Source organism: Curtobacterium sp. VKM Ac-2922 (assembly GCF_022815645.1).
Taxonomy (GTDB): domain Bacteria; phylum Actinomycetota; class Actinomycetes; order Actinomycetales; family Microbacteriaceae; genus Curtobacterium.
This window is the reverse complement of record NZ_JALGRO010000002.1, coordinates 1-226080: the sequence shown is the minus strand read 5'-3', so window position 1 is coordinate 226080 and position 226080 is coordinate 1. Positions and strand designations below refer to the sequence as shown.

Here is a 226080-nt window from a genome sequence, read left to right as displayed (position 1 = left end):
ACGCCGCTCACCGACAGCGTGCAGGCCGTCTCGGTCGGCATCGTCAAGGGCGAGCCGATGCTCGACCTGGCGTACACCGAGGACTCGGCGGCCGACACCGACATGAACATCGTCACGACCGGCTCCGGCAAGTTCATCGAGGTGCAGGGCACCGCCGAGCACGCGCCGTTCGACCGCGACGAGCTGAACGTCCTGCTCGACCTGGGCCTGGCGGGCAACGCGTCGCTCGCGGCGATCCAGAAGACCGCACTGGGACTCGCGTGACCAGCCGCTCGGTGGTGCTGGCCACCCACAACCAGGGCAAGGTGGTCGAGCTGCGCGAGATCCTGGGCGGGGCACTCGGCGACGGTGTCGCGCTGCAGGCCTACGACGGCCCCGAGCCGGTCGAGGACGGCGACACCTACGCCGCGAACGCGCTGATCAAGGCCCGCGCGGCGGTCGCCCACACCGGGTTGCCGGCCCTGGCGGACGACTCCGGCATCGCGGTCGACGCGCTCGGTGGCGCGCCGGGGATCCACTCGGCGCGGTACGCCGGCACCCGTGTGGACGCGGACAACATCGACCTGCTGCTGCAGAACCTGCAGGGCGTCGTGGAACGGACCGCGGCGTTCGTCTGTGCGGCCGCGTTCGTGACACCCGACGGGGTCGAGCACGTGGTCGAGGCGGTGTGGAACGGCGAGGTGCTGACAGAGCGCCGCGGTGACGGCGGGCACGGGTACGACCCGGTGTTCCAGCCGGACGACGCGGACCGGTCGTCGGCCGAGCTCACCCGTGCCGAGAAGAACGCCCTGAGCCACCGGGCCAAGGCCTTCCGGGGCATCGCACCGATCGTGCGGGAGTGGTTCGCCACCACGGCGGGCTGACCCGACCGGGGGCACGCGTCAGTCGACGGTTGGCTGGCCGTGCTCCTGCTGGTCCTTCTTCGCCTTGCGCGCATTGCGGATGTAGGTCAGCGCCATGGGCACGACCGTCACGACGACCGCGGCGAGCAGGATGACGTCGATGTACTCGCGGACGATGTGGGCGACGAACGGGATGTAGCCCAGGAAGTAGCCGAGGAACGTGACGCCGAGACCCCAGATGAGCGCGCCGATGGCGTTGAACAGTGAGTACTTCTTGTAGTCCATCCGGCCGACGCCGGCGGCGATCGGCAGGAACGTGCGGACGACCGGCACGAAGCGGGCCAGGATCACCGCGAGCGGGCCGAAGCGGTGGAAGAACGCGTTGGTCCGGTCGACGTTGGCCTTGGAGAACAGACCGCTCTCACGGCGCTCGAAGATCGGCGGACCGGCCTTCTTGCCGATGTAGTAGCCGAGTTCGCCACCCAGGAACGCGGCGGCGGCGATCATCAGCGCGGCGACCCAGATCGGGATGCCGCCGATGGCGCCACCGCGGTCGAAGGCGAACAGGCCGGTGATCACGAGCAGGCTGTCACCGGGGAAGATGAACCCGATCAGCAGACCGGTCTCGGCGAAGATGATGGCGCACACGACGAGCACGGCGACGGCCCCGAAGTGGTCGAGGATGTACTGCGGATCCAGCCAGGGGATCAGGGCGAGTGCGACGGAGTGCATGCTTCTTCCGGTCGTGCTGGTGCGGAGGCAGGAGGCCTCCTGCAGGACGAGGGTACCGTGCAGCCCTCCGGGGTCCGTCCGCCGGGGTGATGAGATGTGCGTCGGGCCGTCACCGGTGCGGAAGGAGGGACTCGAACCCTCACGCCTGGGGCACAGGAACCTAAATCCTGCGTGTCTACCGATTCCACCACTCCCGCGAGCACCGACAGCGTACCCGGCCACGTCGGAGCCGGACCCGCGGGGCGGGGCCGACCCGGGCCCCCCGTCCGGTGCGGTGCCGGTGCGGGTGTCCGCGCGTCAGCGCAGCTGGCGGGGCAGGTACCGCGGCACGTACCGCAGCAGCAGTCCCGCGCCGACCAGGCCCAGTACGCCCATCACGCCGCTGGCGACGGCGATCGAGGCGACGGCCGTGATGCCCGAGATGACGAGCGGCGCGGCTGCCTGCCCGAAGTCGCCCGTGAAGCGCCACGCACCCAGGAACGGCGCCGGGGCGTCGCGGGGTGCCAGGTCGGCGCCGAGGGTCATCAGGATGCCCGACCCCACGCCGTTCGCCAGCGACATCCCGATCGCGATGCCGACGAACCAGCCGACGCGGGCGTCGAGGTGGCCGCTCCACGCCAGCAGGAAGTAGCTGACGCTCAGGCCGAGCATGCACGGCAGGGCGCTGGCGAGCCGCCCCCAGCGGTCCATGATCTGCCCGCTCGTGTAGAAGAGCGCGAAGTCGACCGCCCCGGCGATGCCGATCACCAGGGCCGCGGTGGCGTCGTCGAGTCCGACGCTGACGGCCCAGAGCGGCAGGATGACCTGGCGCCCGGCCCGCATCGCGCCGATGAGCGCGGCCCCGCTGCCCATCCGGAACAGCACCCGGTGGTGCTGCCGCAGCGTCCGGAACAGGCCGTGCGACTCCTGCTGCACCAGGATCGCGCCGGTGTCCGTCGCGTCACCGGCCGGGGTGGCGCCGTCCGGACGGGAGGCCCGGCTCGGCCACCGCAGTCCGCGCACGCCCGTCGCGGGGTCGCGGATGACCAGCAGCGTCACCGCCGCTGCCAGGCAGCACACGATGTGGATCCAGAAGGCGCTCTGCGTGGTGCCGGTCAGGTGGACCACCCCGGCGGCGAGGAACGGGCCGACGAAGTAGCCGAAGCGGAAGACGCCGCCCAGGCTGGACAGCGCGCGGGCCCGGATCTGGATCGGGATCGCGGTGGTCATGTACGCGTGCCGGGCGAGCGCGAACACCGCGGTCGAGATCCCCACCAGGAAGACGCCGACCGCCAGCACGACGGGGTTCGGGGCGACCGTGCACACGACCAGCCCGACGATCGACACCAGGGCCGCGCCGATCATCGCGTTGCGCTCGCCGATCCGGGCGACGACGACCCCGGACGGCACGTCGCCGATGAGCTCGCCGACCAGGATGAGCGACGCGACGAAGCCCGCGATGGCCAGCGTCGCACCGAGCGAGGTCGCCGCGATCGGGATGATCGGGATGATCGCGCCCTCGCCGATGGCGAAGAGCGCGGCGGGCAGGAAGCCGGACAGCAGGACGCCGCGGAAGTCGAAGGCGTCGTGGCTGCTGGTGGTCATCGCCCGACCAACGCTACGCCCGGTGCGGGAGTTACCCTGGACACATGCGAGTTCTGGCGGCGATGAGCGGTGGTGTCGACTCGGCGGTGGCCGCGGCCCGGGCGGTGGACGCCGGACACGACGTGGTCGGGGTGCACCTGGCGCTGAGCCGGATGCCGGGCACGCTCCGCACCGGCAGCCGCGGGTGCTGCACCATCGAGGACTCGATGGACGCACAGCGCGCCGCGTCGGCACTCGGCATCCCGTACTACGTGTGGGACTTCTCGGCCCGGTTCAAGGAGGACGTGGTCGACGACTTCGTGGCGGAGTACCAGGCCGGTCGCACCCCGAACCCCTGCATGCGCTGCAACGAGCGGATCAAGTTCGCCGCGCTGCTCGAGAAGGCCCTGGCGCTCGGCTTCGACGCCGTCTGCACCGGCCACTACGCCTCGATCGTCACGGCGGCCGACGGCTCTCGCGAACTGCACCGGTCGGCCGCGTGGGCGAAGGACCAGTCGTACGTGCTGGGCGTGCTCACCGCCGAGCAGCTGCAGCACGCGATGTTCCCCCTGGGTGCCACCCCGTCCAAGGACGAGGTCCGCGCCGAGGCCGCCTCGCGCGGGCTGACCGTGGCGCAGAAGCCCGACTCGTACGACATCTGCTTCATCCCGGACGGCGACACCCGCGGCTGGCTGGCCGACCGCGTCGGGACCGCCCCGGGCGACGTGGTCGAGCGTGACGGCACCGTGGTCGGCTCGCACGAGGGCGCCGCCGGGTACACGGTCGGGCAGCGCCGCGGCCTGGCACTCGGCCGTCCGGCGCCGGACGGCAAGCCGCGCTTCGTGCTCGAGATCCGTCCCAAGGACAACACCGTGGTCGTCGGCCCGAAGGAAGCGCTCGCCGTCACGTCGATGTCGGGCGGGCGGTTCACCTGGGCCGGCGCCGCTCCGGCCGACCCCACGACGCCGTTCCGGTGCGACGTGCAGATCCGCGCGCACGCCGACCCGGTGCCCGCGACCGCCCGGGTGGACGACGGGCTGCTGGTGATCGACGTCGACGAGCCGTTGCACGGTGTGGCGCCCGGCCAGACGGCCGTGGTCTACGTCGGCACCCGCGTGCTCGGGCAGTGCACGATCGACACGACGGTCAGTGCGGTGCCGGTCGACGCCTGACGTCTGGCTGTGGCGGTCGGGGGTTCGCGGTAGAACTGTCGGTATGAGCGAGACCGACGCCACGTTCGAGACCATCGACCCCGCCGAGCTCGACGCAGCCCAGGCGGCGCGCGAGGTCGACCGGTTGCGTGCGCGCGCGAACGAACTCCGCGACGACTACTACGAGGGCAACGGCTCGCCAGTCTCGGACGCCGACTACGACGCCATGATGCACCGGCTCGACGCGATCGAGCAGCGGTTCCCCGAGCTCCTGACCGCCGACAGCCCCACGCAGACGGTCGGCGGCCGTGCCGAGACGACGCAGTTCGCCCCCGTCGAGCACGCCGAACGCATGCTCAGTCTCGACAACGTCTTCTCGCCGGACGAACTGACCGACTGGGCCGTCAAGGTGCAGCGGGACGCCGGAGCCGAGCGCGTCCGGTTCCTGACCGAGCTGAAGATCGACGGGCTCGCGATCAACCTGCGCTACGAGCACGGGCGCCTGGTCACGGCGGCGACCCGCGGCGACGGCGTCGTGGGCGAGGACGTCACCGGCAACGTCCGGACGATGGGCACCATCCCCGACCGGCTGGCCGGCTCCGGCCACCCGCCCCTGGTCGAGGTGCGCGGCGAGATCTTCTTCCCCGTCGAGCAGTTCGACGAGCTCAACGCCAAGCAGCGCGACGCGGGTGAGCGCGTCTTCGCGAACCCCCGCAACGCCGCCGCCGGGTCCCTCCGGCAGAAGGAATCCGGCAAGTCGCCCGCCAAGCGCGAGCTCATGGTCGACCGGCTGCAGCGCCTGCGCATGCTCGTGCACGGCATCGGCGCGTGGCCCGTGCGCGAGCTCGAGCGCGACACCGACGTGCGCTCGCAGTCCGAGGTCTACGAGCTGCTGCACACCTGGGGCCTGCCCACGGGGACGCACCACCGCGTGTTCGACTCCATCGACGAGGTGCTGGGTTTCGTCAGGGACTACGGCGACCGGCGCGCATCGGTGGAGCACCAGATCGACGGCATCGTCATCAAGGTCGACGACCTGGGCCTGCACGAGGAGCTCGGCTCGACGTCCAGGGCCCCGCGGTGGGCGATCGCCTACAAGTACCCGCCAGAAGAAGTGCACACGACGCTGCTCGACATCGTGGTGAGCGTCGGCCGGACCGGGCGGGCGACCCCCTTCGCGGTGATGGCCCCGGCCGAGGTGGCGGGCTCGGTCGTGCGCCAGGCGACGCTGCACAACCAGCAGGTCGTCAAGGCCAAGGGCGTCCTGATCGGCGACACCGTCGTGCTGCGCAAGGCGGGCGACGTCATCCCCGAGGTCCTCGGCCCGGTCGTCGAGCTGCGTGACGGCTCCGAGCGCGAGTTCGTGATGCCGACCGAGTGCCCCGAGTGCGGCACCACGTTGGCCCCGGCGAAGGACGGCGACATCGACCTGCGCTGCCCGAACGCGAAGAGCTGCCCGGCACAGGTGCGTGGACGGGTCGAGCACATCGCTTCGCGCGGGTCGCTCGACATCGAGGGGCTCGGCGAGGTCGCCGCCTCGGCCCTGACGCAGCCGCTCCACCCCGAGGTGCCCCCGCTCGACACCGAAGCGGGGCTGTTCGACCTGACGATGCAGGACATCGTCCCGATCGAGGTCATCGTCCGCGACGCCGAGACCGGCATGCAGAAGACCGACGAGGACGGCACCCCCAAGCGCGTCACCCCGTTCAGCCGTGCCCGCAAGAAGACCGATCCGCCCTTCGACCCGGACGCCCGTGGCGCGGACTACACCGGCGAACCGAGCCGGTACCCGTCCAAGAACGCGTTCGAGATGCTCGCCAACATCGACGCGGCCAAGACGTCGCCGCTGTGGCGCATCCTGGTCGGTCTGAGCATCCGCCACGTCGGGCCGGTCGCCGCCCGGGCCCTGGCGAACCACTTCGGGTCGCTCGACGCGATCCGGTCGGCGTCGCGCGACGACCTGGCTGCGGTCGACGGCGTCGGTGGGATCATCGCCGACGCGCTGCTCGACTGGTTCGAGGTCGACTGGCACCGTGAGGTCATCGACCGCTGGACGGCTGCCGGCGTGCAGTTCGCCACGCCCGGTCACCCCGGCCCGGGTGCCGCCACGACCGAGGACGGCGTCCTGAGCGGCGTCACCGTCGTCGCCACCGGCTCGCTCGAGGGGTACACGCGTGAAGGGGCCCTCGAAGCGATCATCGCCGCCGGGGGCAAGGCCGCGTCGAGCGTCAGCAAGAAGACCGACTTCGTGGCCGCGGGGCCCGGAGCGGGCTCGAAGCTGACCAAGGCCGAGCAGCTGGGCCTGCGCATCATCGATGCCGAGCAGTTCCGACTGCTGGTGACCGAGGGGCCGGGCGCGTTGCCCGAAGCGCAGGCAGCCGAGCCGGAGCAGCCCGTCGACCCGGAGCATCCCGCCGACCCGGAGCAGCCGAGCAGCGACTGACAGGGCGCGAGCGGCCTCGCCCTGTCCGCAAAACGCGGCGCACGTACCGTCGTCCCCAGTGCGGGGGACAAGTTGCATCGGGCACGACCGGATCGGGCCGGTCCTCCGTAAACTCGACGGAGCATCACCTGTCGTCTTCAGGGAGTCGACAGGCAGGCCTTCCCGGGGGAGACCGGTTTGCTGCTCCTCGCCGCTGCTCTGCTCACAGTCTCGATGCACTCCCTCGGAGTGGTCGAGTCGTCCGTCCTGCCCGGCGACACGTCGTCCGCCGTCGTGCACGTGCCGGACACCGACCGGTCGGACACGCCGGCCCGGTCCGACGACCGGGCGAGCCTGGACCGACTGCGTGCGGCGCGCGGCCGGGGTCTGCTCGACGCGCTGGTCGCGGCGACACCCGCGCAGCTGTCGGCCGCCGACCAGGACAGCCGCGTCGTCGCCACCGCGATGGACGAGCCGCCGAGCGCCGCGGTCGTCGCCGCGTGGTGGTCCGGGCTCGACGGCCGGACGCAGACCCGGCTCGCGCGGACCGCACCCGTCGTCGTCGGCTGCCTCGACGGCGTCCCCGTCGCGGTGCGCGACCACGCGAACCGGACGGTGCTGGCGGCGGGGCTCGCCGACCCGCGGACCGACGCGTCGCAGCGGGCGATGCTCGGACAGGTCCGCGACGCCCTGCACCGCGCACCGGGAGCGCCACCGAAGTCGCTCGTCACGCTCGACACCCGCGGCGCCGGTCGCGCAGCCATCGCGATCGGCGACCTGACGACCGCGGCCGACGTCACGGTGCTGGTGCCGGGGATGTTCTTCACCGTCACCGGGCAGATGGACGACTTCATCGCCACCGCGGGGGACCTGTACGACGAACAGGCGACGCTCGCGCCCGTCGCGGCCCCGGCGTCCGGCACCGGCGTGGCCGTGCTGGCGTGGTTGGGGTACCGCACGCCGGACCTGTCGAACGTGCTGTCCCTCGGGCTGGCGGACACGGGGGCGAGCCGACTGGAGCGGACGGTCGAGGGCATCCGGACACTCCGCGACGGCGACCAGCCGCGCCTGGGGATCGTCGCCCACTCGTACGGGTCGACCACGGCGCTGATGGCGCTGGCGTCGGGACGGATGAGCGCGGACAGCCTGACCGTGCTCGGGTCGCCGGGCAGTGACGTCCGGCGCGCATCGGAGCTGTCCGTCGCCGCCGGCCAGGTGTACGTCGGCGGTGCCCACCTGGACCCGGTTGCCGGCTCCGGCTACTTCGGCACGGACCCGGCGGCGTCGTCGTTCGGCGCGACGGTGCTCGACCTGGCCGGTGGGACGGTGGCCCGCGCGGACGGGGACGTGTTCCGGCGCCCGGTCGGCCACAACGACTACCTCAAGCCGGGGACGGCGTCCCTGCACGACGTCGCACTCATCGCCGTCGGCCGGGGCGACCTGGTGCGGGACGCGCTGCACCACCACGGCGGTGACGACGGCGGCGACGTGCAGCCCTCGCTCGACCTGTACCTGGTGCGCCCGCAGGACCTGCAGCCCCGCGACTGAGCCCGGTGACCCGGTCGTCCCGGCCACCGCGGGCTGGACGTGACCGGATCGTGACCGTGGCGGCGGGACGGGCGCGATCCGCGCCTCCAGGCGGTCCGCCCGTCCCGCGAAGCGGTGTCCGTGAACGAACCTGAGGACCGGTGCAGCTTGCGCGACGCTCGGAGCAGTCCCGACCCAGCACGAGTCCTTACCGTGCCGTCATGCGTGTCGTGCGGTGGCCAGGGGCCCTCCTGATGTTCGTGGTCATGTCCGTGCTGGCGGGCCTGCTGGTCGCGGTCGCCGTCACACCCGCCGTCGCGGTCGCCGGCGAGGGCGCCTCGGGCGCGGCCGCGTTCTTCGAGGACCTGCCGAGCTACCTGGACGTGCAGACGCCGCAGCAGGTGTCCACCGTCTACGCGAAGCAGGGCGGGCAGGACGTCGCGATCGCGTCGTTCTACGCCGAGAACCGCACGATCGTCAAGGCGGACGCCATCGCGAAGACGCTGCAGCAGGCCGCGATCGACACCGAGGACCCGCGCTACTACGACGAGGGCGGCATCGACGTCATCGGCACCCTGCGCGGTGCCGCGGCCACCGCCGTCGGCGACGACGTGCAGGGTGGCTCGAGCATCACGCAGCAGTACGTCAAGAACGTGCTGGTGCAGCAGTGCGAGCAGCTGACGGGCAAGGACGCCGCGGCGACCCAGGCCAAGATCGACGCCTGCTACCACGACGCTGCCGGTGTCACCCCGCAGCGCAAGCTGCAGGAGATGCGGTACGCGATCGCGGTCAACAAGAAGTACTCCAAGGCCCAGATCCTGACCGGCTACCTGAACATCGTCGGGCTGGGCGGCCGTGTCTACGGTGCCGAGGCCGGTGCCGAGTACTACTTCGGGGTGCACGCGAAGGACCTGTCGCTCGAGCAGTCGGCCACGCTCGTCGCGATCCTGAACAACCCGTCGAACCTGCGCATCGACCAGCCCGACAACAAGGACAACGGGTCGGCCAACGGTTACGCGGCGACGAAGGAACGGCGCGACTACGTGCTGCGGCGCATGCTCGCGCACCACTCGATCACGAAGGCCCAGGAGCAGCAGGCCGTCGCGACCCCCGTCCAGCCGAAGATCACCGAGACCGCGAACGGCTGCAGCGCGGCCGCGACGAACCACGACGCCGGGTACTTCTGCGACTACGTGCGCGACCAGGTGCTGCAGGACCCGGCCTTCGGCAAGACCTCGGCCGACCGGATCGCGACGCTCGACACCAAGGGCCTGCAGATCCACACCTCGCTCGACCTGGACCTGCAGGCGCAGAGCCAGTCGGCGCTGTCGACGTACGTGCCGACGACCATGGCGGGCGTCGACGCGGGCGGGTCGAACGTCACGGTCGAGCCGGGGACCGGGCGCATCCTGTCGATGGTGCAGAACACGACCTACACGCAGTCGGACGCGGCGACCGCCGGTCAGACCGCGGTGAACTACAGCGCGGACGAGGGCTACGGCAACTCCACGGGGTTCCAGACCGGGTCGACGTACAAGGTCTTCACGCTCGCCGAGTGGCTGGCGAGCGGGCACACGCTGTCCGAGTCCGTCTCGACCACCGAGCACACCTTCCCGCAGTCCGAGTTCACGAACTCGTGCGTCGGGGTGGGCGGTGCGCCGTGGCAGGTCGCGAACGCCGAGTCCGTGCCGGCCTCGATGACCGTGCAGGACGCCACGACCGAGTCGATCAACACCGCGTTCGGCGCGATGGGCAAGCAGCTCGACCTGTGCAAGATCGCCCAGCTGGCGAAGTCGATGGGCATCCACCGTGCCGACGGTGGCACGCTCGGGCAGACCCCGTCGTCGATCCTCGGCGTGAACGAACTGTCCCCGATCGACCTGGCCGAGGCCTACGCCGGCTTCGCGAACGACGGCACGGTCTGCACCCCGACCGCGATCGACTCCGTCACCACCTCGGACGGCACGAAGATCACCCCGACCCCCGCGTCGTGCACGCAGGGCGTCTCACCCGAGGTCGCCGGCACCGTGGACTACGCGCTGCAGGGCGTGCTCAGTGGGAACGGCACCGCCGCCACCGCCAACCCCGGCGACAGCACGCCGAAGTTCGCCAAGACGGGCACCACCGACGGTGACGTGCAGAACTGGTTGGTCGCGTCGAGCACGAAGTACACGAACGCGACCTGGATCGGCAACGTGCAGGGCAACGTGCGGCTGGCGAACTGGCCGTTCCTGCAGGGGACGACCGGGTACAGCGCGAAGTTCGGTGTGGGGAAGTCGATGATGCAGTACCTCGACGCGCACTACGGCGGCGACGCGTTGCCGGCTCCGGACCAGGCGATGATCGGGACGGTACCGACGCCGAAGGCGCAGTCGTCGTCGTCCCAGGGTGGCGACCAGGGCACCCCCGCCGCTCCGGCGACGCCTGCTGCGCCGGCCGCACCCGCCGATCCGGCCGCGCCGACCACCGGGAACTAGGCGCCACCGCGGTCGTCACCGAAGTCGCCGCCGCGGCCGCGGTCGCGGCCGCGGCCGCGGTCGTCACCGGAGTCGTCACCGTCTGGAGGCCCGGTGCCGGTCCGTCGGACCGGCACTGGGCCTCCAGACGGTCCTGCACACTGTCGCGGTCCGGCCCGCTCGTCCACAGCCGACCGACCGCGGGGCGACGTGCTCGGTGCGGACAATAGACTGGTGGCCATTCCACGAACCGATCGACGGAGCACCATGCCTGACATCACGAGCGAGCAGGTCGCCCACCTGGCGGACCTCGCGCGCATCGCCCTCACGCCCGACGAGATCGAGAAGCTGACCGGGGAGCTGTCGCACATCGTCGACAGCGTCGCGAAGGTGACCGAGGTCGCCACGCCGGACGTCCCCGCGACGAGTCACCCGGTCGCGCTGCCGAACGTCCTGCGACCCGACGTCGTCGGCGAGACCCTGACGCAGCAGCAGGCGCTCTCCGGGGCGCCCGACTCCGACGGCGAACGATTCCGCGTGACGGCCATCCTGGGAGAAGAACAGTGACCGACGACATCACCCGGCTGAGCGCCGCTGCGCTCGCCGACGCCCTGGTCGCGCGCGACGTCTCGAGCGTCGAAGCCACGCAGGCCCACCTCGACCGGATCGCGGCCGTCGACCCAGACGTGCACGCGTTCCTGCACGTCAACGAGCACGCCGTCAGCGCCGCGAAGTCCATCGACTCGCGCCGCGCCGCCGGTGACGACCTCGGCGCGCTCGCGGGCGTCCCGGTCGCCGTCAAGGACGTCCTCTGCACGATCGACATGCCGTCGACCGCGGGCTCGAAGATCCTCGAAGGATGGGTCCCGCCGTACGACGCCACCACGGTGAGCAAGCTGCGCCGGGCCGGCATGGTGCTGCTCGGCAAGACGAACATGGACGAGTTCGCGATGGGCTCGACCACCGAGTTCTCCGCCTACGGCCCGACGCACAACCCGTGGGACCTCGGCCGGATCCCGGGCGGATCCGGCGGTGGGTCCGCCGCTGCGGTCGCCGCGTTCGAAGCGCCGCTCGCGCTCGGCTCCGACACGGGCGGGTCCATCCGCCAGCCGGGGGCCGTGACCGGCACCGTCGGTGTCAAGCCGACCTACGGTGGGGTCAGCCGGTACGGCGCGATCGCCCTGGCGTCCTCGCTCGACCAGGTCGGTCCCGTCGCCCGCACCGTCCTCGACGCGGCGCTGCTGCACGACGTGATCGGCGGGCACGACCCGCGCGACTCCACCTCCATCCCGCAGGAGTGGCCCTCGTTCGCTGCCGCCGCGCGCGACGGCCTGCAGGCCGACACGCTGCGTGGGCTCCGCGTGGGCGTGGTCAAGGAACTGGCGGGGGGCGAGGGCTTCCAGGCCGGCGTCGTCCAGCGGTTCCAGGAGACCGTGGCGATCCTCGAGTCCGCCGGTGCCCAGGTGGTCGAGATCGACGCCCCGAGCTTCGCGTACGCCATCAGCGCGTACTACCTGATCCTCCCGGCCGAGGCATCGTCGAACCTGGCGAAGTTCGACTCCGTGCGCTTCGGCCTGCGGGTCACCCCCCAGGACAGCGCCACCGTCGAGGACGTGATGGCCGCCACGCGCGAAGCGGGCTTCGGTCCCGAGGTCAAGCGTCGCATCATCCTCGGCACCTACGCGCTGAGCGCCGGCTACTACGACGCGTACTACGGCAGCGCGCAGAAGGTCCGCACGCTGGTGCAGCGCGACTTCGACGCCGCCTTCGCGCAGGTCGACCTGCTGGTCAGCCCGTCGGCGCCGACGACCGCGTTCCCCCTGGGTGAGCGCCTCGACGACCCGCTGGCGATGTACTTGAACGACCTGACCACCATCCCGGCCAACCTGGCGGGCGTGCCCGGCATGAGCATCCCGAACGGCCTGGCCCCCGAGGACGGCCTGCCCACCGGCGTCCAGCTGATGGCACCGCAGCGCGCCGACGAGCGGCTGTACCGCTACGGCGCGGCGCTCGAACGCCTGCTCGAGCAGCAGTGGGGCGCCCCGCTCATCGACCGGATCCCCGACCTCGACCAGAGTCAGCAGTCGGCAGCAGAGGAAGGCGTGGTCTGATGGCCGCCAAGGACGCACTGATGGACTTCGACGAGGCACTCGAGCGCTTCGAGCCGGTGCTCGGCTTCGAGGTGCACGTCGAGCTCGCGACGAAGACCAAGATGTTCTCCGACGCCCCGAACTTCTTCGGTGGCGAACCGAACACCAACGTCACGCCGGTCGACCTCGGGCTGCCCGGGTCGCTGCCGGTGGTCAACGAGCAGGCCGTGCGCTTCTCGATCAACCTCGGGCTCGCCCTCGGCTGCTCGATCGCCGAGTCCTCGCGGTTCGCCCGGAAGAACTACTACTACCCGGACAACCCGAAGAACTACCAGATCTCGCAGTACGACGAGCCGATCGCGTTCGAGGGCGAAGTCGAGGTCGAGCTCGCCGACGGCACGATCTTCCAGGTACCGATCGAGCGTGCCCACATGGAAGAAGACGCGGGCAAGCTCACCCACGTCGGTGGTGCGACCGGTCGGATCCAGGGCGCCGAGTACTCGCTCGTCGACTACAACCGTGCCGGCGTGCCGCTCGTCGAGATCGTCACCAAGCCGATCTTCGGCGCCGCACACCGTGCCCCCGAGCTCGGTGCCGCGTACGTGCAGGTGATCCGCGACCTGGTGCGCGCGCTCGGTGTCTCCGAGGCCCGGATGGAACGCGGCAACCTGCGCTGCGACGCCAACATCTCGCTGCGCCCCTGGGGCCAGGAGAAGCTCGGCACCCGCACCGAGACCAAGAACGTCAACTCGTTCCGTGCCGTCGAGCGCGCCATCCGCTACGAGATCCAGCGGCAGGCGGCCATCCTGGCCGACGGCGGCACCATCACGCAGGAGACCCGGCACTGGCACGAGGACACCGGTCGGACCTCGGCCGGTCGCCCCAAGTCGGACGCGGACGACTACCGCTACTTCCCGGAGCCCGACCTGCTGCCGGTCGTCCCGGACCCGGCGATGATCGAGGAACTCCGTGCGTCCCTGCCCGAGGCGCCGGTGGCACGCCGACGTCGGCTGAAGGGCGACTGGGGCTTCGCGGACCTGGAGTTCCAGGACGTGGTGAACGGCGGCCTGCTCGACGAGCTCGAGGCCACCGTCGCCGCCGGTGCCCCGGCCCAGGCGGCCCGCAAGTGGTGGACCGGCGAGATCAGCCGTGTCGCCAACACGCGGGACGCGGCCCCCGGTGACCTGGTGTCGCCCGCGCACGTCGCCGAGCTCATCACACTGGTCGAGTCCGGTGAGCTCACCGATCGTCTCGCACGTCAGGTGCTCGAGGGGGTCATCGCCGGCGAGGGATCCCCGTCCGCGGTCGTCGAGTCGCGCGGGCTGAAGGTCGTCTCGGACGACTCGGCGCTGACTGCCGCGGTGGACCAGGCACTCGCCGCGCAGCCGGACGTGCTCGCGAAGATCCGCGACGGCAAGGTCCAGGCCGCCGGCGCCATCATCGGTGCCGTCATGAAGGCCATGCAGGGCCAGGCGGACGCCGCCCGCGTGCGCGAGCTCGTGCTGGAGCGCGCCCAGGCCTGAGCGCCCACGCACGTGTCGACGCGTCCCCGGGGAGCCGTGCTTCCTGGGGGCGCGTCATCGCTCGAGTGACAGGATGAGGCGTGTCCGCAACGATCCGCGCCATCGGTACCGCCGTCCCCACGACGACGCTGCAGCAGGTGGCTGTCCGGCAGCTCTTCGCCGCGCAGCCGGGCCTGGGACGACTCGGCCGGCGGGTGGTGCCCGCGGCGTTCGACGCGTCCCACGTCGAGCACCGGCACACGGTCCTGCCCGAGCTCGACCCCGCGGCCGCGCCCGGACCCTTCCGCGACGCCGACGGCCTGCTGCACTCACCGTCGACGGGCATGCGCAACGACCGGTACCGCGAACTCGCTCCGCCGCTGTTCGTCGCGTCGGCGCGTGACGCCCTCGAGCGCGCCGCGGTCGACCCGGCGTCCGTGACGCACCTGGTGACCGTGTCGTGCACGGGCTTCACGCAGCCCGGGCCCGACCTGGCGATCGTCGAGGAACTCGGGCTGCGGCGCACCGTGTTCCGGCACCACATCGGGTTCATGGGCTGCTGCGCGGCGTTCCCGGCCCTCCGGAGCGCTGCCGCCTTCGCCGAGTCCGACCCGGACGCCGTCGTGCTGGTGGTCTGCGCCGAACTCTGCACGCTGCACGTCCGCGCGTCGGACGACCCCGACCAGATCGTCGCGAACAGCGTCTTCGGGGACGGTGCCGCCGCGGCGGTCGTCACGGCCGACGGCCCCGGGCTCCGGCTCGACACCTTCGCGACGACCCTCGTGCCCGAGGGCGCGTCGGAGATGGCGTGGAACATCGGCGACGAAGGGTTCGAGATGGTCCTCAGCACCGCCGTCCCGAAGCTCGTCGGAGCCACCGTGGCCCAGGCCGTCGCGCCCCTGCTGGACGGTCCCGCCGCCGCAGTCCCGATCTGGGCGGTGCACCCCGGCGGCCGCGCGATCCTCGACCGCACCCAGGACGCGCTCGCCCTGCCCGACAGCGCGATGGCCAGCAGCCGTGCGGTGCTGCGCGACCACGGCAACATGTCCAGTGCGACCGTCCTGTTCGTGTTGCGCGACGCGGTGGACGCCGGGCTCACGGACGGTACGCCCGTGGTGGCGCTGGCCTTCGGACCGGGGCTGACGGTCGAGAGCGCCCGGCTGACCGCGGTGGGGACGAACGCCGCGAGCGCGACCGCCGACGTGATCGCCGAACCGGAACTCGCCGGAGAGCTCCGGTGAGCCGGCCCCGCGGAGCCGAGCCGGGCCTCCCGATCGACCTGAGCACCCGTGACCTGGTGCTCCGCGAGCTGATGGACGACCCCGACTGCGACCCGCGCGCGCTCGAACGGACGTTCCGGCGGTTCGCGGTGGTGAACGCACTGGTGAGCGGGTGGCGTGCCGCCTGGCGGACCCACGTCGTGCCGGCGCTGCCGGCCCATGGGCGCGGGCGGGTGCTCGACCTGGGATGCGGTGGCGGCGACCTGGCTCGCGCGCTCGTGAAGTGGGCGGACGGTGACGGCTTCGACATCGAGGTGGTCGGCGTCGACCCCGACCCGCGCGCCATCGCCGCTGCCAACCGGGCGACGACGCGCGGGGTGACCTTTCGCGAACAGTCGAGTGGCGCGCTGGTGGCCGCGGGGGAGCAGTTCGACGTGGTCGTGTCGAACCACGTGCTGCACCACCTGGACGACGACGAGCGTGCCGGGTTCCTGGCGGACTCGGAACACCTGGCGGCGAAACGCAGCCTGCACTCGGACATCCGCCGCTCGCCGGCCGCCTACCGGGCGTACGCGCTCGGGTCCACGCTCGTCGCTGCCGGCACCTTCGTCCGGGTCGACGGGCTGCGGTCGATCCGTCGGAGCTTCACGCTGCCCGAACTGCATGCCGCGCTGCCGAAGGGCTGGCGCGCCGAGGCCGCGGCACCGCACCGCGTGCTCGCGATCCGCGACGTCTGAGCCGGCGGGACCGGGCAGTCCGGGTCGCACTCGGTGTCGGCTAGCGTCGGACCATGGTGCCTCCACGTCTCCACCGGGTCGCGGTGCTCGTGCTCGACGGAGCGAAGCCGCTCGACGTCGGGATCCCGGCGCAGGTGTTCTCGAACCGGCCGAGCATGCCGTACGAGGTCCGGGTGTGCGGTCCGCACGCGGGGCGGGTCGCCGGTGGGGACGGGCTGGCCTACGCCGTGGACCACGGACTCGAGGCCTTCGACTGGGCGGACACGGTGTTCGTCCCCGGCTACCGGTTCCCGGCCGACACCCCGCCGCCCGAGTCCGTCGTGGCTGCGCTTCGACGCGCGCACGAGCGCGGGGTGCGCATCGCGGCGATCTCGACCGGCGCGTTCGCCCTGGCCGCCGCGGGACTGCTCGACGGCCGACGGGCGACCACGCACTGGCACTACACGCGGATCCTCGGTGAGCGGTACCCCGCGGTCGAGGTCGACGAGAACGTCCTGTTCGTCGACGCCGGCTCGGTCCTGACGAGCGCCGGAGCGGCGAGCGGCATCGACCTGTGTCTGCACCTGGTGCGCCGTGACCACGGGGTCGCGCTGTCGAACCACGTCGCCCGCCGGCTGGTCAGCGCGCCGTACCGCAGCGGCGGGCAGGCCCAGTACGTCCCGCGGAGCGTCCCCGAACCGCTCGGCGACGTGTTCGCCGACACCCGGGAGTGGGCGCTGCGGCACCTGGCCGAGCCGTTGACGCTCGAGGTCCTCGCGCGCACGGCGACGGTGTCCGCCCGGACGTTCTCGCGGCGCTTCGTCGAGGACACCGGGTACACGCCGATGCAGTGGGTGCTCCGAGCGAGGGTGGACCGTGCCCGCGAGTTGCTCGAGCGGACGGACCTGGCGGTGGACCAGGTGGCCGAACGCGCCGGACTCGGGTCGGACGCGAACCTGCGGTCGCACTTCCGCCGGGTGCTCGGCACGACGCCGACGGCGTACCGGCAGACGTTCCAGGACTGAGCCCGACGGGCGGCCCGGGGTCGGCCTCGGGGCAGGGGCCTGGCTGAGCCGGGCCGGGCCGGGCGGCGTTGGCGAGATCCTTGCGGACGATGGCTTCCTTGCCACTGGAGCCGCGCCTCCAGGCCGGTGAGCATGGACAGCGGGACGAAAGGAACCCCATGACCCGCATCGGCATCAACGGCTTCGGCCGCATCGGACGCAACACCCTCCGCGCACTGCTCGCCCGCGGCGGTGACGACCTGCAGGTCGTCGCCGTCAACGACCTGACCGCGCCGGAGACGCTGGCGCACCTCTTCCGCTACGACTCGGCACTCGGCCCGTTCGCCGGCACCGTCGAGGTCGACGGCGACACCCTGGTGGTCGACGGCGCGCCGATCCGCGTCCTGGCGGAACGTGACCCCGCCGCGTTGCCGTGGGGCGAGCTCGGGGTCGAGGTGGTCCTGGAGTCGACGGGGCGCTTCACCGCCCGCGACGCCGCGGCCGCGCACCTGCAGGCCGGTGCCGCACGGGTGCTGATCAGCGCTCCGGCGACCGGGGTCGACGCCACGATCGCGTACGGCGTGAACTCGGACACGTTCGACCCGGCCCGCCACACCGTCATCAGCAACGCGAGCTGCACGACCAACGCGCTGGCGCCGCTGGCCTCGGTGCTCGACGACCTGGCCGGGATCGAGCACGGCTTCATGACGACCGTGCACGCCTACACGCAGGAGCAGAACCTGCAGGACGGGCCGCACCGCGACCTTCGCCGCGCTCGTGCGGCCGGCGTGAACATCGTGCCCACGACGACCGGGGCCGCGAAGGCGATCGGCCTGGTGCTGCCGCGACTGGAGGGCAAGCTGTCCGGCGATGCCATCCGTGTGCCGGTGCCCGTCGGGTCGATCGTCGAGCTGAACACCGTCGTGGCGCGGGACGTCACCGTGGAGCAGGTGAACGCGGCGTACCGGACTGCAGCTGCCGGGCCACTCGCCGGGGTGCTGGCGTACACCGCCGACCCGCTCGTGTCGACGGACATCACCGGGCGCAGCGAGTCGAGCGTGTTCGACTCGCTGCTGACCCGCGTCGACGGGGGCCGCCACGTGAAGGTCGTCGCCTGGTACGACAACGAGTGGGGCTTCTCGAACCGGGTCGTGGACACGCTCGGGATGCTGGCGCGAGCCGCGGCGTAGCGCGCGGCGCGGGTCCGGCGGTGGCTGCGGCTGTGGGCGCTGTCGGTCCGGAAGATCCGCGAAAGCGACAGTTCTTGCCCGGAAGGTGGGCGAGAACTGTCGCTTTTGCGGAGGGGTCCGGCCGTGCGGCGGCGGCGGGGCGGCGGCGCCGCTGCGCCGCCGCGCAGCGCCGCTACGCGATGAGCGCCGTGGTCGACGCGAACGACCGCGACAGCACCGCCGCCCGGTAGCGCTCGAGCGCCTCGGCCGAGGCCCCGACCGACTCCAGCGCCGCGAGCCCCGCACCGAGCACCGGGGGAGCGGTCACCCACGTCGGCTCCGCGCCCGGCACCCGCTCGCGCAGCCCGCCGACGACGGCGTCCACGAGCAACGGGTGCCGCGCGGCGAGCACACCGCCCCCGAGCACCACGGGCACGGCGGCGGATGCCCCGAGACCGAGTCGCTCGAGTGCGACCGACGCCAGCAGCACGATCTCCTCGGCCTGCCGTGCGACGACCCGGGCAGCGACGGTGTCACCGGACGCCGCGACCTCGAACAGCACGGGGCAGAGCCGGTTGAACACACGCTGGTCGAGCCGGCCGAAGTGGACGGCCTCGGTCACCGCGCGGACGGTGTCGAGCCCGAGCGCCGCGGGCACCGCCTGCACGAGCGCGGTCGCGGGTCCCCGCCCGTCCTCGGCGCGGGCGGCGTGCCAGAGCGCACGGTTGCCCAGGTAGGCGCCGCCGCCCCAGTCGCCGGACACGTCGCCGATCGCCGGGAACCGCGCGGAGGCGCCGTCGGCCCGGACCGCCAGCGCGTTGATCCCGGTGCCGCACACCACGGCCGCGGCGTCCGGCGACAGCGTGCCGGCCCGCAGCAACGCGAACAGGTCGTTGTCGAGCACGTCGGGCGCCCCGCCGTCCGCGTCCCAGTGCGCCAGTGCAGCGGTCGCCGCCGTCAGCTCGTCGGGCAGGTCGAGTCCGGCCAGGTACACGTGCGTCGTCCGGATCCGGGCGCCGTCGAGCGCATCGACCACCCGTCCGCGGACGTCGTCCAGGATCGGTCCGGCGAGCTCCCACCCGCGGGTCTGCGGGTTCGAGCCCGGTCCGCGCGCGTGGCCGACCAGGGTGCCGTCGAGCGCGATGGCGACGACGTCCGTCTTGCTGCCACCGCCGTCGACGGCGAGCACCACCTCCGGCACGGTCGGACTGGAGGCCCGGCTCGGCCCCGCCCCGTCGGCGCGGCTCAGCGCGCCCACGTCACCTGCTCCGCTCGCGCCCACGGGATGTGCTCGGCGTTCGCCGCCAGCAGCAGGTCCGTCAGCTGTTCGGCCCTGTCGACCTGGCCGACCAGGGGGTGCGCCCACATCGCGCGCAGCACCCGGTCGCGGCCACCGTGGACGGCAGCGTCGAGCGCGAGCCGTTCGTACGCGGCCACGTGCGACACCAGCCCGACCATGTCCGCGTCGAGGGCGGCGACGGGCAGCGGGGTGATCGCCTGCCGGGTCACGCGGGCGGGGACCTCGATCACGTGGTCGTCGGGAAGGAACGGGAACGTGCCGTCGTTCCGCACGTTGAGCACCTGCACGTCGCCGCGGTCCCCGAGGATCGAGGACAGCACGTCGATCGCGGCCTCGGAGTAGTACGCGCCGCCGCGCTGCTCGAGCTCGACGGGCTTGGTGACGACGGACTCGTCGGCGTACTGCGCCAGCAGGGCGCGCTCGGTCGCCATCACCGCTTCGGCACGGGTGGGTTCGTGTAGCTGTTCCTGCAGCACGACGTCGTGGGCGTAGAAGTAGCGCAGGTAGTACGAGGGCACGGCGTGCTGCAGGCGGATCAGGTCCTGGGGCATGTGCACGCTCTCGGCCATCCGAGCCAGGGCCCCGCCGTCCGGGTCGAGCAGCTCGTCGATGACGTCGCGCTCACGGCCGTCGGCGCCGGTGACGTGCACACCGCGTTCCCACGTCAGGTGGTTCAGGCCGACGTGGTCGAGCCGGACGGCACCCGGAGCGACGCCGTACTCCTGCGCGAAGCGGCGCTGGAACCCGATGGCGACGTTGCACAGCCCGACGGCGCGGTGTCCGGCCTGCAGCAGGGCCCGCGTGACGATGCCGACCGGGTTGGTGAAGTCGACGATCCAGGCGTCCGGCTTGGCGTGCTTGCGGACCAGCTCGGCGTACTCCAGCACGACCGGCACGGTGCGGAGCGCCTTCGCGAACCCGCCGGGGCCGGTGGTCTCCTGGCCGATGCAGCACGCCTCGTGCGGCCACGTCTCGTCCTGCTGGCGTGCGGCCTGCCCGCCGATGCGGAGCTGGAACATCACGGCGTCGGCGTCGGACACGCCCGCGACGACGTCGTCCGTCACGTGCACGGTGCCCGGGTGTCCGGCGTGTGCGAACATCCGCTTCGCCACACCGCCGACGAGTTCGCGACGCACGGGGTCGGGGTCGACGAGCCAGAGTTCGTCGATGGGGAGCTGGTCGCGGAGCCGGGCGAAGCCGTCCACGAGTTCGGGGGTGTAGGTCGAACCGCCGCCGATGACTGCGAGTTTCACTGTGGTGCTATCCCTTCACGCCGGTGAGCGCGATGCCCTCGACGAATGCCTTCTGTGCGAAGAAGAAGATGATGACGACCGGGACCATGACGACGACGGTCATCGCCATCGTCATCGACCAGTCGGTGCCGTGCTGCCCGCGGAACGTGGCCAGGCCGTACGCCACCGGCCACGCGGCCTGGTTCTCCGACGCGTACAGCAGCGGGCCGTAGTAGTCGTTCCACGAGTTGAAGAACATGAAGATCGCCGCTGACGCGATGCCCGGGCGGGCCATCGGCACCACGACGCGCATCAGCACGCCCCACTCGCTGCAGCCGTCCATCCGGGCGGCGTCGCCGTACTCCTTCGGGATCGTCATGAAGAACTGGCGGAGCAGGAAGATGCTGAACGCGTCGCCGAGCAGGTTCGGCAGGATCAGCGGCCAGAGCGTGCCGGTCAGGTGCAGGTGCGACCACATCACGTAGACCGGCACCGCGGTGACCTGCGGGGGCAGGAGCATCGCGACGATGATCACCGTGAAGACCAGGTTCGCGCCCTTGAACCGGATCTGCGCCAGCGCGTAGGCGGCTGGCACCGAGCTCAGCAGCATGAACGCGGTGGCGAGCACGGCGTACAGCGCCGAGTTGCCGAACCACTGCAACAGCGGCACCTCGGTGAACACCCGCACGTAGTTGCCGAGGTCGAACGGCCGGGGGATGATCGACGCCGTCAGGGCCTGGTTGCTCGACATCACCGACGTCAGCACCACGAACACGATCGGTGCGAGGGTCAGGACGCCGATCGCGACGAGGGCCGCGTGCTCGGCGATCCACAGCAGCGGGCTGCGACGGGGACCACGCGCGTCGCCGGGCGCGGAGCCGCGGGGTGCCCGGGCGAGCGGGGACTGGGAGACGGCGGTCATCAGGACTCCTCGGGTCTGGCAGTGCTCATCAGTCGGCCTCCGGCCGGAAGACCGAGATCCGGCGCATCGTGAACACGAGCACGACGGCGGTGACGACGAACAGCACGACGGCCATCGCCGACGCGTAGCCGAACTGGAAGTTCGCGAAGCCGTGCTGGTACAGCAGCTCCGTGTAGGTCAGCAGCGACGTGCCCGGGTACCCGAGCTCGGCTGCGCTCCCACCGCCGATCGTCGCCTTGCCGCTCGCGACACCGGATGCGACCGCGGCCTCGGTGAAGTACTGCAGCGCCGCGATCACCCCCGTGACTGCCGCGAAGCCGATCACCGGCGCGATGGTCGGCAGGGTGATGTGCCGCACCTGCTGCACGCCGTTCGCCCCGTCGAGCGACGCGGCCTCGTACAGGTCACGCGGCACGTCGAGCAGCGACGCCAGGAAGATGATCATGATGTCGCCCATCACCCAGACGCCCATGATCACGAGCGACGGCTTCGACCACGACGGGTCGTTGAACCAGAGCGGACCGTCGATGCCGAACAGCTTCAGGACCTGGTTGACCGGGCCGGTGCCGGGGTTGAACAGGAACACGAAGGCCACGACGCTCGCCACCGGCGGCACCAGTGCGGGCAGGTAGAACAGCGTGCGCCAGAAGCCCGTGGCCGTCTTCGCGCGGCTGAGCAGCCCGGCGACCAGCAGCCCGCAGATGATCCGGACCGGCACCAGGATCACGACGAACCAGATCGTGTTGAGCACGGCCGGGCCGATCTGCGGGTCCTGGGTGAACAGGAACCGGTAGTTCAGCAGCCCGACGAACTGCGGTTCCTGCAGTTGGTTGTACCGCGTGAACGAGTAGAAGATGCTCGCGACCAGGGGGTAGGCGAAGAAGACGATCAGCCCCAGGATCGCGGGAGCCAGCATCGTCAGCGCGACGATGCGGCGGCGGGACTCGGCCGAGCGGGGCCGGCGTGTCCGACCCGTGGGGGGCAGTGGACCCGACCCCGTCGGGCCCGCGGGGCGGGAGGCGCGGGTGGGCCGCGCCTCCCGTCCGGCGGTCTTGGTCGTGGCGCTCATCACGGACCGGCCAGCTGGTTCGCGTTGTCGATGTCGGAGTCGAGCTTCTTGAGCTTCGCACTCAGGTCGCCACCGTTCTCCTGGTACGCCTGCCAGAACTTCGTGAAGGTGCCGATGTAGGCGGCACCGTCCGAGGTGGCGGGCGACGTGATCGTCTTCGGGTCGCCGGCGACGTCGACGAAGGTCTTGTAGTTCTCGTCCACCTCGAGGTCGGGGGACGTCAACGCCGACGTGATGGTCGGGATGTTCTTCAGCCCGTTCGCCATCGTGACCTGCGCGTCGGTGTTCGTCGACAGGTACTTCAGCAGCGCCCAGGCGAGCTCGGGGTTCTTCGAGCCCTTCGCGATGCCGGCCACGTTGCCCGCGATGTAGGTGGAGCCGTAGTTGCCGACCCCGGACATCACGGGCGTCGGTGCGGTGCCGTACTGCAGGTCGGGCTTCTGGTCCTTGATGAAGGCGGTGCGGTACTCACCGTCGATCTGCATCGCGACCTGACCGGTCTGGAACGCGTTGTCGGCGGCGAACTCCTGGCCGAGGCCCGACGTGAACGTCTTGAGCTTGTCGTAGCCGATGGCGTCGACGTAGCCCTTCTGCCACTCGATGAGCTTCTTCCAGGCAGCCGAGGTGCCGATCTCGCTGTTGCCCTTGCTGTCCAGCCACGTGCCGTTGATCATCGGCGAGAAGTGCTCGGGGGAGTTCTCGTAGAAGTCGATGAGCGGGTTGAAGCCCAGCTGCTTGATCGACCCGTCCGCGTTGTACGTCGTCATCTTCAGGCCGTCGGTCTGCAGCTCGTCGAGCGTCTTGGGCGGGCTGGTGATGCCGGCGGCGGCGAAGGCCTGCTTGTTGTACATCAGCGCGCTGACGTCGGCCAGGGCCGGCAGCGTGCACCGGGTGCCCTTGTACGCGGTGTACCCGCGGACGGCCTGCGGGATGTCGGACAGGTCCACCTTGTCGCGCTTGATGTACGTCGACAGGTCGCGGAACGCCCCCGACGAGCAGAAGCTGCCGACGATCGCCGTCGAGTACGACAGCCCGACGTCGATGTTCTGACCCGACGAGATCGCCTTCTGCAGCTTCTCGTCGTCCTGCCCGGCGTGGATGTCGACCGTGACGTCGGGGTTCGCCTTCTCGAAGCCCGCGACGGCGCTCTTGACGACACCGGCCTCGCGCCCCGTGAAGAAGTGCCACAGGGACACGGTGCCCTTGAGGTCCTTCGGTGCGGTCTTGTCGATCGACGACGCGCTGCTGCCGGAGCTGCAACCCGCCACGACGAGCGCGCCCGTGGTGGCGATGGCGGCGGCGGTGAGGATCCGCCGGAGGGTCGGCCTGGGGTGTGACATGCGGTACTCGCTCTCTGGTCTCGCTCCGGAGCGCTGGTCGCCGGCCGACGGGGTCGGTCTGCGGGCGCGCCGGAGAGCCCTCGGACAGGGCTGGCCTTCGGACAGGGCTGGTGTGGTGCCTCGAGTGGTGCGGGTGGGTGGAGCTGGCGGTGCTGACGGTGCGGCTGGCGGCGGTACGGGCGGCGGTGCTGGCTCAGGCGCGCTGCGCGGGGTCGGGCTCGGACGCGTCGTCACTGATGCGGTCGAGTCGGCCCGCGAGCGCGGTGCGCACGACGTCGATGAGGACGTGGCGTGCGCCGTGCAGGACAGGGGTGTCGGGGACGCCGGGTGCCACCACGGCGGTGGACCAGCGCGAGCGGGTCCGGAGCCAGGCGGTCACGGCGGCGGCCAGGGCGGGACCACCCGCGATCCCGGTCGGGCCGTGCAGCACGACCGTCTCGGGATCGGCGACGGCGAGGACGGGGAGCACGTTGTGCCCGACGCGCTCGCCGAGGGCGGTCGTGAAGGGGTGCTGCGCCGGCAGACCGGGCAGCTGCGGGAGCACCTGGCGCCAGTCGGCAGCGGTGCCGTCCGGAGCCGTGATCCCGTGGTCGGCGGCGAGTCGGGTGATCGCGGTCTCGGAGATGAGGTCCGCGACGATCGTCGCCGTCGGGTCGAGGGGGAGCGCGTCGGCAGGCACGCTCAGGTAGCCGATCTCACCCGCGGCGCCCGAGGCTCCCGCGTGCAGTCGGCCGTCCAGGTCGAGCGCCATGCCGAGGCCCTCGGCCATCCACAGCACCGCGAACGAGCTCGGGGTACGGCCGGCGCCCATGTTCCGTTCGGCGATCGCGGCGAGGTTGGCGTCGTTCTCGATGACGACCTGCACGCCGAGCGCACCGGACAGCGTGGCGGCGACCTGGTCGCGCGGCCAGCCGGGCAGCCCGTCGGTGAAGATGAGGGTGTCGGTGGCGTGGTCGACGCTGGCCTGCACCCCGACGGCCACGGCGGTGACCAGGTCGGCGTCGACACCGGCAGCGGCTGCGGCGCGTCGGACGGCCGCGGCGACGATGTCCTCGCCCGCCGCGCGCACCTCGTCGTCGTCCATGCGGTGCTCGGCGACGGGGTAGCTCCGGCCGGTGGCGTCGACCACGGTCGAGCGGACGTCGACCAGCTGCACGTCCACGGCGACGGCGAGGTCGCGGTCGGTGATCGCCTCGTACACGACGGCGCTGGGGCCGCGGCGTCCGGTCTGCGTGTCGGTGCCGGCCTCGCGGATCAGCCCGGTCGCCTCGAGCCGGCGGATGATCTCGGCGGCGGTCGGCTTGCTCAGCCCGGTGCGCTGCGCGATCTCGTTGCGGGTCATCGGACCGTCGTCCAGCAGCATGCCGAGGGCGGCGCGGTCGTTGAGGACACGGAGCAGTGCGGGCTGCCCGGGGGTGCGTCCTCGTGTGGTCATGTCGAGGACTGTAACGGACAACCTTCTTTACTGAAAGGTTTGTTCACAATTCCGCAACATGCGTTCTGTTCCGCGAAACACGCCGCCGCCCGGACGGGCGTCGAGACGGACAGGAGGCTCGGTGCCAGCTGGCACCGGGCCTCCTGTCCGGTGGGTGCGCGCGACGCGCTACGGGCGCAGCAGCACCTTGATCGCACGGCGCTCGTCCATCGCGGCGTACGCCTCGGCGGCCTGCTCGAGCGGCAGCTCGAGGTCGAACACCTTGCCCGGCTCGATGCGACGGGCGAGCACGTCCGGCAGCAGCTCGGGGATGTAGGCGCGCGCCGGGGCCATGCCGCCGCCGACCGTGATGTTCCGGCCGAACAGGAACGGCATCGGCAGCTCGGGGTCGCCCGCCGGGACGCCGACGTAGCCGACGTTGCCACCGGCGCGGACGACGCGCAGCGCCTGGTCCATGCTCTCGGCGGTGCCGACGGCCTCGAGCGCGCAGTCGGCCAGGTCCCCGTCGAGCAGGTCGCGCACGGCCTGCACCCCCTCGTCGCCGCGGGTGTCGACGATGTCGGTCGCGCCGAACTCGCGGGCCAGCGCCTGGCGGTCGGCGTGCCGGCTCATCGCGATGATCCGCTCGGCGCCGAGACGCTTGGCCGCCAGCACCGCGGACAGTCCGACGGCTCCGTCGCCGACCACGACGACGGTGCGGCCCGGGCCGACCTCGGCCGACACGGCGGCGTGGTGCCCGGTGGAGAACACGTCCGACAGGGTCAACAGCGACGGGATCAGGTCGTCGTCGACCGGGCCGGGCACAACCACGAGTGATGCGGCGGCGTCGGGCACGCGGACGGCCTCGGCCTGGGCACCGCCGAGCGGCAGCCCGTGGGCGTCCGGCGTCACGCCGAAGGTCGATCCGTGGTCGCAGCCGCTCGTCATGCCGTGCGCGCACGCCTGGCAGGTGCCGTCGTTGGTGGTGAACGGTGCGATCACGAAGTCACCCACGTGCAGGTCGCCGGTGGACTCTCCGAGCTGCTCGACGACGCCGACGAACTCGTGGCCGATCGCACGGGGCTCCTTCGTGTCGCGGACGCCGCGGTACGGCCACAGGTCCGAGCCGCACACGCAGGCGGCGACGACGCGCACGACGGCGTCGGTGGGGGCGAGGAGTTCGGGGGCGTCGCGATCCTCGACGCGGATGTCGCGAGGGGCGTGGATGACTGCTGCGCGCACGGGTGGTGCCTTCCGTCGGGAGTGGGTGGTGTCGGCCGGTCGACGTCGTCCGGAGCCCCGTCGACACTACGCTCGTGCGGGTGGACGAGGACCGGTACGGCAACGACGTGCTCTCGGGCGACTGGCGCTCGAAGGGCGTGCGGAAGGTGCGGCAGGTGCCGCTCGAACGGGACATGGTGCTCGAGGACCCGGCGTCGGGCTGGGCCGGTGCCGTGGTCGGACTCGAGGCCGGGAACATCGCGCTCGAGGACTGGAAGGGCCGCACGCGCGCCTTCCCGTTCGACGGGCAGTTCCTGCTTGAGGGCGAGCTCGTGACGCTGGGTCGCCCGCAGGCGCCGGTCGGCAGAGGCGGTGGGGCCGCGCGAGCGGGTTCCGGTCCGTCGCTCGGTTCCGTGCACACGGACTGGAGGCCCGGCTCGGCCCCGGCGGTCCGGCAGGCGTCCGACGGCGGTCGGCTGCGCACGGCGTCCGGATCGTTCGCGGTGGAGTCGCAGCGCGCGCGGGTGGCACTGCCGTCGCGGATCATGGTCGAGGGCAAGCACGACGCCGAGCTCGTCGAGAAGGTCTGGGGAGCGGACCTGCGCGTCGAGGGCGTCGTCGTCGAGGAGCTCTCCGGTGTCGACAACCTGGCTTCGGTGCTGGACGACTTCCAGCCCTCCCGCGACCGACGCGTCGGCGTGCTCGTGGACCACCTGGTGCCCGGCTCGAAGGAGTCCCGCTTCGCCGATGCCGTCATGCAGGGGAAGTGGGGCGCGCACGTGCTGGTCGTCGGACACCCGTTCGTCGACGTCTGGCAGTCGGTCAAGCCCGCACGGGTCGGACTGCGCGCGTGGCCCACGATCCCGCGGTCGATCGAGTGGAAGGCCGGCATCTGCGCCGCGCTCGGGTGGCCGCACGCCGAACAGGCCGACATCGCGCGGGCATGGCAGCGGATCCTCGGGCAGGTGCGGACGTTCGCCGACCTGGAACCCGAGCTGCTGGGTCGCGTCGAGGAGCTCATCGACTTCGTGACCGAGCCGATCCAGGAGCGTCCCGCGCGGCGGTGAGCCGGCGGATCGGGGACGGGACGGCCGTGGCGGGGGTGATCCGGGCCTCCAGGTCCGTATCGTTGGAGGATGGACGGCATCGACGGGCGTGTGCGGAACGCCGTCGACCTGTGGCTGCGGTGGCTGCCGCGGTGGCAGATCGGGACCGCCCGGCCGCGCACGCGGATCTGCCGGAAGTGCACCGGGTCGCCGATCGCCAGCGCGGCGGGCTTCGGGCCGGACGTGCCGCACCCGGTCCAGCACGCGCTGATCGGGCGGATCTCGACCATCATCGACGACGCCGTGGACGACTACACCGCAAAGAACCTGCCACTGCTGCACCGTGAACTCGCGCGCGCCGACGCCCGGAAGCGCCACGCGGGGTACCAACCGGCCGAGGGCCTGTCGCCCGAGTTCCAGGGGCTCGACATCGACCCGCAGCCGCAGGACGGCTCACCGTTCCTGTTCACGTTGGAGGAGCTCGCCGGCACCGGCGCGTCCGAGCCCGCGCCCCGCGAGCCGCTGTCCGACCAGGCCAAGGCTGCGCTGCGTCACGAGATCGAGCTGTCCGACGAGTGTGCCCGGTCGACGGGGACCGCCGTGTGCCTGGCGCTGATCGACCACCGGGAGCGGATCGCCGAGGCGGTCGAACGGCTCGTCGAGCCGCAGATCGAGGCGCTCGTGTCGGACATGTTCCGCGGGCTGGACGGGGACGGGCCGCGCGGCGGGCTGTTCTGACGCCGCGTGCGGGCGGCGGAGCCGGGGGCGGTGCGGGGGCGGGTGCGCGCGGGTGGCGAAGCTCGCACGGTGCTGCGCCCACCGGTGGTGCGCGGTTGACCGCCCCGTGCCGGCATGTTTCCTCGCACCAGGCGGCCGAGGCCGCACGGGCGGCGAAACTCGCACGGTGCTCGCCCCCACGAACGCCGCACCAGCCGCACAGCGGCGCACCGTGCGCACGGCGGCAGCGCGTCAGCGGCGGAGCAGGGTGCGGCCGGGCAGCACCGTGCCGCGGAGCGACCGGTGCTCGACGGCCCGGCCGGGGTCGTCGATGCGGCCGATGACCAGGTCGATGGCCTCGCGGCCGATGCGGTCGACGGGCTGCTGCAGCGTCGTGAACCCGATCCAGTCGTTCGCGAGCGGGTAGACACCGTCGAAGCCCGTGACCGAGACGTCGCTCGGCACACTGACGCCGCGCTTGGCCAGAGCGTCGCAGACGTCGAGCATGAGCCGGTCGGTCGGGCACATCACCGCGGTCGCACCGGACTCCCGCATGACGTCGACCACGTCCGCGGCGATGTCGTCGGCCGGGCGGACGAAACTGGCGTCGATGTCGATCGCCGTGACGCCGCGGCCGCGCAGCCGTCCTGCCATCGCCGTCGACCGCGCGTGCTGCGTGATCGCGTTGTCCAACGGGACGGTCAGCACGACCACGACCGCGTGGCCCGCGTCCGCCACCGCATCGGCGATGCGGTGCCCGCCGTCGACCTCGTCGCAGTACACACTGGACAGCGCCGGGTGCAGTTCGGGGCGCCCGGCGACGACGGTCGCGATCCGCGGCGCGAACTCGGCGATGTCCGCCGACGGCAGGAGTCCGCTGCACACGACCAGTCCGTCGACGCGCATGGACACGAGCGACGCCAGGGCGGACTTCTCGTCCTCGACCCGGCCGACCCCCGTCGTCGTGACGACGCGGTAGCCGAGCTCCGAGGCACGCTGCTCCATGACGGCGTGCAGCGCGGTGTAGAGCATCGACGAGGCGTCGCGCACGAGCATCCCGATGGTGTGGGTCCGCCCGCTGACCAGCCCGCGTGCCATCGCGTTCGCCACGTAACCGAGCTCCGCTGCGGCGCGCTCGACGCGTTCGCGGGTCTCGTCGGAGAACCGTCCGGTGCCGGAGAGGACCCGGCTCACCGCGGACTTGGAGACCCCTGCCCGTGCGGCGACGTCGACGATCGTCGGCTGCGAGCCGCGGCTGCCGTTCACGTACCCGGCGTGACGCCGGGGCTGTTCGACGGATCCGCCGCCGGGTCCTTCGTCACGGGGTCGTCGAGCGCCGGTGCGTCGGTGGCGCGGCGACGTGCGACCGCGCGCAGGACGACACGAGCGATCGCGCGCCACCCGAGCAGGAACACGCCGAGGACGATCGTCGCGACGATGAGGAACGAGATGGGCAGCGGGTTGCCGTCGACGACGCCCTGGCCGGTGGCGACGCGGATGGCCATCCCGACGAAGACCGTGAGGATCCACGCGACGACGCCGGTCGGCCACGTCCGCAGGGGTCTGGCCCAGGCGCCGCTGGTGACGTAGGCGATCGCCCAGCCGGCCAGGAACGGGTACGCGGTGGTCCAGAGCGCGCCGAGTGAGTTCGCCTCGCCGTGCGAGGACCGCCCGATCAAGGCGAACACGACGATGAGGACGACGTCGATGACGGCTGCGAGCCAGCCCCAGGTGCGATCGGTCACAGCGCCATTCTCGCAGCCCGGTTCCTCCACAGGTGCCACTCTTCGGCCTCCTGTGCACAGCTCACACGAGCGCGTCGTCGCGCTGCGTCGCGTCTCACGAGGATCACGCCATGAAACGAACCTTCACCCTCGCACCTGTTCCACACGTCCCGCTCTTCCGAACGTCTTCGCACCGGCCTGACGAATCCGACCGCATCCGGAAGCGTGCCTCGACGGGCGAGCTCACCCGGATCAGTCGGGGGCTCTTCGTCGGTACGGCGGAGTGGAACGCATTGCGACCCGCTGACCGGCACCGCCTGCGGATCGAGGCGGTCGCCGACCGGATCCGGTCGGACCGGATCATCTCGCACGTGTCGGCAGCCGTCGTCCTCGCGGTGCCACTCGTCACCGATCCGCCGGACCGGGTGCACCTGACGACGCACGGGGCCGATGGTCGCACGACGAACGCCACGTTCATCGTGCACGCGGACATGGACCCGTCGGGGGATCGCAGTACGGTCGTCACTCCCGACGGACTCCGCACGTCTGGCCCGGAACGTGTCGCAGCGGACCTTGCGCTGACGTTCCCGCTGGTCGACGCCGTGGTCGCGCTCGATGACCTGCTGCGGCGAGGAACGGACCGAGCCCGCGTGCAGCAGTCGATCGAACGGCGCGGCCCGAAAGGCCGTCGGCGTGCGCTCCGTGCCGTCGCGTTGGCGGATCCTGCGTCGGGTTCCGTGGGGGAGTCCGTGTTGCGGGTCCGGTTCGACGATCTCGGCACCGAGCGCCCGGTGCTGCAACACCGATTTCGGCAAGCGGGGTTGCCCGACATCGTCGTCGACTTCTGGTTCCCGGAAGCAGGCGTGGTCGTCGAGTTCGACGGTGAGGTCAAGTACCGCGACGCGCAGATGCGTGCCGGGCGCTCGGCCGAGGACGTCGTCATCGCCGAGAAGCAGCGCGAGGACCGACTCCGCGCGATGCCCGGCGTGCGATGGGTCGTCCGGCTCGCGTGGTCGGACCTGTGGGACGAGGGGCGTCTTCGGGCTGCGCTCCGTCGTGCAGGCGTGCGGATGACCCGCTGACGGGTGCACGGTGCGAGGTTCGCGGGCGGGTGTGTGGCGCGCACGGTGCGAGGTTCGGGGTCCGTGCCTCGACAGTGGGCCGGTGCGAGGTTGATTGCCGGCACGGGGCCGTCAACCTCGCACCGGCCGCGAAGCTCGCACCATGCGCACGGGCACGAGTTCACCGAGGCGGCACTGCGGCGGCACCGGGAGTTCACCGGGCCGCGTCACACTCGACCACAGTGCGGGAACGTTCCCGCACGGCACGCCCAGACGACACCACGCTCCACACCCCGAGCACGACCCCCACACGCACGACACCCCCACGCACCACACCCCCACGCACCACCCCACGAACCAGGGAGACCACCGCCGTGAAGACCCGAGCCCTCGCCGGCCTCGCGATCGCCGCCGTCGCCACCGTCGCACTGTCCGGCTGCGTCCAGAGCGCCAACGCCGCGAACGACAGCGCCGACAGCGACACCGGCAGCACCAGCCTCACCGTGTTCATCAGCGGCGACACGAACGTCCAGGACCTCTGGGACAAGTCGCTCATCCCCGCCTTCGAGAAGCAGCACCCGAAGATCTCCGTCCGCACCAGCATCGACCTGCACGGCGAGCACGACGCGCAGACCCAGGCCAACCTGGCGACCGCGGTCAAGGCCGACAAGACCGTGGCCTACGACCTGGTCGACGCCGGCTTCGTCACCACCGCGGGCAAGGCCGGCCTGATGGCGACGGTCGACGACAGCGCGATCCCGAACCTGGCCAACGTGCCGAAGGCGACGAAGCAGCAGGGCGGCGACCGGGCCATCCCGTACCGCGCATCGAGCGTGCTGCTGGCGTACGACACCAAGAAGGTGTCGACGCCGCCGAAGACCCTTGACGCCCTGCTGTCGTGGATCAAGGACAACCCCGGTCAGTTCGCCTACAACTCGCCGTCCTCGGGCGGTTCGGGTGGTTCGTTCGTGATGACGGTCCTGGCGAAGTACCTGTCGAAGAGCGAGCAGTCCACGATGCAGACGACGTACGACAAGTCGCTCGAGTCGAAGTGGGACGAGGGCTTCGCCACGCTCAAGGACCTCGGCCCGTCGATGTACCAGAAGGGCGTCTACCCGAACGGCAACGACCAGGTGCTGCAGATGCTCGGCTCCGGCCAGATCGCCATGGCCCCGGTGTGGAGCGACCAGTTCATCACCGCGCAGAAGGCCGGCACGATCGGCAAGGACATCGCGTTCACGCAGATCTCCGACCCGACGTTCACGGGCAGCGCGAGCTACCTCGGCATCCCGAAGACCGAGCCGAAGGCCAAGAAGCAGGCCGCCGAGGAACTCGCCGACTTCGTCCTGTCCTCGAAGGGACAGCAGCTCGTCGCGAACGCCGTGTCCGGCTACCCGGTCATCCCGCTCAGCTCGCTGCCGTCGAGCGTCGCCGAGCAGTTCTCGAAGGCCGACCCGTCGAAGCTCCGCCTCGGCTTCCAGAGCGAGTTCGCCGCCGACATGAACGCGGCGTGGGACGCGAAGGTCCCGCAGTGACCCAGACCGTCCCGAACGGCCCGGCGCTCGACCGGGAGGCCCGTGGCGACTCCGCCACGGGCCTCTCGCCCGTCCCCGCCCCAGCCCAGGGCGCCACCGACCCGACCGACCGGCGCACGGTCCAGCAGCGGCTGGAGCGCCGCCGGCGCCTGCAGGGCATCGCGCTCGTCACCGCCCCGGTGCTGGTGGTCGTGCTGTTCGTCGGCGTGCCGGTGGTCAACGCCGCCCTGTTCAGCCTCGGGTTCACCGGCGGGCTGAACCAGGCGCTCGCCGACATCGGCCAGGACACCGTGCGCGGGTTCTCGTTCGGGGTGTACGGAACGCTGCTCGGCAACCCCACGTTCCTGCGCGACCTCGGCGCCACGATCGGGGTCACGGTCGCCTCGACCGGACTGACGATCGCGCTCGCCGTGCTGATCGCCGTGATCCTGCGGCTGCGCGGCGGGTTCCTCGGCCGGACACTCAGCGTGCTGGCCGTCGTGCCGATCTTCGTCCCCGTGGTGATCGCGAGCTGGTCGATCCTGACGTTCACCGACGCGCAGGGGTTCCTGCGCAGCGCCGGCGCCCAGGTGGGCATCGACGTGCCGGTGTGGGGCTACACGCTCGTCGCGGTCGTGTTCGGCAGCGTCTGGACCAGTCTGCCGTTCGCCGTGCTCATGATCGCCGGGGCGCTGCAGGGCACACCCGACGCCCTGATCGAGGCCGCGAAGGACGCCGGTGCCAGCACGTGGCGCGTCGTGTGGCAGGTCCTGCTGCCGATGGCCGCGACGCCCATCGTCATCGCGACGACGTTCACCGTGATCGGTGTGCTCGGGTCGTTCACGGTGCCGTACTTCACCGGTCCGAACGCCCCGTCGATGCTCGGCGTCGACATCTCCAAGTACTTCCAGTCGTACAACCGGCCGCAGCAGTCCACCGCGATGGCGTTCATCGTGTTCGCGTTCGCCGCAGCTGCCAGCGTCTTCTACCTCCGGTCCACCGTGCGCTCGAACGCGCGCGAGCTCGGGAAGGGACAGCGATGATCAAGCGCCTCACCGGCACCGCACTGGTCTGGGCGACCGCCGTCGTCCTGGCCGTGTTCATCGCCGGCCCCCTGCTGTGGCTGGCCGTCCGGGCCTTCGCCACCAGCTGGACGTACCCGAACCTGCTGCCCGACGGGTGGACCCTGTCGTGGTGGGGGACCGTGTTCCAGGACCCGTCCCTCGCCGTCGCCGTGCAGAACTCGCTCGTGCTGGCACCGCTGACCGTCCTGATCGCCGCGGTGGTCTGCCTGCCCGCTGCGTGGGCGATCAGCCGGATCGAGTTCCCCGGACGCCGGCTGGTGCTCGTCGGGCTGTTCGCCACGAACGCCTTCCCGAAGATGGGCCTGTTCGTCACGATGTCGGCGATGTTCACCGCGCTGAACCTGATGAACACCGTGACCGGCATCCTCATCGTGCACGTGCTCGGTTGCGTCGTGTTCATGACGTGGCTGCCCGCGGCGGCGTTCTCGGCCGTGCCGCGCTCCCTCGAAGAGGCCGCGCGCGACGCCGGGGCAGGTCGCTGGCGCACGTTCTGGTCCGTCACGCTCCCGATCGCCTGGCCGGGCATCCTCGTCGCGATGGTGATGAGCTTCCTGGCCTCGTTCGACGAGGCCCAGGGCACCTACCTGGTCGGCGCCCCGACGTACATGACCATGCCGACCGCGATGTACTCGCTCGTCCTGAACTCGCCGCGGCAGGTGTCGGCGGTGTTCGCGATCGCGCTGAGCATCCCGTCCGTGGTGCTCATGACCCTGGCCCGCAAGCACATCATGGGCGGCCGCCTGGCGGACGGGTTCCAGATCCGATGACCACTCCCAGCACGAAAGGCGACCCCATGACGGACGCAACGCTCGTCGCGGACCCCGCACCGAGCCTCCAGACCGGCGGACGGCCCACCGACGGCCGGACCACCGACGGCCGCACCGGCGGCGGGCTCGCGCTGCGGGGACTGACCAAGTTCCTCGGCGGCCGCGACGTCGTCGCCGGCATCGACCTCGACGTGGCGAAGGGTGAGCTCGTCTCGCTGCTCGGCCCGTCCGGCTGCGGCAAGACGACCACGCTCCGCATGGTGGCCGGCTTCCTGCCGGTCGACGGCGGCACCGTGACGATGGGCGGCGCCGACGTCACCGACCTGGGACCGGAGCGCCGTCCGAGTGCGATGGTGTTCCAGAACTACGCCCTCTGGCCGCACATGACCGTCACGCAGAACGTGGCGTTCCCGCTCCGCACCCGCCGCGTGTCCAAGCAGCGCACGGCCGAACGCGTGCGCGAAGCCCTCGAGCTGGTCGGGCTGACGCACCACGCCGGGTCGAAGCCGACCGCGATCTCGGGTGGCGAGCAGCAGCGCGTCGCCCTGGCGCGGGCGATCGTGCAGGAGCCCGACGTGCTGCTGCTCGACGAGCCGCTGTCGAACCTCGACGCCAAGCTGCGGGTGAGCGTCCGCGACGAGATCCGCCGGATCCAGCAGCGCCTGGGCATCACGACCGTGATCGTCACGCACGACCAGGACGAGGCGCTCAGCGTGTCGGACCGGATCGCGGTGATGCACGACGGCCGGATCGAGCAGGTGGCGTCGCCGACCGACCTGTACGCCCGGCCCGCCACCCGGTTCGTGGCCTCGTTCATCGGTGCCACCAGCTTCGTGCGCGGCGCGTTCCTGGCCGACGTGCGCACGCCGATCGCCGACGGGGACGAGGTCCTCGTCCGACCGGAGGAGGTCACGCTCGTGCCGGACTCGACCGTCACGGCGACCGTCACCCGTGTGCTCATGCGCGGGCACTTCGCCGAGGTCGTGCTCGCCGCCGGTGACGCCGAGCTGCGGTCGTTCGTGACCGGTGCGCCGCCAGTGATCGGCAGCACCACGGGCGTCCGGCTCGGGTCGGTGCTGGTCTACCGCGACGGCGCACTGGTGGAGGGCCCTCGATGAGCACCGAGACGCTGCCGACGGTCGACGCCGAGCACGGCGCGCGGTCCCGTGTACGCCTGCCGCGCCTGGTCGCCCACCGCGGTGCGCCGCGTGTCCGCCGCGAGAACACCCTGCCCGCCGTCGCGGTCGCCGAGGCGCTCGGGGCCGACACGATCGAGGTCGACGTCCGGCGCACCGCCGACGGGGTCGCCGTGCTGGTGCACGACGAGACCCTCGGCCGGCTGTGGGGCGACGCACGCCGCGTGTCGGAGGTCGCGTGGTGCGACGTGGCCCGGCTGGGCAACGGCCTCGACCGCATCCCGCGGCTCGACGCCGTGCTCGAGCGGCTCGACGGCTGCCGGTCGGTGCTGCTCGTCGACCTGACCGACCCCGTGGACGCCGTGGTCGCCGCCGCCACCGTCGCGGGCTCCACGGCGTCGGTCACCGTCGCCTGGTGCGGGGCGCCCGACGCCATGCACGCCGTGCGCACGGTCCTGCCGGACGCCGACGTCTGGCTTGCGTGGGAGTCGCTCGAACCGCCGACGCCCGCCGACCTGGTCGACCTGACCCCGTCGACGCTCAACCTCGACGTCGCGTTCCTGACCCCGCGCACGGTCCGGGCGGCGCACGACCTCGGACTGCAGGTGTCCGTGTGGACGGTCGACGACCCGGAACCCGCGCTGTGGGCCGCCCGGCTCGGTGCCGACTCGATCACGACGAACGACCTGGCGCTGGTCCGTGCCGCCATGGCCGCCGCCGAGCGTGACGGTTGGCCGGAGCCCGCGCGCGAGCCGACCGAGACCGAGGTGGCATCACGGGCCCAGGCCCTGGCACACCGGATCGCGCACGAGGTCATCGCCTTCACGCGCGAGCACCCCGTCGGCACGATCACGACGAAGGCACACGCAGCCGACCTGGTGACCGACGTCGACCGGCTCGTCGAGCAGCACGTCCGCGGTCGGGTCCGCGCTGCCTTCCCGACGCACGGGTTCACCGGCGAGGAGTACGGCGAGGCCCCCGGCGACAAGCACCGCTGGTACCTCGACCCCGTCGACGGCACGACGAACCTGGCGAACGGCATCCCGTGGACCAGCATGTCGCTCTGTCTGACCCGCAGCGGCCGACCCGTCGTGGGCGTCGTCGCGGACCCGTGGCGGGGCGAGGTGCTCGAGGCCCGTCGTGGTCGCGGTGCCACGATCCGCGACCGGCAGCTCCGGCTCGACGACGTGCCTCGGCCGTTGGCGGGCGCCGTCGTCGGCACCGAGCTCGACGGGCACCTGCCGTGGCCGGGCTTCGGCGCGTTCCTCGACGCGCTCGCCGCCCGGTCCTGCACGCTGCGGGTGCAGGGCTCCGGCACGCTGACGATCGCGCAGGTCGCGGCCGGTCGGGGGATCGGCGGCTGCGTGTCGTCGTTCAACCCGGTGGACCACGGCGCCGCGGTGCTGCTCGTCCACGAGGCAGGCGGCGTCGTGATGACCGAGGACGGTCCGGTGTCCGGCTTCCCCGAGCTCGGTGCGCCGTTCCTGGTGGCCCACCCCGGAGCCGCCGACGAACTGCACCAGGTGTGGGTGGGGGCGCTCCGCGCCGCCCGCTGACGCATCGGACGGGAGGCGCGTGGCGGGCCCGCCCCGCGCCTCCAGGCCGTTCGGTGGTGACGTCCACCGCATTCTGTGCGGCCACACAGTCACCGGTCGTCCGGCGACCCTACTGTGGCAACTCCACGGACACCGTGTCCGTGCCGAAGGAGCAACGCCATGGGATTCCTCGACCGCCTGCTCGGCCGTGAGGACCGATCGCAGCAGCAGGGCTGGAACGCGCAGCAGCCGCAGCAGCCGACCTGGGGGCAGCCCCAGCAGCAGGGCTACCAGTACGGCCAGCAGTCGTACAACGCAGCGCCCGTTCCCGGTGCCGGCGCCCCGGGTGGGGTCGCTGGTCCGGGTGGTGCGCGCTCCGAGGACGAACAGGCCGTCGAGCGGTACCGCTACCTGCTGAAGACCGCGCCGCCCGAGCGCATCGAAGAGGTCCACGCCGAGGCCTTCGAGCGCCTGACGCCCGAGCAGCGCCGCATGGTCTACGACGAGTTCACCCGCACCGCCCCCGCGGGCGAGGCCCCGCGCGGCGACGACCCACGCTCGCTGGCACAGGCGGCGACCCGCTCCGAGATCCGGCAGCCCGGCTTCATGGAGCGCTCGCTCGGCGGCATGAACGGTGGCATGAACGGTCGCGGCGGCATGGGCGGCGGGTTCGGCCAGCGCCAGGGTCCGTCGTTCGGCGGGATGCTCGGCGCGTCGATCCTGGGGACCGTGGCCGGCTACGTGATCGGTTCGACGCTGATGAGCGCCTTCCTGCCGGACCCCTCCGGGTTCGACGGCGGGACGGACGCCTCGGGCGACGGCGGCAACGACGCCGGATCGGGGGATGCGGGTGACGGTGGTTCGGGGGACACTGGTGCCGAGAACGCGTCGTGGGACGACGGCGGCGGCTCCGACTTCGGAGGCGGCGGCGGCTTCGACGACTTCGGCGGCGACATGGGCGGCGGATTCGACATCTGACGCCTGACCGGTGCCGACCCTTCCTTGTTGCACGGTCCACGAAGGAGTGGCGGCATGGCCATCATCGAGGCCTCCGGGCTGACCAAGACCTACCGATCCAAGTCGGGGCCGGTGCACGCGCTCGCCGGCCTCGACCTGTCCGTCCCGCAGGGCACCGTCATGGCGCTCCTCGGGCCCAACGGCGCCGGCAAGACCACCACGGTCAAGGTGCTGACGACCCTGATCAAGCCCGACGCGGGCACCGCCACGATCGCGGGCATCGACGTCGTCGCCGATCCCCAGGCCACCCGGCGGTCGATCGGCGTCTCCGGGCAGTACGCCGCCGTCGACGAGAACCTGACCGGGTTCGAGAACCTCGAGATGATCGGGCGGCTCTACCACCTGGGCGGCAGGGCCTCGCGGCAGCGGGCACGTGAGCTCATCGACGTGTTCGACCTGTCCGAGGCCGGCGACCGACCCGTCAAGGGGTTCTCCGGCGGCATGCGGCGGCGGATCGACCTGGCCGGTGCGCTCGTGATGAACCCGAGCGTGCTGTTCCTCGACGAACCGACGACCGGACTCGACCCGCGCAGCCGACTCGCGCTCTGGGGGATCATCGAGCGTCTGGTCGCCGACGGCGCGACCGTGCTGCTGACAACCCAGTACCTGGAAGAAGCCGACCGGCTCGCCGACGACATCGCGGTGATCGACGACGGCACGGTCATCGCCGAGGGAACCGCCGACCAGCTCAAGGCCCAGGTCGGCGGCCACCGGGTGGTGGTCACGCTGGTCGACGACGCCGACGGCGACGCGGCCACGACGGTGCTGCGGCGGTACGGCACGGGTGCGGTCGAGGTCTCCGGCGACGGGCGCACGTTCGGCATCGCAGTCGACGCCGGGCCCCCGGCGCTGCAGCGCGTGCTCGCCGACCTGGGCGAGGCGGGCATCGAACTCCACGACGCCGGCATGCGACGCCCCACGCTCGACGACGTGTTCCTGCGTCTGACGGGGCACGCGGCGACCGAGGACGACGGCGACGGGCCCGGCGGTGCTGCCGGCGCCAGTGTCGGTGGTCGTTCGGGTGCTGCTGCTGCTGGCGCCGGTCCCGGTGCCGGTGCTGGTGGTGCTGCGCGCTCGCGCGGTCGTGCTGACGCATCCGAGGAGCGGGTCCGATGACCGCCACCGTGACCGCGCCCGGTCGGCAGCTGCCCGTCGTCGTCACCGCGCCGCTGGCCGTGTGGTTCGAGGACGGCTGGACCGTCACCAAGCGCAACCTGATCAAGATCAAGCGGTCTCCGGACATGCTCGTGTTCGCGGTGCTGCAGCCGATCATGTTCGTGCTGCTGTTCAGCCAGGTCTACGGTGGCGCGATCGCCGTGCAGGGGACGGACTACACGCAGTTCCTGATGGCGGGGATCTTCGCGCAGACGGTCGTGTTCGGGGCCACGTTCTCCGGCTCGGCGATGGCGCAGGACCTGAAGGAAGGGCTCATCGACCGGTTCCGCACCCTGCCGATGTCGGCGTCCGCGGTGCTGGTCGGCCGGACCAACAGCGACCTGGTGCTCAACACGATCTCCATGGTGATCATGATGGTGACGGGCCTGGCGGTGGGGTGGCGGGTCAACTCGTCGCCGCTCGAGTTCCTGGCCGGCATCGGACTGCTGCTGCTGTTCAGCTACGCGTTCAGCTGGGTGATGGCGCTGCTCGGCATGAGCGTCAAGACGCCCGAGGTCATCAACAACGCGTCGTTCATGATCCTGTTCCCACTGACCTTCGTCTCGAACGCGTTCGTCCCGAGCGACACGCTGCCGCTGGTGTTGCGGGTGTTCGCCGAGTGGAACCCGGTGTCCTCGCTGGTGCAGGCCGCGCGCGAGCTGTTCGGCAACGTCGGGTCGGCGCCCGTGCCCGACATCTGGACGATGCAGCACCCGGTCGTCACGGTCCTGATCGGCATCGCGGTGATGCTCGTCGTGTTCGTGCCCTGGGCCGTGTCGAAGTACACACGGATCAGCGCCAAGTAGGCGGTTCTGCACAGGTCGGTCCGGGTGGCGTGCGACGCGTCACCCGGACCGCTTACGATCGACTCCTGTTCGTCGGGCACCCCCGACGTCCCGGCAGCGAGAGGGCCCATGACCGCGACAGACACCGAGCGCGCCGACCCGTCGGTCCGAGCGCCTCGATCCGGCCGGAACACGCGCCTGCGGCAGTGGATGCTGCAGGGGTCCGACCGGGGTGCCGACCACCAGGGTCCGCACCAGGTCGAGGTCGAGAAGACCCACTCGTGGTGGCGCGTCATGTGCCTGACCGGCGTCGACTACTTCTCGACGCTCGGGTACCAACCCGCCATCGCCGCGCTCGCCGCCGGACTGCTCTCGCCGATCGCCACGATCGTGCTCGTCCTCGTCACGCTGTTCGGCGCGCTGCCCGTGTACCGCCGGGTGGCACAGGACAGCTTCCGCGGCGCCGGGTCGATCATGATGCTCGAGAAGCTGCTGCCGTGGTGGGCGGGCAAGCTCTTCGTGCTCGTGCTGCTCGGGTTCGCGGTCACGGACTTCATGATCACCATGACGCTGTCGGCCGCCGACGCCACCGCGCACATCGCCGAGAACCCGTTCACCCCGCACTGGTTCACCGAGATCCCGGTCCCGCTCACCCTGGCGCTGCTGCTCCTGCTCGGCGTGGTGTTCCTGCGCGGGTTCAAGGAAGCGATCGGCATCGCCGTCGGCCTGGTCGCCGTGTACCTGGTGCTCAACGCGGTCGTCGTCGGCGTCGCCCTGTGGCACGTGTTCGAGCGCCCGATGGTCGCCACCGACTGGTGGAGCAGCCTGACCGCGCAGCACAGCAACCCGCTCGTCATGGTCGGCATCGCGCTCATCGTCTTCCCGAAGCTCGCGCTCGGGCTGTCCGGCTTCGAGACCGGTGTCGCGGTCATGCCGCAGGTCACGGGCGACCCGAGCGATGCGACCAGCGCCCGGCCCGAGGGGCGCATCCGCGGCACCAAGCGGCTGCTGACCACGGCGGCGGTGATCATGAGCACGTTCCTCATCACCTCGTCGATCGTCACGACGTTCCTGATCCCGCAGCGCGAGTTCCAGCCCGGGGGCGGGGCGAACGGCCGGGCGCTGGCGTACCTGGCCCACGAGTACCTGGGCGGGGTGTTCGGGTCGGTGTACGACTTCTCGACCGTGGCGATCCTGTGGTTCGCCGGCGCGAGCGCGATGGCGGGGCTGCTGAACCTGGTGCCCCGCTTCCTGCCGCGCTACGGCATGGCGCCGCAGTGGGCCCGAGCGACCCGACCGCTCGTCATCATCTTCACGCTCATCGCCTTCGTCATCACGATCATCTTCCAGGCCAACGTCGACGCCCAGGGCGGTGCCTACGCCACCGGCGTGCTCGTGCTCATCACGAGCGCCGCGGTCGCGGTGACCCTGTCGGCCCGCCGCAAGCAGCAGAAGAAGCGGACGATCGGGTTCGGCATCATCGCGGTCGTGTTCGTCTACACGACCGTCGCCAACGTGATCGAACGGCCCGACGGCGTGCGCATCGCGGCGATCTTCATCATCGCGATCGTCGTCGTCTCGCTCGTGTCACGCGTGCGCCGCTCGTTCGAGCTCCGCGCCTCGTCGATCGAGCTCGACGCCACCGCGCGGCAGTTCGTCGAGGCCGACGCCGACCAGTTCAGCTCGGTCTGCATCATCGCGAACGAGCCCGGCGCCGGCACCGCGGCCGCGTACCGGGCGAAGGGGCGCGAGGAACGCCGTGACTCGGGCATCCCCGCCCGTGTCCCGACGATGTTCCTCGAGGTCCTGCCCGCCGACTCGTCCGACTTCGAAGAGGACCTGGTCGTCGAGGGCCACGTCGTCCACGGCCACCGTGTGCTGCGTGTCCGGTCCGGCAACGTGCCGAACACGATCGCGTCGACGCTGCTCGCGATCCGCGACCTGGCGGGTGTCGTGCCGAGCGTGTACTTCGAGTGGAACGAGGGCAGCCCGATCCGCAACGCGATCCGGTTCGTCTTCACGGGCGTGGGCGACGTCGCCCCGGTCACGCGCGAGGTCCTGCGTGAAGCCGAGCCCGAGGTCTCGCGGCGACCGAGCGTCCACGTGTCCTGACCGGGCTAGCTGACGATCTGGTCGCGGACCTTCCGCCGCAGCACCTTGCCGATCATCGAGCGCGGCAGGTCCTCGACCACGACGACCCGGCGCGGCACCTTGTACGCCGCCAGGTGCTCACGAGCGTAGGCACGCAGGGCGTCGGCGTCGAACGCGGCAGCGTCGACCGGCACCACGGCGGCGACGACCTGCTCGTTGCCACCCTGGGTGATCCCGACGACGGCGACCTCGCGCACGCTGGGGTGCTTCACGAGGGTGTCCTCGACCTCGGTGGGTGAGACGTTGAAACCGCCGGTGATGATGAGCTCCTTGAGCCGGTCGACGATCCGCACGAACCCGTCGGCGTCGATGGCCACGATGTCCCCGGTGCGGAACCAGCCGTCCGCGGTGAAGACCTCGTCGGTCGCGTCGGCCCTGCCCCAGTACCCGCTGAACACCTGCGGCCCGCGCACCTGGAGTTCGCCGGGCTCGTCCGTGCCGAGCACCTTCGTGGGGTCGTCGGGGTCGGCCACGCGGGCCTCGGTCGAGGGCAGCGGCAGGCCGATCGAGCCCTCGCGGCGGGCGTCGGACACCGGGTTCGCTATCAGCACGGGGGAGCACTCCGACAGGCCGTAGCCCTCGACCAGGTAGCCGCCGGTGCGGGCCTCCCACGGTTCGACGACCTCGGCCGACAGCGGCATCGCCCCAGAGATGCCGATCTCGATGCCGCGCAACGAGACCTTCTTCGCGTCGGCCGCGTGCTGCAGCCGCGCGTAGATCGGCGGCACCGCCGGCAGGAACGTCGGCGGGTGCTGTTGCATGGCCGTCAGGACCAGGGCGGGTTCGAAGGCCGGGAACAGCACCAGGCGCGACGCCATGCTCATCGCGAAGGTCAGGCAGAGCGTCAGGCCGTAGGCGTGGAACATCGGCAGGATCGCGTACACGACGCTGCCGTCGCCCGGCTGGATCTGCGGGACCCAGGCACGCGCCTGTGCGGCGTTCGCGATGAGGTTCCGGTGGGTCAGCGTGGCACCCTTCGGCGTGCCCGTGGTGCCCGAGGTGTACTGGATGAGCGCGACGTCGTCGGTCGCGGGCCGGGCCGTGCGGCGGGGCAGTCGTCGCGACGTCACCAGGTCGTCCCACTTCGTGGTGCCGCGCACCTTCGTCGTGAGCTTCGCGCGGGACTCGCGGGCCTTGGCGACGGGGAGCGACAGGGCGAGCCGGGTCGTGCGCGGCATGGCCTTCGTCAGGTCGACGGACACGATCGCATCGAGCCGGACGTCGGCGGGGAAGTCCTGCAGCGTCTCGACCGACTTGTCCCACACGATCGCGACACGGGCGCCGTGGTCCTCGAACTGGTGCCGGAGTTCGCGCGGGGTGTACAGCGGGTTGTGCTCGACGACGACGGCGCCGATGCGCAGTGCGGCGTAGAACGCGACGACGTGCTGCGGACAGTTCGGCAGCACGAGCGCGACGCGGTCCCCGGCGACCACCCCGAGCTTCCGCAGACCGTTCGCGGCGCGGGCGATCTGGTCCTCGAGCTCGGCGTACGTCGTCGTCCGCTTGAAGAACTCCAGCGCCACCTTCTTCGGGAACCGCTTCGCCGACTGCTCGACCAGGTCGACGAGTGACCCCGACGGCTCGTCGATGTCGTGCGGGACGCCGGGGGCGTAGGCGGCAAGCCAGGGACGGGGCGTGTCGATGGTCACCCGCCCAACCTATCGGCCGCACCGACAGCGGGCTGTGAGCGGACCCGGGCCCTGGGCGGACCCGGGCGCTGGGCGGACCTGGGCCCTGCGCGGACCCGAGGCTGAATGTCAGGAGCACGACGCACGATGGGGACATGTCCTTCGTCACCGACGCCTTCCGCTCCCGGCTCAACACCACGTTCACGGGGAGCTCGACGGACCGTCCGGCCTGGGTCGACGAACTCGAACAGGGGACCGACGCGGGCTTCTTCGGCCCGGGCTCGGCAACGTGGTCGGTGCACGGCGGCAAGCAGACCATCGTCGCGGGCGTCCGGGCGCTCCTGGTGCAGGCGATGCACCCGGGGGCACTCGCCGGCGTCGCCGACCACTCCCGCTACCGCGAAGACCCCTTCGGCAGGCTCGCCGGCACGATCCGCTGGATCTACACGGTCTCGCACGGCGACACCGCCACCGCGACCGGCGCCAGCCAGTGGGTGCTCCGGCTGCACGAGAAGGTGCGCGGGCAGTACGTCGACGGCCACGGCGTGACGCGCGACTACACCGCGAACGACCCGGACCTGGCTCGCTGGGTGCACCTGGCGTTCACGGACGCGTTCCTGCGCGCCGCCGAGCAGTGGGGCGACCCGATCCCCGGGGGCGCCGACGCCTACGTGCGCGAATGGGCGATCGCCGGACGCCTGATGCGCGTCGAGGACCCGCCCGAGTCCGAGGCCGAACTGCGTGCGCAGATGAACGGCTACCTCGACCGGGGCGAGCTCGCGGTGACACCCCGCACGCGCGAGGTCCTGCGCTTCATCAAGAACCCGCCGCTCGCCCGCATGCTCCGGCCGGGCTACCAGGCGCTGTTCCAGGGCGCCGCGTCGACGCTCGACCCGCGGCACCGGTCGATGCTCGGTCTGCGGGCACCCGCGATCGGCCCGGTCGAGCTCCCCGTGGGGCGCGCGACGGGGCTGGTCCTCGACGGGATCGGCTCGGTGCTCGGCAACCAGACGGGGACCGAGCGCGCAGCACTCGCCCGGATCGCACGGCTCGAGCGCGAAGGCGCGGCGCCGGCGGCCTGAGTCCGCACATCTGAGGACGGGCGCGCCCCGCTGCGCGGTGACGCGCCAGCGTCGCGCGGGGCGCGCCGACCGAGCCTGCGAGGGAGGGGTGCCAGCTGGCACCGGGCCTCCTGTCCGTCTCGTGGGGGCGTCAGAAACCGGACGGCACCCGCGGCGTGTACGCGGACTCGAGTCGCGTCACCTCGTCGTCCGTGAGCGTGATCGCCGCGGCAGCCACCGCATCGTCGATGTGCTGCTCCTTGGTCGCGCCGATGATCGGTGCGGTGACGGCGCTCTTGCCGGACACCCACGCCAGGGCGACCTGCGCCATGCTGACGCCGCGGTCCTCGGCGACCTGCTGCACGGCGCCGACGATCGCGCGGTTGGCGTCCTCGTCCTGGCGGTACAGGGTCTTCCCGAACTCGTCCGTGTCCGACCGCGAACCGGAGCCCGCGCTGTCCCACGGGCGGGTGACCTTGCCGCGGGCCAGGGGGCTCCACGGGATGACGCCGACGCCCGTCGCGGCGCAGTACGGGTGCATCTCGCGTTCTTCCTCGCGCTCGAGCAGGTTGTACTGGTCCTGCATGCTCACGAACTTCGTCCACCCGTGCAGCTCGGCGGTGTGCTGCATCTCGGCGAACTGCCACGCCCACATGCTGCTCGCGCCGATGTAGCGGGCCTTGCCGGACTTGACGACGTCGTGCAGGGCCTCCATCGTCTCGGCGATCGGGGTGTTCGGATCGAAGCGATGGATCTGGTAGAGGTCGACGTAGTCGGTGCCCAGGCGCTGCAACGAGGCGTCGATCTCGTGCATGATCGCCATGCGGGACAGGCCGGCGCCGTTGCGGCCGGGGCGCATCCGGTTGAGCACCTTCGTGAACACCTGGACGTCCTCGCGGGGACCGAGCTCGCGCAGGAGCGTGCCCGTGATCTCCTCACTGCTGCCGGCGGAGTAGACGTTCGCCGTGTCGAACGTCGTGATGCCCGCGTCGAACGCCCGGCGGACGAAGGGCCGCGCCTCGTCGATGCCGACGCTCCACGCGTGCGAGCCGCGGTCCGGGTCGCCGTAGGACATCATGCCCAGGACGACGCTGCTGATCTCGAGGCCGGTGGCGCCGAGGCGGACGGTCTTCATGCCTTCGCTCATGCACTCACCCTGGCATCGCGGCCTGTGACGGCGAGCAGACGGACCTGCAGCGGGGCGTCGTCGTCGACCTCGACCGGTGCGGCGTACAGGCCCGTCGCCGCGAGGGACTCGATCTGCGGCTCGAAGTGCTGCCAGACCGCGTGCACCAGCGCGTCGGGCAGGTGGTCGTCGCTGCCCGTGGCCCGTGCGAGGTCCCACGTGTGGATCGTGATGTCGCTGGTCTGCTCGGCGAGGTACTCGCCCGCGGTCACGACGTCGGTCTCCAGGTGCACGGGGGTGTCCTGCGCGGACTCGTGCCAGGACGCCGTCGCGGCACCGGCGAACCGGTCCCAGGCGGCCACCAGGTCGTCGCCGATCGGCTCGACGGCCAGGTCGTCCTTCGCCTGGGAGTAGTCGCAGCCCGTCAGCAGCAGGGGGATCCACCGTTGCTCGTCGATGACGTGCGTGACGAGGTCCCGGGTCGTCCACTCCGAGTCCGGCGTCGGGGCGTCCCAGTCCGTCACGGCAGCGACGCGGCGGCCGAACTCGGCGGCCGCGAGGGCCTGCAGCGCGATCCAGTCGGTGGCCATGGTGGTGCTCCTGTTCATGCGGTGGTCGTGCGGGTGGGCTGGGGTCTGTCGAGCGGTGGTGCGGTGCGGTGCGGTGGTGCGTTTGTGGTCTGGTGTTCGTGGAACCGACACCGTGCTCCGCAGATTCCCGTCGCCCAACCTACGCGTGCTCGCCCGCCCCGCGGGCTGCGCTGGCACGCGCGGGCGCGCGCGCGCGGGCGCGGGCGCGCGGTCCGGTCTCCGGGGGGGGGGCGAGCGGGCGTGGGTGGGGGCGAGCGGGCGTGGGTGGGGGCGAGCGGGGGCGGGTGGGGGCGAGCGGGGGTGGATTGGGGCGAGCGGGGGCGGGTGGGGGCGAGCGGGCGTGGGTGGGGGCGAGCGGGCGAAATGCCGCGGTGGTCCCGGGGAGCTCACCGCTCCCTTTCGCCCGCTCGGGTCGTGCGGGTGCGGGCGCGAACGGGGCACCGGTGCGAGCGGGCGGAACGCCCTGGTCGATCAGGCCGATGAGGGAGCGCTTTTGCCCGTTCGCACGTGCCCAGGGCTGGGCCGGGCTTGGCTGGTCAAGGCCCTGCGGGCCACGTGATTCGAGCGGGCGAAACTGCCCGGTTCGGCTGTCTGAGCTCGTGGTGTTTCGCCCGCTCGCGGACGGGCGGGGTCGTCCCGGGGCGGGCGGGGTCGTCCCGGGGCGGGCGGCGGATGGCGCGGAGCCACAGGGACATGAAGAAGCCCCGGCGCCGCAAGGGCGTCGGGGCTTCGTTCAGGGCGTCCCGCGGTGCGGGTCAGCGCAGGGTTCAGGCAGCCTGGAGGACGAACTGCACGTCGAGGTTGATGGTGACCTCGTTGCCGAGGGTGAAGCCGCCGGCCTCGAGCGCGGCATTCCAGTTCACACCGAACTCAGTGCGGTCGATCTTCGTCTTGGCTTCGGCACCGAACTTGACCTGGCCGTAACCGTCGGTCGTGAAACCGCCCAGCTCGGCCTTGAGGACGACGGGCTTGGTGACGCCGCGCAGGGTCAGGTCGCCGGCGATGTGCAGGTCGTCGCCCTTCGCCTCGATGCTGGTGGAGCGGAAGGTGAGCTGCGGGTGCTCTTCGGTGAGGAAGAAGTCGCTCGTCTTGAGGTGCTGGTCGCGCTGCTCCTGGCCGGTGTTGATCGAAGCAACGTCGATGTTCGCCTCGATGGTCGACTCGAGCGGGTTCTCAGCGGTCACGACGGTCGCGTCGAAGTTCTCGAACTTGCCCTTGACCTTGCTGATGGCCAGGTGGCGAACCGAGAACGTGACCTCGGAGTGCGTCGGGTCGATCTTCCAGGTGCCGGTCTGGTAGCCGGGAACGGTGTCAGCAGAGAGCGTCATGGTGGTGTCCTTCCGGGACGACGGAGTTCGTGGAGCGATGCGAGCGATCGGATCCCCAATCCATGCGCCCGCATCGAAGTTGATGCTACGCCATTCTGTACCCAAATGGTTGAAGCGTCAACCAATGTTCATCGAAGTGTCGTGAAACGCCGATCGTGCGCCCCCGAACCGCCCGTGACGAGCAGGCGACGTACGCGATGGACGAAGCGCTCGACGTGTTGCCCGACGTCATCTGCCGTGATCCGGACCAGCCACCAGTCGACGTCCTTCAGGTGCTCACCCCGGGTCAGGTCCTTCTTGAACGTCGCCGGATCCGTGCGGTGCAGGTCACTCTCGTACTCGATCGCGACCCGGGCTTCGGGGAACGCCAGGTCCACGCGCGCGATCCACACACCGTCGACCACCACATCGTGGTTCAGCGCTGGTTCCGGTAGTCCGTGTCGTGTCAGTACGAGTCGCGCTCGGGTCTCCCCGGGGGACTGGGAGCCAGGACGGATCTCCAGCAATGCAGCGCGGAGTCGGCGGACGCCGCGCATGCCGCGACGTCGACGGACGGCCGCTCGCAGTTCGTCGAGTGTGACCCAGCCGAGCCAGCCGACGAGCGCGTCACCGGCGATGACGAGCTCATCGATCGTGAGCATCGTCCCCAGCGCGACGAACGTGTCCGTTGGAGTACTGATCGGGACGCCTCGGGAGACAGTCATCCTGACGGTGCCGGATCGGGCACGGTGTCCGACCGCACCCCGAACGCGAAGTGCTTGATCGACTCCGATCGTGGTCACGTGCAGCCGTGGGTCGCGCTCGACTCGGCGGGGAAGCGGAACGCCGATGATCGCCGCCGCCGTCGCGTGGCTGAACACCTGGTCCGGGCGGAGGCGCGGAGCCAGCGCTCGCGCTCGTTCGTCGATGGATCGGGGAACTGCAGCGGATCGGATCCCGTGGAAGGGGCGGACGAGGTCGCGTGCTTCGAGGCGGCCCCGCGAGACGCCTCGGTGCAGGGCGTCGCGAACCCGGAACGAAGCGTCCCGCAACGCTAGTGGGAGTCGAGTCCTGGGTGTCATGGTCCCCACGGTGGCAGCGCGCCGATTTCGTCATGGCGAGCGGAGCCTCCGATGTGGACGTCTCGAAGACTCCCCGCGATGTGGAGGAGCGAGCCGCGCGCCGAGCGGGCGGAATCCCCAGGTGACGGGACGGAGTGACCCTGGTGTTTTGCCCGTCCGCCCGTTTCGGTGCCCGCATCCTGCGCGTGCCCGGGCCGGTGCCCGGGCCTGTGCCCGCGTCCGCGGCGCGCCCGCGCCCGCCCGCGTCCGCGCCCGCGCCCGCACCCGGCCCGCGCCGGCGCCCGGCCCGCGGCCGCGACGCGCCCGGCGCCCGGGCGCGGGACACAGGCCCTCGCAGGGACACCCGGGTGTGCGAGCGCTCCGGTAGCGTCGGGAGCATGGAATTCAGGTACCTGGGCAACTCAGGACTCAAGATCTCCGAGATCACCTACGGCAACTGGCTGACGCACGGCTCGCAGGTCGAGAACGACGTCGCGACGCAGTGTGTCCGGGCAGCGCTCGACGCCGGCATCACCACGTTCGACACGGCCGACACGTACGCCAACACGGCCGCCGAGACCGTCCTCGGCGAAGCCCTCAAGGGCGAGCGTCGCGCCGGCCTCGAGGTCTTCACGAAGGTGTACTGGCCGACCGGCCCGATGCAGCACAACGACGTCGGACTCAGCCGCAAGCACATCATGGAGTCGATCAACGGCTCGCTGACCCGTCTGCAGACCGATTACGTCGACCTGTACCAGGCTCACCGCTTCGACTACGAGACCCCGCTCGAAGAGACCATGCAGGCCTTCGCGGACGTCGTGCGGCAGGGCAAGGCGCTGTACATCGGCGTCAGCGAGTGGACGGCCGAGCAGATCCGCGCGGGTGCGGCACTGGCGAAGGAGCTCGGCTTCCAGCTCATCTCGAACCAGCCCCAGTACTCGATGCTGTGGCGGGTCATCGAGGGCGAGGTCGTCCCCGCGTCCAAGCAGCTCGGCCTGTCGCAGATCGTCTGGTCGCCCATCGCGCAGGGTGTGCTGACGGGCAAGTACAAGCCCGGTCAGCCGCTGCCCGAGGGGTCCCGTGCCACGGACGAGAAGGGCGGCGCGGACATGATCAAGCGGTTCATGCGCGACGAAGTCCTCGAAGCCGTGCAGCGCCTGCAGCCCGTCGCGGACCAGGCCGGCCTGACGCTCGCCCAGCTCGCGATCGCGTGGACGCTGCAGAACGAGAACGTCGCGAGTGCGATCGTCGGCGCCTCGCGTCCGTCGCAGGTGACCGACAACGTCAAGGCGGCCGGCGTGCGGCTGGACGCCGACGCGCTTGCCGCCATCGACGCCGCGCTGGGGGACATCCCGGAGCGCGACGCGTCCAAGAGCGTGAGCCCGGCCTCCCGCCCGGCGTAACCGCTCGACAGACAGACAGACAGACAGACAGACAGACCCGACCGGACCGGACCGGTCTGACCGAGCCGACCCGGCCGGACAGACCGTTCCAGGGCCCGTGGCACCCCGCCACGGGCCCTTCCGCATGTCTCCGCGGAATTGCCACCCGCACCACGCGTACCCCGGATGAACGGCATGTGTCGCGTTCCTGGCAGGATCCTGACGAAGTCCGTACCCCGGGCAAACCCCCTTCCCACGCCCCCCGAATCGGGGGCATGACCTCGACCGAGACCCTCGTTGTGGTGCCACCCACTCAGGTGACACCGGACGCAGCCGGACCAGCGAAGCGGACACGCGGCGCACGGTCGTGGCGTCTCGTCGTCGCCGGCCGGCAACTGCTGTCGTTCGGCTCGATCGGCGCGCTCTGCTTCCTGATCGACCTCGGTGTCTACAACCTGCTGCGCCTGACCGTCCTCGACGACCAGCCCATCGCCGCGAAGGTCGGCTCCGCCGTCGTCTCGACCGCGGTCGCCTGGGTGCTCAACCGGCTGATCACCTTCCGGTCCGAGCGCACCACCGGTCGCCGCGAGACCGTGCGCGAGGGCGTCCTGTTCGCGGTCACGAACCTCATCGGACTGGGCATCGCTGCAGTGTGCCTGTTCGTCTCCCACTACCTGCTCGGATTCACCTCCACCCTCGCCGACAACGTCGCCGGCAACGGGGTCGGTCTCGTCCTCGGCACAGCGTTCCGCTTCGCCGCGTACAAGACCCTCGTCTTCCGTTCCCCCGACGCACGCCGCACGAAGGAGCACGCCGCATGAGCATCCTGAGCACGTTGACGCTGGCAGCAGCACCGCTGCTGCAGCCGGGCGACCAGCCCGGCACGAAGGACGTCCCGAACCGGGGCACCACCTCCGTCCCGACGGGAGGCTCGGGGCAGGGCGCGCAGACCGCCTGGTCGGTGGGCGAGTGGATCGGCTACTCCGCGCTGGTCGCGATCTCCGTGCTGCTCACGGTGATCGCGCTGAGCACGCTGTGGTGGATGCTGCACGCGTGGCGGTCGCGGGACGCGCTCCGCGCGACGAGCTTCAGCCCGACCCCGCGCCCCGCGGCGCACCGCTTCACGCTGCTGGTGCCCGGGCGGCACGAGGAGGACGTGATGGGCCAGACGCTCGACATGCTCGCGCGGCAGGACCACCCCGACTTCGAGATCATCGCGATCGTCGGCGAGGACGACCCCGGCACCGACCGGGTGGTGCGTGAGGCAGCCGCGCGGCACCCGGGCCTGATCAAGGTCGTGGTGGACGACACCCTGCCGAAGAACAAGCCCAAGGCGATGAACCTGGCGCTCGCCGAGGCGACGGGCGACATCGTCGGCGTGTTCGACGCCGAGGACGAGGTCTACCCGCGGCTGCTGTCGCTCGTGGACTCGCGGTTCCAGGAGACCGACGCGGACGTCGTGCAGGGCGGCGTACAGCTGATGAACTTCCGGTCCAGCTGGTGGTCGCTCCGCAACGTGCTGGAGTACTACTTCTGGTTCCGTTCGCGACTGCACTTCCACGCCGAGTCGAAGTTCATCCCGCTGGGCGGCAACACCGTCTTCGTGACGAAGGAGCGCCTGGACTGGTCCAACGGCTGGGACGCGCACTGCCTGGCCGAGGACTGCGAGCTCGGCGTCCGGCTCAGTGCCGACGGCGCCAAGGTCGTCGTCGCGTACTCGCCCGAAGCCGTCACCCGCGAGGAGACCCCGCCCACGTTCGCGTCGCTCCTGAAGCAGCGCACCCGCTGGAACCAGGGCTTCCTGCAGGTGCTGGAGAAGGGGGAGTGGAAGAAGCTGCCGACGCGCAAGCAGCGCTTCTTCGCCCGGTACCTGCTGACGATGCCGTTCATCCAGGCCGCCACGGGTCTGCTGATCCCGCTCAGCGTCGTGATGATCGCCTTCGTCAAGGTCCCCACGGTGATCGCCCTGATCTCGTTCATCCCGCTCGCACCGACCCTGATGCTGCTGGCGGTGGAGATCGCCGGGCTCGGTGAGTTCGGCCGCCTGTACAAGGAGAAGGTCCGGGTCCGCGACTACGTGAAGCTCGTGCTCGGGCTGATCCCGTACCAGGTGTTCCTCGCCGCTGCGGCGGTCCGAGCGGTCGTCCGCCACGCGCGCGGCCAGAACGGCTGGGAGAAGACGGAGCACACCGGCCAGCACCGCACGGCCGGACAGGTCGACGCGGTTCCGTCCAGCGACGGTGACCTGACCGGACCGACGGGCGAGCACCAGCCCGCGGGTCACGCCACGGACCACACCGGCGCCGACGACCAGTCCACCGACCGTCAGCCGGCCTACGCCGGCTCGACCGCAGGAGGCGACCGATGACCGCCAGCCTGACCAACACGACCGGCATCCCGATCCGCGGTGCCCGCGCCGGAAGCGGCCTCGGCACCTGGTTCCAGGTGCATGCGAAGAGCCTGTCCTGGCTGCTCCCCGTCCTGACGATCGGCGTCATGGCACAGCTGTGGAACATGACCGGCACGCCACAGCGCATCGACGACGAGGGCACGTACACCGCCCAGGCGTGGGCGATCACGAACCTCGGTGAACTCACCCACTACACGTACTGGTACGACCACCCGCCGCTCGGCTGGATCCAGATCGCCGGCTACACCTCGCTGACCGGGGCGTTCGCGCGCTACCCGTTCGCCGTCGAGGCCGCACGTGAGTCGATGGTGTTCTTCGCCGCGGCCTCGGCCGTGCTGCTGTTCGTGCTCGGCCGCCGACTCGGGATGCACCGTGCCGCCAGCGCCGCCGCGGTCCTGGTCTTCACGCTGTCGCCGCTGGCGCTGCAGTACCACCGCACGGTGTACATCGACAACGTTGCGACGCCGTGGCTCCTCGCCGCGTTCGTCCTGGTGCTGAGCCGCCGGCAGCAGCTCGCCGGCTTCGTCGGTGCCGCCGCCTGCCTGGGCATCGCGGTGCTCAGCAAGGAGACGTACCTGCTCGCGCTGCCGTTCCTGATCTGGATCGCCGTGCGCCGCGCCGACCACAGCACGCGCCGGTACACGCTGAGCGTCGCGGGTGCCGTGTTGGCCGTCATCGGCGGCGGGTACGTCCTGCTCGCCGCGGTCAAGGGCGAACTCCTGCCGAGCGCCGGCAAGGTCAGCCTGCTGCAGGGCATCACGTACCAGCTCGGCAGCCGGCAGGCGAGCGGCTCGGTGTTCACGGGCGGCAGCCTGGCCAACGAGGCCGCATCCCAGTGGTGGGCGCTCGACCCCGTGTTCATCGTGCTCGGCTCGGCCGCCGCCGTCGTGGGCCTGTTCCTGCGCCGCGTGCGCCCGATCGCCGCGATGCTCGTCTTCCTGCTGCTGTTCATGTTCCGCCCGAACGGCTACCTGCCCGTGCCGTACGTCATCATGCTCGTGCCGTTCGCGGCGCTGCTGGTCGCCTTCGTCGCCGAGCGCTCCGTGCTCGCGCTGTCCGGCCGCACGCCGTTCCGGTCGACGACCCGCACACGGTCCGCCACTCGCCGGCTGCTCGGCACGACCTGGGCGCTCGTCACCGCGGCCGCACTCGTGGTCGCCGTGCCGCTCTGGGGCTCGCAGCTGCGCGGCTTCCTGATCACCGACCTGGACAAGCCGATGGCGCAGGCCGAGAACTGGATCGGCGACAACGTCGACAAGTCCTCGCGCATGCTCGTCGACGACGCGATGTGGGTCGACCTGGTCAAGGACGGCTTCGCCCGGCAGAACGTCGTCTGGTACTACAAGCTCGACACGGACGGAGCCGTCGAGAAGCAGTCGCCGAACGGGTGGAAGGACTCCGACTACATCGTGACGACCGACTCGATGCGCACGGGCGGCAACTCGTCGTCGGACGTGCGGCAGGCGATCCAGAACTCGACCGTCGTCGCGAGCTTCGGCACCGGCAACCAGATGGTCGACGTCCGGCAGATCCACCCGCAGGGCGCAGCGACCGCGAAGCAGGAGATCACCAAGGCCTCCGACCAGCGGAAGACGCTCGGCACACAGCTCGCCCAGAACCCGTCGCTGCAGGCGGACGCCGGCACGAAGTCGCAGTTCCGCGCCGGACAGGTCGACGAGCGCGCGATGCTCGGGCTCGGACAGGTCCTGGCCGACCGCTCGGTGCAGGTGGCCCGGTTCACGCCGATCACGGGCGAGACCGGCCAGTCCTTCCGGCGTCTCGTGCTGACGGCCCAGACCCCCCAGGCGGCCGTCCGCACCGAGCGCACCTTCCAGGCGCTGACCGGCACCTACCGCCCCGAGTCCGTCGAGCGGGACGGCGACACCCTGACCGTCGTGTTCCCGACCCCGGACCCGACCGTCGCGGTCACGGCATCGTGACCCGCTCCCGGCAGCGGACGACCCGAACCAGCACGACCCGATCCAGCACGACCCGAGCAGATCCGACCCGAAGGAGCACGACCATGAACGCCGCTGCACCCCGTACCACCACCGCACGCACGCCCCGTCGTCGCATCGCGGTCGTCGGAGCCCTCGCCGCGACCCTCGTCGCCGCCACCGTCGGACTGGCCGCCCCGCAGGCCGCCAGCGCCGCCCCCGCCGACGGCTGGCTGCGCGTCGGCCACCTGTCGCCCGACACCAAGGGCGTCGACGTCGAACTGTCGAGCCTGGCCGGCGGCAAGAAGGTGTTCGAGCTCGACGACGTCACCTACGGCCAGGTGAGCCCCTACCAGGAGCTCCCCACCGGCACCTACGTGCTGTCGATGCGTGCCTCCGACGCACCGGACTCCACGCCCGTCGTCTCCACCGACGTCACCGTGCAGGCCGGCAACGCCAGCACCGTCGTGGCCTACGGCAAGAACAGCTCGCTCAAGACCGCGGCGTACACCGACGACCTGCAGCAGCCCGGCGACGGCAAGGCGAAGCTCCGGCTCGTGCAGGCCGCCACCACCGCCAAGAAGGTCGACGTCACGGCCTCCGACGGCACCCAGGTCGCCTCGGACGCCGCGTTCGGCACCGCGTCCCAGTACGCCACCGTCGCAGCCGGCAAGTGGGACCTGGACATCGCAGGCGGCGGGCAGACCGGCAGCGCCGACCTCGACCTGGCCGGCAACACCGTGTCGACGCTCTTCGTGCTCGACAACAGCAAGGGCGACCTGACGATCGTGCCCGTCACGGACGCGGCAGCGACCGCAGCGACCCCGAGCGGCGGCGTGCAGACGGGCGGCGGCGGCACCGCCGCCGACCGCGGCACGACGGACTTCCTGCACGCGATCGTCCGCGCCTTCCGCGGACTGTTCCACTGATCCCGACTGGAGGCCCACCCCACCCGGGCCGATCCGCCCACGTGATCCGGGCCTCCAGTCCGGTGCCCCACCCACCAGCAGAGAGCGAGCCAGCATGACCCGCAGGAACTGGATCCCCGTCACCGCCGTCGCGCTCGCCGCGGTCTTGGTCGCCGGCGGCATCGCCGTCGCCGCGGTCCGACCGTGGTCGGACCGCGCGCCGGACGCCGGTGGCGCCGCCACGCCCACCTCGACCACCGCGCCCGCCGGCACCCGTTCCGCTGCGCAGCTGCGGACGGACTTCCTCGACCGCTACGTCGAGGGCGGCCGCGTCGTCCGCAAGGACCAGGGCAACGACACGGTGAGCGAAGGCCAGGCGTACGGCCTGCTCATCGCCTACGCGGCCGGCGACCGGACGCGCTTCGACGACATCTGGTCGTGGACGAAGCGGCACCTGGTGACCGACGACGACCTGCTGGCCTGGCGGTGGACGACGAGCGGCGGGGTCGCGGACGCGCAGTCCGCGTCCGACGCCGACCTCGACGCCGCGCGGGCCCTCGTGCTGGCGGGGAAGTCGTGGGGCGACGAGCGCTACACCGCCGCCGGCAAGCGCATGGCGGCCGCGGTGCTCGACCACGAGACGGCGACCACGGACCTCGGTCGCATCCTGCTGCCCGGACCGTGGGCCGATGCCGAGCCGTACCGGTACGACGCGTCCTACGCATCGCCGGCCGCCTACCGTGTGCTCGCCGCGGCAACGGGTGACGACCGGTGGACCGAGCTGGAGCGGGGATCGTCGGCCGTCACCGCTGCCGTGCTCGCCAAGACCGACCTGCCGAGCGACTGGTCGCAGGTGCACGCCGACGGCGCCGTCGACCCGATGCCCGCCACCGGCAACGACGCACGCGTGCTCTACGGCTACGACGCGATGCGCCTGCCGGTCCGCTACGCCGAGGCGTGCACCGCGTCCGACCGGGCACTCGCCGGGTCCGTCGCACCGACGCTCCGGCGGACGACCCAGCTCGCCGCGCAGCTCGACCTCGGCGGCACCGCCGTCACGGGGGACCGGAGCGCCCTGGCCTACGTCGCGCGTGCCGCGGCCGAGCAGGCCTCCGGTTCCTCGTCGGCTGCCACGGCGGACCTCGAGCGTGCGGACCGGACCTCGGCGACCACGCCGACGTACTACGGGGACGCCTGGGCTGCGCTCGGCGCGACCATGCTGACCTCGGACGTGCTCGGTGGGTGCGCCAGCGATGCGGGAGGCGTCTCGTGAGCGGGCGGCGGGCGGCGCCCCGCACACCCTGGTCGGGACGTCGTCGGTGGACGGTCCTCGCTGCCGGAGCCGCGGTCGTCGTGGCGGGCGCGGCGGTCGCGACCGGGGTGGCCGTTGCTGCCGGCGACGGTCCGACGGGTGGGCCGGTTGCGGCGTCGTCGTCATCGTCCGGTGGGTCGTCGTCGGGTTCGTCGGGGTCTTCGTCGTCCGGCGGGTCGTCGTCATCGTCGGGTTCGCCCGGTGGGTTGTCGTCGGGTGCTTCGTCGTCCGGCGGTGGCGACCGGGACACGACCGGGTTCCAGGACCCGGCCGCCCCCGCCGCCAAGTCGGACGCGACGCCCACGCGTGTCAGCATCCCGGCGATCGGCGTCGATGCCACGCTCGAGGACCTGCACCGGGGCTCGGCCGGCGAGCTCGACCCGCCCACCGGATGGGACGACGCCGGCTGGTTCAGCGACGGCATCGTGCCGGGCCAGGTCGGCCCGGCCGTGATCGCCGGACACGTCGACAGCCCCACGAGCGCCGCCGTGTTCTTCCGCCTGGACGAGCTGGTGTCCGGCGACCAGATCCACGTCGCCATGTCCGACGGGACGACGCGCACCTTCACCGTCGACCGGACGGAGCGGGCCGCCAAGTCCGCGTTCCCGACGAGCGACGTCTACGGCGTGACCCCCACGCCCACCCTGCGGCTGATCACCTGCGACGGCGTCTTCGACACCGCAACTGGGCATTACACAGACAACCTGATCGTGTTCGCAGAGCTGTCGGACTCCTGACCCAGCACACCCCAGATACGTTCGACCAGAAGCACCGAGGAGCATCATGAGCGAGACCCTGGTCATCATCCCGACCTACGACGAAGCGGACAACATCCGCCCGATCGTGGCGCGCACGTTGGCGGCGACCGACGAGCACGTGCACGTGCTGGTCGTGGACGACAACTCGCCCGACGGCACCGGTGACATCGCCGACGTCCTGGCGACGGAGACCGACCGGGTGCACGTGCTGCACCGGACCGAGAAGAACGGCCTGGGCGGCGCGTACCTGGCCGGCTTCGACTGGGGCCTGACCAACGGCTACGACAAGCTCGTCGAGATGGACGCCGACGGCTCGCACCACCCGGAGTACCTGCCGTGGATGCTCGAGCTCGCCGACTCGAACGACCTGGTGCTCGGCTCGCGCTGGATCCACGGCGGCGAGGTCGAGAACTGGCCGTGGCACCGCGAGCTGCTGTCGCGCGGCGGCAACCTCTACACCCGGCTCGCACTGGGCATCGCGGTCCGCGACGCCACCGGCGGGTTCCGCGTCTTCACCCGCTCGGCACTCGAGCGCATCGACCTGTCGGGCATCGCGTCGAAGGGCTACTGCTTCCAGGTGGACCTGTGCTGGCGTGCCCTCGAGGCCGGCCTGCAGGTCGCCGAGACCCCGATCACGTTCACCGAGCGCGAGTTCGGCGTCTCGAAGATGAGCGGCAACATCGTCCGCGAGAGCCTCACGCTCGTGACCAAGTGGGGCATCGACCGGCGGCTGCGCGAGGTCCGTGCCCTGGCGAAGGAGCACAAGCCGCTGCCGTCCGTCCGGCGGAACGCGCACGCGGTCGCCAACCCCATCCGCTGAGGGCCCGTCCTCGGCGAGCGCAACGACGAAGGGCCACCCGCGAGGGTGGCCCTTCGTGCCGTGCGGGGTCGTGTCCCTACCGGAGCACGAGGATCCCGCGCCCCGTGAAGTGGACGGTCTCGTTGTCGTCGTCCTCGATCGAGGCCCCGCCGAAGGCGTAGAACACCTCGCCGGTGGCACCGGGCACCGGCACCGTCGCCGCGTCGTCGAGGAAGTTCACGACGACGTGCACCGGTGCGGCGGTCGGGCCGAGCAACCCGCGCGTCAGCACCAGCCAGCGTCGGTCCTCGTCGAACCGGACGGCGTTGGCCTCGTAGCGGTGGTCGACGAACGCCTCGTCGGTCCGTCGGAGTGCGACGAGCACCCGGTACGCCCGCAGGATCGCCGTCCCGCGCGCGGACGTCGCGTCGGACCAGTCGAGCTTCGAGTCCTGGAACGTCCGAGGGTCCTGCGGATCCGGGACGGCGGACTCGTCCCAGCCGTGCTGGGCGAACTCGGCGATGCGTCCCTCGGCCGTGGCCTTGCCCAGCTCGGGTTCCGGGTGCGACGTGAAGAACTGCCACGGCGTCGTCGCGGCGAACTCCTCGCCCATGAACAGCATCGGCGTGAAGGGGCCGAGCAACGTCAGGGCCGCTGCGATGACGAGACCTTCGTCGTCGAGCGTCGCGGCGAGGCGGTCGCCGGTCGCCCGGTTGCCGATCTGGTCGTGGTTCTGGTTCGCGACGACCAGTGCGGTCGCGGGTGACGTCCCGCGGTCGATCGGGCGCCCGTGCCGCTTGCCGCGGAACGAGGACCACGTGCCGTCGTGGAAGAAGCCCTCGTGCAGGACCTTCGCCAGCGCCGACAGCGGGGCGAAGTCGGCGTAGTAGCCGTTCGTCTCGCCGGTGAGTGCGACGTGCACCGCGTGGTGGAAGTCGTCGGACCACTGTCCGGCGAGGCCGTACCCCGCGGCTTCCTGCGGGCGGAACATCACGGGGTCGTTCAGGTCGGACTCGGCGATGAGGGAGCGCGGGATGCCGGTGAACGCCGAGAAGGCATCGGACTCGCTCGCCATCTCGGCCAGCACGTGCGGCCGCGTGGTGTCACGGATCGCGTGCACGGCATCCAGTCGCAGGCCGTCGACGTGGTGGTCGCGCAACCACATCCGGACGTTGTCCAGCACGTACCGGCGGACTTCGGGGTGCTCGACGTTGACCGAGTCGCCCCACGTGTTCGCCAGCCCCTGCGTCAGGTACGGCCCGTACAGCGGCAGGTAGTTGCCGCTCGGACCGAGGTGGTTGTACACGACGTCCTGGATCACGCCGAGGCCGAGCGCGTGCGCGGTGTCGACGAAGCGGTCGTAGGCATCCGGCCCGCCGTACGGCGCATGCACGGCGTACCAGGCGACACCGTCGTAGCCCCAGTTCCACTCGCCGTTGACGGCGTTGACCGGCAGCAGTTCGACGAACTCCACGCCGAGCTCCACCAGGTGGTCGAGCTGCTCGGCTGCGGCGTCGAGCGTGCCCTCGGGTGTGTAGGTGCCGACGTGCATCTCGTAGATCACGGCGCCGCGGGCCGGGCGGCCGGTCCACGACTCGTCGGTCCAGGCGAACCGTGCGGGGTCGACCACCTCGGACGCGCCGTGCACGCCGTCCGGCTGGTACCGGCTGCGGGGGTCGGGGCGGACCGCGTCGTCATCGTCGAGCCGGAACCCGTACCGGGCACCGACGACGGGCACGATCGCGTCGGTGCGCCACCAGTCGTCGTCTCCGCGGGTCAGCGGGTACTCGGTGCCGTCGACGACCAGGCGCACGCGCTCGGGGGTCGGCGCCCAGACGGCGTACCGATCGGGTGCGGTCATGCGTGACCCTCCAGGATCTCGATCTCGGCCTGCGCGTCCGTCTCGGTCGCATCGGTCGTGCTCGTGTCGTTCGCTGTCGTGCTGTTCGCTGTCGTGTCGCCGGTCGCGGCGGCACTCGTGACCGCGTCGGTGTGACCGGCCGCGACGTCGGCCGAGGGCACCAGCAGGGCGACGGGGTAGGTGGCGAGCAGCTCGGAGAGCTGGACGCCCCTGGCTGCCGGGAAGTGCCTCCCGGTCAGGGCGTCGACACGGTCGACGGGAGCCGGGTGGATGCAGGTGTCACCCCACCCGCCGACCCGCTCGAGCCCGATCGGCAGGCGGGTGGCGACGGTCACGGCGCCGCCGCGGTCGAAGGCGACCACGTGGTCGGCCGCGCTGCCGGTGGCCTCGACCGGCAGGTGTCGCGTGAACAACTCGGGGCGATCGCGCCGCAGACGCAACGCGCGGCTGGTGACCAGCAGCTTGGCCTCGCCGTCGATCCCGATCGAGGGCAGCATCTCGGGGCCGTCGTCGTCGGGGCCGTCGAGCTCGGCCAGGATGCGGCGGCGCTCGGCGTAGTCGACCGCGCGACGGTTGTCCGGGTCGACGAGCGAACGGTCCCAGAGCTCGGTGCCCTGGTAGACGTCGGGAACGCCCGGCGCGGTCAGCTGCACGAGCTTCAGGCCGAGACCGTTCGACCACCCCGCCGCGTTGATCCGCTCGTCGAGGTCGTCGAGCACGGCGACCACCGTCGGGTCGTCGAACGCAGCGTCGACCAGCGCGTGCATGCGCCCCTCGAAGTCCTGGTCCGGCTCGGTCCACGTGGTGCTGTCACCGGCTTCGCGCGATGCCTTCTCGGCGTAGGCGTGCAGGCGTTCGCGGCTGGCGGGGCGCGCGCCCACGATCGCCTGCCAGAGCAGGTTCGCGAAGACATGGTCCTCGAGCGGCGCGAGCGTGTTCAGCCGGTGGAACACCTCGGTCCACTCGTCACCCAGCTCCGCGAGCACGGCGATGCGAGCGCGGGTGTCCTCGCTGCGCTTCGTGTCGTGCGTGGTGAGCGTCGTCATCGTGTGTGGCCAGCTCGCCAGCCGCTCACGTTGCGCGGCGTGGAACTCCTCCACCGAGACGGCGAAGATGCTCGGGTCACCGCCGACCTCGCTGAGCGAGCTGAGCTTGGCGGAGCGGTAGAACGCGGTGTCCTCGACGCCCTTGGCCATCACCATCCCGCTGGTCTGCTGCAGGCGGATCGCAGCAGCGTTCGACGGGTCGATCAGCGACGGCGCGATGCGGTCGATGACGTCGGCCAGGTCGGGTCGCGTCTCGGCGGCGCCCTCGAGCGCGTCGATCAGGAAGTGCGCGCCCTCCGGCAGGTAGGTCCGGTAGACGTCGAAGCAGGCGATGACCTCGGCGAGCGCGTCGACCAGTCGAGCGTGGTCCTCGGTCAGCCCCTGGGCCTCGAACAGACGGGCAAGACGCTCCACCTCGCTGCCGAGGATGCCGTCGGCGATCCCGCGTCGGGTGTCGTGGGTCAGGGCCTGCCAGTCGGCGGGTTCGGCCTCGACGGTCGCCCACAGCGGTTCCTCGCCGCGGGGGTCGACGAACACCCGGTCCATCGTGCCGAGCGCGTCGTAGCCGGTGGTGCCGTCGACCGGCCAGCTGCCGGGGAGTTCCTCGCCGGGCTCGAGGATCTTCTCGACCAGGGTGTACGCACCACCGGTCAGACGGTGCAGGTCGCCGAGGTAGCCGGCGGGGTCGTACAGCCCGTCCGGGTGGTCGATGCGCAGGCCGTCGACCAGACCGTCGCGGAACCACTCACCGACCACGGCGTGCGAGGCCGCGAACACCTCGGGCTCCTCGACGCGGATCGCCGCGAGGGTGTTGACCGCGAAGAACCGTCGGTAGTTCAGGTCGTGGTCGGCGCGCTTCCAGTGGATGAACTCGTAGTGCTGTCGAGCGTGCACGGTCGGCACGTCGTCGCCGTCGTGGACCGTGCCCGGAGCGGTCGGGTACGCGGTGGCCCCGACTCGCAGCACCGGGCGCTCGGCATCGGACGTGTCCAGCGAGACCGCGTCGAGCATGTCGTCCGCGAGCACGGGGACACGCAGTCGACCGTCGCCCGCCTGCCAGTCGACGTCGAACGCCCAGGCCACGGGTGACTCCTGCCCGCGCTCGAGCAGGGACCACCACCACGGGTTCGTCTCCGGGGTCGCGACACCGACGTGGTTGGGCACGATGTCGACGAGCACGCCGAGTCCCGCAGCGTGGGCCGCCTCGGTGAGGGCACGGAACGCCGCGTCGCCGCCGCGCTCGGTGTCGACGTGCGTGTGGTCGACCACGTCGTAGCCGTGGGCGGAGCCGGGCTCGGCCTGCAGCACCGGCGACAGGTACAACCAGTCCGCACCGAGGTCGTGCACGTACTCGACGACGTCGGCCGCGGCCGCCAGGTCGAAGTCCGGGGACACCTGCAACCGGTAGGTCGAGACCGGGGTCCGCTTGGTCACTGGGGTGCTCCGTTCTGCGCGGTCGCGCTGGGTGCCGTCGAGCCGGCCGGGTTCGCCGGGGTGACGGCGTCTTGCGCTGCGCGCGGTGCCGGGGCCCCCGCGGTGGCCGTGTCGACCGGGGTGACCGTGACCTCGTGGTCGGGTTCGGCGCGCAGCACGATCATCGAGCGTGCGGGCACATCGAGCTTCGATCCCGCGTCGAGCACCTGCTCGCGGGCGCCCGGGTCGGCGGTGTCGATCCGCACGGTCCAGCCGGGGGAGTACTCCTCGGGTGGGAGGGTGAAGGTCACGACGTCGTCGTGGGCGTTGAAGTAGGTGATGAACGCGACGTCCGTCACCCGGTCGCCGCGGGCGTCACGCCCGCGGATGCCCTCGCCGTTCAGGTACATGCCGACGCTCTTGCCGAAGCCGGAGTCCCAGTCCTCGGGTTCCATCGCGTCGCCCGACGGGGTCAGCCACACCACGTCGGGCAGGGGCTCGTCCTGGCCGCGACGCACCGGTCGGCCGTTGAAGTACCGGGTGCGGCGGAACGTCGGGTGGTCGTGCCGCAGCTTCAGGACGTCGGCCGTGAACTGGACCAGGTCGTCGTCAGCGGTGTCCCAGTCGATCCAGCTGATCGCGGAGTCCTGGGCGTAGACGTTGTTGTTGCCCTGCTGCGTGCGGCCGAGCTCGTCGCCGTGGGCGATCATCGGGACGCCCTGGCTGAGCAGCAGCGTCGCCAGGAAGTTGCGCTGCCGCTGCGTCCGCAGGGTGTTCACCGCCGGGTCGTCGGTCGGCCCTTCGGCGCCGGAGTTCCACGAGCGGTTGTGGCTCTCGCCGTCGTTGTTGTCCTCGCCGTTGGCCTGGTTGTGCTTCTCGTTGTAGGCGACCAGGTCGTACAGGGTGAAGCCGTCGTGCGCGGTGATGAAGTTGATGCTGGCCTTGGGCGTGCGGCCGTCGTGCTCGTACAGGTCGGCCGAGCCCGAGATGCGCGAGGCGAACTCGCCGAGCGTCGACGGCTCACCGCGCCAGAAGTCGCGGACGGTGTCGCGGTACTTGCCGTTCCACTCCGACCACTGCGGGGGGAAGTTGCCGACCTGGTAGCCGCCGGGACCGACGTCCCACGGCTCGGCGATGAGCTTCACCTGCGACACGATCGGGTCCTGCTGGACCAGTTCGAAGAAGGCCGACAGTCTGTCCACCTCGTAGAACTCGCGAGCGAGTGCCGCGGCGAGGTCGAAGCGGAAGCCGTCGACGTGCATCTCCGTCACCCAGTAGCGCAGCGAGTCCATGATGAGCTGCAGCGAGTGCGGGTGCCCGACGTTGAGCGAGTTCCCGGTGCCCGTCACGTCCATGTAGTAGCGCTTGTCGTCGTCCATCAAGCGGTAGTACGCGGCGTTGTCGATCCCACGGAAGGACAGCGTCGGGCCGAGGTGGTTGCCTTCGGCGGTGTGGTTGTAGACGACGTCGATGACGACCTCGATGCCCGCGCGGTGGAGCTCCCGCACCATCGTCTTGAACTCCTGCACCTGCTGTCCGCCGTCGCCCGAGGACGAGTAGTGCGAGTGCGGGGCGAAGAACCCGATGGTGTTGTAGCCCCAGTAGTTCGACAACCCCTTGTCCTGCAGGGTCGAGTCGTTCACGAACTGGTGCACGGGCATGAGTTCGAGCGTCGTGACGCCCAGGCGCTTGAGGTGCTCGATGACGGCGGGGTGCCCGACACCGGCGTAGGTGCCGCGCTGGTCTTCGGGGACGTCGGGGTGCGTCTCGGTCAGGCCCTTGACGTGCGCCTCGTAGATGACCGTCTCGCCGTACGGGGTGCGCGGAGCACGGTCGCCCTGCCAGTCGAAGAAGGGGTTGATCACCACGCCCTTGACCATGTGGGCGCCGGAGTCCTCGTCGTTGGTGGAGTCGGGGTCGCCGAACGTGTACGAGAACAAGGACTGGTCCCAGTCGATGTCGCCGCTGGTGGCCTTGGCGTACGGGTCGAGCAGCAGCTTGTTCGGGTTGCAGCGGGCGCCCGTCGCCGGGTCGTACGCCCCGTGTACCCGGAAGCCGTAGAGCTGGCCGGGTCCGGTGTTGGGCAGGTACGCGTGCCAGACGTAGGCGTCGACCTCGACCAGGGGGACGCGCTCCTCGGTGCCGTCCTCGTCGAAGAGGCACAGCTCCACGCGTTCGGCCACCTCGCTGAACAGGGCGAAGTTCGTGCCACTGCCGTCGTACGTCGCGCCGAGCGGGTAGGGATTGCCGGGCCAGGTGTGCAAACGTGCCTCCATATGTCTCGCTGAGCGTATCGGCGCCTCCCTGTGCTGTCCGCCGCCCTGCCGGGCCCGTGGACGGGTCCGACCGCCCCACGCCCTGTGGACAGGGGCCTCCGCGCACCCGGGGTGCCGCGGAGTAGCCTCGCGCCATGACCAACATCGTGACGCAGATCGCAGACAAGGTGCGCCCCTTCGGCGTCTCCTCGAACTACGGAGACCCGGTCGAGGTCGGGGACCAGACCCTCATCCCGGTGTCCGTCGGGTGGTTCGGCTTCGGCGGCGGTGGCGACGACCAGAACGGTGGCGGTGGCGGTGGTGGCGCGACGCTCCCCGTTGGCGCCTACGTGCGTCGTCCTGGCAAGGACCTGGAGTTCGAACCGAACCTGATCTCGCTGCTCGTCGTGTGCATCCCGGTGATCTGGGTGACCGGCACCGTCCTCCGCAAGCTCGTCCGCGTCCTCAAGAAGTAACGGGCGCCGCGCCGCAGTACACTGCTGGGACACACACGGGAGTCCGGGATCGCCGGGCTGAGAGGGAGCGAGTCGCGCTCCGACCGTCGAACCTGATCCGGGTCATGCCGGCGCAGGGAGGAGTCCACATGCCTGTCGGCACGTCATCTGCTGTTCCGTCCACCGCGGCCCCCGTCGGCCGCCGTTCGCTGCGATGGCGCGTCGTCGACATCGTCGTCGCCAGCGTCCTGGCCGTCGCCGTCGGCGTGGTCTTCAAGGTCTGGGAGTTCGGGTACGAGCCCCTGTCCACGGCCGTCGCGCTCCTGCTGCCCGGCACACAGGCGCTCTTCGGGGGTGTCTGGCTGCTCGCCGGGCCCCTCGTCGCGATCATCGTGCGCAAGCCGGGTGCCGCGCTCTTCGCCGAGTTGGTTGCCGCCAGTGTCGAGGCGCTGTTCGGCACCCAGTGGGGGTGGACCACGCTCGAGGCCGGACTCGTCCAGGGCCTGGGTGCCGAGCTCGTCCTCGCGCTGTTCTTGTACCGCGTGTACCGACTGCCCGTCGTGGTGCTCGCCGGTGCCGTCGCCGGGCTGGCGATGGGCCTGAACGACATCGTGCTCTCGTACGCGGGTCTCGACCCGGCGTTCAAGCTCGTCTACGTCATCAGCGGCATCGTCTCGGGTGCCGTGATCGCCGGCCTCGGGTCCTGGCTCGTCGCGCGTGCACTGGCACGGACCGGCGTCCTGTCCTCGTTCGCCGTCGGCCGCGAGCACGCGCAGCGGCGCCGGACCCCCGCGGCGTGAACCAGGCGGGTGTCACCCCCGCTCGGATCGAGTTCCGCGACTGGGGTTGGCGGTACGCCGCGCGTGACGCCTGGGCCGTCCGCGGGCTCGACCTGGTCGTCGAGCCCGGTGAACGTGTCGCCGTGGTCGGGGCGTCCGGGGCGGGCAAGTCCACGCTCCTGCGCGCCGTGGCCGCGGTGCTGCCTGACGAGCCCGACGCGGACGACCACTCGGCGGCTTCCGTGCAGGGTTCGGTGACGGTCGACGGTGCTGCACCCGGGTCGGCCCGTGGCCGCGTCGGCCTGGTCATGCAGGACCCCGAAGCCCACACGGTGATGTCACGCGTCGGCGACGACGTCGCGTTCGGCTGCGAGAACCTCGGCGTCCCGCGAGCAGCCATCTGGGAGCGGGTCCGGTCCGCACTCGAGGTCGTGGGGCTCGCCCTGCCCCTCGACCGGTCCACCACGATGCTCTCGGGTGGACAACGGCAGCGGTTGGCGCTCGCCGGGGTGCTCGCGATGCGCCCGGGGGCCCTCGTGCTCGACGAACCGTGCGCCAACCTCGACCCCGACGGCGTCCGTCAGGTCCACGATGCCGTGCGGGCACTGCTCGACGACACCGGCGCGACCATGCTCGTCGTGGAGCACCGGATCGGCACCTGGCTCGACCTGGTCGACCGACTGGTGCTGCTCGCGCCCGGGGCCGGCGTGCTGGCCGACGGCCCGCCCGCCGAAGTCCTGCGCGAGCACGGCGCGGCCCTGACGGCCGCCGGCGTCTGGGTGCCCGGCGCCGACCCCGCACGCGGTTCCGCTCGCCGCCCCCGCCCCGCTCCGACGCGAGCGGGCGAAATGCCAGGGCAGGTCGCGGCGGGGACCCGGGTATTCCGCCCACTCGGCGGCGACGCCGCCGGAGCAGCGCCCGGCATGGGCGCGCCCGCTCCGACGCGAGCGGGCGAAATGCCAGGGCCCGTCCCGAAGCCGTCCGTGGCATTCCGCCCGCTCGGCGCCGCCGCGCCCCCCGACGCCGCGCCCGATGCCGCCGCGCCGGGCGACGCCGCGCCCGATGCCGCCGCGCCCGGCGCCGCCGCGCCGGCCGCCGCCGCGCCCGCCGTCGAGCTCCACGCCGGCGCCGACCTGCTGGTCGCCGAGGAGCTCGGCACCGCACGCAGCCGACGCCATCCGGTCGGCCACGGCATCGACCTCACCGTCCGTGGGGGAGAGGTCCTGGCGGTCACGGGCCCGAACGGCATCGGCAAGTCGACACTCGGCCTGACCCTGGCCGGGCTGCTCCGTCCGGCGGTCGGTACGCTCCGTGCCACCACCGAACTGACCAGTGCCACCGCAGCGCCCCCCGCCGGCCCAGCGCCCTGTGGTTGGTCGAGCCGGCAGCTCGCTGCCCGCATCGGCACCGTGTTCCAGGACCCCGAGCACCAGTTCGTCGCCCGCACCGTCCGGCAGGAACTCGTGGCCGGCCCGACCGCGCTCGGGACCGACCCGGGCGAGGTCGCCGCACGCGTCGATGACCTGCTCCAGACGTTCGGTCTCGTCCACCTCGCCGATGCCGACCCGTTCACCCTGTCCGGCGGCGAGCAACGCCGGTTGGCCATCGGCACCGTCGTTGCGACGCGGCCCCCGGTCATCGTGCTCGACGAGCCGACCTCCGGCCAGGATCGTGCCACCTGGCAGGCCGTCGCAGGAGCGCTCGGCGCCTTGGCGGATGCCGGTACCGCCATCGTCGCGGTCACGCACGACCGTGATCTCGTTCGTGCGCTCGACGCCCGCGAGCTCGTGCTCACCGCGACCGGCCTGACCGACCCGACCACCAGGACTGCACCGTGACCGCTCCGGCAACGCGCGACGACCGGCCCGGCCGGGCCGGGCCTCCTGATCGGTCGACTCGGTCGGATCAGACACCCCGACCCGATCGGACGACCCCGCCCACCGATCGGACGACCCCGCCCAGCGACCCGACGAATCCGCCCGATCGGACGATCCGCTCGGACCGCACAGCCCGCCCCGCCGTCCAGCCCGTGGCGACCCTGCTCGGTGTGCTCGGACTCGGTGTCTGCCTGGTGCTGAGCCTGGACCTCGTGTCCGCGGCGGTCGCGCTGGCGATCGAACTCGCACTCGCACCGCTCCTCCGGATCCCGGTCCGGACACTGCTGCTGCGGACCTCGCCGGTGCTGCTCGCGGTCCCGCTGACGGGCCTGAGCATCGCGCTGTACGGGCAGGCGTCGGGCCGCGAGTGGTTCGATCTCGGCTTCGCGCACGTCACCGACGGGTCGCTCGAACTGGCGCTCGCGACGATGCTGCGCGTGCTCGCCGTCGGCCTGCCGGGCGTGGCGCTGTTCGTCCGCGTGGACCCGACGGACCTGGCGGACGGGCTGGCACAGGTCCTCCGGCTTCCTGCGCGCTTCGTGCTGGGCGCGCTCGCGGCGATCCGGATGATGACGCTGCTCGGCGAGGACTGGCGTCAGATCGGCATGGCTCGACGGGCGCGAGGGCTGGGGGACGGTGGGCGGCTCCGACGTGGAGCATCGATGGCCTTCGCGCTCCTGGTGGTGGCGCTGCGGCGTGCGACGACCCTCGCGGTGGCGATGGAGTCGCGAGGGTTCGGTGCGCCCGGGCGGCGCACCTGGGCTCGGCCGGCGCGGTTCGCGGGACGCGAGTGGGCCACGGTCGCACTGCTGGTCGGGATCGGCCTGGTCGCCATCGTGGTGTCGGTGGCCGCGGGGACATGGCGTGCCTGAGACGGACGGACTGGAGGCCCGGCTCGCGTCGGTCTCGATGCTCGCCACCCGCGCGTGGACCGCTGCGACGGTCGACGGGCGCCGGCCCGTCGTGCTGGTCGACGGACGCTCCGGCACCGGGAAGACCACCCTGGGTACCGCCCTGGCGGGGGAGATCGGTGCGCAGCTCGTCCACCTGGACGATGTCTACCCGGGGTGGGACGGACTACGCGCCGCCGCCGATGCGGTCGTGACCGACGTCCTCGGAGCCCCGTCCGGGTACCGGCGGTGGGACTGGACGGCGTCGGCGCCGAGCGACTGGGTACGGCTTGACCCCGCCGCGCCGATCGTGGTCGAGGGTTGCGGGGCCCTGTCGCGCGCCTCGGCGCCGATGGCGTCCGTACGGGTGTGGCTCGCCGCCGACGATGCGGTCCGGAAACGTCGGGCGATCGACCGCGACGGCGACGTGTTCGCCACGGAGTGGGACAGGTGGGCCCGACAGGAGGATGCGTTCATCGCTGCCGAGGCTCCGGCGTCGCTGGCCGACGTGGTGCTCCGGTCCTGATCACTCGCAGGCCGGGCTCCAGGCGCGGGCCCGGCCGGCCCACGCGAGCGCTGCCCGCGGTCCGCGCTGAGCGCGCGGGTCCTACGCCCAGCCGAGTTCGTGCAGGCGCTCGTCGTCGATGCCGTAGAAGTGCCCGATCTCGTGCACGAGGGTCGTGTGCACCTCGTCGCGGAGTTCGTCGACCGTCTCGCACTCGGCCAGGTGCTGCTTGCGGAACACCACGATGCGGTCGGGCAGTTCTCCGAAGCCGTACTGCCCGCGTTCCGTCGCCGCGATCCCGTCGTAGATCCCGAACAGGTCGGAGCCGTCCTCGGGTTCGTCTTCGACCACGAAGACGACGTTGTCGAGCCCGTCGACCATCTCGTCCGGGAGCAGGTCGAGCTCGTCGGTCACGAGGTCCTCGAACGCCTCGGCGGACATCTCCATCACGGCACCGATCGTGGCACATCCGTCTGGGTGGATCCGCGCGGCGTCGCAGGGCGCGGACGGACGACGACGTGGGAACGACAGAAGGAGAGTGCCGTTGCGCGAGGCAACGGGACTCTCCTTCGACTGGGGTGAGTAACGGGGCTCGAACCCGCGACCTCCTAGACCACAACCAGGCGCTCTACCAGCTGAGCTATACCCACCATGTGCACTCCGGCGAGCCGGAAGCAACCACTCAATAGTAGTACACGCGGGAGACCCCGCGGGACACTACTCGGCGGGCTGCTGTTCGGGCTGCGCCAGGCGGGGTGCCCAGGCCTCGACCACCTGGGCGGAGACCGCGCGCACGTCCTCGGTCGTGGGGCCGGGCTCGGCGACGAACCCTGCACGGCGGTAGTACTCGAGCTCGCGGATGGACTCGAGGATGTCCGCCAGTGCCCGGTGCCCGCCGTGCTTCTCCGGGGCGTTGAAGTACACGCGCGGGAACCAGCGCCGGCAGAGCTCCTTGATGCTCGACACGTCGACGCTGCGGTAGTGCAGGTGCCCGTCGACGCGGGGCATGTACTTCGCCAGGAACGCCCGGTCCGTGCCGATGGTGTTGCCGGCGAGGGGAGCGGACCCCTCGGCGGGGACGTGGGCGAGGATGTACTCGAGCACCTGGTACTCGGCGTCCGCCAGGGACACCCCGTTCGGGATCTCCTCGGCCAAGCCCGACGTCGCGTGCATGTTCGTCACGAACTCGTTCATGTTGTCGAGCGCCGACTGGTCGGGCTTGATCACGATGTCGAAGCCGGGGTGCACGGGGTTCAGGTCGAAGTCGGTGATGACCACGGCCACCTCGACGAGTTCGTCGACCTCGACGTCGAGGCCCGTCATCTCGCAGTCGATCCAGACGAGGCGGTCATTCGCGGTTGCCATGCCCACGATCCTATTCCCGGCCACAGACGCCGCCGGACGGCTGGGGATGACGCGACCGTCTGGAGGCCCGGTGCCGGCCCGCCGGACCGGCACCGGGCCTCCAGACGGTCGCGTCCCACCCCGCGTCCCGTCCCGCCCCCCGCCCCGTCCCGCCCCCGTGCGCCGAGCGGGCGAAATGCCGTGGCGCTCTCGTTCGCGACCCCGCGCTTCCGCCCGCTCGCTGGTCGTGCTGTCCGCCGGGCCCATGCCCACCGCCGCGAGCGGGCGGAACGTCGTGGTGCTCTCGCGGGCGGACCAGGGTGTTCCGCCCGTTCGCGCGGGCCGCCGGAGGGACCGTCCGCGCGACCGCGCGACCGTGCGGGCCGCCAGCGGGACCTTCCGCGCGACCGCGCGAGCCCCCGGCGGGCCGTTCCATCCGGCCGCGGGTCCCCACCCCACGCACGAACGGGCGAGATGCCGGGGTCCTGCGGAGTGCAGACCCTGGCATTTCGCCCGTTCGCGGTGAAGCGCGCCCACAAGCACGAGGCGCCCTCCCACGCCCAGCGTCCAAGCGCGCCCCGCGCGTCAGAGCATCTCGCCGGCGCCGATCGCCTCGGCTTCGATGCGCTCGGGCTCTGCCCCGTCGTCGACCCGCCGCAGCACGCGCGCGGTGACCAGTGTCACGACGAACGCGACCGTGACCGACGCTCCCGCGAAGACGTAGGCGGCACTCGGCGAGTACGCGTCGGCGAGCAGCGTCGCGACGGGCGGGGCGATGGCGCCGCCGATGAACCGGACGGCCGAGTACGCGCTCGATGCGACCGATCGGGGGAGGTCCGTGGCCTCCATGACGCACTCGGTCAGCACCGTGTTCAGGACACCGAGCACCAGCCCGCCGATGATCACGCAGATGACGAGCCCCACCTGGGAGCGCACCACGACGGCCGCGGCGAACAGGTCGAGCGCCAGCAGGGGCAGGGCGATCCGCAGGACGGTGGTGCGACGCAGCCGGGCGGTGAGCATCGGCGCGACCCAGACGGACGTGATCGCCAGGCCGACACCCCACCCGAAGAACGTGAACCCGATGCCGAGCGCGCCGAACCCGAGCGGGAACGGCGTGTACGCCAGCAGGACGAAGAAGCCGATGTTGTAGAACAGTGCGGTCGCGGCCAGGGCTGCGAGCGCCGGGTGGCCCAGGGCGCGGAAGGGTGCCGACAGCTTGGTGGGCACGGGCTTCTCGAGCCCCGACGACTTGAGCATCACGGCCACGGCGATGAACGCGATCGCCATCAGGGTCGTCACGCCGAAGAACGGTCCCCGCCAGCTGACGGAGCCGAGCAGGCCGCCGACCAGGGGCCCGATCGCGATGCCCAGGCCGAGTGCGGCCTCGTACAGGATGATCGCGGACGCCGTGCCACCCGAGGCGGCTCCGACGATCGTGGCCAGTGCGGTGGAGATGAACAGCGCGTTGCCGAGGCCCCACCCGGCGCGGAAGCCGATGATCGTCCAGACGTCGTTCGACACGGCGGCGAGCACGGCGAACACCACGATCAGGGCGAGCCCGATCATCAGGGTGCGCTTGGCACCGATGCGGCTCGAGACCCAGCTGGTGAAGAACATGGCGACGCCGGTCACGGCGAGGTAGCTCGTGAACAGCAGCTCCGTCTGCGCCGGGGTGGCCTTGAGCGACGCGGCGATGGCCGGCAGGATCGGGTCGACCAGGCCGATGCCCATGAAGGCGACGACGCAGGCGAAGGCGATCGCCCAGACCGCCCGGGACTGCTTGAGGATGCTGCCCTTCTGTGCGGGGGCGCCGTGGGCACCGGGTGCAGGGGCGTGTGCGGCCGAGGCCGCCGGGGCGTGCGCGTTCACGCGGTGATCTCCGTTCTGGTCCTCGATGCGACGAGGGCCGATGCTTCGTGCAGGACGTCCCACTGGTCGTCGTCGAGGTCGGCGAACAGCGGCCCGACGGTGCGGGTCAGGGTCGCGCGCCACGCGGTCAGGCGTTCGGCGCCGGCCGGGGTGATCTCGATGAGCTGCCCGCGGGAGTCGTCGGGGTCGACGGACCGGGCGATCAGGCCGTCGGCGAGCATGCTGCCGACGAGCCGGGTCATGGTGGGTTGGGACACGCGCGACGCCCGTGCGAGTTCGCCGAGCCGGAGCGGCTGGTCGGTCTCGAGGATGCCGAGCGTCCGCCAGACGGCCTGGGACGTGGTGTTCCCGGTGGCCTGGACGGCAATGCGGATCAGGCGGTTGACGGAGACGAGGAGCGTCTCGATCGTCTGCTCGCGCGATGGTTCCATAGCTGAACTATATAGCAGGGCTATGAAACCGGCAAGAGGGCTCCGGGAACGCTCGGACAGGGGCTCCTGGTAGACAGGACGGCATGAGCGACATCACCATCCACGAGGGCGACGAGTACACCGCCATCTACCACGAGGGCCCGTTCGACGGTCAGACGGACACCCGCACCGCCACCGGCGACGCGGTCGAGGACGAGGTGACGGTGTTCGCGGACGTCGAGGGCCTGCAGACGGCCTTCACCTACAAGGCCACCCACACCCGCCAGGTGCTCGACCAGACCTCGGTGGACTACACCTTCGTCCCGAACGAGTCCGACCCGCTCGACGACCTGCAGGAGCGCGGCGACCGCAGCGGCGGCTTCGACCGGGAGTAGTCCCGCACGCCGGCGCGTTGCACCGTCACATGCAGCTCGACCTCTGGACCTCCGCCTTCTGCGCACCGTGCGCCGCCGCCCGCCGGGTGGCCGCCGACGCAGCACAGCTGGTCCCCGGGCTCGCCGTGACCGAACGTGACGTCGCCGCGCACCCGGACGACGCAGAAGACCTCGGCATCCGCTCGACCCCCACGATCATCGTGCGGCGGTCGGACGGAGCCGAGGTCTTCCGTTCACCCGGCGTCCCGACCCGTGACCAGCTGCTGCTGGCCGTCGCGCGCGCCGTCGACTGAGGCGCCTTCTCGGTCCACGGCCTGGAGGCCCGGCTCGGCCTGCGCGGTCGGCGTCGCGCCCGGTAGGACACCGGTCCGCTGCGAGGTGGGCGCGCCGACCGCGGTCGGTTCCGGGGGCACGACCATCCGACGCACCCGCCGGGCCAGCCGCTTCGCCGTGCGGACCGGAGCGCCGATCGCCAGTGCGACCCGGCCGATCGCGGTGCGGTCGGCAGCGCCCAGGGTGTTCTTGCGCTCCCACGCCCGGCGCAGCGCTCCGCCGTGACTCCGGCGGGCACTCGGACGGTCGACCAGGGTGCCGGCGTCGCGCGCGGCCATCGCGGCCTCGGCACGGTCCGCCCAGTCGTCGTCGGAGTCCGGGTGGAAGTAGTTGTCCGTCATCCAGTCGGGGTGCACCACCCCGAACCGGCCGTCCACCAGGTCGATCGCGTCGCCCTCCAGGCCGCTGCCCACGAAGACCTCGTTGATGAGGGACCGGTGCACGCCGAAGTCGGTCAGGGTCAGCGCCGGGATGCCGCGCGCCGCTGCCTCGAGGACGGCCGTCGAGCTGATCGTCACCAGGGCCACGGCACGGTCCAGGTGCACCGCCATCGGGCCGGTCTCGACGACCAGGTTCGGCGGTGCGTCGGCGGGCAGCAGATCGGCGTACGGGAAGGTCTCGCGGTGGGTCTGGTGCTCGCCGGCGACGGCGCGGGTCTTCACCACGACGCGCCACGACGGGTGCCGGCGGGCGGTCTCGGCGAGCCAGGCGACGACGCGGGCACGATCGGCCTCGGACTCCGGCACGCTGGGCTGTGCGGCGAAGACGACCGAGTCCGGTGTGTGCGTCGCATCGTGGTCGGCCGGGGGCTGCGCCGTCAGCGAGTGCCCGGGCCGCGCGGCGAACGGCAGCGTGGCGAGTGCGAAGAAGGGCACGACGCCGTTCTCGGTCGCCATGGCGTCGTAGGCGCGGACCTCGCGGTGGCTGTGCAGCACGAACAGGTCGGCCCGGGCGCGGGAGAACACGCCCTTCCACTTCGCCGGGAACGAGATGCCGGGCAGCCCCGTCAGCAGCACCGGGCGCGGCGTGACCTGGCGGTGGACCTCGTCGATCAGCAGCTCGGCCACGGGCCCGATCGTCGACACGAGCACGGCATCCGGGGGGTCGCATCGCAGCCGGTCCACGATCGCATCGACCGTCAGCGGCGCCGGGGGAGTCGCCGCCAGGTGTGCGAGGCGGTCGTCCAGGCCGCGGAACGCCGCGCGGAGCTGTGCCGGGCTGGCCGTACGCGGGGTGTCCACCACGAGGAGCTCGAGCGACCAGTCCCGGGGAGCCGCCGACAGCAGGTGCGCGCCCCACTTCGCGAACGAGTCGGTGTCCACGATGCCGACCACGCGCCTCCCGGCCTGACCGTCTGTACCACTCACCGGGCTCACGCGGCTGTGGCTCGGTCCGTCGCTCACGCGGCTGAGGCTCGGTCCGTCGCTCACGCGGCTGTGGCTCGGTCCGTCGCTCACGCGTCGATGCGCCGCAGCTTCGCGAGCGGGGCGAGCTCGCCGGGCATGACCCGCTTGACGCCGTCGCCGAGCGCGCTCTCGATGATCCGGACGTCGCGGGCGAGCGTGGCGAGTCCGTGCGGCTCGAGCGACGCGGCGTGGTCGGAGCCCCACATCGTGCGGTCCAGCGTGATGTGCCGCTCGACGGCGGTCGCGCCGAGGGCCACCGCGGCGATCGAGATCTGCAGTCCCGGCTCGTGGCCGGAGTACCCGACGGGCACACCCGCGTACCGCTGGGCGAGGGTGTCGATCATGCGCAGGTTCGCCTCGTGCGCGGGCAGCGGGTACGTCGACGTCGCGTGCATGAGCACCAGCCGCTCCGTGCCCAGGGCGGCGACCGCGCGGTCGATCTGCTCGAGCGTCGACATCCCCGTCGACAGGATCACCGGCTTGCCCGTCGCCCGGACCGCCGCCAGCAGGCCGAGGTCCGTCACCGATGCCGACGCGATCTTGTACGCGACGACGTTGAGCGACTCGAGGAAGTCCACGCTCGGCTCGTCCCACGGCGACGCGAACCAGTCCAGGCCCCGCAGGGTCGCGTGGTCGCCGATCTCGATGTACTGCTCGCGGTCGAACTCGACGCGGTAGCGGTACTCCAGGTAGGTCATCTCGCCCCACGGCGTGCTGCGCGGGGTGTGCTTCATGTGCTCGGGCGTCGAGATCGCCGGCGTCCGCTTCTGGAACTTGACCGCCTGCAGACCGGCATCGGCCGCCACGTCGATCAGGCGCTTGGCGATGTCGACGTCACCGTTGTGGTTCAGGCCGATCTCGCCGATCAGGTAGGCGGGGTGTCCCGCGCCGATGGTCGACGTACCGATGCTGACGGTCATGGTGCTCCGTTCGTCGTGGCCAGCGGCCACCGTTGGGGATCGTGCGGACGGGTGTCGAGCTGCGGGGCGAGCGCCGCCGCGAGGGCCAGGTCCGCGGGCTCGTCGATGTCGATCGCGCCGCGCGGGTCCACCGGTGACAGCTCCACCCGGCCGAAGAAACGGTGCCGGTGGCGGCGGAACCCCTCGACGCGCAGCGCGTAGAAGGCCCCGGTCTCGCGGTACTCGGGCTCACGGTCCTGACGGCGCGGACGGGTCGCGGCATCGTGGTTCACCGCGACCGCGTGCCCGGCTGCATCGACGCGCCACAGGAACGCGTGCGACGGGGCCGCGGCGAACACGGCGTCCGCCGAACCGCCCAGCACGCGGGCCACGGCGTCGTCGAGGTCCGACGGGTCGATGAACGGCGAGGTCGCCTGCACGAAGAGCAGCACCTCGGGATCGAGCCCGTCCGCGTGCAGCTCGTCGAGGACGTGCAGGAGCGCCGACTCCGAACTCGCCTGGTCCCCGGCCAGGTCGGCGGGACGGCGAACGACCCGGGCACCGGCCGCGATGGCCTCGGCGGCGATGGCGTCACCGTCCGTGGACACCACGACACCGTCGACCAGTCGTGCTGCCCGGGCCGACTCGACCGCGCGGCGGACCAGGGAACGGCCCGCGACCGGGCGCAGGTTCTTGCCCGGGATGCCCTTGGAGCCGGCACGCGCCGGGACGACCGCCACGACGCGCAGGTTGCTCATGTCCTGGACGCTAGGCAGGGCGCGTGACCGGCAGGGGAACGGCGGGGAAGCAGCGCCCGAACGCCGGCTGGCGGGCGCGGTCGCGTGTGGGGGCGCGGGCGCAGTGCGGGCGGGCGGCGCGGGGCGCGGGGCGGGCGGCGCGGGGCGCGAGCGGGCGAGATACCGGGGTGGCGGTTCACGTCGACCCGGCGTTTCCGCCCGCTCGCGGGAAGGTGCGGGGCGGGCGGGCGGGCGCGGGGTGCGGGGCGGGCGGCTCTCGACGTGAGCGGGCGAGATACCGGGGTGGCGGGTCACGTGGACCCGGTGTTTCCGCCCGCTCGCGGGAAGGTGCGGGCGGGCGCGGTTGCCAGACGGGCGCTCGGTAGGGTCGAGGGATGCTCGGACCGCTCGACGCCCTCCACCCGCCGCCGCGACGCGTGCTCGTGGCCGGGACGACGGGCGTCGGCAAGACCACCACCGCCGGCCGCATCGGCGACGCGCTCGGCATCCCGCACACCGAGATCGACGGGTTGTTCCACGGTCCGGGATGGGAGCCTCGAGCATCATTCGAGGACGACGTCGCGGCCTACACCGCCGAACCACAGTGGGTGACCGAGTGGCAGTACAACCAGGTCCGCGCACTGCTGACGGAGCGGGCGGACACCCTGGTCTGGCTGGACCTGCCGATCCCGATCGCGATGTGGCGTCTGGTGCGTCGGACCGTGCGGCGTCGCCTCGGGCGGATCGCACTCTGGAACGGCAACGTCGAGCCGCCGTTCTGGACCTTCTTCACCAACCGCGACCACATCATCCGCTGGGGGATCCGCACCCGCAGGAAGATGCGCGCCATGGTGCCGGCGGTGGAGCGGGATGCACCGCACCTGCGGGTCGTGCGGCTGCGGTCGCAGGCCGAGATCGACACGTTCATCGCGCGCCTGCGCCCGTCCGGCGCCGCGGAATAGAATCGTCGGCGTCCGCCCCCGTAGCTCAGTGGATAGAGCAGGTGGTTTCTACCCACCGTGCCGCGGGTTCGATTCCTGCCGGGGGCACCCAGGACGACGAAGGCCGCCACCCGATCGGGTGGCGGCCTTCGTGACGGGGTGGCGGAGCGCTACTCGTCGTCGTCGGTGCGGCGGCGGAGCTCGTTCGCACTGATCGGCCGGGTGTAGGTCGCTTCGGCGGAGTCGTTCTCGTCCGCGGCCTGCGCCGGAGCTTCGTCGGCGGGCCCAGAGTCAGACGAGTCGGTCCGGTCCGCAACGTCGGACCGCGCCGGAACGTCGGACCGAGGAACGTCCGACCGCGAAAGGTCGGGCCGAGCAGCGTCGGGCCGAGCAGCGTCGGGCCGAGCAGCGTCGGATCGGGGCACGTCGTCGACCACGTCGGCGTTGTCATGGTCGTCGTTCGACGTGGCGTCCGGCGCACTGGTGGAGCGCGCAGACGACCCGGGCGTGCCGAGGGCGGGACGGACGGGAGCGACCTGGTCGTCACCGTAGGGGCGCGTGACCCCCTGGGCGTAGGGACGGGTCAGCCCCTGGTCGACAGCGGCGCCGTCGTCCGAGATCGGCGTCGTGGCGTTCTGGTCACGGTGCTCGGCCCCGGCCGGACTGCTCGGGGTGAGCACGGCGGTGGCGGCGGGCGCTCCTGCCGCAGCCGGCGAGGCGGAGGCGGTCGGGCCTCCGTTGCGGACCGGTGCGGGCCGCAGCGACGTCGTGGTCGGTGTGGGCGCCGGCGCAGCTGCGGGTGCCGCCGGGCGCTTGGCGTCGGACTGGTCCGCGCTCCAGTCCTGCTGGCGGCGGATCAGGTCGGCATCGGGGTCGGGCGTCTCGAACTTCCAGCGCTCCAGGTCGCTCTTGAACAGCTTGCGCGCGCGGTTCGGGCGGGACTGCCACTCGAGCATCCGGTCACGGAACTCCGAGACGGACTGCTCCGCCTGGAAGCTGAAGGTCGAGGAGTTCTTCTTGATGTCCGCGATCTCGTGCTGCGCCCAGTTGGCCGCGAGCGGCGCTCCGGAGACGGGCAGCAGCCGCAGCCGGATGTCGGCGTCCTCGGCCAGGTGGTCCGTGTACGCCCGCTCGTCATGACCGAGGACACCCCAGGTCGCTGCCTTGCGCGCCGCGGTGATGATCGCCGCGACGGCGTTGTTCTTGGCTTCGCGCTCCTGCAGCGCGACCACGCGCTTGGTGGCACCGCGGCCGATGAGGGCCGCGACGATGCCGGCGACGACGATCGCCACGAAGGGGATCAGGGCGCCGGAGATCACTCGCCAGCCCGTGTCCGACGAGGTCCAGTCGCTGAAGTCGTTCCACCAGTCCATGCGCGCACCATATCCACGAGATCGTCAGTTCCGGGGGAGGACGAGCGGCGTTCCCCACAACCGGAAGGATGTCGTTCCGATGTGGTACATCATCCGATCGGCTGTGGTCGCGTCGTCACCGTGTCGTCGACGCCGTGGCATCAGCGCACCGTCACCAGCGCAGGCAGTCCACGGCGTCGTCCGCCGACCACACCGTGGGCAGGTCGACGAACCGGCGTTCGGCGGCGACGTACCGCCGCGCCCGGAACGCGGTGTCCCCGGCGACGTCGACACGGTCGACGTAGCCGACGATCTCGCCGTTGGCGCGGGTGACCCGCGACAGGTCGTCACGGACGTCGAGGACGCGCAGGTCGCCACGGAGCCGTGCAACCGGCGGTGCCGTGCGGATGCGGAGCTGGGGTTCGATGGTGGTGTGCATCCGTGGTGCCTCCGGTGTGTCGTGGTGGTGACGACGGTACGGAGGACCCCCGACACGCGCGGCACGGACCGGACACCTGGGGAACAGTGGACGCCCTGGGTGTGTTGTGGAGGACGTATCCCGCACTCGGGCCCGTTCACGGGCCAGGAAGATAGGTTGAGCTCATGACCACGTTCGTGCTCGCAGGTGGATGTTTCTGGTGTCTCGACGCCGTGTACCGCACGCTCCAGGGTGTGCAGGACGTGGTGTCCGGCTACATCGGGGGGTCGACGGACCACCCGTCGTACGAGCAGGTGTGCACCGGTGCGACCGGCCACGCCGAGGCGGTCGCCGTCACGTTCGACGAGTCGGTGATCCCGGCGGACGTCATCCTCGACGTGTTCTTCACGCTCCACGACCCGCGTCAGCTGAACCGTCAGGGCGCCGACGTCGGCACGCAGTACCGCTCCGCGATGTTCCCCGCCGACGACGAGCAGCGTGCGCTGTTCGAGAAGGCGATCGAGCGCGCGTCCGACATCTGGGACGGCGGCATCGTCACGACGGTCGAGCCGCTCACGACGTTCTTCCCGGCCGAGGAGTACCACCAGGACTTCTTCGCCAAGAACCCCGGTCAGGGCTACTGCCTCGCGGTCGCGCTGCCGAAGGTGAACAAGGTCCGCAAGGCCTACAGTCAGTACATCCTGGCGTCCTAGCAGACACGGGCGTCGGGAACCACGAGGAGGTGGTCGAACGATGACGAACGACACGATGACCCAGACCTGGGTCGCGGTCGGACCGGCGGGCGCGGTGGGCAGCATCCACCGTGAGCCCGACGGGTTCCGGGTCGAGCTCTACGGCGCTCGACAGGACCGGGGTGGACGGTTCCCGTCCCTCGAGACGGCGAAGGGCGCGGTCCACAAGGCACTCGGTCCGCTCGCAGCGCGTCCGGAGTTCCACCCGCACTGATCCCGACGCCCAGCGGCGCGGTGCGCCGTCCTGACGGGAGGCCCGGGGGACTCGTCCTCCACAGGTCGCCTGATCAGGTCCACACCACACACATCGAGCCCCGGCCCGCCACGCGGTCCGGGGCTCGATGACGATCGGTGCATGAACGACACCATCACCGTCTGCGGCATCGTCGCGACCGAACCCCGTCACCTCGTCACCGAGACCGGCATCGCCATCACCAGCATGCGTCTCGCGTCGCCGTCCCGCCGATGGGACCGTGCGAACTCCGTGTGGACCAACGGCCCCACGAACTGGTTCACCGTCACCGCGTTCCGGTCCCTCGCCGCGAACGTCCACAAGTCCGTCAAGAAGGGCGACCGGATCCTGGTCACCGGACGGGTCCGGATCCGCACGTGGGAGCGAGACGGGCGCGGGGGCACCTCGGTCGAGATCGACGCCGAGGCGATGGGGCAGGACCTGGCCTGGGGCATCAGCAACTGGATCAAGGTGCCGCGGCACGCCTCCGAAGCCACGGCGGCACCCGGCTCCGGACCCGTCGTCGACCCGGAGACCGGTGAGGTCAAGGAGCTCGCGGGCCAGCACACCGAGGACGCGCTCCCGGGCGGTGTCGACGTCGACCACGACGACCTGCCCGAAGCCCGCGCAGCCGCATCCGCGACCGAACAGGTGCAGGGTGACGACGGCCCCGTGCCCTTCGCAACGCCGGGCGTGGACCACAGCGAAGCTGCCTGACGTGCTCGCGCCGTCACGTTCCCCCGGTCCTGTCACTACACTTGAGGGCGATATGGCTGAGTACATCTACCAGATGGTCCGTGCCCGCAAGGCGGTCGGCGACAAGCTGATCCTCGACGACGTCACGATGTCGTTCCTCCCCGGCGCCAAGATCGGCGTCGTCGGGCCGAACGGTGCCGGCAAGTCGACGATCCTCAAGATCATGGCCGGCCTCGACCAGCCCTCCAACGGCGAAGCGAAGCTCACGCCGGGCTTCAGCGTCGGCATCCTCATGCAGGAGCCCGAACTCGACGAGACCAAGACGGTGCTCGAGAACGTGCAGGAAGGCGTGGGCGAGATCCACGGCAAGATCGCACGCTTCAACGAGATCTCCGCGCTGATGGCCGAGCCGGACGCCGACTTCGACGCCCTGCTCGCCGAGATGGGCACCCTGCAGGAAGAGATCGACGCGGCGGACGCGTGGGACCTCGACTCGCAGCTCGAGCAGGCGATGGCCGCGCTGCAGTGCCCCCCGGGGGACGAGCTCGTCACGCACCTGTCCGGTGGCGAGAAGCGCCGCGTCGCGCTCTGCAAGCTCCTGCTGCAGAAGCCCGACCTGCTGCTGCTCGACGAGCCCACCAACCACCTCGACGCCGAGAGCGTGCAGTGGCTCGAGCAGCACCTGCAGCAGTACCACGGTGCCGTCCTGGCCGTGACCCACGACCGGTACTTCCTGGACCACGTCGCCCAGTGGATCGCCGAGGTCGACCGCGGTCGTCTCTACCCCTACGAGGGCAACTACTCGACCTACCTCGAGAAGAAGCGCGCTCGGCTCGAGGTCCAGGGCAAGAAGGACGCCAAGCTCGCCAAGCGGCTGTCGTCCGAGCTCGACTGGGTCCGCAGCAACACCAAGGGCCGCCAGGCCAAGTCGAAGGCCCGTCTCGCCCGCTACGACGAGATGGTGACCGAGGCCGAGCGCACCCGCAAGCTCGACTTCGAGGAGATCGTGATCCCCGTGGGACCGCGTCTCGGGTCGCAGGTCATCGACGCCGACAAGCTGCACAAGCAGTTCGGCGACCGTGTGCTCATCGGAGACCTGTCGTTCACGCTGCCCCGCAACGGCATCGTCGGCGTCATCGGCCCGAACGGCGTCGGCAAGACCACGCTCTTCAAGACCATCGTCGGGCTCGAGCCGCTCGACGGCGGCACGCTGAAGATCGGTGAGACGGTCGACATCTCGTACGTCGACCAGAGCCGCGGCGGCATCGACCCGAACAAGAACCTGTGGGAAGTCGTCTCCGACGGCCTCGACTACATCCAGGTCGGCAAGACCGAGATCCCGTCGCGCGCCTACGTGTCGCAGTTCGGCTTCAAAGGGCCGGACCAGCAGAAGCGTGCCGGCATCCTGTCGGGTGGGGAGCGCAACCGTCTGAACCTCGCGCTCACGCTCAAGCAGGGTGGCAACCTGCTGCTGCTCGACGAGCCGACCAACGACCTGGACGTCGAGACGCTCGGCAGCCTCGAGAACGCCCTGCTCGAGTACCCCGGATGTGCCGTGGTCATCACCCACGACCGGTGGTTCCTCGACCGCATCGCGACCCACATCCTGGCGTGGGAAGGCCTGAACGAGGACGGCACCCCGAACTGGTACTGGTTCGAGGGCAACTTCGAGGCCTACGAAGAGAACAAGGTCGAGCGCCTCGGTGCCGATGCGGCCAAGCCCGGCCGCGCGACGTACCGCAAGCTCACGCGGGACTGACCCGCGTGGCCAGGCTGCACACGCCGGTCCGCATCCGCTGGAGTGACATCGACGCCTACGGGCACGTCAACAACTCGGCGATGCTCCGGCTGCTCGAAGAAGCGCGCGTGCTGGCGTTCTGGGCACCGGATCCCGACGAGGTCGACGCGTCGGGCTCCGCCCCGGAACCCATCATCGACGGGCGGCCCGGATCGGGGACGATGACGGTCATCGCTGCGCAGCGCCTGGAGTACCTCGCCTCGACGCCGTACTTCCGCCGACCGCTCGACATCCAGCTCTGGATCGGGCACGTCGGGGGCGCGAGCCTCGAGATCTCGTACGAGGTGTGGTCGCCGGTCGGGCACGAACCGGCCGAGCTCTACACGCGGGCGACCACGACGCTGGTGATGGTGGACGCGGCGACGAACCGTCCGCGGCGTCTGACCGAGGTCGAGCGTGCGGCGTGCCAGCCGTACATCGAGCCGGCGGTCGTGTTCTCCCGACCCTGACAAGCACACGCGGACCGGCACACGCTGACCGGCTCACGCGGACCGGCTCACGCGGACCGTCACACGCTGACCGTCACACGCTGACCAGCGCACGCGCGGGTGGCCCCCGGGGTCAGCGGGGGATGCGCATCATGCCCTCTTGCGCGACGCTGGCGAGCAGGCGCCCGTCCTGCGAGAACATCCGCCCGAAGGCCAGACCCCGGCCGCCCTGTGCGCTCGGCGACTCCTGCGTGTACAGGATCCACTCGTCAGCGCGGCCGTCGCGGTGCCACCACATCGCGTGGTCGAGACTCGCGCTCTTGACGCCGGGCGTCCCCCAGGCCACCCCGTGGCGACGCATGATCGGCTCGAGGATCGACAGGTCGCTGGCGTAGGCGAGCACTGCGCGGTGCAGTCCAGGGTCGTCCGGCAGCGCACCCCCGACCCGGAACCACACGGCCTGGTGCGGCACGTGCTCGCCCTGCACGTCCACGAAGACCGGCCCGTCGACGTGCCGCAGGTCGATGGCCCGCTCGGCCCAGGCCCGGGCCACGGGGTGGTCGATCGAGGCGAGGATCGACGCGGCGGTCGGCAGGGACTCGGGTGTGGGCATGTCCACCGGGAACGGATCCTGGTGCTCGACACCCGCATCGTCGGTCTGGAACGACGCGATCATCGAGAAGATCGGCACGCCGTTCTGGTACGCCTGCGCACGCCGGGTCGCGAACGAGCGACCGTCGTGGATCTGCTCGACGCCGAAGGTGATCGGCGTGTGGATGTCGCCCGGACGCAGGAAGTAGCCGTGGATCGAGTGGATCGCCCGGTCCTCGATCGTGGCCTGCGCGGCGACGATGCACTGGGCGAGCACCTGGCCGCCGAACACCCGCCCGTTGGGGGACCAGTGGTTCACCCCCGTGAAGACCCGCTCGCGCGTCGCGGCGCCCGTGTCCTCGAGTCGCAGGGTCCGCAGGAATTCCGGTTCACCGATCACCACCCCCGCAGTCTACGGAGGACCCCTCCCGGTAGGATCGTCATCGACATGAGCACCTCGTTCACGCTGCCCGACGCCGCCTCGCTGGGCGACCTCCGCACGTACCTCGCCCGTGCCGCACGCATCGAGGACGGCTCGGTCCGCCTGATCGCCGACTCGGGGGTGCTCGCCGTCTACACGGCGATCATGTACCCCCTCGGGTTGCTCGACGAGCTGCCCACGGTCCTGGGCCTCCGGACCTTCTCGCTCGCGCAGCCGGCATCCATCGACGCGGTCGTCCCCCTGGCCTCGTTCCAGGAACGCCTGCGGCTGCTCGCCGAGGCCCACGACGCCGAAGGGGCCGACGGTGCCGACCCGACCCGCGCCACTCCGGTCGAGGTCGAGCTCCCGCACGAGGTCGCCACCGTGACGTGGGCTGCGATCTCACCGCCCCGCGGCGGCTGGATCCCGTTGCCCGACATCTCACCCGAACTGCTTCGCCGCGCGGCGAAGGCCGGCATCACCGAGGTCGCTGACGCTGTCCCGTCGAACGCCGGCGAAGCGATCGTCCGTCGCATCCGCTCCGAGGTGTGGGGACGTCCCGTGCTGGGCATCGAGCACGTCCCCGCCGGAGCCGGGTTCGCGGGCGAGAGCCTCGGGTTCCTGGGGCACGACCCGGTGCGGCTGTTCGAGACCGGTCCGTGGAGCCGACTCACCACCTCCCGCGGACACGTGCTCGTGAAGCGCCGCGCCTGGAGCCTCTCGGGCTGAACGGCCTGCGCCGCCAGCCCCCGGACGGGACGCGGCAGCTCTGCCATCCTGGTGGCATGCACGTCTTCCTGACCGGCGCGTCCGGCTACATCGGGTCCGCAGTCCTCCGCTCCCTGGTCGCGCGGGGCCATGCCGTCACCGCGATCGTCCGCTCCGACGCGAAGGCCCAGGCCGCTCGCGAGGCCGGCGCCACCGCGCTGGTCGAGGACGTCACCGACACCGACGTCGTGGCGCGGCTGGCCCACGAAGCCGATGCCGTCGTCCACACCGCCAGCGCCGAGCAGGTCGACCCGGCCTTCGTGCGGACCGTCCTCGGCGCGCTCGACGGCACCCCGAAGCCCTTCGTCCACACCGGCGGGATCTTCACCTTCGGCGACTCGACCGACATCTCCGAGCAGTCACCCGTGTCGCCACCGGCCCTGACCTCGTGGCGTGGCCCGAACGAAGCGCTCGTCCGCGCGAGCGCCGTCCGCACGACCATCGTGGCGCCGGGCATCGTCTTCGGCCGTGGTGCCGGCATCCCGGCGATGTTCGTCGGCGACGGCGAGCACGAGGTCCGCCTGGTCGGCGACGGCTCCCAGCGGTGGACGACCGTGCACGTCGACGACGTCGGGGACCTGTACGCCCTGGCCGTCGAGCGGGGCGAACAGGACGGGTACGTCCTGGCGGCGACGGGGGACAACCCGACGGTGCGTGAACTCGCCGAGGCCGGTGCGCACGGATCGCCCGTCGTTGCCGAGAGCATCGACGCGACGCGCGAGCGGCTCGGCACCGACTTCGCGGACGCGCTGCTGCTGCACCAGGAGTGCTCGGGCGCCCACGCGCGCAGCACCTACGGGTGGAACCCGACGCGGCCGTCATCGGTGACGTCCGCAGAGCCGGACGTCCGCCGAGCCGGATGGCAGTCCGTCAGTCGAACGCGTTCGTCATCGCGTGTGCGGCCCGGTCGAGGTAGCCCCACAGTTCTGCCTCGTCCATGGGCGCGAGCCCGAGCGACTCGACGGCGTCGTGCATGTGGTGCAGCCAGCGCTCACGTGCCTCGGGTGTGATGCGGAACGGCTGGTGCCGCATCCGCAGCCGGGGGTGCCCGCGTTCCTGGCTGTAGGTGCCCGGGCCGCCCCAGTACTGCTGCAGGAAGAGCGACAGGCGGGAGATCGCGCCCTCCAGGTCCTCCTGCGGGTACATCGGCCAGATGACGTCGTCGGTCTGCACGCCGTCGTAGAAGCGACGTACCAGGCGGTCGAACGTCGGGGCACCGCCGATGCGTTCGAACAACGACCCGGTCGCGGCCTGCCCGCCCATCCCCACGCGCAGCGTGATCGGTTGCCCCGGCCCCGGGACGCCCGGCTGTCCGACGGGAGGCATCGGCAGGTCGCTCATCGGTCGTCCCTTGGCGGTTCGGGCCGCTGCGTGTCGATCGGCTGGCCGTACATGTTCGTCTTCTTGCCGCGGCGCGAAGCGGTCGGCGCGGGCGTGGGCTGCGTCTTGACGCTGCGCAACCCGTTGATCGAGGTGGCGTTCTCCCAGCCCTCGGGCATGATCATCGCCATGGCGGGGAGGGTGACGCCGAGTTCGTCGACGGAGCGCTTGAGCCGGACGCGCAGTTCGCGGCCGACGATGTCGAGTTCGGACGCGCGGGTCTTGACGACGAGTCGGAAGACCATGCCGTCGGCGGAGACCGACTGCAGGCCCCAGATCTCGGGTTTCTCGACGATGCGCTGCCGCCAGCGGGGTTCTTGCGACATCGTGACCGCTGCGGCGAGCAGGGCGTCCTGCACGGCGTCGATGTCGGTGTCGTACGGCACGGTGATGTCGACGAGCACGCGGGACCAGCCCTGCGACAGGTTGCCGACGCGCAGGATCTGCCCGTTCGGCACGAACCACAGGATCCCGTTCACGTCGCGGATCTGCATGACGCGCAGGCCCACGTTCTCGACGACACCCGTGGCCGGACCCGTGTCGACGACGTCGCCGACGCCGGCCTGGTCCTCGAGGATCATGAACACGCCGGACAGCAGGTCCTTGACGATCGACTGCGCTCCGACCGCCAGGCCCGCCGCGACGAGGGAGGCGCCACCCACGATGCCGACGGCGGCATTGGGCAGGACCTGCGGGATGATGATCGCCAGCGCAATGATCACGACGATGACCGTTGCCAGGTTCTCGAGCACGCTGCCGAGCGTCCGGGTGCGTTGCACCACGCGGGCGGTCTGGATCGGCGACGCGATGAGCGCCTGGGTGTCCGCCGCACCCTGGCGCTTCTTGACGCCGTAGACGATCCGGTTGACCACGCCCTTGATGCTGTGGCGCAGCACGAGCCGCAGGATGATCGCGCCCAACAGCGTCACGACGATGACGATCGGGACGTGCCAGGTGTCGACGAACTGGGTGAAGGAGTTCGACATCCACGCCGGGACGTCGTCGGTCGAGTTCGCAGCCAGGTTCATGTTCGAACGATGGTAGACGACGGGGCCTCGGCGCTCCTTGCAGAACGCCGAGGCCCCGTCGGACCGCACAGGAACTCAGGCGTCGGCGGCCTGGACCCGCAGCGCACGCTCGGTGCCCGCCAGGTTCTCGGTCACGATGCGACGCAGTGCCGGGGTCTCCGGGTGTGACTCGAGCCACGCGGTGGCGGCGTCACGGAGCTCGACCGAGGCGAGCGGCGCCGGGTACAGCCCGGAGACGATCGTGTCGGCGATGTGGTAGCTCCGCTCGGCCCAGATGCGGGTCAGCACGTCGAAGTACTTCGGCACGAGCCCCTCGAGCACGACGGGCGCGTTCGTGTGCTGGAACCCGATCGTCGTCTGGCGGACGATGGCGTTCGGTGCCGAGTCCGAGTCGACCAGCGACGAGAACGCCGCCAGCTTGCCCTCGGCGGTGGGGATCGTCGCCCGGGCACGCGCTGCGGCCTGTTCGCCCGACGCCGTCCGGTCGCTCGCGAGTTCGGCGTCGATCTCGGTGTTGCCCGCGGCTCCGGCGAGGACGAGCCCTTCGAGGAGCTCCCAGCGCAGGTCCGTGTCGATCTCGAGCCCGCTGAGCGTGACCGAACCGTCGCGCAGCCCTGACAGGGTGGCGACGTGCTCGGGCGTCGAGGCGATCTGCGCGAAGAACTTCACGAACTGGAACTGCGCGTCCGAGCCGGCCTCGGCCGACGACGCCAGGTTCCACAGCGTCTCGCCGACGGTGCGCACGGTGGCGTCGACCTTGGCGGGGGCCACGTAGTTGCGCGCGGTCAGCAGCAGCTGCGAGAGCGTCGTGCGGATCGTGGTCGACTCGGTCTCGGTCGCGATGTTGCCGAGCACCAGGCGCACGTAGTCGCTGGCGGGGGACTCGGCGTCACGGGTGGCGTCCCACATCGCACCCCACACGATCGAGCGAGCCAGCGGGTTCGCGATCGAGGCGAGGTGCTCGATCGCGGTGCGACGGGACTGCTCGTCGAGGCGGATCTTGGCGTAGGCCAGGTCGTCGTCGTTGAGCAGGACCAGGTCTCCCCGGTGCTGCCCGACGAGCTCGGGGACGTCGGTGCGTGCGCCGTCGACGTCGATCTCGACACGGTGGATCCGCTCGAGCGTGCCGCCGGCCGAGGCGGTGTCAGCGCCGAACGGTGCGTCGGCGTCCTGCTGGAAGGCGTACAGGCCGATCGCCAGGCGGTGCGGCCGCAGGGTCGGGTAGTCCGCCGGGGCTTCCTGCAGCACGGCGAACGACGTGATCACGCCGTCGTCGTCGACCTGGATCTCGGGGCGCAGCGTGTTGACGCCGGCGGTCTCGAGCCACAGCTTCGACCACTCGCCGAGCTCACGCCCGCTGGTGGCCTCGAGCTCGACCAGCAGGTCCTTGAGCTCGGTGTTGCCGTGGTGGTGCTTCTTGAAGTACGCGGACACACCGGCGAAGAACGCGTCGATGCCGACCCACGCCACGAGCTGCTTCAGGACGGACCCGCCCTTGGCGTACGTGATGCCGTCGAAGTTGACCTGGACGTCTTCGAGGTCGTTGATCGTCGCGACGATCGGGTGCGTCGAGGGGAGCTGGTCCTGCCGGTAGGCCCAGGACTTCTCCATCGCCTGGAACGTGGTCCACGCTTCGGTCCACTCGGTCGCTTCGGCGGTGGCGATCGTGGACGCCCACTCGGCGAAGGACTCGTTGAGCCACAGGTCGTTCCACCACTTCATGGTGACCAGGTCGCCGAACCACATGTGCGCGAGCTCGTGCAGGATCGTGACGACCCGGCGCTCCTTGATGGCGTCGGTGACCTTGGACCGGAACACGTAGGTCTCGGTGAAGGTGACGGCGCCGGCGTTCTCCATCGCGCCCGCGTTGAACTCGGGCACGAACAGCTGGTCGTACTTGTCGAACGGGTACGGCACGTCGAACTTCGACTCGTAGTACGCGAAGCCCTTGCGGGTGATGTCGAACACGTACTCGGGGTCGAGGTACTCCGCCAGTGACTTGCGCGTGAAGATGCCGAGCGGGATCGTGCGGCCGTCGCTCGAGGTCAGCTCGTCACGCACGACCTCGTACGGGCCGGCGATCAGGGCCGTGATGTAGCTGGAGATCCGGGTGGTCGGCGGGAACGCCCACGTGGCGATGTCGCCGTCGACGCGGGGCTCGGGCGTGGGGGAGTTCGAGACGACCTGCCAGCGCGCCGGTGCGGTGACCGTGAAGGTGAACTCGGCCTTGAGGTCGGGCTGCTCGAACACCGCGAACATGCGGCGCGAGTCGGGGACCTCGAACTGGGAGTACAGGTAGACCTCGTCGTCGACGGGGTCGACGAAGCGGTGCAGGCCCTCGCCGGTGTTCGTGTACAGCGCGTCGGCGACGACGACGAGCTCGTTCTGCTGCTGCAGGTCGGCGAGCTGGATCCGGACGCCGTCGTTGACCGCGGCGACGTCGAGCGCGGTGCCGTTCAGTTCGACGGAGTGCACGGTCTTCGTGATCGCGTCGATGAACGTCGACGCACCGGGCGTCGCGGTGAAGCGGACCCGCGTGGTGCTGCCGAAGGTCTCAGCGCCACGGGTCAGGTCGAGCTCGACGTCGTACGACTGCACGTCGACGATCGCGGCGCGTTCCTGGGCTTCGATTCTGGTGAGGTTCTCTCCGGGCACGGACGCTCCATCTTCGATGCGGGCGCGGACGATCGATGTCCGCGCTTCGGGGTCCCGCGCGGCGTCGTGCACCGTGGGGACGTGTGGGTTCCAGCCTAGCGAGCACGCGTACGCTCCAAGCGTGACCGAGACGACTGTGGACAAGACGACCGACACCCCCACCCCTGTGGAGTTCTGGTTCGACCCGAACTGCCCGTGGGCCTGGATGACCAGCCGCTGGGTCGGCGAGGTCGAGCGCCAGCGCCCCCTCGACGTGACCTGGAAGGTGATGAGCCTGTTCGTCCTGAACGAGGACCAGGACGTCCCCGAGTCCTACAAGGAGCGACTGCACAACGGGCAGGTCTACCCCCGCCTGGTCACCGCCGCGCGACTGCGTCTCGGCCAGGACGTCGTGAAGCCCCTGTACGACGCGCTCGGCGAGCACATCCACCACCGGCAGGAGCAGGACCCCACGCAGGTCGTCCCCGCCGTCCTGGCCGAGCTCGGTCTCGATGCCGACCTGGCCGAGTACGCCTGGTCCGACGAGGTCGACGCCGCCACCCGCGAGAGCCACCGCGACGGCATCGAGCGCGTCGGCCAGGACGTGGGCACGCCCGTGATCGCCGTCGAGGGCACCGCGTTCTTCGGTCCGGTGATCTCGCCGGCCCCGAAGGGCCAGCAGGCGCTCGACCTGTGGGACGGCGTCGTCGCCGCAGCCCGCTACCCGGGCTTCTTCGAGCTCAAGCGCTCGCGCACGGTCGGGCCGTTGTTCGACACCGAGCCCACCGCCTGACAGGAGGCCCGGCTCGCGTCCGGCACGCACGGTGCGTCCGGCGAGACTCGGCCCCGCGGACACCGCACGCGCTCCGGACAGCGCGAACTGTCCGCCGGGCCGGGACTCGGCGCCCGCCGGGCGGCCGGCGCCCGCGTCAGACCAACGGCAGGCGCATCATCGTCAGGTCCAGCCACCGGCCGAACTTGCGCCCGACCTCGGGCACGACGGCCACGGTGGTGAAGCCGAGCCGCTCGTGCAGTGCGATCGACACGGTGTTGCTGCTGCAGATCCCGGCCATCATCACGTGGCGGCCCTCGGCCCGGGCCTGCCCGACCAGCGCCCCCATCAGCACCGTCGCCACGCCCCGGCCGCGGAACTCGGGCAGGACGTACACGCTGTGCTCGACGGTCAGCCGGTACCCGGCATTCGGACGCCACTGCGCGTACGACGCGTAGCCCGCCACCTGTCCGTCCACCTCGGCGACGACGACCGGCCACCCGTCGCGCTGGCGTTCCGACAGCCAGGCGTCGAACCAGGCGCGCGAGTTCGGCTCGTCCTGCCAGATCGCGGTGGAGTGCAGCACGGCGTCGACGTGCAGCGCGTGCACCACGTCCAGGTCGCGGGGCTCGCAGTCCCGCACGCGCACGTCGGCGGCCGATGACGGACCGGTTGTCGCATATGCTGTCGCCATGTCTCAGATCGTAGACGATGACCGGCTGCTCGGGGAACGCCTGCAGCACCTGCGCACCGAGCGGCGGTGGAGCCTGACCGAGCTCGCCGAGGAGTCCGGGGTCTCGCGCGCCATGATCAACCGCGTCGAACGCGGGGTGTCGAGCCCCACGGCCACGATCCTCGGACGACTGTCGGGCGCGTTCGGGATGACGATCTCCCAGCTGCTCGACGAGGGCCCGGCCGGCGACGGAACCGAGCACCAGGCCGGGTCCGGCAGCCCCGACGACCGGGCCGGCGTGCAACGCGGCGCGACCGCCGACCACTGGACCGATCCCGACACCGGGTACCGTCGCCGTCCCGTGTCGAGCGCGGAGTTCCCCGTGGACGTGACCGAGGTGGTCCTCCCGGCCGGTGCGCACGTGACCTACCCGGCGTCGGCGTACGCGTTCCTGCGGCACTGCATCTGGGTCGTCGAGGGCACCCTCGAACTCGTCGTCGGCGGCGAGACGGTGGTGCTGGAACCGGGGGACCGGATCGAGCTCGGCGACCCCGCCGAGGTGACGTACCGCAACGCCAGCGCGGACGCCTGCCGGTACGTCGTCGTCGTGGCCAGGGGCGCGCGCGGCCGGGAATAGGATCGGGGCATGCGCATCCACCTCGGAACGGACCACGCCGGCCTCGAGTTCAGCAAGACCCTCGCGTCACACCTGACGGACGCCGGACACCAGGTCATCGACCACGGTCCGACCGAGTACGACGCGCTCGACGACTACCCCTCGTTCTGCATCAACGCCGCCCACGCCGTCGTCGCCGACCAGCGTGCGGGTGTCGAAGCGCTCGGGGTCGTCTTCGGCGGTTCGGGCAACGGCGAGCAGATCGCGGCGAACAAGGTCGAGGGCGTCCGCGCCGCGCTGGTGTGGAACGAGTCCACCGCGCTGCTCGCCCGCCAGCACAACGACGCCAACGTCATCTCGCTCGGCGCCCGCCAGCACACCGAGGCCGAGGTCATCGACTTCGTCGACCTGTTCGTCAACGAGCCGTTCTCGGGCGAGGAGCGCCACGCCCGCCGCATCGCGCAACTGGCGGAGTACGAGCAGACGGGGCACATCGCCGGCAAGCAGATCGACGGCTCGGCCGAGTAGACAGGTCGCATGCCCGAGGGTCACTCCGTCCACAGGATCGCCAACCAGTTCTCCCGGCACTTCGTCGGCAAACGCTGCGAGGTGTCGAGTCCGCAGGGTCGGTTCGCCGCCGGTGCCGCGCAGCTCGACGGCAAGCGCATGGTCGCGTCGCGGGCGGTGGGCAAGCAGATGTTCCTGGAGTTCGAGGACGACCTGTTCCTGCGGGTCCACCTGGGCCTGTACGGGGCGTGGGACTTCGCCGGTGTGATCTCGACGTCCCAGGCGCTGTCCGACGACGACGACCGCGAGGAGTCCCTGTCGTCGATCGGCGCGCCCCGGCTGGCCCGGTACCGGATGGCCGAGCAGGAGAAGTCCGAGGACCCGATCGAGGCCTTCCCGCCCGACCCCGTCGGCCAGGTGCGCGTGCGCCTGCTCACCGAGGACACCGTCGCCGACCTGCGTGGGCCGACCGCCTGCGTGGTCGAGGATGCGGCGGGGGTGCAGCGCGCACTCGACAAGCTCGGGCCGGACCCGGTGAACGACGACGGACCCGAGGCCGAGCAGGCCTTCGTCGACAACGTCCGGAAGCGCAACGTCGCGATCGGGCAGCTGCTGATGGACCAGTCCGTGGTGAGCGGGATCGGCAACATCTACCGCGCCGAACTGCTGTTCCGGCAGCGGATCGACCCGTACAAGGTGGGCAAGAAGATCACCGTCAAGCAGGCGAAGGCGCTGTGGGCGGACTGGTCGAAGCTGCTGCACGAGGGGGTCCGCGACGGCCTGATGCTGACGATGGACGGGCTGTCGCCGGCCGAGCACAAGAAGGCGCTGCGCTCGCGGAAGGACCGGCACTGGGTGTACCACCGCCAGGGCGAGCCCTGCCGGGTGTGCGGCACCGAGATCCGGATGGCCGACATGGCCGGCCGCAAGCTCTACTGGTGCCCGAAGGACCAGAAGTAGCCCTCAGCGCTCCAGGTGGGTCCACCGTCCGGCGATCGCGGTGCCGAGCACCGGCATCGTCCGCAGCGTGGCCGTCGACGCGGTGAGCGGGTCGTCCGCCACCAGCACCAGGTCGGCGACGTCCCCCACGGACACGCTCACCCGGCCGTCCGTCGACCCCTGCCACGCGGCGAGCGCCGTCATCCGCTGCTCCGGGTGCCACGGTGCGCGGCCGTCGCGGTCACGTCCTACGGCGGCGGCGAGGGACACCCACGGGTCGAGTGGCGCGACGGGTGCGTCGGATCCGAGCACCACGCGGGCGCCGGCCGCGGCGAGCGACGCGAACACGTAGGCACGCTCGGCGCTGTCCGCCCAGTACTTGTCGACGACGTCACGGTCGTCCATCGCGTGCTCGGGCTGCACCGACGCCGTCACGCCCAGGCGGGCGAAGCGCTCGACGTCGGTGTCGGCGAGCAGCTGCGCGTGCTCGATCGAGCCGCGGGCGCCGACGGCCTCGAAGACGTCGAGGGCGACGGTGTTGGCCCGGTCGCCGATGGCGTGGATCGCGGGGACGAGTCCGGCGTCGACGGCGCGGCGGGTGATCGCGTGGAGTTCGTCGAACGGCCAGACGAGCATGCCCTCGCCGGTCGCCATGGCTGCCGTCCGGGTGCCGAGCGACCCGTCCGTGACGACCTTGAACGGTCCCATCGTCACCAGGCCCCGGGTGCCGTCGACCACGTCGCCGGTGCGGAGTCCGCGCGCGATGACGGCGTCGAGGTCGTCCGGGTACACGCCGCACGCCACCCGCAGCCCGTCGATGCCGTCGCGGACGCGGCGTGTCCAGCGGTCGAGGCCGAAGCGCATCTCGAGGTCGACGACCTGCGTCACACCGCGGGTGGCCGCCGCGTCGACGGCGTCGGCCACGGCGGTGTCGAGCACGTCGTCGGGGACTCGCGACAGTGCGGCGGTCACGTCGAAGGCGTCCTGCTCGCGCAGCACGCCGTCCTCGCCGGCCGGCAGTGGCCGTCCGACCGCAGCGGCGAAGTGCGCGAGTGCGCGAGCGTTGCACCAGACGGCGTGCAGGTCGGCGCTGATGACGACGGCCGGGAGGCCCGGTGCGGCTGCATCGAGCAGCGCACGTCGGGCGGGCCGCGGCCACAACCCGTCGCGGTACCCGTGTCCGATCAGCACGGCGTCCGTCACGCCGGTCCGCGCTGCCGCGGCGAGCACGTCCGCCACGGCCTCGGCGGACGCGCACGCGGACACGTCGATGCGCCGCCGGACCAGGGCCCACTGGTCGAAGTGGGTGTGGTGGTCGACGAGTCCGGGGCCGAGCCAGGCGCCGTCGGCCTCGACCACCTCGGTGTCGTGGTCGCCGGGGTCGAGCGTGCCGGCGGGTGCCACGGCGGTGACGACCCCGGCACGGACGCGCACGTCGGCGGGGGCTCCGGACGTGCCCACGCGCCGGACGGTGCGCAGCAGCAGGTCGCTCACCGTGCCTCCTGTCCGTCCTGGTCGTCACGGCCGTCGTGATCGTCACTGCCGTCGGGCCGGACCCGCTCCATCTCGGCCGCGAGTGCGGGCGACGCGTAGGGGCCGTCACCGCGCAGGCCCGCGATGATCGTGTCGATGACCTCGGGTGCCTTGTTCTGCGAGAGCTTGGCGCGGGCGTCGAACCGGGTGACGCGGAGGCGGATGCCGACGGTGCCCTTCGCCACCCGGGCTGCGGTGTCGATGTCCACGTCGAGCGAGACGGGTGACGGCATCGCCTGCTCGAAGTGGTCGACGAGTTCCCCGAGCACGCGCAGGTTCTCGTCGTCGGACAGGATCTCCGGCGTGCCCCAGCAGTGTGCCGTGACGTGGTTCCAGGTGGGCACGAACTGGTCGGGCGGGTACCAGCCGGGGGAGACGTACCCGTGCGGCCCCTGCACGATGACCAGTACCTGGTGCTGCCCGAGTTCGTGCGCGCGTTCGTCGGGCCGTCCGACGTGCGACACGAGCACGACGGCGTCCGGGTCGTCGTCGGGGCCGGGGGTCTCGAGCAGGAACGGGTAGTGCGACGCGACGATGCCGGCGTCGGTGTGCGACACGATCGTCGCCCACGGGTTCTCGCGCACCAGGCGCCGCACCTCGTCGACGTCCGTCATCAGGAAGTGGGGTGTGTGCCGCATGCCCGTCAGCGTGGCACATGGAAGTCTGGGCGTCATGACGAACCGCGCCGCGTACGAGACCGTCCTGCCCTACATCCACGAGTGGGTGTCGTACAAGGTGTTCCAGCTCCGTGTGCCCGGCGTGCAGGTCGCGATCGGGTACCGCGGTGACCAGCTGCTCTCCGAGGCGTGGGGGTACGCCGACGTCGAGGCCGGTCGCCGTCTGACGACGAACGACCTGTTCCGGATCGCGTCACATTCGAAGACCTTCACCGCGACGGCGCTGCTGATCATGGCCGAGCGCGGGCTGCTGCGGCTGGACGACACGGTCGGGACGTACGTCCCGACGCTCGTCGACGGTGGTTCGCCGATCGCGGACGCCACCGTCCGCGAGCTCATGGAGATGGGTGCGGGGGTCATCCGCGACGGGCACGACGGCGACCACTGGTCGCTCGTGCACCCGTTCCCGGACGAGGACGAGCTCCTCGCGCTCGTGCTCGACCGTGGGCAGAAGGTCCCCGCAGGTTCCTCGTTCAACTACTCGAACCTCGGGTACTCCTTACTCGGGCTCGTCATCCAGGCGGTGTCAGGTCAGTCGTACGGCGACGTCGTCCGGGCATCGATCATCGAGCCGCTCGGCCTGACGAACACCGGCCCGGACTGGGATGCCGAGCGTGCCGACGAGTTCGTCGTCGGGTACTCGGGCCTGCACACCGCCAGGACCCGGCAGCGCATCGACCACGTCGACACCCGAGCGATGGCAGCGGCGACGGGATTCCACGGCACCGCGTCGGACCTGGTCCGGTACTTCTCGGCGCACGTGCTCGGTCAGGGCACGCTGCTGAGCGACCACGCCAAGCGCCTGGCCCAACGCAAGGCCTGGAGCGCTTCGGACGACGACCCCTCGGCGCGCGGCTACGGCGCGGGCTTCATCGTCGACCGGATCGACGGGCGCGAGGTCCGTGGCCACTCCGGCGGGTTCCCCGGGCACATCACGCAGTCGGTGTTCGACCCGGAGTCGGGGCTCGTCGTGTCCGTCATGACGAGCGCCGCGGCCGGGCCCGCATCGATGCTGGCGACGGGCATCGTCCGGCTGCTCGACGCCGCCGCCGACGAGCACGCCCCGGGAGACCCGATCCCCGGCGACGTCGACGTGACTGGTGTCACGGGGCGCTACGCGAACCCGTGGGGCATCACCGACATCGCCCGTGTCGGCGACCGGCTGCTGGCGTTCGACCCGGCCGCCCCGGACCCCCTCGAGTCGCCCGTCCGCCTGCGGGTCGTCGACGCCGACACGCTCCGCATGACCCACGGCAACCGCTTCGGTTCGATCGACGAGGACATCACCGTCGCCCGCCGCACCGACGGCACCGTCCGGTCGATCCGTGGCAGCGGCGGCATGACCGAGCACCCGTGGTCGATCCCGGACGAGACACCCGAGGTCGCCGCCGGTCTCGTGTGACGGGTCGACCCGGTTCGGCGACGTGCGTCACCCATGCACCCAGGGTGACGGGCGCGACGGAGCCGGACCGACCAGCTGTGGAGAACCGCTCAGCGCACCTCGGCGGTGGACCAGAGGTACCGGGCGCCCTGGGCGACCGGACGGAGCAGCGGACCGGCGAACAGCACGGCTGCCGCCAGGAACCCGATCAGCATCCCGAGCGGAGCGATGACGAACAGCGCTCCGAGCAGCTCCTGGGACGCGTTCGGGACCGCGCCGAACCACGTGACCAGTCCGCCGAGCAGCCACACGATGCCGCCGGCAGCGACGGACCACCCCGTGATGCGCGTCAGGCCGGTGCTGCGCCGTGCGACCAGCACGCCGAACGCGATCAGGAGCGCCTGGGACGCCAGCAGCGCGATGGCCGAGATCGGCCAGAGGCCCAGCGGCACCGGAAGCCACGTCAGGGCGAACAGCACCACGGACAACGCCAGAGCCAGGGTCGTCCGATCGGCCCGTCGCCACGCGCCGAGACCGATCACCACGGCGCACAGGGCGGCGACCACCGCTCCCGTCGCCAGCACTCCGCGGCCCGGGTACCAGGTCGTCAGCGTCGCCAGTCCGGCGACACCGTCCACCGCCGGCAGCAGTGCCGCCACCACCCCGGCCAGTGCGATCAGTCGTTCCCTCGTGCTGTTCCCCATCGGCCCAGGGTAGGGCCAACCCCACCCCGTGTGCGGGAGGGGGCAGGATGGGGGTTCGAGCCGCGTTCCGCGAGGCTCGAGGACATGACCGACACCGACCGACTCGACCAGGCGATCACCGTGCCGCTGGACGACGCCGTACCTCCGGGAGCCACGACACCCATGCCGGCGCACCCCAGCCACGAGCAGCCACAGGCCGCCGCTCCCGAGCCGTCGTCGGCACAGCAGCCGCCGCAGCACCCGGTCCAGCCGCCGCCCACGGCGGGGGAGTTCTACCGTGACGCGTGGCGACGACTGCCCCGCGACGTGGGCTACATGGCCCTCACCGCGGTGCTGCTCTGCACGCTGTACGTCGCGTTCCCGACGGCGGTGTTCGGCGGCGGGTTCCGCGACCTGTTCAACCCGTTCGTGCTGCTGATGTTCTTCGTCGCGCTGTTCGTCGCGCGGTGGCTCGGTCAGTTCGAGCGACTCCGGATGTCCTGGGCCGACCGTCGACCGATCCGGCCCGTCGACTGGACGCCACGCTGGCAGCAGAACTGGTGGACCCGCACCGGCTCGGCCGTCGCGAACCCGCACTACTGGCTGTACCTGTTGCACGCGATCGTCGTCTACCCGCTCGCCGCCCTGGCGACGGTCGGTGCCGGCCTGCTGCTCGTCGCGGGGTTCCTGTGGCCCGTCGCACTCGTCGGCGCGTTCCTGGTGAACAACCTGCGCAGCGGGTACTTCCCCTACGGCTCGGCGACCGTACTCGGGGTCGGTCTGCTCGGGCTGGTGTCGATGGCGGCGTCGGTGGCCCTGTTCCCGCTGTGGGCACGGGCGTCGGTGCTCGCGCACTACTGGATCGACTTCGGGCTGCTCGGCGGGTTCCGTGCCGAGCAGCTCGAGCAGCGGGTGGCGGGGCTGCAGGCCTCCCGTGCCGGTGCGGTGACGGCCGAGGGACAGGCGCTGCGGCAGATCGAACGTGACCTGCACGACGGGCCACAGCAGCGGCTCGTCCGGCTGCGGATGGACCTGGCTGCCGCCGAGCGGGCGTTCGAGAAGGACCCGGTCGGCGCGAAGCGGCTCATCGGCGAGGCGTCCGAGCACGCCCGCGACGCGCTCGACGAGCTCCGGGCGCTCTCGCGGGGGTTCGCACCGCCGATCCTGCTCGACCGCGGACTCGTCGCAGCGCTCGAGGCCCTGGTCGCCCGCACCTCGATCCCGACCGGGCTCGAGATCCGTCTGCCCGAGGGACTGACCCTCGGGTCCGAGATCCAGCGGAACGTCTACTTCACGGTGTCCGAGCTGCTGACGAACACCGCCAAGCACGCCGGTGCCTCGGCGGCGGGCGTGTACATGGGGCTGATCGTCGACGCGTCGGCGGTGTGGCACCTGACGGTCAGCGTGACGGACGACGGTGTTGGCGGCGCGAGCGTGCGGGAGGGCCACGGCATCGAGGGCCTGATGGGGCGGATGCGCTCCCTGGACGGCGAGCTCACGGTGTCGAGCCCCGAGGGCGGCCCCACCCAGGCCACCGCACGGATCCCGCTCGGCGCACTCAACGGGGTGCCGACGGCACGGTGAGGCGCGCCACTAGTCTGGTGTCATGACCGACGGCCCGGATGCAGCACGCATCCGGGCCGTCGTCGTCGACGATGCGGTGCTCCTGCGCGAAGGCCTGGCGCGGGTGCTCGACGAAGCCGGGATCGACGTCGTCGGACAGCACGCCGACGCCGTCTCGTTCCTGGCCACGCTGCCCCACGACGCCCCCGACGTGGTCGTCATGGACGTGCGGATGCCGCCGACGTTCACCGACGAGGGCGTCCGTGCCGCCGTCGAGACCCGTCGGCTCGCGCCCGCGACCGGCGTGCTCCTGCTGTCGCAGTACGTCGAGGCCACCTACGCTGAAGAGCTGCTGGCGTCCTCGTCCGCGGGCATCGGGTACCTGCTGAAGGACCGGGTCACCCGGCTCGAGGAGATCGACGACGCCGTGCGCCGGGTCGCCTCCGGCGGCACCGTGCTCGACCCCGAGGTGGTCACGCAGCTGATGCGCCGCCGCCGTGACCCGCTGCAAGCGCTGACGCCGCGCGAGCGCGAGGTCCTGGGCCTGATGGCCGAGGGCCGGACGAACGCCGCGATCGCCCGGGCGCTGGTGATCGGGACCGGCGCGGTCGAGAAGCACGTGACGAGCATCTTCGGCAAGCTCGCGCTCGAGGACACCGGCGAGGACCACCGCCGCGTGCTCGCCGTCCTCGCGTACCTCGGATGACCCCGCCCACCGACGTCGCACCGGGTGGGAAGCCGCGCGCGCCCGCGCCGCTGCTGTCCCTCGCCGCGATCGTCTCGGTGCAGCTCGGCGCGGCTATCGCGAAGACCCGCTTCGACGAGGTCGGACCGGTCGGCGCGGCCACCCTGCGGCTCGTCCTCGGCGCGGTCGTGCTGGCGCTCGTCGTCCGCCCCCGCGTCCGACACTGGCGACGGGCGCAGTGGCTCGGCGCGCTGGGCCTCGGCGTGGCCCTCGGCGGCATGAACGTGTTCATCTACCTGGCGTTCGCGTCCATCCCGATCGGTGTCGCGGTGACGATCGAGTTCCTCGGACCGCTCTCGCTGTCGCTCGTGCACACCCGGCGGTGGCGCGACGCGCTCTGGGCCGTGCTCGCCCTGGTCGGTGTCGTGCTGCTCGGGGTCGGACCGACTGCCGTGACCGAGCTCGGCGGTGTCGCGTTCGCGGTCGCCGCCGCCGTGTGCTGGGCGGGCTACATCGTGATGAACCGGCACGTCGGCTCGATCATCCCCGGGGTCGACGGCCTGGCCGTGTCGATGCTCGTCGCGATGGTGGTCTCGCTGCCGTTCGGCCTCGGGACCGCGATCACGGGCGTCCGGGCCGACCCGTCACTGCTGGTCGTGTTCGGCGTCGTCGGGGTGCTGTCGAGCGTGCTGCCGTACGCGCTCGAGATGTCGGCGCTGCGACGCATGCCGACCCGGGTGTTCGGCGTGCTGCAGAGTCTCGGCCCGGCGGTCGCGGCCCTTGCGGGGCTGGTCGTGCTGGGCGAGGCGCTCTCGCTCGTCGAGGTGGTCGCGCTCGCCTGTGTGACGGTGGCGAGCGTCGGCGTGACGGTCTACTCGGCGCGGAGGAAGTCCGCGTAGGTGGGTTCGTGCTGCTCGCCCGACAGCAGAGCGGGGTCGTTCACCCGTCGCTCGACGTAGGCGGCGATCACGTCGGGCGGCGTGAGCACGTGTGCCACCCAGGACGGCACGTCGTGGTTCTTCACGGGTGCCTCCTTCCGGTCGGGGGGGTGGTGACGGCACGGGACGGATGTCTCGATCGTCGTGATTCTTGCTGAGCCGGGGCGGATCGAACGATCCTCCGTGGTCACCGACGTGTCAATCGGGTGCGCCAAGCGGAGTCCGATGCACGCGCTCTGTCCGCAGAACGCGGTGTTTCACGGCCGATCGCCAGACCCAGGCCTCGGCGTGCTGCCCGAACTGCGCCCACTCCACCAGGACGGCATCGCGCGTCCAGCTCTTCGCGAACGCCTTGACGCGGACGTGGAAGGTCGGGAACTGCACCCATGCCCACACGGGCAGTGGCGTGACCGCATGGCAGACGTCCGGCCCGCGGGCGTCGTCCGACAGGGAGTAGGCGTGCGGACGTTCGACCTCCGGGTGCTCCGGGGGCTGCCACCGGTTCTCGCGACGCCGTCCCACGACGCAATTCGAACGTGTGTTCGAACGCGGCGTCAAGTCCACGCCACCACGACGGGCCGCGATGTGAGTCGGATGCGCGTGTCGCGCGGCGCCCGTCGTCAGTCGCGGATGCGCCCCGTGCTCTCGCGCACGCTCAGCGTCAGGACCGGACCGGGTTCGGACGGCAGCACGTGGTCGGCGTCGATCTGGCGGCGCAGCAGGGTCGCCGCGCGCTGCCCGAGCTCGACGGTGTCGCGCGTCAGCGAGGTGATCGTGGGCCGGACCAGGCGCACCATCGCGGAGTCGTCGAACGACACGATCGACACGTCGCCCGGCACCGCGACGCCCATCTCGCTCGCCACGCCCAGGCCGGCGACCGCCAGCACGTCGTTGTCGAACACGATCGCGGTCGGACGGGTGCGCCGCGACAGCAGCTCGCGCGTGGCAGCCGCACCGGTGTCGGCCGCGTAGTCGGTGGGGATCGACACCGTGTCGTCGAGATCGTGTTCGACCGCGAACGCCCGGAGCCGTTCGATGCGCATCGCGGTGTGCTCGTACTCCGGACGGCCCGCGACGTGCGCGATGCGTCGGTGGCCGAGGGCGTGCAGGTAGCGCAGGACCTTCTCGGTGGCGTCCGAGTCGTCGATCCAGACGGTCGGCGCCGTACCCGCAGGCGACGGGTGTGACCCGACGACCACGGTCGGCATGCCCAGGTGCCCGAGCAACTCGAGTCGGGCGTCGTCGTGCCGTGGGTCGATGACGATCACGCCGTCCACGCGGTGCCCGTTCCACCAGTCGCGGTAGGTCTGCAGTTCTTCGTCGGCATCGCGCGCGACCAGCAGGTTCATGCCGACGTGTGACCCCGCCAGACCGAGCTGGATGCCGGAGATCAGGTCGCCGAAGAACGACTCCGTGCCGAGCGTGCGCGCCGGCCGGTTCAGCACGAAGCCGATCGAGCCGGCCTTCGCGCCGCCGAGTGCCCGTGCGGCGGTGTGCGGTTGCCAGTCGAGATCGCGGGCCACGGCGCGCACGCGGGCGCGGGTGGCGTCGGACACACCGGGGCGGTCGTTGAGTGCGAAGGAGACCGCGCTGATCGACACACCCGCCTTGGCGGCGATGTCGGCGATCGTCGTCCGACGCTGGATGGCCATGGCTTGACTATAACGCTTTAGTTGTCCAGAGTCGTGGACATCCAGCCGGGCCGGTGACCAGCACTGAACCGGTTCAGCGCGAACACCAGCGCGAACACCAGCGCGAACGAGCACCAGCACCAGCACCACCCACACGCACCATCCGCACGCACAAGGGAGTCCGACGCGATGAGAACCACCACCCGCACCACCACGAAGCGCGCACTGGCGCTGCTCGCCGGCGCCGCCGCGACCGCCCTCGTCCTGACCGGTTGCTCGTCGGGCAGCGGTGCCGCAAGCTCCGGCTCGGGGGACATCTCCGGCACGATCACCCTGCAGACGTGGGCGCTCACGCCGACCTACACGGACTACCTCAACGGCGTCGTGAAGGCCTTCGAGAAGCAGCACCCGGACGCCAAGGTCAAGCTCGTCGACCAGCCCGGCGACGGCTACGCCGACAAGGTGCTCAGCCAGGCCTCGTCGAACTCGCTGCCGGACGTGATCAACCTGCCGCCGGACATCGCGCTGCCCCTGGCCAAGCGCGGGTTCCTGCAGGACGTCGCCAAGGACGACACGAAGCTCTCGAGCACCTACGTCAAGGGCGCCCTGGCTGCGTACAACTACAAGGGCGTCGACGGCACGTACGGCTACCCGTGGTACCTCAACACCGACATCGACTACTGGAACAAGTCGATGTTCACGAAGTGCGGACTCGACCCGAACAGCCCGCCGAAGACCACCGACCAGCTGTTCAGCCAGGCCGAGACGATGCACCAGAACTGCCCGGACGACTACCTGATGAGCCGCAAGCCCGGCCTGAGCGACTTCTCGCTGGCCGGCGTGAAGATCATCAACGACCAGGGCACCAAGTTCACGTTCGCGAACTCGTCCAAGGCGGCCGACCTGATCAGCAAGTACGCCAAGGCCTACAAGGACGGCCTGATGCCCTCGTCGGTCCTGAACACGGACTACCTCGGCAACTCGACCCTGTTCACGCAGGGCAAGGTCGCCTGGACCACCGGTGGCGCGACGGCGATCAGCGACTTCGAGAAGAACAACCCGTCCCTCAAGGGCAACATCGTCGTCTCGCCGGCGCTGGACAACCCGCCGCTGTACGTGCAGGGCCTGTCCGTGTCGAGCAAGTCCAAGCACATCGCCACGGCCGAGGCGCTCGCCGCGTTCATGACGAACGCGAAGAACCAGGAGTCGTTCGCCCACCTGGTGAACATCTTCCCGTCGACCACCTCGTCCCAGTCCGACCCGTTCTTCTCGAAGGACGACGGCACCGTCGAGGCCAAGGCCCGCGTGCTCGCGAACGACGCGCTGAAGACCGCGAAGAACCTCAACCCGGTCGAGGCCAACTCGGCGATGACGGACTTCCTCGACCAGCAGATCGCGCTGGCCATGAAGGGCGGCACCACCCCGAAGCAGGCGCTCGAGACCGCGCAGACCAAGATGAACACCCTGCTGGCGAACGGCTGATGCGCGCCAACCGCTGGTTCACGCCCTGGCTGCTCGTCCTGCCGGCGCTCGTCTGGCTGCTGGCGTTCAGTCTCTGGCCGTCGATCAACACCGTGCGGCTGTCGTTCACGAACGCCAGCCCGCTCGGCGGGGTCAGCCGGTGGGTCGGTCTGGCGAACTTCCAGACCCTGCTCGCCGACCCGCAGGTGTGGGAGGCGCTGCTCAACAGCGTCATCTACATGGCGATCTGCCTGCCGCTGCTGACGGTCCTGCCGCTGTTGATGGCCGTGCTGGTCCAGCAGAAGCTGCCGGGCATCGCGTTCTTCCGCACCGCGTACTACACGCCGGTGATCGCGAGCGCGGTGGTCGTCGGGCTGATCTGGAACTGGATCCTCGACGACCGCGGGGTCATCAACGAGATGGTGCAGTCCCTCGGCATCGCCCACGGCAGCATCCCGTTCCTGACCGACCGGTGGCTGCTGCTGTTCAGCGCGATCAGCCTGACCGTCTGGAAGGGGCTGGGCTACTACATGATCATCTTCCTGGCGGCCCTGGGGAACGTCGGCAAGGAGCTGCACGAAGCAGCCGCGCTCGACGGGGCCGGGTCGATCCGCCGGTTCTGGTCGGTCACGATGCCCGGCGTCCGCGGCACCATGACGCTGGTCGGCATCCTGGTGTGCGTCAGCGCGCTCCGGGTGTTCAGCGAGCTCTACATCCTGACGAACGGCACGGGCGGCCCGGGTGGCCAGGACAACTCCCTGGTCATGCTCATCCAGCAGTACGCTCGCGGCTTCACCGGCAACCTCGGCTACGCGTCCGCCCTGAGCCTGCTGCTCTTCGCCGTGACGCTCATCCCGATGCTCGCCCTGGCACGCATGAACAGCAAGGCGGACCGATGACGAACACGACGACCGAACCGGTCATCGGCGGCACCGCGGGTGCCGCCGCACCGACGCCGGACGTGACGGGCGCGACGGGCGCAGGGGGAGCCTCCAGGCCGCCCCGCAAGCGGCGCCGCGCCGCCTGGGGCGTCATGTCCCCGCGCGAGAAGGCGATCCGGTACGTGCTGCTCGTCGTGGTGCTGTTCATCACGATCGGCCCGTTCCTGTGGCAGCTGTCGACTTCGCTCAAGGGCGCCGGCGAGGACATCTACACCGCCAACCCGTCGTTCATCCCGAGCCAGCCGACGATCGGCAACTACCTGCGCGTCGGCGAGGCGATCCCCGTCTTCGGGTACATCGGCAACTCGCTGATCGTCGCCGCGATCGACGTCATCGGGAACATCGTGTTCGCGACCCTGGCGGGCTTCGCCCTGGCCCGGCTGCAGTGGCGCTTCCGCAAGGCCGTGCTCGGGCTGTTCCTGGCCACGCTCGTGCTGCCCGGCGAGGCGACGATCATCTCGCAGTTCGTCACCGTCAAGGACCTCGGCCTGGCCGACAACCTGGTCGGCGTCGCCCTGCCCGGCATGATCGCGGCGCTCAACGTGCTGCTCATGTTCAACGCGTTCCGGCAGATCCCGGACGAGATCGACCAGGCCGCCGTGATGGACGGCGCGAACGCCTGGCAGCGGCTGCGCTACATCTCGCTGCCGGCGGTGCAGGGGACGATCGCCGTCATCGCGATCTTCTCGTTCATCGGGGCGTGGGACGACTTCCTGTGGCCGCTCATCGTCCTGCAGTCCCCGGACAAGCTCACGCTGACGGTGGGCCTGGAGTACCTGCGCGGCACGTTCGGCACCGACCAGCGCCTGATCGCCGCGGGCACCATGATCGCGTTCATCCCGATCGCCGTGATCTTCGCCGTCTTGCAGCGGTTCTTCTTCAAGGGCGTCGAAGAGGGCGGTGTGAAGGGCTGATGCGCTTCGGTGTCAACTACACGCCATCGGTCGGCTGGTTCCACTCGTGGCTGGACTTCTCGGCGTCGGACACGGCTCGCGACCTCGAAGCGATCGCGTCGCTCGGCGCGGACCACGTGCGGGTCTTCCCGCTGTGGCCGGTCGTCCAGCCGAACCGGACGCTCATCCGGCAGCAGGCGCTCGACGACGTCCGCACGGTCGTCGACCTGGCGGGGTCCTTCGGGCTCGACGTCAACGTCGACGCACTGCAGGGACACCTGTCGAGCTTCGACTTCCTGCCGTCGTGGCTCGACTCGTGGCACCGGCGCAACATGTTCACCGACCCCGACGTCGTCGCGTCGACCGGCGCCTACGTCCGGGCGCTCGCCGCGGCGGTGGGGGACCGGCCGAACCTGCTCGGGATCACCATCGGCAACGAGGTCAACCAGTTCGCCCACGCCCCGCACCCGTCCCCGCACGGCATCACGCCCGCGCAGGGGCACACGTGGGCAGCCGCGATGGTCGCGGCGGCCAGGGACGGACTGGAGGCCCGGCTGCCGTCCGTCGCGTCGCCCGACGCCGGCAGCGGGTCGCGTCCGGTGCCGCTGGTCACCGTGGCCCAGTACGACGCGGCGTGGTACGACGACGCCCAGCCCTTCGGGCCGGAGCACGCCGCCGACCACGGCGACGCCACGGTCACGCACTCGTGGGTGTTCAACGGCACGGCAGCGGTCCACGGAGCCCTCGGCGCCGGGTCCGTGCGGCACGGCGAGTACCTGCTGCAGCTCGCCGCCGCGTGGAACCACCGCGCGGACCGGCCGAACTGGCTGCAAGAGGTGGGAGCGCCGACGAACGTGGTCGACGTCGCCGACGCCCCGTCGTTCACCGAGCAGACCATCCGGCACGCCCTCGACGTGCAGCACCTGCTCGGCGTCACGTGGTGGTGCTCGCACGACGTGTCGCGGTCACTCGCGGACTTCCCCGAGCTGGAGTACGACCTCGGCCTGCTGACCAACGAGGGGCGCGTGAAGCCCACGGGGGAGCGGTTCCGGGCGATGGCGCAGCAGTTCGGCGGTCGCGCGGCAGACGTCCGCGCGGCCGGGGTTGGCGCCTCCGGGGTTCGCGCCTCCGGCCCGGACGTCGGGCTCGTGCTCGACGACGTGCGCCCCGACGGCTCCCCGGCGTTCGGCGTCCGTGCCGAGTGCGCGCCCGGTGGCCGCTTCGCCGCCGCGTGGCTCGCGCTCGCCGAACAGCACGGGCGCGGCCCCCAGGTCGTGCTGCGCTCGCGGCTGACCGACCGGGCGCTGCTCGACGCCCGCGGCATCACCACCTGGGTGGACGTCCCCGGTGACGTGCACCATGAACCACGCAGCGTCGCGCACCCCGCGACGATGCCCTGACCGTCCCGGCTCACCACCGGCCCCGCCACACGCCCCGGAAGGCACCATGCACGACGACATCCCCCTGACCACCGGCCGCGCACGTCGGGTCCTCGACGAGCGCATCACCCCGGCGGTCCACGCCACGGCCGTCCCGCTCGACACCGCGTGGCACGAGCTGCCCGGAGAGCCGATCGCCCCCGCCGAGGGCCTGACGCTGACCTTCGAGCCGTACGACGTCGGCACGACCTGGGGTGCCGCGTGGGGCACGACGTGGTTCCGGCTGCGTGGCACCGTCCCGTCCGCATGGGCCGGGCGCCGTGTCGAGGCCGTCATCGACCTGGGCTTCGATCCGAACATGCCGGGCTTCCAGTGCGAGGGGCTCGTGTACCTCGCCGACGGCACCCCGGTGAAGTCGATCAACCCGCGCAACCAGTGGGTGCTCGTCGCCGAACGGGCCGTGGGCGGCGAGACCGTCGAGTTCTTCGTCGAGGCGGCGTCGAACCCCGTGCTGCTCGACTACCACCCCTTCCTCGTCACGCACGAGGGCGACGTGCAGACCGCGTCGTCGAAGAAGCTCTACACCAGCCGTCGGATGGACCTGGCCGTGTTCGAGTCCGAGGTGCACGAACTGGCTCTCGACATCGCCGTGCTGCTCGAGCTGCAGGAGGAACTGCGCGAGGGTCCGCGTCGGATGCGCATCCTGCAGGCGCTCGACGACGCGCTCGACGCCCTCGACCTGCAGCACATCGCCGCGACCGCCCCCGATGCCCGTGCGGCGCTCGTCGACGTGCTCGCCGCACCCGCCGAGGCCTCGGCGCACCGGATCTCGGCCGTCGGCCACGCCCACATCGACTCCGCGTGGCTGTGGCCGGTGCGCGAGACGATCCGCAAGGTCGCCCGCACCACCTCGACGATGACCGAGCTCATCGACCAGACCGACGACTTCCTGTACGGCATGTCCAGCGCCCAGCAGTACGCGTGGATCAAGGAGCACCGCCCCGAGGTCTACGCGCGGGTCAAGGACGCCGTCGCCGCCGGACGGTTCCTGCCGCTCGGCGGGATGTGGGTCGAGTCCGACACGGTGATGCCGACCGGCGAGAGCCTCGTCCGGCAGTTCTCGCAGGGGCAGCGGTTCTTCGAGCGTGAGTTCGGCATCCGGCCCGAGGGCGTGTGGCTGCCCGACAGCTTCGGGTACTCGCCGGCGCTCCCGCAGCTGATGCGCCGCGCGGGCTTCGCGTGGTTCTTCACGCAGAAGATCTCGTGGAACCAGGTGAACAAGTTCCCGCACCACACGTTCCTGTGGGAGGGCATCGACGGGTCGCGCGTGTTCTCGCACTTCCCGTCGATGGACACGTACAACTCGCGTCTGTCCGGGTCCGAGGTCGCCAAGGCCTCACGCCAGTTCCGCGAGAACCGGCTGGCGTCGGGGTCGATCGCCCCGGTCGGCTGGGGTGACGGCGGCGGTGGCACCACCCGTGAGATGACCGGCACGGCAGCCCGGCTCGCCGACCTCGAGGGCAGCGCCCGCGTCACGTGGGAGCACCCCGACGCGTTCTTCGACCGGGCCAAGGCCGAGCTGCCGGACCCGCCCGTGTGGGTCGGGGAGCTCTACCTCGAGCTGCACCGTGCGACGCTGACCAGCCAGCACCAGACCAAGCAGGGCAACCGTCGCAGCGAGCACCTGCTGCTCGAGGCCGAGCTGTGGGCAGCCACCGCAGCCGCGCGCACCGGGTACGAGTACCCCTACGACGAGCTCGACGCGCTGTGGCAGCAGGTGCTGCTGCAGCAGTTCCACGACATCCTGCCGGGCACGTCGATCGCGTGGGTGCACCGCGAAGCGGTCGCGAAGTACGCCGAGGTCGCCGACCGTCTGGAGGCCCTCATCGCGTCCGCCCTGTCGGCTCTCGTCGGTCCCGGGGACGGCTCGGTCGTCGTGAACGCGGCCCCGAGCCTCCGGTCCGGTGCCCCCGCACTCGGCGCGACGCGTGCGGAGGACGTCGCACCGGGGACGCCGGTCATGCTCGAGGACGTCGACGGCGGCGTCGTGCTCACGAACGAGCTCGTCCAGATCACCATCGACGGCCGCGGCCTGGTGACCAGCGCCGTCGACCTGACCACCGGGCGCCAGGCGATCGCGTCCGGGCAGGTCGCGAACCGGCTGCAGCTGCACCAGGACTTCCCGAACATGTGGGACGCCTGGGACGTCGACCGCTACTACCGCAACCGGGTCGAGGACCTGGTGCAGGTGGACGCGCTGACGTCGTCCGTCGACGCTGCCGGGGTGGCCCGGATCGTCGTGTCGCGCAGCTTCGGGTCGTCGACGCTCACGCAGGAGCTCAGCTTGGCGCCGGGGTCGCGCACCCTCGAGGTCGACCAGCGCACCGACTGGCACGAGATCGAGAAGTTCCTCAAGGTGGCGTTCCCGCTCGACGTCCGCGCCGAGCACACCGTCGCCGAGACCCAGTTCGGCGCGCAGAAGCGGGTCACCCACACGAACACCTCGTGGGAGGCTGCCAAGTTCGAGACCTCGATGCACCGCTACGTGCTCGTCGAGGAACCCGGATTCGGCGTGGCGCTCGTGAACGACTCGATCCACGGCTTCGACACCACCCGCGACGCCGTCGACGGACACGTCACGACGACCGTGCGGCTGTCGCTGCTGCGTGCGCCGCGGTTCCCGGACCCCGAGACGGACCAGGGTCTGCAGACGCACCGCTACGGCATGGTGATCGGGACGGACGTCGTCGGTGCGACCACGGCCGGCATCGCGATGAACACCGCGTCGCGCACGGTGTCGGGCGGCAGTGCCTTCGCGCCCCTCGTACGGGCATCGGGCGACGTCGTGGTGTCGAGCGTGAAGCTCGCCGACGACCGCTCGGGCGACCTGGTCGTGCGCGTGTACGAGCCCGCGGGGCGCCGGGGGTCCGGTGGCCTGTCGGTCGACGGACCCTTCGGCGACCCGGTCGAGGTCACCCTGCTCGAGGAGACCGACCCGGCGCTGCCCGGTGTCACGGCGGCCTCCTCGACCGACGGCAGCTGGAGCTTCCCCGTCGACGCGTTCGAGGTCCGTACCTTCCGCTTCCCGCGGAGCTGAACGCCGGACGACGTCCGTCGTCCGGTTCATCACTCGAAGAGGAGTGTCATGAAGAAGTCCATGAAGTCCGTCGTCGTTGCGGCTGTCGCGGCGGTGCTCGCCGGGACGCTCGCGCCAGCGGCTGCATCGGCTGCGCCCTCGCCGACCGGCCTCGCGCACGGGCACGGTGCCCACCACGGGGTCGGTCACGGCCGGCAGCCGCACGCGGCACCGACCAAGACCGGGCCGACGAGCATCGCGTACGTCGAGGTCAACAACGACCAGCTGTCGAACGTCGGCCGGTACACGCTGGCGAACGGTGCGAACGCGTTCGACGTGGCGATCATCTTCGCCGCGAACATCAACAACCAGGACGGCCGTGCCGTCTTGTACAACAACGAGAACGTGCAGGCCACGCTCGACGCCGCGGCGACACAGATCCGTCCGCTGCAGGCCAAGGGCATCAAGGTGTCGCTGTCGGTCCTCGGCAACCACCAGGGCACCGGCATCGCCAACTTCACCTCGCAGGCCGCGGCGGCCGACTTCGCGTCCCAGGTGGCCGCGACGGTGTCGAAGTACGGCCTCGACGGGGTCGACCTGGACGACGAGTACTCCGACTACGGCGTGAACGGCACCGCGCAGCCGAACGACCAGTCCATCGGCTGGCTGATCAGCGCGCTCCGTGCGGACATGCCCGGCAAGCTCATCTCGTTCTACGACATCGGCCCGGCGTCGACGTCGTTGTCCGCCTCGAGCCCGTCGATCGGGTCGAAGCTCGACTACGCCTGGAACCCGTACTACGGCACGTACTCGGCGCCGTCGATCCCGGGGCTCGGCAAGGACCGGCTCTCCGCTGCGGCCGTCGACATCCAGAACACGCCGCAGTCCACCGCGGTGTCGCTCGCGCAGCGGTCGAAGGCCGACGGGTACGGCGTCTTCATGACGTACAACCTGCCGGACGGTGACGTCTCGCCGTACGTGTCGTCGTTCACGAAGGTGCTCTACGGGCAGGCGGCGGTCGACCGGTAGTGGCCGCGGCGCTGGTGCGCCGTTGATCGCTCGGTGCGAGGTTCTTTCCTCGCACCGAGCGATCATCGGCGCACGGGGTCGCGGCGGTCCTCCGTGGCAGGTGCAGCCGTCGTTGCTCGTCCATAGGATGCTGGTGACCGGAGGGCGCATGATGACGAACTACTCGCTGCGGCTCGAATGCGCGGCCACTGATGCCGAGGACATCGAGTCGCATGTCGACGCGATCGCCGATGCCTTCTTCGACACCGATGGTCTCGACCAGGACATCGCGATCGACCTGTCCCAGCGGACGATGACGTTCTCGCTCGTGGTGGATGCTCCGAGCGAGATCGATGCACTCGAAGCCGGTATCGGTGCGGTACGCGGACCCCTGCACGCAGCCGGGCGCGGAACCCCCGGTTGGGAAGACCACTACCGGATGTTGCGACAGGAGATCGAGGCCGAGACGATCCAGGCGGTCTGACACGTGCGCGACGACCGGACGGACGCGGTGTCGTGGGCCCGCGAGGTGCTCGCTGCGCAGGGCGCCGACGTGGTGGCCGTCGAGCAGGTGCGGCAGCGCGCGTGGAGCACCGTCTGGCGTGTCCGCACCGGCGACGGTGACCGGTACCTGAAGACCGCGCCCGACGGCGCCGCGATCGAGCCCGCGCTGCTCGAGGTGCTCGCACTCCACGGCATCCCCCACGTGCAGCGCGCGATCGCTGTGCAGGGCAACCACGTGCTGCTGCCGGACGGTGGGCCGATCGTGCGGCTCGCGGATGCGTCCGAGCGGGACGCTGTGTGGCAGCAGGTCATGCGCAACGTCGCGGAGGTCCAGTGGGCGACGGAACCCGCGGCCGCCGACGACCTGGTACGCGCCGGCGTGCCCGACGTGCGTCTCGGGGTGCTGCCGGAGGTCGCTGCTGCGCTCGTGGATCGGTGGGCGCCCGAGCTCCGGTCGGTGCTCCCCATGCTCAGCGACACCGCCGCCGAACTCGACGAGCTCCTGCCGATGGCGACACTCGACCACGGTGACCTGCACACGGGGAACGCCTTCGCGCGGGATGCCGTGCCGTTCGACTGGGGCGACGCCAGCGTGTCGCATCCGTTCTGCAGCCTGCTGGTCGCCGGCCGCGAGGACGTGCCCGGCGCGGTGGACGCCTACCTGGAGACGTTCTTCGACGAGCCCGGCGTGGCCGCGGACCCGGACGTGCAGCACCTGGTTGGGCTGGCGACCACGCTCGCGGTCGTGCCGCGCGTGCTGAGCTGGCAGCGGGCGATAGACGCCGCCGGCGACGCGATGCCTGCCGCGTACCGTTCCGCCCCGCGCGACTGGCTGCAGACCCTGGACTCGGGGTCAGGGGAAAGTGAGGTGGAGGGGATGACGGGAATCGAGGATCTGCGCAGTGCCTGTTCCGGACGCCTGGGGGTCGTTCTGGAGGGGATGACGGGAATCGAACCCGCGTAGCCAGTTTGGAAGACTGGGGCTCTACCATTGAGCTACATCCCCGCGCCTGCGCACGAAGCGCAGCGGAACCACCATACCGGACGAACCACCCCCGATGATCCTGCCCCCACCGGACGAGTCCTCCCAGCGCAGGATCAAGCGCTCCCGGGTCCTGTCGTTCGTGCTCGTCGCCCTGGCCGCGGTGGTCCTGTCGCTGCGTCCGGAGCTGTTCGGGGACCCGCAGACCCAGCCGGCGCACGCGCTGCTGCATGTGTGGCGGATCGTCATCGGACTCGTGCTCGCCCTGGCCGCACTCGGGGTACAGGTCGCCGTCGGGGTGCGGTGGCGCCGGAGTTTGCACACACCCGCGGGTCCTCCCGGGAACCAGCCACCTGCGGACCGCTAGACTCATCGGCGTCGCATGCGCCCTACCGGTGTGCGCGAGCACCCTGGCCCAGTCAAACGGGGCGTAGCTCAGCTTGGTAGAGCGCCCGCTTTGGGAGCGGGAGGTCGCAGGTTCGAATCCTGTCGCCCCGACCAGGACACACCACCGACAACCATCAGGAGATTCCCCCTTGGCCAACAGCACCGTCGACAAGGTGAGCGAGACCCGCGTCAAGCTCACGGTGAACGTGACGCCGGAAGAGCTCAAGCCGAGCATCGACCACGCGTACAAGCACATCGCCGAGCAGATCAACATCCCCGGCTTCCGCAAGGGCAAGGTCCCGCCGGCGATCGTCGACCAGCGTGTCGGCCGCGGCGAGGTCCTGAACCACGCCGTCAGCGACGCGATCGACACCTTCTACCGCCAGGCGATCGACGAGCAGGAACTGCGCATCCTCGGCCGCGCCGAAGCCGACGTCGCCGAGCTGCCGAACGTCAACGACTTCACCGGCGACCTCGTCCTCACCTTCGAGGTGGACGTCCGTCCCGAGTTCGACCTGCCCGACTACAGCTCCTACGAGCTGACCGTCGACGCGGTCGAGGTCTCCGACGACGAGATCGACGAAGAGCTGCAGAACCTCCGCACGCGCTTCGGCACCCTCGTCACGGTCGACCGTCCGGCGACCAAGGGCGACTTCGCCCAGATCGACCTGACCGCCACCATCGGTGACGACGAGGTCGACTCGGCCACGGGCGTCTCCTACGAGCTCGGCTCGGGCGACCTGCTCGAGGGCATCGACGAGGCACTCGAGTCCCTGACCGCCGGCGAGTCCACCACGTTCGAGTCCACGCTGGTCGGTGGCGACCGCGAGGGCGAGACCGCGCAGATCGCCGTCACCGTCACCGCCGTCAAGGAGCGCGAGCTCCCCGAGGCCGACGACGAGTTCGCGCAGATCGCCAGCCAGTTCGACACCATCGACGAGCTCAAGGGTGACCTCAAGGAGCAGATCGCGAAGTCCAAGACCTTCGGTCAGGGCGCTGCGGCTCGCGACAAGCTCGTCGAGAAGCTGCTCGAGGACGTGAACATCCCGATCTCCGAGAAGCTCATCGAGGACGAGGTCCACCGTCACCTCGAGCAGGAGAACCGCCTCGAGGACGACGAGCACCGCAAGGAAGTCGCCGAGTCCAGCGAGACCGCCTTCCGCTCGCAGATCCTGCTCGACTCCATCGCCGAGAAGGAGTCGATCCAGGTCTCGCAGGAAGAGCTCACGCAGTACCTGATCCAGGCCGCCGCGCAGTACGGCATGGAGCCGGGCGAGTTCATCAAGGTGATCGACCAGAACGGCCAGATCCCCGGCATGGTCGGCGAGGTCGCTCGGTCCAAGGCCGTCGCCACCGTGCTGGCCCAGGTCACGGTCAAGGACACCAACGGCGAGCCCGTCGACCTGTCCGCGTTCACCGCGGGCGTCGCGCAGCAGCCGACCACGGTCGACGCCGAGTAGTCACGCTCCCGACGCAACCGCGTCACACACAGGAGGCGCGGTGCCAGCTGGCACCGCGCCTCCTGTCGGTCGTCTGGTCGCGTCGCGACCCGCGTGGCTACGGTCGCTCGTCGACCAGGGCGACGAAGCGGCTCCCGATGCCCTCGACCTCGCGGCGGGTGAGGCCGGCCGTCGGATCCGGTGCCTGGTACGGGGCGTGGTAGTCGCACATCAGGTGGTCCCAGTCGGGCCACCACTTCTTCGGCCGCGCGGTCTCGGCGTAACCGCACACCACGCACTCCAGCTGGACCCACACCTTCTTCGTGCCGGTGCGGTTTGCGCGGGACTGCACGAGCCAGGCCGGCGGGTCCTGCTCGATCGCGGTGAGCTCGGCTTCGCTCAGACGTGTCGGGATGCCGTGGTGGGTCGCCATCTCGAGGGGGATGTCGAGTCGGACGGCGGCGTCACGTCGGGAGAGCATCCGACCAGCGTAGATCAGGACGAGACACCGAGGTCGTAGACGATCGTGCCGCCGATGGTGGTGGCCTGGTAGTGCGCCTCCACCCACGCGGTGATCTTCGCCGCGTCGGTGTCCGAGCTGCTCGACGTGCCGGGGATGAAGAAGTGGACCTCGCGCGCGGCCACCTCCTGCTGGAACTGCGCCAGGGTCGGGGACGGGTCGGTGCCGTTGTAGCCGCCGATCGCCATCACCGGGTCGCCGGTCGCGAGCTGGTAGGTCGCGGCGCTGTTCGACCCGACCGTTGCGGCGACCCACGTGTACGCGTCCGCGTCCTTCGACAGGGCCGTCCGCAGCGCCGCGGACACGGTCGTCGATCCGCCGAGCAGGTTGCCGGCGCCGCCGGCCGTGCCGCCCGGGCGACCCGTGCCACCTGCGCCACCCTGGTTGGCGGGCATCCCGTTCCCGCCGGGAGCGCCTTGTGCGCCTTGTGGGCCTGGTGCGACTTGTGCGCCTTGTGCGCCTTGTCCGCCTTGTCCGCCGCCAGGGTTCCCTCGTCCACCGGCAGGACCGGGGCCTCCGGGTCCGCCCTGCCCGCCGGGGCCACCGCCGGAACCGACGGACGGGCCGGCGGACGGCAGTGCGCCGGTGTGGCCGACGGTGACGGTCTGCACCGAGAACGCCGTGGGGCCGAGCAGCGCGGTGACGAGCACGGCACTGACGGCGACGACGCTGAGGGAGCGGTGGCGTCGCGGCAGCAGCACGAGGACTGCGGCGATGACCGTCGTTGCGAGCACGGTCCAGCGGATCCAGGGCTGCCACGTCGACGCCATCGACAGCAGGTGGAACGACCACGCGCCGGTGAGCGCGACCGCGACCGCAGCGACGACGCGCCACGGCAGCTGCGCCCGGCGTTGCCACAGCAGACCGGCACCGATCCCCACGAGTCCGGCGATGTACGGAGCGAGCGCGACCGTGTAGTAGGGGTGGAAGATCCCGCCCATGAAGCTGAACACCAGGCCGGTGGTCAGCAGCGACAGCCCGAGCACCAGGATCGTCGCCGCGCGCGGATCGGTCCGGCGGCGCAGTCCGACGGCGACCAGCGCGACGACGAGCAGGACCAGGGCGGTCGGCAGCAGCCAGGTGATCTGCGTCGCGAACTCCGACCCGAACAGCCGCGTCAGGCCGGTCGAGCCCCAGGACCCGGCGCCGGTGGTGCCGCTACCCGGGACGACGCTGCCGGTCTCGTCGCCGGTGACCCGTCCGAAGCCGTTGTAGCCGAAGGTGAGTTCGAGGAAGTCGTTCGTCTGCGATCCACCGATGTACGGCCGCGCCGACGCCGGGACGAGTTCGACGATCGCGACCCACCACCCGGCGGAGACGACGAGCGCTCCGGCCGCGGCGAGCAGGTGCCCGATCCTCCGCAGCATCGGTCGCGGTGACGCCCACAGGTACACGGCGACCAGCGGCGGCAGCACCAGGAACGCCTGCAGCTGCTTGGTCAGGAAACCGAGCCCGACCAGCACCCCGGCCCAGACGACCCAGCGCATCGCGCCGGTCTCGATCCCGCGCAGGGTCAGTGCGATCGCGCCGACCATCAGCAGCGTCAGGAGCGCGTCGGGGTTGTCGTACCGGAACATCAGCGCGGCCACAGGGGTGGTGGCCAGGGCGCCTCCGGCGAGCAACGCGGCTCCCGCCGAGAACCGTCGACGCACGATCCGGTACAGGACCGCGACCGCGGCGACGCCCATCAGGGCCTCTGGCACCAGGATCGACCACGAGCTCAGCCCGAACACGCGGACGACGACACCGATCACCCACAGGAACGCGGGCGGCTTGTCGACCGTGATCGCGTTCGCAGCATCGGACGAGCCGTAGAAGAAGGCCTCCCAACTCTGACTGCCGGCCTGCACGGCGGCGGCGTAGAACGCGTTGCCCCATCCGTTGACGCCGAGGTTCACCAGGTAGAGCACCGCGGTCGCCGCCAGCAGCCCGAGGTACGCGGGCCGTTCCCACGCGGCCGTGCCTGCGCGACCGCGGATCAGTGTCCGGAGGATCGCGCGGGGCGGCGGGATGCGTCGTGAGGACGGGGCGTGTGGTCGTCCCGCAGTCGTCGTCTGAGCCATCACCCCACCGTGATGTGCCTGGTTGCGTGCAGCGTTGCCAGGTCCTTCGCATCGCCTAAGGGCCTTCCGTGCCACCGCGGGACCGTGCCATCATCGCGGCATGGCCACGCTCGTCAGCGGCAACCCCGGGTCCGGGACGTCGAGTTCCGTTGGAGGCGTCCATGGACCTGCGTGAGGCAGCGATCCGGAACAACGTCACGTGGTGCGCGACCGTCGCGGGGGCGCCCGGAACGATCGACGACGCGAACGGGTTCTGGTTGCTCGACACCGCGCCGCCACCGTTGTTCCCGGACCTGGTCACACTGCGCCCCGGCGTGGCACCGGACGACGTCGCGCAGGCGCTGACCGGACGTGACCGGTGCTCGGTCAAGGACAGCTTCGCCGACGTCGACATGACGGCGCACGGCTTCGCGGTCGCGTTCGAGGCGCAGTGGATAGGTCGTGCACCGCGGTCCAGCGGATCGGTCAGCCGTGGGTGGTTCGTCGCGCGCGATGCCGAGCAGTTGGCGTCGTGGAACCGGGCGTCGGGGCTGCCGTCGCCGCTCCCCGACCACCTGCTCGACGACGCCGGCACCGCCGTCGTCGTGTTCGGTTCGGCGGACCGGATCACCGCGGGTGCCGTCGTGACGCGGGGTGCCGACGTCGCCGGACTGTCCAACGTGTTCGACCACGGCGACCAGGTGACGACGAGCACCTGGCGGGACCTGCTGGCGGTCGCGGACCTGCTGTGTCCGGGTCTGCCGGTCGTCGACTACGAGCACGGGGTCGACCTTGCGACGGCGCTCGCCGCCGGGTTGCGGACGACCGGTCCGCTGCGGGTGTGGGTCCGCCCGCACTGACCGGTGGCGCTCAGCGCGGAGCTCGTGGGTTCCGGTCGTCGTCGTGCAGCGCCAGGAACGCCGCTTGTGCTCGGCGGTTCGTGGCCGGCGACGCTGCACGGTACCGCCGTGAACCCGACCCACGCTCGGGATGCAACACCTCGACCGCGAACTGGTCGCCGAGTTCGACGGCCAGAGCCCGTGCGAGCCGTTCGCCCTCGCGCTCGTAGGACTCCCGGTGTTCGGGGAGCACGGCGTACCCGTGGCGGTCGTCGAGCACCTCGTCGTACCGGGCTTCGAAGGCGCGGAGGTCCCGTTCGAGCTCGGGTGACAGGTGCATCTCGTCGTAGTCGAGGGGTCCGCGGTACCAGACGGGCGAGTCACCGTGATCGATGAAGACCCGCACGAGCCACTCGGCATCGTTCGTCACGATCGTCATCCTGCTCGGTGCGGCCAGCGCATCGGGAGACCCGGCGTGACGGGAGCAGGGTCGCTCGCCAGACGTGCGTGGGTCTCGACGTCGAAGCGCTCCGCGCCGTACAGCAGTTTCTGGCGCTCGACACCCTCGGCCACGAAGCCGGCCGCGGTGGCGACCCGGCACGATGCCGGGTTGTTCACACGGTGTCCGAGTTCGAGTCGGAACAGGCCGGCGTCGAACGCCCACGCAGCGACGGCCCGCACGGCACGCGACGCCGAGCCATGCCCTCGGGCACCGGGTGCCAGCCAGTACGAGACCCACGCTGTCCGGTGTCGCATCTCGATCGCCGTGAGCCCCACGTTCCCGACGGCGACCCCGTCCTGGACGACCGCCCAGTGCTTCGCGCGCTCGCCGAACGGCAGGACGGTGCTGATGTAGTCGGTCGCCGCGAGTTCGTCGTGGATGTCGGTACCGGCGAACTGCGGGTCGAGGTCGGCGCTCGACCGCCGGGCGACGAGCAGCGCCGAAGCGTCGTCGGGCGACCACGGTCGGAGATGCACGGGCACAGTTCATCTTCTCAGGTGGGTCACGCAGCGGGACACGACGCCGCAGTTCGTGGTGAGCTGGGTCGATGCGCATCAGGTCAGCGGCCGTCGTCATCGGGAACGACCGTCTGCTCGTGATCGACCGGCACAAGGACGGTCGTCACTACTGCGTCCTGCCGGGTGGTGGTGTGGAGGACGGCGAGGACCTCCGCCAGACGTGTCGGCGTGAGTTGTTCGAGGAGACGGGGCTCGAGGGCACCGTCGATGACCTGATCGACGTGCCGATCGACCACGACGTCCCGGTTGCGTACTTCGCGGTCCGGGTGGGCCGTGAGGCCGTGACCCTGGGCGGCCCGGAGCGCGACCGAGCGTCAGCAACGAACCGATACGAGCCGCGGTGGGTCGCGGTCGACGCGCTCGCGACGATCCCACTCGTGCCGGAGACCGCACGACGGGCGGTCGAACTGGCGGTCGAACTGGCCTCGACCACGCAGAAGGACGCCCCGTAGCCTGGGCGCATGACGGCTCTGCGCGCAGTCTGCTTCGACCTCGACGGGACCCTGTTCGACCACCGGGGTGCCGCCCGGACGGGTGTCGTCGCGTTCATCGAGCGCCTGGGCCTGCGGCCCACGGACGCGGCCGTGGACGCGTGGTTCGCCGCCGAGGACGAGCAGTACGAGCGATGGCGATCGCGACAGATCAGCTTCCAGGAGCAGCGGCGAGCACGCTTGCGCACGGTCTTGCCAGCGCTCGGTCACCCGGTTCCCACCAGCGACGACGGACTGGACGCCCTGTTCGACGAGTACCTGCAGGGGTACCGGACGTCGTGGCGTCTGTTCCCTGGGACGCTCTCCCTGCTGCAGGACCTCCGCTCTCGGGGCTTCCGCCTGGGCCTGCTGACCAACGGGTCCGAAGAGCAACAGCGCGACAAGCTCGCGCGGACCGGTCTCGACACCGCGTTCGACGCCGTGTGCATCTCAGAAGCCATCGGTGTCCAGAAGCCCGACGCGCGGGCGTTCCTGACGGTGGCACGTGCGCTGGACGTCGATCCCGCCGCGTGTCTGTTCGTCGGCGACGACGTCGCGCGCGACATCGTCGGTGCGCGTGCTGCCGGTATGCGTGCGCTGCTGGTCGACCACGACGTACCCGGTTCGGCCGACATCCGGACCGTCGTGCTGGGTGCTGTCGACGCCGCGGCGATGCCGTGAGACCCGCCGACCCGACGACCCGTGTGCGCCGCAGTCGTGCTGCAGCACACCGAACCCGATCCACCTGACGCGCGCGGGGACGCCCGATGTAGCCTCCACATGTGACCCGGTCCACACGTGCTCGACGCCCGCACAGCAGTGTGGTCCTCGTCGGCATCTGCGCGCTTGCAGTCGTCCTCGCCGGGTGTACGGCTCCGACCACCACGCCGACACCCTCCGCCTCGGCCACGAAGCTGGGCTACCAGGGCCATGCCGTGACCAAAGCGGCTGAGCCAGGGTCCGCACCCGCACCATCGACGCCACCCGTCGGCCGGGTGGTCGCGTTGCCCGAGGGCACACACCCGTGGGGTGTCGCCGTCGTCGACTCCGTCCACACGGTGTACCTCGCTGCGCGCAAACAGGACGCGTTCGCCGTCTACGACATCGCCACAGGATCGGTCACCACCAAGGCGGTGCCCGGTGCCGGCCGGATGATCGATCTCTCCGCTCCGAACGGGCCACTGCTGCTGCCCGCCGAGGACAAGGCGACGCTGTTCCGACTCGCGGTGCCCTCGCTGAAGGTGGAGAGCTCCGAATCGACGAGCACCCAACCGCATCAAGCAGTCGAGGTCGGCGAGACGACGTTCGTGACCGAGGAGTACGGCCACGCGGTTCGTGCGCTGCGCAACGGGAAGACCGTGGCGCACTTCACACAGCCGGTCCAACCCGGAGGCATCACCGCCGTCGGCAACCGCGTCGCTGCGGTCGACGTCGCAGCCAACCTGCTCTTCGTCTACGACGCGACCACCCTGCGGCTGGTCGCAGCGCTCCCCGCCGGCAAGGGCCCGAGCCACGTGGTGCCCATCGGCGACAGCCGGGTCGCTGTGTGCGACGTCCGCGGGAACGCGGTCCTGACCTACGACCTGGCCGGCACCCCGCGACTGCTCGGTCGAGCATCTGTGCCCGGGCGTGCGTTCTGGATCGGCTCCGATCAGGACGGCACGGTGTACACGGCTCTGGCGAACACGAACAAGATCGCGGAGCTGAAGGTGTCGTCGGCAGGCAGGCCGACGCTGGTGAAGACGGTGCCGACCGTCCGGAACCCCGTCTCGTTCGACCGGGATCCCGTCACCGGCGACCTGTACGTCGGTGGCTACGCAGACTCGCAGCTGCAGGTCATCCCCGCGTCCGCCTTCCGATGACAGGAGGCGCGGGTGCCAGCTGGCACCGCGCCTCCCGTCCGACAGGTCGTCGCCGCGGCGGCGTCGGCTAGCGCTTCAGGTTCGTCAGCTCCTGCAGCACCTCGTCCGAGGTGGTGATGATGCGGGCGTTCGCCTGGAACCCGCGCTGGGCGACGATCAGGTTCGTGAACTCCTGCGACAGGTCCACGTTCGACATCTCGAGCGTGCCGGCCGCCAGCGATCCGATGCCCGCCGACCCGGGGACGCCGACCTGCGCCTGGCCGGAGTTGGCCGTCGCACGGTAGCCCGATGCGCCGGCCTTCTCGAGGCCACCGGGGTTGGCGAACGTCGCCAGGGCGATCCGGCCGAGGGCCATCGACGACCCGTTCGAGAACGTCCCCATCACGGTGCCGTCCTTCGAGATGGTGTAGTTCTGCAGCGAGCCGGCCTCGTGGCCGTTCTGCGACGAGATCGACGCGGTGTTCAACGAGGCGAACCCGGACAGCTGCGTCATGTCGACGGTGATGCCACCGACGGCGAGGGTCGCACCGGCGGTGATCTTGCCGTCCGGACCGAAGGTGACGTTGCCGGTGGCCGAGGTGCCCTGCCCGTTCGAGGCCGCGACGGACCAGCCGCCCGCGGTGCGGGTGTACGCCAGGGACAGCGTGTGCTTCGTGCCGTACTGGTCGTACACGGTGGCGTCGCGGTTGAGCGTCTCGCCGACGGCGGTGTCCGAGGGCAGGTTGCCCGCGACGGTGGCCGAGGTGGTGGCGGTCGCCGGGGCAGCGGCCTGCAACGGCAGGGTGATGTCGGACAGCGCGCCGCCGTCGTTCACGACGCCGTTCGTGGCGGAGTAGCCCTGCACGATCTTGCCGTCGGAGCTGACCAGGCGCCCGTTCGCGTCGAAGTCGAACGCGCCCGCGCGGCTGTACACGGTGTCGTTGCCCAGTCGGGTGACGAAGAAACCGTCGCCGGAGATCATCAGGTCGGTGGCCTTGCCGGTGGCCTGCGCCGAACCCTGCGCGAAGTTGGTGGAGACGCCGGCGACCTGCACACCCAGACCGATCTGGGCGGGGTTGGTGCCACCGATGCCGGTCTGCGGTCCCCCGGCGCCCTGGGTCATCTGCGACAGGGTGTCCTGGAACACGGTGGTCGAGGCCTTGAAGCCGACCGTGTTGACGTTGGCGATGTTGTTGCCCGTGACGTCGAGCATCTCCTGGTGCGAGCGGAGGCCGGAGATCCCGGAGTAGAGCGAGCGGAGCATGGTGTGTCCCTTTCAGGGAGGAGAAACGGAAGGAGGAGCGGGAAGAACGATCAGGAAGCGGTCTTGATACCGGAGATCACGTCGAGATCGACCTCCTTCCCGTTCACGGTCACGGTCGGCACGCTCTTGGCGTACGACACGGCGGTCGCGTTCCCGGTGATCGATGCACCCGAGGTCGCGTCCGTGTAGCTGACCTGCTTGCCGACGAGGTTCGCGGCAGCGATGCGCATCTGCAGCGAGAAGTTCTCGTTCCCCGTCGTGGTCTGGTTGGTGACCTGCTCCATCATCGCGAGCTGCGTCTGCTGGCTGATCATCTGGTTGGTGTCCATCGGCGAGGACGGGTCCTGGTTCTGCAGCTGCGTGACGAGCAGCTTCATGAAGACCTCGGAGTCCATCGTCTGGGACTTCTTCGTCGTGTTCGCAGCGAGGGCGGCGGCCTGGGTGGCCTGGTCGACACTGCCGGTGATCCCGTCGAGGGGCATGGTGGGTTCCTTGTCGTGATCCGGATCAGGCGAGGACGTCGAGTCCCGCGGTGCGGACGGTGGTGGTGGCGGACCGAGCGGACTCGGCGGTGGTGGGTCGGGCCTCCCGGTCGGACGACGGTGTCGCCGGGCCGCCGGTCGGACGCCCGTCGCGAGCGGCCGACTGACCGGCCGACTGCCCCGGGTTGTTCTGCCCAGGGTGGTTCTGCGAGGACAGGTCGAGGGTGGTCGAGACCGCGGTGCCCTCGCGGCGCAGGTCCGGCAGGACCTGGCGCACCGCCTCGCGCCCGGCGTCCGAGGCCGCGAACAGCTCGACGTGCATGCCGTGCGCGGTGACGTGGGCGCGGACCGTCACCGGACCGAGGCTGTCCGGCACGACCTGCACCGTCACGACGTGCTCGCCGGCGCCGGCCTGGGCGAGGGAGAACACCGGTCGCGCGAGCTGCTGTGCGAGGGGTGCCGGGGCGGAGGCCGTCGGCTGCGCCGACGTCGTCGCCGTGGCGGTCGGGGCGGCGGTCGGCAGCGGGAACGGCACGCCTGACGTCGTGGCCGGTTCGGTTGTCGCGGCCGTCGCGGCCGTCGCGGCCTGGAGGCTCGACTCGCCCTGCGCTGGTCCGCTCGCGCCGCCGACACGGCGGGGTTGCAGGGCCGTGGCTGCCCCGGCCGTCGCGGTCGCGGTGGTCGTCGGGGTCGCGGCGGCTGTCTGGGTGACGGTGGTCGTCGCGGTGACGGGTACGGGTGCGGCGGCGGGTGCCGGACCCGCCTGAGCGGCCGACGGTGCGGTCGACGTCGACGCCGCCGACGCGGCCGCATCGGCCGCACCCGCCGCGCCCACGCCCGCCGAGACTCGGCCCACCGGACTGTTCGCGGCCGCGGCAGCGCGAGTTTCGTCCGCCTGGCCGAGACTCGGCGCTGCATCCGCGGCGGCGGACGTGACCGTGCCCACAGCGGTGCCGGCGTTGGCCGAGTCTCGGCTGGCCGGACGACCTGCGGCGCCCGCGGCGTTGAATGTGTCCGCCGCGCCGAGACTCGGCGCAGCAGCACCGGCCGGAGCACCGGTAGCCGTCCCCGCCGACGAACCGGCCGTCGTGCCGAGCGTGCCGAGCGTGCCCGCACCGTTGGCGGCCGCCGAGTCTCGGCCAGCCGGACGCTCTGCGGCGGTTCCGAGCCGAGTTCCGTCCGCCTGGGCGAGACTCGGCGCGAGCGCAGCCGCCGGCGCAGCCGCGGGCGCGGCCGCGGGTGTCAGCCCGAGCAGCGCGGCCAGTCCGGCCGGCGGTGCCGCGGCGTCGGCGGCGTCGGCGGCACCCGCGTCGGCGGCGGCGGTCGCGTCGGCGTCCGCGCCCTTCCGCGGCGCGGCGTGCTGCCGCTCGGCACGCGCACCGACGGCCGTCATCGCGGCGTCGAACCCGCTGCTCGTCGCGGCGGCGTCCGCACCCGTCGAAGCGGAACGACCGGTCGCCGCCGACGCCTCCGCGGGACCGGGCGCCCTCGGGGCGACGGTCATCGTCGGGCTCATGCGGCACTCCCCGACTGCAGCAGGGACATCAGCGCAGCGGTCTGCAGATCGGTGCCCGACCCCGACGCGCTCGATGCCGAGGCGGCCTTGGTGGCGGCGGCCTCCTGCGCCGACGGGACGATGCGCCGGATGGTGGCGATGTCGGAGTCCTTGTACCAGTTGTCGACGATCCGGACGTCCTTGCCGGGGCGGGGCGCATGCAGCACCTTGCCGTCGCCGACGTAGATCACCACGTGGCCCTCGCCCTTCGGGATGATCAGGTCGCCGGGCTGCGCCTGCGCCAACGAGGGCACGGCGACGCCCATCTTCGCCTGGTCCGGCACGACCCGCGGCATGGTGACGCCGAGGTCCTTGAACACGGTCTGCACCAGGCCCGAGCAGTCCATGCCCGCGGTGGTGGTGCCGCCGAACACGTACGGCACGCCGAGGTACTTCTTCGCATCGGCCACGACGTCGTCACCGGTCTTCCCGCTGCCGGTCGCGACGGTGCCCTTGCCGGCGTCGACCGACGTGGCCGGTGCCGTGGCCGCAGCAGCAGTGGACGCGCCGGCCGCGGTCGACCCAGCGGTGGCGGTCGCGGCCATCGTCGCGTCGAACGCCGAGGACGACGCGGCGGCAGCGGCCGACGACGAGGACGTGCGGGTCCCACCGCTCTGCAGCGTGTCGATCTGGGAGCGGATCTCGGAGATCCGGCTCAGCACGGCATCCAGGCTCATCGGGTCCCCCCTTCGGTGCGGCTGCGTGCCGCGATCTCGTCGAGTGCGTTCTGTTCGGTGCGGAGCTCCTCGGCGCGGGCGGCGACCGTGTGCTGCTCCTCGAGCTTCTCGAGCCCCAGGGCCGACCGCCGGGCGGCGGAGTACTCACCCTGGGCGTGCTCTGCGTCTGCGCGCCGGTGTTCGGCCACGACGTCGAGCTCGCGGAGCATCCCCCGCGTCGCGGCACGGGCGGCGGCGACGGCGCTCAGGGTGGCGGCGTCCTCGATCGGCATCGCGGTGGCCGAGTCCTCGAGCGTGCGGCGTGCGGCGATGCGGGCGTCGGCGGCCTCACGGACGCGGTCGTTCGCGGTCGCCAGCGTTGCCGCAGCGCGGTCCTGTTCGGCGTGCCGCAGGCGCAGGAGCCCGGCGAGCGGGAAGGTCCGGGCCATCACGCACCCCCGAGCTGGCGGACGAGCGCGTCGAGCCGCTGCCACGAGTCGGCGGCGGTGACCCGCTCGTCCATGCCCTGCCGCAGGAACTGGTCGATCGCGTCCTGGTGGTCGACGGCGGCGTCCACCAGCGGGTTGGATCCACGCTGGTACGCGCCGACGTCGAGCAGGTCCTGGGCGGCCTTGCGAGCGGCCATCACCTTCCGCAGGCCGGTCGCCGTGGCACGCTCGGCGGGCGAGGTGACCTTCGACGCCACGCGGGAGATCGACCCGAGCGCGTCGACGGACGGGAAGTGCCCCGTGACGGCGAGCTTCCGGTCGAGCACCACGTGCCCGTCGAGGATGCTGCGCGCGGCGTCGGCGATCGGCTCGTTGTGGTCGTCGCCGTCGACGAGCACCGTGTACAGCCCGGTGATGCTGCCCACGCGGTCGGTGCCGGCGCGCTCGAGCAGCCCGGCGAGCACCGAGAACGTCGACGGCGGGTAGCCCCGGGTGGCGGGGGGTTCGCCGACCGACAGGCCGATCTCGCGCTGCGCCATGGCGACACGGGTCAGCGAGTCCATCATGAGCACGACGTCCTGACCGGCGTCGCGGAACGACTCAGCGATGCGGGTGGCGACGAACGCCGCACGCAGGCGCATCAGCGCGGGCTCGTCCGAGGTGGACACGACGACGATCGAGCGGGCGAGCCCCTCGTGCCCCAGGTCGTCCTCCAGGAACTCCCGCACCTCGCGGCCACGTTCGCCGACCAGCGCGATGACGTTGACCGCCGCGTCGCTCCCCCGAGCGATCATCGACAGCAACGAGGACTTGCCGACACCGGACCCGGCGAACAGGCCCATGCGCTGCCCGCGTCCCACGGTGGTCAGGGTGTCGAGCACGCGGACCCCGAGCTGCATCGGCGTGTCGATCCGGGTGCGGGCCATCGCGTTCGGTGTGGCGTGGTCGAGCTCGACCCAGGCGTCGGCGTCGAGCGGTCCGCGGTCGTCGATCGGCCGCCCGAGCCCGTCGAGCACCCGCCCGAACAGTCCGCGTCCGGTCGGCACCAGCACGGGACGGCCCGTCGGTCGTGCGGGCATCCCGGCGGTCACGCCGGTCGGCCGTCCGAGCGGCATGCAGCGCACACCGCTGGCGTCGGTGGCGACGACCTCGACGGCGGTCTGCGGTCCGTCCTCGCGGCCGACCATGACGACCTCGCCGACGCTGACGTCGAGCCCGGCGACGGTCAGCCCCAGGCCGACGGCGCTCGTGACGACCCCGACGCGCTGCGGTGCGGCAAGGGCCACCGCGGCGTCGAGCGCGCGCGGTCGGAGCAGGGTGGCGGTCATGCGCTGACCCCCAGTGCGGCCTTCGCGCGGGCGAGCGCGGCGCCGATCCGGGCGTCGAGCACGCCGTCCGGCAGGTCCACGACGGCGTCGCCGTCGGACAGGGTCGGGTCGGTGCGGACGGCGACCGGCAGGTCGAGCGATGCGACCGCGGCGGCGTCCGCCGGGCTCAGCCGCACCGCGATCGCGAGCGTGTGGTCGACCAGCGCGAGTGCGCGACGGACGGTCGCCTCGGCGCCGGGCTGCACCCGGTCCTCCAGGCCGTCGTCGACCACGCTGTCCGCGGATGCCGGACGGGAGGCCCGGATCGCGTACCCGACGGCGGCGTCGGCCAGTTCCATGGCCGCGTCCACCACCGACTGCTCGGCGGACGCCAGCACGGGTGCGGTGCGCGCGAGCAGCGCGTCCGTCGCGGCCGACATCGCGGCGAGCCGCCGCGCGGTGTCGGCTTCGAGTCGCTCGAGTCGGGCGACGTGCGCCGCCTCGAGTTCGGCGCGCAGGGCCTCGGTGTCCGTGTGCGCGGCGCGCAGTCCGGCCGCGTAGCCGGCAGCGTGTCCGCGGACCTCGGCGCTGGCGGCACGGCTGGCCGAGCCGGCGTCGGCGACGACCGGGAACGCGACCCGCGCGAACGTGGTGGTGTCAGTCAACGAGCTCGTCCTCCTCGGCGCGGTGGACGGTGATGACGCCCTGGGCCTCGAGCTCACGGACGGAGCGCACGACCTCGGCGCGGGCCTCCTCGACCTGCGACACACGGACCGGACCCATGGCCTGGATCTCGTCGTCGAGCAGCGAGCGGTTGCGTTCGGAGACGTTCGCGCGGATGGTCTCGACGACGGGTCCGGCGGCGCCCTTCATGGCGGTCGCCAGGATCTTCGAGTCGATCCCGCGCAGCACCTGCTGGATGTCGCGGGACTCGAGCTTGACGATGTCCTCGAACGTGAGCATGCGCGAGCGGATGTCCTCGGCGAGCTCCGGGTCGCGCGCCTCGAGCCCGTCGAGCACGGCCTTCTCGGTGGCGACGTCGGAGCGGTTGATGATGTCGACCAGGGGCGCGATGCCGCCGACGACCTCGACGCTCTCGCGCGGGGACACGACGGCGCCGGCACGCTGGCGGAGCACGCCCGCGACGATCCCGACGGCCTCGGGCGTGGCGCTGCCCATCGTGGCGAACGCCTGCGCGACGTCGGTGCGGGCGCGGTCGTCGACCCCGGCGAGCACGGCGCTGGCCTGGGCGGGCTGCAGGTGGGCGAGCACCAGGGCGATGGTCTGCGGCAGCTCGCCCTCGAGCAGGGTGATGACCTGTCCGGGTTCGGCGTCGTCCAGGAAGTCGAAGGACTGCCCGGCCAGGTTCGAGGCCAGGCGGTCCATGACCCCGGCCGCGCGCTCGGAGCCGAACGCGGCGTCGAGCAGGCCCAGCGCGGTGTCCTTGCCGCCGCGCCGGTGCGTGCGCCCGGTGCGGGTCATCCGGTGGAACTCGGTCAGCGTCGCGTCGACCACGGTGTCCTCGACGCGGCGCATCCGGACGATCTCGGCGGAGATCTCCTCGGCCTCCAGCTCGGAGAACTGCTTCATGACCTCGGCGGCGCGGTCGGTCTCCATCTGCATGAGGATGAGCGCGACCTTCTGCGCGCCGCTCAACGACCGCGGGCCGGAGGCGGCGACGGGGCCGTTCACACCGAGGTCCGGTCGTCCAGCAGGCCGCGCAGCAGCTCGGCGGTGCGCTTCGGGTCCCGCTCGGCCAGGTTCGAGATGTCCTGGCGGCGGCGCTCGGCACTGATCTCGTCGGTGGTGAGCACCTCGGTCGGCGCGTCGTCGTGCGGCAGGGTGGACAGCGCCACGGTCGGCGCGTCCGACCCGGCTGCGAGTCCGCTGCGCTGGTCGGCGGCGTCGACGGCGAGCGGCAGCTCGAACGACGAGCCGAAGGCGTCGAGCTCGCCGACGTCGACGCTCTCGCGTTCCTGACGGCGACCGCGGCGGGCCAGGAAGACGATCAGCGCGATCAGTGCGAGCGCGATCCCGACGACGATCCCGGCGGTGCGGATCGAGGACCACAGGGCCTCTTGCTGGTCGGCCGCCTGCTGGGTCTTCAGGGCCTTGGCAGCCTGGTCGGCGGCACTGGTGTCGAAGTCCATCATGGCCACCTTGACCTGGTCACCGCGTGCGGTGTCGGCACCGGCAGCGGCGGACACCAGGTCGTTGATGCTCTGCAGGTTCGCGTTCTGCACCGACGACGCCTTGCTGTTGAGCGCGACGGACACGGTCTGCCGGTCGACGCCGCCCGACGGCAGCTGCGTGGTCTCGGTGGTCTTGTCGACGGCGTTGTTCTTCGTCGAGGACTCGTTGTCGTACCCGCCGTCACCGCTCGCAGCGCCCGACGCGGTGCCGTTCGGGACGGCGATGTTGTCCGGTCCGAGCACGCCCGTGGCGCCGTTGCCCGCACCCGAGCCGGACCCGTACTGCTCCTTGGTCGAGGACTCGTTGAGCGCGACCGGGCCGGTCGTCGGCGTCGTGAACGACTCCGACGTGCGCGTACCGGTGTTCTGGTTCATCGTCGCCGAGACGACCACACTGGCGTTGCCGGCGCCGAGCGTCGTGTCGAGCAGGTCCTGGATCTTCTTCGAGGTGGTGGCGTCGTAGTCGGCGGCCTGGTCCGCGCCGGACCCGGTGGCACCGGTGCCGACCGCGGACAGGGTCTGGCCCTTGGAGTCGACGACGGACACGTCGGTGGGCTGCATGCCCTCGACCGCGGCGCTGGTCAGGTGCACGATCGACTGCACCTGGTCGGTGGTCAGTTGCACGCCGTTCTTCGTCGCGATGAACACCGACGCGGTGGGGTCCTTCTCCTCGGACACGAACACCGACTTCGCCGGGATCGCGAGCTGCACGCTGGCGGTCTGCACGCCGTCCATCGCCGAGATCGTCTTCGCGAGCTCGCCCTCGATCGCGCGCTTGTACGTGACGTCCTGCTGGAACTCCGAGCTGGTGACGCCCATCTTGTCGAGCAGCGAGTAGCCGCCCTCGTTCGACGACGGCAACCCGTTCGACGCGGCCTTCAGGCGCTCAGTGTACACCGACGACTGCGGCACCAGGATGGTGGCGCCGCCGTCGGTCAGCTGGAACGGCACACCGTCCGTGGTGAGCTGGTCGGTGACCGAGGACGCGTCGGCAGCGGCCAGGCCGGTGAACAGCGGCGCGTAGGACGGCTTGCCGAGCCACGAGGCCAGCGCGACCCCGCCGAGCACGAGCGCCGCGACGGCCAGGATGGCGATCGTGCGCTGGGCGGCGGAGAAGCCCTTGACGTAGGCGCCGAGACGCCCGAACAGGTTCTGCAGTGCGGCGGGCATCAGGCCTGCATCCTCATGATCTCGTTGAAGGCGTCGACGCCCTTGTTGCGGACCGCCGCGACGAGCTCGAGCGTGACCTGCGCGCGGGTGGACGCGATGGTGGCGTCGTGGATGTCGTCGAGGTTGCCCGTGACGGCCTTGACGGCCAGGGTCTTCGACGTGCTCTGCAGGTCCTGCAGCCCGTCGACGGCGTTGCCGAGGCTGGCCGCGAACGACCCGTCGGTGCCGGTCGTGGGCTGGCTGCTGGTTGCGGGCGTCGTGGCCTGGGACGTGCCGAACACACCGGAGAGCGCGTTCGTGGTCACGCCGTTGACGGCGTCGATGGGCATCAGTTCTTCCCGATCTGCAGTGCCGCCTCGTAGGCGGTCTTGGCACGGTCGACCACGGCGGCGTTCGCCTGGTAGCCGCGCTGGGCCATGATGAGGTCCGCCATCTGCGTGCCCAGGTCGATGTCCGGCATGCGGACGTAGCCTTCGGCGTTCGCGAGCGGGTTGTCCGGGTCGTAGGTCACGCGGCCAGCGGCGCTGCCGAACGCGGCGCCCTTGACGTAGGCGCCGGAGACGCCGGCGCCCTCCTGCACCTCGACGTAGCGGGCCTGGAACGCCGAGTCGTCCATCGACCGGACCGTGTTGACGTTGGCGATGTTGTCCGAGATGGCGTCGAGCCACTTGCGGTGCACGGTGAGCCCGGTGCTCGCGATGCCGATCGCGTCGAAGGTCGTCACGAGTTCGTCCGCATCGCCGCACGGACGCTCGTGAGCTCCGAGTTCATCGCCTGCGTGGCGAACTGGTACCGCAGCACGGTGTCGATGTTCGACAGCGTCTCCTCGTCGAGGTTGACGTTGTTGCCGTTGGTGTTCGTGGGCTCGAGCGAGCGTGCGACGGTCGGCGTGGTGCGGCCGGACCCGTCGACGACGGACTGTGCGAGGGCGTCCTCGAACTGCACCTTCTCGGCGTGGTAGTTCGTGGTGTTGACGTTCGCGATGTTGTTCGCGATCACGCGCTGGCGCATCGACAGCCCGTCGAGCGCACTCTGCAGCGCGGACGACGTCACGGAATCCAACACGGGGGTCCCCCTCGTCAGGACGACATCGCCGGTGCGGTGATGACGTCGTGCGGTGGTGGCCGATCCGTGGCCGGTGGTCGAGCGATCCGTGCTCGTGGTGCGCTATCGGTGGGTCGCGTCGGGCTCGTTAGTGCTCGCCCCGAACGGGGGCCGGGAGGGCGCCTACGCGCTGGCGTCGAGGTAGACCGAGCGCTGCGGCTCGCGGGTCGCGTCGACCTGGCGCAGGGCGCCGAGGTGCTCGAGGGTGGCGCGGCGCTGCCGCTCCAGGGACTGCATGCGGTCGTGCTGGGCGGCGAGCAGCCGGGAGGCCCGCCCCATCAGTGCGCGCGGCACCGGTCCCAGCCCGGTCGGCGCGAGCCAGGGGGCCGGGTCGTCGTCGACCGCCGCCCGTTCCAGGACGGTGAGCACGGCCTCCCACTCGGCGCGGTGTGCCGCGTCCCGCTGTTCAGGCGACACCGAGGGCTCCGCCCGATGCGACCGGTGCGGTCGCGGTCATGGTGCTGGCCGCGTCGTGCCAGGCCCGGCGCAGCGGCTCGAGGATCCGGATGCAGTCGCGGGTGGCCTGCACGTCGCGGTGGACGTTCGCGGTGATGAGCGAGGTCGACGCGTAGTTGTAGATCGCCAGCAGGCCCTCGCCGCCGTCCCACGCGTCGATGCGCAGCGTGGACGAGAGCTCGCCGACGATGGCCTGGGCGTGCAGCAGCTGGTCGCGGGCGGCATCCCAGTCGTTCGTCGTCTGCGCGGCCTCGGCACGGTGCAGGTCGAGCAGCAGCCGGTCGTACAGCATCGTGACGAGCTGCGCCGGCGTTGCCGACAGCACGGACTCGTTCGTGTACTGCGCACGGCGGCGCTGCGAGAGGTTGTCGTACGTCATGGTGGTGTCCCGATCAGCTCGACATCGACGCGATCTGGCTGGAGAGCCAGCTCGACTGCGACTGGAGCTTGCTGAGGTTGGTCTCGAGCGCGGCGTACTGCGTCTGCAACGCCGACTTGCGCGATGCCAGGCGGTCCGTCCAGCGGTCGATCTGGTCGTTGAGGTCCTTGACCACGGACTGCTGTCCACTGATCGCGGTGGTGAGCGACCCGGTGTACTTGTCCGAGATCGCGGTGGCGGCGGCACCGACGGTGGTCGCGAGTCCGGAGACGACTGCCTGCGTGCCCTCGGGGTCGGCTGCCAGGGCCTTCTGGAAGGCGTCCGGGTCGAAGGTGAAGTCGCCGTCCTTGGTGATCGAGATGCCGATCGACGACGGGGACCTGCCGTTCACGGGTGCCGACATCGTGCTCGACAGGCGCTGCATGGCGTCGCGCGTGGTGGCGTCACCGAGCAGCACACCGGCCGTGGTCGTCGTCGTGCCCGAGGTGGCGCTCGTCGTGTTCGTGACGCCGGTGTTCGACCCGTAGTACTTCGCGATGGCGTTCATCGCGTCGACCAGGCCGGAGGCGACCGACTGTGCCTTCGTGGTGTCCCGGGCGACGGTGACCGTCACCGGGTCGGTGGTCGCTTGTGAGACCGTGACCGTGACACCGGGCAGCAGGTCCGTGAACGTGTTCGACGCGCTCGTCACGGTCTGCGCCGCGGCGGTGCCGGCCCAGAGCGTGACCGAGGCGTCGGAGGCCGTGCGGACGACGGCCGCACCGGGCTCGGCGAGGACGTCCGTGCCGGAGCCGGCAGCGACCTGGTCGGCCGTGCCGCGGTGGACGGTGAACGCCCCGGCGGCGCCGGTCGAGGTCGCGGTGAGCTGCAGCCGCCAGAGCTTCGTGCCGTCGGCCGCGGTGCCGGCGGCCACCTTGGTCGCCGTGACGCCCGCGGCGGACTTGGTGATCGCCGATGCGACGTCGTCGAGCGACCCGGACGCGGGCGTGACCGTGGTGGTCGTGCCGTCGGCGCGCGTGATCGTCACCGGCTGTGCGCCGGTGGACCACGTCGCCATCGCGGCGGTGACCCCGACCTGCGCGGCCGCTGTCGACCCGACGGTGAACGACACCGAACCGGGTGCGGCGTTCGCACCGGTCGCCACCGTGGCGCCGGGGCTCGAGCTCGTGCCGGTGTACACGTCGAGCGACGAGGCCTTCGCCGCGTCCGCCGCCTTCGACGCCAGGGTCTGCACCAGCGAGTTCATCGTCTGCAGCGACGAGATGAACGAGTTGGTCGTCGTGACCTTGTTCTTGAGCAGGGTCTGCGGCACCGACTCGACCGACATGAGCGAGTTGATGAGGTCCGTCGTCTTGAGCCCGGACACGAGACCGTCGATGGCGAAACTGCCACTCGACACGGACGACGTGGACATCCTGGCTCCTCGGCGCAGTTGTGGTCAGGGGTGGTGCGCCGCTCCCCGGGAGGCCTGAACTGTCCCGGAGAGCGGCGCGGTCGCGACTAGCGGAGCAGCGACAGGACGCCCTGCGTGCTCTGGTTCGCCTGCGCGAGCATCGACGTGCCGGCCTGGCTGAGGATGTTGTCGCGCGTGTACTTGACCATCTCCTCCGCCATGTCGACGTCGGTGATGCGCGAGGACGCCGCGGTGAGGTTCTCCTTCGCCACGTTCGTCACGTTGATGGCGTGGTCGAAGCGGTTCTGGATGGCACCGATGTTCGAACGAGCCGAGGAGACGTACTTGATCTGCGCGTCGAGTGCGGTGATGGACGCCTGGGCGTCGTCAGCGCTGTCGAACTTCAGGGCGCCGACCGCGGTGGCCACGTCCTTGACGCTCGACTTCGACAGGTCCACGTCGATCTGGCTGGCCGCGTCACCGTTGGCGCCGACCTGGAACTTCAGCACGCCTGCGGTGCCGGCGGAGCCGTCGAGCAGGTTGATGCCGTTGAAGTTGGTCGAGGCCGAGATGCGGGTGAGCTCCTGGGTGAGCTGCCCGACCTCGGTGCTGATCGCGGTCCGCGAGTCCTCGTTGTTCGAGTCGTTGCCGGCCTGCACTGCCAGGTCGCGCATGCGCTGGAGGATCGAGTGGGTCTCGGTGAGCCCACCTTCAGCGGTCTGCACGACGGAGATGCCGTCCTGCGCGTTGCGGGCGGCGACCGTGAGGCCACCGACCTGGGACTTCAGTCCCTCGGAGATCGTCAGGCCCGAAGCGTCGTCAGCGGCACGGTTGATGCGGAGGCCGCTCGAGAGCTTCTCGAGGGACTTCGACAGGTCGCCCTGCGTCGCGTTGAGGTTCCGGTACGTGTTGAGTGCCGAGAGGTTGGTGTTGATGGACATACCCATGGTGGTTTCCTCCGTGAATTCTGGGTCTTCGTCTGCCCGTCCGTGGGCTGACATGGTTGCCTGTCGGCCGAACGACCGGAGGCGTTAGGAGAACCGGCACGATTTCCTCGGCGCCGGTCCCCCACGATCAACTGGCGACCACCTGGTGGCCGCTCGTCGCGTCCTGCACCGCGCGGGCGACACCGACCGCGGCGTTCGTCGCGACCCGTGCCAGGTATGCGCTCCGGCGCGCGGCGGTCGTGCGCGAGACCGGCTCGGGAGCGGCGCCGCCGTCGCCGTAGTGCGTGGCGAGGCCGTCGCGCAGCAGGCGCATCGCCTCGGAGCGCTGCTGCGACACCGCGGAGTGCGTGATGCCGAGCTCTGCGGCGACCTCGGTCACGGACCGGTCGCCGAAGTAGACCGCCTCGACGACGTACCGCATCCGCTCCGGCAGCGCCTCGACGGCAGCGCGGAGGTAGCGGCGACGTTCGGTCTCGACCAGGTCGTCGCCGGGCAGCGGCAGGTCGGCGGCGACGGTGTCGTGCACGGTCTCGTCGATCGCGGTCACGGTGCGGCCGGCGTCGCTCATCGCATCGAGCGCGGTCTGACGGTCCACGCCCATCGCGTCGGCGACCTCCTGCACGGAGACGCTGCGGCCGAGCTGGGACGTCAGCGCCTCACGCGTCGCGAGGGTCTCGCGGATGCGCTTGCGGGTCCCGCGGCTGGCCCAGTCGGCGGAGCGCATGTCGTCGGCGATGGCACCGGTGATGCGGGTCCGGGCGTACGCGCCGAACGGCACGCCGAGCGTCGGGTCGAACGCCTCGGCGGCGGCGACCAGGGCGAGCGAGCCGACGGCGGCCAGGTCGTCGCGGTCGAGGTGGGTGGCTCGTGCACGGACGTCGGACACGATGTAGCCCACGAGCGGCAGGTGCTCGGTGATCATCGCGTTGCGTTCGGTGCGGTCCATGCGCTTCCCCTGGTCGTCTCGATCGGTGTGTCCCCGTCCGTGGGGCTCGCCATCGTCGTGTGTCCCACCCGGTCGGTGGGCACGACGAACACCGGCCGCGTCGTGGCCGGTGAGTACGCCGAAGACCACCCGGTTCCCTCCGGGCGGTGCACTCCGCGCCCCCGTGGCGCGTCCCGGGGTGTCCCCCGGTGTGCATCTCGAATGTATCGGCTGGCAAAGCGCTGAACACCCCTGTGATCGTCCCCAGTGCGGGGGGACGAGGGCGTTTCGGGTGTCCGCACTTGGGGGGACATGACCGATCCGGGCTGCGTGTTTGTCCCCCGGAGTGGAGGTGGCGGCCGATCGCGTGACCGCACTCGAGGGCCGCGCGCTTACGGGGCGCCCGCCCCGACCGATAGTCCCCGGTGTCCGCAAGACGACCGACACCGGGAGGAGATGATGAGCGTGAACGACCTGTCCGCCGTGCTCTGGCGCGAACGAGAACTGCTCGAGCTGCTCACGTTCAAGCTGGAGGAGGAGCAGCTGCTGCTCGCCGCCGGGCGCTCCCGCTGGGTGTCGCACGCCAGCCGCGAGGTCGAGCAGGTGCTCCAGCGGCTCCGCACGACCGGGCTCGAGCGCAGCGCGCAGAGCGCCGCCGTCGCCGAGGAGTGGGGCGTCGACCCCGCGGCTCCCCTGCGTGAGGTCGTCGCTGCTGCGCCCTCGGGTCCGTGGGGCGAGATCCTGGCATCGCACCTGCAGGCGATGCTCGAGCTCACGACCCACATCGGCACGCTCCGCGACGAGAACGACCGCTTCCTGCGCACCGCCGCCCAGGCCACCGAGGAGACCCTCGCCGGCACGGTCGGCGACACTGCGACCTACGACGCGACCGGCACGTCCGGGCGCGCCTCGGGCGAAGCACGCCTGTTCGACGGGAGCCTGTGACACCGTGGTCAGCACCTTCGGCTCCCTCGCCACCGCGTACTCCGGCCTGAGCGCCGCCCGCGCCGGCATCGAGGTCACGGGCCAGAACATCGCCAACGCCGGCACCGCCGGCTACACCCGTCAGCGCGTCACCCAGTCGTCGGTCCCCGCCGTGCAGACCGGGTTCATGCGGGGCACCGCGGCCCTGGCCGGACAGGGTGTGTCGATCGACGGCATCGCCCGGCTGGGGTCGATGACGCTCGACGCCGGTGTCCGCGCCGCCGCCGGTTCCTCGGCGTACGCCACCACCCGCGCGACCGCCCTCGACCAGCTGGAGTCCGGGCTGCACGAGCCGGGCGCCGACGGTCTCGCCACGAAGCTCGACACGATGTGGTCCGCGTGGAGCGACCTCGCCACCCACACCGACGACCCGGGAGCCGCCACGGCGCTCATCGGCGCCGCCGGTACGGTCGCCGCGGCACTGTCCAGCGGCTCCGAGGCCGTCGACGCGCAGTGGACCGCCGTCCGAGCCACCGTCGCCGGACAGGTCACGCAGCTGAACGACGCCGCGAAGCAGGTCGCCGACCTGAACGGCCGCATCCGCACCACCGTCGCCGGTGGCGGGAACGCCAACGAGCTGATGGACCAGCGGGACCAGCTCACCCAGCAGATCGCGTCGCTGGCCGGCGGGACGACCCGCACGAACGCCGACGGCACCGTGGACGTCCTGATCGGCGGCAACCCGCTGGTGCAGGGCAGCGACGCCCGCTCCGTCGCGCTCGGCGGCGGCACGCGCCTGGGCGACGCCACGGGCGTGACGCTCACCTGGACCTCCGGCTCCGGATCGGCCGTCGCCCTGACCGGCGGATCGATCGCCGGCAACGTGTCGCTCCTGGCGCCCGCGACCGCCAACGGCACCGGCGGCGCGCTCGCCCAGGCCTCGGCCGCCTACGACCGGGTCGCCACCGCCCTCGCCACGCAGGTCAACGCCGCACACCACGCCGGCACCACGCCGGCCGGCACCACGGGCGTCGACTTCTTCGCCCTGTCCGCCGGCGTCCCCGCGGCGCAGGGCCTGACCGTCGTGCCGACCGATGCCAGCGGCATCGCGACGCGGAACGCGGCGGGCGACCACGACGGCCGGGTGGCGGACGCCATCGGCCAGCTCGGCGCCGCCGTGGACGCACCCGATGCGTCCTGGGCGACGTTCGTGGCAGGGGTGGGCACGGCCTCCCGGTCGGCCACGTCCGAGGCGACGCTGTCCGGACTCGCCCTGACCAACGCGCAGAGCCAGCAGCAGTCCGGTGCCGGGGTCGACCTGGACGAGGAGAACGTGAACCTGTTGAGCTACCAGCACGCCTACCAGGGCGCAGCCCGCGTCCTGACCGCCGTCGACGAGATGCTCGACACGCTGATCAACCGCGTCGGCCTGGTCGGGAGGGGATGACGATGATCACCCGGGTCACCACCCAGATGTCCATGGCAGCCGCCACGTCGCGGCTGCAGGCCGGTGCCGCCAAGCTCGCGCAGCTGACGGACCAGGCCACCACGCTCAAGGCGATCGGGCGTCCGTCCGACGACCCCGTCGGCACCGCGTCGGCGATGCAGGTCCGCAAGGACCAGGCAGCGAACGCGCAGTACGCGCGGAACGCCAACGACGCCGCCGGCTGGCTCGCCACGACCGACAGCGCCCTGGGCGACGTGTACTCCGTGCTGTCGAAGGTGCGCGACCTGACCGTGCAGGCGGCGAACTCCGGCACGATGGGCGACACCGACCGTGCTGCCATGATCACCCAGTTCCAGGGCCTGGCCGCCGACCTGGCATCGAGCGCGAACACGAAGTACGGCACCCGCTCCGTCTTCGCCGGCGCGTCCACCGCCGCCACCGTGTTCGACCCGTCCACCGGCTGGACGTCCTCGACCGCACCCGTCGACCGCCGCATCGGGGACGGCACCTCGGTGCGTGTGGACACCACCGGCACCGCCGTGTTCGGCTCGGGCGCCGAGTCCGTCTTCGCCACCATCTCCTCGATCGTCACCGACCTGCAGAACGGCGTGAACGTGAACCCGAGGCTCAACGACCTCGACGCCCGCATCGACACGGTGCGCGGGGCCCAGGCCGACGTCGGTGTCCGGCACGCGGCCGCCCTCGCCGCGCAGTCGTCCCTGAAGTCGGCATCCGTCGACCTCGAGGCACGGCGCTCGTCGGTCGAGGACAAGGACCTGGCCAAGGCCGTCCTCGACCTGCAGGTGCAGCAGACCAACTACCAGGCAGCCCTCGCCGTCACCGCGAAGGTCCTGCAGCCGACCCTGATGGACTACCTCCGATGAGCATCCCCCTCACCTTCTCCGTCGCACCCTTCGGCCTCGAGCCGCTCGACTCCTTCACCCTGACGCCGGTCGCCGACACCGACGGGCTGTTCACGCTCGTCGGGGCGGGCACCACCGCGTCGGGTGTCACCGAGCCGCGGCTGTACCTGCTCGACGCCGCCGTGCACCTGCCGTCGTACGCACCGTCGCTGTCCGACAGCCAGGCGGCGTCGATCACGCTGACCGACCCGACCGAGGCGATGTTGCTCGTGGTCGCGACCCCGGGCGCCTCCGGCACGACGGTGAACCTGCTCGCGCCGGTGGTCGTCAACGCGCGGACGGGTGTCGGTGCACAGTTCATCCTCGAGGACCAGGACCTTCCGCTGCGCGCGGAGCTGGCGCGGGCGTAGGGGGGGGCTGGCGCGGCGTCGGCCCGCCGCCCGCCCCGCCGCTGACTCGGAACGACATCGTCGCTGTCGTACGACATCGTCCTTGTCGTTCGGGCGGATGCTCGCCACCCGCGCGACAACCTCGCTGTCGTCCGACACCGTCCCTGTCGTCCCAGCGGATCCTCGCCACCCGCGCGACATCGTCGCTGTCGTACGACACCGTCGCTGTCGTCCCAGCGGACCGTCGCCACCCGCGCGACAACCTCGCTGTCGTCCGACACCGTCCCTGTCGCATCGGCGGCGCACGACTCTCCTCCACATCCTGGAGGCTCGGGGCATCATCCACAGATCGGCCTACGGCGACGCGGTCCAAGCCCCGGAAGCGCGACAGTGTCGTCATGTCTGCAGCTCCGACCGTCCCGCTCATCCGCATCGCCCACCACGACAGCGCTGAACGCCGCGCACTCCAACGAGCAGTCCATCGTGGGGAGTACATCGCGATCCGACCCGGCGTCCTCGTCCGGCCAGCCGACGTGGCAGGGCTCTTCCCCGAGCAACGCCACCTCGTGCTCGTCCGCGCCACCGCTCCGCTCGTTCTCCCGCCGCGGGTCATCTCCCACGCCTCGGCCGCGGCGGTCCACGCGCTGCCGTTCGTCGAGCCGCCACCCGATCAGGTACACCTGACCGACCCGCGCCGTGCTCGGCCAGACGGCAGTCGCTTCCTCCGGGTCCACCACGGGGTCGTCGAGCTGCCCACCGACGAACATCGAGAACGGCATCCGTCTACGCTCCCCGTCGAGTTCGCCGGCGCACGGGTCACGTCGCTGGTCAGGACGCTCGCCGATGTCGCTTGCACGGCGACCCTGACGGCGGCGGTCCCGATGATCGATGCCGCGCTCGGGCAGGGGGCCACAACGCGCGCACTGCTCAGCGAGGAACTCGACCGAACGGCACCGAAGGCCTTCGCACGAGCACGTACGGCGATCGCGATGGGATCGACGCGGTCAGGGTCTGCGGCAGAGTCGGTCGCCCGCGTGCGCTTCCGCCAGCTCGGCACCACGGATCCGGTCCAGCAGCACGAGTTCTCCCGCCCCGGCGACCAACGGGCCATCGTGGACTTCTGGTTCCCGACCCAGGGCGTCGTGGTCGAGGTGGATGGTCGCGCGAAGTACCAAGACCCCACGATGCTCGACGGCATCTCGACCGCCGATGCCCACTGGCGCGAGAAGCAGCGCGAGGACTTCGTCCGCTCCTTCGCCGAAGTCCGCCGTGTCGTCCGACTGACCTGGGCCGACCTGATGGACCCGGAGGTGGTTCGTGCAAAGCTCGTCAGCGCCGGCGTGCCCTGTCGCTGAGCATCGTGGCGCTCGTGCGCCCCTCCCACGACCCGAGCAACGTCCCGAGCCACGACCCACGGTTCCCACTTCCACTGACGCGTGTTCCGGAGCCATCCAGCGACCCTCCCACGTGCCCGGCGTAGCGTTGCGGCATGGCCCCGAAGCAGAACGACCGGTCGGGCGAGCGGGACCAGGCGATCGTCTCGCTGCCCTCCGCCCCCGTCGACCAGTCCGCACCCCCGACCCAGGTCCCCGCGACGTCCAAGGGCTGGGCGAAGATGCTCGACCGTGTCCTCGACGTCCAGCGCCCGGCGGTGGTGGCGCACGTCAATCGCATCCGACGCCGCAAGCCCGACGCCACCCCGGCCGAGGTCATCGAGATCCTCGAACGCCACTACCTGACCGCGGTCACGACCGGTGGTGCGGCAGTAGGCGCGAGTGCGGTCGTGCCGGGCATCGGAATGGCCGCCAGCTTCGGCCTGAGCGGTGCCGAGACGGTCGGGTTCCTCGAAGCCACCGCCCTGTTCGCCCAGTCCGTGACAGAGGTCCACGGCATCACCCTCGACGACCCGGAACGCTCCCGCACGCTCGTGATGGCGATGATCCTCGGCACCCCGGGCACGCAGCTCATCAAGCAGCTCGCGGGCCAGGCAGCCGGCGGTCAGGCGCGCACGGCCTTCTGGGGCGAGATGGTGGCGTCGTCGCTGCCGCAGCAGGCGGTCAGCGGGATCGCGAAGCAGGTCCGGGACTCGTTCATCAAGCGCTTCGTCGCACGCCAGGGCACGTCGATCCTCGGTCGCGCGCTGCCCTTCGGCATCGGCGCAGCGGTGGGCGGGCTGGGCAACCACGCTCTCGGCCGCAAGGTGATCCAGGCATCGAGGACCGGCTTCGGCGAGCCGCCGGCGCACTTCCCGATCGTTCTCGAGCAGTCGTCGGGCACGCCGAGTCGCGCGGACAAGCCGAACCGGCGCGAGCGGAAGCTCCAGCAGAAAGCCGACAAGCGCCAGCAGCAGGCAGACAAGCGTGCCGTGCGCGACGGACGGCCCGGCGGCCGAGCCCTCTGACGACTCGGCACACGGGTCGCCGGCAGCACGGACCGGAGGTCCGTGGCGAGGCAGCCACGGGCCTCCCGTCCGTCAGGCGGTCGAGCGCATCATGCCTACCGTCCAGCGCATCGCGCCGACAGTCGGGCGCATCGCGCGGACACTCGAGCGCATCACGCAGACGTCCGACTCAGCGCGCGCGGACCGGCGTGGTGACCACCTGTCCAGCGTGGGCGAAGCCCCCGCCGAACCCGAACAGGAGCGCCGGCACCCCCTCGGGCAGCTCGCCGCGGGCCCACGCCTTCGACAGCCCGAGCGGCACGCTCGCGGCGGACGTGTTGCCCGACTCGACGACGTCGCGCACGACGTACTTCGACTCGCCGCCGAGTGCCGTCACCAGCGGCTCGATGATCCGCAGGTTCGCCTGGTGGAACGCGAACACCGCGATGTCGTCCATCGTCAGCCCGGCCTGCTGGACGACCTTGCGCGCGTGTCCCTCGGCCTCGGTGATCGCCCACCGGTAGATCGAGCGACCCTCCTGCGAGAACCGCTCCGGTTCGCCGCTGACGCGCACGGCGTCCTGCAGGTGCGGGACGCTCCCCCACGACACCGGCCCGATCTCCGGGGTTTCGGACACGCCGAGCAGGGTCGCACCGGCCCCGTCGCCGATCAGCACGCACGTCGAGCGGTCGGTCCAGTCGACGATGCCGGACAGCACCTCGGACCCGATCACGAGCGCGGTGTCGGCACTCCCGGTCCGGATGGCCTGGTCCGCGATGCCCATCGCGTACTCGAACCCACTGCACGCGGTGTTGATGTCGATGGGCGCCGGGCCGTTGCTCATGCCGAGTTCCGCCGCGACACGGCCGGCGGTGTACGGCGCACGGTCGCGGTGGGTCGTCGAGGCGACGACGACCAGGTCGACGTCCGTCGGTGCGAGCCCCGCGTCGGCGAGGGCCGCACGGCCGGCCTCGGTGGCCATCGACGTGACGGTGTCGCCCTCGCCCGCGATGTGCCGGGTCCTGATCCCGGTACGGGTGACGATCCACTCGTCGTTCGTGTCGACCATCGTCGACAGTTCTGCGTTGTCCAGCACCCGCGATGGCTGGTGGTGTCCGAACCCGAGGATCCGGCTGCCGCGGAGGGAAGGGATGTTCATCCGACGAACGGTACTCCGGGCGTCGCGCCGTGCATGCGCGGCGCGGAATGCGTCACCGCCGTGCGGCCGCGCTCGCCGCCCGGTTCGCTCGCTTGATCGCCTCGATCAGCTGACCCTTGTCCATCGACGACCGTCCGCGGACGTCCAGGCGCTTCGCGATCTCCATCAGGTGCGCCTTCGTCGCAGTGGCGTCGACGCCCTCCTGGGTCGCGCCGGAGTCCGACGGCCCCGAGGACTCCTTCGCCTCCCAGTGGTCCCCGACCTTCTCGTACTCGTGCTTCACCGCCGCCCAGGCCGTGCGGCCGGCACGTTCCCCCTCGCCGTACTCGGCCTCGGCGGACTTCCGCGCCGCGGCGTAGATCGCCTGGGCATGCTCCGGCGAACGCAGCAGCGTGCCGGGCAGGTCGTCATCAGCGGGCATGGTGTGCTCCTCCCTGTGGCGGCGGCTCGGATGTCCGTCGTCTGTCGTCACCGGTACTCGCAGGGCCTGTCAGGACGCAGCGAGCACGGGGTAGACCAGACACATGGACTACACACACCTCGGACGGACAGGGCTGTCGGTGTCACGAGCAGTGCTCGGCACCATGAACTTCGGACCGGAGACCAGCGAGGACGACTCGCACGCGATCATGGACCGGGCGCACGAGCTCGGCGTGAACTTCTTCGACACCGCCAACGGCTACGGCGGCTCGGTGGGCAAGGGTGCCACCGAGGAGATCATCGGCCGCTGGTTCGCCAAGGGCGGCGGACGTCGCGAGAAGACCGTCCTGGCCACCAAGGTCTACGGCGAGATGATCGAGTGGCCGAACGGCGGCAAGCTGTCGGCCTACAACATCCGGCAGTCGCTCGACGCGTCACTGCGCCGCCTGCAGACGGACCACATAGACCTGTACCAGATGCACCACGTCGACCGGGACACCCCCTGGGACGAGATCTGGCAGGCCATGGATCTCGCTGTCCAGCAGGGCAAGGTGCTGTACGTCGGCTCGTCGAACTTCGCCGGCTGGCACATCGCCCAGGCGCAAGAAGCCGCGAAGCACCGCAACTTCCTCGGTCTGGTCAGCGAGCAGTCGATCTACAACCTCGTCGTCCGTGACGTCGAGCGCGAGGTCCTGCCCGCTGCACGCCACTACGGCCTCGGCCTGATCCCGTGGTCGCCGCTGCAGGGTGGCCTGCTCGGCGGCATCATCGAGAAGACCGAGCAGGGCTCGCGCCGTCTGTCCGGCCGCAGCGCCGAGTACGTCGAGGGACACCGTGACCAGCTGACGGCGTACGAGGCCCTCGCGAAGGACCTCGGACACACCCCCGGCGAGCTCGCCCTGGCGTGGCTGCTCCACCAGCCGGGTGTGACGGCGCCGATCACCGGCCCGCGCACGATGGAGCAGTGGGAGTCGGCCGTCCGCGCGACGGACGTCCACCTCGACGACGCGGCGCTCGCGCGCCTGGACGAGCTGTTCCCCGGCCACAAGACGTCGCCGGAGGACTTCGCCTGGTGAGTCACGGACGCGACCGGCGGACGGGAGGCGCGGTGCGGGCCCGCACGGCGCCTCCTGTCCGTGCTCTGGTTGCGAACCGGCCTGCAAGGACCGCACCATGAGCGAACACCGCGAACTCCTCGTCGCGCTGGACGTGCCGTCCATCGATCAACAGGCCCTGGCCGACGCCGTCACGGCGTGGCTCCGGTCGACCGGGTGGGCGCGACCCGACCCGGCAGCAGCGGCGCTCGAGTTCCCGTCCGGCGAGCCCGACCTCCTCGCTGAACGGGCCGACGACTTCCTGATGGACCGGCCCGGCCGGGCTCGGGACACCCTGATCGGCACGGTGTCCTGCGGCGTCGGCGACCCGATGTGGGACGCAGTCGACTCGATGGAGGGGCCCTCGTGCTGGTCCTGTCGCACGACCGTTGCTGACGACGATGACGTGAGCCGACTCGGCGACTGGATCGACGGCGACGAACCGGTCTACACGTGCACCGGGTGCGGGGCCGTGTCGCTGGCCGGCGACATGGACGTGTCGGCCTCCCTCGTCTTCGGGAACCCCGGCCTGGTGCTCATCACGCCGGACCACGACGGGCCGGCGATGGCGGTCCGGCTCATCGACGAACTCCGACTGGCGTTCCCGAACCGGTGGGCGTACGTGCACCAGCACCGCTGAGCGTCAGGTCGGCGTCCAGGTCGCGAGGACGGCATCGCGGGTCCGCACCTCCACGGCGCCGGCCCAGACCGTCCCGAGCGCGGCGGCGAGGCTGGGCCACACCGACGACGCCGGCAGGCCCCACGCTGAGGGATCCTGCACCCAGTGTGTCGACACCCGCACATGGTCCGGCCTGACGGCGACCTGGACCCACGCGGCGTTCGTCAGTCCCACCGTGTACCCACCGGACTGCCCGTGGTCGACCCGGTCGAGGTGGTCCCGCTCCGGTCGCCGTCCGACCGCCGCGACGAGGTCCGCCGGAGCGAGTGCCTCGGCGTCGGGCATCTCCGGTTCCCACCGCTCTGCGCCGAGACGCCACGGCCCCTGGTACGCCGGACCAGCCTCGCGGAGTGCAGCGAGGGTCGTCCGGAGTCGGTCCGCGACGTCGGAGGGACGGACGACCCGGCCGCGCTCCCACCGCACGATCACGGACGGCAGCGCACGCTCCATCAGATGTCCCCCGCCTCGTCGTCTCGCGCCTCGGACAGCTTGGCGACGCGCGGCGGCACCACTTCGGCGACGACCGTTCGTCCGTGGTGCGCACGCGCGGACTCGCCGTCCCAGGTCGTCACGAGGGTCGTCAGGAGGTCGGTCGCCGCCGCGACGACGGCGTCGTCCACGACGCGATCCCCGCGCGCCGCCCGGAACGGCGCGACGCTCACGGACGGCCACGTCCTGGTGGCGGAAACGCGCAGGGTCGCCGTGCCGTTGTCGAGCGCGAAGCGGTGTCCGTGCTCGGGCAGCGCCCGGTCGTCGACGTCGCGGACCGGGCGCGAGCCGACCTCGACGACGAGTCGTTCGAGCGGCACGGCCGCGACGTCTTCCACCGCGGGCCGGAAGCGGTCGTGCCGCAGCTGCCACGGGCCGGCGTAGCACCCGCCGAGCGCGGTGAGCACACGGACGCTCTCGGCGATCGACCACGCCAGGCGTTCCGGCTCAGCCGACGACCACGCCGCCGTCCCGTCCACGTCGAGTTCGAGCTGGGTCGCATCCATGCCCACCATCATCGCCCACCGCCGCTGACCCATGTGGTGCATTGGACGGGTGGGAGCGGACCGAGACTTCATCGTGGCGTTGGGCGTGCCGGCGGCGCAGCAGGAGGCCACCGCGGACGCCGTCGGGGCGTGGCTCCGCGCGCATGCCTGGGCATCGCCTGACCCGGAGGTTGCTCGGCTGCGCTTCCCTGCGCGTGAACCCGATCTCCTCGGACCAGCCGCCGGTGTCGGCGCGGACGACGACCGCGGCACCATCGCCTGCGGGGTGTCGGACGGTCTGTGGCTCGCGATGGAGGACATGCGCGGCCCTCGTTGCTCGACGTGCGGCACCGAGGTCGACGGGGACCTCGCGTTCCCGCAGCTCTTCGCCTGGGCAGACGGTGCTCCGGAGCCGGTCTTCGTCTGTGCCGGCTGCGGCCGGGAGGCCCGCGCTGGCGACATGGACACGGAAGGATCCTGCACCGTCGGCAACCCCGGCGTGGTCATCGTGCCGAAGGTGCAGACCACAGCGCAGGCCGTCGCGCTCGCTCGGCGGCTCCGCGACGATCTCCGCGTCGCGTTCGGCGGCCGGTGGGTGCACGTGCACCAGCACGAGTGAACCGGGGCACTCCCGAGCGCGCTAAAGCGGCCTCTCCTTGCTCGCGACCTTCGAGAGCTCGAACGCCGCGACCTTCTCGAGCACCGGGACAGCCGCCACCGCCATCGCTCGGAATGCGTCGTCCTCGCCAGCGAGGACGTACGAAGGCCGATCGAGATCGACGTCCGGGACCACGACAGGACTGACGAGACCGGCTGCCGCTGCATCGCGCATCAGGCGCACGAAGTGGAGCCCCTGGGTCGCTCCGAGGACCTCGGACAACACCGAACTCGCGACCTCTTCCTCGTCGAGGTCGTCTGTACTGCCACCACTGGCGAGAGCGTCGATGGTCTCGCGGGTGACCGTTCGGACGAGACCCCAGTTGTTGCTCGCAGTGAGCCCGCTGAGTTCACCGTCGAGTTCCCCGTCCTCGAACTCGACGACGTCCGCGGCGATGCGCTCCCGGAGCCACGTCGGCTCTTCCGACCGAGGGTAGCGACGGAGGTCATCGCGGAGGTCGGGGCCCACGACGGGACGCGACTCGAGGAGGCCACCGTCGACGTCGATGGTCACAGGCCAAGCCGGTTCCTGGTCCCAGTCGAACTCGAATCGGTACTGGCCGCTGACGTCGAGCAGGAGACGCGCCGTGAACCATGCGCCCCGGGCGGGCTCCGCCATCTGCTCCCGCAGAGCCGCCCACGCATCGAACTCGGCGGCTGTCGGCAGGCCAGCGGTCGAGAGGGCACCGGCACGCTCGACGGCGTACTCCAACTTCGCCGTCACGCCCAGTTCCACGGACACCGCTGCCGCGCGCGACCAGGGCTGCTCCAGGCGGTCGAACGTCATGATGGCGATCCGGTTCTGCAGCGCGAAGTCGTCTTCGAGCGAAGTCACGTAGAAGCTCCTCTCTGTGTGGGCGACGACGAAGGCGCCCGCGACCTGCACGAACGGCGGTGTCCGGCGGGTGCAGGATCGCTCCGCGAAGGTGTCCGCGGACGAGGACGCTACCGTTCTCAGATCACCGGATGGACATCGCCGATCACAGCTCGAACTCGTTCGAGGAAGTCCGACCAAGACATGTCGAAGTCAGTCAAAGGGTCCAGGTTCAACTCGAGTTTCCTCCCGAGGAAACTCAGCTCGTTCTGAGCCCGCGCAGGACCGATGAGAGTGCTGATTTCTCGTTGCACGGCACTGGCCTCCGCGGGTGAGTAGCCGCCCGCGCTGTCCGAGAATGCTTCCGCCGCTGTTGCGTAATCATCGCGCCAATCCTGGTGGAACGTGCCGGCGAGCAGGTTTGCGAGGGCAGGCAATGCCTGCCAGAGGTCGGTTCCAGAAAGCTCTTGGAGGTTCACAGGGGTCACTTCGCTCTGATCGGGAAGGCGGACTTCAAGTAGAAGCCCAGCGGAGATTGAATGTCCCGGCGGAGGATTATCCGGAACGACGCTGTCGGCTGCAGAGCACCACCGAAGTGGACCCCGACTGGAGCAGTCGCCTCGAAGTTCCTCACGAACAACTTCGATGAACCACCGCTCACCCAGCTCTTCACATCGCCACCCGCCGCCTCGAGTGCTTGACCGATGACCTTGTTCAGATCTCCTTCGGCAAGCCGGAAGGCACCGTGCCCTTCCAACGGCATGGGATCACGACCCATGACCTGCGCATCGGTCTGAAGCACTCCGGGCTCGTCGCCCCATAGGTGGCGGCTTGTGGTGTGTGACGCCTGCCCCCAACGGCGCTCCATAGCCTCAACACCCCCGAACTCGTGGAAAGCCTTCGACACCTCCGGATCACTGATGGCCGGACCATCCTGGTGTACCGAGACATCGTCCACCGAAAGGGCGGCTGGTGCCGTATCACTCGCAACGGGTGTCGAGGCTTCGCCCGGTGCGCGCAGCTCTCCTTCTGAAGGAGCGGCATGGCCACCATCCGCGGCTGCGCCATGAACGCCAGCTCCATCAGACGTCGAGCCGTCGTGCGTGGCCACATCGGCATGACTCGCGGCGTCGTGATGGGCTCCGACTGCCGGATTCGGTTCAGAACCCGCCCCGCCGACGTGATCCGCCACCGAGTGCAACCACTGCCCGCCCCCGCCGGGCTCGACCTCGATGCGCGGGTGCCCGAGCCCGATGTCCATCCCCCCGGGCATGGCGGCCCGCTCGACGGCCACGTTGATGCCGGGGATCCGGTCCGCCAAGGAGTGCAGCGACTTCGCGAGGTCCGACCGCACCGCGCTCATCGCGTCGTCCACGGCCCCACGGACCCCTGCGCGCATCGCACTCAGCGCGTCGCCCACCCGCACGACGGTGGTGCCGACGGCCGCGACCTTCGCCGTCACGGCTGCGAGCTTGCTGCCGTCCGCCCCGATCGTGCCGACCTTCGCGGCGATGGAGGCGACCTTCGCACCCGCGCCGACCTCGCCGGCGCCGGGGATGAAGAGCGTGCCGACGTTGAACGTCAGGCCACCGGCAGCGTGGGCCGGGTCGTTCGCCCAGTCCTCCGGGGTCCCGACGAAGCCCTCGACGATCTGCTTCTGCTTGTCGACGATGTTCAGCGCCGTGTTCCGCACCTCGTCGGGCACCATGCCCTTCGGCAGGTACGCGGCGAGGAGCAGCGGCGGACTGCCGATGAGGACGATCGCACCGAGCGACTCGGCGAACCCGAGCCAGGACTTCCCGGCCCAGTCCCAGTCGCCCCACTTGCCGGTCTGCGCGTTGTAGCTGACGAGCCCACCGAGGCCCTCGACGGTGCCCTTGGCGGCGTCCTCGATGCCCGAGCCGAACTTCTGCCCACAGCTCTGGTCGCCGCGGCCGGTGGCGCCCCAGACCATGGGCTGGTTCGCCTTGACCGCGCCGGCGTAGTCGACGCCCGACACCGGCGCGATGCACATGTCGGTGCGGAGGCCGTTGATCGCGTTGACGCAGTCGGCCGACGCTGCAGAGAGCTTCGTCTCCTGCTCGGCGACCCGCGTCAGGAGGTCGTTGTTCTCCTTGATGTAGGGCTGGTACTGGTCCCACGGGATGTGCACGTCGTCGAGCACCTGCCCGAAGTTCTGCACCAGTTCGACGAGCCCGCGGTTGGCGGGGTGGTCCGGGTCCCACGGGCCGACGGTCTTGCCCTTGAGCGCCTTCGCGACGAACGTGCGCGCTTCACCCTGGATCTTCTTCAGCTCGGCGACGACCGGCTCGATCGCCGACGCGTACGTGCTGACGGCCTTCGCCACCGACGCCATCGTCGTCGACAAGGAGGCCGTGTCGGTGACGACGCTGTCCATCACCGACAGGAGCTGCGCGGAGTCGGGCGTCTCGTAGCTGCCGGCGAGCCCACCCCACTTCGCCTTGACGTCAGTGCCGCCGTCGGCGACCGCGGTGCCGGACTTCGTGAACGCGGTGGACGCTTCGTCCACCACGGCGGGCTGGATGTTCGTCCCGGGGATGGCGTCGGGGTCGATGAGCCCGTCGGCGCGACACTGCTGCATCAGGACTCCCCGAGGTGGAAGGCCGAGAAGTTGCCGTCGCCCGAGGCGCGGACGGCATCGGCCTGCAGCGACGTGGCCATCTGCTCGTCACCGTTGTAGTAGGCCAGGGTCGAGGCCGACGCCCCGGCCAGCCCGGCGGTGATGTGGTTGCCCACCCGTGTCAAGAGGTCCTTGTGACTCGTGATGAGTTCGGCGACGGCTCCGGGGACGGCCTGGTCGTCTCCGCATGCCGTCGTGAGCGACTCCTGGGCTGCGACCAGGGCGTCGAACGCCTTCGACAGCGTCGTCGCTGCTTCCTGCGTGTTCGTCAGCGCCGTCTGCACCCCTGCGGGCTCGATCTTCCAACCGCTCATCGTTGCTCCCCTCCAGCATCCCCGGGTCCCTCGTCGGGCCCGCTCCGTCGTGCGGCCGTTCCCCCGGCCGTCGTGGCGATCGCACGGACGACTCGTGCGGCTGTCCCCTGGAACGGGGGTTGTGCCGCCGCGTGGATCTCGGTCCACCATAACGGAGGCTCCGTCGACTCCCAAGCCTCCCGCGCCTCTGCGCCGAGCAGCCGCCGGGCGTCCACGTCGACGTCGAGCCGTCGCGACTGCAGCAGGGTGAGCAGCACGACGCCGTCCACGTCGACGAGTTGCAGTGCGCCGCCGTTCCACAGCTGCCGCACCCCGATGTCCGAGTCGACCTCGGCGGCACCGGCGAGCACCGCGACCGCGTCGACGTGCTCACGGGTGAGCACCACCCACTCCGCGGTCAGGACCGGGCCTCCGACACATCGCTGCCGCCTGGGACGGCGGTGGGGTCCTGCCCGTCCAGGAGACCCGGAGCGAGCGGGCCGAGGCGCGTGACGAGCGCGTGGAACCGCGCCCAGCGGACCTCTGCCTCCGCCGGACCGGTCGTCGGGGACCCTGCGTCCGTCGGATCCGGTGCACCTGGGCTCGCCGTGGCCGCAGCCGGCACGACGGTTCGAGCGGCGACCCCGGTGTCGAGGAGGATCGAGGGAACCCGCGGCGGCCCGACCGTCTCGATCCCGTTCCCGACGACCGACCGCGGGTCGATGCGGAGGTCGCGGACGGCGCGCGCCCCGACCACGGCGCCGAGCGGCACCGGCAGGACCCGGGGCCGGGCGCCCAGCGTCGCATCCGGGTGCCCGGCAGTCCGCCACGCCGTCGCGAGCAGCACGCGGTGACGCCGGGCCAGGTCGCGCAGCGCCGCGACGACGACGGTGTCGGGATCGACGGTGCTGCCGGAGTCGACGCCACCGACGCGCGGCAGCGCGAGCCGGGTCTCCTCGAGCACGCCCTGGTCCGTCCTGGTGACGCTGATCCGGAGGGAGGCCGTCCCTCCTGGGACGACGGCGACCGCATGCAGATGGGTGGGCGCCGGCGCTCGGCCGCGGGCCACGGCCGTCAGTGCCGCCGTGTCCCAGGAGAGCGACGTCGGCTCGACGAGGCCCCAGGCCGCGGGACCGGTGCCGGCGAGGGCCTCGAGCAGTTCCTCGGTGGCCCGACCGAGGACGACGCCCTCGGTGGCCCGGTGCAGCACTGAGACAGAACACTCGGTCCACGGGACTTCGTCAGACGCCGGGAGGACGCGTCGGACCGGCGCGGACGACGAGGTCCATGCCTCGCCGACCGTCCCGGCGACCGTGTCCGGATCGACCGCACGGTAGGCGTTGCCGACACGGACGACCCACGTCCCGCCGGCACCGCGGAGCGCGGTCAGCAGTGCGACCGTGACCCGGCTGGTGGCGGGGGTGAGCAACACGGTGGCGAGGCCCGCACTGGCGGTTTCGCGCAGCAGGCCGCTCCGGGCGCTGGAGAGGTCCACGACCCGGGCGTCGCTCTCGGTCACGACGAAGCCCGTCCCCACGGCGTCGACGAGCGGATGTGCGATGGTCCCCTGGGCCATCGGGCCAGCCTACCGATCAGGTGGCGAGGACGCCCGGGAACGACGACGCGGCGCTCGCGCGCCTGGACGAGCTGTTCCCCGGCCACACGACGTCGCCGGAGGACTTCGCCTGGTGACGTCACCAGACCGACGGGAGGCTCGGTGCGCGTCGGACGCGCACCGAGCCTCCCGTCATGTGGTCGCGATCAGAGCGCGCCGATCTCATCGGCCGTCAGCCCGAGCCACCGCAGGTACGTGTCCACGCTCCCCCACCGCCGCTCGACGTGGGCGATGACCGTCGTCATCGTCTCAGGCACACAGCGCTGCGCGCGAGCCGTCGCTGCCGGGTCGTCACTGACGGCACGCTCCGCCGCGAACCGGTCGACCAGGCCGGCGGCACTCGCGGCGTAGTCGGTCCCGACGCACTCGTCACTCGCGCCCCAGTGCCGCGCGAGCAGCGCGCTGATGATCCCCGTGCGGTCCTTGCCCGCCGAGCAGCACACCAGGACGTCGCCCTCGGTGGATGCGATCACCCGGAGTGCTGCGGCGATGCCCGACCGGTGCCGCTCGAGCCAGTCGATGTACTGGTCCTCGAGTTCGACGACGTCCGCGGCCGACTCAACAGGTGAGGTCGGGTCGAACAGTGGCACTGCGCGGTACGCCGCGGTGTCGGCGAGTGGGTGCCGGAGCGCATCGGCCTCGTCGTCTCGGCGCAGGTCGATCACCGCTGCCAGGTCAGGCGGGTACGCCTGGGGTCGGACGGGCTCGGTGTTCGCCCGGTACACCGTTCGGGGACGGTCCGACGGCAGCATGGGTCCCCCGACCGGGCGGAGGTTGCTGAGGGTCGTCGACGTCGTCGTCATGGGTCCACGGTACCGAGATGTCCAAGCTGTCCGCCGACCTGCCGGAGCAGCTGCCGACCTGGGTCCGGACCCGAGTCGATCCGGTAGTTGGCATTCATCCGGCGCAGGAACGTCCGGACCTCGTCCTCCGTCGCCTCGTCGACGCCCAGCGCCAGGTACTCATCCCGCATCGCAGCGGAATCCGATCCGCGTAGTCGCGGTAGCTGAGGTCAGCGATCGAACTCATGGCATGCCTCCCCGTGTCACGATGTTGGCGATCTCCTGGATCGCCAACTGGCCCAGGAGCGAACGCAGCACGTGCACGTGCTCACGGAATGCGTCGTCCCTGCCGATCACCACTCGAGACGGACTTCTCTCGTCGTGCGTGAGTCCGTTCGGTTCCTCGACGACCCCTCCTGCCGCCGCGTCGCGCAGCAGGCGCATCAGCTGACTTGCGCGCGTGGATGCCAGCAGTTCGTTGTAGACCGCGTCGGCGACCACATCACTGTCGAGCACTGCATCCCGGTCGTCTCCGAGCACCTGAACGGTGTCTCGAACCATCTCTCGGATGATCGACCAGTTGTCGCTCGCTTCGAGCGGTTCGAGCAACGCGGACCAATCATCCGAGAAATCCACGGGGTGTGCCCCCAGGCGTTCGACAAGCCATCGCGGCGTCACTGTTGCATCCCGCGGGTACTTCGCCATGTCCTCGCGGAGCTCCGAGTTCTCCACGGGCAACGACTCCACGAGACGGCCGTCGATGTCGACCATGAGTGGCCATCGCGGCTCTTCGTCCCAGGAGAAGTCAAAACTGTAGGCACCGCTGGAGTGCAATCGGAGACGTCCGGTGAGCCATGCTCCGCGTTCCCGGTCGGCCATGATCTCGCGCAGCTGGCTCCATGCTTCGAACTCTGCGAGATCTGCAGGCGGAGTCCGCACGACAGTGGAGTCAGTCTCGACCGCCCGCTCGAGTCGCGCGGTCACGCCGAGGTTCACGAACACACTCGTGCACCGCCGCCATCCCGGAGCAAGGCGATCGAACGTGAGAGCCGCCAGCGCGTTCTGCAGTGCAAGTGCGTCACTCAATCGACCATCCCCTCCGGACTGTCGTGGGGCCCGTGCGGACGCTCCATGGTGCCAAGCCCACGCATGGCTGGATTCACAGTGGGGCGGTCCTGGTCCAGAGGCCCGCTCGTGAGGGTGTGGAGCAGTTCCGCGAACGCTCGACCGCTGATGCCCAGCTCGGACTCGCCCCAGAGGTCCGCTCCAGAAACGTCGAAGAACCGCGAGAAGTGCTCGTCCGTGTGATGCCCCGCGAGGAGCCCTGACACCTCGTGATGAACACGACTGAGGTCCGGTGGGGAGTAGCCGATCAGGGCTTCAGCCAACGCAGAATCGGCTGATTCGAAGTCATCGCGCCAGTCCGCATGGAAGGTCGCATTGAGGAGATTCCACAGCTCGGGCAGCTCCTGCTTCACCGCCCGTTCGGTCATGTGGTCCATCTTCATCGCTGTCCTTCCCCGTGCCGGATCGATGCCGACCATCAGACGAGGCTGCACACCGTCGAACCGACTGCCTGACGTCGCGCGCAGCTCATTCGAACCGGACTCGCAGGTCGGACGCCCCCGAGAACAGCGACGATCTCATCTCAAAGCGTCCATGTCCCGTTGGAGGCAGGAAACGCATTCTCGATTGCAGCAAAGGAATCCACCAGACGCGAGGCGATCTCGTTTGCGGATTCCGGTCGCGCATCCCAATCAGCCACCAGGAACCAGTCAGTGACGTCGATCTCCACGTCCACCATCCTCCGAGTTCACCAAGACCGAGTGCGCGAGCACCCTCAGCGGTCTGCGTGCGACTGCGACAGCTTTCGCGATGCGTCGACGAGGCGCTCGACGCGCGCGTTCAGTCCCGAGGGGACCCCGACGTTCAACACGTGGATCCAGGAGTCATTGCCGGCATGCTCCACTTGGTACTCAGGCGTCGACGCAACAGAGCATTCCGCCAAGTAGGTGACCAGTCCGAGTTCTTCGACCAAGTCGAGGGTGATGTACGCATCGAGTGCTTCGGCGAGGTACACCCCTGCACGCCTTGGTCGCCAAAGGGACACGAGCTCTCGAAGCACTGCATCCCGACGATTGGACATGAACAGCCCTGTGTCGAGGTGATCTGGGGAGAAGTCCTGCGACACCGACAAGCTCAGCGAGTTCCCCGTGGAGAACTGGGTGCGAGTCGCACCGACGTGGATCGTCAACATCGCAGAAGCCAACTGCCCAGGCGCTGACTCGAGGTGCGCGAAGTACCCATCTTGGGGGAGCGGAGAGCCGTCACTGTTCGTCGCGACGTGCAGGCGGAGGTACGCAACGAGATCGTCGTCCGAGAGCGAATCAAGGTATCCGCAGACTCGTTCTCCGTCCAACAGCGCCAGGTCATGGTCGAACAGGCCACCCAACAGGCGGGCGAGACCAGCAGTGCTGCGAAGTTTCCGCGCGACTTCCTCAAGGGACTCTTCTCGAGGTCCCCAGGACAGTCGGATCATCAACTCTCCGTCTTCCGGCAGAACTACGATCATGCGCGTCAGTCGAACTGCTTCGGGGTCGCCCCGGCGGCGAGCTGCTCGAGCCGTACGCCGACCTCCCTGAGCATCTGCCTTCCGTGATCGGAACCTGGGACGACCCGGTAGTTCGCATTCATACGACGAAGAAAGGCCTCCACCTCATCACCTGTCGCATCATCGACACCGAGCGCCGTGTACTCTTCGCTCATCGCTTTGATGCCCGACACGCTGAAACCATCGATGTAGAAGTCGAGGTAGTCGGCGACCGACTCGTAGTCGTCCCACCAGTACTGATAGAGATTCTCCACGAACCCTCCCAGCATCGGGATCCGACCCGCGTAGTCCCGGTAACCAAGATCTGCGATCGAGCTCATGCCATCCTTCCAACCGGGTCGGGTAGGCCGTCCGTACGACGAAGCCTCCTGGACTGCCCTTGTCCCACAACAACTGCATCCACATCTGCTTTTCGTCTGTGAAGACGCCGTCTTTGAACCGTCGTCCGATGACTCGGTCGAACTCGGCCGTGATGGTGAAGACCCTTGGTGAAGGTTTCGGTTTCATCTGCAACCAGCGCGCGCCGAGCGGAACGGGCATCCCGAGCTGGCGGGCAGCGAGCGTCGCGTCCGGGTGCCCACCGGACCGCCATGCGGTGCCCAGCAGCACGCGCTGACGACGGGCCAGGTCGGCGAGGACGTCGGCGACCGGACCATCCACCACGGGTGCGCCCGTCGCGGTGACCCGCGCCGCGCCTCCTGTCCGGGGCAGGGCCAACCGCGTCTCCTCCGTCACCCCGGTGGCGGACCGGTCGACCCGGATCTCGACGGCGGCGAATCCGCCCGCCACGGCCGCAGACGCGACGGCGCGCGTCGGGCGGGGGGCGCGCCGACGGGCGAAGTCCGTGACGGCGGCGACGCTCCATGGCAGGGTCGCGGGCTCGACCGAGCCCCATGCCGACGGCGTCACACCCGCGAGTCCCTCGAGCAGCAGTTCGGCTGGACGGCCGATCGTGGTCTGCTCGGCAGCCCGGTGGTGGACCGAGACGACCACCTCGGTCCACGCGACCTCGTCCGTGCCCAGGCGGGACGAGCGCGGCGACGACTGGGGTGCCAGCATGGCCGTCGCGACGTCGTCGGCGACCGTGATCGAGCCGGCAGCGCGGTACCGGTCGCCCTCGCGGACGACCCAGGCGCTGCTCGTCCGACGCCGCATCGCGAGCATCGCGGTCGTGATGCGGCTGGTCGACGGGGTGAGGAGCACCACGGCGACGTCGGCGGCCCGGGCGTCGAGCACGAGTCCCATGCGTGCGGAGGACAGCGCGACGACCGCGGCATCGGTCTCGCTGACGACGAAGCCCGGACCGACGGCGTCGATCAACGGGTGCGCGATGCTGACGTCCACGCAGGCACCCTACCGACCCCGGCACGAGTCCGACCCGCGTACGACGAAGGCCCCCGCACTGCTGCGGGGGCCTTCGTCGCGCGGTGGAACCGGGTCAGCGAACCCCGACGGGGGTCTTGTCCGCCTCCTCGTAGAGCACGTAGCCCTCTTCGCCGTGGACCGCGGTGTCGATGCCGGCGACCTCGTCCTCGGTCTTGATGCGGAAGCCCATCGTCTTCTCGATGATCCAGCCGATGAGGAAGGCCAGGACGAACGAGTAGGCGCCGACGGCCCCGGCTGCGGCGGCCTGCTTGCCGAGCTGGACGAACGACCCCGAGTAGATCAGGCCGGTGGTGTTGGCGAAGAAGCCCAGGTACAGCGTGCCGAAGATGCCGCCGACCAGGTGGACGCCCACGACGTCGAGCGAGTCGTCGAAGCCCAGGCGGTACTTCCAGTCGATCGCGAAGCAGCAGACGATGCCGGCCAGGAAGCCGAGCAGGATGCCCCAGCCCGGGGTCAGGTTGGCGCAGGCCGGGGTGATGGCGACGAGACCGGCGACGGCACCCGACGCAGCACCGATCGACGTCGCCTTGCCGTCCTTGAGCTTCTCGATCAGCAGCCACCCGAGGACCGCGGCGGCCGGAGCGGCGAGCGTGTTGATCCAGGCGAGCGCGGCCGTGCTGTTCGCCGCGCCGGCGGATCCGGCGTTGAAGCCGAACCACCCGAACCACAGGATGGCCGCACCGAGCAGGACGAAGGGCGGGTTGTGCGGCTTGTGGGCGCCCTTGGCGAAGCCGACGCGCTTGCCCAGGACCAGCGCGAGTGCGAGTCCGGCGGCACCGGCGTTGATGTGCACCGCGGTGCCACCGGCGAAGTCGATCACGCCCCACGTCGCTGCCCAGCCCGAGGTCAGGTTGAACACCCACGACGCGACCGGGAAGTAGACGACCGTGACCCAGACGCCCGCGAAGACCATCCAGGCGCCGAACTTGGCGCGGTCGGCGATCGCGCCCGAGATCAGGGCGACCGTGATGATCGCGAAGGTGGCCTGGAACCCGACGAACGCCAGGTCGGGGTAGGTCGCGGCCAGCTTGGTCGACTGCGACTGCTCGAACGCCTGGCCGAGCCCGATCTGGTTCCAGTCGATGCTGAAGAACCCGACGACGCCGGAGATGGCGGTGTGGTCACCGGTGTTGGCGAAGGAGATCGCGTAGCCGTAGAGCACCCAGAGGACGCTCACGAGGGCGATGGCCCCGAACGACATCATCATCATGCTGATGACGGACTTGGCCTTGACGAGACCGCCGTAGAAGAACGCGAGTCCCGGCGTCATGAACAGCACGAGTGCCGCCATGATCAAGATGAAGCCGGTTTGGCCCTGATCAAGCATTGTTCACCTCTCGGTTGCAGAAGCGGCTCGGGACCGCGTCGGGTGGAACCGAGTCTGGCGAGGTGGTGTTTCACGACGGAGCACGCTGTGTTTCGCGGGTGTAACGCGGCGGCCCGCCGTGTGAACAGTGTGTTACCGGGACCTCAGGAGGCCCTGCTCAACGCGACGACACGGCTGGCGGCCCGCAGGTACTTCTTCCGGTACCCGCCCTCGAGCATGACCTCGGGGTAGACCCGATCGAGCGGCGAGCCCGATGCCACGATCCGGACCTGTGCGTCGTACAGGCGGTCGACCAGCGCCACCCACCGCAGCGCGTCGGTCTGGTCGGTGAACGGCTGCACGTCGGTCAGCCCGACCGCGTCGAGCCCCTCGACGAGGGCGACGTACTTGGACGGGTGCACGGACGCCAGGTGCGCGACGACGGCGCGGAAGTCGTCGAGCGTGACCGAGCCCTCGGGCAGCGCGGCCGGTACGTCGTCGACGACCCGGGCGGACTCGTCGACCGCGCGGCGCCGGTAGTCGAGGCCGTCGATGCGCATGGTCTCGAACCGGTCGGACATCGCCTGGATCTCGCGCAGGAAGTCCTGCGCGGCGAACCGCCCTTCGCCCAGTGCCCCGGGCGGGGTGTTCGACGTGGCGGCGAACCGGGTGCCGGTCTCGCTCAGTTCCTTGATCAGACGCGTCATCACCATCGTGTCGCCCGGGTCGTCGAGCTCGAACTCGTCGATGCACACGAGCGCCGTGCCGCGCAGCAGGTCGATCGTGCCCTGGAACCCGAGCGCGCCGACCAGTGCGGTGTACTCGATGAACGTGCCGAACGTCTTGCGTCCGGACGCGGCGTGGTACGCGGCGGCGAGCAGGTGCGTCTTGCCGACACCGAACCCGCCGTCCAGGTACACGCCCGACCGCGCAGCGCCCTCGGTCGAGTCGGTTGAGCGGCGCCGCCCGAACAAGCCGCGCCTGGCCGGCTCTGGCCGGGTGGCGACGAACGCGGCGACGGCGTCGCGCACGGCGGCCTGAGACGGGTAGTCCGGGTCGGGCCGGTACGAGTCGAACGACGCGGTGGCGAACTGGGGCGGTGGCACGAGTGCCGCGGCCATCTGCGCGGGGGTCACCTGCGGGTCGCGGTCGACGAGGTGCTGGGGCATGCAGGGCCTTCCGGGGACGAGTCGTTCGGTGTCACGGTGCACCGGGCAGACAGTGGGTCCGCGTACCGTTGTTCCCGACGCCGACCACTGATCCTAGTCCGGCGCCACGACCCACAGAGAGGCACCGCGATGACCGCACCGGTCGACCCGTCCGACACCTTCCGCGACTACGCACACCCGGAACGACTCGTCTCGACCGCGTGGCTCCAGGAGCAACTGGACGCCGGCGCCGTCGGGCAGCCCGGACCTGCCGGGCCGGCGGACCTGGTGGTCGTCGAGTCCGACGAGGACGTCCTGCTGTACGAGACGGGTCACGTCCCCGGCGCCGTCAAGATCGACTGGCACACAGACCTGAACGACCCGGTGCAGCGCGACTACATCGACGGCGACGCCTTCGCACGCCTGGTCGGCGGCAAGGGCATCGGGCGCGACACCACCGTGGTCATCTACGGCGACAAGAACAACTGGTGGGCGGCCTACGCCCTCTGGGTGTTCACCCTGTTCGGGCACCAGGACGTCCGGCTGCTCGACGGCGGCCGGGCGAAGTGGATCGCCGAGGACCGCCCCGTCACGACGGACCGACCCGACGTCACCGCGGTCGACTACCCCGTGGTCGAGCGGAACGACGCGCCCGTCCGAGCGTTCAAGGACGACGTGCTCGAGCACATCGGCAAGCCGCTCATCGACGTGCGCAGTGCCCCCGAGTACAGCGGCGACCGCACGACGGCACCCGACTACCCGGAAGAAGGGGCCCTGCGCGGCGGTCACATCCCGACCGCCGTCAACATCCCCTGGGCCACGGCCGCCGCGCCGGACGGCACCTTCAAGTCCCGCAGCGAGCTCGACGCGGTCTACCGCGAGGGCGCGGGCATCGGCGACGCGGACCAGGTGATCGCGTACTGCCGCATCGGTGAGCGCTCGAGCCACACCTGGTTCGTGCTGCAGCACCTGCTGGGCTACGAGAACGTCCGCAACTACGACGGCTCGTGGACCGAGTGGGGCAGCGCCGTGCGCGTGCCGATCGTGCAGGGCGCCGAACCCGGAAGCCTGCCGACCCGATGACCGACGCCCTCCCCCAGGCCCTCGCCGACATCCGCGACGAGTTCCTCGAACTGTCCCAGCAGGACCGCCTGCAGCTGCTGCTCGAGTTCTCGAACGAGCTGCCCGCGCTGCCCGAGCGTCTGCAGGGCCACGAGGACGAGCTCGAACGGGTCGAGGAGTGCCAGTCCCCCGTGTTCATCACCGTGACCGTCGGGCAGGACGGCGACGCCCCCGACGTGGTCCGGATGCACGCCACCGCCCCGCGCGAAGCACCCACCACGCGCGGGTTCGCGTCGATCCTGGCGCAGGGGCTCTCCGGTCTGACCGCCGAGCAGGTGCTGGCGGTGCCGTCCGACTACCCGCTCACACTCGGCCTGAACGAGGCAGTGAGCCCGCTGCGCATCCGCGGCATGGTCGGCATGCTCGGCCGGGTGCAGCGCCAGGTGCGCGCGCAGGTGGCGGTGCAGTAGACAGCACCACCGACGGACAGGAGGCCCGGTGCCAGCTGGCACCGGGCCTCCAGTCCGTCTGTGGCCGCGCCCACCGCGCGCGCTGGTTGGATGGGGGTGTGACCGACGCACCGATCCATGACGAGCCCACCTCCTTCGACGTGACCCGGTCCGACGTGGTCCACGAGGGTGCGGTGTGGAACGTGCGCCGCGACGACGTGGCCTACGGCGACGGCATGGTCCGCGAGTACATCGACCACACCGGTGCCGTCGCGGTCTGGGCCGAGGACGCCGACGGCCGCGTGCTCGTCATCCAGCAGTACCGGCACCCGGTGCGCATGCGTGACTGGGAGCTGCCGGCCGGGCTGCTCGACCACGCGGGCGAGGACCACCTGGAGGCCGCCAAGCGCGAGCTGGCCGAAGAGGCCGACATCGAGGCCGACACGTGGGAGCCGTTGGTGCGGTACAACACCTCGTCGGGCGGCAGCAACGAGTTCATCCAGATCTACCGCGCACGGGACGTCCGCGCGGCCGCGACGGCGTTCGAGCGCGAGGACGAAGAGGCCGACATCGTCGCTCGGTGGGTGCCGCGATCCGAGGTCGTCGCCGGCGCCCTCGACGGTCGGCTGCAGAACTCGGCGCTCATCGTGGCGGCGCTCGCGGTCGACGCGATCGAACGCGGCTAGCCTGCTGGGGTGATCCCGCTCGACCGTGCCACGGAGACCTACCTGCGGCACGTCGCCATCGAGCGAGGGTTGTCGCAGCACACCCTGGCGGCCTACCGCCGTGACCTGGCGGCGTTCGCCGACTGGGTGGGGGCGCAGCCGGTCGTCGAGTCGGACGGGGCCGACCGTGCAGGGGGTGCGGCCGTCGTGATCGATGTCGGACGGCTGGCACGCGCCGACCTGGCAGGCTTCGTGACGCACCTGGCGACTCGACCGGAGGGCCCGCTCGCGCCACGGTCGGTCGCGCGGATGCTCAGCTCGGTGCGGTCCTTCGCCACGTTCGCCGCGGGGGAGGGCTGGCTGCCACTCGACCCTGGCGCTTCCGTGCGTCCTCCCAAGGCCCCGATGCGGCTGCCCAAGGCCATCTCGGTGCACGACATGGAGCGGCTGCTGCAGGGCACCGACGGGGACGATCCCGTGGCGCTGCGGGACCGTGCGCTGCTCGAGCTGCTCTACGCCACGGGGGCACGCATCTCCGAGGCGGTCGGGCTGTCCGTGGACGACGTGACCACGCTGTCCGTGGACGACGAGGCCGCCGACCTGGACACCGACGTGTCGGTCGTGCGGGTCACGGGCAAGGGGAACAAGCAGCGCATCGTGCCGCTCGGCAGCTACGCGCGCGCTGCGGTGGACGCGTACCTGGTGCGGGCCCGGCCGGTGTTCGCCGTGCGGGGGACGTCGACGCCAGCGCTGTTCCTGGGGGCGCGGGGCTCGCGGTTGTCGCGGCAGAGCGCGTGGCTCGTCATCCAGGCCGCAGCTGCCCGCGCGGGACTTGCCGACCACGTGTCGCCGCACACGTTCCGGCACTCGTTCGCGACGCACCTGCTCGAGGGTGGGGCGGACGTGCGGGTCGTGCAGGAGCTGCTCGGGCACGCGAGCGTCGCGACGACGCAGATCTACACGCTCGTCACGGCGGACATGCTGCGCGACGTGTACCAGACGGCGCACCCGCGGGCGCGGGGGTAGGGGCGGGCGGTTGCTCCGATCGCGTTCGCACAACACAAGTCACACCGCACAACGGGATCCCGTGGCGCCGGGTGATTCCCGTTGTGCGAACAAACCGGCGGGGCCGGCGGGTCACCGGCGGGGCCGGCGCGTCAGAACAGGGGCGTCAGGGCGACCAGGCCCGTGCCGAGGGCGACCACGATCGCGGAGACGGCGACACTCCGCGCCAGGACACGCCACCGACCCGAGGCACCCGGGCGGACCACCCCGACCAGTCCGGCGAGGATCGCGAGCACGCTGAACGCGCCCCACGGGTCGAGCAGCAGGGACGCGATCGCCAGCACCGCCGCCGACACCGCGAACGCGCAGAGCTTCCGCGACGTCGACGTTCCGTACGCCCAGGTCTGGCGCTCGGTCGGCGGGGTCATCACCGAGAACGAGGGGCCGGTCGGCGCGACCACCACGGGTCGCACGGCGGCCGGGTGACGGCTCGGCAGGGGGCGGGTGCCCTCACCCCAGGCGCGACCGTCCCACCAACGCAGTCGGGCGGCGTCCCGGGGGTCCGGGAACCAGCCAGCGGCCGGCAGTGTCACGAGGAGCTCCTGAGGACGAGGGGGTGGTGCTCCTCGACGTTACGGGGAGCACCACGCCCGTCCCAGTCCCAACCCGGGTGTCGGCAGGAAGGGGGACGTACGGGTCAGGCGGGGACGGGTGCCGCGTCGACCTCGGTGAACACGTCCTTGACCGCAGCCAGCAGACGGGCGTTGAAGTCGACGCCGAGCTGGTTCGGCACGGTGACGAGCACGGTGTCGGCAGCGCGGACGGCGGCGTCCGCAGCGAGCTCGGCGACCAGGTCTTCGGGCTCGCCGATGTACGAACGGCCGAAGCGCGCCAGTCCACCGTCGAGGTACCCGACCTGGTCGGAGCCCTCGATCTGCGCCCGGACCCCGAAGTAGTGGCGAGACTCGTCGTCGGTGATCGGGATGATGCTGCGGCTGACGCTGACCCGCGGTGTGCGCTCCCAGCCGGACTCGGCCCAGACACGGCGGAAGCGCTCGATCTGCTCCGCCTGCAGCTGGTCGAACGGCACGCCCGTGTCCTCGGTCAGCAGGGTCGACGACATCAGGTTCATGCCCTGCTCGGCCGTCCACTCGGCGGTGGCACGGGTGCCGGCACCCCACCAGATGCGCTCGGACAGGGTGTCCGACTGCGGCAGGACCGGCAACGAGCCCTCGGCGCCGGTCATCTGCGGGTTCGCGGTCGCCATGGGTTCGCCGGCGATCGCGCGTCGGAAGACGTTCGTGTGGGCACGGGCCAGGTCGGCGCCCGCCGGGTCAGAGGCCTCGGGCACGTACCCGAAGGACTGGTAGCCGGCCTGGGCGGTCTCGGGTGACCCCCGGCTCACGCCGAGCTGCAGTCGGCCACCCGAGATCAAGTCGGCCGCGGCGGCCTCTTCCGCCATGTACAGCGGGTTCTCGTACCGCATGTCGATGACGCCGGTGCCGATCTCGATGCGGCTGGTCTTCGCGGCGATCGCGGACAGCAGCGGGAAGGGTGCGGCCTGCTGCGGCGCGAAGTGGTGCACGCGGAAGTACGCGCCGTCCACCCCGGCCTCTTCCGCAGCGACGGCGAGGTCGATGCCCTGCAGCAGCGCCTCGCGCCCGCTGCGCACACGGGACCCCGGCACGTCACGCCAGTGTCCGAACGACAGGAACCCGATCTTGGTCATGTCGATGCGAACGCATCCGGCAGCACGCCCATTCCACGGGACTACGGTCGGCGCCATGGACGATCCCCGCGCAGCCCTGGACGCCGAACGCAGCCGGTCCGAGCGACTGCTGACCGACGTCGAGCGGAGCATGCGCGATGTCAGCGACGCCCGCGACGGGGCGAACACCGACGACGAGCACGACCCCGAGGGGGCGACGCTCGCGTGGGAGCGCGGCTCGCTCGGCGCGGTGCGTGACGACGCGCGCCACCGTATCGAGCAGGTCGACGCCGCGCTCGCGCGGCTCGACGCCGGCACCTACGGGAGGTGCGCCGTGGGCGGCGAATCGATCCCGGAGGCCCGACTCGCCGCCGTCCCGTGGGCCGCGACGTGCGTCGCGCACGCGTGACGGGCCTGCCATCCAGGTGCCGAGACTCGCCTGGTGCACGCATGACGGGCCTCCCGTCCGGAACGTGCTGACCGCAGGCCGCGTACCCGGCCGATCGGCACCTGCTGCGCCGCGGATTCCCAGCCGCGCGCCCTAGCGTTCCAGCATGGACGGCGACCCGGAGGACCGCACTGCGAGCGCAGTGGACGGCACGCCGCGCCACCGGTTCCAGTGGTTCCACGACATGCGCACGTGGATCCACGCCCGGCCGCACGTGCACCTGTTCTGGAAGGTGCTCATCGGCATCGTCGGTGGGCTCGTCGTCATCATCGGCCTGATCCTGGTGCCGCTGCCCGGACCCGGCTGGCTGGTCGTGTTCATCGGCCTGACGATCCTGGCGAGCGAGTTCCACTTCTTCCACCGGATCATCACGTGGCTGCGAGCGCAGCTGCACCGCTTCTGGGACTGGGCGAAGTCACACGGCCCGCAGTGGCTGCGTCGCGCGGCCGACCGGGGCAAGGCGGACGTCGACTCCGCACACGCCGAGGCGAACCGCAGCATGCGGCGGCCTCCGCGGCCGACGCACTAGCGGCGCTGCGGCTGGGCGACGTCCGGCCGCGCACCGTGCTGCGTTGGCGGGGTGTGGCGCGTCGAGCACCGTGCAAGGTCGACGGCGGGTGGCGGGTTAGTGGCTCGGTGCGAGGTTGTTGCCCGGCACAGGGCGACCAACCTCGCACGGGCCGCGAACCTCGCACCGTGCTGCGGGGAGCGAGCGCGGCGCGAGCGCGAACCTCGCACGGGCCGCGAACCTCGCACCGTGCTGCGGGCGCTACTCGGCCGTGCGGATCGACCCGGTGGCGGTGCGCTCGAGGACCTCGCACGCCTGCTCCTCGACGGTGGCAGCGGCGCGCGACACGAGCTGCAGCACGAGGGCAACCGCCGCCGCCAGCACGATGAACGCCCCGTACCCGGCCAGCACCGGCACCAGACCCACGGCCGGCTCGAGCAGCCCCGCGATGACCGCCGGCACGCCGAAGGCCAGGTAGCTGACGACGTAGATGGTCGACAGCAGCCCCGCACGGTGCATCGGCGCGGCCGTCGCGAGCAGCATCCGCAACGGCGCCTGGAACCCGGCGCCGAAGCCGACCCCCGCGATCGCGCTGCCCACGACGAGCCCGGGCAGCGAGTGCGCGACGACGAAGGCCACGGTGACGATCGGTCCGAGGATGAGTGCGACCAGCCCGATGAGCACGCCGATCCGGGCGTCGACCCGCTGGATCGCGAGGCCGGTCAGTGCACCGATGCCCGTGACGACGGCGATGAGCGCACCGGCCGCGAAGTGGTTCTCGATGCCGAACACCTGGCCGAGCGCCGAGGGCACCAGCGACAGGAACAGCCCACCGAGGGCCCAGCTGGCGATGAGGGCTCCGGCGACGCCGCGGAACAGTGCGCGGGACGACCGCGGCACGGAGATGGTCGGGCGGAGGGAGCGCAGGGCTCCCGGGCGGCGCTGGACCTGTTCGGGGACGATGAACAGCGCGAGCACCATGAGGAACAGCAGGCTGCCGAACAGCACGTAGACGAACTGCTCGGGTGCCGGGCCCCACTCCACCAGGGCGCCGCTCGACATGGCGCCGATGGCCAGGGCGATCGGCGGCACGGCACCGTTCAGCACGCCGGCCAGGGTCGGGTGCTTGACCAGGGAGTTGTCGATGAGTGCAGCACCGAGGGCACCGATGAGCAGCCCCACCGCGACACCCTGCAGGATGCGGTCGAGGATGAGCGCGCCGAGGCCGTCCGCGCCAGCGAACAGGCCGAGCGAGACCGTCAGCGCGAGACCGCCGACGACGAGCACGGGCTTGCGGCCGACGTGGTCCGACAGTCGGCCCGCGATGAGCAGGCTGGCCAGCAGTCCGGCGACGTAGATGGCGAAGACCCCGGTGAGCATGAGCGGTGTGAGGTGCCACTCGGCGGCGTACACGGGGTAGATCGGCGACGGCACGGCCGATGATGCGAGTGCCACGAAGAGCATCGCCGCGATGATCCAGAACCCGGCGACCGAGCGGGCTGACTGCATGAGCGCACCTTCCGTGAGTGGCCATGTACGACGGGAGTCGTACGGATCCAGTACCGCATTGGTACCGCATCCGGCCTGTACGACGCAAGTCGTACAGCGAGGTGAACGGTGGTAGCGTCCGAGGCATGCCCGATCGCGTGGACGCTCCGGAACGGCTGCCCCAGCCGTCGGTGGCCGAGATGGACCTGCCCGTCGTCATGGACGCACTGTCCGACCCGATCCGGCTGGCGATCCTGCACCGCTACCTGGTCGACGCCGCGGGGGGAGCGCGCTCGTGCGGCTGGGTCGGCATCGACCGGCCGAAGTCCACCCTGACGCACCACTTCCGCGTGCTGCGCGAGGCCGGGCTGCTCGAGCAACACCTCGAGGGCCTGACCCGGATCAGCCGTGTGCGCGTGGACGACCTCGAACAGCGGTTCCCCGGCCTGCTCGACCTGGTGTTCGCGTGGCAGGTCCCCGCCGCGCTGATGCGCGAGGACCTGACCGCATGACCGCTCGCGCACACGTGCTGCCCGACGTGGTCGCCGACCCGACGGTCACCACGGCGCTCGCCGCCGACCTGACGGCCGCGGGCTTCACCGTCGAGGGTGTCGACGCACTGTGGGGCGCGGACGCTGCCGCGGCGCTGCACCGCGGCAACCGGGTGGCTGCCCGACGCGGGCTCGACGCCCGCGGGCCCTCGGCGCTCGGGACCCTCGCGACGCTCTTCGTCCTGGGGCTCCCCGTCGCACGCGCTGACGCGGACCAGGCGTTCCCGGAGGCCGGCGTCGAGGAACTCGCGCGCATCGGGATCGTGCGGGCGAACGACGACCAGGTGCACGCCGCCGTCGACCTGCGTCCGTACGCGTTCGTCGACGATGCCGGCGCCGGCAGCTGGTGGATCGTGTCGGACCTGGGGGAGCTGGCCCTCGGCGCAGCGCTCGACGAGGAGCACGTGCTCGGCATCGGGGGCGCCACCACCACGCTGAGCGGCCTGCAGCTCCTCGTGCCCGTGCACCGGGTGCTCGACCTGGGCACCGGCTGCGGCATCCAGGCCATGCACGCGCGGCGCTTCGCGGACGAGGTCGTCGCGACGGACATCTCGCGTCGTGCGCTCGACATCGCCCGGTTCAACGCGCAACTGAACGGCATCGACGGCATCGAGTTCCGTCTCGGCTCGCTGTTCGAGCCGGTGGCCGGCGAGTGGTTCGACCGGATCGTCTCGAACCCGCCGTTCGTCATCACGCCCCGCACCGAGGGTGTGCCGTCGTACGAGTACCGCGACGGCGGCATGGTCGGCGACGCCTTGGTCGAGACCGTGCTGACCGGCCTGGCCGACCACCTGACCCCGGGCGGCACCGCGCAGCTGCTCGGCAACTGGGAGTACCACTGGGGCGTCGACGGGCTCGACCGGGTCCGAGCGTGGTTCGCGGACACCGACCTGGACGCCTGGGTGATCGAGCGCGAGCGTCAGGACCCGAACGCCTACGCCGAGACGTGGATCCGCGACGGCGGCACGAAGCCCGGCTCGCCGGAGTTCGACCGCCTGGTCGGCGCCTGGCTCGACGACTTCGTCGAGCGTCGGGTCACCGGGGTCGGCTTCGGCTACGTCGTGGTCCGGAAGGCACCGACGGGAGGCCCGGTGCAGCTCCGCCGCTTCGAGCGCGTTCCCGACACGCTCGGCTCCAACCCCGCCGGCCTCGGCGCGACGGTCGCCCGGGTCCTGGACGCGGCCGCCTGGCTCGCCGCGCACGACGACGCCGCGCTCGCGGCCGCGCACCTGCGGGTCGCCGGCGATGTGACCGAGGAACGGTACTACTGGCCGGGCAACGACGACCCCACGGTGATGACCCTGGTGCAGGGCGGCGGGTTCGGTCGTCGGGTCGACGCGGACACGGCGCTCGCTGCGTTCGTGGGCGCCTGCGACGGTGACCTGTCCGTGGCCGCGATCGTCGGGGCGCTCGCGCAGATCACCGGGGTCGACGAGCAGGCGTTGGCAGCGGACCTGCTTCCCGCGGCCCGCGACCTGGTGCTCGACGGGCTGCTCGTCCCGGACCCCGGCGCATCGGCCTGACCGGAGACGAGCAGCCGCGTCGTGCGGGTCAGGAGCGGTGGTCGCGCCAGGAGTGCTGCGGGTCGTAGCCGAGCAGTTCGCGGGCCTTGTCGCTCGACAGCAGCGAGCTGACACCGTCGATGTCGCTGCGACGCTCGATGTCCGGCACGAAGCGCTCGACGAGCTCGATCGTGGGGGTGTCCATCACGGTGTCGGGGCTGGCGATCACGAAGGCCTCGAAGCCGGTGAGCTCGCTCTCGAGGGCCTTGCGCACGGCCTGGGCGCCGTCGCGGCTGTCGATGTACGACCACAGGTTGAACGTCTTGGCCTCGGGGGTGGCGTCCCACGGGTACGACGGGTAGTCGGACTCGTCCATGACGTTCGAGAACCGCAGCCCGATCATCTTCAGCGTCGGGTCCCAGCGGGTGAAGTGTCGCGCCATCTCCTCTTCGACGGCCTTGCCGAGCGAGTACGACGACTGCGGGCGGACCGGGAACTCCTCGTCGACGGGAAGGTAGGGCGGGTGGTGCTCGCCCATCGGGATCCCGAGCAGCGTCTCGCTCGACGCCCAGACCACGTTCGTGATCTTGGCCGCGCGGGCGGCGTGGAACACGTTGATCGACGCCGTGACGTTGTTCGTGATGAGCGCGACGTCGGGCACCTGGCCCGGGGCCGGCACCGCCGCAAGGTGGACGACGGCGTCGACGGAGTCGTACCGGTCGTCGATCCCGAGCAGCGCGTTGAGCACCTGCCCGTAGTCGGTCAGGTCGATGCGCACGAACTGCACGCGCTCGGGCTTGTCAGGAGAGGGCACGCGGTCGAGCAGGACCACGTCGTACCCGTGCTCGTCGAGGTCGCGCACCACTGCGCGTCCGAGCTTGCCGCTGCCGCCGGTCACCACTACGCGCGTCATCGCGCCTCCGCTCTTCTCACGAACTGGGCACACGGCCCGTGCCTGTTGGCCTGTCCCATCCTGCCGTGCGGGCCCTGGACGCGGCCAGGCCCTGGCGGTACCTGGCTCGCCGGGGCCGCACCGGGCCTCCCGGCTGACGGACGGACGGACGGGCCGACGGGCCGACGGGCCGACGGGCCGACGGGCCGACGGGCCGACGGACCGACGGACCGACGGACCGACGGCCCTAGGACGCGGCGGCGACCTGCGCGACGGCCAGGCGGGTGACGAGCTCGACGTGTGCGGCCATGTCGCGCGACGGGTCGAACAGCCACTGGATCTGCATGCCGTCCGACACGGCGAGCAGCACGCTGGTCAGTGCCTCGGGGTCGACGTCGGCGCGCAGGCGGCCGTCCTGCTGCATCGCGCGGAAGTCGGCCGCCATCGAGCGGCGGGAGTTCTCGTACCGCTCGCGGAAGTACTCGTGCGCCGGGTGCTCCGTGTCGGTGGCCGCCGCTGCCGACAGGTTGACGAACATCTGCACCAGGCCGGGGACCTCGGCGTTGTGGCGCACGATCGCCGACAGCAGCTCGCTCGGGTCGTTCGCGTGCCAGTCCGTCGCGTTGTCGATCTCGTCGCGGCGTCGCAGGATCTCGACCCAGAGCTCGTCCTTGGAGTCGAAGTAGTGCAGCAGGCCCGCCTGGGTCAGGCCGACCGCGTCGGAGACGTCCTTGATGCTGGTGCGACGGAAGCCCTGCTGAGCGACGAGTTCGAGCGCCACGGTGAGGATCTCCTCGCGCTTGGCGATGCCCTTGGCGTACGAACCCCGTCGTGTCATGGCAGGACTGTACCGCCCCGGCGTGCGCTGTAAAAACCAACTACTGCATGGTTTTGGTGGTAGCGTCGCCAGCGTCGCCGTCGACGGTCCGCTCCAGCTCGGGTCCCGACGCGACCCATCAGCTGGAACGAGAGGACCGACATCGTGACGACCGTCGACAACGTGACCACCGCCTCCGACTCGGGGCCCCTGGCTGAGCGCATCGACGCGCTCGTCGGACGCCTGAGCACCGAACAGAAGGTGCAGCTGCTGACCGGCCGCGACTTCTGGACCACCTGGCCGATCGACGAGATCGGGCTGCGGCCGATGCTCATGTCGGACGGTCCCTCGGGTGTGCGTGGCGAGGTCTGGGACGAGCGCGACCCGTCGCTCAACCTGCCGTCCGCGACCGCGCTGTCGGCCAGCTGGGACCGTGCGATCGCGAAGCGTTACGGCGCCGCCGCAGCCGTCGAGGCCCGCCGCAAGGGTGTGGACGTCGTGCTCGGACCGACCATCAACCTGCACCGATCGCCGCTCGGTGGCCGCCACTTCGAGGCCTTCAGTGAGGACCCCGTGCTGACGGGCGACCTGGCCGCGTCGTACGTGGCAGGCGTGCAGGAGAACGGCGTCGCCGCGACGCCGAAGCACTACATCGCGAACGACTACGAGACCGACCGCTTCACCGCCAGCACCGAGGTGTCCGACCGGGCGCTCCGCGAGCTCTACCTGCTGGCGTTCGAGAAGGCCGTCACCGAGGCGCACGCGTGGGCGATCATGTCCTCGTACAACGGCATCAACGGCGTGACCGCGTCCGAGAACGACCTGCTCGAGACGCCCCTGAACTCGGAGTGGGGCTTCGACGGCATCGTCGTGTCGGACTGGACGGGGGTGCGTTCCGTGGAGGCGGCGACGGCGTCGCAGGACGTCGCGATGCCCGGGCCGAACCCGTGGTGGAGCGAGGGTCCGCTGCTCGACGCGGTGCGCTCCGGCGCAGTGCCCGAGGCTGCGATCGACCGCAAGGTGCACCGCATCCTGACGCTCGCGGCGCGGGTCGGCGCGCTCGAGGGCTTCGAGCCCGTCGCGGCGCAGCCCGTGCACGTCGAGGACGGCATCGCCTTCGTGCGCGAGGCCGAGGCCGAGGGCACCGTGCTGGTCCGGAACACCGGGCTCCTGCCGCTCCCCGACACCGGCGAGGCAGCTCCGACCCGCATCGCCGTGATCGGCCACAACGCCGACCAGGCGCGCACGCAGGGCGGTGGCTCGGCGACCGTCGTGCCGTCATCGGTCGTGTCGCCGCTCGACGGCATCCGCGCGGCGTTCCCCTCGGCCCAGGTCGAGTACGCGCTCGGGGCCGTCGTGCAGCAGGGGATCGCCGAGTTCCCGCTGTCGACGATCACCAACCCGGGGACCGGGCAGCCCGGAGCGCGCGTGGCCTTCGTCCGCGACGGCCAGGAGCTGTACGTCGAGGACCGGCAGGCGACCGCGCTGTTCTGGTTCGGCGGCGACGCCCCGACGCGCGAGGCCGACCGGCTCGACATCGCGACCACGTACACCGCGCAGTCCACCGGCGTCGTCCGGATCGGCGTCGGCGCCGCCGGCCGCTCGCGGATGTGGATCGACGACGCGCTCGTGCTCGACGAGGACGTGCCCTACGAGGGCGACCAGCTCGGTGCCGCCTTCCTGAACCCGCCCGCACGCTCGGTGCCCGTCGAGGTGACCCAGGGTCAGCAGCTGGCGATCCGCATCGAGTACGACGTGGTGCAGGACGAGACGCTCGGCGGGGTGCTGGCCTACCAGTTCGGCACCGAGCCGTCGGACGACGACCCGCGCGTCCTGATCGACGCGGCCGTGGCCGCCGCGCGGGCCGCTGACGTCGCCGTGGTCGTGGTCGGCACGAACTCGAAGGTGGAGTCCGAGGGCTACGACCGGTCCTCGCTGGCGCTGCCCGGTCACCAGGACGAACTGGTCGCAGCCGTCGTCGCCGCGAACCCGGACACCGTCGTCGTGGTCAACGCCGGGTCCCCGGTCGAGATGCCCTGGCGCGACGACGTCGCCGCACTGGTGCTGACCTGGTTCGGCGGGCAGGAGTACGGCAACGCCCTGGCCGACGTGCTGACCGGCGCGCGCGAGCCCGGCGGTCGTCTGCCCACCACGTGGCCGGTCGCCATGGCCGACGTCCCGGTGCTCGACGTCACCCCGGTCGACGGTGTCGTGCGCTACGACGAGGGCGTGCACATCGGGTACCGGGCCTGGCTGCGCGCCGGGGTCGCACCCGCGTACCCGTTCGGGCACGGCCTGGGCTACACGACGTGGACCATCGACGGGATCGCCGCGACGCCGACGGTGTCGGCGGGCAGCGACGCGGCCGTGACGGCGACCGTGACCAACACCGGCGACCGTGCCGGCAAGCAGGTCGTGCAGGTCTACGCATCGCGGGCGACGTCCTCCGTCGACCGCCCCGTGCGCTGGCTGGTCGGGTTCGCGCCCGTCCGACTCGGCGCGGGGGAGTCGACCGAGGTGACCGTCACCGTGCCGGCCCGGGCGTTCGCGCACTGGGACGGGGCATGGGCCCACGAGCCCGGGGTGTTCACGCTGCACGTCGGCACGTCGGTCGCCGCCGAGTCGGGCACGGTCGAGGTCGCACTGGCCTGAGCATCCTGGTCGAACAGCTGGCAATCGATCCGGTTTCCGCGCAACAGCGAGTTCCATTCAGTAACATGCACCTGGCGTCAGTCGGCTGGTTACCGTCGGCGCCCGCACCGACACAGGATCGCCGAGCGTGCGACATGGCCTCCTGATCCGGCCGATGGAGCCCCGGTGATCCTGGTGCGTCAGATGCGCCCCCGCCTCCGTGCGGGGGCGCATCGCTTTCTTGGTCCTGCGGCAGACCGTTTGCGGTACGCGTCCCGTGGTGGCCCCCGAGCGCGACCGGCGATCCGTCACGACCGCCCGGAGTGTGAAATGACGAACCATCACGATTAGCTGGGAGCCGGTTCGCCGTGCTGTGACAAACGACATGATCAGTGGAACGATGGTCAGACCATCTCGTGCGGATCAGGGACGAGATGGTCATCCGGCGTGAGGCCCCGGCCTTCACCACCCCGAAGCGGCCTCCGCCGGATGCACCGCACCGTCCGGTGTGGGGCATCCGGTCCGGTCCGACAGGGGCCTGGTCGTCGGCTCAGCCCTGCAGGTGCGGCGCGATCTGCTCGGCGATGACCGTCAGGATCCGCTCGTGCGACGCCGCGTCGCCGTTCGCCGGCAGGGTGATGACGAGCTCGTCGGTCGCGGTGACGGCCGGGTCCGCGCGCAGGGCGTCGACGATCGCGGCCGGCTCGCCCGACACGACCGTGCTGAAGCGGAACGGCGGGGTGCCGGACAGGGGGCGTCCCTCGTCGTCCATGCCTGCGGCGTAGCTGGTCAGGAACTCCTCGTGCACCTGGCGGTCGTGGTCGTCGAGCAGTGGCACGACGATGCGTCCGACGGCGACCTTCGGCGTGCGACCGACGTGCTCGCCCGCCGCCTGCAGTTCGGCGAACCGCGACCGGTAGGCGTCGATCTGGGCGGCCTGGGCCACCGCGAAGGGCTCACCGGTGTCCTCGGTGTTCAGGGTCGAGCAGTGCAGGCGCAGGCCCTTCTCGGCCGTGCGGACCGCGGTGCCCATGCTGCCCCCGCCCCACCAGACCCGACCGCGCAGCTCGGGGCTGAGTGGCTGCAGGGTCAGGTCGGCGTCGGCGGGGATGCTCTCGTAGCCCTTGCCCGCGGTGCCGAGGGCGTCGCCGTCCAGTACCTCGAGCAGGCGGGCCGCGCGGGCCTCGGCCTCGTCGCGGAAGCTCCGCTCGACGCTGCCGAACACCGGGTCGAGGATGGGCCCGTACCCGGCGATGCCCGTGCTGATGCCGAGCTGCACGCGCCCGCCGCTCAGCAGGTCGACGGTGCTGGCGTCCTCGGCCAGGCGCACCGGGTCCTCGTAGCGCATGCCGAGCACGGCCGTGCCGAAGCCGATCGTGCTGGTGCGCTGCGCCGCGGCCGCGAAGAAGGTCATGGGGCTGGTCAGGAACGGCTCGAAGTGCCGCCCGCGCACCCAGCCGGTGCCGTAGCCCAGTCGTTCGGCGGTCTCGAACAGCCGCAGGCCGTCCTCCAGTGCGGCGGCAGCGCCCGCAGGGCCGCCGTGGTTCGGGACGAAGGACAGGAAGCCGAGTTCACGCACGGGCCGAGTCTATGCGCTCGCATGGAAAGATGCGTCCGCATGCACTGGACTGGAGGCTCGGTGTGCGCCCGCCACGCGCCTCCCGTCCGGCTGGGAGGATGGTCGCATGACCGACGTCACCACCCAGCCACCACTCGTCGCCGCCCTGCCGGCGGCGCCCGGCGGTGTCGTCGACCCGGACGCCGTCTACCAGGCGTTCGCCGACTGGGCCGAGGCCAGCGGGCGACCGCTGTACCCGGCACAGGACGAAGCCGTGATCGAGCTGGTGTCCGGCGCCAACGTCGTGCTGAGCACCCCGACGGGCACCGGCAAGTCCCTGGTGGCCGCGGGCGCGCACTTCGCGGCGATCGCCGAGGGCAAGCGCAGCTGGTACACCGCGCCGATCAAGGCGCTGGTGTCCGAGAAGTTCTTCCAGCTCGTCGAGCTCTTCGGCGCGCAGAACGTCGGCATGGTGACCGGCGACTCGAGCGTCAACGCCGACGCCCCGATCGTCTGCTGCACCGCCGAGATCCTGGCCAACCTCGCGCTGCGTGAAGGTCCCGACGCCGACGTCGACGTGGTCGTCATGGACGAGTTCCACTTCTACGGCGACCCGGACCGCGGCTGGGCATGGCAGGTGCCGCTCCTGGTGCTCGAGCGTGCGCAGTTCCTGCTGATGTCCGCCACCCTGGGCGACGTGACGACCATCGCGGACGACCTGTCGCGACGGACCGGCCGACCCACGGCGCGCGTCACCGGGGTCTCGCGCCCCGTGCCGCTGGAGTACGAGTACGTGACGACGCCCGTGCAGGAGACCGTCGAACGGCTGCTGGACGAGGGCAAGGCGCCGATCTACATCGTGCACTTCGCCCAGGCGGCGGCGCTCGAACGCGCGCAGGCACTCATGTCCGCCAAGGTCGCCAGCCGCGAACGCCGGGACGCGATCGCCGAGGCCATCGCCGGCTTCCGCTTCAGCGCCGGCTTCGGGCAGACCCTGTCGCGGCTGATCCGTGCCGGCATCGGCGTGCACCACGCGGGCATGCTGCCGAAGTACCGACGGCTCGTCGAACAGCTCGCGCAACGCGGGCTGCTGCCGGTCATCTGCGGCACCGACACGCTGGGCGTCGGCATCAACGTCCCGATCCGCTCGGTGCTGCTGACCGGGCTGACCAAGTTCGACGGCACCAAGATGCGGCAGCTGTCGGCACGCGAGTTCCACCAGATCGCCGGTCGAGCCGGACGCGCGGGCTACGACACCGAGGGCGACGTCGTCGCCGAGGCGCCCGAGCACGACATCGAGAACGCCCGGGCCGTCGCCAAGGCCGGCGACGACCCGAAGAAGAAGAACAAGATCAAGCGCAAGAAGGCCCCCGACGGGTTCGTGTCGTGGGGACAGGCGTCGTTCGAGCGGCTCATCGGCGCCGAGCCCGAACCGATGGTCTCGCGCATGCGGATCACGCACGCGATGGTGCTCTCCGTCATCGCACGCGGGGGATCGGCGTTCGACTCGGTGCGCCAGCTGGTGTTCGAGAACCACGAGCCACGCGCACGCCAGCTCGCGTTGGCCCGTCGCGCGCTCACCATCGCGCGGACCCTGGTCAACGCGCAGGTCATCGAACGCATCCCCGGCGACCCCGCCACGTACCGGCTGGCCGTCGACCTGCAGCAGAACTTCGCGCTCAACCAGCCGCTGTCACCGTTCGCGCTCGCCGCCTTCGAACTGCTCGACCCGGAGTCGCCGACCTACGCGCTCGACATGGTGTCCATCGTCGAGGCGACCCTGGACGACCCGCGCGCGATCCTGTCGCAGCAGCAGTTCAAGGAACGCGGCGAAGCGGTCGCCCGGATGAAGCAGGAGGGCATCGAGTACGAGGAGCGCATGGAGCTGCTCGAAGAGGTCACCTGGCCGCGCCCGCTCGCCGAACTGCTGGAGGCCGCCTACGAGAGCTACGCCGCCGAACAGCCCTGGGTGCTCGACTTCACGCTGTCACCCAAGGCCGTCGTCCGCGACATGTACGAGCGGGCGATGACGTTCGGCGACTTCGTGCGGTTCTACCAGCTCACCCGCTCCGAGGGGCTCGTACTGCGCTACCTGTCCGACGCGTACCGCACCATGCGGCAGACGATCACCGAGGAGCAGCGCACCCCCGAGCTCGACGACCTGATCGAGTGGCTCGGGGAACTCGTGCGCCAGGTCGATTCGTCACTGGTCGACGAGTGGGAGGCCCTGGTCAACGGGGACGTGGCGCTCGCTGCCTCGGAGCACGAGGAGATCACGCCTCCGCAGCCCGCCCGGCTCACCGGCAACGTGCGGGCGTTCCGGGTGCTCGTGCGCAACGCGCTGTTCCAGCGGGTGCTGCTCGCCGCGCGCGACGACGTCGAGACGCTCGCCACGCTCGACGGCGCGGCGGGGTTCGGCCAGGACGAGTGGGACGCCGTGCTCGAGGAGTACTACGACGAGCACGACACGATCGGGATCGACGCCGAGGCACGGTCGATGCAGTACCTGGTGCTGTCCGAGCAGGGGCGCACCTGGCGTGCACGGCAGATCTTCGCCGACCCGGCGGGCGACAAGGACTTCGGGTTCTCGGCGACGATCGACCTCGACGCGTCGGACGACGCCGGCGAGGCCGTCGTGACCGTCACCGAGATCGGGCGGTTCGACGGGTGGGCCGAGGTCGACGTCGACTGAGGCGGTCAGGCCCCGCTTCCGGCAACACGGCTCGTGCCGTTGGCGCGGCCGGCGCGGCGTGCGTCCACGAGGAAGAACAGGCGGAGCTCGTGCGGATCGAGTGTCGCCTCGACCTGTGCGGAGTGGCGTTGGGCCCGCCGGACACCGGGGTTGTTCGAGAACACGGCGGTCTCAGCGGCGCACGAGCCGGTCGATGGATTGCCGGTAGACCGCCAGGACCTCGCGCATGACGTCGTTCGTGGCGGACGTGTGGAGTTCGACAAGGCCGCCGTCCCGGTTCTCGGGACGGAACCAGTCGAGGTCGCCCGCGCGGATCAGCTTCTGCCCGATCCCTGTGCGGGGCACACCGAACACGAACTCCGTCCACCGGCCCTCGGGCCAGGCGCGTCCGACACTCCAGCTCGTCGGGACCGGAGCGGGCGGGATCGCTCGGTCTGCGGCGATGCGTGCGGCGACGGCGTCACGTGGGTAGGCACTCGGACCGTCGCGGTGGTCGAACGTCCATGTCGGGCCGATCCCCATCCACGACACCAGGAGGCCGAGCGCGAAGGACTCCGTCGTGACGGTCAGGGTCACCCGCTGGTCGGTCGGCAGCTCCGGCTCGAGCAGCTGTGGGCCAGCGGCGATCACCACGCGGTCGGGTGCCATCCAGCACGACCACTTGCTCGTGACGCCGCCGCTCTGAGCCTCGGCGCCGAGGGAGATGACCGTGGCCTCGCGCGTCTGCAGGAACTCGTCGGCGGTCGGCGTGGGTGCTCCAGCGTCCGTGATGAGTTCGACGGACCGCAGCTCGTCGAACTCCGGACTCGACGACTTCACCCGGAAGAAGCGTCCCTTCCGTGCCCTCCAAAGCGCCTCCCAGCTGCCCTGCGTGATGCTGACGCCGCCTGTCGGGTACCGCTGCGCTGCTGCGACGCGGGCGAGTGACTCGCGGGGCGCCCCCCGACGCTCGGTCGTCGCGGCGTCGAGTCGGATGTCGCTCATGCGTTTCCCTTCACAGTGATCCCGCCAGCGATCATCTCGAAGAGCGACTCGACCCTGAAGCGGTCGCGGATCGACGCGCTCGTCGTCAGGTCAATGCAGTGCGAACTGGTCGAGAGGAGGAAACGCGTGACGTTGACGCAGACGCCGAGGTCTTCGTACAGGGACTCGACCACGCGACCCTCGTTGTCGTCGGCATACTCCCACGGCTGGTCGGCAACGACGTGCGACCACCCGGGGTAGGCGAGCGCCTCAGCGATCGCCTGGGCGCCGAGCGCGTGGATCGGCTCCGCGGTCTCGCGAACGACGAGGACCGCGTTCGCGCGGAACTCGACCTCGTCGGATCGGGGTTCAGCGACTGCGAGCAGCCCACCGCGCGGCTCGACCGTCTCCCACTGCTCAGGGACGAGCAGGTCGACGAGGTCGGTCGTCAGCGGGCGCCAACCTGGCACCGTCATGGTTGTGGTCCTTTCGTTGCCCGGGGCCGGACTGCGTGTTCACCAGTGGAACAGGTCGTCCATGAAGCGCTCTGCGCCCTCGCCCATCTTCTCGCCGACACCGCTGCCGATGATCCCCCCGACGAGCCCGCCGATGAGACCACCGGCGACAGTACCGACACCCGGAACGATCGATCCGATCGAGGCTCCGATCTGGGCTCCCATGATGCCGCCGGCGACGCCTCCGGCTGCGGAGACACCGCCAGTGACCACAGCATGCTCGGTCGCCTTGAGGTTCCTGTGTGTCTCTGACCATTCGGGATGTGCGGCTGAAGTGGACTCGTAGGAGTCGATGTACGCGCCGCCGACGGTTGCGACGACACCAACCGCGCCGAGGGCCTTGCCGCCGGAGCGCATCACTTTCGACAGGCCTTCGAGGTCGTCAGGACCAGCGAGGTGTCGCGGACCTGCGTTCTCGATCGACTGCGATCCCGGCAGCGCACGGCCACGCTTGGCCTGGCCCTCGATGCCACCTGTGGCCTGTGACGCGACACGCCGACCGCTTGGCGCGAGCAGCCTTCTCACCTGGAGCTCTGCGATCACGGCGTCCTTGAGATCGTCGTAGTTCGACATGATGCCGGCTGCGAGACCCATCGCGCCGCCGGCGCCCAGCGTCGTGTTGAGGGCCTTCGCGGCATCACCGAGCTGGTGCTGCGTGTACCGGGAGAGTCTGCGCAGCGTCGCTGCGCAGTCTCCGTCGGCCGTTGCGACAGCGGTGTTGAAGGTACTGATCCGGTCGAGGAGGCCGGTCGCCGTGTTGCTGTTGCTCGTCAGATCGGCGTCGGCGTCGGTGGCTGCCACAGCCGCTGCGTCGTTGGCCTTCCCGATGTCCTGCACGAGCGCGGCGCGCTGTGTGGCCAGCGTCGCGAGCGTCGTTGCGTAGGTGTGCAGGGCTCTGCGTGCATTCGCAGCGTCCTGGGCGATCACGTCGGTGGCCTGGCGCGGTCCACTCATGGCGTCGTGCACGTGCACCGATTCAGGAGTCTCGTAGACGCCAGCGGCCCGCAGGCGGCTCCACGTGGAGTCCACGGTGTCCATCGCTTCCGACAGCGCCGAGGCGACCTTGTCGAACGACGACGCGGCGGCATCGATGGCGCTTGCGTCCGGAACGACCGCGATCCCGGCGGTCGAGACGGTCGGAAGTGCAGTCACTGCGGCTTCATCGCCCAGGTTGCTGCCATCTGCTCGTCGCCTCGTTCGTACGCGTCGATCGCACTCGTGACGGCAGAGATGTTCGCGTTCAACCGGGCGCGGGTCGCTGCGATCTCCGCCTCGAAGAGGTCAGAGCCGAGCGACAGCAACGCCGCCTGCGTGTTCGGTCCCGCCGCCGAATGCGCTTGCTCGATGCTCGTCGCGGCTGCCTGCATTGCCGTCCGCATGCCGTCGTGCACGTCGGCGGACGCCTGGGCCAACACGCCCCGCGCGACGCCGGGAGCGATGCGCCATCCATCCATCGAGTTCCGTCCCCTCGTCCGAACTCAGCGATTGTGTTGTGCAACATACTCGCTCGGGATGGCGGGTTTCCGCAACTGCGGTCAGAACAGGGTGGCGGGCGGGGTCGGCTCGGCCAGGGGAGCGGGCTCGGCGACCTCGACACCCGGCCAGCCCGGGCCGGACGGCACTTCGGTGCGGTTCTGGTACGCGGTCGCAGCACCGCGTGCGCGGACGTCGGCAGCCTCGTTCATCTCGTGCCCCATGTGGCCGCGCACCCACTCGAAGGTGACCTTGCGACCCTGCAGCGCCTGGTCGAGCTCCTTGATGATCTCGACGTTCAGCACGGGCTTGCCGTCGGCCTTGCGCCAGCCCTTGCGCTTCCAGCCCGCCAGCCACTCGGTGCAGGCCTTGATGGCGTACTGGCTGTCGCACAGGATGTGCAGGGGCTCGCCGGTGTGCTCGGTGGCGTGCAGGAGCTGCAGGACGGCGGTCAGTTCGCCCTGGTTGTTCGTGCCCCTGGGCCATCCGCCGGCGGCCCACCGGTCGTCGTCGACGTACCAGGCCCAGCCGGCCGGGCCGGGGTTGCCGAGGGCTGAGCCGTCTGCTGCTGCGACGATCGTCACGGGGACCTCCTGAGGTGGGCGAGTGCCCGACCACGGTAGCGGACCGCCGGAGGTGACCCGGGCCTCCCGGGTCTCGTGTTCAGCGCGCCGACGGGTCCAGGTTGAGGTGGTCGTACTCGGTGAGCCACCCGTTCCGGGCGACCTGCATGTCCGGGTTCATCCAGCGGAGCTCGGGCACCGTGATGCCGAAGCGCTTCGCGACCGTGATCTGGTCGTCCCCGTGGGCGACGAGGTAGTCGGCCCCGCGGCTGCCCGTGACGTTCACCACGCCGTAGGCCCCGGGGCGCGCGGCACCCATCGTCACGGTCAGGTGCGGGTAGGGGTTCGGGACGCGCCAGGTCAGGGGCGCGACGGCCAGGACGTGCCCGGCCCACTCGGGAGCGTCGACGTCGCCGTTCGCGTCCGTCGTGACCGTCGGCACGAGCACGACGCTCTGCAGGAAGTCCGGGCGTGCTCCGACGTCGTCGAGCGGGGACGACGCCGGCGGTTGCGCGCCTGCTGCCCACTGCACCTGCCCGTACGGCGTGCCGTACCCGTCCGAGGGCTTCGGCACCGAGCGGCGGAACTCGAGCGTCATCGCCTGTGCCTCGGTCGAGCGGTACCCGGACAGCTCGGTGCGGAACGTGCCGTTCTCGGCGACCACCACGCGCACGTGGATGGCGGTGCGGCCGCTCGGCGAAGTGACGTCGGTCTCGGTGAGCACCGAGCCCGCAGGCATCGTCGGCGGATCGAGCGACACGGCCTGCACCGTCGGGTCCGCCGTGGGCGCAGGTGCGCTCGTGCCTGCAGCGCGGCTCGGTTTCGGGATCGGGTCATCGCCGCCGCGCAGGAGACTGCATCCGGTCAGCGCCACCACCAGGGCGACACTGCCCGCGGCTGCGACCAGGAACGGTCGTCGGTCCATGCTTCCCCCTCGATCTGGAATCGAGCGTACTGAGCGTCGGTCAGTTCGACCAGGGGCGTGACCGAACCGTAGCTCAGGCTGCGCGTTCGAGGGCAGACATCAGCGCTTCGCCGTCCGGCACGTCCCAGAACGCGACGATCCGCGGGCCGAAGAAGCCGTCGAGGCCGGTGTTGGCGTAGACCTGCTGGGCGTTCGCGGTACGGCCGAACCCCAACGAGGACGACCCGCTGGTCCCGCGCCACTCGACGGAGCAGTGGGTGCGGCCCTTCGACCAGTGTGTCTCGCGGTCGTCGCGTCCGACGCTCGTCTCGCTCGTGCGCTGCCCGTTCGTGATGAACGCACGGCGGTTCGTCACGGCGTATGCCTCCGTCAGCTTGCGGCGTCGCTTGACCACGAAACGACCGATCAGCAGGTGCAGGCCCATGAGCGCGAACAGCGAACCGATGACGGCGAAGAACCACGGTGCGCCCGAGCTGATCGCCTGGGTGAGCCAGAACGCGATGAAGCCGCACCACAGCACGCTGAACGGGACGAGGAACGCGTCACGGCCGGTGAACAGCACCCGGGGGTCGCTCTGGCCGGACCAGAGGAGCGTCTCTCCACTTCGGAGTTCGGCGGTGGCCAGGGCGCGAGGATCGATCACGAGTCGACGCTACCGATCCGGTTCGCGAAGCGCCGACCCCAGAGCTGGGAACCCGGTAGCCGCGCTGAGAATGTGCATGGTCGTCGGGCCTAGCGTCACGGTCATGAGCAACGACGACACCTCCGGCATCGGCCCCGACGACACGGACACCTCGTACAGCCCGTCCAGCGAGCGAGAGACGGAGGCATCGCAGACGCTGCAGCGCGACGACGACGACCTGCGCGAGGACGGCATCGACCCCTCGAGGGTCATCGCGGCACCGGGGACCGGCGGCGCGGACGACGCGGGTGACGTCGAGCCCGAGCCGGGGGACCTGCACCTGCCGTGGCAGTCGGAGGACGACCGCCAGGGCTGAGCCCGCTAGGACACCGGGTCCGGGTGGGAGCCCGTGCGCTGCCCCGACTCGAGCGTCGCGATCGCCAGCAGGTCGTCGTCGGACAGCGTGACGCCATCGACGTCGAGGTTCGAGCGGATCCGTGACGGTGTGACCGACTTCGGCAGCACGACGACGCCCTGCTGCACGTTCCACCGCACCAGCACCTGTGCGACGCTGACCCCGTGCGCGTCCGCGATGCGTGTGAGCACGGGTTCGTCGATCAGGCGCCCGCGACCGAGCGGTGACCAGGCGCCGGTGACGATGTCGTGCTCGTCGTGGAACGCGATCAGCTCGCGCTGGGGCAGCCACGGGTGCCGCTCGACCTGGTTGAGCACCGGGACCTGACCCGTCTCGCCGATGATCCGCTCGAGGTGCGGTACCTGGAAGTTCGAGACACCGATGCTTCGCGCCCGTCCGGACTCGTGCAGTTCGACCAGGGTGCGCCAGGTCTCGACGTAGCGGTCGTTCGCCGCCGCGGGCCAGTGGATCAGGTAGAGGTCGACCGCGTCGAGCCCGAGCCGCTGCAGGCTGGCGTCGAACGCGCGGAGTGTGGCATCGCGTCCCTGGTGGTCGTTCCAGACCTTGGTGGTGACGAACACCTCGTCGCGCGCGAGACCGGAGGCGCGGACCGCTGCCCCGACACCGCGCTCGTTGCCGTACATCTCGGCGGTGTCCACGTGCCGGTACCCGGCGGCCAGGGCCGTGCCGACGGCGGTCTCGGCTTCGGCGTCGTCGACCTTGTACACGCCGAAGCCCACGGCGGGGATGCTCCGACCGTCGCGGAGGGGGATGGAGGTGACCATGCGTCCATCCTGCCGGTCGTGGCGGGGGTGAGCCGGGCCTCCCGTCCGGTCCTGGCCCGTCAGGGGTGGTCGAATCGTGCGGAGTTGGTCGATTCGTGCGTGGGTGGTCGGATCTTCCGACTGCCAACGCGCGATTCGACCTCCTACGAGGGAGAGCACAGAGCTCAGGTGGGGAGGACCACCGGCTCGGTGTCGGGCAGGGGACTGGCGTCGCGCCCGCGCAGGTCGGGCAGCCACCGCTTGGCGATCAGCGGCAGCAGCACCCCGACGAATGCCGCAGCCACGCCGACGACCAGCCCACCGGTCGCGCCGTGCAGGTCGATCAGGAACCCGGCCACGGCGGATCCGCCGGCGGCCCCGATGAGCTGCCCGGTGCCCATCCAGCCGTAGGCCTCGGCGGTGTCGGAGAACTTGACGGTCGCCGAGACCGAGCCGAACATCACGGTCAGGGCGGGGGCGATGCCGGCGCCGGCGATCAGCAGGGCGAACGCCAGCCACCAGAACCCGGTGCCGAACGTGGCGAGCCCCAGGCCGATGAAGACGATGAGCATGCGCGCCCACAGCGAGTTCGGCGAGATCGGACGGTGCCCGAACGCCAGCCCACCGACCAGCGAGCCGATCGCGAAGATCGCCAGGACGATGCCGGCATTGGGGCTGCCCTCGCCGAACGCGCTGATCACGCCGGCCTCGACCGCGGCACATGCTCCGATGAGCAGCAGACCGGTCAGGGTCGCGACGACGACGGAGGGGCGCTTGAGCACGACGCCGAACGCGCGCTTGGACCGGGGGATGCGGACGCGGCCGAGCTCGGGGGACGCGATGAACCACGTGCCACCGATGACCAGGAACACCATCGCGACGACGATCGCCTGCACGGTGCCGATCTGCGTCGCGACGAACGTGGTGATGACCGGGCCGGCGACCCAGATGAGCTCTTGCGCGCTGGCGTCGAGGGAGAACAGGGGCGTCAGCTGCGCCGAGGTCACCATCTTGGGGTAGATGGTGCGGACGGCCGGCTGCACGGGCGGGACGGCCAGACCGCCGATGAACCCGATGAGCACGTAGGCCCACAGCGGCATCAGCACGAAGGCGATGACGCCCATGCTCAGCAGGGCGACCAGGCTCGTCAGGACGAGTACGGGGCGCATGCCCCAGCGGCCCATCCACCGGCTGGTGAGCGGACCGGCGAGGGCCTGGCCGACACTCGTGGTCGCCAGCACCAGACCGGCCGAGCCGTACGACCCGAACAGGTGCTCGACGTGCAGCAGGTACGCCAGCGAGAGCATGCCGAACGGGAAGCGCGCGGTGAGCTGAGCGGCGATGACACGGCCGACACCGGGGGTCTTCAGCAGGGGCCCGTACGTACTCACATCCAGGAGTGTACGGACCAGACGGGCGGGCTCGCAGGCGGTGTCACCCGTCCGGGGGAGCGGCCCGGATCCGGCGTTCTCAGACACGCCGACGCAGGGGTACGGATCGCGTGTTTCCACACCGGTGGACAGCCCCCTCCACAGGCTGTTGGGAGTGTCGGTGGTGGGTGCGACACTGGCGGAAATCCGGGGCTGTGGGGAATCCACAGACTGTGGATGGCGTTGTGGAGAACTACAGGGGTGTAACACTTCCTCTAGTGGTCCAACCGATCATCGGGCACAACATGTAGTAGCGTCGTGCTCAGCACAGCACCAGAACTTCGGGCCCGGTTTCGAGCCCAGAACCAGGGGTAATCATGGCCGTCACCGTCTACACCAAGCCGTCCTGCGTCCAGTGCACCGCGACGTACCGGGCCCTCGACAACAAGGGCATCCAGTACGAGGTGCACGACGTCTCCACGGACGACGCCGCGCTCGAGCACGTCAAGAGCCTCGGCTACCTGCAGGCACCCGTCGTCGTCACCGACGACGACCACTGGTCGGGCTTCCGTCCCGACAAGATCGCGACGCTCTCCGCCGAACTGGCGTAAGGCGCCTCCCGTCCGTCGGGCGGTGGAGCGGGTCCGTTCAGGAGGCCCGACCCACCACCCACGGACACCCTCCGGTCCGTCTGTCCGCACCGTCCGTACGAGGAGCGACACCATGAGCCGACTCGTTTACTTCTCGAGTGTGTCCGGGTACACCGCACGCTTCATCGAGAAGCTCGGCCGCGACGCGGACCGGATCCCGCTCTACCCGAGCGAACCGTTCCTGCACGTGGACGAACCGTACGTCCTCGTCCTGCCCACCTACGGTGGCGGCAACGGCGAGGGAGCGGTCCCCAAGCAGGTCATCAAGTTCCTCAACGACGAACGCAACCGGTCACTGATCCGGGGCGTCATCGTCGGGGGGAACACGAACTTCGGCGAGGCCTACGGCCTTGCGGGCGACGTGGTCTCACAGAAGTGCCACGTGCCCGTGCTCTACCGGTTCGAACTCTTCGGAACGCCTGACGACGTGTCGGCGGTCAACTCAGGATTGGATGCATTTTGGACGCAGCAGTTGCAGACGTCGATCTGACGTCGCCGACGACGGGGATGGACTACCACTCCCTCAACGCGATGCTCAACCTCTACGACGCGGACGGCAACATCCAGTTCGACAAGGACCGCGAAGCTGCCAAGCAGTTCTTCCTGCAGCACGTCAACCAGAACACCGTCTTCTTCCACAACCTGCAGGAGCGGCTCGACTACCTGGTGGAGAACGAGTACTACGAGCAGGCGACGATCGACCTGTACTCGATGGACTTCATCCAGCGGCTCAACGACCTGGCGTACTCCAAGAAGTTCCGGTTCCAGACGTTCCTCGGTGCGTTCAAGTACTACACGAGCTACACGCTCAAGACCTTCGACGGCAAGCGCTACCTCGAACGCTTCGAGGACCGCGTCGTGATGACCGCCCTCGGCCTGGCCCAGGGCGACGAGCAGCTCGCGATCAACCTGGTCGAAGAGATCATCGCCGGGCGATTCCAGCCCGCGACCCCGACGTTCCTGAACACCGCCAAGGCCCAGCGCGGTGAACTCGTCTCCTGCTTCCTGCTGCGCATCGAAGACAACATGGAGTCGATCTCGCGCGGCATCAACTCGTCGCTGCAGCTGTCCAAGCGCGGCGGCGGTGTTGCCCTGCTGCTGTCGAACATCCGCGAGGCCGGCGCCCCGATCAAGCAGATCGAGAACCAGTCCTCGGGCATCATCCCCGTGATGAAGCTGCTGGAAGACTCGTTCTCGTACGCCAACCAGCTCGGTGCGCGTCAGGGTGCCGGCGCGGTCTACCTCAGCGCTCACCACCCGGACATCATGAAGTTCCTCGACACCAAGCGCGAGAACGCCGACGAGAAGATCCGCATCAAGACGCTGTCGCTCGGCGTCGTCGTGCCGGACATCACGTTCGAGCTCGCGAAGAACAACGAGGACATGTACCTGTTCTCGCCGTACGACGTCGAGAAGGTCTACGGCGTCCCCTTCGGTGACGTCCCGATCTCCGAGAACTACCGCGCGATGGTCGACGACTCGCGCATCAAGAAGACGAAGATCAAGGCGCGCGAGTTCTTCCAGACCATCGCGGAGATCCAGTTCGAGTCGGGCTACCCGTACATCGTGTTCGAGGACACGGTGAACAAGGCCAACCCGATCAAGGGCCGGATCAACATGTCGAACCTGTGCTCGGAGATCCTGCAGGTCAACACGCCGACCACCTTCAACGAGGACCTGTCCTACAAGGAGATCGGCAAGGACATCTCCTGCAACCTCGGCTCGCTGAACATCGCGCTGACGATGGACTCTCCCGACTTCGGCAAGACCATCGAGACCGCCATCCGCGGCCTGACCTCGGTCTCGCAGATGTCGCACATCTCGTCCGTCCGCAGCGTCGAAGACGGCAACGACAAGTCGCACGCCATCGGCCTGGGCCAGATGAACCTGCACGGCTACCTGGCTCGTGAGCGCGTGTACTACGGCTCCGAAGAAGGCATCGACTTCACGAACATCTACTTCTACACCGTGCTGTTCCACGCCCTGCGCGCCTCGAACAACATCGCGATCGAGACCGGGGAGACCTTCGACGGCTTCCGCGACTCGAAGTACGCGTCGGGTGAGTTCTTCGACAAGTACACCGACCAGGCCTGGACGCCGGCGACCGCCCGCGTGGCATCGCTGTTCGACAACGCGAACATCACGATCCCCACGCAGGACGACTGGAAGGCGCTGAAGGCGTCCATCCAGCAGCACGGCATCTACAACCAGAACCTGCAGGCCGTCCCGCCGACCGGTTCGATCTCGTACATCAACCACTCGACGTCGTCGATCCACCCGATCGCGTCGAAGATCGAGATCCGCAAGGAAGGCAAGCTCGGCCGCGTCTACTACCCGGCGCCGTTCATGACGAACGACAACCTGGACTACTACCAGGACGCGTACGAGATCGGTGCCGAGAAGATCATCGACACGTACGCCGCGGCGACGCAGCACGTGGACCAGGGCCTGTCCCTGACGCTGTTCTTCAAGGACACCGCCACCACGCGTGACATCAACAAGGCGCAGATCTACGCATGGCGCAAGGGCATCAAGACGATCTACTACATCCGTCTGCGCCAGCTGGCACTCGAGGGCACCGAGGTCGAGGGCTGCGTCAGCTGCATGCTGTAGCGGCTGGTCGCTGAACGCGACCACCCACCGGACTGGAGGCTCGTGGCGAGCCCGCCCCGAGCCTCCAGTCCGTCACCTGTTCTGAACCACCACTTCCGGAAGAACGCAATGACTCTCACCGACCCGGTCCACGCCACCGGCAAAGCCGTCCCGCTGATCCGTTCGGTCAGCGCGATCAACTGGAACCGCATCCAGGACGAGAAGGACGTCGAGGTCTGGAACCGCCTCGTCAACAACTTCTGGCTGCCCGAGAAGGTGCCGCTGTCGAACGACGTGCAGTCGTGGAACACCCTCACGCCGGAAGAGCAGCAGCTCACCATGCGCGTGTTCACCGGTCTGACGCTCCTCGACACCATCCAGGGCACCGTCGGCGCGATCAGCCTGATCCCCGACGCGGTCACCCCGCACGAGGAATCCGTCTACACGAACATCGCGTTCATGGAGTCGGTGCACGCCAAGAGCTACTCGTCGATCTTCTCGACCCTGGCGTCGACGCCCGAGATCGACGATGCCTTCCGCTGGTCCACCGAGAACGTGAACCTGCAGAAGAAGGCACAGATCGTCCTGGACTACTACACCGGTGACGACCCGCTGAAGCGCAAGGTCGCGTCGACCCTGCTCGAGTCGTTCCTGTTCTACTCCGGCTTCTACCTGCCGATGTACTGGTCTTCGCGCGCGAAGCTCACGAACACCGCTGACCTGATCCGCCTGATCATCCGCGACGAGGCCGTCCACGGGTACTACATCGGGTACAAGTTCCAGAAGGGGCTCGAGGGCGCCTCGGAAGAGCGCAAGCAGGAGATCAAGGACTACACGTTCAGCCTGCTGTTCGAGCTGTACGAGAACGAGATCCAGTACACGCAGGACCTCTACGACCAGGTCGGGCTGACCGAGGACGTCAAGAAGTTCCTGCACTACAACGCCAACAAGGCGCTGATGAACCTGGGCTACGAGCCGATGTTCCCCAAGGAGACGACGGACGTGAACCCGGCGATCCTGTCGGCGCTGTCGCCCAACGCGGACGAGAACCACGACTTCTTCTCGGGGTCGGGGTCGTCGTACGTCATCGGCAAGGCGGAGAGCACTGAGGACGAGGACTGGGACTTCTGATCCTGGTCGGACTCTGACTCTGACTCGTGGAACGCCCCGCTGGCTTCGGCCGGCGGGGCGTTCTTCGTCTCGACCCCTGTGCGATCCTTCGGGTGTGCGCTATCGGCTGATGAATGAGTACAACTTCGATTGGCCGTTGTGGGACGACGACGGCCCCTGCGCCGCGGGCGCCCCGTCGCTCTCGCCACGGCTTGAACGCGACATCCTAGAGTGGGCCCGCGACTTCACCGAGAACTACGGCGTCGAGACCGGCTGGCCAACTGAGGCAGCTGCCCGCTCCCACGGACGCCAAGCCCGTCGTTTGTTGTCACTCGTCGAACGAGAGCTGCCAGACGGAGACGATGTCGTGCTCGACTACTGGGAGACGAACAAGCGCAAGGGGCTGTAGGTCCCAGAGTCAGCCCGGGCCGCTCTCGGTCAGACCTCCCCGAGCACCTTCCGCCAGGCCGCCGTGAGCGTGGCGAATTCATCGTCGGAGACGAGGTCGCGCACCCCGGTCGCAAGCACCGCGGACCGTACGGCTTCCTCGGCGCCGGCGCGGTCCCGCAAGTGCGCGTCCGAGTGCCGCACCGCGCGTCCGGCCTGCTGTGCGGCCTCGATCTCCTCGACGCGTCCCGCAGCGCCGGCGGCGTCGAGCGCGTGCTGCCACGCGGCCACGAGGTCGGCGTTCGTGACCATCCGTCCGTCTGCGCCTCCCTGGATCGCGAGCGATGCGCTCGGTTCCGGCAGCAGGATGCCCTCGTCAGCCTTCCAGGTGATGTCGAGCGCTTCTGCCTCTTCGGCGGTGATCTGCTCGGCGCGGTCGATCATCGACTGCAGTCCAGCGTCGTTGGTGTTCTTGTCCGTCACGGTGTCCTCTCCGACCGACGCGTTCGCGAGGCCTGGTCCATCTTCCCGGCTGCCCCACTTATCGTGTTCAGCGGCCACATGGTGCTGCTCACGCCGGCGGCGTCGTGCCAGCGCCCTCCGTGTCGTCTGCGCCCGCCGGACCGGTACCGGCCTGGTCGAGGTTCTCGAGCGGATCGCCCATGTCGCCGGTCGCCTTGCCTGTGGGGGAGAGCCCGAAGTGCTTGCGGACGGCGTTCTCCTCGGCGACGGACAGGGTGTTCCCGGCTCCGGGGGAGGGTGCACCCTTGATCGCGCTCTTCGCGTACCCGACGTGCAGGTCTGTGCCGTCGAATGTGGCGTCCTCGACCGGGACGAGAGCGGTGTGGCCCCCGAAGAGCCCGGTCGCGACGCTGACGAACGCGGCGCTGCCGTCCGAGGCAGAGGGGAACACCTGCGCGACCTTGCCGACCGATGCGCCGTCGCGATCCCTGACGGTCGCGTTCTCGACTTCGTGGATCTTGCTCTTGGTGATCATGGGCGTAGTCAACGCCCTGCGCCTGGCGCTTCGCGTCGGAGTTCCCGACCTGCACGTCAGGTCAGGGACGGCCGGTTGCCTGCTGAGGTGACAGGCCCGCCGGAACCGGGCAGAGCCTCCAGACCGGCTCGAGACCGGGGCGCCTGCCGGACGTGACAGGCCCTCGCCGGCGCGTTCGAGTGCGGCGACGCCCCAGTCCTGCACCTCGTCGTGGAAGACGGTGAACGCGGGCTCGTCGAACTGGACGATGTCCATGCCGGCGGTCTCGAGCTCGCGGGCCTCGGGGTTGAGGATCGTGGCGAACTCCCACGCTGTCGGGTCAGCTCCGTCCAGTGGGGCGTTCCTCGTCGTCGGCCGACGCGGTGATTGCAGTGTCCCCCCCCCCCGTGGTGTGGCCTGGTGCGGTCGGACGGTCGGGCTCGTCACCCCACAGACACCGAGCGGGCGAGGTCCTCCCATTCCTCCCACTCGGCGAGACGTTGCCGGACCGTCTCGGTGACGTTCTCGAACGCCTGCGCGGTGAGGAGGATCCGAGCAGGCGGATCCGCAGCCGTCACGGCGCGGAGCGCGGCATCGACGATGGCCCTCGCCGGCGGCATGAGTGACGGATCGAGGTCGAAGCGGGTTGCCATCACGGCGTCGTACGCGGGGTTCGGCCGTGACCGGGTCAGCGACCGGGTGAACCACTCGGTCAACGCCGCCCCGGGTTCGACGATGATCGTGCGGACCCCGGTTCCGACCAGCTCGTGGTGCAGTGCCTCCGTCAGTCCTTCGAGGGCCCACTTCGACGCGTGGTAGATGCCGAGGCCAGCGTGCGCCATCTGGCCGCCCTGCGTCGAGATCTGCACGATGCGGCCGGTGTTCTGCGGCCGCATCACCCGGACAGCTGCCTGGGTGACCCAGAGCGCTCCGAAGAAGCTGGTCTCCATCCCGCTTCGCGCGTCGTCCTCGGAGATGTCCTCGACGACGCCGTCGTGCCCGGTCGCTGCGTTGTTGACGACGAAGTCGAGCCGGCCGAAGCGGCTGCTGGCTTCGCTCATCTCGTGCAGGACCGCGGTGCGGTCGGTGACGTCGAGCTGGCGCAGGTGCAGGCTGTCCGGGAACGTCTCGACGAGTTCGCGCAGGTCGTCCACGTTCCGTGACGTTGCAACGACCCGGTCCCCGCGGTCCAGCGCCGCCTCGACCCAGGCGCGACCCATGCCGCGAGAGGACCCAGTCACAAACCACGTCATCTGGTCACTGTTGTTCGTGCTCATTCTGGCACAGTAGTGCAAGTGTGGCACGCAGTGCCACCCATATGATGATGCGCATGGAAGGTGCGGACATCCGAGTGCGTGTGCGCCGGGCGCTGCAGAACGAGATCGCGGTGGTCGCCATCCGCCTGTTCGCTGAGAACGGGTTCGACGCGGTGACCGTGGACCAGATCGCCGCGCAGGCGGGACTGTCGCGTCGCAGCTTCTTCCGGTACTTCTCCTCGAAGGAGGACGTGGTCACCGGCAAGTACACGCTCTGGGCCGAAGCGCTCGTCGATGCGCATCGCGCCCTCCCCGACGGAGGGGACCCGTGGTGGACCTTGCGTGCGACGTTCGACTCGGTCGTCGACTACTACTCGGATCCGGTCCGACGGAGTCAGCAGGCAGCGCTCGAGGCCATCATCGAGGCGTCGCCATCGCTGCGGTCGGCAGTCGCGGCGGTCTTGTGGTCCCTCCAGGACGGCCTGGCGGACGCACTGCTCGAGCGTGGTGGCGGCACGTCGGCAGAGCTCTCGTCGATCAGGGCTCGCGCCATGGCCGGTGCTGCTTGGGCGTGTGTCCAGGCGGCGCTGCCCACGGCCGCCACGGGCGACTTCGCCGGCGTGCTCGATGAGTTGTTCCAGGCATTCGCCCCGACGTGGACGGGATCTCAGCGGGGCGCAGCGTCGCCGTCGATGGCGCAGCGTTCGGGTGGCGGGCAGCGCGACTGACCCATCCGCTCGCGCTGCCGTTCTTGAAGCGATCCTGCGTCATCGACGTCTTCAGCCCGTGCGGATGTGCGACCGCGCGTCGCGCCGTCGACGGCAGCGATGGAACGCCCGACGACCGATCGGCCGCGGGACATCGTCTTGCGTCTCGTGCCCGTCGGACGCCGTCGAGCGGTCGGTGATTGGCTCTGACCCATGAGTCACCTGGCGGCGATGGTGGCGCGAGCGCTCCAGACAGCGAGCGCTGATCTGGAACACGTGGTGATCGATGTCACGCTCAGTCTGATGAAGACGCTAGGCTTGTGGAACATGAACGGCAATGTATCGGACGTCAAGTACGGTGCAAGTGTTCGAGCAGCCGACGGTCGGCGGACCGTCCGGTTTGGACCCGGCCGCTCGACAGATGAAGTCGGCGGACCCAGGCATCGGGTGCGCGCCACCTGGATGGACCGGCACGTCGATCGTTCAGTACATTCGTAGACCAGATTGCGATCCACACGGGGGTGTGCGTGACGATTGTGTTCGATGACGGTGCAGCCGACGCCCTCATCGCTGCTGCGCACGGGGCTTCCGGGGACCTGCGGTCGCAGGCGATGGCGAACCGCGTGCGAGTCGAGGCCGCGGTCTGGGAGTTCCGCGGCAGTTACGCAACGGTCTTCACGACCGGCAGCACGATGCGGTCGGAGGACACCCAGCGCCTTGCCGGTGTCTTCGCTGACCTCGGGACGGCGATCGAACGAGCGAAGAGGGAAGCCGGCACTGAGCGGCGCCGGCTCCGGGAATCGCGCGAATGGAGGGCGAGGGAGGCGGACCGCGCGAAGCGTCGCGCGTCCGGCGATCCGCTCGCCGTGGCATCGGCTTACATCGACGGCGTGGTCGACCCACGTCCGGATGACACCGCGGCCCACCCGACTCCGGTCACGGCGACCTTTGCCCCGAGGGCGCGCCCGCGCACTGGCGGCGGAAGCTCGGGGGGCACTTCCTCCGCTGATCCCGATGCGCTGCTGACGTTCGTCGGGGCCAGCAGAGCTGCCGACAACAGCACTGCGCAGCACCTGATCCAGGTGAAGAACGCCTGGACCCGCTTCCGCTCGGCCTGCTCATGGGTGCCGGTCGAGGGCTCGACGGTCGTGTCGGGGTTTGACGGCCTGATGGCAGAGAACGCGCTGGAGGCGAGCTGGCTCGAAGGCATCGCGAACGCCTTCGACCGCGCGGGCGGCAGCGCACTCTCGAACCTCACGCTCGACGCCGTGGCGACAGTGACCGCGTCGCCGGCACTGTCGGGGCTGCTCCGACCGGGCCTGACCCCTGCGGAGGTCGCCTCCGCCTACGCCCGGCTCCCGCAGACGGATGGGTACATCGAGTCCTTGCCGTTGGCGACGCAGTACCTCTTCGCCAACCTCGACGGCATCCCTGCCGCGAAGAGGGACATCGCTTCGCGAGCGGTGTTGGCAGCGGCGGTGGAGGACCCCGAACAGGTGTACACGCTGATGGGCTTCGGCGAGCAGCGCGTCGGTCTGTCGGACTTCGAGCAACAGGTCCATGCGCTGCAGGAGGCCGTCGACGAGGCTGATCTTCGCGCGGAAGTGCTGCCTGGGCTCTCAGATTCCAAGACAGCGCAGCTCGTGGGCTTCGGAGTCCACGACGGCGCACTCGTCGCCGCCGTCTCGCTGGGTGACCTCGACACGGCAGAGAACGTGACAGTGAACGTGCCCGGGATGAGTTCCGACGTGTCAGGCATGGGGGAGCGCATCCAGGCCGCCGAAGGGCTGCTGCGCCAGGCGCGCATCGACGATCGATCGCAGACCTACGCCGTCGTCTCCTGGGTCGGCTACCACGCGCCGAACCCGGCAGAGGTCGGCTTCCCAGACCGATCGGAGTCCGGCGCCGCCGAGTTGGCCTCGTTCGTGGACGGTGTCTTCGACAGCAGGCCAGGGGGTGGCCCGGGCACCTTCACCGTTGCAGCGCATTCGTACGGCTCCACCACCGCGGTGCAAGGGCTCCAGTTGACGGAGCATCGGGTCGATTCGTTCGTGTCCTACGGTTCCGTCGGCTTCCCGCGCGGAACCGAGATCGGGGACGTTCACGCCGACAACGTCTACGCGACGGCCGCGAAGGACGATCCGCTCGCGCCGGTCGGCCAGTGGGTGGGCGTCGCCACACGAGCGGATCCGCTCGGGTTCGACGGCGTACAGGAGTTCTCTTCCGAAGCGGGGGACGGCACCTACGGGGTGACGGGACACGACATGTGGCACGACTCCGATTCGGACGACGTCGGGTACCTGTCGCAAGACTCGACCACGCTCCACACGCTGGCGCAGATCGTCGCAGACGGGAAGATGGGGCCATGACCGTCAAGAATCGCCCCCGACTGCGCGGCGCGATCGCGACCATGCTCGCCGCCGTGATGCTCGCGACGACCGGATGCGCCTCGGGCGGCGCAGGCAGAGGAGACGACGTGACCGGACAGAACGCACGAGACGCGGCAGGCAAGACGCAGGCGCAGGTTGGCGATCTCTCGTTGCAGGAGGAGTTCGAGCTTGCTGGCGAGCGGTACGAGCACGGGCAGGCTGTGCTCGCGGCCGCGCAGCGGCAGATCTCGAACGGCAGGTGGTACTGGAACGGTGGAGACGTCCGTCCTCTGCCCGCAGGCGATGCTGCCTTCGGCAAGGCCCCAGAGGGTGCAACCAAGCAGAACTCCTACTCCTTCCGAGCCGTCCGGATCGTCGAACCGGACGGGGCGACCGGCGCAGAGGCGGACCTCGAACCGATGCAGCGCTACTTCGATGAAGAAGGGTGGCGCTCCGGCAGCGCGAAGGTCGGGACCGATCACGAGATCAGGGCCGACACCGGCGATGGATGGTGGGTGACCTGGAGCGTGCGGCCGAACGGGCAGTATTCGCTCGGGGTGTACAGCGAAGCGTTCTGGGCGCGAGACGCTCCGGAGCTCATCAAGGCGATCGCACTGCGCGACCCCGCAGACTTCCCTGACGAGTCTGAGCCCGGTGTGTCGGAGCCGTTCCCGAAGTGGAGCGACCCCGTCCGGCAGCGCTGACCACTCGACCAAGGTGAGAATTACACACGCGGGCTGATCTGGAAGGGTGTTCCGATTGCAAGCGAGCCGACGGAAGATGCTTGTCGCTGTCCTCTCGGCAGGGGCGATCCTGCTCGTCGTCGTTCTCGCCGGTTGCAGCGCCGGGCTCGGGAAGAGTCCGGCGCAGGCGAAACAGTCCATCGTGGCGTTCGTCGAGGGGTCCACCGACGTCGTGGGTGATGGCTGGGAGGTTCGAGACGGTCCGCGGCTCGGCAAGTGCGGTCTCGGCCTGGGGCAAGGCGGTGTGCAGTATGTCTACGCCATGGTCCGTTCTGCGAGCGCCGACCCGAGGGCGGATGTCGTGGCAGTGGAACGCCACTGGAAGGAGCTCGGGGTCACGACCGAGCGCTACCAGACCGGCGGTGAGGATCCGATCCTCGGGGTCCGAGGCAGGGGCGGCCCTGTCAGCTCCTCCGACTTCCGGGCAGATCCGCGGGGCTACACGATCGACGGCAGTTCGCAGTGCTTCGCGGGTGACTTCGACAAGTCGAGCCTCGACAGCTAGGAGTGACGCCACTGCCGACGCGACCTGCGTGACGGTGTCGAGCCGTGCCTTCAGGCTGTGTGGCTAGTGCGCTGCCGGCACCGCAACCTCGGCGAGCTCTGCTCGCACGATGTCCGCGCCTGCGGCCAGGGCGCCGAGCTTCTGGAGCGCCGCGCCCCGCGCAAGCGGCGCCATCCCGCAGTTGGAGCTGGGGATGAGCTTGTCGGCGTCGACGAACTCGAGTGCGCGGCGAATCACTTCCGCGACCTCTTCCGGGGTCTCGACGGTCTCGGTCGCGACGTCGATGGCGCCGAGCATGACCTTCTTTCCACGGATCAATTCGACGAGTTCGAGCGGCACATGCGAGTGGATGCACTCCAGCGACACGGTGTCGATCGACGACTGCTGCAGGAGCGGGAAGGACTGCTCGTACTGGCGCCACTCCGCGCCGAGCGTCTCCTTCCACGTGTTGTTCGCCTCGATGCCGTAGCCGTAACAGATGTGCACGACGGTCTCGGCGCGCAGTCCCTCGGCGGCCCGTTCGAGTGCGGCGACGCCCCAGTCCTGCACCTCGTCGTGGAAGACCGTGAAGGCGGGCTCGTCGAACTGGATGATGTCCACGCCGGCGGCTTCGAGCTCGCGGGCCTCTTGGTTGAGGATCGTGGCGAACTCCCACGCCAGCTTCTCGCGGCTCTTGTAGTGCTGGTCGGAGAGGGTGTCGATCATGGTCATCGGGCCGGGCAGCGCCCACTTGATCGGCCGGTCGGTCTGGGCCCGCAGGAACTTCGCGTCCTCGACGAACACCGGCTGGCGGCGGCTTACGGCACCGACCACGGTCGGGACCGCCGCGTCGTACCGGTTACGGATCCGGACGGTCTCCTTGCGCTCGAGGTCGACGCCGTCCAGGTGCTCGATGAACGTGGTGACGAAGTGCTGGCGGGTCTGCTCGCCGTCGCTGATGATGTCCAGGCCGTGGCGCTCTTGCTCATGCACGGCGGCCCGGAGCGCGTCCTGCTTGCCCTCGGCCAGCGCCGCGCCTTCCAGCTGCCAGGGGGACCAGAGCTTCTCGGGCTCGGCGAGCCAGGACGGCTTCGGCAGACTGCCGACGATGGCGGTGGGCAGAAGGGTGCTCATGCTCGTGGAGTTCCTAACAGGTCAGTGGGTCAGGGCAGCGGGGTTGGTGGCCCACTGCTCGAGGAGTGCTCGGTGCGGCTTCACGAGGTGCTCCTCGGTGTAGCGACCCTGGGTGACGGCAAGGCGGCTGCGTTCCTCGCGGTCGTACGTGACCGAGGGAGTCGAGAAGTCCGTGTGCGACAGGCTCGGGCGGTAGACGCTCGGCGCGGCCGTGTCGGCGTTGTAGATCTCCGGTCGGTAGATCTTCTGGAACGTCTCCATGGTGCTGATCGTGCCGATGAGCTGCAGGTCCGAGTAGTCGCTGACCAGGTCGCCGCGCGTGTAGAACGCCAGCGGCGCCTTGGCCCCGGGCGGCATGAAGTAGCGGACCTGCATCCCCATCCGACCGAAGTAGTCGTCGGTGAGCGAGGAGTGCTCGTGCGCGTACTCGGCGCCCAGGACCGGGTGGACGTACTCCGTCTGCCGGTAGGTCTGACTGGTGGAGACGCTGATGCAGACCACGGGCTCGGCATCGAACTGCGACCGGAAGGCGTCGGACTCCAGGAATCGCTGGAAGAGCGCCCCGTGGAGCTCGCCGAAGTCGGACGGGATGGTGGGTGCGCCGGTGCCGTCCTTCAGCGACGGCAGCAGGACGGCGAAGTCGTAGTCGCGCAGGTACGACGAGAAGTTGTTGCCCAGGATCCCCTGGTGGCGCTCGCCGGTGTGCTGGTCGAGGATCGCGACGTCGAGCATCTCGAGCAGGGGGAACTGCTCGTCCACACCGTGCTCGACGAAGTGGGCCGCGACGGAGACGATGTCGAGTTCGACGCGGAAGCGGTCGTCGTCGGAGTCGCCCGCCGCCAGGTCGTTGCACCGCCGGTCGATCATCGCGAGGGCGCTGCGCAGGTTCTGCTGACGGTGCTCGCCGCGCGCCAAGTTGGCGAAGTTCGTGGTCAGCCGGGAGCTGTCCGCGGGGGAGTAGTCCTCGTCGAACCGCGTCCGCGTGATGCTGAAGGTCAGGTCATTCGCCATCCCCCGATCATGACGGGAGGCGCGGGTCATCGGGTAACTCCCTGTCGCTATGCCCTGGTATAGCCTGCGCCTATGGCACGTGTCTCGAACGACATCACCCTGCAGCAGCTGCGGTACTTCATCGAGGTCGCGACCGAGGGGTCGATCAGCTCTGCGGCCGATCTGCTGTACGTCGCGCAGCCGACGCTGTCGGCGGCGATGAAGGACCTGGAGGCCAGGATCGGCCGGGCGCTCTTCGTGCGTTCGGCGCGTGGTGTCGTCCTCACCGTCGACGGCGTCGAGTTCCTCGGGTACGCCCGGCAGGTGGTCGAGCAGGTCTCGCTGCTCGAGCAGCGGTACGTCGGCGGGCAGCCGTCGCGCCGGCTGCTCGGGGTGTCCGCGCAGCACTACTCGTTCGCCGTCGAGGCGTTCGTCCGGATGGTCGAGGCGGCCGCTGCGGACGAGTACGAGTTCTCGCTCCGTGAGACCCGCACCTGGGACATCATCGAGGACGTCCGCACCCTGCGCAGCGAGGTCGGCATCCTGTACCGCAACGACTTCAACCGGCAGGTCCTCGGGAAACTGCTGCGGGACGCCGGGGTCGTGTTCACGCCGCTGTTCGTCGCCCAGCCGCACATCTTCGTCGCCCGGCGGAACCCGCTCGCCGCACAGGAGCGCGCGACCCTGGCCGACCTGGCGGACCTGCCCCGACTGACGTTCGACCAGGGTGCAAACAACTCCTTCTACCTGGCCGAGGAGATCCTGTCGACGATGTCCAGCAAGCGGGAGATCCGGGTGTCGGACCGGGCGACGATCTTCAACCTGATGATCGGTCTGGGCGGGTACACGATCTCGACGGGGCTGATCAGCGACGACCTGGACCCGGAGATCGTCGCCATCCCGCTCGACGTCGACGAACGCATCGAGATCGGGTGGATCGCGCACGCCTCCGTTCCCCTCACCGTGCAGGCGCAGACGTACCTGGACGAGTTGCGCGCGGTGGTCACCAGCTACGGCGTCGAGCCGCTGGGGTAGACCGAACCTGGCACGTGGAACGTGTTGTGTGAAATGATGATGCGACGGGTGTGCACTCGTGCATGTGGAGAGGGGGCGCGATGGTCGTCATCGTGATGATCGCGGCGATCCTGACGGTCATCTTCGTCGTCCTGCCTGCCCGCGGCGTGATCGGGCGGAATCCGTTCGTCGGCGTCCGAACCCGAGCGACCATGCAGGACGACGCAGCCTGGCGCCGAGGACACCAGGCTGCGATCCTGCCGACAGGCGTCGCCACGGGCGCGGTGATCGTGCTCGGTGGCGGCTCGATCGCCGTGGGGCGGGAGAACGACTCGGTCGCGGTGATCCTGTGTGCGGCGGTGTTGGTCGCCGGGGCGCTGTGGAGCGTCGTCGCGGCGCATCGGGCAGTCGGATAGGTCCGATGCGGGATCCGCGGAAGACCTCTGGCGACTGGCGCGCCAGCCTCCGGACGGACGACGGCTGGGCGACCGTGCGGGAACCCCGCGGGCCGTACGCATCGGCATCCCTGCTGGAGTGGGGGAGCATCACGAAGGGGCTCGTCGGCACGACCGCGTGGTCGACGCTCGACGTCGAGCGGCCCGTCGCGCACTACCTGTCCGGTGTGCCCGACGACAGGGTGACGATCGCCGACCTCGTCCACCACACGTCAGGACTCCCACGGCTTCCGGACGGGATGGCCGGCAACCCGTTCCGCGATCCCTACCGGAGAACGGTCGGCCGTCCGCTCGACCTGTCGGCAGCGGTGCCGGTGACACCCCGCGGACAGTTCGTGTACTCGAACCTCGGGTACGCCCTGCTCGGTGCGGTCCTCGACGTCGTCCACGGCGACTGGTTCTCCGCGGTGACAGAGCACGTGCTCCAGCCGGCGGGCATCACCACCGCGACCATCGCGCCTGACCCGGTGGAGCGAGTGATCCCGACGCTGTTCTTCGGGCGCGCGATCACGCCGTGGGCGCTCGGAGCGTCCCCCTACGCGGCGGCTGGGGGGATCTGGTCCACCTTCGACGACCTGTGCCGGTACGCCGACTGGGCGCTCGCCCCCGATGCGGAACCGGCCCGGACGGTGAGTTGGCAGCGGCACGGGAAGTCGACGTGGATCAACGGGGAGGTCCGCGCTGCGGGCGCCGTCATCGCGAGTGCCGGAGGGGTCACCGCAGTCGTCCATGCACTCGCGAAGGCGCCGCACGCGGCGGACCGGATCGCCACGGCCCTGATCGGGCAAGCGGTTCGCAGGCAGGACGGCGCTCGCGGGGTAGCGTGACGCCATGGCGAACGACGACGGTCCGCACCGTGGGGGCTCCCCGCTCGTCCCCGTCGTCACGTTCGTTCTCGGTGCGCTGGTCGTCGTCGCAGCCGGCCTCGGAGCGCGCCCCGTCATGACCGGCGCACGGTGGTCACCGACGGTCGCCCGGGCCAGTGTCCCGCCGCAGCAGCAGACCGCTCAGCCGCAGTCCACCGGCGAACCGCAGCCGCTCGGCGCACGCGCTGCCCAGCACGTCGACACCACGTGGGTCCTCGTCGTCGCGACGGTGATCGTCGGCGTGCTCGTGGTCCTGGTGCTGTGGTACCTGCTGCGCAACCGACGCCGCCGTGTCCGCCCGGACCAGATCGACGTGGGCGCGCTCGCCGTGGACGTCGCCGTCGACCCCTCGGCGGCGGTCGGGCTGGCGCACATCCGGCGGGGGATCGGTCGAGCGCTCGACGAGCTGTCGGAGCCGCGGGACCCCTCCGACGCGGTCACCGCCGCGTGGCTCGGGCTGCAGGAGTCCGCCGAGGACGCCGGCTTCCACCGCGGGGCCGCCGAGACCCCGACGGAGTTCACCACGCGGATCCTCCGGCAGCTCGACGTCGACGAGACCGCGCTCGCCACCCTGCGTCGCTGCTACCTCGCCGTGCGGTTCGGGGGCGTTCCCGCCACCGCGGCCGACGTCCAGGCGGTGCGTGATGCGCTGCAGACGCTGGACCGGCAGTGGGCCGGCGCTCCGGCGGACCGATCGTGACCCGCCGGTCCACCGTCGGTGTCGTCCTGCTCGCCGTGGTCGCGGCCGGGATCACCTGGTTCTTCGGCGTCGGCGTCGTGCAGTCGTTCGCGGTCGGCGGCGTCGTCGCCGCGGTGGGCCTGACGTGGACCGCGGTCCGCGACGGTGTCCCGCTGACCTGGCCCGAGCCTCCAGTCCGGACCGCGCCCGGCGCCCGCCGCGAGCTGTCCCAGACCGCGTGGACCCTCCGGTCCCACGGCGGCGTGCCGGAGCGGGCGCTCGCCCGTGCTCGCGCGGTCGCGCGGCACCGCCTGCGGACGCACCACCGACTCGATCTGGACGACCCGGCCGACCGCGCTGCGATCGAAGCGGTCATCCCGCCCACGGTCGTCATCGTCCTGCTGAGCGACCGGCGACCCGAGGTGGACCTCGCCGCGTTCGGTGCCGTCCTCACCGCGATCGAGGCGATCGAACCCACCACCCAGCGCACAGCGATCGAGCGCACAGTGACCGAGAGGCAGCCATGACCGTGACCCCGCCCGGAACGGCACCCGACATGCCCATCGCCGACGTCGCCGCACGCGCGCGGGACGTGCTCGACACGGTCGGCTCGGTCGTCGTCGGGATGCGCGAGCCGCTCGAGCTGGCGTTCGCGAGCGTCCTGGCGGGCGGGCACGTGCTCTTCGAGGACGTCCCCGGGCTCGGCAAGACCCTGGCGGCGCGGAGCCTGGCCGCCGCATGCGGGCTCGACTTCCGTCGGTTGCAGTGCACGCCGGACCTGCTGCCGGCCGACATCACCGGCTCGTTCGTCTACGCCCCGGCGACCGCCGAGTTCGTCTTCCGGCCGGGTCCCGTCTTCGCTGGGATGTTCCTGGCCGACGAGATCAACCGGACGTCGCCGAAGACGCAGTCGGCGCTGCTCGAGGCGATGGCGGAGGGGCAGGTGACGGTCGAGGGTGAGGGGTTCCCGCTCCCGCGGCCGTTCCACGTCCTGGCGACGTCGAACCCGATCGAGTACGAGGGCACGTACGCGCTGCCGGAGGCCCAACTCGACCGCTTCATGGTGCGGTTGTCCGTCGGGTACCCGAGCCGCGAGGGCGAGCAGCGGGTGCTGCTCAACCGGGTCCGTCGGCGACACGAGGTGGCGGACGTCCCCGCCGTGATCGACGCGTCCGAGTTGCTGCGCATGCAGGCGAGCGTCGAGGGCGTGCACGTCGACGACGACATCGCCCTGTACTGTGTCGACCTGGCCGGCGCGACCCGGACCCATCGGGACGTGCAGGTCGGGGCATCGCCGCGCGGAGCGCAGGCACTGATGCTGGTCGGACGCGCTCGGGCGGTCATGGACGGGCGGGACTTCGTGACGCCGGAGGACGTCAAGACCGCTGCGGTCGCCGTGCTCACCCACCGGATCTCGCTGACGCCGCAGGCATGGGCGAACGGGGTGGACCCGGCGCAGGTCATCCGCAGCATCGTCGCGCAGGTGCCGGGACCGCCGGTGGTCGGGGTGGGTGGGTCCGGTGCCGGTGCCGGTGCCGGTGCCGGTGCTGGTGGGTCCGGTGCGTCCGGTGCGTCCGGTGGGTCCGGTGCGTCCGGCGCATCCGGCCTGGAGGCGCGGTGAGCGTTCCCGACGAAGCCGCCGCCCGCCCGTCGGCCGGCTCCGACATCACGCCCGCGTGGGCGCGCAACCCGGCACTCGTGTCCGCGCTCGCCGCCGGGGTGTTCCTCGCCGGGCTCGGACTGGTCCTGGGGCGAGCCGAGCTCGCGGTCGTGGCGTTGCCGATCCTGGTGACAGCGGCGTTCGGTGCGCGGGTGCGCCTGGGCGGCGCTGCCATCAGGGTGGCGACGACGCTCGCCCCGTCCGCCTCCGGCCGCGGTGTCGCCTACCGCACGGCGGCGTCGCTGCCGCCGTCTGCCGAGGCAGTCGCACTCGAGTTCCGGGTCGTGGGCGGCCGCCGGCACGTCGTGGTGGTCGGCCCCGGCAGGGCGGAGGACCTGGCCGGGACCGTTCCGATCGCGCACTCCGGGCCGCAGGAGATCCTGCGGACACACGTCTCGCTGCTCGGACGGGGTGGCCTCGCGGTCACGGTGCCGGCGCCGGGCCCCGTCCACGCAGCCGTCATCCCACCGCCGCACCTGCGCATGCAGCACCTGCCGATGCCGCGTCGGGTGACGGGCATCACCGGAGCGCACGACTCCACTCGCCCGGGCGACGGGGGAGAGTTCCGCGACGTCGCACTGTTCGCACCGGGAGACCGGCTGCGGCGCATCGACTGGCGGCGGACTGCACGTCGGGCCTCGCAGCCTGGCGACCTGTACGTCCGGCGCACCTTCGCGACGGCGGACGCGCTCGTCGTCCTCGTCGTCGACGGCCGCGATGACCTCGGTTCCGACGTGACGGAGTGGGGCGGCGCACGGCACGCGGCGCACGAAGCCACGTCGCTCGACCTTGCGCGCGAGTCTGCCGTCTCGCTGGCGACCGCCTACATCAGCGCGGGGGACCGGGTCGGCTTCCGCGACCTGGCCGGGACCGCACGCTCGGTCGAACCCGGCGGCGGGACCCGGCACCTCGAGCGACTCCGTTCGACGATCGCGTCCGTGACCCCGGGCGGTGAGGCGGTGTCGACCGCGCGCATGCCCCTCGTGCCGGCAGCGTCGCTGGTGGTCGTCCTGTCGACCTTCCTCGACGATCAGGCCGCGGCGATGGCCATGACGTGGGCGGCCACCGGACACCGGGTGGTCGCGGTCGACGTGCTCCCCACACCGGACACGAGTGCCGCGGACAAGTGGGAGCGGGCAGCGTTCCGGCTCGTCACCCTCGAACGCGACGACCGGCTCGCGGAGATGGCCGCGACCGGCGTCGAACTGATCCGTTGGCAGGCGGGCGACGGCGGTTCCCCGGCCGTGCAGCTGCGGCTGCTGAGCCGTCCACGGAGGGCCGGATGAGTGTCGGATCGCGGGCGGAGCGCGCCGGAGCCCCGTCCATCGGTCCGGCTGTCCCGGCGTGGACGATCGGCGCGCTCGGCCTGGTCGCCGGGGTCGTCGGGTCAGTCGTCGTTATCGGCGCGAGTGGTTGGCTCGTCGTGGCGGTGGTCCTCGCGGTGGCCGCAGCGCTCCTGCCCCGCGGCCCGTTCGCCGCGCTGCTCGTCGTGCAGCTCGCGCTCGCGGGCCTGGACGGGACGAGCCTGGTGGTCCTCGTCCTGACGACGCACCTCGTGCTGGCGACGGGTCTGCTCTGGGCGTGGATGCCGCGGACCGCGCGGGTGCAGCTGCGAGCGCTCCTGCCCTCGGCACTGCGGTTCATCGCGGTGCAGATCGGTGCGCAGGCGGTGGCGTTCGTGGTGGTCGGGCGGTTCGGGGATGCCGGCCCGGTCGGCGGCATCTGGCTGGCGGTCGCCGGTGCGGTCGCGCTCCTCGCGCTGGCGGTCGGCCTGTTCGTGCCGACGTTGCTCGGCGTCGGGGACGACACCGAGCGCTGACGGGGCGCGGTGAAGACCCGTTCCCTGTGCTCTCAGGGCTGCCGCTTCGCTTCGGTCGGCTTCATGGTGCGTTCTCCAGGGTCGTGGCTGCGGCCCGACAGCAGCATCGCCCCCCTCAGATCGCTGCGCCCGTCTCGATGTGTCCACCGGAGTCGACGAACGTGTCGAGACGGCTCGGTCGCGCACGACTCGTAGGGCCTTCGTCGTCACGCGACTTGCGACGCGTCAGAACTCTGCCAACGACCCGGCACGGCGCGCGCGTCGGAGGCCGGTCCGGAACGTCCACACACCGACCGGCATGGCGACGAGGCACCACACGACGAGGACGAGCAGGTCAGGGGCGACCGCTGCGACGTCACCGTGCGCACCGAGTGTCAGACGCATCGCGTCGAGAGCCCGGGTGGTCGGGAGCCACTGCGCAGTCGCGGACATCCAGGTCGGCAGCACCGATGTCGGGTAGAGCACCCCGGACATCAGGACCGTCAGCGTCGTGAGCACCCAGGTGATGGGGTCGCCGCGCTTCGTGACGAGCAGAACGCCGCACCCTGCGAGCCCGAGACTGCCCATCGTGAGCACGAGCACCACGAGGACCAGCGCCGACGCCCACACGTCGATGTCGAACGGGACGTGGAAGACGAACCCGAAGGCGACCAGCATCACCGCCGAGCTGAGGACCGTGCCGACCATGCCGACGACGCCGTGGTAGATCATCAGGCGAAGCAGCGAGACGTTCGACACCACCAGCGACTCCAACGTCCCCGACCGCTGCTCGTTCTGCACGAACCGTGAGAACGTGCCCAGCGAGATGTTCACGAAACCGGTGAAGATCGACCCGGTGAGCAGGAAGGAGAGGATGTCCCCGCCGTACGCCTGCAGACCGGGGAAGGAGTTGCCCGTCTGCAGGAACTGGCCCATGATCGCGAACTGGAGGCAGCCGACCACGGCAGTCACCACGCCCAGCACCACCGCGGTCCGGTAGGTCCGACGCTCCCAGACGGAGCGCACCAGCACCATCCGCAGCTGCTCGAGAGTCCTCACACCAGCACCTCCGAGACGGGCAGCACGGAGGCCTCCTGGCGTGTGCCGACGCGGACTGCGCGGAATCCAGCCGTACCCAGCGAGGCGAGCAGCGGGGTGATGTCATCGTCGGCACCGATCATCTGGGAGAAACCGTAGGTCGTGGTCGACCAGCCAGACACGAGCGCAGTGGGGGGCGGCGTCGGTTCGGTCTCGACCATCACCGTCTTGCCGAGGACGAGTGCGGTGCGCTCGTCGGTCGTCGTGAGACGGCCGTCCTTGAGCTGTCCGACGACGTCGACCAGGGACGCGACACCGCTCGCCTCGTGCGTCGACAGGACCACTCGGTGACCGGCATCGCGGAGCGAGGCAAGGTGTTCCACGACGGCAGCAGAACTCGCTGCATCGAGGTTCGCGAGTGGTTCGTCGAGGAGGAGCGTGCTCGGCGCGCCGAGGAGCGCCCGTGCGAAGCCGAGTCGCTTCCGCAGCCCGAGCGACAGACGCATGAACGGCAGCGACTCGTGTTCTTCGAGACCGGCGACGGTGAGGACGCGGTCCACCTCGGACATCGCAGCGCGACGACCGAGGCCCCGCAACGCCGCGAAGTACCGGAGGTTCTGCCGAGCCGTCAGACGGAAGTAGAAGCTGCGTTCGGGGTACAGCGACACACCGAGGCTGCGCTGGGCTCGGTCGGGATGCCGCACCACGTCGCACCCGTCGAGCTCGATGCGGCCGGTCGTCGGTCGGATCAGCCCGCACATGGCACGGAGCAAGGTCGTCTTGCCCGCACCGTTCGGCCCGACGAGCACCATCAGGGTGCCTTCGTCGAGTGTGAGGTCGACACCGGAGAAGACCTGGTCCGGAACGCCGGGGTACCGGACGGAGACATCAGCGAGCTCGAACATCGGCCACCCCCGTGAAGATCGTCTCTGCGGGCGACGGGTCATCTTCTGTGATCGACAACAGGGCCGCGGCGACACCTGCTGCGCCCTGGAGGAACCCGGCGGAGTCGAACGCGACGCCGTGCTGGTCGAGGTCCCGGAACCCGTACCGGCTTCCGTCGTCGTGTTGATCGAGGATCTCGCCGACGAGTTCCAGGAGATCGGTGTCCGGTACCGCCAAGCCCGCTCGGCTGAGCGCTCGGCCCACCAGCAGCAACCCCGCCGTCCCGTGGCAGATGCCCGCGCCAGCGGTGTTCCTCGCTGCGCGGGGCCGGTCAACGCTGCTGCGCCACAACTGCTCCGGCGCCCGCATCTCGTCCCTGTCCCGCGCGCTGACGGCGAGTGCGAGGGCGACCCCGGGGCCCCCGTAACACCACGCAGTCCTGGCAGGCAGGTACTCGCTGTAGACCGCAGCCGTGCGTCGGTACGGGACGTCGACACCCCACTTCGTGTCGATCAGATCGGCCGTGAGTTCCGCCCGCAGGTGATCGATTGCGTCGTCGAGCCCGTCGACGGTGATCCCCGCGCGATGAGCCCCGCCGAGTGCAGCGAGTACGCCGGCGACCCCGTGCGCGTACCCGAGGTCGACGTACCCGCTCGCCGTTTCCGGGCGGTGCGCCCGTTCGAAGTCGGTCACCCCGGTCGGCGGCGTCCAGAGTCCCTCCGGCGGGGCGTGGCGCGCCCAGATCGAGAGTGCTGCTGCGGCTTCGATGACCGTCTGGCGTGCGCTCGGGTCGGCGTCGGCTGTCGCGAGGCCGGTGATGAGTGCGCCAGCCACGCCCGATGCCAGATCGTAGGTCGCCGTCGGAAGGCCGCCACGGAGCGGACTCGACCGGATGAGCGAGCGAAGACGTTCGCGGAGCACCCGCTCCGCCTCTGATTCCGCTCGTCGGTACCGTGTTCCGCCTCGGCTGAGGGCCCGGAACGCGAGGAGCACTGCGCCGGTGCCGAACGCGCCCGGCCCGATCGGTCCCACCGAGGCGAACGAGGCGCCGACCTCCGAGAGGTGTTGGTGTGCGTCCGCATCCCACCCCGCAGCCGGGTCGATCCGATCGGCGGTCGCGTACATGAAGGCGAGACCGAGGTCGCCCTGGTCGATGCTGAGAGGGTGCCATCGTGGCTCGACCCGTCCGGTGAAGTCGTCGGGCGTGGGTCGGGACGCCCGTTCGGCATCGTCCTTGATCCGCTCGACAGTGTCCCAAGCGACTGCCTGCGCGTCGCGAACGACTGTTCGCACCCTTGCTGTGTCGGTCATCGAACTCCCCCTTGCTCAGTCGCTGCGTGATGCTTCCGCGCAGCGAGCCCATCCAGCAGGACGAGCACGATCTGGTACTCCTCCTGTCGGGTGAAACCCAGTCGGTTTGCCTGCATGTGCACGAGACTGCTCAGTACGCCGAACGCCGTGTCGTCTCCGGCGGCAAGGACGTCGTCGACGATCACGGGTCCATCGAGACGGGTTGCCGCACTGAGCGCCAGCGCCCCCGTCACGAGCGGTCCCGCGGCGCTGGATCGTCGCGACGCCACGAGTGCGGCCAGCGCTGGCCGCCGTTCGGGACGAGCCCGCTGCACTGCCCGCCGGAGCCCCGGTCCGTCTTCTGCGAACTCCATCGCGTACCCGGCTGCCATGCCCCGCAGGAGAGCGCTCGACCGTTCCGCGCCCACACCGAGACCCCGCAGGAAGGCGTCGATCACGAACGCCCCGGCTGTCAGGCGGTCAGCGTCCACGTCCTGCTCGCCGGGGAGCGCCGCGAGGAGTCCGACCGTTGCCAGGGACGTCCTGCAGAACAGCGCCTCGCACCGCGGGAAGGTCACCGGACCGCCGTACCGCTCGACCTCTCGGTCGTAGGAGCGGAGCGAGACGTCCGACACCCGACCGGACGACAGCAGATCACCCGCGCAGTCGAACACCGGGCCGGGTGCCGTCGTGGCACGGACACGGAACCGGACGTTGTCCTCGGGATCGCTGTAGCGCACGAAGAAGAACTCGGCACCGGCCGTCGTCGCGGCTGCTGTCATGGCTCGCAGGACGTCGTCCTGGTCCTTCCGTCGCCCGGCGATCCGGAACGACCACCACTCCACGCCTGGTGCGCATCGCCGTCGGAGGTCTGATGCCGGGCTCGCCGCTCCTGCAACGTCTCCACGCGACGGCTGCGGAGCGGACGTGCCGGCCGATCGGCGCCGTGGCGGCAGCGGCGGGTGCGGTTCGACCGTCCGGCGCCGCAGCGGCACGACGATCTCGGCGAGCCTCGGCTGCCCGTCCGGCCCGGTGATCGCGGGGGAGTCGAGCATCTCCGGGCCTTCCTGCACCCAGGCGGCGCCCGCGCGGTGCTCGCGCAGGAGTAGCTCTGCTTGCAGATCGTCGTCGAGGTCGACGAGCAGCCGGTTGTCGTACACGCCGATGTACACCCGGCGCGGGACTCCGTGTTCCTCCCGCCACGCGCGGAGGGCGGCCACGGACTCGTCGCGGTCACCGGCGGTCTCCGGCAGCCGCCACTGCGCGGGAGCGATCGTGACGCCGTCGTGGACGACACGTGGGAGCACGTCGACGTGTTCCTCGTGTGCACCCCACGCCCAGCCGGGCTTCGCCGTACCGTCGTCAGAGACATCGAGCAGGAAGCGGACGAGTCCGGGCTGTGTGACGCGGTTCAGGATGTTCGGGTTCCGCACGACGATCCGTGAGCCGGTGCTCGCGCTCCGCAGGTAGAAGCCGTCGGCCCAGCCGACCAGGACGTCGGCGAGCGGCAGTGCACTCGCGTTGGCCGCGTGCGCGGTGCTCGTCACCGGGATGACCGTGTCGAACTGCTGCGGCGCGAACGCCACGTTGTTCATGTGCGGTCGCGGGTTGAGGTAGTCGACGTGGCAGAACCTGGTGTCGGTCTGCGCTGCGAGCTCCAGCTCGCTACCGTGGCGCAGGACCGCGCCGACGTCGTCGAGGATCGCGTCGAAGCGCCCGAACGCCGCGCCTGCCGGGGTGGTCGCCCCGACGGGCGCTATCGTCGCGCTGTCCGGGTCCTCAGCGCCGCCGATCAGCGCGAACACGTCGAGTGACGCGGGCGGACGGTCACCGCGCGTGCGGAACGGCGACAGATCCACGTCGAGGAGCTCGCAGCGCGGAACGCCGTCGATGACCTCAGCTCGAGTCGTCAGCCGACGGCGGAGGATCGCGAGGTCCGCTTCCCATCGCTCGTCGAACCGGGGCGGGGCGGGGCGGCTCGAACCGGGGTACCCGTGTGGGAAGCCGAGCCCGATGAGTTCGTCGAGCAGCTCGAGGACAGGCACCTCCTGCCGCCCGTACCGCTCCTGGAACGCGAACGCGTAGTCGCGGAGCTCTGGCGATCGTCCGGGTACCGGAGAGAGGAGGGTGAGCGCCGTCGCCGCCGCGGTGATCCGGCCGATGAGTCGGGCCGACACGACTCCCTCGGTGGTCGCCGCGACGTCGACCTGGAGCATCTCCTGCGTCTCGGAGTCGACGAAGGTCTTCAGGTCTTCGTAGACCTCCTGGATCGCGGCATCGTCGAGTTCCCCGCGCTCGAGTAGCTCCGCGGTGCGTCGAAGACGCCCGCTCGGCTCGATGGCGGCCACCCGCTCCACCGCGCCGCGGTCGGTCAAGGCCGCCCGGGCACTCGAGACGAGGAAGCCTCGCGCGAGGAGCGTGCGGACGAACGACTCGACGCGTGCGCGGATCTCTCCGTCCTGGTCCCCGTCGCCGATGAGCGCATCCATCAGTTCGTCTGCCTGGATCGGCCTGGCGGCGAGCTGCAGTGTCCTCGCCATCGCCGGAGTCCACCGCACCGACAGGAGGTCATGCGCTGTCTCTCGGTCCTGCGCCGCGTTGACCAGGAGTTCCAAGCGGTCGGACCTGCGGTGGGCGGTCGGGTTGACCATCACCTCGAGCTGCTCCAGGACCTCGCGCTCGGCCGCGAGAACGGCACCTTGAGCGGCGCCCGAACCGATCCGGTACCGACTCTGGAACCCGGCGGATCGGATGGCCGTCGTCACGCCGTTCGCGGAGGCGGTCTCCGTGGGGACAGTGCCCACTGCCGCGAAGGCGCCGAAGGGTGTGGGTCTGCTGGACATCCGTATCGCGTACCGCAGGAGCGCGAGACCCACGCCGCGGCGCCGCTTCCCAGGTATCCCGTCGGACGATGCTGCCCAGTCCGCGTCTGTGGCGAGTCGTGGGCTGCTGATGCGCACGGCCCGACGGAACTCCGGGTCGGCCCAGAGTGCCGGGACGACGTCGTCGGGGCTGTGGTAGCCGGACAACGACCGCAGCCGCTGGGTTGACCAGAACGGCATGCGGATCATCGCAGTGCCGATCGACTCGAGTTGTGCGTCCGTCATGGCCAGACCGTACGATCCTCGATTCACACGACGATCACAGTTGGCAGACCCCTGAGAACGGGAGACGGCCGACCGCCCGGAGGCGATCGGCCGTCGTGCTTGTCGCTGCTGTCAGGCGCTGGACGACGAGATCGTGCAGCCACCTGTGCACGCCGCCGTGAAGCAGGCGAAGCCGCCCGTCGGGCAACCCGGCGTACAGAGCGAGAAGCTGGTGATCTGCGGCGTCACCGTCGCGTTGGTTGATTCGACCTGCAGGTCGAGATCGAAGTCACTGTTGCTCATCTCAACCCCCCTTTCAACGAGGATTCCGACGGGCCGGTCGGTCCGTCAGAGCAACAGTCGCGTGGGTCGGTCGCACCCTCGTCACACCTCCATCACAGTTCCGCTCCGGAAGTCAGGAGGCGGCGCCGATGCCACGCAGGTACGCCGCACCGAGCACCGTCGAGGCGACGTCCGGCCGAGCACGACGGACGGCGTCAGCGAGCATCGGGTGCAGCACGGCGCGAGCGGCGTACTCGATCACGCGTTGATCGCCAGTCGCCAGCGCTGCCTGCGCGACAGCGTTGTCGATCTCCGCGCGCAGCGTCGCGGCGAACGGACTCCCGCTGCGCGGGAGGAACGGACCGCGGTAGAGGCAGAGCGCATCACCCGCGCGTCCAGCGGCGGAGAGCCGGAGCACGTCCACGACGTCGAGGGAGATGGCGCTCGTCAGCGCATAGAAACCGGTGTAGGGGTCGTACTCGACGGGGAGCCCGAGCAAGCGAGCGCGGTAGGCGAGCGTGGGAAGCGCCGAATCGGACGCTTCGCCACCGTAGATGCCGGATACGAGACCGTCTCGCGAGTACCGACCGCCGGCGAGCGCCACCGCCGCGACCAGTTCCAGCGGCTTCGTCGAACGCACGGGCTGCGCGTTCACGGTGGGACGACCCAACAGGCGGACATCGGGGATCTCGGAAGGACGCGGCGCGGCACTGAGATCGAGGTCGAGCAGGTCATCACTCACGCTGCAGCCCGCCGTCCACATCGGGCGATCGCGAACCATGCCAGGACCAGAGCCACCAGCATGACCGGGACGGTCACCACCGTTTGTGCTGGCGAGCCGAAGGCGCCCCAGGACCACGGGTCGACGATCCAGAAGACCGTGCCGAGCCCACTGCCGCCGATGAGCAGCGAGCCGAACGTACCGACGATCCCCACGGCGAGGGCCACCACGCGGCCGACGGACATCTCCAACACGAGTTGCCAGGCTGACACTGCCAGTACCGTCAGACAGCCGAGGCCGACGATGAGCAGCACCCGAGGCGGCCGCGCTCCGGCGAGCAGGCTGAGCACGACGAGCGGCACGACGACGGAGATGGCGGCGAGCACCGCGTTCATGAGCGCGAGGGCACCCGCGATCCGTTCGATCGGCACCGTCCGGCTCGCGATCGCTCGCCAGGCCGGTCGCTGCCGACCCCACAGCGCCATCGGCGCGACGAACGCGACGACGGGCGCAACGAGTACGGGGACGATGACGAGGACACGGTCCGGTGACTGCCAGCGTGTCATGAGGAGACAGAGCGCGAGCGATGCTGCCGGAAGGATCCACATGGGTGTGCGCCGCAGCGATGCGGCCACCGCACCGGCAGCACTGGGTCGTACCGCTCGGCGGCCGACTGCGCGCTCGACCGGCTCGGTGCGGTGTTCCCGGTCGTCGACGGTCCGCAGCGGAGCGGGTGCTCCTGGTCCGACGCGGTCCGTTGGCCGGCGGTGACCAGCGCGTTGCGGGACCCCGGACGGACGGGACTGCGGCGGACGGACGACGACGATCGCGACGGCCAACAGGATGCAGGCGAGCGCGAGGGGGAATGGCTGGATCAGCTGCAGAGCGGAGGACCTCGGGAGTCGGACGCCGTTCGCGTGTGTTCCGAGGAGGGGAATGGTCGCGCGGACCGCCCAGGCCGGAGGGATGAACCATGCCACACGGCTCTCGGCGGCGAGGGCCCCGATGACACACCACACGGCGCCAACGCCGAGGGCTGCGAGGACGCCGAGACGTCGGGCCACGCGGAGCCCGACCGCGGCCACGCAGAGCGACCCAGACCAGAGCACGACCACGACCCCGAGGACCCGGAGCGCCGGCAAAACCCCGTCGGCGTGGGTCGCCCCGACGCCGAGGACTCCCATCACGGCGAGGAGGTCCATTGCGAGGAGGAACACGGCGGCGACCGCGAGTTTCGCAACGTCCGCTCGGAGGGCGTCGACCGGCCGCCACCACGTCCCACCGCCACGACACGCGCGGTCGCCCGTGACCGAGACGCCGACGACGAGCACGGCGAGCATCGGTCCGACGAACACCGCCCACGGGTTGAGCCACGCGAGCACGGCCCCCCATCCGGAACCGGTGTGGACGCCGCTCGAGAGGACGCCGAGGCCCGCGCCGACGACCACTCCGCCCAACGGCAGCCATGCCGCCACGTCGCGCCGCCACCGCAGCGCCTCGGCGCGGACCACTCGCGGCAGCGACACCACACCAGCCGAGGCGGTCACCGCACACCGCCCGCGGTGAGCGCGAAGTACGCCCGCTCGAGGTCGCCGTCCGGCGCCAGGTCTGCCAGTGCCCCCTGGTACACGAGCCGACCCGCAGCCATGACACCGATGTCGTCGGCGACCGCTGCCACCTCGGCCAGCACGTGGCTGGAGAGCAGCACCGTGCGACCGGAGTCCGCGATGCACCGCAGGAGTCGGCGCGTCGCGGCGATCCCCTCGGGGTCGAGCCCGTTCTGTGGCTCGTCGACGATCACGAGCTCCGGCTCGCCGAGGAGCGCCACCGCCAGAGCGAGCCGACTCTTCATCCCGAGCGAGAAGTGCCGGACGGCCTTCCGTCCGGTGTGTGCGAGTCCGACGATGTCCAGCGCCGTGTCGATCCCGCCCCGGTCGAGCCCGAGCAGCTCCGCGTGTACCCCGAGGTTCTGCGCGGCGGAGAGGTGCTCGTAGAGGCCTGGTCCGTCGACACTCGCACCGACTCGGCTGAGTGCCGCCCGGTTCCAGGGTTCGCCGAACAGGTCGACGCCGCCCGACGTCGGTTTGAGCAGACCGAGCAGCATCTTCAGCGTCGTGCTCTTGCCCGCCCCGTTCGGCCCGAGCAGACCGTAGACGCTGCCGGGTCGAACGATCAGATCTACGCCGTCGACCACCACTGTCCGGCCGAATCGCTTCGTCAGACCGCCGGTCTCCGCGACCGGTTCACCCACCGTCGTCCCCGCGCCACGTCCCCGCCCTGTCGTTGCCGCATGGTCCACCGTGGTCCCCTTCCGTCGTGCTCGCCCCGCTGCGAACTGCTACACAACGTAGCAGAACCGCGCGCACCCGGCCGGATCAGGACGACGAAGCCCCAGGCAGCTCAGAAGAGCAGGACGAACAGGACGAGCGAGCCGAGCAGGAGGGCAGGCACGAGGAATCGCTGCACGCTGCCGCGAGGTCGCACCGGCATGCAGAGCGCCGCGACGCGCACCTCGAGGACGCTCTCGGAACCGACGAGACCGGCAACAGAGACGGCCGTGCGGAGTCCGCCCACGCCGGTTTGCTGGATCGAGCCGAGCAGTGCCGACGCCACTGCACGGTCGCCGACGCTGCGCCGTGCGGCATCGTCGGCCCAGAGCTCCGTCGAGACGACGAGGTCCCGACGCATCGCGCGCGCGCCGGGGATCCACCACCACGCGCGCAGCGCGCACCCCACGGTCCACTTGAGCAACGGGTGGAGACGACGCTGGTGTGAGCGCTCGTGGGCGATGACCGCCGACGCGTGTGACTTGCCGAGCGCCGACTCAGTGATGTACACGCGTGGCACGAAGAGCCCGGCGACGCACGCGGTCAGACAGCCTTTCTCGGCAATGAGGCGCAAGTCTCCGCGTCGACCGGTGACGAGCCGAGCCAGTCGACACCGCGACACCATCACCTCGACGACGCCGATCGAGAACGACACGAGGACGGAGACGACGGGGACGACCGCGAACAGCGTGAGCACCAGTCCGATCGGTGATCGTTCCGCGCCGACTGGCGGTGCGAGCGCGATGCCCCAGGCGAGGGGTGCATGCCAGGGGAGGGCGTCCCGGAGCGGGGTGGACGGGTCGAACGGCACGAAGAGTGCCACGAGAGGCGCGACTGCGACCGCCGCGGTGACGAGTGACCGTGTGGCTGGTGCGACGCTGCCGGCGCTGCGGCGTGTCCAGACGAACCAGGCGACGCGGAGGGCCAGCGGTCCCCACAGCCCCAGCAGTACCTGCGGGTAGCCGATCACTCCGATGTCCATGTTCATCCCCCGACGAGCTCAGTGCCCCGTCTACTCCTCGTCCCGCCCGGCGATTGCTCGGAGCCGTGCCACGAGGTCGTCGAACTCCGGAGAGGTCGGATCGATCGCGTCCACGAAACTGCTCACTGCCACGCTGCCGAACCCGGCGAGGAGCTCGCGGCTCGTCCGCTCGGCTGCGTCACGGTTCATCTCGTCACGCGTCCGCGCTGCGTCGTACCGATAGGCACGGGACTCCTTGCGGCGCACGAGCAGCCCCTTCACCGTCATCCGCTCCATCACGGTCTTCACCGTCGTGTACGCCTGGCCGCCGCTCAGACGCTCTGCGCATTCAGCCACGGATGACTCCCCGCCCGCCCAGAGCGCTTCCAGGATCGCGAACTCGAGCGGTCCGAACTGACCCGCGAGTCCTCTCGGCTCGGCTGACATGCGACTCAATGTAGCAAGAGCGGCCAGGCTTGGGAACCACCGGGCCCTGGGTCCGGAACCGGTGGTCGGGGAAGACCGTCGTGAACCGGCCCTGCAGAGAGCGCCTCACCGTGGCTCGAACACGGCGAGGGTCCACATGGGCGTTCAGCTCTGCCGCGACAGCTTGTCGGGGTCACCGTCTGAGCACTTGGAAACCGCGGACATTCGGTAGTTGCCGGGGTAGGCGTCGAAGCTCGCCGAGATGACCGGGCCGCCGCGGCCACGGACGCCGGGTACCGGACTCGGGCCGCCGCCCTGGTACTCCTCGACCTGGACGCCGGCGTCCTTCCAGTGTTTCCTCACGGCCTTGACGTCGTTCCGCGCGTCGGCACCCGTGGTGTCAGCCCGCTTGACGATGTACACGAACATCGTTCCCTGCGCTCCACCTGGCAGCTCGCAATCACGGACTCCAGGACCACTGACGTGCTCCCAGGTCCCACCAGCCGCCGCAGACGACTCATCGACGAAGGCGATGACAGAATCTTGTGCTTCGGAGGGTTGCACAGATGGTTCGCGCGGCTGGCTGCTGCAGCCGGACACGAAGAGCACTGCGCAACCAACGGTCGCCAGGAGGGCGATGGGGCGACGCCCTCCCACGGTGTTGGACCGGTCGAGATCGTCGATGGTCAAAGGTGTCCGGCGAGAAGGTCGCACAGTGAGTCTCCAGATCGGCCGCCGCACTCGGAGGTGGTGAGGTAGTCGAGGCGCAAGGACGTCACGGTCCTTCAATGGCTCACCCCTGGGTGCTCCTTCGGCGTTGCGTTCCCGGCGTTCGCCGCTGGACCGTCTGACAATCGCGGGAGGTCCGGTCGGTCAGTTCTCAAGACGGAGCTTGTCGGGGTTGCCGTCTGAGCACTTGGAGACTGCGGACATCTGGTAGTTGCCGGGGTACGCGTCGAAGCTCGCCGAGATGACCGGGCCGCCGCGGCCGCGGACCCCGGGTACTGGATTGGGCCCGCCGCTCTGGTACTCCTCGACATCGACACCGGCGTCCTTCCAGTGCTTGCTGACGGCCTTGACGTCGTTGCGTGCGTCGGCGCCCGTGGTGTCCGCACGCTTCATCACGTAGACGAACATGGTGCCGGGTGCGCCGCTCGGCTGGCTGCACTCTCGGATTCCGGGACCGCTGAGGTGGGCCCAGGTCCCCCCGGCCGACTTCGACGACTCTTGGACGAATTCGATCACGGACTGCTTCGCTTCGGACGGCTTCATGGTGGGCTCCCCAGAGTGGTTGCTGCAGCCGGACAGCATGATCGCTGCGCATCCGAGGGTCACAACGACCGCAACGGACCTGCTGTGTCGGACGTCCTTCTTCATCACGGGACCCCCTGCATCTGTTCGAGCACGGTCTTCTCGTACCACGTCATCCCCTTGGGTTCGTACTTGGTCATCGCCTCGGGATGCCCCGTTGTGGCCTGCCCGATGTTGTACAGCGATTCCGTGTCGGCGTCGAGGTAGCCGCGATGGTCGTCGGTGAGGACGTTGTGATCGTCCACGGAGTGCTTCGTGTCGTCGCCGGTCACGCCGTCGGTGCCGAACGCGGTTGCTCCGAACGCGGGATCGGTGGGGTCCTGGCTGTGCGTCGGGCTGAGTCTGCCGGTCTGTGCCCACCGATCGCCGCGGCCGGGCTCGATGACCCAGATGTTCTGCGCCTGGCCCGCGTAGACGTGGCCCGCGTGGAGCGTTCCGGCGTCCGGGATGGAGTTGGGGATACCAGCGGAACCGATCGTGGTGAACGTGTCGACGTGCACGTCGCGCTTCGTGAGGGCGTACGCCGCAGTGGTCGAGCCGTACGAGTGGGCGACCACGTTGTTCGTGAACGAGTCGCCTCCGCGTGCTGCGTCGAGCCCCCGGAGCGCCGCGGCGAGTTTCCTGCTGCCGTCTTTCGCGTGCGTGGTGCCGAGGACTCCGAAGTCCAGCTGGCCTTGGATCACCGGCTGGGGCGGCGTCGTGTAGCCGACCCACGAGACGACGGCATGGTCTGCAGGTCCGGTGAGACTCTGCTGTTTGTAGAGGTTCTGCGCTGCATCGGTCCAGCCGTTCATGCCCAAGGTGTCAGTGGCCATGCCCGGGACCGCCCAGGTGACGTTCTCGGCGGTGTCGAGGTCGCCGATGGAGATCGCGGCGAGCGGCGGGACGACGCTATCGTCGAGCGAAATCAAGAAGCGACGACCCTCGTTCGATCGGTCGTTGCTCGCTGTGCGGACTTCCTGGAGTGCCGTCAGGTTCTTGAAGGCCGTCGCGTACGTCGCTCCACCCGGGTCGTACGTGGTCGATCGTTCGAGCTCGCGGAGACGCAGTTGTGCCTGGTGGATACGGGCATCGAGCACGACTCGGTTCGCAGTGTCCCGAGCCCAGTAGTCCACACCCTCGAGGTTGCCGAGCTGGCTCAGGATGGGGACCGGCAGCGCTCGGAGGTCGTTCCTGTCCGCCTTCGAGAGGCGCAGCTTCGCCCACAGTGCTGCGACTTCGGCCGGGCTGAGGCCCTTCGTGAAGACCTTCGCCAAGCCGGGCGGGAGATCCGCAGCCGCGGCGATGTCGAGCGTCGCATTCGACAGTGAGCCGTGACCTCCGGCTCGGTCGAAGGCATCCGCGATGCGTTCCAGCCACGCGGCGTCGTCGCTGTTCTCCTGCAAGAGCCGATCGAAGCCGCCGAGCAAGGACGCGCTGTCGATCGGAGCCCAACTGCACCGAGCCGTGAACCCGGACCAGGCGTTCTTGAGCGCTGTGCGCTCGGAGCCGGCGGCGGCGTCGAGTCCGCGGCTGGTCGTCGCGAACTGCCGCAGGGCGTCCGGGTCAGCGGCGCTGCGGCCGTCCGAGGTCCCGCTGCCGCTCCGGGTCCTGCCCCGGGCGGAGAAGGACGCCGCGATGTGCGGCGGTGAGACAGGAGTCTCAGACGGTTCGAGATCGAGGCCGCTGGCCGCGGGTATGCCGAAGACGCCGAAGGGGGACGATGCAGCTTCGCGCTCGCGGGCCTCTTGCCGTCCGCGCCATGCTTCGAGCTCGACGCGTCGGGACCGTTCGCGTTTCGCTGCAGCAGTCGCCTGGCCGACCTGGTTCGCCAAGTCACGAAGCGACGAAGCGAGCTTGGGCCGATCGTCCGCTTCGACCCGCGCCGATTCCTCGAAGCGCTTGGCGTAGGCGCCCTCGAAGTCGTCCCGCGCGCTCTCCGCAGCTGCGCGCCGAGCAGCGCTCTGCCCGGTGAGGCAGTCCGCTGCCTGTCCGGCGACGCGTTGCAGCCGGGCAGCTGCGTCGTCGTCGTACGTGATGTCCCCCATGAAGCCCCCTCTTTGCGCGGCCGAGAGCGTGTTCTCCGTTCCGCTCCCGACGATCCCCCTGATGTACCCGGGACCAGCGTGCAGCATTTCAGCAGATCGCACAACTCCGCGATCGCACCGGGGGAGCACCGGCTGGCACCGCGCGTGCCGTGCCGACGTGGAGTGCGGCAGGGTGGAGGTGTGACCGACTCGACCCAGAACACGATCCACTTCCACCGCAAGCACCACCAGGCGATGCTGAGCGGCGAGAAGGTGTCCACCGTGCGCTGGAACGAGGCGGTCCCGGTCGGCCGAGCGAGGTTCGTCTTCGACGACGACCCGACAACGGGACCACTCGACGGAACCGTGCTGTCCGTCCGCCGCCACCGCCTGGACACCCTCACCGCCGAACAGGCGCACCAACCGGCCGGCACCGACATGGCGGTCTTCGCTCGCCAGCTGCGCGAGAACTACTACCCGGAGATGCCCGACGATGCGGTGGTCGAGGTCGCCGAGCTCGTCGTGGACACGCCCCCGATCGCAGCATCCGGTTCGACGGTCTTCCACCGCGAGTTCGGCGATCCCGCCGCCCCGCCGCTGGTGCTGATCCACGGCCTGTACGGCGACTCCTCGTCTGTGGTGCCGGTGGCCGAGGCCCTGGCGCGGCAGTTCCGGGTCATCGCACCGGACATGCTCGGGCACGGCAGGTCGTCACGCCCCGAGCACTTCACGCTCGCGGACCAGGGCGCCGCGGTGAACGACCTCATCGCCGCCCTCGGGTACGACACCGCGGCGGTCGTCGGGATCTCGATGGGGTCCTACGTCGCCGCGCAGGCCGCGATCCTCGACCCGGCACGGACGACGCACCTGGTGCTCGTCGTGTCGAAGGCCCACGGCACGACGTCCTCGGTCGCCGCGTACATCGCCCGCCGGGGGATCGACACCCGGTCCGTCGCGCCCGAGGAACTGCTGCAGCTGATCGGCGGTGCGCTGTGGTCGCCGGACACACCGCAGGAGCGGCGCGATGCGATCACGGGGACCCCGCCCGCGGGCCAGGTGATCCTAGACGACGCGGAACGCGCGGCCGTGGAACGGTCCCTCGCCGGGTTCGACCTGCGTCCCGACCTGCCCCGGATCACGGCACGGACCCTGGTGCTGTCCGGCGGGTCCGACGGGCTGAACCCGCCGGCGGCCGGGGAAGAGCTCGCAGCGCTCATCCCGGACGCGACCTTCCGGGTCTACGAGCACTCCGGACACATGCTCACCGACGAGGAACCCGAGCGGTTCATCGCGGACGTCACCGCCTTCATCAGCTCGACGGCAACCGGACCGCGGTAGACGCGACCACTGGTCGGACAGGAGGCTCGGTGCCAGCTGGCACCGAGCCTCCCGTCCCAGGATGGGCGGCGTGAACCGATCGTCGACCGTCCCGCTCCGTGCCCCGAGTCACGTGTTCGTCGAGTCCTACCCGGATCTCGTGTACAAGCAGTTCCGCGACGGTGGTCTGCTGCCCGGCGGGCAGCAGCTACACCTCGACCTGCTCAAGCCGGTGTCCACCGAACCCACACCCCTGGTGGTGTTCATCAAGGGCGGCGGGTTCCGCAACGTCCACCGAGCCCCGTACCTGCCCGCGTTGGTCGGGCTCGCACAGCGCGGGGTCGCCGTGGCCAGCGTCGAGTACCGGACGAGCAACCTCGCACGGTTCCCCGCGCCGCTCGACGACGTCCGCCAAGCACTCCGTCACCTCCGCGCACACGCGACCGAGTTCAACATCGACCCGAGCGCCGTCGCACTGTGGGGCAACTCCGCCGGGGCGACCATCGCCACCATCGTCGGTGCCACCGCCGCCACAGCGGAAGGCATCAGCGCGGTCGTGAGTTGGTACGGCATGCACGACCCGACCATCACCCGCGCGTTCGACCAGCCGACCTCACCGCTCCGGACAGCGCTCGGGCCGGACACCGACCAGTGGTTCCGCCCGGGTGACCACATCACCCCCGGAGCGCCGCCGACCTTCCTGCTCCACGGCACCGCCGACCGCGTCGTGCCGGTCGAGCAGAGCCTGTCACTCGCCAGGACGCTCGAGGAGCAGGGTGTGGAACACGAGCTGATGCTCGTCGAGGGCGGGCAGCACAGCTTCGCTGAGATGAGCACTCGCACCGATGCACTCGAGCGGACGTTCACCTTCCTGCAGCGCCATCTGCAGCCAGGTCGCGGTGTGCCGGCCGCGTCAGACCAGCCGGCAGTCCACGGCGTGTGACGGTGTCCTGTCGGCCCCGATGGATCAGAACATCGGCCGGAGCGATCGGCGCGGTCCGGAGGAACTCGACCGCCTGTTCCGCGCGTGGGGTGGGAGAAGATCCCGCGCGTCGTGACGTACACGGTGTTGCGCGCGTAGGTCGACGGCACGTGCTCGGGCCGATCGGCGACGAGCACCTGCTACCAGGATGCGCGCCGACACGTGGCAGGCTGTCGACGTGCCCTCTCCGCAGACGCTGGATGAACCCGATCGCCGTCTCGTCGCCGGCTGGGCTGCGGACTGCGCCGAGCGCGTGCTCGCCGTGTTCGAGGCCGAGGCACCGGACGAGCCGCGCGCTCGGGACGGTGTCGAGCGTGCCCGCAGGTTCGCTCGCGGCGAGCTGGACGCGGCGAGCCAGATCCGTGACCGGTTCATCGCGGGCCGTGCCGCCCAGGCGGCAGCGTCCCCGGCAGGCAAGGCGGCCGCTCGGGCCGCGGGGCAGGCCTCGGGAGTCGCGCACATGGGCGCGCACGCGCTCGGCGCAGCTGCCTTCGCGGCGCTGGCGGCTGAACTCGCCGCTCCGGGACGCGGTGGGCGCGACGAGTCGATATGGCAGCTGGCGCACATGAGCGAGCCCGTGCAGGCAGCCCTCCGGCGACTCCCGCTGCTGGGCGAAGACCGGTCCGGGCCCCTCGGACCCGGGCTGCTGGCGTCGGGTGCGCTCGGGGCACACATCGAACGGATCCAGGCGGCGCTCGCGCAGCGTTGAGCTCTGCGACGCCGACCGGTCATCGTCCGCTCGCGGTTCCTCGGAGATGAGAGCCGCCCTGTCCGAAGTACGCTCGATCCGCTCGACGAGGAACGGGGGACGGCATCCATGGCAGAGCGGCGGAAGGACGTGCAGCGGGGACTCGTCGTGACACTGGCCTGTGTCGCGCTGTCGGGAGCGCTCGCCGGGTGCAGTGTGTCGGGTCTGCCGCCGAAGTCGGCCGATCCGCTTGCCGTGACCAGGGTGTACCTCGCCGCGGCGAAGGCACAGCACTGTGACGTCACGAAGGCGTTGACGCTCGACCGGACCTGGGCGTGGTGCACCGACCCGACGCTGCGGTCGTACACGGTCGCTGACGACTCCGAGGTCGTCCCGTTCAACCCCGGTCACACCGAAGAGACCTGTGTCGCGACGACGGTGGTCAGCACGGCGACCGGTGAAGCCGAGAACATGAACGGTGAGCGCGACTGGGAGTTCTGCTTCACCCGGACCGCCGACGGGTGGCGTCTCACCGACCAGGGACAGGGCTGAGCGGGGTCGGGGGGGGGGGGGGTGATCGTCGGCGTCTTGGCGCTCGTAGGGGAGGGCATGCTCACGGTGTCCGCCGGGGCCGCCACGTACCTGTGGGGATGGGGCCGATGGTGCCGCTGGCGTCGGTCAGCCGAGCAAGGTCAGCGCATGCCGTCTCGTCCGCGTGGTGCCTGTCCGACGGGAGGCGCGGTGCCAGCTCGCGCCGCGCCTCCTGTATCGAGGTGGATGCGGACGAGGAGTCGACGCTCACCGACCCGCACCGCTTGGTCGCACCGAGAGCGCTGCGGACACCACCGCGGTCAGGACGAGGGCAGCGAGGACCGCGGTGGCGAACCGCGTTCCGTCGAGCGCGATGATCGTGCCGGTCAGTGCTGCGCTCATGGCGATCCCCGCGGCCGAGGCCGAGTTGATCCACGTGAACCCCTGCGCCCGTTCCGAGACTGCGACTGAGGCCTGCACGATCTGTGATGACGTGGCCAGGAGCGGCGCGATCGCGGTCCCGCCGACCAACAGCATGATCGCCAGTCCGAGCAGCGTTGGTACCAGCACGCCGACGAGGACGGCTGCCACGAGCATGATCGTCGCGAACAACTGGACGATCTGTGGCCGCGGGGCGGACCGGAGCGCGCCGTAGACCAGCCCCGCGACGATGCTGGCGGCACTGGAGAGCGCGAGCACGGAACCCGTCAACGGTCGCAGTCCCTCCGAAGCGGCTGCCGCGGTGACCAGGAGCGGAACCGCCCCGAAGAAGCAGCCGAGCCCGAGGTTGACGCCGAGCGTGGACAGGAACGCCGGAGCGAGGAGGGACGTCCGGACCCGCTCCGGACCGTGGTCTCGAGCTCGCTGCGGAGCCGGAGCGGTTCGGCGCTGCAGGGAGAGGCTCAGGCAGCCGACCACGACGAGCGCGACGGCCGCGACGGACCCGGCCCAGGGGAGGACGAGCGTGCTGACGAGCGTCACGAGGACCGGGCCGGACAGGAACACGACGTCGTTGACGCTCGCCTCGAGCGAGAAGGCGATGCGGAGGGTCGCTCCGTCCGGGAGGAGCGCCGACCAGCGGGCCGCTGACAGCGCGCCGGGCTGCGGGATCGTCGCACCCGCCACCACGACGGCTGCGAGCGTGACCCCGACCGGGGTCCTCCCTGCCGTGGCGAGCGCCGCGACGATCGCGGTGCCGTGGACCAGGACGAGCGCCGGGACGGTCGCCGTCTGGCCCCATCGGTCGACCAGACGCGCGAGCTGCGGGCCCGCCGCGGCCTCGGCGACCGCGAACGCGCCGGTCGCGACCCCCGCGACGGCGAAGGAACCCGTTGCGTGCTGGAACGAGAACAGCAGTCCGAGCCCGGTCATCGCGACGCCGAGGCGCGCCAGGGCGGCTGGCAGGAAGAACGACGGCGCTCCCGGCAGGCTGAGGACGCGGCCGTACCGCGTAGCGGACGCCCGGATCGGCCCGAGGGCAGTGGACAGGAGCGTGTGTGCAATCGCCATGGACGATGCCTCCGGCGCGACGGGTGTGATCTGTCGGCAGACAAGTCGGCCTGGGCTTCGACGATCGCCACGACATCGCGGTACGCCGACATGATGCCTGACATCGCGGCGGAGGCGCAATCGGCGGGACCGTCGAACTCGACGATGGCCGATCGGCCGAGGAGCTTCGATCGAGCCGGACCGTCGTCGGTGCGCGCCACGGTCGGGACGCTACCAGCGCCCATGGGGGCGCCAGAGCCAGCGCAGCGCGTCGGGGAGGAGCACACCGCCGTGGTTCGGTGAGTGCCCGCCGTCGCCGAGGACCAACCGGAAGTCGTAGCCAGCGCGAGCGAGGGAAGCTGCGGTCTCCAAGCTCTCGGCGAACCAGTTCCCCTCGGGCTCGTTCCAGTGCAGGTCACGGTGTGCGGCATGGAGGACGATGCGGGTCTGCCGACGCGGTTCGCTGGCCAGCAGGGTCGGGAAGGGGTTGCCGTCGGGCATCTGCGCGAAGCTCGGGTTGAAGGCGATCACGCGCCCGATGCCGTCGGGCCGGCACCACGCGGCGGTCACGGCGGCGTTCCCACCGCTGCTGCCTCCGCAGATCCCGCGCATCATCGGGTCGTCGGAGACCGCGAAGCGGGTCTGGACGATCGGCAGGACTTCCTGCAGCAGGAAACCGGCGTAGGTGTCGTCGAACGCGTCGTACTCGGCGTTGCGGTGCTTCGTCGGCAGCCCGTCGACCTCGATGACGCCGGGGTCCACGAAGACGCCGATCATCTGCGGAACGTCACCTCGAGCGGCGAGGTTGTCAAGGACGACCCCACCACGCACGTCGCTGTCGGGGTCGAGGTACCACCAGCCGTCGTTGAAGAACATGACGGCACTCGGCTCATCGGCGCGATGCCCGGCGGTACGGTGCACCCACACGGTCCGCGTGGTGCCGGGGAACCGCTCGCTCGATCCGATGCTGATCCGCTCGACGGTGCCGGGCCGCACATCCGGGCGCACGGTGGAGTCCGCTCCGTACTCGTAGGTGACATCATCCTGCGACAGGGGCATCGAAGCGAACGGCAGCGGCATCGGCACGTTCGGATCGTACTGGGCTCGGCCGACGTCATCAGATGACGAGTCGTGACCACCTGACGGACAGGAGGCGCGGTGTCAGCTGTGAACTGGTCCCCGGATATTGGACTCTTTAGTCGGTTCAGATCCGGGGATGGTTCGTGTGGGTGGCAACAGGAGTT

Annotated in this window: 227 protein-coding genes, 5 tRNA genes, 3 pseudogenes and 1 riboswitch (1 of these 236 only partly in view); of the genes and pseudogenes, 116 read left to right on the top strand and 119 right to left on the bottom strand. The window is 70.7% G+C overall.

What is annotated here, in order from left to right; all coding sequences use genetic code 11:
• Both rph and rdgB read left to right on the top strand, forming a co-directional pair.
• Window positions 1–264: the 3' end of a ribonuclease PH gene (gene rph / locus MT346_RS03080; RefSeq protein WP_243561285.1), read on the top strand. 465 nt of this gene lie to the left of the window's left edge; the window shows 264 of its 729 coding nt (coding positions 466–729); its start codon lies beyond the left edge, outside the window; the stop codon is at window positions 262–264.
• Window positions 261–863, top strand: a complete 603-nt coding sequence (gene rdgB / locus MT346_RS03075) for an RdgB/HAM1 family non-canonical purine NTP pyrophosphatase (protein ID WP_243561284.1) — start codon at window positions 261–263, stop codon at window positions 861–863. The genes rph and rdgB overlap by 4 nt, the downstream gene beginning before the upstream one ends.
• An 18-nt stretch (window positions 864–881) precedes the next feature.
• Here the strand turns inward: rdgB and MT346_RS03070 are convergent, their stop codons facing one another.
• From MT346_RS03070 to MT346_RS03060, 3 genes are all read right to left on the bottom strand, one after another.
• A complete protein-coding gene (locus MT346_RS03070) occupies window positions 882–1574 on the bottom strand; it encodes a DedA family protein (RefSeq protein WP_243561283.1) in 693 nt (230 codons plus the stop codon).
• Window positions 1575–1690: 116 nt separating this feature from the next.
• A tRNA-Leu gene (locus MT346_RS03065) sits at window positions 1691–1771 on the bottom strand.
• A 100-nt stretch (window positions 1772–1871) separates the two neighbouring features.
• Window positions 1872–3158 (bottom strand): MFS transporter, encoded by a 1287-nt coding sequence (locus tag MT346_RS03060; protein ID WP_243561282.1) that lies wholly within the window; start codon window positions 3156–3158, stop codon window positions 1872–1874.
• A gap of 44 nt (window positions 3159–3202) precedes the next feature.
• On the opposite strand from MT346_RS03060, the gene mnmA reads away from it, so the two are divergent.
• The 11 genes from mnmA (at window position 3203) to gap (ending at window position 18415) form a co-directional block, all read left to right on the top strand.
• On the top strand, window positions 3203–4309 hold the full coding sequence (gene mnmA, locus MT346_RS03055; protein ID WP_243561281.1) for a tRNA 2-thiouridine(34) synthase MnmA: 1107 nt from the start codon (window positions 3203–3205) through the stop codon (window positions 4307–4309).
• Window positions 4310–4352: 43 nt separating this feature from the next.
• On the top strand, window positions 4353–6731 hold the full coding sequence (gene ligA / locus MT346_RS03050) for an NAD-dependent DNA ligase LigA (protein ID WP_243561280.1): 2379 nt from the start codon (window positions 4353–4355) through the stop codon (window positions 6729–6731).
• A 213-nt stretch (window positions 6732–6944) separates the two neighbouring features.
• Entirely contained in the window at window positions 6945–8258 is a 1314-nt protein-coding gene (locus tag MT346_RS03045; protein WP_243561279.1) for an alpha/beta hydrolase, read from the top strand.
• A gap of 200 nt (window positions 8259–8458) precedes the next feature.
• A complete protein-coding gene (locus MT346_RS03040; protein ID WP_243561278.1) occupies window positions 8459–10714 on the top strand; it encodes a transglycosylase domain-containing protein in 2256 nt (751 codons plus the stop codon).
• A gap of 246 nt (window positions 10715–10960) precedes the next feature.
• The gene (gene gatC, locus MT346_RS03035) at window positions 10961–11260 is read left to right on the top strand and encodes an Asp-tRNA(Asn)/Glu-tRNA(Gln) amidotransferase subunit GatC (RefSeq protein WP_243561277.1); all 300 of its coding nucleotides are present in this window, start codon (window positions 10961–10963) and stop codon (window positions 11258–11260) included.
• On the top strand, window positions 11257–12804 hold the full coding sequence (gene gatA, locus MT346_RS03030; protein WP_243561276.1) for an Asp-tRNA(Asn)/Glu-tRNA(Gln) amidotransferase subunit GatA: 1548 nt from the start codon (window positions 11257–11259) through the stop codon (window positions 12802–12804). Before gatC ends, gatA begins: the two co-directional genes overlap by 4 nt.
• Window positions 12804–14306 (top strand): Asp-tRNA(Asn)/Glu-tRNA(Gln) amidotransferase subunit GatB, encoded by a 1503-nt coding sequence (gene gatB / locus MT346_RS03025; RefSeq protein ID WP_243561275.1) that lies wholly within the window; start codon window positions 12804–12806, stop codon window positions 14304–14306. Before gatA ends, gatB begins: the two co-directional genes overlap by 1 nt.
• 80 nt (window positions 14307–14386) lie before the next feature.
• Window positions 14387–15526 (top strand): type III polyketide synthase, encoded by a 1140-nt coding sequence (locus MT346_RS03020; protein WP_243561274.1) that lies wholly within the window; start codon window positions 14387–14389, stop codon window positions 15524–15526.
• Entirely contained in the window at window positions 15523–16242 is a 720-nt protein-coding gene (locus MT346_RS03015) for a methyltransferase domain-containing protein (protein ID WP_243561273.1), read from the top strand. The genes MT346_RS03020 and MT346_RS03015 overlap by 4 nt, the downstream gene beginning before the upstream one ends.
• A 53-nt stretch (window positions 16243–16295) precedes the next feature.
• A complete protein-coding gene (locus tag MT346_RS03010) occupies window positions 16296–17246 on the top strand; it encodes a GlxA family transcriptional regulator (protein ID WP_243561272.1) in 951 nt (316 codons plus the stop codon).
• Between the two features lie 158 nt (window positions 17247–17404).
• Window positions 17405–18415 (top strand): type I glyceraldehyde-3-phosphate dehydrogenase, encoded by a 1011-nt coding sequence (gap, locus tag MT346_RS03005; RefSeq protein ID WP_243561271.1) that lies wholly within the window; start codon window positions 17405–17407, stop codon window positions 18413–18415.
• Between the two features lie 172 nt (window positions 18416–18587).
• Here the strand turns inward: gap and MT346_RS03000 are convergent, their stop codons facing one another.
• The 7 genes from MT346_RS03000 to MT346_RS02970 all read right to left on the bottom strand — a co-directional run bounded on the left by MT346_RS03000 (window position 18588) and on the right by MT346_RS02970 (window position 26913).
• On the bottom strand, window positions 18588–19595 hold the full coding sequence (locus MT346_RS03000) for a BadF/BadG/BcrA/BcrD ATPase family protein (protein WP_243561270.1): 1008 nt from the start codon (window positions 19593–19595) through the stop codon (window positions 18588–18590).
• A gap of 44 nt (window positions 19596–19639) precedes the next feature.
• Window positions 19640–20947 (bottom strand): 6-phospho-beta-glucosidase, encoded by a 1308-nt coding sequence (locus tag MT346_RS18305; RefSeq protein WP_243561269.1) that lies wholly within the window; start codon window positions 20945–20947, stop codon window positions 19640–19642.
• A gap of 7 nt (window positions 20948–20954) precedes the next feature.
• A complete protein-coding gene (locus tag MT346_RS02990) occupies window positions 20955–21848 on the bottom strand; it encodes a carbohydrate ABC transporter permease (protein ID WP_243561268.1) in 894 nt (297 codons plus the stop codon).
• Between the two features lie 28 nt (window positions 21849–21876).
• Window positions 21877–22917, bottom strand: a complete 1041-nt coding sequence (locus tag MT346_RS02985) for a carbohydrate ABC transporter permease (RefSeq protein WP_243561267.1) — start codon at window positions 22915–22917, stop codon at window positions 21877–21879.
• A complete protein-coding gene (locus MT346_RS02980; protein WP_243561266.1) occupies window positions 22917–24257 on the bottom strand; it encodes an extracellular solute-binding protein in 1341 nt (446 codons plus the stop codon). Before MT346_RS02980 ends, MT346_RS02985 begins: the two co-directional genes overlap by 1 nt.
• A 193-nt stretch (window positions 24258–24450) precedes the next feature.
• Entirely contained in the window at window positions 24451–25692 is a 1242-nt protein-coding gene (locus MT346_RS02975; protein WP_243561265.1) for an ROK family transcriptional regulator, read from the bottom strand.
• Window positions 25693–25860: 168 nt separating this feature from the next.
• Window positions 25861–26913, bottom strand: a complete 1053-nt coding sequence (locus MT346_RS02970) for a zinc-binding dehydrogenase (RefSeq protein WP_243561264.1) — start codon at window positions 26911–26913, stop codon at window positions 25861–25863.
• An 80-nt stretch (window positions 26914–26993) separates the two neighbouring features.
• Here MT346_RS02970 and MT346_RS02965 point away from each other — a divergent pair, with 80 nt between their 5' ends.
• Both MT346_RS02965 and MT346_RS02960 read left to right on the top strand, forming a co-directional pair.
• Window positions 26994–27959: a DUF3097 domain-containing protein gene (locus MT346_RS02965; RefSeq protein ID WP_243561263.1), complete on the top strand. Its 966-nt coding sequence runs from the start codon at window positions 26994–26996 to the stop codon at window positions 27957–27959.
• Window positions 27960–28028: 69 nt separating this feature from the next.
• Window positions 28029–28676 carry a spermidine/putrescine ABC transporter substrate-binding protein gene (locus MT346_RS02960; protein WP_243561262.1) on the top strand — a complete coding sequence of 216 codons (648 nt, stop codon included), beginning with the start codon at window positions 28029–28031 and terminating at the stop codon, window positions 28674–28676.
• Between the two features lie 231 nt (window positions 28677–28907).
• On the opposite strand, the gene MT346_RS02955 is transcribed toward MT346_RS02960, so the two are convergent.
• Entirely contained in the window at window positions 28908–29921 is a 1014-nt protein-coding gene (locus tag MT346_RS02955) for a LacI family DNA-binding transcriptional regulator (RefSeq protein WP_243561261.1), read from the bottom strand.
• Window positions 29918–30400, bottom strand: a complete 483-nt coding sequence (locus MT346_RS02950; RefSeq protein ID WP_243561260.1) for a DUF3054 domain-containing protein — start codon at window positions 30398–30400, stop codon at window positions 29918–29920. The genes MT346_RS02955 and MT346_RS02950 overlap by 4 nt, the downstream gene beginning before the upstream one ends.
• Window positions 30401–30510: 110 nt before the next feature.
• Between MT346_RS02950 and MT346_RS02945 the strand changes: the two genes are divergently transcribed.
• From MT346_RS02945 to MT346_RS02900, 10 genes are all read left to right on the top strand, one after another.
• Complete coding sequence (locus MT346_RS02945) at window positions 30511–31461, top strand: endonuclease domain-containing protein (RefSeq protein ID WP_243561259.1); 951 nt, start codon at window positions 30511–30513, stop codon at window positions 31459–31461.
• A 353-nt stretch (window positions 31462–31814) separates the two neighbouring features.
• Window positions 31815–32975: a PotD/PotF family extracellular solute-binding protein gene (locus MT346_RS02940; protein ID WP_243561258.1), complete on the top strand. Its 1161-nt coding sequence runs from the start codon at window positions 31815–31817 to the stop codon at window positions 32973–32975.
• Window positions 32972–33997, top strand: coding sequence for an ABC transporter permease (locus tag MT346_RS02935; protein ID WP_243561257.1), 1026 nt, complete (start codon window positions 32972–32974; stop codon window positions 33995–33997). The genes MT346_RS02940 and MT346_RS02935 overlap by 4 nt, the downstream gene beginning before the upstream one ends.
• Window positions 33994–34806, top strand: coding sequence for an ABC transporter permease (locus MT346_RS02930; RefSeq protein WP_243561256.1), 813 nt, complete (start codon window positions 33994–33996; stop codon window positions 34804–34806). The genes MT346_RS02935 and MT346_RS02930 overlap by 4 nt, the downstream gene beginning before the upstream one ends.
• Window positions 34807–34832: 26 nt before the next feature.
• Window positions 34833–35924 (top strand): ABC transporter ATP-binding protein, encoded by a 1092-nt coding sequence (locus tag MT346_RS02925; protein ID WP_243561255.1) that lies wholly within the window; start codon window positions 34833–34835, stop codon window positions 35922–35924.
• A complete protein-coding gene (locus MT346_RS02920) occupies window positions 35921–37498 on the top strand; it encodes an inositol monophosphatase family protein (RefSeq protein WP_243561254.1) in 1578 nt (525 codons plus the stop codon). The genes MT346_RS02925 and MT346_RS02920 overlap by 4 nt, the downstream gene beginning before the upstream one ends.
• A gap of 159 nt (window positions 37499–37657) precedes the next feature.
• Entirely contained in the window at window positions 37658–38455 is a 798-nt protein-coding gene (locus MT346_RS02915) for a hypothetical protein (protein ID WP_243561253.1), read from the top strand.
• A 54-nt stretch (window positions 38456–38509) separates the two neighbouring features.
• Window positions 38510–39610 carry an ATP-binding cassette domain-containing protein gene (locus tag MT346_RS02910; RefSeq protein ID WP_243561252.1) on the top strand — a complete coding sequence of 367 codons (1101 nt, stop codon included), beginning with the start codon at window positions 38510–38512 and terminating at the stop codon, window positions 39608–39610.
• Window positions 39607–40455, top strand: a complete 849-nt coding sequence (locus tag MT346_RS02905; RefSeq protein WP_243561251.1) for an ABC transporter permease — start codon at window positions 39607–39609, stop codon at window positions 40453–40455. Before MT346_RS02910 ends, MT346_RS02905 begins: the two co-directional genes overlap by 4 nt.
• A 108-nt stretch (window positions 40456–40563) precedes the next feature.
• On the top strand, window positions 40564–42546 hold the full coding sequence (locus MT346_RS02900; RefSeq protein WP_243561250.1) for an amino acid transporter: 1983 nt from the start codon (window positions 40564–40566) through the stop codon (window positions 42544–42546).
• A gap of 5 nt (window positions 42547–42551) precedes the next feature.
• Here the strand turns inward: MT346_RS02900 and MT346_RS02895 are convergent, their stop codons facing one another.
• Entirely contained in the window at window positions 42552–44234 is a 1683-nt protein-coding gene (locus MT346_RS02895) for a long-chain-fatty-acid--CoA ligase (protein WP_243561249.1), read from the bottom strand.
• A gap of 134 nt (window positions 44235–44368) precedes the next feature.
• Between MT346_RS02895 and MT346_RS02890 the strand changes: the two genes are divergently transcribed.
• A complete protein-coding gene (locus MT346_RS02890; protein ID WP_243561248.1) occupies window positions 44369–45295 on the top strand; it encodes an oxygenase MpaB family protein in 927 nt (308 codons plus the stop codon).
• Between the two features lie 130 nt (window positions 45296–45425).
• Here the strand turns inward: MT346_RS02890 and MT346_RS02885 are convergent, their stop codons facing one another.
• The 4 genes from MT346_RS02885 to MT346_RS02870 all read right to left on the bottom strand — a co-directional run bounded on the left by MT346_RS02885 (window position 45426) and on the right by MT346_RS02870 (window position 49022).
• Window positions 45426–46409: an aldo/keto reductase gene (locus MT346_RS02885; protein WP_243561441.1), complete on the bottom strand. Its 984-nt coding sequence runs from the start codon at window positions 46407–46409 to the stop codon at window positions 45426–45428.
• An 8-nt stretch (window positions 46410–46417) separates the two neighbouring features.
• The gene (locus MT346_RS02880; protein ID WP_243561247.1) at window positions 46418–46990 is read right to left on the bottom strand and encodes a TIGR03086 family metal-binding protein; all 573 of its coding nucleotides are present in this window, start codon (window positions 46988–46990) and stop codon (window positions 46418–46420) included.
• 767 nt (window positions 46991–47757) lie between these two features.
• The gene (locus tag MT346_RS02875) at window positions 47758–48318 is read right to left on the bottom strand and encodes a YceI family protein (RefSeq protein ID WP_243561246.1); all 561 of its coding nucleotides are present in this window, start codon (window positions 48316–48318) and stop codon (window positions 47758–47760) included.
• A 128-nt stretch (window positions 48319–48446) separates the two neighbouring features.
• Window positions 48447–49022 (bottom strand): hypothetical protein, encoded by a 576-nt coding sequence (locus MT346_RS02870; RefSeq protein ID WP_243561245.1) that lies wholly within the window; start codon window positions 49020–49022, stop codon window positions 48447–48449.
• A gap of 734 nt (window positions 49023–49756) precedes the next feature.
• Between MT346_RS02870 and MT346_RS02865 the strand changes: the two genes are divergently transcribed.
• The 8 genes from MT346_RS02865 to MT346_RS02830 all read left to right on the top strand — a co-directional run bounded on the left by MT346_RS02865 (window position 49757) and on the right by MT346_RS02830 (window position 58885).
• On the top strand, window positions 49757–50761 hold the full coding sequence (locus MT346_RS02865) for an aldo/keto reductase family protein (RefSeq protein ID WP_243561244.1): 1005 nt from the start codon (window positions 49757–49759) through the stop codon (window positions 50759–50761).
• 281 nt (window positions 50762–51042) lie between these two features.
• Window positions 51043–51561: a GtrA family protein gene (locus tag MT346_RS02860; protein WP_243561243.1), complete on the top strand. Its 519-nt coding sequence runs from the start codon at window positions 51043–51045 to the stop codon at window positions 51559–51561.
• Complete coding sequence (locus MT346_RS02855; RefSeq protein ID WP_243561242.1) at window positions 51558–53108, top strand: glycosyltransferase family 2 protein; 1551 nt, start codon at window positions 51558–51560, stop codon at window positions 53106–53108. Before MT346_RS02860 ends, MT346_RS02855 begins: the two co-directional genes overlap by 4 nt.
• Window positions 53105–55090: a glycosyltransferase family 39 protein gene (locus MT346_RS02850; RefSeq protein WP_243561241.1), complete on the top strand. Its 1986-nt coding sequence runs from the start codon at window positions 53105–53107 to the stop codon at window positions 55088–55090. Before MT346_RS02855 ends, MT346_RS02850 begins: the two co-directional genes overlap by 4 nt.
• 83 nt (window positions 55091–55173) lie before the next feature.
• Window positions 55174–56016, top strand: coding sequence for a DUF4397 domain-containing protein (locus MT346_RS02845; RefSeq protein ID WP_243561240.1), 843 nt, complete (start codon window positions 55174–55176; stop codon window positions 56014–56016).
• A gap of 94 nt (window positions 56017–56110) precedes the next feature.
• Window positions 56111–57268, top strand: a complete 1158-nt coding sequence (locus MT346_RS02840) for a glycosyl hydrolase family 8 (RefSeq protein WP_243561239.1) — start codon at window positions 56111–56113, stop codon at window positions 57266–57268.
• A gap of 245 nt (window positions 57269–57513) precedes the next feature.
• On the top strand, window positions 57514–58044 hold the full coding sequence (locus MT346_RS02835) for a class F sortase (RefSeq protein ID WP_243561238.1): 531 nt from the start codon (window positions 57514–57516) through the stop codon (window positions 58042–58044).
• 46 nt (window positions 58045–58090) lie between these two features.
• The gene (locus MT346_RS02830) at window positions 58091–58885 is read left to right on the top strand and encodes a polyprenol monophosphomannose synthase (protein WP_243561237.1); all 795 of its coding nucleotides are present in this window, start codon (window positions 58091–58093) and stop codon (window positions 58883–58885) included.
• 76 nt (window positions 58886–58961) lie between these two features.
• Here MT346_RS02830 and treZ read toward each other — a convergent pair whose 3' ends face one another.
• Genes treZ through glgX form a run of 3 tightly spaced genes read right to left on the bottom strand, consistent with a single transcriptional unit; the run spans window position 58962 to window position 65448 of the window.
• Window positions 58962–60725, bottom strand: a complete 1764-nt coding sequence (treZ, locus tag MT346_RS02825; protein ID WP_243561236.1) for a malto-oligosyltrehalose trehalohydrolase — start codon at window positions 60723–60725, stop codon at window positions 58962–58964.
• Entirely contained in the window at window positions 60722–63205 is a 2484-nt protein-coding gene (gene treY, locus MT346_RS02820; protein ID WP_243561235.1) for a malto-oligosyltrehalose synthase, read from the bottom strand. The genes treZ and treY overlap by 4 nt, the downstream gene beginning before the upstream one ends.
• On the bottom strand, window positions 63202–65448 hold the full coding sequence (gene glgX, locus MT346_RS02815; protein WP_243561234.1) for a glycogen debranching protein GlgX: 2247 nt from the start codon (window positions 65446–65448) through the stop codon (window positions 63202–63204). Before glgX ends, treY begins: the two co-directional genes overlap by 4 nt.
• 146 nt (window positions 65449–65594) lie before the next feature.
• Here glgX and MT346_RS02810 point away from each other — a divergent pair, with 146 nt between their 5' ends.
• The 5 genes from MT346_RS02810 (at window position 65595) to MT346_RS02790 (ending at window position 69966) form a co-directional block, all read left to right on the top strand.
• Window positions 65595–65915: a hypothetical protein gene (locus MT346_RS02810; protein WP_243561233.1), complete on the top strand. Its 321-nt coding sequence runs from the start codon at window positions 65595–65597 to the stop codon at window positions 65913–65915.
• A gap of 25 nt (window positions 65916–65940) precedes the next feature.
• A riboswitch (TPP riboswitch) is annotated at window positions 65941–66052 on the top strand.
• Window positions 66044–66694, top strand: coding sequence for an ECF transporter S component (locus MT346_RS02805; RefSeq protein WP_243561232.1), 651 nt, complete (start codon window positions 66044–66046; stop codon window positions 66692–66694). It overlaps the preceding riboswitch by 9 nt.
• Window positions 66691–68511, top strand: coding sequence for an ABC transporter ATP-binding protein (locus MT346_RS02800; protein WP_243561231.1), 1821 nt, complete (start codon window positions 66691–66693; stop codon window positions 68509–68511). Before MT346_RS02805 ends, MT346_RS02800 begins: the two co-directional genes overlap by 4 nt.
• 191 nt (window positions 68512–68702) lie before the next feature.
• The gene (locus tag MT346_RS02795; RefSeq protein ID WP_243561230.1) at window positions 68703–69422 is read left to right on the top strand and encodes an energy-coupling factor transporter transmembrane protein EcfT; all 720 of its coding nucleotides are present in this window, start codon (window positions 68703–68705) and stop codon (window positions 69420–69422) included.
• Window positions 69415–69966, top strand: a complete 552-nt coding sequence (locus tag MT346_RS02790) for an ATP-binding protein (protein ID WP_243561229.1) — start codon at window positions 69415–69417, stop codon at window positions 69964–69966. The genes MT346_RS02795 and MT346_RS02790 overlap by 8 nt, the downstream gene beginning before the upstream one ends.
• Before the next feature lie 81 nt (window positions 69967–70047).
• Here the strand turns inward: MT346_RS02790 and MT346_RS02785 are convergent, their stop codons facing one another.
• The 5 genes from MT346_RS02785 to MT346_RS02765 all read right to left on the bottom strand — a co-directional run bounded on the left by MT346_RS02785 (window position 70048) and on the right by MT346_RS02765 (window position 73592).
• The gene (locus MT346_RS02785) at window positions 70048–70392 is read right to left on the bottom strand and encodes a metallopeptidase family protein (protein ID WP_243561440.1); all 345 of its coding nucleotides are present in this window, start codon (window positions 70390–70392) and stop codon (window positions 70048–70050) included.
• A gap of 127 nt (window positions 70393–70519) precedes the next feature.
• A tRNA-His gene (locus tag MT346_RS02780) sits at window positions 70520–70595 on the bottom strand.
• Window positions 70596–70662: 67 nt separating this feature from the next.
• Window positions 70663–71310, bottom strand: coding sequence for an oligoribonuclease (gene orn / locus MT346_RS02775; RefSeq protein ID WP_243561228.1), 648 nt, complete (start codon window positions 71308–71310; stop codon window positions 70663–70665).
• 564 nt (window positions 71311–71874) lie between these two features.
• Window positions 71875–73080, bottom strand: coding sequence for an MFS transporter (locus MT346_RS02770; protein ID WP_243561439.1), 1206 nt, complete (start codon window positions 73078–73080; stop codon window positions 71875–71877).
• Between the two features lie 77 nt (window positions 73081–73157).
• Entirely contained in the window at window positions 73158–73592 is a 435-nt protein-coding gene (locus MT346_RS02765; protein WP_243561227.1) for a MarR family winged helix-turn-helix transcriptional regulator, read from the bottom strand.
• Window positions 73593–73675: 83 nt separating this feature from the next.
• Between MT346_RS02765 and MT346_RS02760 the strand changes: the two genes are divergently transcribed.
• Both MT346_RS02760 and MT346_RS02755 read left to right on the top strand, forming a co-directional pair.
• Entirely contained in the window at window positions 73676–73966 is a 291-nt protein-coding gene (locus tag MT346_RS02760; protein WP_243561226.1) for an oligoribonuclease, read from the top strand.
• Between the two features lie 29 nt (window positions 73967–73995).
• Window positions 73996–74259, top strand: coding sequence for a thioredoxin domain-containing protein (locus tag MT346_RS02755; protein WP_243561225.1), 264 nt, complete (start codon window positions 73996–73998; stop codon window positions 74257–74259).
• Here MT346_RS02755 and MT346_RS02750 read toward each other — a convergent pair.
• The 3 genes from MT346_RS02750 to MT346_RS02740 all read right to left on the bottom strand — a co-directional run bounded on the left by MT346_RS02750 (window position 74200) and on the right by MT346_RS02740 (window position 77362).
• Window positions 74200–75633, bottom strand: coding sequence for a DUF6716 putative glycosyltransferase (locus tag MT346_RS02750; RefSeq protein WP_243561224.1), 1434 nt, complete (start codon window positions 75631–75633; stop codon window positions 74200–74202). The genes MT346_RS02755 and MT346_RS02750 overlap by 60 nt on opposite strands.
• Window positions 75634–75752: 119 nt before the next feature.
• Window positions 75753–76625, bottom strand: a complete 873-nt coding sequence (locus MT346_RS02745) for an N-acetylneuraminate synthase family protein (RefSeq protein WP_243561223.1) — start codon at window positions 76623–76625, stop codon at window positions 75753–75755.
• On the bottom strand, window positions 76622–77362 hold the full coding sequence (locus MT346_RS02740) for a cytidylyltransferase domain-containing protein (protein WP_243561222.1): 741 nt from the start codon (window positions 77360–77362) through the stop codon (window positions 76622–76624). The genes MT346_RS02745 and MT346_RS02740 overlap by 4 nt, the downstream gene beginning before the upstream one ends.
• A 374-nt stretch (window positions 77363–77736) precedes the next feature.
• Between MT346_RS02740 and MT346_RS02735 the strand changes: the two genes are divergently transcribed.
• On the top strand, window positions 77737–78303 hold the full coding sequence (locus MT346_RS02735) for an AAA family ATPase (protein WP_243561221.1): 567 nt from the start codon (window positions 77737–77739) through the stop codon (window positions 78301–78303).
• 14 nt (window positions 78304–78317) lie between these two features.
• Window positions 78318–78390, top strand: a tRNA-Arg gene (locus tag MT346_RS02730).
• A gap of 62 nt (window positions 78391–78452) precedes the next feature.
• On the opposite strand, the gene MT346_RS02725 is transcribed toward MT346_RS02730, so the two are convergent.
• Both MT346_RS02725 and MT346_RS02720 read right to left on the bottom strand, forming a co-directional pair.
• The gene (locus tag MT346_RS02725; protein WP_243561220.1) at window positions 78453–79655 is read right to left on the bottom strand and encodes a hypothetical protein; all 1203 of its coding nucleotides are present in this window, start codon (window positions 79653–79655) and stop codon (window positions 78453–78455) included.
• Window positions 79656–79806: 151 nt separating this feature from the next.
• A complete protein-coding gene (locus MT346_RS02720) occupies window positions 79807–80073 on the bottom strand; it encodes a hypothetical protein (RefSeq protein WP_243561219.1) in 267 nt (88 codons plus the stop codon).
• Between the two features lie 164 nt (window positions 80074–80237).
• On the opposite strand from MT346_RS02720, the gene msrA reads away from it, so the two are divergent.
• From msrA to MT346_RS02695, 5 genes are all read left to right on the top strand, one after another.
• Window positions 80238–80765 carry a peptide-methionine (S)-S-oxide reductase MsrA gene (gene msrA, locus MT346_RS02715; RefSeq protein ID WP_243561218.1) on the top strand — a complete coding sequence of 176 codons (528 nt, stop codon included), beginning with the start codon at window positions 80238–80240 and terminating at the stop codon, window positions 80763–80765.
• A gap of 40 nt (window positions 80766–80805) precedes the next feature.
• Window positions 80806–81018 (top strand): methyltransferase, encoded by a 213-nt coding sequence (locus MT346_RS02710; protein WP_243561217.1) that lies wholly within the window; start codon window positions 80806–80808, stop codon window positions 81016–81018.
• Window positions 81019–81159: 141 nt separating this feature from the next.
• On the top strand, window positions 81160–81753 hold the full coding sequence (locus MT346_RS02705) for a single-stranded DNA-binding protein (RefSeq protein ID WP_243561216.1): 594 nt from the start codon (window positions 81160–81162) through the stop codon (window positions 81751–81753).
• Between the two features lie 52 nt (window positions 81754–81805).
• The gene (gene ettA, locus MT346_RS02700; RefSeq protein WP_243561215.1) at window positions 81806–83491 is read left to right on the top strand and encodes an energy-dependent translational throttle protein EttA; all 1686 of its coding nucleotides are present in this window, start codon (window positions 81806–81808) and stop codon (window positions 83489–83491) included.
• A 5-nt stretch (window positions 83492–83496) separates the two neighbouring features.
• On the top strand, window positions 83497–83979 hold the full coding sequence (locus tag MT346_RS02695; protein WP_243561214.1) for a thioesterase family protein: 483 nt from the start codon (window positions 83497–83499) through the stop codon (window positions 83977–83979).
• A gap of 112 nt (window positions 83980–84091) precedes the next feature.
• On the opposite strand, the gene MT346_RS02690 is transcribed toward MT346_RS02695, so the two are convergent.
• The gene (locus MT346_RS02690; RefSeq protein ID WP_243561437.1) at window positions 84092–84949 is read right to left on the bottom strand and encodes an acyl-CoA thioesterase II; all 858 of its coding nucleotides are present in this window, start codon (window positions 84947–84949) and stop codon (window positions 84092–84094) included.
• Between the two features lie 48 nt (window positions 84950–84997).
• On the opposite strand from MT346_RS02690, the gene MT346_RS02685 reads away from it, so the two are divergent.
• Window positions 84998–85699: a hypothetical protein gene (locus MT346_RS02685; protein WP_243561213.1), complete on the top strand. Its 702-nt coding sequence runs from the start codon at window positions 84998–85000 to the stop codon at window positions 85697–85699.
• A gap of 56 nt (window positions 85700–85755) precedes the next feature.
• Window positions 85756–86190 (top strand): annotated as a pseudogene (locus MT346_RS02680) (NAD(P)H-binding protein); the annotation flags it as partial.
• A 418-nt stretch (window positions 86191–86608) separates the two neighbouring features.
• Here the strand turns inward: MT346_RS02680 and MT346_RS02675 are convergent.
• From MT346_RS02675 to pepN, 3 genes are all read right to left on the bottom strand, one after another.
• Window positions 86609–87001: a globin gene (locus MT346_RS02675; protein ID WP_243561436.1), complete on the bottom strand. Its 393-nt coding sequence runs from the start codon at window positions 86999–87001 to the stop codon at window positions 86609–86611.
• 74 nt (window positions 87002–87075) lie between these two features.
• The gene (locus MT346_RS02670; RefSeq protein WP_243561212.1) at window positions 87076–88146 is read right to left on the bottom strand and encodes a mechanosensitive ion channel family protein; all 1071 of its coding nucleotides are present in this window, start codon (window positions 88144–88146) and stop codon (window positions 87076–87078) included.
• A 75-nt stretch (window positions 88147–88221) separates the two neighbouring features.
• Window positions 88222–90801, bottom strand: coding sequence for an aminopeptidase N (gene pepN, locus MT346_RS02665; protein WP_243561211.1), 2580 nt, complete (start codon window positions 90799–90801; stop codon window positions 88222–88224).
• A 121-nt stretch (window positions 90802–90922) separates the two neighbouring features.
• On the opposite strand from pepN, the gene MT346_RS02660 reads away from it, so the two are divergent.
• The gene (locus MT346_RS02660; RefSeq protein ID WP_374202495.1) at window positions 90923–91573 is read left to right on the top strand and encodes a DsbA family protein; all 651 of its coding nucleotides are present in this window, start codon (window positions 90923–90925) and stop codon (window positions 91571–91573) included.
• A 136-nt stretch (window positions 91574–91709) separates the two neighbouring features.
• On the opposite strand, the gene MT346_RS02655 is transcribed toward MT346_RS02660, so the two are convergent.
• A complete protein-coding gene (locus MT346_RS02655; protein WP_243561210.1) occupies window positions 91710–92246 on the bottom strand; it encodes a GNAT family N-acetyltransferase in 537 nt (178 codons plus the stop codon).
• Between MT346_RS02655 and MT346_RS02650 the strand changes: the two genes are divergently transcribed.
• The 3 genes from MT346_RS02650 to MT346_RS02640 are packed head-to-tail and all read left to right on the top strand — an operon-like array spanning window position 92245 to window position 94308.
• Window positions 92245–92862, top strand: a complete 618-nt coding sequence (locus MT346_RS02650; protein ID WP_243561209.1) for an XRE family transcriptional regulator — start codon at window positions 92245–92247, stop codon at window positions 92860–92862. The genes MT346_RS02655 and MT346_RS02650 overlap by 2 nt on opposite strands.
• A 9-nt stretch (window positions 92863–92871) precedes the next feature.
• Entirely contained in the window at window positions 92872–93369 is a 498-nt protein-coding gene (locus tag MT346_RS02645; protein ID WP_243561208.1) for a ribose-5-phosphate isomerase, read from the top strand.
• Window positions 93370–93378: 9 nt separating this feature from the next.
• Window positions 93379–94308 carry an Fpg/Nei family DNA glycosylase gene (locus MT346_RS02640; protein WP_243561207.1) on the top strand — a complete coding sequence of 310 codons (930 nt, stop codon included), beginning with the start codon at window positions 93379–93381 and terminating at the stop codon, window positions 94306–94308.
• Window positions 94309–94311: 3 nt separating this feature from the next.
• On the opposite strand, the gene MT346_RS02635 is transcribed toward MT346_RS02640, so the two are convergent.
• Window positions 94312–95781 carry an amidohydrolase gene (locus MT346_RS02635; RefSeq protein ID WP_243561206.1) on the bottom strand — a complete coding sequence of 490 codons (1470 nt, stop codon included), beginning with the start codon at window positions 95779–95781 and terminating at the stop codon, window positions 94312–94314.
• On the bottom strand, window positions 95778–96458 hold the full coding sequence (locus MT346_RS02630) for an FMN-binding negative transcriptional regulator (protein WP_243561205.1): 681 nt from the start codon (window positions 96456–96458) through the stop codon (window positions 95778–95780). Before MT346_RS02630 ends, MT346_RS02635 begins: the two co-directional genes overlap by 4 nt.
• Before the next feature lie 34 nt (window positions 96459–96492).
• Here MT346_RS02630 and MT346_RS02625 point away from each other — a divergent pair, with 34 nt between their 5' ends.
• Window positions 96493–97899 (top strand): serine hydrolase, encoded by a 1407-nt coding sequence (locus MT346_RS02625; protein WP_243561204.1) that lies wholly within the window; start codon window positions 96493–96495, stop codon window positions 97897–97899.
• Window positions 97900–97988: 89 nt separating this feature from the next.
• On the opposite strand, the gene MT346_RS02620 is transcribed toward MT346_RS02625, so the two are convergent.
• A complete protein-coding gene (locus MT346_RS02620) occupies window positions 97989–98582 on the bottom strand; it encodes a hypothetical protein (RefSeq protein WP_243561203.1) in 594 nt (197 codons plus the stop codon).
• Window positions 98583–98666: 84 nt separating this feature from the next.
• On the opposite strand from MT346_RS02620, the gene MT346_RS02615 reads away from it, so the two are divergent.
• From MT346_RS02615 to MT346_RS02605, 3 genes are read left to right on the top strand one after another with little or no spacing between them, the layout of a single operon-like run.
• The gene (locus MT346_RS02615; RefSeq protein ID WP_243561202.1) at window positions 98667–100145 is read left to right on the top strand and encodes a sensor histidine kinase; all 1479 of its coding nucleotides are present in this window, start codon (window positions 98667–98669) and stop codon (window positions 100143–100145) included.
• A gap of 22 nt (window positions 100146–100167) precedes the next feature.
• On the top strand, window positions 100168–100830 hold the full coding sequence (locus tag MT346_RS02610; protein ID WP_243561201.1) for a response regulator transcription factor: 663 nt from the start codon (window positions 100168–100170) through the stop codon (window positions 100828–100830).
• Window positions 100827–101708, top strand: coding sequence for a DMT family transporter (locus MT346_RS02605; RefSeq protein ID WP_243561200.1), 882 nt, complete (start codon window positions 100827–100829; stop codon window positions 101706–101708). Before MT346_RS02610 ends, MT346_RS02605 begins: the two co-directional genes overlap by 4 nt.
• Here MT346_RS02605 and MT346_RS02600 read toward each other — a convergent pair.
• The 3 genes from MT346_RS02600 to MT346_RS02590 all read right to left on the bottom strand — a co-directional run bounded on the left by MT346_RS02600 (window position 101681) and on the right by MT346_RS02590 (window position 103399).
• Window positions 101681–101833, bottom strand: a complete 153-nt coding sequence (locus MT346_RS02600; RefSeq protein ID WP_243561199.1) for a hypothetical protein — start codon at window positions 101831–101833, stop codon at window positions 101681–101683. The two genes, MT346_RS02605 and MT346_RS02600, sit on opposite strands and share 28 nt — an antisense overlap.
• Window positions 101834–101945: 112 nt before the next feature.
• A complete protein-coding gene (locus tag MT346_RS02595) occupies window positions 101946–102269 on the bottom strand; it encodes a hypothetical protein (RefSeq protein WP_243561198.1) in 324 nt (107 codons plus the stop codon).
• 98 nt (window positions 102270–102367) lie between these two features.
• Window positions 102368–103399 (bottom strand): LacI family DNA-binding transcriptional regulator, encoded by a 1032-nt coding sequence (locus tag MT346_RS02590; protein ID WP_243561197.1) that lies wholly within the window; start codon window positions 103397–103399, stop codon window positions 102368–102370.
• A 168-nt stretch (window positions 103400–103567) separates the two neighbouring features.
• Between MT346_RS02590 and MT346_RS02585 the strand changes: the two genes are divergently transcribed.
• From MT346_RS02585 to MT346_RS02550, 8 genes are all read left to right on the top strand, one after another.
• On the top strand, window positions 103568–104860 hold the full coding sequence (locus tag MT346_RS02585) for a sugar ABC transporter substrate-binding protein (protein ID WP_243561196.1): 1293 nt from the start codon (window positions 103568–103570) through the stop codon (window positions 104858–104860).
• Window positions 104860–105738 (top strand): carbohydrate ABC transporter permease, encoded by an 879-nt coding sequence (locus MT346_RS02580; RefSeq protein ID WP_243561195.1) that lies wholly within the window; start codon window positions 104860–104862, stop codon window positions 105736–105738. The genes MT346_RS02585 and MT346_RS02580 overlap by 1 nt, the downstream gene beginning before the upstream one ends.
• Entirely contained in the window at window positions 105735–106694 is a 960-nt protein-coding gene (locus MT346_RS02575) for a carbohydrate ABC transporter permease (protein ID WP_243561194.1), read from the top strand. Before MT346_RS02580 ends, MT346_RS02575 begins: the two co-directional genes overlap by 4 nt.
• Window positions 106694–108073, top strand: coding sequence for a glycosyl hydrolase (locus MT346_RS02570; protein ID WP_243561193.1), 1380 nt, complete (start codon window positions 106694–106696; stop codon window positions 108071–108073). The genes MT346_RS02575 and MT346_RS02570 overlap by 1 nt, the downstream gene beginning before the upstream one ends.
• A gap of 46 nt (window positions 108074–108119) precedes the next feature.
• Window positions 108120–111149: a glycoside hydrolase family 38 C-terminal domain-containing protein gene (locus tag MT346_RS02565; protein WP_243561192.1), complete on the top strand. Its 3030-nt coding sequence runs from the start codon at window positions 108120–108122 to the stop codon at window positions 111147–111149.
• A 48-nt stretch (window positions 111150–111197) separates the two neighbouring features.
• On the top strand, window positions 111198–112157 hold the full coding sequence (locus MT346_RS02560) for an endo-beta-N-acetylglucosaminidase H (protein WP_243561191.1): 960 nt from the start codon (window positions 111198–111200) through the stop codon (window positions 112155–112157).
• Between the two features lie 133 nt (window positions 112158–112290).
• Window positions 112291–112620 carry a hypothetical protein gene (locus MT346_RS02555; protein WP_243561190.1) on the top strand — a complete coding sequence of 110 codons (330 nt, stop codon included), beginning with the start codon at window positions 112291–112293 and terminating at the stop codon, window positions 112618–112620.
• 3 nt (window positions 112621–112623) lie between these two features.
• Complete coding sequence (locus MT346_RS02550; RefSeq protein WP_243561189.1) at window positions 112624–113604, top strand: aminoglycoside phosphotransferase family protein; 981 nt, start codon at window positions 112624–112626, stop codon at window positions 113602–113604.
• Here the strand turns inward: MT346_RS02550 and MT346_RS02545 are convergent.
• Window positions 113573–113646, bottom strand: a tRNA-Gly gene (locus MT346_RS02545). The genes MT346_RS02550 and MT346_RS02545 overlap by 32 nt on opposite strands.
• A 52-nt stretch (window positions 113647–113698) precedes the next feature.
• On the opposite strand from MT346_RS02545, the gene MT346_RS02540 reads away from it, so the two are divergent.
• The 3 genes from MT346_RS02540 (at window position 113699) to tig (ending at window position 115469) form a co-directional block, all read left to right on the top strand.
• On the top strand, window positions 113699–113989 hold the full coding sequence (locus tag MT346_RS02540) for a hypothetical protein (RefSeq protein ID WP_243561188.1): 291 nt from the start codon (window positions 113699–113701) through the stop codon (window positions 113987–113989).
• Window positions 113990–114046: 57 nt separating this feature from the next.
• A tRNA-Pro gene (locus MT346_RS02535) sits at window positions 114047–114123 on the top strand.
• Window positions 114124–114158: 35 nt separating this feature from the next.
• On the top strand, window positions 114159–115469 hold the full coding sequence (gene tig, locus MT346_RS02530) for a trigger factor (protein ID WP_243561187.1): 1311 nt from the start codon (window positions 114159–114161) through the stop codon (window positions 115467–115469).
• Window positions 115470–115566: 97 nt separating this feature from the next.
• Here the strand turns inward: tig and MT346_RS02525 are convergent, their stop codons facing one another.
• Both MT346_RS02525 and MT346_RS02520 read right to left on the bottom strand, forming a co-directional pair.
• A complete protein-coding gene (locus tag MT346_RS02525) occupies window positions 115567–115929 on the bottom strand; it encodes a hypothetical protein (RefSeq protein ID WP_243561186.1) in 363 nt (120 codons plus the stop codon).
• A gap of 14 nt (window positions 115930–115943) precedes the next feature.
• Window positions 115944–118031 carry a glycosyltransferase family 39 protein gene (locus MT346_RS02520; protein ID WP_243561185.1) on the bottom strand — a complete coding sequence of 696 codons (2088 nt, stop codon included), beginning with the start codon at window positions 118029–118031 and terminating at the stop codon, window positions 115944–115946.
• A gap of 161 nt (window positions 118032–118192) precedes the next feature.
• On the opposite strand from MT346_RS02520, the gene MT346_RS02515 reads away from it, so the two are divergent.
• The gene (locus MT346_RS02515) at window positions 118193–118870 is read left to right on the top strand and encodes a hypothetical protein (protein WP_243561184.1); all 678 of its coding nucleotides are present in this window, start codon (window positions 118193–118195) and stop codon (window positions 118868–118870) included.
• Window positions 118871–118880: 10 nt separating this feature from the next.
• Here MT346_RS02515 and MT346_RS02510 read toward each other — a convergent pair whose 3' ends face one another.
• Window positions 118881–119279, bottom strand: coding sequence for a hypothetical protein (locus MT346_RS02510; RefSeq protein WP_243561183.1), 399 nt, complete (start codon window positions 119277–119279; stop codon window positions 118881–118883).
• Between the two features lie 5 nt (window positions 119280–119284).
• Window positions 119285–119833 carry a GNAT family N-acetyltransferase gene (locus MT346_RS02505; protein WP_243561182.1) on the bottom strand — a complete coding sequence of 183 codons (549 nt, stop codon included), beginning with the start codon at window positions 119831–119833 and terminating at the stop codon, window positions 119285–119287.
• A gap of 65 nt (window positions 119834–119898) precedes the next feature.
• Here MT346_RS02505 and MT346_RS02500 point away from each other — a divergent pair, with 65 nt between their 5' ends.
• The 3 genes from MT346_RS02500 to MT346_RS02490 all read left to right on the top strand — a co-directional run bounded on the left by MT346_RS02500 (window position 119899) and on the right by MT346_RS02490 (window position 122201).
• Window positions 119899–120321: an NUDIX domain-containing protein gene (locus MT346_RS02500; RefSeq protein WP_243561181.1), complete on the top strand. Its 423-nt coding sequence runs from the start codon at window positions 119899–119901 to the stop codon at window positions 120319–120321.
• 9 nt (window positions 120322–120330) lie between these two features.
• A complete protein-coding gene (locus MT346_RS02495; RefSeq protein WP_243561180.1) occupies window positions 120331–121020 on the top strand; it encodes an HAD family hydrolase in 690 nt (229 codons plus the stop codon).
• A 254-nt stretch (window positions 121021–121274) separates the two neighbouring features.
• Window positions 121275–122201 carry a YncE family protein gene (locus MT346_RS02490; RefSeq protein WP_243561179.1) on the top strand — a complete coding sequence of 309 codons (927 nt, stop codon included), beginning with the start codon at window positions 121275–121277 and terminating at the stop codon, window positions 122199–122201.
• 67 nt (window positions 122202–122268) lie between these two features.
• Here the strand turns inward: MT346_RS02490 and MT346_RS02485 are convergent, their stop codons facing one another.
• The 17 genes from MT346_RS02485 to MT346_RS02405 all read right to left on the bottom strand — a co-directional run bounded on the left by MT346_RS02485 (window position 122269) and on the right by MT346_RS02405 (window position 136480).
• Complete coding sequence (locus MT346_RS02485; protein ID WP_243561178.1) at window positions 122269–123444, bottom strand: flagellar hook protein FlgE; 1176 nt, start codon at window positions 123442–123444, stop codon at window positions 122269–122271.
• Between the two features lie 50 nt (window positions 123445–123494).
• A complete protein-coding gene (locus MT346_RS02480) occupies window positions 123495–123926 on the bottom strand; it encodes a flagellar hook assembly protein FlgD (RefSeq protein WP_243561177.1) in 432 nt (143 codons plus the stop codon).
• 25 nt (window positions 123927–123951) lie between these two features.
• On the bottom strand, window positions 123952–125442 hold the full coding sequence (locus tag MT346_RS02475) for a flagellar hook-length control protein FliK (RefSeq protein WP_243561176.1): 1491 nt from the start codon (window positions 125440–125442) through the stop codon (window positions 123952–123954).
• Window positions 125439–126158 (bottom strand): C40 family peptidase, encoded by a 720-nt coding sequence (locus tag MT346_RS17915; RefSeq protein WP_279396612.1) that lies wholly within the window; start codon window positions 126156–126158, stop codon window positions 125439–125441. The genes MT346_RS02475 and MT346_RS17915 overlap by 4 nt, the downstream gene beginning before the upstream one ends.
• Window positions 126155–126586 carry a flagellar FliJ family protein gene (locus MT346_RS02465; protein WP_243561175.1) on the bottom strand — a complete coding sequence of 144 codons (432 nt, stop codon included), beginning with the start codon at window positions 126584–126586 and terminating at the stop codon, window positions 126155–126157. Before MT346_RS02465 ends, MT346_RS17915 begins: the two co-directional genes overlap by 4 nt.
• Window positions 126586–127914: a FliI/YscN family ATPase gene (locus tag MT346_RS02460; RefSeq protein WP_243561174.1), complete on the bottom strand. Its 1329-nt coding sequence runs from the start codon at window positions 127912–127914 to the stop codon at window positions 126586–126588. The genes MT346_RS02465 and MT346_RS02460 overlap by 1 nt, the downstream gene beginning before the upstream one ends.
• Complete coding sequence (locus MT346_RS02455; RefSeq protein WP_243561173.1) at window positions 127911–128558, bottom strand: hypothetical protein; 648 nt, start codon at window positions 128556–128558, stop codon at window positions 127911–127913. Before MT346_RS02455 ends, MT346_RS02460 begins: the two co-directional genes overlap by 4 nt.
• On the bottom strand, window positions 128551–129585 hold the full coding sequence (gene fliG, locus MT346_RS02450) for a flagellar motor switch protein FliG (protein ID WP_308221864.1): 1035 nt from the start codon (window positions 129583–129585) through the stop codon (window positions 128551–128553). The genes MT346_RS02455 and fliG overlap by 8 nt, the downstream gene beginning before the upstream one ends.
• On the bottom strand, window positions 129582–131255 hold the full coding sequence (gene fliF / locus MT346_RS02445) for a flagellar basal-body MS-ring/collar protein FliF (protein WP_243561172.1): 1674 nt from the start codon (window positions 131253–131255) through the stop codon (window positions 129582–129584). The genes fliG and fliF overlap by 4 nt, the downstream gene beginning before the upstream one ends.
• Complete coding sequence (gene fliE, locus MT346_RS02440) at window positions 131255–131584, bottom strand: flagellar hook-basal body complex protein FliE (protein WP_243561171.1); 330 nt, start codon at window positions 131582–131584, stop codon at window positions 131255–131257. The genes fliF and fliE overlap by 1 nt, the downstream gene beginning before the upstream one ends.
• Window positions 131584–131979 (bottom strand): flagellar basal body rod protein FlgC, encoded by a 396-nt coding sequence (locus tag MT346_RS02435; RefSeq protein ID WP_056124952.1) that lies wholly within the window; start codon window positions 131977–131979, stop codon window positions 131584–131586. The genes fliE and MT346_RS02435 overlap by 1 nt, the downstream gene beginning before the upstream one ends.
• Window positions 131976–132320 (bottom strand): flagellar basal body rod protein FlgB, encoded by a 345-nt coding sequence (locus MT346_RS02430; RefSeq protein ID WP_243561170.1) that lies wholly within the window; start codon window positions 132318–132320, stop codon window positions 131976–131978. The genes MT346_RS02435 and MT346_RS02430 overlap by 4 nt, the downstream gene beginning before the upstream one ends.
• 162 nt (window positions 132321–132482) lie before the next feature.
• Window positions 132483–132776 carry a hypothetical protein gene (locus tag MT346_RS02425; RefSeq protein WP_243561169.1) on the bottom strand — a complete coding sequence of 98 codons (294 nt, stop codon included), beginning with the start codon at window positions 132774–132776 and terminating at the stop codon, window positions 132483–132485.
• A complete protein-coding gene (gene fliS, locus MT346_RS02420) occupies window positions 132766–133194 on the bottom strand; it encodes a flagellar export chaperone FliS (RefSeq protein ID WP_243561168.1) in 429 nt (142 codons plus the stop codon). Before fliS ends, MT346_RS02425 begins: the two co-directional genes overlap by 11 nt.
• Before the next feature lie 13 nt (window positions 133195–133207).
• The gene (gene fliD / locus MT346_RS02415; protein WP_243561167.1) at window positions 133208–134608 is read right to left on the bottom strand and encodes a flagellar filament capping protein FliD; all 1401 of its coding nucleotides are present in this window, start codon (window positions 134606–134608) and stop codon (window positions 133208–133210) included.
• 86 nt (window positions 134609–134694) lie between these two features.
• The gene (locus MT346_RS02410; RefSeq protein WP_243561166.1) at window positions 134695–135534 is read right to left on the bottom strand and encodes a flagellin; all 840 of its coding nucleotides are present in this window, start codon (window positions 135532–135534) and stop codon (window positions 134695–134697) included.
• Between the two features lie 127 nt (window positions 135535–135661).
• Window positions 135662–136480: a sigma-70 family RNA polymerase sigma factor gene (locus MT346_RS02405; RefSeq protein ID WP_243561165.1), complete on the bottom strand. Its 819-nt coding sequence runs from the start codon at window positions 136478–136480 to the stop codon at window positions 135662–135664.
• 438 nt (window positions 136481–136918) lie between these two features.
• On the opposite strand from MT346_RS02405, the gene MT346_RS02400 reads away from it, so the two are divergent.
• From MT346_RS02400 to fliW, 4 genes are read left to right on the top strand one after another with little or no spacing between them, the layout of a single operon-like run.
• Window positions 136919–137404 (top strand): flagellar protein FlgN, encoded by a 486-nt coding sequence (locus MT346_RS02400; protein ID WP_243561164.1) that lies wholly within the window; start codon window positions 136919–136921, stop codon window positions 137402–137404.
• Window positions 137405–137408: 4 nt separating this feature from the next.
• On the top strand, window positions 137409–138830 hold the full coding sequence (gene flgK / locus MT346_RS02395) for a flagellar hook-associated protein FlgK (RefSeq protein WP_243561163.1): 1422 nt from the start codon (window positions 137409–137411) through the stop codon (window positions 138828–138830).
• Between the two features lie 2 nt (window positions 138831–138832).
• Window positions 138833–139714: a flagellar hook-associated protein FlgL gene (flgL, locus tag MT346_RS02390; RefSeq protein ID WP_243561162.1), complete on the top strand. Its 882-nt coding sequence runs from the start codon at window positions 138833–138835 to the stop codon at window positions 139712–139714.
• Window positions 139711–140103 (top strand): flagellar assembly protein FliW, encoded by a 393-nt coding sequence (gene fliW, locus MT346_RS02385; RefSeq protein ID WP_243561161.1) that lies wholly within the window; start codon window positions 139711–139713, stop codon window positions 140101–140103. The genes flgL and fliW overlap by 4 nt, the downstream gene beginning before the upstream one ends.
• Before the next feature lie 317 nt (window positions 140104–140420).
• Here fliW and MT346_RS02380 read toward each other — a convergent pair whose 3' ends face one another.
• Window positions 140421–140861 carry a hypothetical protein gene (locus MT346_RS02380; RefSeq protein WP_243561160.1) on the bottom strand — a complete coding sequence of 147 codons (441 nt, stop codon included), beginning with the start codon at window positions 140859–140861 and terminating at the stop codon, window positions 140421–140423.
• A 102-nt stretch (window positions 140862–140963) separates the two neighbouring features.
• Here MT346_RS02380 and MT346_RS02375 point away from each other — a divergent pair, with 102 nt between their 5' ends.
• Window positions 140964–141437 carry a hypothetical protein gene (locus MT346_RS02375; RefSeq protein ID WP_243561159.1) on the top strand — a complete coding sequence of 158 codons (474 nt, stop codon included), beginning with the start codon at window positions 140964–140966 and terminating at the stop codon, window positions 141435–141437.
• Window positions 141438–141571: 134 nt separating this feature from the next.
• On the top strand, window positions 141572–142483 hold the full coding sequence (locus tag MT346_RS02370; RefSeq protein WP_243561158.1) for a hypothetical protein: 912 nt from the start codon (window positions 141572–141574) through the stop codon (window positions 142481–142483).
• Window positions 142484–142652: 169 nt separating this feature from the next.
• Here the strand turns inward: MT346_RS02370 and MT346_RS02365 are convergent, their stop codons facing one another.
• Window positions 142653–143621 carry a beta-ketoacyl-ACP synthase III gene (locus MT346_RS02365; protein WP_243561157.1) on the bottom strand — a complete coding sequence of 323 codons (969 nt, stop codon included), beginning with the start codon at window positions 143619–143621 and terminating at the stop codon, window positions 142653–142655.
• A 52-nt stretch (window positions 143622–143673) separates the two neighbouring features.
• Window positions 143674–144042 (bottom strand): ChaB family protein, encoded by a 369-nt coding sequence (locus tag MT346_RS02360; protein ID WP_243561156.1) that lies wholly within the window; start codon window positions 144040–144042, stop codon window positions 143674–143676.
• Between the two features lie 103 nt (window positions 144043–144145).
• On the opposite strand from MT346_RS02360, the gene MT346_RS02355 reads away from it, so the two are divergent.
• Window positions 144146–145117 (top strand): aldo/keto reductase, encoded by a 972-nt coding sequence (locus MT346_RS02355; protein ID WP_243561155.1) that lies wholly within the window; start codon window positions 144146–144148, stop codon window positions 145115–145117.
• 97 nt (window positions 145118–145214) lie between these two features.
• Window positions 145215–145775, top strand: coding sequence for a hypothetical protein (locus MT346_RS02350; protein WP_243561154.1), 561 nt, complete (start codon window positions 145215–145217; stop codon window positions 145773–145775).
• A gap of 3 nt (window positions 145776–145778) precedes the next feature.
• On the opposite strand, the gene MT346_RS02345 is transcribed toward MT346_RS02350, so the two are convergent.
• Entirely contained in the window at window positions 145779–146264 is a 486-nt protein-coding gene (locus tag MT346_RS02345; protein ID WP_243561153.1) for a hypothetical protein, read from the bottom strand.
• Window positions 146264–146809, bottom strand: a complete 546-nt coding sequence (locus MT346_RS02340) for a hypothetical protein (protein WP_243561152.1) — start codon at window positions 146807–146809, stop codon at window positions 146264–146266. Before MT346_RS02340 ends, MT346_RS02345 begins: the two co-directional genes overlap by 1 nt.
• A gap of 49 nt (window positions 146810–146858) precedes the next feature.
• Here MT346_RS02340 and MT346_RS02335 point away from each other — a divergent pair, with 49 nt between their 5' ends.
• On the top strand, window positions 146859–147407 hold the full coding sequence (locus tag MT346_RS02335) for a hypothetical protein (RefSeq protein WP_243561151.1): 549 nt from the start codon (window positions 146859–146861) through the stop codon (window positions 147405–147407).
• Window positions 147408–147428: 21 nt separating this feature from the next.
• Here MT346_RS02335 and MT346_RS02330 read toward each other — a convergent pair whose 3' ends face one another.
• From MT346_RS02330 to MT346_RS02300, 7 genes are all read right to left on the bottom strand, one after another.
• Entirely contained in the window at window positions 147429–148331 is a 903-nt protein-coding gene (locus MT346_RS02330; protein ID WP_243561150.1) for a hypothetical protein, read from the bottom strand.
• 68 nt (window positions 148332–148399) lie between these two features.
• Entirely contained in the window at window positions 148400–148747 is a 348-nt protein-coding gene (locus tag MT346_RS02325) for a contact-dependent growth inhibition system immunity protein (RefSeq protein ID WP_243561149.1), read from the bottom strand.
• Window positions 148744–150861 carry a hypothetical protein gene (locus tag MT346_RS02320; protein WP_243561148.1) on the bottom strand — a complete coding sequence of 706 codons (2118 nt, stop codon included), beginning with the start codon at window positions 150859–150861 and terminating at the stop codon, window positions 148744–148746. Before MT346_RS02320 ends, MT346_RS02325 begins: the two co-directional genes overlap by 4 nt.
• A complete protein-coding gene (locus MT346_RS02315) occupies window positions 150861–151214 on the bottom strand; it encodes a DUF6507 family protein (RefSeq protein ID WP_243561147.1) in 354 nt (117 codons plus the stop codon). The genes MT346_RS02320 and MT346_RS02315 overlap by 1 nt, the downstream gene beginning before the upstream one ends.
• Entirely contained in the window at window positions 151211–151597 is a 387-nt protein-coding gene (locus MT346_RS02310; protein WP_243561146.1) for a hypothetical protein, read from the bottom strand. The genes MT346_RS02315 and MT346_RS02310 overlap by 4 nt, the downstream gene beginning before the upstream one ends.
• 14 nt (window positions 151598–151611) lie before the next feature.
• Window positions 151612–152769, bottom strand: a complete 1158-nt coding sequence (locus MT346_RS02305; RefSeq protein WP_243561145.1) for a DUF6177 family protein — start codon at window positions 152767–152769, stop codon at window positions 151612–151614.
• Between the two features lie 185 nt (window positions 152770–152954).
• The gene (locus tag MT346_RS02300; RefSeq protein WP_243561144.1) at window positions 152955–153611 is read right to left on the bottom strand and encodes a tyrosine-protein phosphatase; all 657 of its coding nucleotides are present in this window, start codon (window positions 153609–153611) and stop codon (window positions 152955–152957) included.
• A gap of 17 nt (window positions 153612–153628) precedes the next feature.
• Between MT346_RS02300 and MT346_RS02295 the strand changes: the two genes are divergently transcribed.
• Window positions 153629–153805, top strand: a complete 177-nt coding sequence (locus tag MT346_RS02295) for a hypothetical protein (RefSeq protein ID WP_243561143.1) — start codon at window positions 153629–153631, stop codon at window positions 153803–153805.
• Window positions 153806–153833: 28 nt separating this feature from the next.
• Here MT346_RS02295 and MT346_RS02290 read toward each other — a convergent pair whose 3' ends face one another.
• The 8 genes from MT346_RS02290 to zapE all read right to left on the bottom strand — a co-directional run bounded on the left by MT346_RS02290 (window position 153834) and on the right by zapE (window position 160062).
• Window positions 153834–154586, bottom strand: a complete 753-nt coding sequence (locus MT346_RS02290) for a hypothetical protein (protein ID WP_243561142.1) — start codon at window positions 154584–154586, stop codon at window positions 153834–153836.
• 86 nt (window positions 154587–154672) lie between these two features.
• On the bottom strand, window positions 154673–155134 hold the full coding sequence (locus MT346_RS02285; RefSeq protein ID WP_243561141.1) for a contact-dependent growth inhibition system immunity protein: 462 nt from the start codon (window positions 155132–155134) through the stop codon (window positions 154673–154675).
• Window positions 155135–155238: 104 nt separating this feature from the next.
• Window positions 155239–155385 (bottom strand): hypothetical protein, encoded by a 147-nt coding sequence (locus MT346_RS02280; RefSeq protein ID WP_243561140.1) that lies wholly within the window; start codon window positions 155383–155385, stop codon window positions 155239–155241.
• A gap of 45 nt (window positions 155386–155430) precedes the next feature.
• The gene (locus MT346_RS02275) at window positions 155431–156162 is read right to left on the bottom strand and encodes a hypothetical protein (RefSeq protein WP_243561139.1); all 732 of its coding nucleotides are present in this window, start codon (window positions 156160–156162) and stop codon (window positions 155431–155433) included.
• A 5-nt stretch (window positions 156163–156167) separates the two neighbouring features.
• Window positions 156168–156356: a hypothetical protein gene (locus tag MT346_RS02270; protein ID WP_243561138.1), complete on the bottom strand. Its 189-nt coding sequence runs from the start codon at window positions 156354–156356 to the stop codon at window positions 156168–156170.
• Window positions 156322–157545 carry a DUF6177 family protein gene (locus MT346_RS02265; protein WP_243561137.1) on the bottom strand — a complete coding sequence of 408 codons (1224 nt, stop codon included), beginning with the start codon at window positions 157543–157545 and terminating at the stop codon, window positions 156322–156324. Before MT346_RS02265 ends, MT346_RS02270 begins: the two co-directional genes overlap by 35 nt.
• Before the next feature lie 94 nt (window positions 157546–157639).
• Complete coding sequence (locus MT346_RS02260; RefSeq protein ID WP_243561136.1) at window positions 157640–158914, bottom strand: ammonium transporter; 1275 nt, start codon at window positions 158912–158914, stop codon at window positions 157640–157642.
• Window positions 158915–159057: 143 nt separating this feature from the next.
• Window positions 159058–160062, bottom strand: a complete 1005-nt coding sequence (zapE, locus tag MT346_RS02255; RefSeq protein ID WP_243561135.1) for a cell division protein ZapE — start codon at window positions 160060–160062, stop codon at window positions 159058–159060.
• 129 nt (window positions 160063–160191) lie between these two features.
• Between zapE and MT346_RS02250 the strand changes: the two genes are divergently transcribed.
• The 4 genes from MT346_RS02250 (at window position 160192) to MT346_RS02235 (ending at window position 163243) form a co-directional block, all read left to right on the top strand.
• The gene (locus tag MT346_RS02250; RefSeq protein ID WP_243561134.1) at window positions 160192–161124 is read left to right on the top strand and encodes a sulfurtransferase; all 933 of its coding nucleotides are present in this window, start codon (window positions 160192–160194) and stop codon (window positions 161122–161124) included.
• A complete protein-coding gene (locus MT346_RS02245; RefSeq protein ID WP_243561133.1) occupies window positions 161121–161573 on the top strand; it encodes a SufE family protein in 453 nt (150 codons plus the stop codon). The genes MT346_RS02250 and MT346_RS02245 overlap by 4 nt, the downstream gene beginning before the upstream one ends.
• A 98-nt stretch (window positions 161574–161671) precedes the next feature.
• Entirely contained in the window at window positions 161672–162238 is a 567-nt protein-coding gene (locus MT346_RS02240) for an NUDIX hydrolase (RefSeq protein WP_243561132.1), read from the top strand.
• A 12-nt stretch (window positions 162239–162250) separates the two neighbouring features.
• On the top strand, window positions 162251–163243 hold the full coding sequence (locus MT346_RS02235; RefSeq protein ID WP_243561433.1) for a site-specific tyrosine recombinase XerD: 993 nt from the start codon (window positions 162251–162253) through the stop codon (window positions 163241–163243).
• A 131-nt stretch (window positions 163244–163374) separates the two neighbouring features.
• On the opposite strand, the gene MT346_RS02230 is transcribed toward MT346_RS02235, so the two are convergent.
• Together MT346_RS02230 and MT346_RS02225 are read right to left on the bottom strand one after the other, a co-directional pair.
• A complete protein-coding gene (locus tag MT346_RS02230; RefSeq protein WP_243561131.1) occupies window positions 163375–163815 on the bottom strand; it encodes a DUF2510 domain-containing protein in 441 nt (146 codons plus the stop codon).
• Window positions 163816–163919: 104 nt separating this feature from the next.
• Window positions 163920–164951 (bottom strand): LLM class flavin-dependent oxidoreductase, encoded by a 1032-nt coding sequence (locus MT346_RS02225; RefSeq protein WP_243561130.1) that lies wholly within the window; start codon window positions 164949–164951, stop codon window positions 163920–163922.
• A 55-nt stretch (window positions 164952–165006) separates the two neighbouring features.
• Between MT346_RS02225 and MT346_RS02220 the strand changes: the two genes are divergently transcribed.
• Together MT346_RS02220 and MT346_RS02215 are read left to right on the top strand one after the other, a co-directional pair.
• Window positions 165007–165339 (top strand): TraR/DksA C4-type zinc finger protein, encoded by a 333-nt coding sequence (locus tag MT346_RS02220; protein WP_243561129.1) that lies wholly within the window; start codon window positions 165007–165009, stop codon window positions 165337–165339.
• A 145-nt stretch (window positions 165340–165484) separates the two neighbouring features.
• On the top strand, window positions 165485–165907 hold the full coding sequence (locus MT346_RS02215) for a TIGR02611 family protein (RefSeq protein WP_243561128.1): 423 nt from the start codon (window positions 165485–165487) through the stop codon (window positions 165905–165907).
• Window positions 165908–166147: 240 nt separating this feature from the next.
• Here MT346_RS02215 and MT346_RS02210 read toward each other — a convergent pair whose 3' ends face one another.
• Complete coding sequence (locus tag MT346_RS02210; RefSeq protein WP_243561127.1) at window positions 166148–167395, bottom strand: MFS transporter; 1248 nt, start codon at window positions 167393–167395, stop codon at window positions 166148–166150.
• Between the two features lie 125 nt (window positions 167396–167520).
• On the opposite strand from MT346_RS02210, the gene MT346_RS02205 reads away from it, so the two are divergent.
• Entirely contained in the window at window positions 167521–167886 is a 366-nt protein-coding gene (locus MT346_RS02205; RefSeq protein ID WP_243561126.1) for a helix-turn-helix transcriptional regulator, read from the top strand.
• Window positions 167883–169448: a methyltransferase gene (locus MT346_RS02200; RefSeq protein WP_243561125.1), complete on the top strand. Its 1566-nt coding sequence runs from the start codon at window positions 167883–167885 to the stop codon at window positions 169446–169448. Before MT346_RS02205 ends, MT346_RS02200 begins: the two co-directional genes overlap by 4 nt.
• Window positions 169449–169476: 28 nt before the next feature.
• On the opposite strand, the gene MT346_RS02195 is transcribed toward MT346_RS02200, so the two are convergent.
• Together MT346_RS02195 and MT346_RS02190 are read right to left on the bottom strand one after the other, a co-directional pair.
• Window positions 169477–170340 carry an NAD(P)-dependent oxidoreductase gene (locus MT346_RS02195; RefSeq protein WP_243561124.1) on the bottom strand — a complete coding sequence of 288 codons (864 nt, stop codon included), beginning with the start codon at window positions 170338–170340 and terminating at the stop codon, window positions 169477–169479.
• A gap of 226 nt (window positions 170341–170566) precedes the next feature.
• Window positions 170567–171157 (bottom strand): TetR/AcrR family transcriptional regulator, encoded by a 591-nt coding sequence (locus MT346_RS02190; RefSeq protein WP_243561123.1) that lies wholly within the window; start codon window positions 171155–171157, stop codon window positions 170567–170569.
• Between the two features lie 144 nt (window positions 171158–171301).
• Between MT346_RS02190 and MT346_RS02185 the strand changes: the two genes are divergently transcribed.
• A complete protein-coding gene (locus MT346_RS02185) occupies window positions 171302–173788 on the top strand; it encodes a glycoside hydrolase family 3 protein (RefSeq protein WP_243561122.1) in 2487 nt (828 codons plus the stop codon).
• Window positions 173789–174317: 529 nt separating this feature from the next.
• On the opposite strand, the gene MT346_RS02180 is transcribed toward MT346_RS02185, so the two are convergent.
• Entirely contained in the window at window positions 174318–175346 is a 1029-nt protein-coding gene (locus MT346_RS02180) for an LLM class flavin-dependent oxidoreductase (protein ID WP_243561121.1), read from the bottom strand.
• Window positions 175347–175452: 106 nt separating this feature from the next.
• On the opposite strand from MT346_RS02180, the gene MT346_RS02175 reads away from it, so the two are divergent.
• Window positions 175453–178017: an RNA helicase gene (locus MT346_RS02175; protein WP_243561120.1), complete on the top strand. Its 2565-nt coding sequence runs from the start codon at window positions 175453–175455 to the stop codon at window positions 178015–178017.
• A 171-nt stretch (window positions 178018–178188) separates the two neighbouring features.
• On the opposite strand, the gene MT346_RS02170 is transcribed toward MT346_RS02175, so the two are convergent.
• From MT346_RS02170 to MT346_RS02140, 7 genes and pseudogenes are all read right to left on the bottom strand, one after another.
• Window positions 178189–179001 (bottom strand): hypothetical protein, encoded by an 813-nt coding sequence (locus tag MT346_RS02170; RefSeq protein ID WP_243561119.1) that lies wholly within the window; start codon window positions 178999–179001, stop codon window positions 178189–178191.
• Window positions 178998–179456 carry a hypothetical protein gene (locus tag MT346_RS02165; RefSeq protein ID WP_243561118.1) on the bottom strand — a complete coding sequence of 153 codons (459 nt, stop codon included), beginning with the start codon at window positions 179454–179456 and terminating at the stop codon, window positions 178998–179000. Before MT346_RS02165 ends, MT346_RS02170 begins: the two co-directional genes overlap by 4 nt.
• Window positions 179457–179495: 39 nt before the next feature.
• Entirely contained in the window at window positions 179496–180533 is a 1038-nt protein-coding gene (locus MT346_RS02160) for a hypothetical protein (protein WP_243561117.1), read from the bottom strand.
• Window positions 180534–180643: 110 nt separating this feature from the next.
• The gene (locus MT346_RS02155) at window positions 180644–180949 is read right to left on the bottom strand and encodes a DUF6507 family protein (protein WP_243561116.1); all 306 of its coding nucleotides are present in this window, start codon (window positions 180947–180949) and stop codon (window positions 180644–180646) included.
• Between the two features lie 93 nt (window positions 180950–181042).
• Window positions 181043–181552 (bottom strand): annotated as a pseudogene (locus MT346_RS02150) (ribonuclease H); the annotation flags it as partial.
• 79 nt (window positions 181553–181631) lie between these two features.
• Window positions 181632–182456 (bottom strand): hypothetical protein, encoded by an 825-nt coding sequence (locus tag MT346_RS02145; protein ID WP_243561115.1) that lies wholly within the window; start codon window positions 182454–182456, stop codon window positions 181632–181634.
• A 73-nt stretch (window positions 182457–182529) separates the two neighbouring features.
• On the bottom strand, window positions 182530–183099 hold the full coding sequence (locus MT346_RS02140; RefSeq protein WP_243561114.1) for a hypothetical protein: 570 nt from the start codon (window positions 183097–183099) through the stop codon (window positions 182530–182532).
• 103 nt (window positions 183100–183202) lie between these two features.
• Between MT346_RS02140 and MT346_RS02135 the strand changes: the two genes are divergently transcribed.
• A complete protein-coding gene (locus MT346_RS02135) occupies window positions 183203–183454 on the top strand; it encodes a hypothetical protein (protein WP_243561113.1) in 252 nt (83 codons plus the stop codon).
• A gap of 5 nt (window positions 183455–183459) precedes the next feature.
• On the opposite strand, the gene MT346_RS02130 is transcribed toward MT346_RS02135, so the two are convergent.
• Window positions 183460–184278: an aldo/keto reductase gene (locus MT346_RS02130; RefSeq protein ID WP_243561112.1), complete on the bottom strand. Its 819-nt coding sequence runs from the start codon at window positions 184276–184278 to the stop codon at window positions 183460–183462.
• Window positions 184279–184442: 164 nt separating this feature from the next.
• A complete protein-coding gene (locus MT346_RS02125) occupies window positions 184443–185648 on the bottom strand; it encodes an MFS transporter (RefSeq protein WP_243561111.1) in 1206 nt (401 codons plus the stop codon).
• Window positions 185649–186004: 356 nt separating this feature from the next.
• Between MT346_RS02125 and nrdH the strand changes: the two genes are divergently transcribed.
• The 5 genes from nrdH (at window position 186005) to MT346_RS02100 (ending at window position 190388) form a co-directional block, all read left to right on the top strand.
• Window positions 186005–186238 carry a glutaredoxin-like protein NrdH gene (gene nrdH, locus MT346_RS02120; RefSeq protein ID WP_243561110.1) on the top strand — a complete coding sequence of 78 codons (234 nt, stop codon included), beginning with the start codon at window positions 186005–186007 and terminating at the stop codon, window positions 186236–186238.
• Between the two features lie 112 nt (window positions 186239–186350).
• On the top strand, window positions 186351–186767 hold the full coding sequence (gene nrdI, locus MT346_RS02115; RefSeq protein ID WP_243561109.1) for a class Ib ribonucleoside-diphosphate reductase assembly flavoprotein NrdI: 417 nt from the start codon (window positions 186351–186353) through the stop codon (window positions 186765–186767).
• Window positions 186768–186784: 17 nt separating this feature from the next.
• On the top strand, window positions 186785–188890 hold the full coding sequence (nrdE, locus tag MT346_RS02110) for a class 1b ribonucleoside-diphosphate reductase subunit alpha (RefSeq protein ID WP_243561108.1): 2106 nt from the start codon (window positions 186785–186787) through the stop codon (window positions 188888–188890).
• A 108-nt stretch (window positions 188891–188998) separates the two neighbouring features.
• Complete coding sequence (gene nrdF / locus MT346_RS02105; protein WP_243561107.1) at window positions 188999–190000, top strand: class 1b ribonucleoside-diphosphate reductase subunit beta; 1002 nt, start codon at window positions 188999–189001, stop codon at window positions 189998–190000.
• A 109-nt stretch (window positions 190001–190109) separates the two neighbouring features.
• Window positions 190110–190388, top strand: coding sequence for a hypothetical protein (locus tag MT346_RS02100; protein ID WP_243561106.1), 279 nt, complete (start codon window positions 190110–190112; stop codon window positions 190386–190388).
• A 29-nt stretch (window positions 190389–190417) separates the two neighbouring features.
• On the opposite strand, the gene MT346_RS02095 is transcribed toward MT346_RS02100, so the two are convergent.
• From MT346_RS02095 to MT346_RS02080, 4 genes and pseudogenes are all read right to left on the bottom strand, one after another.
• Window positions 190418–190849, bottom strand: coding sequence for a hypothetical protein (locus MT346_RS02095; RefSeq protein ID WP_243561105.1), 432 nt, complete (start codon window positions 190847–190849; stop codon window positions 190418–190420).
• Between the two features lie 88 nt (window positions 190850–190937).
• Complete coding sequence (locus tag MT346_RS02090; protein ID WP_243561455.1) at window positions 190938–191363, bottom strand: PRC-barrel domain-containing protein; 426 nt, start codon at window positions 191361–191363, stop codon at window positions 190938–190940.
• Between the two features lie 156 nt (window positions 191364–191519).
• Window positions 191520–191678 (bottom strand): annotated as a pseudogene (locus tag MT346_RS02085) (methionine synthase); the annotation flags it as partial.
• A gap of 107 nt (window positions 191679–191785) precedes the next feature.
• Entirely contained in the window at window positions 191786–192595 is an 810-nt protein-coding gene (locus MT346_RS02080; RefSeq protein ID WP_279396622.1) for an SDR family NAD(P)-dependent oxidoreductase, read from the bottom strand.
• Window positions 192596–192672: 77 nt separating this feature from the next.
• Here MT346_RS02080 and MT346_RS02075 point away from each other — a divergent pair, with 77 nt between their 5' ends.
• The 5 genes from MT346_RS02075 to MT346_RS02055 all read left to right on the top strand — a co-directional run bounded on the left by MT346_RS02075 (window position 192673) and on the right by MT346_RS02055 (window position 196922).
• Window positions 192673–193326, top strand: coding sequence for a TetR/AcrR family transcriptional regulator (locus MT346_RS02075; protein WP_243561103.1), 654 nt, complete (start codon window positions 192673–192675; stop codon window positions 193324–193326).
• A 192-nt stretch (window positions 193327–193518) separates the two neighbouring features.
• On the top strand, window positions 193519–193803 hold the full coding sequence (locus tag MT346_RS02070; RefSeq protein ID WP_243561102.1) for a hypothetical protein: 285 nt from the start codon (window positions 193519–193521) through the stop codon (window positions 193801–193803).
• Between the two features lie 29 nt (window positions 193804–193832).
• Window positions 193833–195674, top strand: coding sequence for an alpha/beta hydrolase (locus MT346_RS18300; protein WP_243561101.1), 1842 nt, complete (start codon window positions 193833–193835; stop codon window positions 195672–195674).
• Window positions 195671–196378 (top strand): hypothetical protein, encoded by a 708-nt coding sequence (locus MT346_RS02060; RefSeq protein WP_243561100.1) that lies wholly within the window; start codon window positions 195671–195673, stop codon window positions 196376–196378. The genes MT346_RS18300 and MT346_RS02060 overlap by 4 nt, the downstream gene beginning before the upstream one ends.
• A gap of 76 nt (window positions 196379–196454) precedes the next feature.
• Window positions 196455–196922, top strand: a complete 468-nt coding sequence (locus tag MT346_RS02055; protein ID WP_243561099.1) for a hypothetical protein — start codon at window positions 196455–196457, stop codon at window positions 196920–196922.
• Between the two features lie 63 nt (window positions 196923–196985).
• Here MT346_RS02055 and MT346_RS02050 read toward each other — a convergent pair whose 3' ends face one another.
• A complete protein-coding gene (locus tag MT346_RS02050) occupies window positions 196986–198035 on the bottom strand; it encodes a methionine synthase (RefSeq protein ID WP_243561098.1) in 1050 nt (349 codons plus the stop codon).
• 21 nt (window positions 198036–198056) lie between these two features.
• The gene (locus tag MT346_RS02045; RefSeq protein ID WP_243561097.1) at window positions 198057–199046 is read right to left on the bottom strand and encodes a putative oxygenase MesX; all 990 of its coding nucleotides are present in this window, start codon (window positions 199044–199046) and stop codon (window positions 198057–198059) included.
• Window positions 199047–199118: 72 nt separating this feature from the next.
• Here MT346_RS02045 and MT346_RS02040 point away from each other — a divergent pair, with 72 nt between their 5' ends.
• The 8 genes from MT346_RS02040 to MT346_RS02005 all read left to right on the top strand — a co-directional run bounded on the left by MT346_RS02040 (window position 199119) and on the right by MT346_RS02005 (window position 205518).
• A complete protein-coding gene (locus MT346_RS02040; protein WP_243561096.1) occupies window positions 199119–200060 on the top strand; it encodes a LysR family transcriptional regulator in 942 nt (313 codons plus the stop codon).
• An 80-nt stretch (window positions 200061–200140) separates the two neighbouring features.
• Entirely contained in the window at window positions 200141–200455 is a 315-nt protein-coding gene (locus tag MT346_RS02035) for an SdpI family protein (RefSeq protein ID WP_243561095.1), read from the top strand.
• 5 nt (window positions 200456–200460) lie between these two features.
• Window positions 200461–201321: a serine hydrolase gene (locus MT346_RS02030; RefSeq protein ID WP_243561094.1), complete on the top strand. Its 861-nt coding sequence runs from the start codon at window positions 200461–200463 to the stop codon at window positions 201319–201321.
• Window positions 201322–201325: 4 nt separating this feature from the next.
• Window positions 201326–202060, top strand: coding sequence for a DUF4129 domain-containing protein (locus tag MT346_RS02025; RefSeq protein WP_243561093.1), 735 nt, complete (start codon window positions 201326–201328; stop codon window positions 202058–202060).
• Window positions 202057–202566 carry a hypothetical protein gene (locus MT346_RS02020; protein WP_243561092.1) on the top strand — a complete coding sequence of 170 codons (510 nt, stop codon included), beginning with the start codon at window positions 202057–202059 and terminating at the stop codon, window positions 202564–202566. The genes MT346_RS02025 and MT346_RS02020 overlap by 4 nt, the downstream gene beginning before the upstream one ends.
• Window positions 202563–203660, top strand: a complete 1098-nt coding sequence (locus tag MT346_RS02015; RefSeq protein WP_243561091.1) for a MoxR family ATPase — start codon at window positions 202563–202565, stop codon at window positions 203658–203660. Before MT346_RS02020 ends, MT346_RS02015 begins: the two co-directional genes overlap by 4 nt.
• Entirely contained in the window at window positions 203657–204985 is a 1329-nt protein-coding gene (locus MT346_RS18295) for a DUF58 domain-containing protein (protein WP_243561090.1), read from the top strand. The genes MT346_RS02015 and MT346_RS18295 overlap by 4 nt, the downstream gene beginning before the upstream one ends.
• Window positions 204982–205518 (top strand): hypothetical protein, encoded by a 537-nt coding sequence (locus MT346_RS02005; RefSeq protein ID WP_243561089.1) that lies wholly within the window; start codon window positions 204982–204984, stop codon window positions 205516–205518. Before MT346_RS18295 ends, MT346_RS02005 begins: the two co-directional genes overlap by 4 nt.
• A gap of 225 nt (window positions 205519–205743) precedes the next feature.
• Here MT346_RS02005 and MT346_RS02000 read toward each other — a convergent pair whose 3' ends face one another.
• The 13 genes from MT346_RS02000 to MT346_RS01940 all read right to left on the bottom strand — a co-directional run bounded on the left by MT346_RS02000 (window position 205744) and on the right by MT346_RS01940 (window position 219851).
• Entirely contained in the window at window positions 205744–206556 is an 813-nt protein-coding gene (locus tag MT346_RS02000; protein WP_243561088.1) for an ABC transporter permease, read from the bottom strand.
• Window positions 206553–207440, bottom strand: coding sequence for an ATP-binding cassette domain-containing protein (locus tag MT346_RS01995; protein ID WP_243561087.1), 888 nt, complete (start codon window positions 207438–207440; stop codon window positions 206553–206555). The genes MT346_RS02000 and MT346_RS01995 overlap by 4 nt, the downstream gene beginning before the upstream one ends.
• Window positions 207424–208731: a lanthionine synthetase LanC family protein gene (locus MT346_RS01990; RefSeq protein WP_279396611.1), complete on the bottom strand. Its 1308-nt coding sequence runs from the start codon at window positions 208729–208731 to the stop codon at window positions 207424–207426. Before MT346_RS01990 ends, MT346_RS01995 begins: the two co-directional genes overlap by 17 nt.
• Window positions 208728–211817, bottom strand: a complete 3090-nt coding sequence (locus tag MT346_RS01985) for a lantibiotic dehydratase (RefSeq protein ID WP_243561086.1) — start codon at window positions 211815–211817, stop codon at window positions 208728–208730. Before MT346_RS01985 ends, MT346_RS01990 begins: the two co-directional genes overlap by 4 nt.
• 111 nt (window positions 211818–211928) lie before the next feature.
• On the bottom strand, window positions 211929–212099 hold the full coding sequence (locus tag MT346_RS01980; RefSeq protein ID WP_243561085.1) for a gallidermin/nisin family lantibiotic: 171 nt from the start codon (window positions 212097–212099) through the stop codon (window positions 211929–211931).
• 112 nt (window positions 212100–212211) lie between these two features.
• Window positions 212212–212718: a hypothetical protein gene (locus tag MT346_RS01975; RefSeq protein WP_243561084.1), complete on the bottom strand. Its 507-nt coding sequence runs from the start codon at window positions 212716–212718 to the stop codon at window positions 212212–212214.
• Window positions 212719–212816: 98 nt separating this feature from the next.
• Window positions 212817–214325: a hypothetical protein gene (locus MT346_RS01970; protein WP_243561083.1), complete on the bottom strand. Its 1509-nt coding sequence runs from the start codon at window positions 214323–214325 to the stop codon at window positions 212817–212819.
• 17 nt (window positions 214326–214342) lie between these two features.
• Entirely contained in the window at window positions 214343–215050 is a 708-nt protein-coding gene (locus MT346_RS01965) for an ABC transporter ATP-binding protein (RefSeq protein WP_243561082.1), read from the bottom strand.
• A 149-nt stretch (window positions 215051–215199) separates the two neighbouring features.
• Window positions 215200–216108, bottom strand: coding sequence for a M56 family metallopeptidase (locus MT346_RS01960; RefSeq protein WP_243561081.1), 909 nt, complete (start codon window positions 216106–216108; stop codon window positions 215200–215202).
• A 30-nt stretch (window positions 216109–216138) separates the two neighbouring features.
• Window positions 216139–216534, bottom strand: a complete 396-nt coding sequence (locus tag MT346_RS01955) for a BlaI/MecI/CopY family transcriptional regulator (protein WP_243561080.1) — start codon at window positions 216532–216534, stop codon at window positions 216139–216141.
• A 144-nt stretch (window positions 216535–216678) separates the two neighbouring features.
• The gene (locus MT346_RS01950) at window positions 216679–216942 is read right to left on the bottom strand and encodes a hypothetical protein (RefSeq protein WP_243561079.1); all 264 of its coding nucleotides are present in this window, start codon (window positions 216940–216942) and stop codon (window positions 216679–216681) included.
• A 444-nt stretch (window positions 216943–217386) separates the two neighbouring features.
• Window positions 217387–217785 (bottom strand): hypothetical protein, encoded by a 399-nt coding sequence (locus tag MT346_RS01945; RefSeq protein WP_243561078.1) that lies wholly within the window; start codon window positions 217783–217785, stop codon window positions 217387–217389.
• A 104-nt stretch (window positions 217786–217889) separates the two neighbouring features.
• Window positions 217890–219851 (bottom strand): alpha/beta hydrolase, encoded by a 1962-nt coding sequence (locus MT346_RS01940; protein WP_243561077.1) that lies wholly within the window; start codon window positions 219849–219851, stop codon window positions 217890–217892.
• 180 nt (window positions 219852–220031) lie between these two features.
• On the opposite strand from MT346_RS01940, the gene MT346_RS01935 reads away from it, so the two are divergent.
• From MT346_RS01935 to MT346_RS01920, 4 genes are all read left to right on the top strand, one after another.
• Window positions 220032–221168 carry an alpha/beta fold hydrolase gene (locus tag MT346_RS01935; RefSeq protein ID WP_243561076.1) on the top strand — a complete coding sequence of 379 codons (1137 nt, stop codon included), beginning with the start codon at window positions 220032–220034 and terminating at the stop codon, window positions 221166–221168.
• Window positions 221169–221238: 70 nt separating this feature from the next.
• The gene (locus MT346_RS01930) at window positions 221239–222090 is read left to right on the top strand and encodes an alpha/beta hydrolase (RefSeq protein WP_243561075.1); all 852 of its coding nucleotides are present in this window, start codon (window positions 221239–221241) and stop codon (window positions 222088–222090) included.
• 217 nt (window positions 222091–222307) lie between these two features.
• Window positions 222308–222838 carry a putative immunity protein gene (locus MT346_RS01925; RefSeq protein WP_243561074.1) on the top strand — a complete coding sequence of 177 codons (531 nt, stop codon included), beginning with the start codon at window positions 222308–222310 and terminating at the stop codon, window positions 222836–222838.
• A gap of 108 nt (window positions 222839–222946) precedes the next feature.
• Window positions 222947–223369: a hypothetical protein gene (locus MT346_RS01920; protein WP_243561073.1), complete on the top strand. Its 423-nt coding sequence runs from the start codon at window positions 222947–222949 to the stop codon at window positions 223367–223369.
• Between the two features lie 246 nt (window positions 223370–223615).
• Here the strand turns inward: MT346_RS01920 and MT346_RS01915 are convergent, their stop codons facing one another.
• Together MT346_RS01915 and MT346_RS01910 are read right to left on the bottom strand one after the other, a co-directional pair.
• A complete protein-coding gene (locus tag MT346_RS01915) occupies window positions 223616–224857 on the bottom strand; it encodes an MFS transporter (protein WP_243561072.1) in 1242 nt (413 codons plus the stop codon).
• Between the two features lie 210 nt (window positions 224858–225067).
• Window positions 225068–225916, bottom strand: a complete 849-nt coding sequence (locus MT346_RS01910) for an esterase family protein (RefSeq protein ID WP_243561431.1) — start codon at window positions 225914–225916, stop codon at window positions 225068–225070.
• Window positions 225917–226080: the final 164 nt, after the last annotated feature.

Bases quoted from the DNA above. Each gene is read 5' to 3' on its own strand.
- MT346_RS03070 (WP_243561283.1), bottom strand. From the start codon at position 1,574: ATGCACTCCGTCGCACTCGCCCTGATCCCCTGGCTGGATCCGCAGTAC.
- MT346_RS03060 (WP_243561282.1), bottom strand. From the start codon at position 3,158: ATGACCACCAGCAGCCACGACGCCTTCGACTTCCGCGGCGTCCTGCTG.
- mnmA (WP_243561281.1), top strand. From the start codon at position 3,203: ATGCGAGTTCTGGCGGCGATGAGCGGTGGTGTCGACTCGGCGGTGGCC.
- ligA (WP_243561280.1), top strand. From the start codon at position 4,353: ATGAGCGAGACCGACGCCACGTTCGAGACCATCGACCCCGCCGAGCTC.
- MT346_RS03045 (WP_243561279.1), top strand. From the start codon at position 6,945: ATGCACTCCCTCGGAGTGGTCGAGTCGTCCGTCCTGCCCGGCGACACG.
- MT346_RS03040 (WP_243561278.1), top strand. From the start codon at position 8,459: ATGCGTGTCGTGCGGTGGCCAGGGGCCCTCCTGATGTTCGTGGTCATG.
- gatC (WP_243561277.1), top strand. From the start codon at position 10,961: ATGCCTGACATCACGAGCGAGCAGGTCGCCCACCTGGCGGACCTCGCG.
- gatB (WP_243561275.1), top strand. From the start codon at position 12,804: ATGGCCGCCAAGGACGCACTGATGGACTTCGACGAGGCACTCGAGCGC.
- MT346_RS03010 (WP_243561272.1), top strand. From the start codon at position 16,296: ATGGTGCCTCCACGTCTCCACCGGGTCGCGGTGCTCGTGCTCGACGGA.
- gap (WP_243561271.1), top strand. From the start codon at position 17,405: ATGACCCGCATCGGCATCAACGGCTTCGGCCGCATCGGACGCAACACC.
- MT346_RS02990 (WP_243561268.1), bottom strand. From the start codon at position 21,848: ATGACCGCCGTCTCCCAGTCCCCGCTCGCCCGGGCACCCCGCGGCTCC.
- MT346_RS02985 (WP_243561267.1), bottom strand. From the start codon at position 22,917: ATGAGCGCCACGACCAAGACCGCCGGACGGGAGGCGCGGCCCACCCGC.
- MT346_RS02980 (WP_243561266.1), bottom strand. From the start codon at position 24,257: ATGTCACACCCCAGGCCGACCCTCCGGCGGATCCTCACCGCCGCCGCC.
- MT346_RS02975 (WP_243561265.1), bottom strand. From the start codon at position 25,692: ATGACCACACGAGGACGCACCCCCGGGCAGCCCGCACTGCTCCGTGTC.
- MT346_RS02960 (WP_243561262.1), top strand. From the start codon at position 28,029: ATGGACGGCATCGACGGGCGTGTGCGGAACGCCGTCGACCTGTGGCTG.
- MT346_RS02945 (WP_243561259.1), top strand. From the start codon at position 30,511: ATGAAACGAACCTTCACCCTCGCACCTGTTCCACACGTCCCGCTCTTC.
- MT346_RS02930 (WP_243561256.1), top strand. From the start codon at position 33,994: ATGATCAAGCGCCTCACCGGCACCGCACTGGTCTGGGCGACCGCCGTC.
- MT346_RS02925 (WP_243561255.1), top strand. From the start codon at position 34,833: ATGACGGACGCAACGCTCGTCGCGGACCCCGCACCGAGCCTCCAGACC.
- MT346_RS02920 (WP_243561254.1), top strand. From the start codon at position 35,921: ATGAGCACCGAGACGCTGCCGACGGTCGACGCCGAGCACGGCGCGCGG.
- MT346_RS02915 (WP_243561253.1), top strand. From the start codon at position 37,658: ATGGGATTCCTCGACCGCCTGCTCGGCCGTGAGGACCGATCGCAGCAG.
- MT346_RS02910 (WP_243561252.1), top strand. From the start codon at position 38,510: ATGGCCATCATCGAGGCCTCCGGGCTGACCAAGACCTACCGATCCAAG.
- MT346_RS02905 (WP_243561251.1), top strand. From the start codon at position 39,607: ATGACCGCCACCGTGACCGCGCCCGGTCGGCAGCTGCCCGTCGTCGTC.
- MT346_RS02900 (WP_243561250.1), top strand. From the start codon at position 40,564: ATGACCGCGACAGACACCGAGCGCGCCGACCCGTCGGTCCGAGCGCCT.
- MT346_RS02890 (WP_243561248.1), top strand. From the start codon at position 44,369: ATGTCCTTCGTCACCGACGCCTTCCGCTCCCGGCTCAACACCACGTTC.
- MT346_RS02885 (WP_243561441.1), bottom strand. From the start codon at position 46,409: ATGAAGACCGTCCGCCTCGGCGCCACCGGCCTCGAGATCAGCAGCGTC.
- MT346_RS02880 (WP_243561247.1), bottom strand. From the start codon at position 46,990: ATGGCCACCGACTGGATCGCGCTGCAGGCCCTCGCGGCCGCCGAGTTC.
- MT346_RS02875 (WP_243561246.1), bottom strand. From the start codon at position 48,318: ATGACGCTCTCTGCTGACACCGTTCCCGGCTACCAGACCGGCACCTGG.
- MT346_RS02870 (WP_243561245.1), bottom strand. From the start codon at position 49,022: ATGACTGTCTCCCGAGGCGTCCCGATCAGTACTCCAACGGACACGTTC.
- MT346_RS02865 (WP_243561244.1), top strand. From the start codon at position 49,757: ATGGAATTCAGGTACCTGGGCAACTCAGGACTCAAGATCTCCGAGATC.
- MT346_RS02855 (WP_243561242.1), top strand. From the start codon at position 51,558: ATGAGCATCCTGAGCACGTTGACGCTGGCAGCAGCACCGCTGCTGCAG.
- MT346_RS02850 (WP_243561241.1), top strand. From the start codon at position 53,105: ATGACCGCCAGCCTGACCAACACGACCGGCATCCCGATCCGCGGTGCC.
- MT346_RS02845 (WP_243561240.1), top strand. From the start codon at position 55,174: ATGAACGCCGCTGCACCCCGTACCACCACCGCACGCACGCCCCGTCGT.
- MT346_RS02840 (WP_243561239.1), top strand. From the start codon at position 56,111: ATGACCCGCAGGAACTGGATCCCCGTCACCGCCGTCGCGCTCGCCGCG.
- MT346_RS02830 (WP_243561237.1), top strand. From the start codon at position 58,091: ATGAGCGAGACCCTGGTCATCATCCCGACCTACGACGAAGCGGACAAC.
- treZ (WP_243561236.1), bottom strand. From the start codon at position 60,725: ATGACCGCACCCGATCGGTACGCCGTCTGGGCGCCGACCCCCGAGCGC.
- MT346_RS02810 (WP_243561233.1), top strand. From the start codon at position 65,595: ATGACCAACATCGTGACGCAGATCGCAGACAAGGTGCGCCCCTTCGGC.
- MT346_RS02805 (WP_243561232.1), top strand. From the start codon at position 66,044: ATGCCTGTCGGCACGTCATCTGCTGTTCCGTCCACCGCGGCCCCCGTC.
- MT346_RS02785 (WP_243561440.1), bottom strand. From the start codon at position 70,392: ATGGAGATGTCCGCCGAGGCGTTCGAGGACCTCGTGACCGACGAGCTC.
- orn (WP_243561228.1), bottom strand. From the start codon at position 71,310: ATGGCAACCGCGAATGACCGCCTCGTCTGGATCGACTGCGAGATGACG.
- MT346_RS02765 (WP_243561227.1), bottom strand. From the start codon at position 73,592: ATGGAACCATCGCGCGAGCAGACGATCGAGACGCTCCTCGTCTCCGTC.
- MT346_RS02760 (WP_243561226.1), top strand. From the start codon at position 73,676: ATGAGCGACATCACCATCCACGAGGGCGACGAGTACACCGCCATCTAC.
- MT346_RS02755 (WP_243561225.1), top strand. From the start codon at position 73,996: ATGCAGCTCGACCTCTGGACCTCCGCCTTCTGCGCACCGTGCGCCGCC.
- MT346_RS02745 (WP_243561223.1), bottom strand. From the start codon at position 76,625: ATGACCGTCAGCATCGGTACGTCGACCATCGGCGCGGGACACCCCGCC.
- MT346_RS02740 (WP_243561222.1), bottom strand. From the start codon at position 77,362: ATGAGCAACCTGCGCGTCGTGGCGGTCGTCCCGGCGCGTGCCGGCTCC.
- MT346_RS02735 (WP_243561221.1), top strand. From the start codon at position 77,737: ATGCTCGGACCGCTCGACGCCCTCCACCCGCCGCCGCGACGCGTGCTC.
- MT346_RS02725 (WP_243561220.1), bottom strand. From the start codon at position 79,655: ATGGACTGGTGGAACGACTTCAGCGACTGGACCTCGTCGGACACGGGC.
- MT346_RS02720 (WP_243561219.1), bottom strand. From the start codon at position 80,073: ATGCACACCACCATCGAACCCCAGCTCCGCATCCGCACGGCACCGCCG.
- msrA (WP_243561218.1), top strand. From the start codon at position 80,238: ATGACCACGTTCGTGCTCGCAGGTGGATGTTTCTGGTGTCTCGACGCC.
- MT346_RS02710 (WP_243561217.1), top strand. From the start codon at position 80,806: ATGACGAACGACACGATGACCCAGACCTGGGTCGCGGTCGGACCGGCG.
- MT346_RS02705 (WP_243561216.1), top strand. From the start codon at position 81,160: ATGAACGACACCATCACCGTCTGCGGCATCGTCGCGACCGAACCCCGT.
- ettA (WP_243561215.1), top strand. From the start codon at position 81,806: ATGGCTGAGTACATCTACCAGATGGTCCGTGCCCGCAAGGCGGTCGGC.
- MT346_RS02685 (WP_243561213.1), top strand. From the start codon at position 84,998: ATGAGCACCTCGTTCACGCTGCCCGACGCCGCCTCGCTGGGCGACCTC.
- MT346_RS02675 (WP_243561436.1), bottom strand. From the start codon at position 87,001: ATGGGCGGGCAGGCCGCGACCGGGTCGTTGTTCGAACGCATCGGCGGT.
- MT346_RS02670 (WP_243561212.1), bottom strand. From the start codon at position 88,146: ATGAACCTGGCTGCGAACTCGACCGACGACGTCCCGGCGTGGATGTCG.
- MT346_RS02650 (WP_243561209.1), top strand. From the start codon at position 92,245: ATGTCTCAGATCGTAGACGATGACCGGCTGCTCGGGGAACGCCTGCAG.
- MT346_RS02655 (WP_243561210.1), bottom strand. From the start codon at position 92,246: ATGGCGACAGCATATGCGACAACCGGTCCGTCATCGGCCGCCGACGTG.
- MT346_RS02645 (WP_243561208.1), top strand. From the start codon at position 92,872: ATGCGCATCCACCTCGGAACGGACCACGCCGGCCTCGAGTTCAGCAAG.
- MT346_RS02640 (WP_243561207.1), top strand. From the start codon at position 93,379: ATGCCCGAGGGTCACTCCGTCCACAGGATCGCCAACCAGTTCTCCCGG.
- MT346_RS02630 (WP_243561205.1), bottom strand. From the start codon at position 96,458: ATGCGGCACACACCCCACTTCCTGATGACGGACGTCGACGAGGTGCGG.
- MT346_RS02625 (WP_243561204.1), top strand. From the start codon at position 96,493: ATGACGAACCGCGCCGCGTACGAGACCGTCCTGCCCTACATCCACGAG.
- MT346_RS02620 (WP_243561203.1), bottom strand. From the start codon at position 98,582: ATGGGGAACAGCACGAGGGAACGACTGATCGCACTGGCCGGGGTGGTG.
- MT346_RS02615 (WP_243561202.1), top strand. From the start codon at position 98,667: ATGACCGACACCGACCGACTCGACCAGGCGATCACCGTGCCGCTGGAC.
- MT346_RS02610 (WP_243561201.1), top strand. From the start codon at position 100,168: ATGACCGACGGCCCGGATGCAGCACGCATCCGGGCCGTCGTCGTCGAC.
- MT346_RS02605 (WP_243561200.1), top strand. From the start codon at position 100,827: ATGACCCCGCCCACCGACGTCGCACCGGGTGGGAAGCCGCGCGCGCCC.
- MT346_RS02590 (WP_243561197.1), bottom strand. From the start codon at position 103,399: ATGGCCATCCAGCGTCGGACGACGATCGCCGACATCGCCGCCAAGGCG.
- MT346_RS02585 (WP_243561196.1), top strand. From the start codon at position 103,568: ATGAGAACCACCACCCGCACCACCACGAAGCGCGCACTGGCGCTGCTC.
- MT346_RS02580 (WP_243561195.1), top strand. From the start codon at position 104,860: ATGCGCGCCAACCGCTGGTTCACGCCCTGGCTGCTCGTCCTGCCGGCG.
- MT346_RS02575 (WP_243561194.1), top strand. From the start codon at position 105,735: ATGACGAACACGACGACCGAACCGGTCATCGGCGGCACCGCGGGTGCC.
- MT346_RS02570 (WP_243561193.1), top strand. From the start codon at position 106,694: ATGCGCTTCGGTGTCAACTACACGCCATCGGTCGGCTGGTTCCACTCG.
- MT346_RS02565 (WP_243561192.1), top strand. From the start codon at position 108,120: ATGCACGACGACATCCCCCTGACCACCGGCCGCGCACGTCGGGTCCTC.
- MT346_RS02560 (WP_243561191.1), top strand. From the start codon at position 111,198: ATGAAGAAGTCCATGAAGTCCGTCGTCGTTGCGGCTGTCGCGGCGGTG.
- MT346_RS02540 (WP_243561188.1), top strand. From the start codon at position 113,699: ATGATCCTGCCCCCACCGGACGAGTCCTCCCAGCGCAGGATCAAGCGC.
- MT346_RS02525 (WP_243561186.1), bottom strand. From the start codon at position 115,929: ATGCTCTCCCGACGTGACGCCGCCGTCCGACTCGACATCCCCCTCGAG.
- MT346_RS02520 (WP_243561185.1), bottom strand. From the start codon at position 118,031: ATGGCTCAGACGACGACTGCGGGACGACCACACGCCCCGTCCTCACGA.
- MT346_RS02515 (WP_243561184.1), top strand. From the start codon at position 118,193: ATGGACCTGCGTGAGGCAGCGATCCGGAACAACGTCACGTGGTGCGCG.
- MT346_RS02500 (WP_243561181.1), top strand. From the start codon at position 119,899: ATGCGCATCAGGTCAGCGGCCGTCGTCATCGGGAACGACCGTCTGCTC.
- MT346_RS02495 (WP_243561180.1), top strand. From the start codon at position 120,331: ATGACGGCTCTGCGCGCAGTCTGCTTCGACCTCGACGGGACCCTGTTC.
- MT346_RS02485 (WP_243561178.1), bottom strand. From the start codon at position 123,444: ATGCTCCGCTCGCTCTACTCCGGGATCTCCGGCCTCCGCTCGCACCAG.
- MT346_RS02480 (WP_243561177.1), bottom strand. From the start codon at position 123,926: ATGCCCCTCGACGGGATCACCGGCAGTGTCGACCAGGCCACCCAGGCC.
- MT346_RS02475 (WP_243561176.1), bottom strand. From the start codon at position 125,442: ATGAGCCCGACGATGACCGTCGCCCCGAGGGCGCCCGGTCCCGCGGAG.
- MT346_RS17915 (WP_279396612.1), bottom strand. From the start codon at position 126,158: ATGAGCCTGGATGCCGTGCTGAGCCGGATCTCCGAGATCCGCTCCCAG.
- MT346_RS02465 (WP_243561175.1), bottom strand. From the start codon at position 126,586: ATGGCCCGGACCTTCCCGCTCGCCGGGCTCCTGCGCCTGCGGCACGCC.
- MT346_RS02460 (WP_243561174.1), bottom strand. From the start codon at position 127,914: ATGACCGCCACCCTGCTCCGACCGCGCGCGCTCGACGCCGCGGTGGCC.
- fliF (WP_243561172.1), bottom strand. From the start codon at position 131,255: ATGCCCGCCGCACTGCAGAACCTGTTCGGGCGTCTCGGCGCCTACGTC.
- fliE (WP_243561171.1), bottom strand. From the start codon at position 131,584: ATGCCCATCGACGCCGTCAACGGCGTGACCACGAACGCGCTCTCCGGT.
- fliS (WP_243561168.1), bottom strand. From the start codon at position 133,194: ATGACGTACGACAACCTCTCGCAGCGCCGCCGTGCGCAGTACACGAAC.
- fliD (WP_243561167.1), bottom strand. From the start codon at position 134,608: ATGTCCACGTCGTCCGTGTCGAGTGGCAGTTTCGCCATCGACGGTCTC.
- MT346_RS02410 (WP_243561166.1), bottom strand. From the start codon at position 135,534: ATGGGTATGTCCATCAACACCAACCTCTCGGCACTCAACACGTACCGG.
- MT346_RS02405 (WP_243561165.1), bottom strand. From the start codon at position 136,480: ATGGACCGCACCGAACGCAACGCGATGATCACCGAGCACCTGCCGCTC.
- MT346_RS02400 (WP_243561164.1), top strand. From the start codon at position 136,919: ATGAGCGTGAACGACCTGTCCGCCGTGCTCTGGCGCGAACGAGAACTG.
- flgL (WP_243561162.1), top strand. From the start codon at position 138,833: ATGATCACCCGGGTCACCACCCAGATGTCCATGGCAGCCGCCACGTCG.
- fliW (WP_243561161.1), top strand. From the start codon at position 139,711: ATGAGCATCCCCCTCACCTTCTCCGTCGCACCCTTCGGCCTCGAGCCG.
- MT346_RS02380 (WP_243561160.1), bottom strand. From the start codon at position 140,861: ATGCCGTTCTCGATGTTCGTCGGTGGGCAGCTCGACGACCCCGTGGTG.
- MT346_RS02375 (WP_243561159.1), top strand. From the start codon at position 140,964: ATGATCGATGCCGCGCTCGGGCAGGGGGCCACAACGCGCGCACTGCTC.
- MT346_RS02370 (WP_243561158.1), top strand. From the start codon at position 141,572: ATGGCCCCGAAGCAGAACGACCGGTCGGGCGAGCGGGACCAGGCGATC.
- MT346_RS02365 (WP_243561157.1), bottom strand. From the start codon at position 143,621: ATGAACATCCCTTCCCTCCGCGGCAGCCGGATCCTCGGGTTCGGACAC.
- MT346_RS02360 (WP_243561156.1), bottom strand. From the start codon at position 144,042: ATGCCCGCTGATGACGACCTGCCCGGCACGCTGCTGCGTTCGCCGGAG.
- MT346_RS02355 (WP_243561155.1), top strand. From the start codon at position 144,146: ATGGACTACACACACCTCGGACGGACAGGGCTGTCGGTGTCACGAGCA.
- MT346_RS02350 (WP_243561154.1), top strand. From the start codon at position 145,215: ATGAGCGAACACCGCGAACTCCTCGTCGCGCTGGACGTGCCGTCCATC.
- MT346_RS02345 (WP_243561153.1), bottom strand. From the start codon at position 146,264: ATGGAGCGTGCGCTGCCGTCCGTGATCGTGCGGTGGGAGCGCGGCCGG.
- MT346_RS02340 (WP_243561152.1), bottom strand. From the start codon at position 146,809: ATGGATGCGACCCAGCTCGAACTCGACGTGGACGGGACGGCGGCGTGG.
- MT346_RS02320 (WP_243561148.1), bottom strand. From the start codon at position 150,861: ATGCAGCAGTGTCGCGCCGACGGGCTCATCGACCCCGACGCCATCCCC.
- MT346_RS02315 (WP_243561147.1), bottom strand. From the start codon at position 151,214: ATGAGCGGTTGGAAGATCGAGCCCGCAGGGGTGCAGACGGCGCTGACG.
- MT346_RS02305 (WP_243561145.1), bottom strand. From the start codon at position 152,769: ATGGCCCAGGGGACCATCGCACATCCGCTCGTCGACGCCGTGGGGACG.
- MT346_RS02300 (WP_243561144.1), bottom strand. From the start codon at position 153,611: ATGACGACGACGTCGACGACCCTCAGCAACCTCCGCCCGGTCGGGGGA.
- MT346_RS02295 (WP_243561143.1), top strand. From the start codon at position 153,629: ATGTCCAAGCTGTCCGCCGACCTGCCGGAGCAGCTGCCGACCTGGGTC.
- MT346_RS02285 (WP_243561141.1), bottom strand. From the start codon at position 155,134: ATGGTCGGCATCGATCCGGCACGGGGAAGGACAGCGATGAAGATGGAC.
- MT346_RS02275 (WP_243561139.1), bottom strand. From the start codon at position 156,162: ATGATCGTAGTTCTGCCGGAAGACGGAGAGTTGATGATCCGACTGTCC.
- MT346_RS02270 (WP_243561138.1), bottom strand. From the start codon at position 156,356: ATGAGCGAAGAGTACACGGCGCTCGGTGTCGATGATGCGACAGGTGAT.
- MT346_RS02260 (WP_243561136.1), bottom strand. From the start codon at position 158,914: ATGCTTGATCAGGGCCAAACCGGCTTCATCTTGATCATGGCGGCACTC.
- zapE (WP_243561135.1), bottom strand. From the start codon at position 160,062: ATGCCCCAGCACCTCGTCGACCGCGACCCGCAGGTGACCCCCGCGCAG.
- MT346_RS02250 (WP_243561134.1), top strand. From the start codon at position 160,192: ATGACCGCACCGGTCGACCCGTCCGACACCTTCCGCGACTACGCACAC.
- MT346_RS02245 (WP_243561133.1), top strand. From the start codon at position 161,121: ATGACCGACGCCCTCCCCCAGGCCCTCGCCGACATCCGCGACGAGTTC.
- MT346_RS02225 (WP_243561130.1), bottom strand. From the start codon at position 164,951: ATGACCAAGATCGGGTTCCTGTCGTTCGGACACTGGCGTGACGTGCCG.
- MT346_RS02220 (WP_243561129.1), top strand. From the start codon at position 165,007: ATGGACGATCCCCGCGCAGCCCTGGACGCCGAACGCAGCCGGTCCGAG.
- MT346_RS02215 (WP_243561128.1), top strand. From the start codon at position 165,485: ATGGACGGCGACCCGGAGGACCGCACTGCGAGCGCAGTGGACGGCACG.
- MT346_RS02210 (WP_243561127.1), bottom strand. From the start codon at position 167,395: ATGCAGTCAGCCCGCTCGGTCGCCGGGTTCTGGATCATCGCGGCGATG.
- MT346_RS02205 (WP_243561126.1), top strand. From the start codon at position 167,521: ATGCCCGATCGCGTGGACGCTCCGGAACGGCTGCCCCAGCCGTCGGTG.
- MT346_RS02200 (WP_243561125.1), top strand. From the start codon at position 167,883: ATGACCGCTCGCGCACACGTGCTGCCCGACGTGGTCGCCGACCCGACG.
- MT346_RS02195 (WP_243561124.1), bottom strand. From the start codon at position 170,340: ATGACGCGCGTAGTGGTGACCGGCGGCAGCGGCAAGCTCGGACGCGCA.
- MT346_RS02190 (WP_243561123.1), bottom strand. From the start codon at position 171,157: ATGACACGACGGGGTTCGTACGCCAAGGGCATCGCCAAGCGCGAGGAG.
- MT346_RS02175 (WP_243561120.1), top strand. From the start codon at position 175,453: ATGACCGACGTCACCACCCAGCCACCACTCGTCGCCGCCCTGCCGGCG.
- MT346_RS02170 (WP_243561119.1), bottom strand. From the start codon at position 179,001: ATGAGCGACATCCGACTCGACGCCGCGACGACCGAGCGTCGGGGGGCG.
- MT346_RS02165 (WP_243561118.1), bottom strand. From the start codon at position 179,456: ATGACGGTGCCAGGTTGGCGCCCGCTGACGACCGACCTCGTCGACCTG.
- MT346_RS02160 (WP_243561117.1), bottom strand. From the start codon at position 180,533: ATGGACACCGTGGACTCCACGTGGAGCCGCCTGCGGGCCGCTGGCGTC.
- MT346_RS02155 (WP_243561116.1), bottom strand. From the start codon at position 180,949: ATGGATGGATGGCGCATCGCTCCCGGCGTCGCGCGGGGCGTGTTGGCC.
- MT346_RS02145 (WP_243561115.1), bottom strand. From the start codon at position 182,456: ATGGACCGACGACCGTTCCTGGTCGCAGCCGCGGGCAGTGTCGCCCTG.
- MT346_RS02135 (WP_243561113.1), top strand. From the start codon at position 183,203: ATGAGCAACGACGACACCTCCGGCATCGGCCCCGACGACACGGACACC.
- MT346_RS02130 (WP_243561112.1), bottom strand. From the start codon at position 184,278: ATGGTCACCTCCATCCCCCTCCGCGACGGTCGGAGCATCCCCGCCGTG.
- nrdH (WP_243561110.1), top strand. From the start codon at position 186,005: ATGGCCGTCACCGTCTACACCAAGCCGTCCTGCGTCCAGTGCACCGCG.
- nrdI (WP_243561109.1), top strand. From the start codon at position 186,351: ATGAGCCGACTCGTTTACTTCTCGAGTGTGTCCGGGTACACCGCACGC.
- nrdE (WP_243561108.1), top strand. From the start codon at position 186,785: ATGGACTACCACTCCCTCAACGCGATGCTCAACCTCTACGACGCGGAC.
- nrdF (WP_243561107.1), top strand. From the start codon at position 188,999: ATGACTCTCACCGACCCGGTCCACGCCACCGGCAAAGCCGTCCCGCTG.
- MT346_RS02100 (WP_243561106.1), top strand. From the start codon at position 190,110: ATGAATGAGTACAACTTCGATTGGCCGTTGTGGGACGACGACGGCCCC.
- MT346_RS02090 (WP_243561455.1), bottom strand. From the start codon at position 191,363: ATGATCACCAAGAGCAAGATCCACGAAGTCGAGAACGCGACCGTCAGG.
- MT346_RS02080 (WP_279396622.1), bottom strand. From the start codon at position 192,595: ATGACGTGGTTTGTGACTGGGTCCTCTCGCGGCATGGGTCGCGCCTGG.
- MT346_RS02075 (WP_243561103.1), top strand. From the start codon at position 192,673: ATGGAAGGTGCGGACATCCGAGTGCGTGTGCGCCGGGCGCTGCAGAAC.
- MT346_RS02070 (WP_243561102.1), top strand. From the start codon at position 193,519: ATGAGTCACCTGGCGGCGATGGTGGCGCGAGCGCTCCAGACAGCGAGC.
- MT346_RS02060 (WP_243561100.1), top strand. From the start codon at position 195,671: ATGACCGTCAAGAATCGCCCCCGACTGCGCGGCGCGATCGCGACCATG.
- MT346_RS02055 (WP_243561099.1), top strand. From the start codon at position 196,455: ATGCTTGTCGCTGTCCTCTCGGCAGGGGCGATCCTGCTCGTCGTCGTT.
- MT346_RS02050 (WP_243561098.1), bottom strand. From the start codon at position 198,035: ATGAGCACCCTTCTGCCCACCGCCATCGTCGGCAGTCTGCCGAAGCCG.
- MT346_RS02045 (WP_243561097.1), bottom strand. From the start codon at position 199,046: ATGGCGAATGACCTGACCTTCAGCATCACGCGGACGCGGTTCGACGAG.
- MT346_RS02040 (WP_243561096.1), top strand. From the start codon at position 199,119: ATGGCACGTGTCTCGAACGACATCACCCTGCAGCAGCTGCGGTACTTC.
- MT346_RS02035 (WP_243561095.1), top strand. From the start codon at position 200,141: ATGGTCGTCATCGTGATGATCGCGGCGATCCTGACGGTCATCTTCGTC.
- MT346_RS02030 (WP_243561094.1), top strand. From the start codon at position 200,461: ATGCGGGATCCGCGGAAGACCTCTGGCGACTGGCGCGCCAGCCTCCGG.
- MT346_RS02025 (WP_243561093.1), top strand. From the start codon at position 201,326: ATGGCGAACGACGACGGTCCGCACCGTGGGGGCTCCCCGCTCGTCCCC.
- MT346_RS02015 (WP_243561091.1), top strand. From the start codon at position 202,563: ATGACCGTGACCCCGCCCGGAACGGCACCCGACATGCCCATCGCCGAC.
- MT346_RS02005 (WP_243561089.1), top strand. From the start codon at position 204,982: ATGAGTGTCGGATCGCGGGCGGAGCGCGCCGGAGCCCCGTCCATCGGT.
- MT346_RS01995 (WP_243561087.1), bottom strand. From the start codon at position 207,440: ATGTTCGAGCTCGCTGATGTCTCCGTCCGGTACCCCGGCGTTCCGGAC.
- MT346_RS01990 (WP_279396611.1), bottom strand. From the start codon at position 208,731: ATGACCGACACAGCAAGGGTGCGAACAGTCGTTCGCGACGCGCAGGCA.
- MT346_RS01985 (WP_243561086.1), bottom strand. From the start codon at position 211,817: ATGACGGACGCACAACTCGAGTCGATCGGCACTGCGATGATCCGCATG.
- MT346_RS01980 (WP_243561085.1), bottom strand. From the start codon at position 212,099: ATGAGCAACAGTGACTTCGATCTCGACCTGCAGGTCGAATCAACCAAC.
- MT346_RS01960 (WP_243561081.1), bottom strand. From the start codon at position 216,108: ATGGACATCGGAGTGATCGGCTACCCGCAGGTACTGCTGGGGCTGTGG.
- MT346_RS01955 (WP_243561080.1), bottom strand. From the start codon at position 216,534: ATGTCAGCCGAGCCGAGAGGACTCGCGGGTCAGTTCGGACCGCTCGAG.
- MT346_RS01950 (WP_243561079.1), bottom strand. From the start codon at position 216,942: ATGTTCGTGTACATCGTCAAGCGGGCTGACACCACGGGTGCCGACGCG.
- MT346_RS01945 (WP_243561078.1), bottom strand. From the start codon at position 217,785: ATGAAGCCGTCCGAAGCGAAGCAGTCCGTGATCGAATTCGTCCAAGAG.
- MT346_RS01940 (WP_243561077.1), bottom strand. From the start codon at position 219,851: ATGGGGGACATCACGTACGACGACGACGCAGCTGCCCGGCTGCAACGC.
- MT346_RS01920 (WP_243561073.1), top strand. From the start codon at position 222,947: ATGGCAGAGCGGCGGAAGGACGTGCAGCGGGGACTCGTCGTGACACTG.
- MT346_RS01915 (WP_243561072.1), bottom strand. From the start codon at position 224,857: ATGGCGATTGCACACACGCTCCTGTCCACTGCCCTCGGGCCGATCCGG.
- MT346_RS01910 (WP_243561431.1), bottom strand. From the start codon at position 225,916: ATGCCGCTGCCGTTCGCTTCGATGCCCCTGTCGCAGGATGATGTCACC.